The 230,686-nt window shown below is 68.2% G+C and carries 183 protein-coding genes, 5 tRNA genes, 2 pseudogenes and 1 riboswitch; of the genes and pseudogenes, 112 read left to right on the top strand and 78 right to left on the bottom strand.

Translation table 11 applies throughout. The annotated features are described in order from the left end of the window. Positions 1-86: 86 nt before the first annotated feature. A tRNA-Ser gene (locus tag ABZ348_RS10575) sits at positions 87-176 on the bottom strand. 99 nt (positions 177-275) lie between these two features. Next, positions 276-1,841 carry a trypsin-like peptidase domain-containing protein gene (locus ABZ348_RS10570; RefSeq protein ID WP_358931389.1) on the bottom strand — a complete coding sequence of 522 codons (1,566 nt, stop codon included), beginning with the start codon at positions 1,839-1,841 and terminating at the stop codon, positions 276-278. Between the two features lie 333 nt (positions 1,842-2,174). On the opposite strand from ABZ348_RS10570, the gene ABZ348_RS10565 reads away from it, so the two are divergent. The 3 genes from ABZ348_RS10565 to ABZ348_RS10555 all read left to right on the top strand — a co-directional run bounded on the left by ABZ348_RS10565 (position 2,175) and on the right by ABZ348_RS10555 (position 5,329). Then, positions 2,175-2,996, top strand: coding sequence for a glycerophosphodiester phosphodiesterase (locus ABZ348_RS10565; RefSeq protein WP_358931388.1), 822 nt, complete (start codon positions 2,175-2,177; stop codon positions 2,994-2,996). Between the two features lie 81 nt (positions 2,997-3,077). After that, complete coding sequence (locus tag ABZ348_RS10560; RefSeq protein WP_358931386.1) at positions 3,078-3,677, top strand: ATP-binding protein; 600 nt, start codon at positions 3,078-3,080, stop codon at positions 3,675-3,677. A 659-nt stretch (positions 3,678-4,336) separates the two neighbouring features. Continuing rightward, entirely contained in the window at positions 4,337-5,329 is a 993-nt protein-coding gene (locus ABZ348_RS10555; protein WP_358931384.1) for a DUF5926 family protein, read from the top strand. Between the two features lie 862 nt (positions 5,330-6,191). Here the strand turns inward: ABZ348_RS10555 and ABZ348_RS10550 are convergent. Continuing rightward, positions 6,192-6,893 (bottom strand): bifunctional DNA primase/polymerase, encoded by a 702-nt coding sequence (locus tag ABZ348_RS10550; RefSeq protein ID WP_358931382.1) that lies wholly within the window; start codon positions 6,891-6,893, stop codon positions 6,192-6,194. Positions 6,894-7,689: 796 nt separating this feature from the next. Between ABZ348_RS10550 and ABZ348_RS10545 the strand changes: the two genes are divergently transcribed. Continuing rightward, positions 7,690-9,387, top strand: a complete 1,698-nt coding sequence (locus ABZ348_RS10545; RefSeq protein ID WP_358931380.1) for a PP2C family protein-serine/threonine phosphatase — start codon at positions 7,690-7,692, stop codon at positions 9,385-9,387. 171 nt (positions 9,388-9,558) lie between these two features. Further along, positions 9,559-11,016: an aminopeptidase P family protein gene (locus ABZ348_RS10540; protein ID WP_358931378.1), complete on the top strand. Its 1,458-nt coding sequence runs from the start codon at positions 9,559-9,561 to the stop codon at positions 11,014-11,016. Positions 11,017-11,262: 246 nt separating this feature from the next. Here the strand turns inward: ABZ348_RS10540 and ABZ348_RS10535 are convergent, their stop codons facing one another. Beyond that, on the bottom strand, positions 11,263-11,724 hold the full coding sequence (locus tag ABZ348_RS10535) for an ATP-binding protein (protein ID WP_358931377.1): 462 nt from the start codon (positions 11,722-11,724) through the stop codon (positions 11,263-11,265). A 218-nt stretch (positions 11,725-11,942) separates the two neighbouring features. On the opposite strand from ABZ348_RS10535, the gene ABZ348_RS10530 reads away from it, so the two are divergent. The 9 genes from ABZ348_RS10530 (at position 11,943) to ABZ348_RS10490 (ending at position 22,188) form a co-directional block, all read left to right on the top strand. Then, positions 11,943-12,755 (top strand): hypothetical protein, encoded by an 813-nt coding sequence (locus ABZ348_RS10530; RefSeq protein ID WP_358931376.1) that lies wholly within the window; start codon positions 11,943-11,945, stop codon positions 12,753-12,755. Between the two features lie 93 nt (positions 12,756-12,848). Then, the gene (locus tag ABZ348_RS10525; RefSeq protein WP_358931374.1) at positions 12,849-13,682 is read left to right on the top strand and encodes a YcnI family protein; all 834 of its coding nucleotides are present in this window, start codon (positions 12,849-12,851) and stop codon (positions 13,680-13,682) included. A gap of 34 nt (positions 13,683-13,716) precedes the next feature. After that, positions 13,717-14,379 carry an SCO family protein gene (locus ABZ348_RS10520; RefSeq protein ID WP_358931372.1) on the top strand — a complete coding sequence of 221 codons (663 nt, stop codon included), beginning with the start codon at positions 13,717-13,719 and terminating at the stop codon, positions 14,377-14,379. A 116-nt stretch (positions 14,380-14,495) separates the two neighbouring features. Continuing rightward, complete coding sequence (locus tag ABZ348_RS10515; RefSeq protein WP_358931635.1) at positions 14,496-14,900, top strand: copper chaperone PCu(A)C; 405 nt, start codon at positions 14,496-14,498, stop codon at positions 14,898-14,900. 23 nt (positions 14,901-14,923) lie between these two features. After that, entirely contained in the window at positions 14,924-16,990 is a 2,067-nt protein-coding gene (locus ABZ348_RS10510) for a copper resistance protein CopC (protein WP_358931370.1), read from the top strand. Positions 16,991-17,028: 38 nt separating this feature from the next. Further along, positions 17,029-18,291 carry an iron uptake transporter deferrochelatase/peroxidase subunit gene (gene efeB, locus ABZ348_RS10505; RefSeq protein ID WP_358931368.1) on the top strand — a complete coding sequence of 421 codons (1,263 nt, stop codon included), beginning with the start codon at positions 17,029-17,031 and terminating at the stop codon, positions 18,289-18,291. Positions 18,292-18,361: 70 nt separating this feature from the next. Then, complete coding sequence (gene pheA / locus ABZ348_RS10500; RefSeq protein WP_358931366.1) at positions 18,362-19,297, top strand: prephenate dehydratase; 936 nt, start codon at positions 18,362-18,364, stop codon at positions 19,295-19,297. Between the two features lie 801 nt (positions 19,298-20,098). Further along, positions 20,099-21,376, top strand: coding sequence for a serine--tRNA ligase (gene serS / locus ABZ348_RS10495; protein ID WP_358931364.1), 1,278 nt, complete (start codon positions 20,099-20,101; stop codon positions 21,374-21,376). After that, the gene (locus ABZ348_RS10490; RefSeq protein WP_358931362.1) at positions 21,373-22,188 is read left to right on the top strand and encodes an HAD family hydrolase; all 816 of its coding nucleotides are present in this window, start codon (positions 21,373-21,375) and stop codon (positions 22,186-22,188) included. The genes serS and ABZ348_RS10490 overlap by 4 nt, the downstream gene beginning before the upstream one ends. 58 nt (positions 22,189-22,246) lie before the next feature. On the opposite strand, the gene ABZ348_RS10485 is transcribed toward ABZ348_RS10490, so the two are convergent. From ABZ348_RS10485 to ABZ348_RS10460, 6 genes are all read right to left on the bottom strand, one after another. Further along, positions 22,247-22,331: transfer RNA gene (locus ABZ348_RS10485), tRNA-Ser, on the bottom strand. A gap of 285 nt (positions 22,332-22,616) precedes the next feature. Then, positions 22,617-23,252 carry an NAD(P)-binding domain-containing protein gene (locus ABZ348_RS10480; RefSeq protein ID WP_358931361.1) on the bottom strand — a complete coding sequence of 212 codons (636 nt, stop codon included), beginning with the start codon at positions 23,250-23,252 and terminating at the stop codon, positions 22,617-22,619. Positions 23,253-23,691: 439 nt separating this feature from the next. Then, the gene (locus tag ABZ348_RS10475) at positions 23,692-24,411 is read right to left on the bottom strand and encodes an ABC transporter permease (RefSeq protein ID WP_358931359.1); all 720 of its coding nucleotides are present in this window, start codon (positions 24,409-24,411) and stop codon (positions 23,692-23,694) included. Positions 24,412-24,427: 16 nt separating this feature from the next. Then, entirely contained in the window at positions 24,428-25,339 is a 912-nt protein-coding gene (locus ABZ348_RS10470; RefSeq protein ID WP_358931357.1) for an ABC transporter ATP-binding protein, read from the bottom strand. Further along, positions 25,336-26,235, bottom strand: coding sequence for an ABC transporter permease subunit (locus ABZ348_RS10465; RefSeq protein WP_358931355.1), 900 nt, complete (start codon positions 26,233-26,235; stop codon positions 25,336-25,338). Before ABZ348_RS10465 ends, ABZ348_RS10470 begins: the two co-directional genes overlap by 4 nt. Continuing rightward, on the bottom strand, positions 26,232-27,194 hold the full coding sequence (locus ABZ348_RS10460) for an ABC transporter ATP-binding protein (RefSeq protein ID WP_358931633.1): 963 nt from the start codon (positions 27,192-27,194) through the stop codon (positions 26,232-26,234). Before ABZ348_RS10460 ends, ABZ348_RS10465 begins: the two co-directional genes overlap by 4 nt. Positions 27,195-27,660: 466 nt before the next feature. Here ABZ348_RS10460 and ABZ348_RS10455 point away from each other — a divergent pair, with 466 nt between their 5' ends. The 3 genes from ABZ348_RS10455 (at position 27,661) to ABZ348_RS10445 (ending at position 31,323) form a co-directional block, all read left to right on the top strand. Continuing rightward, positions 27,661-29,475 carry an SDR family oxidoreductase gene (locus ABZ348_RS10455; RefSeq protein ID WP_358931353.1) on the top strand — a complete coding sequence of 605 codons (1,815 nt, stop codon included), beginning with the start codon at positions 27,661-27,663 and terminating at the stop codon, positions 29,473-29,475. Positions 29,476-29,684: 209 nt separating this feature from the next. After that, complete coding sequence (locus ABZ348_RS10450) at positions 29,685-30,596, top strand: MerR family transcriptional regulator (RefSeq protein ID WP_358931631.1); 912 nt, start codon at positions 29,685-29,687, stop codon at positions 30,594-30,596. A gap of 127 nt (positions 30,597-30,723) precedes the next feature. Continuing rightward, positions 30,724-31,323 (top strand): RNA 2'-phosphotransferase, encoded by a 600-nt coding sequence (locus tag ABZ348_RS10445; protein ID WP_358931351.1) that lies wholly within the window; start codon positions 30,724-30,726, stop codon positions 31,321-31,323. A gap of 145 nt (positions 31,324-31,468) precedes the next feature. Here the strand turns inward: ABZ348_RS10445 and ABZ348_RS10440 are convergent, their stop codons facing one another. Continuing rightward, entirely contained in the window at positions 31,469-32,383 is a 915-nt protein-coding gene (locus ABZ348_RS10440) for an LLM class flavin-dependent oxidoreductase (protein ID WP_358931349.1), read from the bottom strand. A gap of 296 nt (positions 32,384-32,679) precedes the next feature. On the opposite strand from ABZ348_RS10440, the gene ABZ348_RS10435 reads away from it, so the two are divergent. Further along, positions 32,680-33,543, top strand: coding sequence for a Cof-type HAD-IIB family hydrolase (locus tag ABZ348_RS10435; RefSeq protein ID WP_358931347.1), 864 nt, complete (start codon positions 32,680-32,682; stop codon positions 33,541-33,543). 7 nt (positions 33,544-33,550) lie between these two features. Here ABZ348_RS10435 and ABZ348_RS10430 read toward each other — a convergent pair whose 3' ends face one another. The 6 genes from ABZ348_RS10430 to hisC all read right to left on the bottom strand — a co-directional run bounded on the left by ABZ348_RS10430 (position 33,551) and on the right by hisC (position 44,661). Further along, positions 33,551-34,654, bottom strand: a complete 1,104-nt coding sequence (locus ABZ348_RS10430; RefSeq protein WP_358931345.1) for a M23 family metallopeptidase — start codon at positions 34,652-34,654, stop codon at positions 33,551-33,553. A 144-nt stretch (positions 34,655-34,798) separates the two neighbouring features. Then, entirely contained in the window at positions 34,799-36,511 is a 1,713-nt protein-coding gene (locus ABZ348_RS10425) for a GAF domain-containing protein (protein ID WP_358931343.1), read from the bottom strand. Positions 36,512-36,648: 137 nt separating this feature from the next. After that, positions 36,649-40,353: a thiol reductant ABC exporter subunit CydD gene (cydD, locus tag ABZ348_RS10420; protein WP_358931341.1), complete on the bottom strand. Its 3,705-nt coding sequence runs from the start codon at positions 40,351-40,353 to the stop codon at positions 36,649-36,651. A gap of 6 nt (positions 40,354-40,359) precedes the next feature. Next, positions 40,360-41,361, bottom strand: a complete 1,002-nt coding sequence (cydB, locus tag ABZ348_RS10415) for a cytochrome d ubiquinol oxidase subunit II (RefSeq protein ID WP_358931339.1) — start codon at positions 41,359-41,361, stop codon at positions 40,360-40,362. Positions 41,362-41,383: 22 nt separating this feature from the next. After that, complete coding sequence (locus ABZ348_RS10410; RefSeq protein WP_358931337.1) at positions 41,384-42,892, bottom strand: cytochrome ubiquinol oxidase subunit I; 1,509 nt, start codon at positions 42,890-42,892, stop codon at positions 41,384-41,386. 689 nt (positions 42,893-43,581) lie between these two features. Further along, on the bottom strand, positions 43,582-44,661 hold the full coding sequence (gene hisC, locus ABZ348_RS10405) for a histidinol-phosphate transaminase (RefSeq protein WP_358931335.1): 1,080 nt from the start codon (positions 44,659-44,661) through the stop codon (positions 43,582-43,584). Positions 44,662-45,078: 417 nt separating this feature from the next. Here hisC and ABZ348_RS10400 point away from each other — a divergent pair, with 417 nt between their 5' ends. The 3 genes from ABZ348_RS10400 to ABZ348_RS10390 all read left to right on the top strand — a co-directional run bounded on the left by ABZ348_RS10400 (position 45,079) and on the right by ABZ348_RS10390 (position 48,669). Further along, positions 45,079-46,191: a LacI family DNA-binding transcriptional regulator gene (locus ABZ348_RS10400; protein WP_358931333.1), complete on the top strand. Its 1,113-nt coding sequence runs from the start codon at positions 45,079-45,081 to the stop codon at positions 46,189-46,191. A gap of 159 nt (positions 46,192-46,350) precedes the next feature. Next, positions 46,351-47,700 (top strand): metallophosphoesterase, encoded by a 1,350-nt coding sequence (locus tag ABZ348_RS10395; RefSeq protein WP_358931629.1) that lies wholly within the window; start codon positions 46,351-46,353, stop codon positions 47,698-47,700. Positions 47,701-47,847: 147 nt separating this feature from the next. After that, positions 47,848-48,669 (top strand): hypothetical protein, encoded by an 822-nt coding sequence (locus tag ABZ348_RS10390; protein ID WP_358931331.1) that lies wholly within the window; start codon positions 47,848-47,850, stop codon positions 48,667-48,669. A 267-nt stretch (positions 48,670-48,936) separates the two neighbouring features. Here the strand turns inward: ABZ348_RS10390 and thiC are convergent, their stop codons facing one another. Next, complete coding sequence (gene thiC, locus ABZ348_RS10385; protein ID WP_358931329.1) at positions 48,937-50,763, bottom strand: phosphomethylpyrimidine synthase ThiC; 1,827 nt, start codon at positions 50,761-50,763, stop codon at positions 48,937-48,939. Further along, positions 50,756-50,913: riboswitch (TPP riboswitch) on the bottom strand. (Overlaps the previous gene by 8 nt.) Before the next feature lie 614 nt (positions 50,914-51,527). Between thiC and ABZ348_RS10380 the strand changes: the two genes are divergently transcribed. After that, positions 51,528-52,883 carry a YibE/F family protein gene (locus ABZ348_RS10380; RefSeq protein WP_358931327.1) on the top strand — a complete coding sequence of 452 codons (1,356 nt, stop codon included), beginning with the start codon at positions 51,528-51,530 and terminating at the stop codon, positions 52,881-52,883. Positions 52,884-52,982: 99 nt separating this feature from the next. On the opposite strand, the gene ABZ348_RS10375 is transcribed toward ABZ348_RS10380, so the two are convergent. The 4 genes from ABZ348_RS10375 to ABZ348_RS10360 form a co-directional block, all read right to left on the bottom strand. Continuing rightward, the gene (locus tag ABZ348_RS10375; RefSeq protein WP_358931325.1) at positions 52,983-53,417 is read right to left on the bottom strand and encodes an SsgA family sporulation/cell division regulator; all 435 of its coding nucleotides are present in this window, start codon (positions 53,415-53,417) and stop codon (positions 52,983-52,985) included. A 120-nt stretch (positions 53,418-53,537) separates the two neighbouring features. Next, on the bottom strand, positions 53,538-54,305 hold the full coding sequence (locus ABZ348_RS10370; protein WP_358931324.1) for a helix-turn-helix domain-containing protein: 768 nt from the start codon (positions 54,303-54,305) through the stop codon (positions 53,538-53,540). Between the two features lie 207 nt (positions 54,306-54,512). Then, positions 54,513-54,731, bottom strand: a complete 219-nt coding sequence (locus ABZ348_RS10365; protein WP_358931322.1) for a DUF5326 family protein — start codon at positions 54,729-54,731, stop codon at positions 54,513-54,515. A gap of 191 nt (positions 54,732-54,922) precedes the next feature. Beyond that, a complete protein-coding gene (locus ABZ348_RS10360; protein ID WP_358931320.1) occupies positions 54,923-55,240 on the bottom strand; it encodes a cupin domain-containing protein in 318 nt (105 codons plus the stop codon). A gap of 51 nt (positions 55,241-55,291) precedes the next feature. Here ABZ348_RS10360 and ABZ348_RS10355 point away from each other — a divergent pair, with 51 nt between their 5' ends. The 4 genes from ABZ348_RS10355 to ABZ348_RS10340 all read left to right on the top strand — a co-directional run bounded on the left by ABZ348_RS10355 (position 55,292) and on the right by ABZ348_RS10340 (position 58,683). Continuing rightward, the gene (locus tag ABZ348_RS10355; protein ID WP_358931318.1) at positions 55,292-55,669 is read left to right on the top strand and encodes a phage holin family protein; all 378 of its coding nucleotides are present in this window, start codon (positions 55,292-55,294) and stop codon (positions 55,667-55,669) included. A gap of 66 nt (positions 55,670-55,735) precedes the next feature. Then, complete coding sequence (locus tag ABZ348_RS10350; RefSeq protein ID WP_358931316.1) at positions 55,736-56,893, top strand: cystathionine gamma-lyase; 1,158 nt, start codon at positions 55,736-55,738, stop codon at positions 56,891-56,893. Between the two features lie 367 nt (positions 56,894-57,260). Next, positions 57,261-58,151, top strand: coding sequence for a LysR family transcriptional regulator (locus ABZ348_RS10345; RefSeq protein WP_358931314.1), 891 nt, complete (start codon positions 57,261-57,263; stop codon positions 58,149-58,151). Between the two features lie 52 nt (positions 58,152-58,203). Continuing rightward, a complete protein-coding gene (locus ABZ348_RS10340) occupies positions 58,204-58,683 on the top strand; it encodes an NUDIX hydrolase (protein WP_358931312.1) in 480 nt (159 codons plus the stop codon). A 60-nt stretch (positions 58,684-58,743) separates the two neighbouring features. Here the strand turns inward: ABZ348_RS10340 and ABZ348_RS10335 are convergent, their stop codons facing one another. Beyond that, positions 58,744-60,357 carry a globin domain-containing protein gene (locus ABZ348_RS10335; RefSeq protein WP_358931311.1) on the bottom strand — a complete coding sequence of 538 codons (1,614 nt, stop codon included), beginning with the start codon at positions 60,355-60,357 and terminating at the stop codon, positions 58,744-58,746. A 301-nt stretch (positions 60,358-60,658) separates the two neighbouring features. Here ABZ348_RS10335 and ABZ348_RS10330 point away from each other — a divergent pair, with 301 nt between their 5' ends. From ABZ348_RS10330 to ABZ348_RS10315, 4 genes are all read left to right on the top strand, one after another. Continuing rightward, the gene (locus tag ABZ348_RS10330) at positions 60,659-61,204 is read left to right on the top strand and encodes a DUF2269 domain-containing protein (RefSeq protein WP_358931310.1); all 546 of its coding nucleotides are present in this window, start codon (positions 60,659-60,661) and stop codon (positions 61,202-61,204) included. Between the two features lie 5 nt (positions 61,205-61,209). Next, complete coding sequence (locus ABZ348_RS10325; protein WP_358931309.1) at positions 61,210-62,073, top strand: GNAT family N-acetyltransferase; 864 nt, start codon at positions 61,210-61,212, stop codon at positions 62,071-62,073. A 179-nt stretch (positions 62,074-62,252) separates the two neighbouring features. Then, positions 62,253-62,711: a MarR family transcriptional regulator gene (locus ABZ348_RS10320; RefSeq protein ID WP_358931308.1), complete on the top strand. Its 459-nt coding sequence runs from the start codon at positions 62,253-62,255 to the stop codon at positions 62,709-62,711. Between the two features lie 10 nt (positions 62,712-62,721). Beyond that, positions 62,722-63,174, top strand: coding sequence for a GNAT family N-acetyltransferase (locus ABZ348_RS10315; RefSeq protein WP_358931307.1), 453 nt, complete (start codon positions 62,722-62,724; stop codon positions 63,172-63,174). Positions 63,175-63,378: 204 nt separating this feature from the next. Here the strand turns inward: ABZ348_RS10315 and ABZ348_RS10310 are convergent, their stop codons facing one another. The 3 genes from ABZ348_RS10310 to ABZ348_RS10300 form a co-directional block, all read right to left on the bottom strand. Further along, positions 63,379-64,764 (bottom strand): serine hydrolase domain-containing protein, encoded by a 1,386-nt coding sequence (locus ABZ348_RS10310; protein WP_358931305.1) that lies wholly within the window; start codon positions 64,762-64,764, stop codon positions 63,379-63,381. 75 nt (positions 64,765-64,839) lie between these two features. After that, positions 64,840-65,061, bottom strand: coding sequence for a hypothetical protein (locus ABZ348_RS10305; RefSeq protein WP_358931303.1), 222 nt, complete (start codon positions 65,059-65,061; stop codon positions 64,840-64,842). A gap of 496 nt (positions 65,062-65,557) precedes the next feature. Further along, positions 65,558-66,643, bottom strand: coding sequence for a MerR family transcriptional regulator (locus tag ABZ348_RS10300; protein WP_358931301.1), 1,086 nt, complete (start codon positions 66,641-66,643; stop codon positions 65,558-65,560). Positions 66,644-66,843: 200 nt separating this feature from the next. Here ABZ348_RS10300 and ABZ348_RS10295 point away from each other — a divergent pair, with 200 nt between their 5' ends. Beyond that, positions 66,844-67,482 (top strand): class I SAM-dependent methyltransferase, encoded by a 639-nt coding sequence (locus ABZ348_RS10295; protein ID WP_358931299.1) that lies wholly within the window; start codon positions 66,844-66,846, stop codon positions 67,480-67,482. A gap of 86 nt (positions 67,483-67,568) precedes the next feature. Here the strand turns inward: ABZ348_RS10295 and dnaB are convergent, their stop codons facing one another. Further along, a complete protein-coding gene (dnaB, locus tag ABZ348_RS10290; protein ID WP_358931627.1) occupies positions 67,569-69,038 on the bottom strand; it encodes a replicative DNA helicase in 1,470 nt (489 codons plus the stop codon). A 442-nt stretch (positions 69,039-69,480) separates the two neighbouring features. Here dnaB and ABZ348_RS10285 point away from each other — a divergent pair, with 442 nt between their 5' ends. Further along, positions 69,481-70,818, top strand: coding sequence for an MATE family efflux transporter (locus tag ABZ348_RS10285; protein ID WP_358931297.1), 1,338 nt, complete (start codon positions 69,481-69,483; stop codon positions 70,816-70,818). 188 nt (positions 70,819-71,006) lie between these two features. On the opposite strand, the gene rplI is transcribed toward ABZ348_RS10285, so the two are convergent. From rplI to rpsF, 4 genes are all read right to left on the bottom strand, one after another. Further along, positions 71,007-71,453 (bottom strand): 50S ribosomal protein L9, encoded by a 447-nt coding sequence (gene rplI, locus ABZ348_RS10280; RefSeq protein ID WP_358877014.1) that lies wholly within the window; start codon positions 71,451-71,453, stop codon positions 71,007-71,009. A gap of 17 nt (positions 71,454-71,470) precedes the next feature. After that, on the bottom strand, positions 71,471-71,707 hold the full coding sequence (gene rpsR / locus ABZ348_RS10275) for a 30S ribosomal protein S18 (protein ID WP_003956534.1): 237 nt from the start codon (positions 71,705-71,707) through the stop codon (positions 71,471-71,473). A 55-nt stretch (positions 71,708-71,762) separates the two neighbouring features. Next, a complete protein-coding gene (locus ABZ348_RS10270) occupies positions 71,763-72,359 on the bottom strand; it encodes a single-stranded DNA-binding protein (RefSeq protein ID WP_358931295.1) in 597 nt (198 codons plus the stop codon). A 74-nt stretch (positions 72,360-72,433) separates the two neighbouring features. Beyond that, positions 72,434-72,724: a 30S ribosomal protein S6 gene (rpsF, locus tag ABZ348_RS10265; RefSeq protein ID WP_093655579.1), complete on the bottom strand. Its 291-nt coding sequence runs from the start codon at positions 72,722-72,724 to the stop codon at positions 72,434-72,436. Positions 72,725-73,005: 281 nt separating this feature from the next. Between rpsF and ABZ348_RS10260 the strand changes: the two genes are divergently transcribed. The 3 genes from ABZ348_RS10260 (at position 73,006) to ABZ348_RS10250 (ending at position 75,751) form a co-directional block, all read left to right on the top strand. Continuing rightward, positions 73,006-73,323: a hypothetical protein gene (locus tag ABZ348_RS10260; RefSeq protein WP_358931293.1), complete on the top strand. Its 318-nt coding sequence runs from the start codon at positions 73,006-73,008 to the stop codon at positions 73,321-73,323. 161 nt (positions 73,324-73,484) lie between these two features. Beyond that, a complete protein-coding gene (locus ABZ348_RS10255; protein ID WP_358931292.1) occupies positions 73,485-74,603 on the top strand; it encodes a peptidoglycan bridge formation glycyltransferase FemA/FemB family protein in 1,119 nt (372 codons plus the stop codon). 116 nt (positions 74,604-74,719) lie between these two features. Continuing rightward, positions 74,720-75,751, top strand: a complete 1,032-nt coding sequence (locus ABZ348_RS10250; protein WP_329021216.1) for an alanine racemase — start codon at positions 74,720-74,722, stop codon at positions 75,749-75,751. Positions 75,752-75,852: 101 nt separating this feature from the next. Here the strand turns inward: ABZ348_RS10250 and ABZ348_RS10245 are convergent, their stop codons facing one another. Both ABZ348_RS10245 and ABZ348_RS10240 read right to left on the bottom strand, forming a co-directional pair. Then, positions 75,853-77,376, bottom strand: a complete 1,524-nt coding sequence (locus ABZ348_RS10245; RefSeq protein WP_358931290.1) for a glycosyltransferase 87 family protein — start codon at positions 77,374-77,376, stop codon at positions 75,853-75,855. A 133-nt stretch (positions 77,377-77,509) separates the two neighbouring features. Further along, positions 77,510-80,272 carry a transglycosylase domain-containing protein gene (locus ABZ348_RS10240; protein ID WP_358931288.1) on the bottom strand — a complete coding sequence of 921 codons (2,763 nt, stop codon included), beginning with the start codon at positions 80,270-80,272 and terminating at the stop codon, positions 77,510-77,512. A gap of 358 nt (positions 80,273-80,630) precedes the next feature. Between ABZ348_RS10240 and ABZ348_RS10235 the strand changes: the two genes are divergently transcribed. The 3 genes from ABZ348_RS10235 (at position 80,631) to ABZ348_RS10225 (ending at position 83,949) form a co-directional block, all read left to right on the top strand. Then, positions 80,631-81,347: a helix-turn-helix transcriptional regulator gene (locus tag ABZ348_RS10235; protein ID WP_358931626.1), complete on the top strand. Its 717-nt coding sequence runs from the start codon at positions 80,631-80,633 to the stop codon at positions 81,345-81,347. A 59-nt stretch (positions 81,348-81,406) separates the two neighbouring features. After that, positions 81,407-82,489, top strand: a complete 1,083-nt coding sequence (locus tag ABZ348_RS10230) for an inositol-3-phosphate synthase (RefSeq protein WP_358931286.1) — start codon at positions 81,407-81,409, stop codon at positions 82,487-82,489. A 188-nt stretch (positions 82,490-82,677) separates the two neighbouring features. Next, on the top strand, positions 82,678-83,949 hold the full coding sequence (locus tag ABZ348_RS10225) for an MFS transporter (RefSeq protein WP_358931284.1): 1,272 nt from the start codon (positions 82,678-82,680) through the stop codon (positions 83,947-83,949). Positions 83,950-84,069: 120 nt separating this feature from the next. Here ABZ348_RS10225 and ABZ348_RS10220 read toward each other — a convergent pair whose 3' ends face one another. Continuing rightward, a complete protein-coding gene (locus ABZ348_RS10220) occupies positions 84,070-85,512 on the bottom strand; it encodes a CCA tRNA nucleotidyltransferase (RefSeq protein WP_358931283.1) in 1,443 nt (480 codons plus the stop codon). Between the two features lie 254 nt (positions 85,513-85,766). Here ABZ348_RS10220 and ABZ348_RS10215 point away from each other — a divergent pair, with 254 nt between their 5' ends. The 7 genes from ABZ348_RS10215 (at position 85,767) to trxA (ending at position 95,390) form a co-directional block, all read left to right on the top strand. Continuing rightward, positions 85,767-88,139: a DUF6049 family protein gene (locus tag ABZ348_RS10215; protein WP_358931281.1), complete on the top strand. Its 2,373-nt coding sequence runs from the start codon at positions 85,767-85,769 to the stop codon at positions 88,137-88,139. Between the two features lie 45 nt (positions 88,140-88,184). Then, positions 88,185-90,434 (top strand): murein biosynthesis integral membrane protein MurJ, encoded by a 2,250-nt coding sequence (murJ, locus tag ABZ348_RS10210; RefSeq protein ID WP_358931279.1) that lies wholly within the window; start codon positions 88,185-88,187, stop codon positions 90,432-90,434. A 132-nt stretch (positions 90,435-90,566) separates the two neighbouring features. Further along, positions 90,567-92,279: a protein kinase family protein gene (locus ABZ348_RS10205; RefSeq protein ID WP_358931277.1), complete on the top strand. Its 1,713-nt coding sequence runs from the start codon at positions 90,567-90,569 to the stop codon at positions 92,277-92,279. 25 nt (positions 92,280-92,304) lie between these two features. Further along, positions 92,305-93,009, top strand: a complete 705-nt coding sequence (sigM, locus tag ABZ348_RS10200; protein ID WP_358931275.1) for an RNA polymerase sigma factor SigM — start codon at positions 92,305-92,307, stop codon at positions 93,007-93,009. Further along, on the top strand, positions 93,006-93,908 hold the full coding sequence (locus tag ABZ348_RS10195; RefSeq protein WP_358931273.1) for a hypothetical protein: 903 nt from the start codon (positions 93,006-93,008) through the stop codon (positions 93,906-93,908). Before sigM ends, ABZ348_RS10195 begins: the two co-directional genes overlap by 4 nt. 123 nt (positions 93,909-94,031) lie before the next feature. After that, positions 94,032-95,006, top strand: a complete 975-nt coding sequence (trxB, locus tag ABZ348_RS10190) for a thioredoxin-disulfide reductase (RefSeq protein ID WP_358931271.1) — start codon at positions 94,032-94,034, stop codon at positions 95,004-95,006. Between the two features lie 48 nt (positions 95,007-95,054). Further along, complete coding sequence (gene trxA / locus ABZ348_RS10185; protein ID WP_358931269.1) at positions 95,055-95,390, top strand: thioredoxin; 336 nt, start codon at positions 95,055-95,057, stop codon at positions 95,388-95,390. A gap of 116 nt (positions 95,391-95,506) precedes the next feature. Here the strand turns inward: trxA and ABZ348_RS10180 are convergent, their stop codons facing one another. The 9 genes from ABZ348_RS10180 to rpmH form a co-directional block, all read right to left on the bottom strand. Next, entirely contained in the window at positions 95,507-96,124 is a 618-nt protein-coding gene (locus ABZ348_RS10180) for a GNAT family N-acetyltransferase (protein WP_358931267.1), read from the bottom strand. Positions 96,125-96,394: 270 nt separating this feature from the next. Next, positions 96,395-97,495 carry a ParB/RepB/Spo0J family partition protein gene (locus tag ABZ348_RS10175; protein ID WP_358931265.1) on the bottom strand — a complete coding sequence of 367 codons (1,101 nt, stop codon included), beginning with the start codon at positions 97,493-97,495 and terminating at the stop codon, positions 96,395-96,397. Beyond that, positions 97,492-98,568 (bottom strand): AAA family ATPase, encoded by a 1,077-nt coding sequence (locus ABZ348_RS10170; RefSeq protein ID WP_358931625.1) that lies wholly within the window; start codon positions 98,566-98,568, stop codon positions 97,492-97,494. Before ABZ348_RS10170 ends, ABZ348_RS10175 begins: the two co-directional genes overlap by 4 nt. A 525-nt stretch (positions 98,569-99,093) precedes the next feature. After that, positions 99,094-99,810 (bottom strand): 16S rRNA (guanine(527)-N(7))-methyltransferase RsmG, encoded by a 717-nt coding sequence (gene rsmG / locus ABZ348_RS10165; RefSeq protein ID WP_358931263.1) that lies wholly within the window; start codon positions 99,808-99,810, stop codon positions 99,094-99,096. Positions 99,811-99,924: 114 nt separating this feature from the next. Then, the gene (locus tag ABZ348_RS10160; protein ID WP_358931261.1) at positions 99,925-100,437 is read right to left on the bottom strand and encodes a R3H domain-containing nucleic acid-binding protein; all 513 of its coding nucleotides are present in this window, start codon (positions 100,435-100,437) and stop codon (positions 99,925-99,927) included. Positions 100,438-100,451: 14 nt separating this feature from the next. Next, positions 100,452-101,711 (bottom strand): membrane protein insertase YidC, encoded by a 1,260-nt coding sequence (yidC, locus tag ABZ348_RS10155; RefSeq protein WP_358931259.1) that lies wholly within the window; start codon positions 101,709-101,711, stop codon positions 100,452-100,454. Positions 101,712-101,714: 3 nt separating this feature from the next. Beyond that, positions 101,715-102,074 (bottom strand): membrane protein insertion efficiency factor YidD, encoded by a 360-nt coding sequence (gene yidD / locus ABZ348_RS10150; RefSeq protein WP_358931258.1) that lies wholly within the window; start codon positions 102,072-102,074, stop codon positions 101,715-101,717. After that, a complete protein-coding gene (rnpA, locus tag ABZ348_RS10145) occupies positions 102,071-102,442 on the bottom strand; it encodes a ribonuclease P protein component (protein WP_358931256.1) in 372 nt (123 codons plus the stop codon). Before rnpA ends, yidD begins: the two co-directional genes overlap by 4 nt. Before the next feature lie 18 nt (positions 102,443-102,460). Then, positions 102,461-102,598, bottom strand: coding sequence for a 50S ribosomal protein L34 (gene rpmH / locus ABZ348_RS10140; RefSeq protein WP_010985740.1), 138 nt, complete (start codon positions 102,596-102,598; stop codon positions 102,461-102,463). A 372-nt stretch (positions 102,599-102,970) separates the two neighbouring features. On the opposite strand from rpmH, the gene dnaA reads away from it, so the two are divergent. The 10 genes from dnaA (at position 102,971) to ABZ348_RS10090 (ending at position 116,283) form a co-directional block, all read left to right on the top strand. After that, entirely contained in the window at positions 102,971-104,785 is a 1,815-nt protein-coding gene (dnaA, locus tag ABZ348_RS10135) for a chromosomal replication initiator protein DnaA (protein ID WP_358931254.1), read from the top strand. A gap of 1,091 nt (positions 104,786-105,876) precedes the next feature. Further along, on the top strand, positions 105,877-107,007 hold the full coding sequence (gene dnaN / locus ABZ348_RS10130; RefSeq protein WP_358931253.1) for a DNA polymerase III subunit beta: 1,131 nt from the start codon (positions 105,877-105,879) through the stop codon (positions 107,005-107,007). Between the two features lie 146 nt (positions 107,008-107,153). Continuing rightward, entirely contained in the window at positions 107,154-108,032 is an 879-nt protein-coding gene (gnd, locus tag ABZ348_RS10125) for a phosphogluconate dehydrogenase (NAD(+)-dependent, decarboxylating) (RefSeq protein WP_358931251.1), read from the top strand. A gap of 32 nt (positions 108,033-108,064) precedes the next feature. Beyond that, positions 108,065-109,285: a DNA replication/repair protein RecF gene (recF, locus tag ABZ348_RS10120; protein WP_358931249.1), complete on the top strand. Its 1,221-nt coding sequence runs from the start codon at positions 108,065-108,067 to the stop codon at positions 109,283-109,285. Then, positions 109,282-109,845, top strand: a complete 564-nt coding sequence (locus ABZ348_RS10115) for a DciA family protein (RefSeq protein WP_358931247.1) — start codon at positions 109,282-109,284, stop codon at positions 109,843-109,845. The genes recF and ABZ348_RS10115 overlap by 4 nt, the downstream gene beginning before the upstream one ends. 622 nt (positions 109,846-110,467) lie before the next feature. Beyond that, positions 110,468-112,528 (top strand): DNA topoisomerase (ATP-hydrolyzing) subunit B, encoded by a 2,061-nt coding sequence (gyrB, locus tag ABZ348_RS10110; protein ID WP_358931245.1) that lies wholly within the window; start codon positions 110,468-110,470, stop codon positions 112,526-112,528. 41 nt (positions 112,529-112,569) lie between these two features. Then, a complete protein-coding gene (gene gyrA, locus ABZ348_RS10105; RefSeq protein ID WP_358931243.1) occupies positions 112,570-115,179 on the top strand; it encodes a DNA gyrase subunit A in 2,610 nt (869 codons plus the stop codon). Between the two features lie 3 nt (positions 115,180-115,182). After that, complete coding sequence (locus ABZ348_RS10100) at positions 115,183-115,821, top strand: DUF3566 domain-containing protein (RefSeq protein ID WP_358931241.1); 639 nt, start codon at positions 115,183-115,185, stop codon at positions 115,819-115,821. An 84-nt stretch (positions 115,822-115,905) separates the two neighbouring features. Next, positions 115,906-115,979 (top strand) — tRNA-Ile (locus ABZ348_RS10095). Positions 115,980-116,148: 169 nt separating this feature from the next. Next, on the top strand, positions 116,149-116,283 hold the full coding sequence (locus ABZ348_RS10090; RefSeq protein WP_003958712.1) for a DLW-39 family protein: 135 nt from the start codon (positions 116,149-116,151) through the stop codon (positions 116,281-116,283). A gap of 138 nt (positions 116,284-116,421) precedes the next feature. On the opposite strand, the gene ABZ348_RS10085 is transcribed toward ABZ348_RS10090, so the two are convergent. Together ABZ348_RS10085 and ABZ348_RS10080 are read right to left on the bottom strand one after the other, a co-directional pair. Beyond that, the gene (locus ABZ348_RS10085; protein ID WP_358931239.1) at positions 116,422-118,104 is read right to left on the bottom strand and encodes a protein kinase; all 1,683 of its coding nucleotides are present in this window, start codon (positions 118,102-118,104) and stop codon (positions 116,422-116,424) included. A 63-nt stretch (positions 118,105-118,167) separates the two neighbouring features. Continuing rightward, complete coding sequence (locus ABZ348_RS10080) at positions 118,168-118,716, bottom strand: DNA-binding protein (RefSeq protein WP_358931238.1); 549 nt, start codon at positions 118,714-118,716, stop codon at positions 118,168-118,170. A gap of 183 nt (positions 118,717-118,899) precedes the next feature. On the opposite strand from ABZ348_RS10080, the gene ABZ348_RS10075 reads away from it, so the two are divergent. From ABZ348_RS10075 to ABZ348_RS10000, 16 genes are all read left to right on the top strand, one after another. Next, a tRNA-Ala gene (locus ABZ348_RS10075) sits at positions 118,900-118,972 on the top strand. 681 nt (positions 118,973-119,653) lie between these two features. Then, positions 119,654-120,379, top strand: a complete 726-nt coding sequence (locus ABZ348_RS10070; protein WP_358931236.1) for a Crp/Fnr family transcriptional regulator — start codon at positions 119,654-119,656, stop codon at positions 120,377-120,379. 343 nt (positions 120,380-120,722) lie between these two features. Next, positions 120,723-121,667, top strand: coding sequence for a hypothetical protein (locus ABZ348_RS10065; RefSeq protein ID WP_358931234.1), 945 nt, complete (start codon positions 120,723-120,725; stop codon positions 121,665-121,667). Then, the gene (locus tag ABZ348_RS10060) at positions 121,664-124,567 is read left to right on the top strand and encodes a hypothetical protein (RefSeq protein WP_358931232.1); all 2,904 of its coding nucleotides are present in this window, start codon (positions 121,664-121,666) and stop codon (positions 124,565-124,567) included. Before ABZ348_RS10065 ends, ABZ348_RS10060 begins: the two co-directional genes overlap by 4 nt. After that, on the top strand, positions 124,564-126,855 hold the full coding sequence (locus tag ABZ348_RS10055; RefSeq protein WP_358931230.1) for a hypothetical protein: 2,292 nt from the start codon (positions 124,564-124,566) through the stop codon (positions 126,853-126,855). The genes ABZ348_RS10060 and ABZ348_RS10055 overlap by 4 nt, the downstream gene beginning before the upstream one ends. Next, entirely contained in the window at positions 126,852-127,370 is a 519-nt protein-coding gene (locus ABZ348_RS10050; protein ID WP_358931229.1) for a Pycsar system effector family protein, read from the top strand. Before ABZ348_RS10055 ends, ABZ348_RS10050 begins: the two co-directional genes overlap by 4 nt. Before the next feature lie 308 nt (positions 127,371-127,678). Next, on the top strand, positions 127,679-130,081 hold the full coding sequence (locus tag ABZ348_RS10045) for a vWA domain-containing protein (RefSeq protein ID WP_358931227.1): 2,403 nt from the start codon (positions 127,679-127,681) through the stop codon (positions 130,079-130,081). Between the two features lie 195 nt (positions 130,082-130,276). Then, positions 130,277-134,377 (top strand): tubulin-like doman-containing protein, encoded by a 4,101-nt coding sequence (locus ABZ348_RS10040; RefSeq protein ID WP_358931225.1) that lies wholly within the window; start codon positions 130,277-130,279, stop codon positions 134,375-134,377. Then, a complete protein-coding gene (locus ABZ348_RS10035; RefSeq protein WP_358931223.1) occupies positions 134,374-137,076 on the top strand; it encodes a hypothetical protein in 2,703 nt (900 codons plus the stop codon). Before ABZ348_RS10040 ends, ABZ348_RS10035 begins: the two co-directional genes overlap by 4 nt. Continuing rightward, positions 137,066-138,334, top strand: coding sequence for a hypothetical protein (locus tag ABZ348_RS10030; RefSeq protein ID WP_358931221.1), 1,269 nt, complete (start codon positions 137,066-137,068; stop codon positions 138,332-138,334). Before ABZ348_RS10035 ends, ABZ348_RS10030 begins: the two co-directional genes overlap by 11 nt. Beyond that, positions 138,331-139,431 carry a hypothetical protein gene (locus tag ABZ348_RS10025; protein ID WP_358931219.1) on the top strand — a complete coding sequence of 367 codons (1,101 nt, stop codon included), beginning with the start codon at positions 138,331-138,333 and terminating at the stop codon, positions 139,429-139,431. Before ABZ348_RS10030 ends, ABZ348_RS10025 begins: the two co-directional genes overlap by 4 nt. Continuing rightward, positions 139,428-142,046, top strand: coding sequence for a hypothetical protein (locus tag ABZ348_RS10020; RefSeq protein WP_358931217.1), 2,619 nt, complete (start codon positions 139,428-139,430; stop codon positions 142,044-142,046). The genes ABZ348_RS10025 and ABZ348_RS10020 overlap by 4 nt, the downstream gene beginning before the upstream one ends. A 285-nt stretch (positions 142,047-142,331) precedes the next feature. Then, positions 142,332-143,408: an iron ABC transporter permease gene (locus tag ABZ348_RS10015; protein WP_358931216.1), complete on the top strand. Its 1,077-nt coding sequence runs from the start codon at positions 142,332-142,334 to the stop codon at positions 143,406-143,408. Further along, a complete protein-coding gene (locus tag ABZ348_RS10010; RefSeq protein WP_358931214.1) occupies positions 143,405-144,535 on the top strand; it encodes an iron ABC transporter permease in 1,131 nt (376 codons plus the stop codon). The genes ABZ348_RS10015 and ABZ348_RS10010 overlap by 4 nt, the downstream gene beginning before the upstream one ends. A 3-nt stretch (positions 144,536-144,538) precedes the next feature. After that, positions 144,539-145,534, top strand: a complete 996-nt coding sequence (locus tag ABZ348_RS10005; RefSeq protein ID WP_358931212.1) for an ABC transporter ATP-binding protein — start codon at positions 144,539-144,541, stop codon at positions 145,532-145,534. Between the two features lie 62 nt (positions 145,535-145,596). Further along, positions 145,597-146,583, top strand: coding sequence for an iron-siderophore ABC transporter substrate-binding protein (locus tag ABZ348_RS10000; protein ID WP_358931210.1), 987 nt, complete (start codon positions 145,597-145,599; stop codon positions 146,581-146,583). 80 nt (positions 146,584-146,663) lie between these two features. Here the strand turns inward: ABZ348_RS10000 and ABZ348_RS09995 are convergent, their stop codons facing one another. Further along, the gene (locus ABZ348_RS09995; protein WP_358931209.1) at positions 146,664-148,592 is read right to left on the bottom strand and encodes a protein-arginine deiminase domain-containing protein; all 1,929 of its coding nucleotides are present in this window, start codon (positions 148,590-148,592) and stop codon (positions 146,664-146,666) included. Positions 148,593-149,235: 643 nt separating this feature from the next. Between ABZ348_RS09995 and ABZ348_RS09990 the strand changes: the two genes are divergently transcribed. Beyond that, positions 149,236-150,030, top strand: coding sequence for a DUF6344 domain-containing protein (locus ABZ348_RS09990; RefSeq protein WP_358931207.1), 795 nt, complete (start codon positions 149,236-149,238; stop codon positions 150,028-150,030). 43 nt (positions 150,031-150,073) lie between these two features. Here ABZ348_RS09990 and ABZ348_RS09985 read toward each other — a convergent pair whose 3' ends face one another. Then, positions 150,074-150,760: a DUF5324 family protein gene (locus ABZ348_RS09985; protein ID WP_358931205.1), complete on the bottom strand. Its 687-nt coding sequence runs from the start codon at positions 150,758-150,760 to the stop codon at positions 150,074-150,076. Positions 150,761-151,013: 253 nt separating this feature from the next. On the opposite strand from ABZ348_RS09985, the gene ABZ348_RS09980 reads away from it, so the two are divergent. Then, a complete protein-coding gene (locus ABZ348_RS09980; protein ID WP_358931203.1) occupies positions 151,014-151,544 on the top strand; it encodes a peptidylprolyl isomerase in 531 nt (176 codons plus the stop codon). Between the two features lie 111 nt (positions 151,545-151,655). After that, on the top strand, positions 151,656-152,552 hold the full coding sequence (locus ABZ348_RS09975) for a rhomboid family intramembrane serine protease (RefSeq protein WP_358931201.1): 897 nt from the start codon (positions 151,656-151,658) through the stop codon (positions 152,550-152,552). Positions 152,553-153,124: 572 nt separating this feature from the next. On the opposite strand, the gene crgA is transcribed toward ABZ348_RS09975, so the two are convergent. Beyond that, positions 153,125-153,382 (bottom strand): cell division protein CrgA, encoded by a 258-nt coding sequence (crgA, locus tag ABZ348_RS09970; protein WP_358931199.1) that lies wholly within the window; start codon positions 153,380-153,382, stop codon positions 153,125-153,127. Positions 153,383-153,597: 215 nt separating this feature from the next. Here crgA and ABZ348_RS09965 point away from each other — a divergent pair, with 215 nt between their 5' ends. The 5 genes from ABZ348_RS09965 to ABZ348_RS09945 all read left to right on the top strand — a co-directional run bounded on the left by ABZ348_RS09965 (position 153,598) and on the right by ABZ348_RS09945 (position 157,477). Beyond that, entirely contained in the window at positions 153,598-154,335 is a 738-nt protein-coding gene (locus tag ABZ348_RS09965; RefSeq protein WP_358931623.1) for a DUF881 domain-containing protein, read from the top strand. A gap of 212 nt (positions 154,336-154,547) precedes the next feature. Then, positions 154,548-154,751, top strand: a complete 204-nt coding sequence (locus ABZ348_RS09960) for a hypothetical protein (protein ID WP_358931621.1) — start codon at positions 154,548-154,550, stop codon at positions 154,749-154,751. Then, complete coding sequence (locus ABZ348_RS09955) at positions 154,748-155,386, top strand: aminodeoxychorismate/anthranilate synthase component II (RefSeq protein WP_358931198.1); 639 nt, start codon at positions 154,748-154,750, stop codon at positions 155,384-155,386. Before ABZ348_RS09960 ends, ABZ348_RS09955 begins: the two co-directional genes overlap by 4 nt. Further along, positions 155,317-156,741, top strand: a complete 1,425-nt coding sequence (locus tag ABZ348_RS09950) for a class E sortase (protein WP_358931196.1) — start codon at positions 155,317-155,319, stop codon at positions 156,739-156,741. Before ABZ348_RS09955 ends, ABZ348_RS09950 begins: the two co-directional genes overlap by 70 nt. A 55-nt stretch (positions 156,742-156,796) precedes the next feature. After that, positions 156,797-157,477 (top strand): class E sortase, encoded by a 681-nt coding sequence (locus tag ABZ348_RS09945; protein WP_358931194.1) that lies wholly within the window; start codon positions 156,797-156,799, stop codon positions 157,475-157,477. 196 nt (positions 157,478-157,673) lie between these two features. On the opposite strand, the gene pknB is transcribed toward ABZ348_RS09945, so the two are convergent. From pknB to ABZ348_RS09915, 6 genes are all read right to left on the bottom strand, one after another. Next, positions 157,674-159,674 (bottom strand): Stk1 family PASTA domain-containing Ser/Thr kinase, encoded by a 2,001-nt coding sequence (gene pknB, locus ABZ348_RS09940; RefSeq protein WP_358931193.1) that lies wholly within the window; start codon positions 159,672-159,674, stop codon positions 157,674-157,676. A 547-nt stretch (positions 159,675-160,221) separates the two neighbouring features. After that, the gene (locus ABZ348_RS09935; protein ID WP_358931191.1) at positions 160,222-161,676 is read right to left on the bottom strand and encodes a penicillin-binding transpeptidase domain-containing protein; all 1,455 of its coding nucleotides are present in this window, start codon (positions 161,674-161,676) and stop codon (positions 160,222-160,224) included. Continuing rightward, positions 161,673-163,082, bottom strand: a complete 1,410-nt coding sequence (locus tag ABZ348_RS09930; RefSeq protein WP_358931189.1) for an FtsW/RodA/SpoVE family cell cycle protein — start codon at positions 163,080-163,082, stop codon at positions 161,673-161,675. Before ABZ348_RS09930 ends, ABZ348_RS09935 begins: the two co-directional genes overlap by 4 nt. Before the next feature lie 26 nt (positions 163,083-163,108). Beyond that, the gene (locus ABZ348_RS09925; RefSeq protein WP_358931188.1) at positions 163,109-164,647 is read right to left on the bottom strand and encodes a PP2C family serine/threonine-protein phosphatase; all 1,539 of its coding nucleotides are present in this window, start codon (positions 164,645-164,647) and stop codon (positions 163,109-163,111) included. A 129-nt stretch (positions 164,648-164,776) separates the two neighbouring features. Continuing rightward, on the bottom strand, positions 164,777-165,289 hold the full coding sequence (locus ABZ348_RS09920) for an FHA domain-containing protein (RefSeq protein WP_358931186.1): 513 nt from the start codon (positions 165,287-165,289) through the stop codon (positions 164,777-164,779). Between the two features lie 10 nt (positions 165,290-165,299). Continuing rightward, positions 165,300-166,142, bottom strand: coding sequence for a DUF3662 and FHA domain-containing protein (locus tag ABZ348_RS09915; protein WP_358931184.1), 843 nt, complete (start codon positions 166,140-166,142; stop codon positions 165,300-165,302). Between the two features lie 906 nt (positions 166,143-167,048). On the opposite strand from ABZ348_RS09915, the gene ABZ348_RS09910 reads away from it, so the two are divergent. The 6 genes from ABZ348_RS09910 to ABZ348_RS09885 all read left to right on the top strand — a co-directional run bounded on the left by ABZ348_RS09910 (position 167,049) and on the right by ABZ348_RS09885 (position 173,676). Further along, positions 167,049-167,135, top strand: a tRNA-Leu gene (locus ABZ348_RS09910). A 379-nt stretch (positions 167,136-167,514) separates the two neighbouring features. Next, entirely contained in the window at positions 167,515-169,164 is a 1,650-nt protein-coding gene (locus ABZ348_RS09905; protein ID WP_358931182.1) for a histidine kinase, read from the top strand. A gap of 251 nt (positions 169,165-169,415) precedes the next feature. Next, a complete protein-coding gene (locus ABZ348_RS09900) occupies positions 169,416-170,081 on the top strand; it encodes a response regulator transcription factor (RefSeq protein ID WP_358931180.1) in 666 nt (221 codons plus the stop codon). Between the two features lie 349 nt (positions 170,082-170,430). Continuing rightward, positions 170,431-171,957, top strand: coding sequence for a DUF2252 domain-containing protein (locus ABZ348_RS09895; RefSeq protein ID WP_358931179.1), 1,527 nt, complete (start codon positions 170,431-170,433; stop codon positions 171,955-171,957). A 461-nt stretch (positions 171,958-172,418) separates the two neighbouring features. After that, positions 172,419-173,252, top strand: coding sequence for a hypothetical protein (locus ABZ348_RS09890; RefSeq protein WP_358931177.1), 834 nt, complete (start codon positions 172,419-172,421; stop codon positions 173,250-173,252). 79 nt (positions 173,253-173,331) lie between these two features. Beyond that, complete coding sequence (locus ABZ348_RS09885; RefSeq protein ID WP_358931619.1) at positions 173,332-173,676, top strand: rhodanese-like domain-containing protein; 345 nt, start codon at positions 173,332-173,334, stop codon at positions 173,674-173,676. 459 nt (positions 173,677-174,135) lie between these two features. On the opposite strand, the gene ABZ348_RS09880 is transcribed toward ABZ348_RS09885, so the two are convergent. Genes ABZ348_RS09880 through paaA form a run of 5 tightly spaced genes read right to left on the bottom strand, consistent with a single transcriptional unit; the run spans position 174,136 to position 177,709 of the window. Continuing rightward, on the bottom strand, positions 174,136-175,191 hold the full coding sequence (locus tag ABZ348_RS09880) for a 2Fe-2S iron-sulfur cluster-binding protein (protein ID WP_358931175.1): 1,056 nt from the start codon (positions 175,189-175,191) through the stop codon (positions 174,136-174,138). Between the two features lies 1 nt (position 175,192). Then, positions 175,193-175,687 carry a 1,2-phenylacetyl-CoA epoxidase subunit PaaD gene (gene paaD / locus ABZ348_RS09875; protein ID WP_358931173.1) on the bottom strand — a complete coding sequence of 165 codons (495 nt, stop codon included), beginning with the start codon at positions 175,685-175,687 and terminating at the stop codon, positions 175,193-175,195. Next, positions 175,681-176,397 carry a 1,2-phenylacetyl-CoA epoxidase subunit PaaC gene (gene paaC, locus ABZ348_RS09870; protein ID WP_358931171.1) on the bottom strand — a complete coding sequence of 239 codons (717 nt, stop codon included), beginning with the start codon at positions 176,395-176,397 and terminating at the stop codon, positions 175,681-175,683. Before paaC ends, paaD begins: the two co-directional genes overlap by 7 nt. Beyond that, complete coding sequence (paaB, locus tag ABZ348_RS09865) at positions 176,394-176,684, bottom strand: 1,2-phenylacetyl-CoA epoxidase subunit PaaB (RefSeq protein ID WP_358931169.1); 291 nt, start codon at positions 176,682-176,684, stop codon at positions 176,394-176,396. Before paaB ends, paaC begins: the two co-directional genes overlap by 4 nt. Beyond that, a complete protein-coding gene (gene paaA / locus ABZ348_RS09860) occupies positions 176,681-177,709 on the bottom strand; it encodes a 1,2-phenylacetyl-CoA epoxidase subunit PaaA (RefSeq protein ID WP_358931167.1) in 1,029 nt (342 codons plus the stop codon). The genes paaB and paaA overlap by 4 nt, the downstream gene beginning before the upstream one ends. Positions 177,710-178,481: 772 nt before the next feature. Here paaA and ABZ348_RS09855 point away from each other — a divergent pair. Genes ABZ348_RS09855 through ABZ348_RS09845 form a run of 3 tightly spaced genes read left to right on the top strand, consistent with a single transcriptional unit; the run spans position 178,482 to position 181,291 of the window. Further along, positions 178,482-179,186 (top strand): DUF5819 family protein, encoded by a 705-nt coding sequence (locus ABZ348_RS09855; RefSeq protein ID WP_358931618.1) that lies wholly within the window; start codon positions 178,482-178,484, stop codon positions 179,184-179,186. Then, a complete protein-coding gene (locus ABZ348_RS09850) occupies positions 179,183-180,496 on the top strand; it encodes an HTTM domain-containing protein (RefSeq protein WP_358931165.1) in 1,314 nt (437 codons plus the stop codon). Before ABZ348_RS09855 ends, ABZ348_RS09850 begins: the two co-directional genes overlap by 4 nt. A gap of 9 nt (positions 180,497-180,505) precedes the next feature. After that, positions 180,506-181,291 carry a TrmH family RNA methyltransferase gene (locus ABZ348_RS09845; protein ID WP_358931163.1) on the top strand — a complete coding sequence of 262 codons (786 nt, stop codon included), beginning with the start codon at positions 180,506-180,508 and terminating at the stop codon, positions 181,289-181,291. 128 nt (positions 181,292-181,419) lie between these two features. On the opposite strand, the gene paaN is transcribed toward ABZ348_RS09845, so the two are convergent. Then, entirely contained in the window at positions 181,420-183,093 is a 1,674-nt protein-coding gene (gene paaN / locus ABZ348_RS09840; protein WP_358931161.1) for a phenylacetic acid degradation protein PaaN, read from the bottom strand. 352 nt (positions 183,094-183,445) lie between these two features. Between paaN and ABZ348_RS09835 the strand changes: the two genes are divergently transcribed. Continuing rightward, positions 183,446-184,051, top strand: a complete 606-nt coding sequence (locus tag ABZ348_RS09835) for a TetR/AcrR family transcriptional regulator (protein WP_358931159.1) — start codon at positions 183,446-183,448, stop codon at positions 184,049-184,051. A gap of 130 nt (positions 184,052-184,181) precedes the next feature. Here the strand turns inward: ABZ348_RS09835 and ABZ348_RS09830 are convergent, their stop codons facing one another. After that, the gene (locus ABZ348_RS09830) at positions 184,182-184,700 is read right to left on the bottom strand and encodes an Lrp/AsnC family transcriptional regulator (protein WP_358931616.1); all 519 of its coding nucleotides are present in this window, start codon (positions 184,698-184,700) and stop codon (positions 184,182-184,184) included. 204 nt (positions 184,701-184,904) lie between these two features. On the opposite strand from ABZ348_RS09830, the gene pdhA (ABZ348_RS09825) reads away from it, so the two are divergent. The 5 genes from pdhA (ABZ348_RS09825) (at position 184,905) to ABZ348_RS09805 (ending at position 191,390) form a co-directional block, all read left to right on the top strand. Next, positions 184,905-186,041 carry a pyruvate dehydrogenase (acetyl-transferring) E1 component subunit alpha gene (pdhA, locus tag ABZ348_RS09825; protein ID WP_358931614.1) on the top strand — a complete coding sequence of 379 codons (1,137 nt, stop codon included), beginning with the start codon at positions 184,905-184,907 and terminating at the stop codon, positions 186,039-186,041. Further along, entirely contained in the window at positions 186,038-187,057 is a 1,020-nt protein-coding gene (locus ABZ348_RS09820; RefSeq protein WP_358931157.1) for an alpha-ketoacid dehydrogenase subunit beta, read from the top strand. Before pdhA (ABZ348_RS09825) ends, ABZ348_RS09820 begins: the two co-directional genes overlap by 4 nt. Next, positions 187,057-188,691, top strand: coding sequence for a dihydrolipoamide acetyltransferase family protein (locus ABZ348_RS09815; protein ID WP_358931156.1), 1,635 nt, complete (start codon positions 187,057-187,059; stop codon positions 188,689-188,691). Before ABZ348_RS09820 ends, ABZ348_RS09815 begins: the two co-directional genes overlap by 1 nt. Positions 188,692-188,784: 93 nt before the next feature. Beyond that, positions 188,785-189,957: a DUF6457 domain-containing protein gene (locus tag ABZ348_RS09810; protein ID WP_358931154.1), complete on the top strand. Its 1,173-nt coding sequence runs from the start codon at positions 188,785-188,787 to the stop codon at positions 189,955-189,957. Further along, positions 189,954-191,390, top strand: a complete 1,437-nt coding sequence (locus tag ABZ348_RS09805; protein ID WP_358931152.1) for a molybdopterin molybdotransferase MoeA — start codon at positions 189,954-189,956, stop codon at positions 191,388-191,390. The genes ABZ348_RS09810 and ABZ348_RS09805 overlap by 4 nt, the downstream gene beginning before the upstream one ends. Positions 191,391-191,478: 88 nt before the next feature. On the opposite strand, the gene ABZ348_RS09800 is transcribed toward ABZ348_RS09805, so the two are convergent. Continuing rightward, on the bottom strand, positions 191,479-192,594 hold the full coding sequence (locus tag ABZ348_RS09800; protein WP_358931150.1) for a potassium channel family protein: 1,116 nt from the start codon (positions 192,592-192,594) through the stop codon (positions 191,479-191,481). A 267-nt stretch (positions 192,595-192,861) separates the two neighbouring features. Here ABZ348_RS09800 and ABZ348_RS09795 point away from each other — a divergent pair. Both ABZ348_RS09795 and ABZ348_RS09790 read left to right on the top strand, forming a co-directional pair. Next, positions 192,862-193,533: pseudogene (locus ABZ348_RS09795) on the top strand (NAD(P)-binding protein); the annotation flags it as partial. 214 nt (positions 193,534-193,747) lie between these two features. Beyond that, positions 193,748-194,740: an NAD(P)H-quinone oxidoreductase gene (locus ABZ348_RS09790; protein ID WP_358931148.1), complete on the top strand. Its 993-nt coding sequence runs from the start codon at positions 193,748-193,750 to the stop codon at positions 194,738-194,740. A gap of 164 nt (positions 194,741-194,904) precedes the next feature. Here the strand turns inward: ABZ348_RS09790 and ABZ348_RS09785 are convergent, their stop codons facing one another. The 3 genes from ABZ348_RS09785 to ABZ348_RS09775 form a co-directional block, all read right to left on the bottom strand. Next, a complete protein-coding gene (locus ABZ348_RS09785) occupies positions 194,905-195,447 on the bottom strand; it encodes a bacterial proteasome activator family protein (protein WP_358931147.1) in 543 nt (180 codons plus the stop codon). Positions 195,448-195,553: 106 nt separating this feature from the next. After that, a complete protein-coding gene (locus ABZ348_RS09780) occupies positions 195,554-198,430 on the bottom strand; it encodes an ABC transporter permease (RefSeq protein ID WP_358931145.1) in 2,877 nt (958 codons plus the stop codon). Further along, on the bottom strand, positions 198,427-199,227 hold the full coding sequence (locus tag ABZ348_RS09775) for an ABC transporter ATP-binding protein (RefSeq protein WP_358931143.1): 801 nt from the start codon (positions 199,225-199,227) through the stop codon (positions 198,427-198,429). Before ABZ348_RS09775 ends, ABZ348_RS09780 begins: the two co-directional genes overlap by 4 nt. Here ABZ348_RS09775 and ABZ348_RS09770 point away from each other — a divergent pair. Beyond that, positions 199,226-199,366 carry a hypothetical protein gene (locus ABZ348_RS09770; protein WP_358931142.1) on the top strand — a complete coding sequence of 47 codons (141 nt, stop codon included), beginning with the start codon at positions 199,226-199,228 and terminating at the stop codon, positions 199,364-199,366. The genes ABZ348_RS09775 and ABZ348_RS09770 overlap by 2 nt on opposite strands. A 267-nt stretch (positions 199,367-199,633) precedes the next feature. On the opposite strand, the gene ABZ348_RS09765 is transcribed toward ABZ348_RS09770, so the two are convergent. Together ABZ348_RS09765 and ABZ348_RS09760 are read right to left on the bottom strand one after the other, a co-directional pair. Beyond that, positions 199,634-200,404 (bottom strand): PadR family transcriptional regulator, encoded by a 771-nt coding sequence (locus tag ABZ348_RS09765; RefSeq protein WP_358931140.1) that lies wholly within the window; start codon positions 200,402-200,404, stop codon positions 199,634-199,636. 143 nt (positions 200,405-200,547) lie between these two features. Then, the gene (locus ABZ348_RS09760; protein WP_358931138.1) at positions 200,548-200,748 is read right to left on the bottom strand and encodes a hypothetical protein; all 201 of its coding nucleotides are present in this window, start codon (positions 200,746-200,748) and stop codon (positions 200,548-200,550) included. A gap of 760 nt (positions 200,749-201,508) precedes the next feature. On the opposite strand from ABZ348_RS09760, the gene ABZ348_RS09755 reads away from it, so the two are divergent. Next, complete coding sequence (locus tag ABZ348_RS09755) at positions 201,509-201,871, top strand: hypothetical protein (RefSeq protein ID WP_358931136.1); 363 nt, start codon at positions 201,509-201,511, stop codon at positions 201,869-201,871. 181 nt (positions 201,872-202,052) lie between these two features. On the opposite strand, the gene ABZ348_RS09750 is transcribed toward ABZ348_RS09755, so the two are convergent. After that, complete coding sequence (locus ABZ348_RS09750; RefSeq protein ID WP_358931134.1) at positions 202,053-203,711, bottom strand: protein kinase; 1,659 nt, start codon at positions 203,709-203,711, stop codon at positions 202,053-202,055. Positions 203,712-204,142: 431 nt separating this feature from the next. Here ABZ348_RS09750 and ABZ348_RS09745 point away from each other — a divergent pair, with 431 nt between their 5' ends. Then, positions 204,143-205,717 carry a protein kinase gene (locus tag ABZ348_RS09745; protein ID WP_358931612.1) on the top strand — a complete coding sequence of 525 codons (1,575 nt, stop codon included), beginning with the start codon at positions 204,143-204,145 and terminating at the stop codon, positions 205,715-205,717. Positions 205,718-205,761: 44 nt separating this feature from the next. Here ABZ348_RS09745 and ABZ348_RS09740 read toward each other — a convergent pair whose 3' ends face one another. From ABZ348_RS09740 to ABZ348_RS09730, 3 genes are all read right to left on the bottom strand, one after another. Further along, on the bottom strand, positions 205,762-206,763 hold the full coding sequence (locus ABZ348_RS09740; RefSeq protein ID WP_358931132.1) for a phosphotransferase: 1,002 nt from the start codon (positions 206,761-206,763) through the stop codon (positions 205,762-205,764). Between the two features lie 15 nt (positions 206,764-206,778). Continuing rightward, positions 206,779-207,195: a pyridoxamine 5'-phosphate oxidase family protein gene (locus tag ABZ348_RS09735; RefSeq protein WP_358931130.1), complete on the bottom strand. Its 417-nt coding sequence runs from the start codon at positions 207,193-207,195 to the stop codon at positions 206,779-206,781. Positions 207,196-207,354: 159 nt separating this feature from the next. Continuing rightward, positions 207,355-208,020, bottom strand: coding sequence for a response regulator transcription factor (locus ABZ348_RS09730; protein WP_329021328.1), 666 nt, complete (start codon positions 208,018-208,020; stop codon positions 207,355-207,357). A 371-nt stretch (positions 208,021-208,391) separates the two neighbouring features. Between ABZ348_RS09730 and pdhA (ABZ348_RS09725) the strand changes: the two genes are divergently transcribed. Genes pdhA (ABZ348_RS09725) through ABZ348_RS09715 form a run of 3 tightly spaced genes read left to right on the top strand, consistent with a single transcriptional unit; the run spans position 208,392 to position 211,940 of the window. Beyond that, the gene (gene pdhA, locus ABZ348_RS09725) at positions 208,392-209,540 is read left to right on the top strand and encodes a pyruvate dehydrogenase (acetyl-transferring) E1 component subunit alpha (RefSeq protein WP_358931128.1); all 1,149 of its coding nucleotides are present in this window, start codon (positions 208,392-208,394) and stop codon (positions 209,538-209,540) included. Positions 209,541-209,542: 2 nt separating this feature from the next. Beyond that, a complete protein-coding gene (locus ABZ348_RS09720; RefSeq protein WP_358931126.1) occupies positions 209,543-210,523 on the top strand; it encodes an alpha-ketoacid dehydrogenase subunit beta in 981 nt (326 codons plus the stop codon). A gap of 16 nt (positions 210,524-210,539) precedes the next feature. Beyond that, positions 210,540-211,940: a dihydrolipoamide acetyltransferase family protein gene (locus ABZ348_RS09715; RefSeq protein ID WP_358931125.1), complete on the top strand. Its 1,401-nt coding sequence runs from the start codon at positions 210,540-210,542 to the stop codon at positions 211,938-211,940. A gap of 108 nt (positions 211,941-212,048) precedes the next feature. On the opposite strand, the gene ABZ348_RS09710 is transcribed toward ABZ348_RS09715, so the two are convergent. Next, a complete protein-coding gene (locus ABZ348_RS09710) occupies positions 212,049-213,023 on the bottom strand; it encodes a serine hydrolase (RefSeq protein WP_358931123.1) in 975 nt (324 codons plus the stop codon). 388 nt (positions 213,024-213,411) lie between these two features. Between ABZ348_RS09710 and ABZ348_RS09705 the strand changes: the two genes are divergently transcribed. Next, positions 213,412-214,065, top strand: coding sequence for a GntR family transcriptional regulator (locus tag ABZ348_RS09705; RefSeq protein WP_358931121.1), 654 nt, complete (start codon positions 213,412-213,414; stop codon positions 214,063-214,065). Further along, complete coding sequence (locus ABZ348_RS09700) at positions 214,062-215,360, top strand: MFS transporter (RefSeq protein WP_358931120.1); 1,299 nt, start codon at positions 214,062-214,064, stop codon at positions 215,358-215,360. The genes ABZ348_RS09705 and ABZ348_RS09700 overlap by 4 nt, the downstream gene beginning before the upstream one ends. 14 nt (positions 215,361-215,374) lie before the next feature. Here the strand turns inward: ABZ348_RS09700 and ABZ348_RS09695 are convergent, their stop codons facing one another. Continuing rightward, positions 215,375-216,199, bottom strand: a complete 825-nt coding sequence (locus tag ABZ348_RS09695; protein ID WP_358931118.1) for a maleylpyruvate isomerase family mycothiol-dependent enzyme — start codon at positions 216,197-216,199, stop codon at positions 215,375-215,377. Between the two features lie 368 nt (positions 216,200-216,567). Between ABZ348_RS09695 and ABZ348_RS09690 the strand changes: the two genes are divergently transcribed. After that, the gene (locus ABZ348_RS09690) at positions 216,568-218,406 is read left to right on the top strand and encodes an NHL domain-containing thioredoxin family protein (RefSeq protein WP_358931117.1); all 1,839 of its coding nucleotides are present in this window, start codon (positions 216,568-216,570) and stop codon (positions 218,404-218,406) included. A gap of 213 nt (positions 218,407-218,619) precedes the next feature. Here ABZ348_RS09690 and ABZ348_RS09685 read toward each other — a convergent pair whose 3' ends face one another. Continuing rightward, on the bottom strand, positions 218,620-219,921 hold the full coding sequence (locus ABZ348_RS09685; RefSeq protein WP_358931115.1) for a M18 family aminopeptidase: 1,302 nt from the start codon (positions 219,919-219,921) through the stop codon (positions 218,620-218,622). A gap of 245 nt (positions 219,922-220,166) precedes the next feature. Continuing rightward, positions 220,167-222,002, bottom strand: a complete 1,836-nt coding sequence (locus tag ABZ348_RS09680; RefSeq protein ID WP_358931113.1) for an acyl-CoA dehydrogenase — start codon at positions 222,000-222,002, stop codon at positions 220,167-220,169. Positions 222,003-222,131: 129 nt separating this feature from the next. Between ABZ348_RS09680 and ABZ348_RS09675 the strand changes: the two genes are divergently transcribed. After that, positions 222,132-222,590, top strand: coding sequence for an SseB family protein (locus tag ABZ348_RS09675; RefSeq protein ID WP_250919257.1), 459 nt, complete (start codon positions 222,132-222,134; stop codon positions 222,588-222,590). 219 nt (positions 222,591-222,809) lie between these two features. Next, the gene (locus tag ABZ348_RS09670) at positions 222,810-223,766 is read left to right on the top strand and encodes a pirin family protein (protein ID WP_358931112.1); all 957 of its coding nucleotides are present in this window, start codon (positions 222,810-222,812) and stop codon (positions 223,764-223,766) included. 150 nt (positions 223,767-223,916) lie between these two features. On the opposite strand, the gene ABZ348_RS09665 is transcribed toward ABZ348_RS09670, so the two are convergent. Then, a complete protein-coding gene (locus tag ABZ348_RS09665; RefSeq protein WP_358931110.1) occupies positions 223,917-225,419 on the bottom strand; it encodes an alpha/beta hydrolase in 1,503 nt (500 codons plus the stop codon). A gap of 311 nt (positions 225,420-225,730) precedes the next feature. On the opposite strand from ABZ348_RS09665, the gene ABZ348_RS09660 reads away from it, so the two are divergent. The 5 genes from ABZ348_RS09660 (at position 225,731) to ABZ348_RS09640 (ending at position 229,866) form a co-directional block, all read left to right on the top strand. Then, positions 225,731-226,705, top strand: coding sequence for an ABC transporter ATP-binding protein (locus tag ABZ348_RS09660; protein ID WP_358931108.1), 975 nt, complete (start codon positions 225,731-225,733; stop codon positions 226,703-226,705). Continuing rightward, positions 226,702-227,685: an ABC transporter permease gene (locus ABZ348_RS09655; protein ID WP_358931106.1), complete on the top strand. Its 984-nt coding sequence runs from the start codon at positions 226,702-226,704 to the stop codon at positions 227,683-227,685. Before ABZ348_RS09660 ends, ABZ348_RS09655 begins: the two co-directional genes overlap by 4 nt. A gap of 64 nt (positions 227,686-227,749) precedes the next feature. Continuing rightward, on the top strand, positions 227,750-228,115 hold the full coding sequence (locus ABZ348_RS09650) for a GntR family transcriptional regulator (RefSeq protein ID WP_358931610.1): 366 nt from the start codon (positions 227,750-227,752) through the stop codon (positions 228,113-228,115). Between the two features lie 207 nt (positions 228,116-228,322). After that, complete coding sequence (locus tag ABZ348_RS09645) at positions 228,323-228,991, top strand: HAD family hydrolase (protein WP_358931104.1); 669 nt, start codon at positions 228,323-228,325, stop codon at positions 228,989-228,991. Further along, on the top strand, positions 228,988-229,866 hold the full coding sequence (locus tag ABZ348_RS09640; protein WP_358931102.1) for a DUF1932 domain-containing protein: 879 nt from the start codon (positions 228,988-228,990) through the stop codon (positions 229,864-229,866). The genes ABZ348_RS09645 and ABZ348_RS09640 overlap by 4 nt, the downstream gene beginning before the upstream one ends. Here ABZ348_RS09640 and ABZ348_RS09635 read toward each other — a convergent pair. Both ABZ348_RS09635 and ABZ348_RS09630 read right to left on the bottom strand, forming a co-directional pair. Then, on the bottom strand, positions 229,850-230,401 hold the full coding sequence (locus tag ABZ348_RS09635) for a guanylate kinase (protein ID WP_358931100.1): 552 nt from the start codon (positions 230,399-230,401) through the stop codon (positions 229,850-229,852). The genes ABZ348_RS09640 and ABZ348_RS09635 overlap by 17 nt on opposite strands. After that, positions 230,401-230,538: pseudogene (locus tag ABZ348_RS09630) on the bottom strand (ATP-binding protein); the annotation flags it as partial. The gene ABZ348_RS09635 and the pseudogene ABZ348_RS09630, both read right to left, overlap by 1 nt. Positions 230,539-230,686 lie beyond the last annotated feature (148 nt).

The following is a 230,686-nucleotide window of genomic DNA, read 5'->3' as shown; positions in this document are numbered from 1 at the left end:
TCAGGCGTTCGGGGTGAGACAGGCTGAACGCAGAAGGGGTGCTCCCCACTGGGGAGCACCCCTTCTGACCTGCACATACTCTGATCTGGCGGTGGGTGTGGGATTTGAACCCACGGTGACATCGCTGCCACGACGGTTTTCAAGACCGTTCCCTTAGGCCGCTCGGGCAACCCACCAGTGCCCCCTGCCATCTGGCGTGGAGCGGCCTACAGAGTACCGGCCCTGAGGTGGAGCACGCAGCAGCCTTTCGTTCGGCGGCCGGTGGGTGGGTGGGGTCAGCTGTCGCCCTCGCGTTGGCCGAGGGTGAGCGTCGCCTTGTTCTCCTTGCCAGCCCTGTCGTACGTCACCGTCACCTTGTCGCCCGGCTTGTGGTTCCAGATCTCGCTGATCAACGTCGGGCCACTGTCGATCGGCTTGTCGTTGAAGCGGGTGATCACATCGCCCGACTTGAGGCCCGCCTTCGCGGCCGGGCCGCCCGCGACCACGGCTGCCGTGCCGCCCGCGCCCTGGGATGCGATCTTGGCTCCGGTGCCCTTGCCCGCCATGTCCACGGTCGCCCCGATGACCGGGTAGACCGGCTCCCCGGACTTGATCAGTTGTTCCGCCACGTTCTTCGCCTGGTTGATCGGGATCGCGAAGCCCAGACCGATCGAGCCCGCCTGGGTCTGGCCGAAGCCGCCTCCCGTGGACTGGATCGCGGAGTTGATGCCGATCACCGCGCCGCGGGAGTCCAACAGCGGGCCGCCGGAGTTCCCCGGGTTGATCGAAGCGTCCGTCTGGAGCGCGCTCATGTAGGAGTTCTTGCCGCTGGATCCGTCTCCCGAGGCGACCGGACGGTTCTTGGCGCTGATGATGCCCGTGGTGACCGTGTTCGACAGGCCGAACGGGGCGCCGATGGCGATCGTCGAATCGCCGACCGCGACCTTCTCGGAGTCGCCGAGGGCCAGCGGCGCCAAGCCTTCGGGGGCGTCCTTCAGCTTGAGGACGGCCACGTCGTAACCCTGTGCCCGGCCGACCACCTCGGCGTCGTATTCCTTGCCGTTCGAGAAGGTCACCGAGAGGGTGCCGCTGTCCGCAGCGGAGGCCACCACGTGGTTGTTGGTGAGGATGTGTCCCTCTTGGTCGTAGACGAAGCCGGTGCCCGTGCCGCCCTCTTCCTGGCCGCCCTCGACATCGCCCCCGGCCCCGCTGGCCTTCGCCTCGATCGTGACCACGCTCGGCAGGGCCTTCGAGGCGACGGACGCCACCGTGCCCGGATCGCGCTTGAGGTCCTTCGGGGTGTCAGCCGCGGAGACCGTCGTGGAGTTGATGCCGTCGTCGTTGCGCTCGGCCGCCCAGTAGCCGATGCCACCGCCGACTCCGCCCGCGACCAGCGCCGCGACCAACACGGCCGCGACCAGTCCGCCCGGCTTCTTGCGCCGGGGCTGCGGGGCGACGGGGGCTCCCCAGCCGGAGCCGCCCTGGCCTCCGAAACCGTCTGCGGGGGACGCGCCGTAGGCGCCGTACGAGGGCAGGGTCGGTGGGGCGGGCGGCCAGCCCCCGCCCTGGGGGGCCGGTCCGCCGTGGTGCGAAGCGGCGGTGTGGTCCGGCTGAGCTGCGAAGGGCGCCGACTCCTGGCCAGGACCGGGCGCAGCTCCGGCAGCGGTCGCCGGCGCAGCACCAGAGGGCGCGACGGGCGGGCCGGCGGGCGCCGCAGGTGCTCCCTGGGGCCCCCCGGCCGCTGGGGGTTCCTGCGCTGCAGCCGACGCGGGAGATCCACCGGGAGGCACTGCCGGCACAGGAGGTACGGACGGGGCGGCCGGCTGCGCAGTGCCCTCGTTGCCCTCGTTCTCAGTGCTCACAGCTCTCTTCTCCTCAAGGTTTTGCAGATCGACGAGATGCTCGGGACGTACGAGATCCCTCGGCCCAGTCGCCCGCAGTCGCTCACTTCAGCAGGGAGTCCGCTTCGGCAGCCGGCCCGGTCTGTCCAGGTCAGCATTTCCCACGGCTCGTCAGGCCACTGTAAGCAGGACCTGTGCGTATTCCCGTAATCCTTTACTTCCGACAAAGCGGGCGCACCCGCAGGGCGGCCGGGGGAGCTCTCCGCCGGTGTTCGGCAAGCCCCGGAGACGAACTGCCGGAGACGAGCACCGGAGACGGGCCCCTGCACACGCCTGCCCGTTCTCGATGACACCATGACCCGGGTGACTCAAGCACGGCAGCACCACATTCAGGTCGTCGCTCACCGAGGAGCGTCCGAAGACGCCCCGGAGCACACACTTGCCGCCTACATGAAGGCCATCGACGACGGCGCCGACGCACTCGAATGCGATGTCCGCCTGACTGCCGACGGCCATCTGGTCTGCGTCCACGACCGCCGCGTCAATCGCACGTCCAACGGTCGTGGCGCCGTCTCCGCGCTGGAGCTCGCCGACCTCGCCACCCTTGACTTCGGTACCTGGAAGGGCCGCGAGGACTCCGTGGAGAGTCCCGACTGGGGCGATCCGTCCCTCACCTCGGTGCTCACGCTGGAGCGGCTGCTCGAACTGGTCGCCGACTCCGGGCGGCGGGTCGAGTTGGCGATCGAGACCAAGCACCCGACCCGTTGGGCGGGCCAGGTGGAGGAGAAGCTGCTCCAGTTGCTCGGCCGGTTCGGTCTTGCCGGGCCGACGGCCCCCGAGGATTCGCCCGTACGCATCATGAGCTTCTCCGCCCGTTCGCTGCACCGGATCGCGGCGGCGGCGCCGACGATCCCGACGGTCTATCTGATGCAGTTCGTCAGCCCCCGGCTGCGCGACGGCCGGCTCCCCGCAGGGGCGCGGATCGCGGGTCCGAGCATTCGGATCCTGCGCGGCAATCCCGGCTATCTGGAGCGACTGCACCAGGCGGGCCACCGTGCCCACGTGTGGACCGTGAACGAGCCGGAGGACGTCGAGCTCTGCGCCAGACTCGGAGTCGAAGCGATCATCACCAATCGCCCCCGGCAGGTGCTGAGCCAACTCGGCCGAGCAAGCTGACACCTGTCACCAGAGGCAGCAGCTGCCACTTGCATCACAGGGAGTGCACCGGCGCGTTCGGTCCGTACACACCCACCGAGAGTGCGCCACAGGCCCGCCTCAGACCGGTTTCCGGTCCAGTCCAATGGGGCATCCACACGGTGGCGTGGGGCAAAGGAGGTCTCGGGGGTGGCGTTGGTGGTGGCACAAGAAGTGCCCACGTCGTCGAGCATGGCCGTACCCCATGGCCCTGCGGGCGTGGGGGAAGCACGGCACCGGATGCGGGAGCAGTTGCGCCGCGGCGGAGTGCCGGAATCGGTCGTCGACGACGCGATTCTGATTCTTTCCGAGTTGCTCAGCAACGCCTGCCGACACGGCAGGCCGCTGGGACATGCGGAGGTGGGTGACGGAAGCATTCGCGCCGCGTGGCGCTTCGACAGGACCGGCGGACTGACGGTCGAGGTGACGGACGGAGGCGGTCCCACCCGACCCGTTCCCGCCACGCCCTCGGTCACCGCCAGGGGTGGTCGTGGGCTCAACATCATCAGTGCCCTGGCTCAGGAGTGGGGCGTACGCGACAGCTCGTCGGGCGAAGTCACCGTATGGGTGGTCGTCACTAAGGGTCACAGCCATGATGATTTTGCTACGCGCGTCACTGGGCCCGGATTCAACTTCTCGGAGGTCTATGACGATCTCAGCTGATGGGCGGGGTGCAAGGGACCGTGCACCAGATCGTGCTCCCGATTTTTGACATAGACCCTTGGCATATGCGGCAACGCGGTACGGAAGTGCTCCCCGCGTTCCCGCCGTCGGCCAGACACGGGCAAGCGAGTAAGGGCGGTCAGCCGACGGCCGCTGTGCGAACGCCATCCCTCGACCAAGGGTGACGGAGAGCGACGAAAACCGGCTGGGCCGGGCTTTCCCAAGCCGGGGCAATGGGCGAATCACCCAGACGTTCGCCTCCGGTGCCATGGCTTCGCGCCCGTCGAATTATCCAAGAACCTTTCTCTTATTCTTTGTTTATTCCGTCTGGGCATTCTTGTTATTTCCGTCCGTGCACCGGTCACACCCGGGTATTCGAACCCGGGTGGCCAGGCTGTGGCGAGCCACCCGACGGCCGTCTCCCGGGCGCTCTCGCCACGGGGACCGTGCGGGAGGCGTACGCCACCGAGGCAACAGCCGGCTCGTCCCCTGCGTTCTCGCGAATCCGCCCGGCGGTCTTTAGGACCGGATCGCCCGGACCGCGGCCGGACCGCGGCCGGACCGCGTGCGACCGGGCAGCCGATTGCCGTCGTCGGAGCGGCGGGCGACTAGGCTCGCGCAAACACAGCACCTCCGCCGCTATCGGGAGAAGCCGCACCATGGCCAAGAAGCGCCCTCAGACCAAGGCATCGAAGCCCCAGCCCCATCCGGGCCGCGGCGGCAACGAGCCCGTGCCCGTGGTCGGAGCACGTGAGCCCTGCCCCTGCGGATCGGGGCGCCGCTACAAGGCGTGCCACGGTCGCGCCGCAGCCCACGCCGTCACCGAGTTGGTCCAGCGCCCCTTCGACGGCCTCCCCGGCGAATGCGACTGGGTCGCCCTGCGCGAACTGGTGCCCGCCGCGACGGTCGAACTCACGCTCAAGGGCGGACTGCCCGACGGAGTGCCCTCCGTGACCCTGGCGACCGTACTGCCCATGGCCTGGCCCGCCCTGCGTCGCGACGACGGTTCCGTGTTGCTGGGGCTCCAGAACGACACGGCGAGCGGCGATCTCAGCCGCGACCTGGCGGACACCCTCGACCGTGCCTTGACGACCGAGCCGGGCAACCCCGTCGGCCCCGCGGCCAGGGCCACCGCCCAGGGCGAGGGTCCGCGGCTCCAGGACCTCCTCGATCTGGACGCGCCCTTCGAGCCGAAGGTCCACTCCGGCTTCGAGTTCTGGGTGCCGCAGTCGTCGGAGGAGTCCGCCCCCGAGGTGGCCGCCTCTCTGGAACGGGCCAACGCCGCCGCCATCCCCACCGTCAAACTCGACAGCGTGGACGCGGCGTACTGGTGCGAGACGCCGGAGAAGAACCATCTGCGCTGGGTCATGCCGCACCCCGAGGAGAAGTTGCTCGACTCGCTCGCCCGGCTGTACGCGGCCGGCGACGCCTCGCTCGGCGAGGGCACCCGACTCGTCGGGTCGTTCCGCGCCCACGGGCTGGTGGTCCCGGTGTGGGACCTGCCGACCACGATGAGCGCCGAGGAGTGCGAGAAGCCCGCGGCCGAGTTCGCCGAGCGGCTGGCGAAGGCCCTCGCCCAGGACGTGCCCCTGTCACCCGCGGAGCGTCGGGCCCGCAGCGGTCTCACCAACCGTCAGGTCACTTTGAGTTGAGTCCCGGTGCCACGGCGCTGCACGGAACCGAGCAGCGCCCGTCGGGACCGCATCCGGCTCGACACCCGTCCGCATCACCCCTCCGGGCGAGAGGCACGGCGGGAGTCCGGGCGGCAGCCATGGCGGGAAACTGCGTTCAGAACAGACGCTTTAGGGTGCTGATCCTGCCTCGTCAAGAGGCAGAACAAGGGTAGTGACTCCAGTCACAACTCCCGCTATCGCGTACTGAATCATTGTCCGAATACCCGAGATCGAATTTGCGAACAGCAGATCTCTTGTTACCGTTCTATAAGCCCGGTCGCTGGTGCATCCCCCGTCGCCAGCGACCGGGCGTCTGTCTTTCCACGGAGGGATCACCTCCAGTGACAGTGCGTCAGCAAACGTCAACTCCCTTGCCGCGCAAGGGAGTTGTCTTCGTACCGTCCACTCCGTCTGATGTCAGTGCCAACGGTAGTGCCATGCACTTCACAACGGATCAAAAGTGCATGGCACTACCGTTGGCACTACCACCGGAATGCTTCCCGAGGTTCTGTCGAGCCGCTGCTCAGCGCCCGTCTCACGTGCCTCGATGATCTGTGCGGTATGCCGTCCGGGTGACGTTCCACCCCGTTGCGGAACTCAAATTCCGGCTCAGGGCATTGCGGTGGGGCGGACGGACCCGGCGGCTGCGGCCCCTACTCGGCGGGGCCGGTGACGTACGTCGGATGCCTGCCGGCCCCAGGCGGAGCGCCGGATCGATGTCGCCATCCCGCACAACGCACTGGCGGCCGTACAACTGGGGCACCCGTCCCCTTCCCCAGCGTCGCACCGCCAGTGCCGAACTCAACGACGGCGGTGCGAGGGTCACGCGGGGCGGACGGGGTCAGTAAGCGAGACGGCTGCCGCCGTCGGGTGCGCTGGTGCTCGCTTCCACCAGGGCGTCCACCACGGCCTCCACCGGGGGCAGCCAGGGTGTGGCCGAACCGGCCAGCGGTGCCCGCTCCCAACGGACCTGGCCCAGCCCGGTCTCCGAAGGAGGCAGGACGAGATAGCCGCCCTCGCCGTGGAACCGCAACGAGCTCGGTACGCAGTCCTTTGCGTAGAGGAGCTCACCGAGCTCTTCCAGGCTGTAGGGCGCGACCAACAGTGACCATCGCGTGGGGGTGGCGACCACCGGTCCCAGGCGTCGGTCCATGCGATCGAGCACCGAGAGCGCACGAGCCCCGGCCACGGCCGGCAGGCTCACCGCACAGGGTGCGTTCTTGCCGGTGGCGAGGATGAGGGGGGCGGTGGGACGGTTCGTCCACCACCAACGGACCATCCGCTCGTCCGTCGTCGCTGCGAGCAGTCCGGGCTCGAAGGGGTGTGCGCCGGGGACGACGCACTCGGGGTCAGGGCAGCCGCAGCCGGAGCCACGGACGTCACCGCCACCGCGAACGGCGGCAGTCTTCGGTCCCACGCCGGGGAGTACGGGCCATTGCCACTCGGTGGCGCAGGTGAGCGCCGCCTCCAGCTGTGCCGGCTGTACAGGTCCCCTCTTGCGCCGAAACCGGAGCCTGCGTCGCCTTCCGAGGATCTCGCGCATGAGCGCTCGTTCCTTTCCGTTGAACGCCGAGGTAAACATCAGACCATGTGTGCAGCTTCACCGTGCGTACACATGTCTATTGGGTGTACGAAGAAGAACTGGTCGGCGTATCACCGCCCTCTGCCGATGTGGCACGGGCCACCCCCGCTTCGCCTGCGACAGGATCGCCGCCGGGGGCCGAACGTGGGCTGTGCTCCGTTGAACGCGCGGCCGAGCACGGCGCGCGCCTGGCGCTTGCTGTCAGCGCCTGCCGTTCTGTCCCGTTATAACGGATCAGCCCCACCACTGTGGGGATCTGCCGTGGAGTCCTGGCGCGGCCTACGCCGGTAAAGACGCCTGAGCCGGTCGCAAGGTTCCGGGGCGGTGCCAACTGCCCCTGGCCATCACCGTTTACGTACCCACCACGTTTGGTATGACGCTTCCGCCGATGCACCCTTCGGGGCTTCCACCCCGGAGTGATCCATCGAGGGGATCCACTGCCGAACGCCCTCAGTCGACCTCAATTGACCTCCATCAGGTGCATTTTTCGGCCAAGTTCAAGAATTGTTCAAGGAACGTTCAAGGTCCCCCAGACACCATCAATCCCACTGGTGCAATGCTGGACATTCCCTTACTCGTACGTGTACATGTGGACACATGGGTAGCGGCCCAGAATCACCTGGGGGTTTGCGATGCTATTGAGCAAAATGCACCAGTCAAAAAGTCGACTGCCATGAGTACCCCTCACGTGCCGAAAGTGGCTGGAATCGACTCAGTACTTTCTTCTTCCCCGCACAATCCGGCGGCACTTTCGGGAATGCCTGCGGTTCCCGCCCCCCTCGAAGAACCCTCCGGCGCATGGCCGGAAGGCTGTTCCGGTACGGAGGGCCCTCACGGTGCGGAGTGCGCTTCCGGTGCGGAGTGCGACTCCACCGCCGACGCGGAACGCCGTGGAGCGGAAGGCGACCCGAGCACGGGCGCCCCCCGAGAGGCCGCACCCGATACGGCCGTCCGGGACCGGCTCAACGGTCGCGTGGCGGATCTGACCGCCCTGTACGGACTGATCGAGCGGCTGGCCGGAACCGACACGCTCGACGCCGCACTCGAAGAACTGCTGGAAGCCGGTGCGGCCCTGGTCCGAGCCCGCCGCGGCATGGTGGTCCTCGAACCGCCGGCGACAGCGGTCGGCCCCGGAACCGGCTCCCCGGACCGAACGTGCCGCTCCGGCCCCGGCCTCGATCCGCAGCGCCGTCCCGGCCGGATCAAGGGACTCGGGCTCAGCCATGCCGAACTCGGTCACATCCAGACGGTTCCATACGCCACCACCACCTACGGGGCGATGCTCGCGCCCCGCGACGGCCACGATCCGAACCCACGGACTCGGGCGAAGCCGGAGCAGCAGCAGGATCAGGAACAGGAGCGGCGGGAAGCACGAACGGCCGACGCGAACGCCCCGGAGGTGCGATCCGTCCCCGAGCCGGATCGTGATCGGGTCGACCCATGGCCGCTGGACACACCGGGCGGACCACCGGACGGGCTGCCTTCCCCGGTCTGCCACTCCGACGTCCTCAACGACACCTCGCTCGATCCACGGCTGCGCGAGGTCGCGGCCCATCTCGGCTATGCCGCCAGCTATGCCCAGCCCCTGGCGTCGGCCGCGGCCGGAACCCTCGGCACGACCGTCTGGCTGTACGACGAGCCCACCGCCCCGCAGGAGCGCCAGCGCCGCCTGATCGACCTCTATCTGCGTTTCGCCACGACGCATCTGTCCCGGCTGTTGGAGTTGGAGGCGGCGCGCGAGACGGTGGCGACCATCGCACGTGAGCTCCTGCCCAGCAGACTGCCCCGACTGCCGGGGGTCACGCTGGCCGCCCGCCACCGCACGGGCCCGCTCGGGGGTGGCGACTGGTACGACGCGCTGCCGTTGCCGGAAGGTGCGCTGGGGCTCGCCGTCGGCTCCGTGAGCGGCTCGGGACCGAGCGCGCTGGCCGCGATGGGGAGGCTGCGGGCCTCCTTGCGGGCGTACGCCGTGATGGAGGGCGAGGACCCCGTCGCCGTGCTCTCCGACCTTGAGCTGCTGCTCCGGCTGACCGAACCGGCCCGTACGGCGACCGCGCTCTTCGCCTACGCCGAACCCGCGGCGAAGAAGATGGTGCTCGCGGGCGCGGGGCACACGCCACCGCTGGTGATCGGCGAGCGGCGGACGGAGTTCGTGGAGACCTCGTTGTCCGCGCCGCTCGGGATGCTCGCCTGCTGGGAGGCGCCGAGCGTGGAGATCTCGCCCGCGCCGGGAGAAACGGTGCTCCTCTACACCGACGGTCTGCTGCGGTGCACCGGGGACTCCGTGGACCGGGCCTTCGCCCGGTTGCACACGGCGGCTGCGGGCGTCCCGAAGGCGGCTCGGGGCAACCCGGACGCCATCGCCGACCACATGCTGCGGGAACTCCTTCCAGAAGGTCTCGACCAGGCATCGAGTGAGGAGGACATCGTGCTGCTCGCGGTGTGTTTCGACTGATCCTCGCCAATTTTGTCGGCTGATTCCGGTATCGCTGTTTTCGACGGTGGGGCGTGATTTCCTCCGCCAGCTGGCCCTGCCCGTTTTGGGGTGCTTCTCACATGACCCCGGGCCGTCTTCACGTCCCACATACGATGGACTCCGGTCCAGTGTTGTATCGAGGAGGCAGACGTGGCCGAGGAGCTCACCCCGAGTACCCCGGAAGAAGAAGAGCAGACGATCAAGCCGCGTAAGAACGGCCTGTATCCGGGCGTGACCGACGAGCTGGCGGCGAACATGGCCGGCGGCTGGGCGGACACCGAGCAGAGCGATCTGAAGCCCATAGCTCAGGCCGCGCACACGGCCGCCCGCCGTACCGCGCTGTCGCAGCGCTTCCCGGGTGAGCGGCTGGTGATCCCTTCGGGTCAGCTGAAGACGCGTTCCAACGACACGGAGTACCCCTTCCGTGCCTCGACGGAGTACGCCTACCTCACCGGCGATCAGACCGAGGACGGCGTGCTGGTCTTCGAGCCCACCGCCGACGGCCATCAGGTGACGATCTACCTGCTGCCGCGCTCCAACCGGGAGAACGGCGAGTTCTGGCTGTCCGGCCAGGGCGAGCTGTGGGTCGGCCGCCGACACTCCCTGGCGGAAGCCGAGCAGCTGCTCGGGCTGCCCGCCAAGGACGTGCGGGAGCTGGTGGACAAGCTGCGCGAGGCCACCGGTCCGGTGCGTGCCGTACGAGGGCACGACTCGGGCATCGAAGCCGCGCTCGCCGACAAGGTCACCGCCGAGCGCGACGAGGAACTGCGCGTCTACCTCTCCGAGGCCCGTGCCGTGAAGGACGCCTTCGAGATCGGCGAGCTCCAGAAGGCGTGCGACTCCACGGCCCGCGGCTTCGAGGATGTGGTGAGGGTCCTCGACAAGGCCCAGGCCACCAGTGAGCGGTATATCGAAGGAACGTTCTTCCTGAGGGCCCGCGTCGAGGGCAACGACGTCGGCTACGGCTCGATCTGCGCCTCGGGCCCGCACGCCACCACGCTGCACTGGGTCCGCAACGACGGCCCGGTCCGCTCCGGCGATCTGCTGCTGCTCGACGCCGGCGTGGAGACCACCACCCTCTACACCGCCGACGTCACCCGGACCCTGCCCGTCAACGGCCGGTACACCGAGCTCCAGCGGAAGATCTACGACGCGGTGTACGACGCCCAGGAGGCCGGCATCGCAGCGGTGCAGCCGGGCGCCAAGTACCGCGACTTCCACGACGCGTCCCAGCGGGTGCTCGCCGAGCGGCTCGTCGAGTGGGGTCTGGTCGAGGGCCCGGTGGAGCGGGTGCTCGAACTCGGTCTCCAGCGCCGTTGGACGCTGCACGGCACCGGTCACATGCTCGGCATGGACGTCCACGACTGCGCTGCCGCGCGGAACGAGGCGTACGTCGACGGGACGCTGGAGCCGGGCATGTGCCTGACCGTGGAGCCCGGGCTCTACTTCCAGGCGGACGATCTGACCGTGCCCGAGGAGTACCGCGGGATCGGGGTCCGGATCGAGGACGACATCCTGGTCACCGAGGACGGCAACAGGAACCTCTCGGCCGCGCTGCCGCGTCAGGCCGACGAGGTCGAGGCATGGATGGCATCGCTCACTGCGTAGTTGTTTCACTGCGCAGGCGCTCACCGCGCGGGCGCTCGCTAGGAAGCGCTCGCTACGCGGTCGAGCAGCCCGGTCCGGACGTGCTGGCAGGGGTTGGTGCGTACAGACCGTGCACAAGGGCCGTGCACAAGGGCCGTCCATGAGGACTGTGTATGAGGACTGTGCACAAGGGCGAGTCGAGTGGCGGCACCGACTCGGCGTCGCAGCCTGAGGGCGCGCTACCGGGGCTTCGGGGACCGAAGGGTCTCAGGAGACCTTGAGCAGCGCGCCCTCACGCCATTTGAGGACCTTGTCGAAGCTGACCACGGCACCACGGCCGGGCCTGTTGCCGAAGTGGACGTGATCGGCGAGCTGCTCGATCAGACACAGCCCCCGACCGCTCTCGGCCGTCGTGGGCGCCTGGGTGCGCGCCCGGATCCTGGTCCTGCCCTGACGGGCCGGAAAACCGGGGCCCGAGTCGGCCACTTCGATACGACACTTCTCGCCGTCCAGATAGGCGGTGACCCGATACGCCCCGGGAGTCTCTCCGGGACCGGGGCCACCTCCGTGCTCGACGGCGTTCGCACACGCCTCGCTGAGCGCGACGGAGAGGTCGAACGAGATGTCGGGGTCGACTCCCGCGGTCTCCATCGTGCCGAGCAACAGGCGCCGTGCGAGCGGGATGCTCGCGGCTTCGCGCCGCAAGTGGAGTGACCACCAGATGCTCATGCTCCAGCCTCCTGGCTGCGGCTCGACATACCGTTACGTATTGCCCCTGTAGGGGGTCCGTAAGCACCGGGCGGATGTGATTGCGCTCATTCGGCCGACGCGCGCCGCCGTGGGCGGGGTGTAGGAGACCCCCGTCACCGGGACGTTCACACCGGCGAAGGGGACGTTCCGGACCTGCCTCACCACGGCCGCGTACCCAGTGGGATGATGGGCCGGCCATGTCGTCCCCGAGGCCGCTGCCGCCCGTGCCGCTCCTGTCCGGCGTCCCTGCCGGAACGGGTCCGCGGTTGCTGCGTGCTGCGGTGTTCACCGCGGTCTGCGTGGTGTTGGCAGCGACGGGACACGCGCTCGCATCGGGCGCGACGGTCCCCGGATGGACGGTCGCAGTCGGTTTCGCCGGGGTGTTCGGCCTGGTCATGCCGTTCACGGGCCGTGTGCGCTCGCTGCCGTCGATCGCCGGCGCACTCGGTGGCGGCCAACTCGCCCTGCATCTCCTCTTCGGCGTCGGCCAGCACCGGCTGAGTCTGGCGCCGACCGCGGACGACGTCTTCGTCAAGATGGCCGCGAAGCTGGTGTGCGGGGCCGGCGGTGCCTCCCTCAGCCCCACCGACGCCCATCGGATCGTCACCGACGCGGGACTCGCCCCGCCATCGCACGGCTCCGGCTCCCATGTGGTGGAGAACACAGTCATCCAGCCGGCGTTGCTGCCGTCGCTCGCCATGCTGCTCGGCCATCTGCTGGCCGCACTGGTGACCGGTTGGCTGCTGCGGCACGGAGATCTGGCGCTGGGCCGGCTGGGCCGGTTGTCGTCGGAGGCGGCTTCGGAGATGGCCCGGGTGGCGCGGCTGTGTCCGCTCCGGGCGGCGCTCGCCGTCGTCCGGGCCCTGTGCGCCGGTCTCGTACGCGAGCAGGGCCCCTCGGTGCGCAGACCGCGGACCGTGGACGCCCCTCCCGCCGATCTCACAGCAGAAACGCTCCAGCACACGGTGATCAGGCGTGGGCCGCCAGCGCGGCTCGTCCTCGCAGCCTGACGCGGCCCACTCGACGGGAGTGGAGCCGTGGTGTTCGCGCATGCGCATGCGCCGGCACGCCTTCGTTCTCCTCATCCTGTGGAGCGTTTCGCCATGAGCCTTTCCCGCCGTACGTCCTCTTCCGCCACCGCGTCCCGCCGCACGTCCGTCGGCACCTCGCGTGCCGTCACGGTCCTGGCCGGTGCCGCCGCCACCTCCGTACTGCTGCTCTCGGGCACCGCGTTCGCCCATGTGTCGGTCCAGCCGCAGGGCGAGGCCGCCAAGGGCGGTTACGCGACCGTCAACTTCAAGGTCCCCAACGAGCGCGACACCGCCTCCACCGTGAAGCTTGAGGTCAACCTGCCGACCGAGCACCCCTTGGCCTCGGTGCTGCCGCAGCCCGTACCGGGCTGGACCGTCCAGGTGACCAAGGCCAAGCTGGCCAAGCCGCTTGAGGTGCACGGGAACAAGATCACCGAGGCGGTGTCCAAGATCACCTGGACCGCGGCCGGCGGCAAGATCGGCCCCGGTCAGTTCCAGCAGTTCCCCGTCTCCCTGGGCCAGCTGCCCGAGAACGCCGACCAGATCGTCTTCAAGGCGCTCCAGACCTACGACAACAAGGAGGTCGTGCGCTGGATCGAAGTGCCGCAGGAAGGCAAGGAGGCCGCACTGCCCGCCCCCGTACTCGAACTCTCCGCGGCTGAGGAAGGCCACCACGGCGGTGCCGCGGGCGACGACACCAAGAGCGCCGAGACCGACAAGGCCGCCAACGACAAGAACGCCGAGGACGCGCACCACGACAAGGATTCGACGGCGGGTGCCAAGGGCGGGGCAGCATCGGGTGATGACTCCGATGGCACCGCTCGCGTCCTCGCGGTCATCGGCATCGTCGTCGGCGTTGCCGGAGTCGCCTTCGGTGTCCTCGCGGGCCGCCGTCGCGCCTCCTGACACACCCGTACACCACCTCTGGGACACCTCTCTCATGCGCAAGAAGACTGCACTGGCAGCCACGGTCGTCGTGGCCGCCCTCACCCTGTCCGCCTGTGGCGGGGACTCCGACGAGAAGCCCACGTCGAAGTCCTCCGTGGCCGAGGTCTCGGCCCAACAGGACACCAAGCCGGGAACCGTGCTGCACCGTCCGTTCACCAAGCCCGACCTGGTGCTCACGGACACGAAGGGGCAGAAGTTCGATCTGCGGGAACGGACCAAGGGCAAGCCGACGATGATCTTCTTCGGCTACACCAACTGCCCGGACGTCTGCCCGTTGACGATGAGCAACATCGCCATCGCGAAGAAGCAGCTCCCGAAGGCCGACCAGGACAAGCTCCAGGTCGTCTTCGTCACCACGGACCCCGAGCGGGACACCCCCGCCTCACTGGGGAAGTGGCTGCCGAGCGCGGGCGACCCGTCGTTCATCGGGCTCAGCGGCGACTTCGCGACGATCCAGGCGGGCGCGCGCCAAATGGGCATCGGCATCACGCCGGCGACGAAGGAGAAGGACGGTTCGGTCCTCTCGATGCACGGCGCCCAGGTCATCGCGTTCTCACCGAAGACCGACGAGGGCTATGTGCTGTACGGCGAGGACACCAGCTCCGACGAGTACGCCAAGGACCTGCCCAAGCTCGTACGCGGTGAGAACCCGTGAACGACACGGGAGATGTGAGGGAGCAGCCAGCGGTGGGGCGGCGCCCGGGTCGCGGAAACACCCGGGCGCCACACGGGCTCAGGGTCGTCGCGGGGGCGCTCGCCCTCGGGGCGGCCGTGGCCCTGACCGGGTGCTCCAGCGAGCCCGAGGAGCCGAAGCTCAAGGTCGACGGGGCCTTCATGCCGCAGCCGGTCAACGGCACCATGGCCGCCGGCTTCCTGACCGTGCACAACAGCGGTTCGGCGGCCGACGAGCTCACCGCCGTGACCAGTGCCCTCTCCGACAACGTGACGATCCACGAGTCGAAGGGGCAGCGGATGCGGCAGATGCGATCCGTCGCCGTACCGGCCAACGGCGAGCTCAATCTGGAGCGCGGCGGCAGCCACATCATGTTCATGCAGCTCAAGGAGCAGCCCAAGAAGGGCCAGTCCGTGGCGGTCGAGCTGCACTTCGAGAGGTCCGACCCGATCACGGTCGAACTCCCGGTCAAGGAACCCACGTACAACCCGGCGAAGCACTGAGTACCGAGGGGACTGACTAAGCCATGACAGCCACCGCCCCGCTCCTCGGAGCGCTCCCGATCGGGCGCAGGACAGGGGCCACCGACCCGGTGGCCCGGCGCCCGCTGCACCGGAGGGTTCTCGCCGCAGCCGTGCTGCTCGGCACGGTCTTCGGCCTGCTGCTCTTCGGCGCTGCCCCGGCATCGGCGCACGCCGCGCTCACCGGGAGCAATCCGCAGGACGGGGCGGTGGTCGCCACCGCCCCCCAGGAGGTGAAACTCACCTTCTCCGAACAGATCGCCATGGGCAAGGACTCGATCCGCGTCCTGGAACCCAGCGGGAAGCGCGCTGACCGTGCGGCGGTGCGCGACCTCTCCGCCGGCGGGACGGTCGCCTACGGCGTCGAACTCCTCCCCGATCTCCCGCAAGGCACCTACACGGTGGCCTGGCGGGCCGTTTCGGCGGACAGCCACCCCATCTCGGGGGCCTTCACCTTCTCCATCGGGACCCCCTCCTCCACGGAGGTCTCGCTCCCGTCGCAGGAGCCGGGCACGGGAGTGGTCGGCGTCCTCTACGACATCGCCCGCTACGCCGCGTACACCGGCTTCGTCCTGATGGTCGGCGGCGCCTCGTTCATCCTGCTGTGCTGGCAGCGCGGTGCCGGCGTCCGGCCGGTGCAGCGGCTGATCACCCACGGCTGGGTGACGCTGACCGCCTCCACGCTGGCCATGCTGCTGTTGCGCTCCCCGTACACCGGCTCGGGGAAGCTCGCGGACGCCTTCGAGCTGAGCGGGCTGAGGGAGGTGCTGGAGTCCAAGACGGGCGCCGCGCTCGTCTCGCGGCTGCTGCTGCTCGGGGCGGCTGCGCTGTTCATCGCGGTCCTCTTCGGGTCGTACGCCCGACGGGACGCGGCAGCGGACGGCACCCCCGACGGCGGTGACGACGACGGACCGGGTGTCGAGCGCAAGGACCTGGCCTTCGGACTCGCCGTCGGCGGCACGGTCGTCGCCATCGGGATCGCCGCCACCTGGGCCCTGTCCGAACACGCGTCGACCGGGATCCAGCCGGGCATCGCCATGCCCGTCGACGTGGTGCACCTCCTGGCCGTCGCCACCTGGCTCGGCGGGCTCGCGGCCCTGCTGACCACGCTGTACCGGGGCCCCTCGATCGAGGAACCGGCGGTACGGAAGTTCTCCCGGGTGGCCTTCCTCAGTGTCGTCGCCCTCGCGGCGACCGGGCTGTACCAGTCCTGGCGGCAGGTCGGCTCCTGGTCGGCGCTGACGGGCACGTCGTACGGGCGGTTGCTGCTGGTGAAGGTGGCGCTGGTGGTCGCGATGGTCGGCGTCGCCTGGCTGTCCCGGCGCTGGACCCAGCAGCTGGGACAGCGGACCGCATCCGAGGACGCACGGGACACGGCAGAAGAACCAGAAGGACCAGAAGAATCAGAGGAGCCGGCAGAAGCCGGGACGGAGACCGCGACGGTCGGTGTCTCCGCGGCGGCCGAAGGGGCGGGCGCCGGAGCACCGGCCGACCCGGTACGGGCCGCCCAGTTGGCCCGCCAGCGAGCCGCGGTGGCGAGCGCCGGCCGGAAGAAGGCCCGGGACGCCGACCCGATCAGGTCGGGGCTGCGGCGATCGGTGCTCGTGGAAGCGGGCATCGCCGTCGTACTCCTCGCGGTGACGACAGTGCTCACCACGACCGAGCCGGGGCGCACCCAGGAGGAGGCCGCGCAGTCGACCGGCAGCTCCGCCGCGGGTGCTGCGGCGCAGGGGCCCGCCGAGCTCAAGATCCCGTTCGACACCGGTGGGACGAACGGCAAGGGCACCCTTCGACTCACCCTCGATCCGGCTCGTCCGGGCGCCAACACCCTGCACCTGTGGATCGACGACACCCGGGGCGCACCGCTGGACGCGCCCGAGGTCTCCGTCTCCTTCACCCTCCAGGACAAGCAGATCGGGCCGCTGCCGACCACCCCGCAGCGGCTGGCCGCGGGACACTGGACGGCACCGTCGGTGCAGATCCCGATGCCCGGCGACTGGCAGGTCCAGGTGACAGTGCGCACCTCGGACTTCGACCAGGTGACCGTCGACGAGAACGTGAAGATCGGCTGAGGCACGTGAAACCGGTAGGAGCAGACACCCCGGCGACGGTGTCCACCGACGACCCCGCGGCCGGTTCGGCGGGCGAGGTCTCGCGGCGCCGGCTGCTGACCGCCGCGGGGGCCGCGGGCGCCGCCGGTCTGACGCTGGGTGCCGCGGGCGGGGCGGTGGCCCGGGCGGCGACCACCGGGCCCGGACCGACCGCGCTGGCGACGGTGGGCTCGACCGAGGTCGCCTTCCACGGCGAGCACCAGCCCGGAATCACCACGCCGATGCAGTCGCACGGCCAGCTGATCGCGTTCGATCTGACGGCCGGTGCGGGTCGCAAGGAGGCCGCGGCGCTGATGCGGCGCTGGTCGGCACTGGCGGCCGAGTTGATGGCGGGCGGCACGGCCGAGCAGTCGGGGAGGGACACGGGTGTAGCGCTGGACGCCGGCCCGTCCTCGCTGACCGTGACCTTCGGTTTCGGCCACGGCTTCTTCGACCGTACGGGGCTGGTTGCGCGGCGCCCGGCCGGGCTCGACCCGCTGCCGGCCTTCTCCGCGGACCGACTGGATCCCCGACGGTCGCACGGCGACCTCTGGGTGCAGATCGGCGCGGACGACGCCCTGGTCGCCTTCCATGCGCTGCGCGCGGTGCAGCGGGCGGCGGGGAAGACCGCCCGGGTGCGTTGGCAGATGAACGGCTTCAACCGTTCCGCGGGTGCGACCGAACGGCCGATGACCACCCGCAATCTGATGGGTCAGGTCGACGGCACCAACAATCCGAAGCCATCGGAACCGGATTTCGACCGACGGATCTTCGTGGCGGCCGAATCCGATCAGGAGTGGCTGACGGGAGGCTCCTATGCCGTCGTACGGCGCATCCGGATGCTCCTCGACGACTGGGAAGGGCTCTCGCTGAAGCGGCAGGAGGCGGTCATCGGCCGCCGCAAGTCGGACGGCGCCCCCCTCACCGGAGGGACGGAGACCACCGAGCTCGCGCTGGACCAGCGGGATTCCGACGGGAAGCTGATCATCCCGGACAACGCCCACGCCCGGATCTCGGCCCCCGAACAGAACGGCGGTGCGGCCATGCTGCGGCGCCCGTTCTCGTACCACGACGGCATCGGTCCGGACGGCGTGCCCGATGCGGGACTGCTCTTCGTCTGCTGGCAAGCGGACCCCCTGCGGGGCTTCGTACCGGTGCAGCGCAAGCTCGACCGGGGGGACGCGCTGTCGGAGTTCATCCGGCACGAGGCGAGCGGACTGTACGCGGTGCCCGGCGGCGCGGGCCGGGGCGAGTACGTGGGACAGCGGCTGCTGGAGTCCTGATCGCCCCCGACGTCGGGGCCCTGACCTCGGCCGGCCCGCGCCACCGGTCGGGCGCATTAGGGTGACGGGTATGTCAGCCACGCGCTACACCTACCTGGGTCCCGAGGGCACCTTCACCGAGGCCGCACTGCGTACGCTGCCCGAGGCAGCCACCCGTGAGCTGGTCCCGATGGTGTCCGTGCCCGCCGCGCTCGACGCGGTGCGCAACGGGGAAGCAGCAGCAGCCCTCGTCCCCATCGAGAACTCCGTGGAGGGCGGTGTCACGGCCACCCTCGACGAGCTGGCGTCCGGTGAGCCGCTGATGATCTACCGCGAGGTGCTCCTGCCGATCGCCTTCGCGCTGCTGGTGCGTCCCGGGACGGAGCTGTCGGCGATCAAGACGGTGACCGGGCACCCGGTCGCCCAGCCCCAGGTGCGCCAGTGGCTGCGCGCCCATCTGCCGGACGCGGTCTGGGAGTCCGCCGCCTCGAACGCGGACGGGGCCCGACTCGTGCAGGAGGGGCGGTTCGACGCCGCCTTCGCCGGTGAGTTCGCCGCGGCGACCTACGGCCTTGAGCCGCTGGTGACGGACATCCATGACGCGGAGAACGCCGAGACGAGGTTCGTGCTGGTGGGGCGCCCCGCCAGACCGGCCGCGCCGACCGGTGCGGACAAGACGTCCGTGGTCATCTGGCTGGGCGACGACCGCCCGGGTGCGCTGCTGGAACTGCTCCAGGAGTTCGCCGTCCGCGGGGTCAACCTGATGTTGATCCAGTCCAGGCCGACGGGCGCCGGGATCGGGAACTACTGCTTCGCGGTGGACGCGGAAGGCCACATCTCCGACCGGAGGGTGGGCGAGGCCCTGATGGGTCTCAAGCGGATCTGTCCGAACGTCCGGTTCCTCGGGTCGTACCCCCGTGCGGGGGTCTCCCCCGCGGAGGTGCGGGAGGCCCGGGCGGGGACTTCGGACGGAGACTTCACGGCGGCGTCGGACTGGCTGGCCCGCTCCCAGGACGGGCGACCCTGACCGACCTTCCCGTTCCGTACGAACTGGCCGCTCGGCGCGCACCCGCCGTTCCATACACACCCCGCCGTTCGGTAGGCGTCCCATCCGTACGCATCCGATCCGTTCCGTGCGCACCTGCCCGGGTGCCCCACGGTCCTGCGTCGGCACCGTCGGCGCTGCATCGTGGGCGTCCAGGGGCCTCGCCGCATCGGGACTCGGGGCCGAGCGCCGGCCCGTACCGGTCGACAAGGACAGTCCTACCTGCCGATTTTCATCATCCACAGGTTTATCCACAGGCTTCGATCTCGACCTGGGGACAAGTCGACAACCCTCTCCTGTTCAGTCGATAAATCGGCCCGATTGCCTCGCCATCGCTCCCTCAACCCCAGAAGGCGCGGAGAGCATCACGCCACCCACACGTCACCTTGATTCCATTGATCAACTCTAAAAGGGGAGCAATTACCCCCTAAATGAGCGCATCGAGTGGGTTTGAGATGCTGCTCACCAGGCCTCGATGATCGTCAAGGAGAGAACTGGGCGACCATCCACAGAGAGCACACACAGCCTGTGGATAACTTTTCAGAAGTGCACATACCTGTGGACAACCGAGCGTCAAGTCGCGCAGCGCAGAAGGGATATGAGTCAATACTCATCCGCGCCGGGTAGCTCGTTCCGGCGAAAGGGATGCACCAGCGTGACGCGTTCTCTGATTTTCCTCACCAAACTTAGCAATTACTCCCAAAACTCCCAATAGAGACAAAAAGCCAGCCGGTGCCGTAATCCAGTGGCCGAGCGGCGACGCCGCACCGGTAGCCTGGTGGGGTGATTGACCTTCGCCTGCTCCGTGAGGACCCCGACCGTGTTCGCGCCTCCCAGCGCGCCCGTGGAGAGGACGTCGCCCTCGTCGACGCCCTGCTCTCCGCCGACGAGCGACGCAGGTCCTCCGGGGTCCGCTTCGACGAGCTGCGCTCCGAGCAGAAGTCCCTCGGCAAGCTCATCCCCAAGGCGACCCCCGAGGAGCGGGCGGAGCTGCTGAAGCGCGCCGAGCAGCTGAAGGCCGACGTCAAGGCGGCGGACGCCGTGCAGGACGAGGCGGACGAGGAAGCCCGTCGGCTCCTCCTCCAGCTCGGCAACATCGTCCACGAGGGCGTGCCCGTGGGCGGCGAGGAGGACTTCGTCGTCCTGGAGACCCACGGCACAATCCGTGACTTCGGCGCCGAGGGCTTCGAGGCCAAGGACCACCTGGAGCTCGGCCAGGCGCTGGGCGCCATCGACGTCGAGCGCGGTGCGAAGGTCTCGGGCTCGCGCTTCTACTACCTGACCGGCGTGGGCGCGCTGCTGGAGCTGGCCCTGGTCAACGCGTCGATCGCCCAGGCCACCGAGGCCGGGTTCATCCCGATGCTGACGCCGACCCTGGTCCGCCCGCGGGCCATGGAGGGCACCGGTTTCCTCGGCCAGGCCGCGGAGAACGTCTACCACCTGGAGAAGGACGACTACTACCTGGTGGGCACGTCCGAGGTGCCGCTCGCCGCGTACCACATGGACGAGATCATCGAGGCCGACAAGCTCCCCCTGCGGTACGCGGGCTTCTCGCCCTGTTACCGCCGGGAGGCGGGGACGTACGGCAAGGACACCCGCGGCATCTTCCGGGTGCACCAGTTCGACAAGGTCGAGATGTTCTCCTACGTCACACCCGACGAGGCGGAGGCCGAGCACCAGCGGCTGCTGGAGTGGGAGAAGCAGTGGCTGACCGGTCTTGAGCTGCCCTTCCGGGTGATCGACGTGGCCACAGGCGACCTCGGTGCATCCGCCGCCCGCAAGTACGACTGCGAGGCGTGGATCCCCACCCAGGGCAAGTACCGCGAGTTGACGTCCGCCTCGAACTGCGACAGCTTCCAGGCCCGCCGGCTCTCCATCCGGATGCGCGACGGCAAGAAGGTGCAGCCCCTGTCGACGCTGAACGGCACCCTGTGCGCCGTGCCGCGCACGATCGTGGCCATCCTGGAGAACCACCAGTTGGCCGACGGTTCGGTCAGGGTGCCGCCGGTGCTGCGGCCGTACCTCGGCGGTCGGGAGATCCTGGAGCCGATCACCAAGTGAGCCCCGCCGCCGAGTTCCCGTACCGCCTGATCGCCACCGACCTCGACGGCACGCTGCTGCGCGGCGACGAGACCGTATCGACACGCACCCGGGACGCGCTCGCCGCCGCCACCGCGGCGGGCGCGGCGCACATCGTCGTCACCGGGCGTTCCGTGCCGTGGACCCGGCACATCCTGGACGATCTGGGGTACGAGGGGCTGGCCGTCTGTGGTCAGGGCGCCCAGCTCTACCACGCGGGGGAGCACCGGTTGCTGACCTCCCTCACCCTGGACCGGCGGATCGCCGAGATCGCACTGGCGAAGCTCGAAGCGGCGATAGGACCCCTGGCACTGGCCGCGAGCCGGGATGGGCTGGCCGGAGAAGTACTGGTCAGCGCCGACTACACGGTTCAGGAAGGCCCTCTTCCGGTGATTCCGCTCGACTCGGTCGCCGATCTGTGGGCGGCACCGCTGAACAAGATCTACATCCAGCACCCCGAACTCGACGACGATGCGTTGGCCCGGGTCGCGACGGAGACGATCGGCGGTCTGGTGAGCGTGGTGATGGCGGGGCCCGGGATAGTGGAGGTGCTGCCGCTCGGGCTCTCCAAGGCGAGCGGTCTGTCCATCGCCGCCCGTCGGCTGGGGCTGCGCGCCGCCGACACCATCGCCTTTGGCGACATGCCCAACGACATCCCCATGTTCGGCTGGGCGGTCCACGGGGTGGCGATGGCGAACGCGCACGACACTCTCAAGGCAGTCGCCAACGACGTCACCGGCTCCAATGAGGACGACGGCATCGCGGAGACGCTGGAGAGACTGCTCGTCGCCTGATCGCCGCCACCTGGTGTGCGGCGAAGGCGTTGCGCCCTGTGCTCTGTGCTCTGTGCTGCGGAGGATGCGCGGATCGAACGCGCGCGGGGGATTCCCCGACCACGGCTTAGCAAGCCGGTGCCTTGCCACTCGGCCAATCCTCCGGGAGGGGGGCGGTCCGCGCTTGCGCGCGCTCGAAGCGACCGCCCCCCGGGCAGCTGCTCGTGAGCGGCTCAGCGGAGCCTTGGGTGGCTACTCCGCTGCCTGCCCCGCGCTGCCCTGTGGGGAGCTCGACGGACTCGGACTGATGTGACCCGACATCGTCGCGCTCCTCTCCCGGTAGGTGACATCGGCCGTCCATGTGTACGTCCGATGCAACTACTCTGCCTCCGCGCGTGATTCGGCGCCACCGAGTTTCCGGGCCGCCGAAGTCTGCCGGGGATACCGGCTCAGCCCGTGGACGGGGCTCCCCTGCTCGGTACGACGGTGAAGTTGAACGCGTGTGAGTCCAGCGCGGTGGCGACCGCCATGAAGAGCAGCGCCAGGTGCTCCTGACCGCGGGACGTCTCGATGCCCCCCAGGTCCAGCTGGGTGGCATCGGGCCAGCCGAGGTCCCTCAGCAAGGCGGAGACCCGTGCTTTGGCTTCCGCGTCCCGGCCGGAGAGGAAGACCGTGCTGGGACCGTTGAGTTTCTCGGGCGCGATCATGACCGTCGAGTCCATGGTGCAGAGGGTCTTGACGACCTTGACGTCGGGGAACGCCTCCTGGATCTGCTCGCCGATGCTGGAGTTGGGATGGGCGAGCTCCCAACTCTCGGTGAGGCCCACGGCGATGTCGAGCAGCATCTTGCCGGCGAGCTGCGGTGCAAAGGGGGTCAGCAGGGCGATGGACTCGGTGCCCGGGGTCGCGTTGACGATGAGGTCACCGTGGTCGATGGCGTCGGCGAGCGACACCACGGGTAGGGGGCCGGGCGGTTTGCCGCCGGGATCGCGTGAGCCGAGCACCACGTCATGGCCCGCAGCCGCTGCCCCCGCGGCTACGGCCCGGGCGACATTGCCGGTACCGAGGAATCCGATTCTGGTCATGCGGATGACGCTAGGGACCGGGGCGGGGTGCCGGATCGGGCGGGAGGACCAGACCCGGGGGCGAATGGGTCTAGGGCGATGGGCACATGGACCTAGGTCACGGGTCCGTGGAGATCATCCAAGTGCCCCTGCCGGGAGGGTACTTATGGCCTCGCCGATCGAGGGGCGCCGGGCGGTACGTACGCCTTCCACCTCGCTGAGCAGGGAGTACTGATGCAACCACCGCGCGTCTCTGCGAAGTTGGATGGCCCTGACAACCATGTTGGACGGCGGTGTCGACGGCGAACTCGGCCCCGGTCGCCGTGTGCGGGTCGCGATCTCGACGGCCGTCCCCGTACACACCCCAGCTTCCGTACATGGCTCAGCCCCCGACTTCGGGCGTACCGAACGGGGGCCGATCCAGTGTTGAGGGGCCGCGGTCAGTGCCGCGGCCAGGTGCTCACTCCTCGCCCGCGAGCTTCAACACCCGGAGCTTCTGCCCTGCGTACCAGGTGGCCACCACCGTGACCCCGGCCAGGAGCGAGACCGCCAGCGGCAGTCCCACGTCGGAGCCGATCAGTCCTTCACCCGCCGTCTTCTCGGCGAGCGCGAGCGCCCACTGCTGCACGCTCAGGGTGCGCGCCCCCGGGACCAGGCTGCCGAACAGGGCCTCCCACACCAGGGCGTAGATCAGTCCGATGACGACCGCGTGCCTGCTCACCGTGCCGAGCAGCAGGAACAGCGCACTGTAGGCGATGGAGGCGACCAGTGCGGCCACGGTGTACGCGATCGCGACCTGTTGGCCGTTGCCATTGAGGATGAAGCCGGCGATCAGGGTCGGGATGGCGGAGAAGGCCATCGTCACGGCGATCGCCACGATCAACTTGGTGAAGATGATCGTCGAACGCTTCACGGGCTTGGCGAGGAGGTAGACGATCGAACCGTCGTCGATCTCGGGGCCGATCGAGCCGGTGCCCGCGATGACGCCGATCAGCGGCACCATCGCGGCGATCGCGAATCCGCCCAGGAGGTCCGCAGCGATCTGGTCGTCCGCGCCGTTGAACATGCGGACGGCCCCGGCGATGAACAGCAGCAGTGCGGGCAGGATGAAGAGGATTGCCGCCCGGCGCCTGCCGAGGACGGCCCGATAGGTGAGCCGGGCGACTGTGGGGTTGTACATGACGTCACAGCTCCTTTCAGGCCGCTACGAGGTACGAGAAGACCGATTCAAGGGATTCGTCCGACGGTGAGACGGTGAGCAGTCGGATCGAGTGCTCACGGGCCACCTGCGGCAGGAGTTGCGTGAACCGGCCGAAGTCGATGGCCTGGATGTGCAGCGCGCCTTCGGCGAGGTCGACCTCGATGCCGGCCGTGGAGGGGTCGGCGATCAGTGCGGCGGCGAGCGCACGGTCGTCGCTTGAGCGCACGAGGTAGCGGTGGGGGCGGTCCGTCATCAGTCGACGGATCTTGCGGAAGTCGCCGGACGCGGCGTGGCGACCGGCGACGATCACCTCGATGTGCGAGGCGAGTTGCTCGACCTCCTCCAGGATGTGCGAGGAGAACAGCACCGTCCGTCCCGTGGCCCCCATATGGCGCAGCAGTTCCATCAGTTGCATCCGCTGACGGGGGTCCATGCCGTTGAAGGGCTCGTCCAGCAGCAGCACGGCAGGGTCGTGGACCAGCGCGGACGCCATCTTGACCCGCTGCCTCATGCCCTTGCTGTACGTGGCGATCTTGCGGTCCTGGGCGTACTCCATCTCCACCGTGGCGAGGGCCTGCTGGGCCGCCCGCGCGTCGAGCCCGTGCAACTCGGCGTTGGCGACGACGAATTCGCGGCCGGTGAGGAAGTCGTACATGGCTTCCCGCTCGGGTACGACTCCGATCTGCCGGTAGACCGACTCGTTGCGCCAGATCTGCTGGCCGTCGAGCGTGACCTGTCCGGTCGACGGGGCGAGGAAGCCGCCCATCATGTTGATCAGGGTGGACTTGCCGGCGCCGTTGGGACCGAGGAGGCCGGTGACACCCGGGCCGATGGTCATCGTGACGTCATTGACGGCCACGACGTTTCCGAACCACCGCGAGGTGTGCTCGATGTTGATGGTGGTCACAGCCCGACCTTTCGGTAGCGGCGCATCAGCACGGCGTACGAACCGACGATGAGCGCGGAGATGACCAGCAGATAGACCACGCCCACGCCGGCGCCGGGACCGGCACCGCCCGGGAAGGTGGAGGTGGCGCCGAGGAACGCCGTCTGGAGGCCGTCGATGAGCGAGGCGGGCGAGAACAGGCCGAACCACTGGATGACGCCCTCCGAGTCGGAGGCGCGGGCGATCTCCTGCACGGTGGACACGGCGCCGTAGCTGATGGTGAGCGTGGCGATGACGGCGGCGACTCCAAAGCCCCGGCGCGGGGTGAGTGCGGCGAGCACCAGACCGATTCCGCCGAAGAGTACGGAGAGGACCGCGACGGAGACCATGCCCTGGCCGAATCCCTTCGACTGGTCGGAGAAGTCCATCTCAGCGAGCAGCGATCCCAGGTAGAGGACCACCAGGGGTGCGGCGATGAGGATGAAGAGCGCCGAGGCCATCGCGCCGTACTTGGCGAGCACGTAGTCGGAGCGTTCGATGGGTCGCGAGAGGTACAGCGACATCGTCTTGAAGCGCAGGTCGCGGGAGACGGACTGCGGTGCCTGCGAGGCGAGGTAGAGCCCGATGATGGGCTGGGTCATGATCGCGTAGTCGGTGTAGTCCACGGGGAGCTTGCCGGCCTTGGTCGCGACGGCGACCGCGACGATGATCGCCGCGGGCAGGACCATCACACCGAAGAGGATCATCGGCAGCACCTTGGACTTGGCCGAGCGGCCGAGCCCGTACGCACCGCGCAGGGACTGCGAGTACAGCGAACGACGGCCGTAGTCGCGGCCGAGGCGCTGGCCCTCGTAGTTCCGGTAGCCGATGTTGTGGATGCGGGTGGCCGCGGGGGCCTGGGTCTTCTGGGTGTTCATCCGGCTTGCACCTCCATGGCCTGCCCGGTGCCGTTGGCGGCGGTCTGCGTACCGCTCGGACGGAAGACCTCGGCGATGTGGTGGCGCCGCTGTTCCATACGGACGAGTCCGAGCCCGAGGTCCGCGACGGTGTCGCGCACGACGTCGTAGGTCTCGTCGCCGGTCGACTCGACGAGCAGGATGTGGCCGGCTCCGGGGAGCCCGTCCTCGACGCCCTGGTGGAGGGTGAGTCCTGCGTCGGTGAGACGTTTCCGCAGGGCGGTGGTGCCGTCGGGGTGCTCGTCCGTGTCGGTGACCTCAACCGCGAGGGTGGCCGTGCTCTGGGTGAAGTCGCTGGTGGAGCTGGACCGCAGCAGGGTGCCGCCGTCGATGACGACCACGTGGTCGCAGGTGCGCTCAAGTTCGCCCAGCAGGTGCGAGGTGACCAGGACCGAAATGCCGAAGTCGGCGTAGATGCGGCGGATCAGGCCGAGCATATCGTCACGGCCGACCGGGTCGAGGCCGTTGGTCGGCTCGTCCAGGAAGACCAGTTTGGGGTCGTGGACCAGGGCCTGAGCCAGTTTGACCCGCTGTTTCATGCCCGTGGAGTAGCCGCCGATGGGGCGGTACCGCTCCTCGTAGAGGCCCACGTGTCGCAGGGTGTCCGCGGTTCGCTCCCGGGCCGCGGCGGGCGGCAGCCCGGATATGCGCGCCATGTGGACGACGAACTCGGTGGCCGACACGTCGGGCGGCAGGCAGTCGTGCTCGGGCATGTAGCCCACCTGCTCGCGGATGGCGCCACCACTGGTGGCGACGTCGAGCCCGAGCACCGCTGCCCGACCTTCCGTGGCGGGCGACAGACCCAGCAGGATCTTGATCAATGTGGACTTGCCGGCTCCGTTGGCACCCACCAAACCGGTCACACCCGGTCCGATGTCCAAAGAGAGCCGGTCAAGAGCGGTCACCCTGGGGAACCGCATGCTCAGGCTTTCGGTCGCGATCACAGTCACGCGTTCGACGCTAGTGGCGCAGAGCACATCCAGCGTCAACCCTGATGGCTGGATCGATGTCCGACTCCAGGGTGACGGGCCCGTAAGGGGTCCATACGAAAGAGGACAACGAACCGGCTCGATGTCGACCTTCCTGCCCCGCCCTCGTGATCCTTCGGACGGGCCGCGAGGGTTCCCGAGGGTGCGGACCGGGTGTTTTCCCCTGGCTTCCCCTGGTTTTCCACAGGCGGGGAGGGGCTCTTGACGCAGCCGTCGAGCATTGTCACATTCATCAGTGTCACGTTGCGACTGCGGACCGCGATCGGGGGTCGACCATGACGTCGGCGTCGAGGACGGAGTCGAGGGGTGAACGGCCGGGGCGGGCACGAGGTTCCTTCGCCGCGATCGACTCTCCTCCACCGGGGCGCGGGGGCGGACACCGAAGTACGGGGAAGGGATGGGAGCAGACGTGAGTCTCGAAGAAGCACGGGAGCGCCGGGTCCGCACCGGAGGGATCGACCTGTCCGTGGTCGAGTTCGGCGACCCCGGGCGTCCGACGGTGGTGCTCGTCCACGGCTATCCCGACACCAAGGAAGTGTGGGAGCCCGTCGCCCGGAGGCTTGCGGACCGCTTCCACGTGGTGCTGTACGACGTGCGCGGCCACGGCGCCTCATCGGCGCCCAAGCCGCTGCGCGGCGGTTTCACCCTGGAGAAGCTGACGGACGACTTCCTCGCCGTGGCCGACGCGGTGAGCCCCGACCGTCCGGTTCACCTGGTCGGGCACGACTGGGGATCGGTGCAGTCCTGGGAGTTCGCGACGGTACGGCGGACCGAGGGGCGCATCGCGTCCTTCACTTCGATCTCCGGACCTTCCCTGGACCACACGGCACACTGGTTCAACCGGCGACTCACCAGGCCCACGCCACGGCGGCTCGGGCAACTCGTCGATCAGGGTGCCCGGTCCTGGTACATCTATCTGATGCACACCCCCGTGCTGCCCGAACTCGCCTGGCGGGGGCCGTTGGGCAAGCGGTGGCCTGCGATGGTCAGGCGCGCCGAGCGGCTGACCGACGAGGGCTATCCGGCCCCGTCGCTGCCCACCGATGCGGCGCACGGCATCTGGCTCTACCGGGACAACGTCCGCGCCCGGAGCAAACGTCCGCGTACCGACGCCCATGCGCACGTGCCGGTCCAGCTGATCACCCCGCTGCACGACCGCTTTCTCTCCGAGCGGCTCTACGACGACATCGGCCGGTGGGTGCCGCAGTTGACCAGGAGGACCCTGCCGGCGAAGCACTGGGTTCCGCGTACTCGACCCGATCAAGTGGCCGCGTGGATCGCCGAATTCGCGCTGTCCCACGAGGAGACGGCCGGCAGCACGGCGACTGCGGCGCCCGTGCCGGCGCACGGCGCGCGGAGGACGAAGGGGCCCACGCGGAATCCGTACGTCGAACGGTTCGGCAGGCAGTTGGTCCTGGTGACCGGCGCCGCCAGCGGCATCGGTCGCGCGACGGCTCTGGCGTTCGCACGGGCCGGGGCCCGGGTCGTGGCGGTGGATCGCCATGCGGAGGGCGCACGGGGCACGGCCGATGAGGCACGGCTGCTCGGGGCTCCCGGTTCCTGGAGCGAAGGGGTCGATGTCAGCGACGCGGGTGCCATGGAGAAGCTCGCCGAGAAGGTGGCCGACGAACACGGCGTCGTGGACGTCCTGGTCAACAATGCGGGCATCGGCATGTCCGGGCCGTTCCTCCAGACCAGCGCGGAGGAGTGGAAGGACGTGTTGGACGTCAACCTCTGGGGCGTCATCCACGGCTGTCGGCTCTTCGGCCGGCAGATGGCGGACCGGGACCAAGGTGGCCACATCGTCAACATCGCTTCGGCGGCGGCCTATCTGCCCTCCAGGACGCTCCCTGCGTACAGCACGTCCAAGGCGGCGGTACTGATGCTGAGCGAGTGCCTCCGGGCGGAACTGTCGGCACAGGGCATCGGGGTCTCGGCGATCTGCCCGGGCTTCGTGCACACCAACATCACGTCGACGGCTCGTTTCGTCGGAGTGGACGAGGCCGAGGAGAACCGTCGGCGGCAGAAGTCGCACCGCCTGTACGGGCTGCGGAACTATCCGCCGGAGAAGGTGGCCGATGCCGTGCTGCGGGCGACGATGCGCAACGAGGCGGTTGTGCCGGTGACACCGGAGGCCCGGAGCGGACTGCTGCTGTCGCGGGTGGCGCCCCGAGTCGTGAGGGCCTTCGCCCGACTGGATCCGCCGCTCTGAGACCACGGCCGGAGCGGGCACCACGGGGCGGGAAGCACGGGGCGGTGACCGGGCACGGGGATCGGGCTCGGTCAGCGGGTGCCGAACGACCTGTGGTCGCTCCGGCAACTGGACAACAGCGGAGGAAGGGGATCCCGGTGGAACCACCACGGTCGGCGCACCCGTCGGGCCGACGAGATCAAGGTGCCCGGCAACTCCCCGAGTACCGGATCGAAGACCTGGCCCACCACAGCGGTGCCACCGTCAGGACGATCCGCGCCTACCAGGACCGTGGGCTGTTGCCGAAGCCCGAGCGGCGCGGCCGGTCCAACGTCTACGGCTCCGTGCACCTGACCCGTCTGCGCCAGATCGCGGACCTCCTGGAGCGTGGCTACACCCTCGCCTCCATCAGGGAACTACTCGAAGCGTGGGACGCTGGACGAGGGCTCGGCGGTCTGCTGGGGCTCGTCGCCGAGGTGCAGGGACCCTGGTCGAACGAGGAGGCGGGTCGGATCACCCGGGAGGAACTCGTCGAGAGGTTCGGTGGTGCCGCGGACACCACGGCGATAGCGGAGGCCGTCGAGTTGGGTGTGCTGGAGCCCGTGGCGGACGGGGAAGGCGAGTTCGTGGTGCCGAGCCCCCAGGAACTGTCGGTCGCGGTGGAGTTGCACGCGGCGGGAGTCCCGATGGCCGCAATTTCAGCGCATCTGAGGGAACTTCGCATTCAGGTGGAGCACCTGGCCGTGCGCTTCCTTGAGTTCACCACGGAGCACGTCTTCGCCCGCTATCTGGGTGACCGTCCACCCACCGACGCGGATGCGATCGAGGCAGCCGAACTGGTGCGGCGACTGCGCCCTCTGGCCCAACAGACGGTTGACGCCGAACTCGCCCGTGCCATGGGTGCTTTGTCCACCCGACACCTTCGACACCATCTGACCTCGGGCCTTGCGAATCCTCTGGAGCAGGAGACCCGGCCCGTGGCCCTGCCCACTAGAACAATTCGGGCCGTGGAGAGGCTCGTCGGCGCCGAGGGGACGCCGGCATTCATCACGGCTGCCACGGAACGGGAGCTTTCCACAAGGACATTGGACGCTTTGGCTGCAAGGACCCCTATGAGTAAAGGTTTTGGCCAAAGCGACTGAGAGATGGGGAAGTTGTCCACAGACTCTTCAATTGGCCTGTGGATAAATCAAGTTGACTGTGGATCAAACCTCAAGGCCCAGAGAATTTTCCGTGGCGATGGCCACGCAAGGAAGGCACTCTGAGCGCATGAACAGAGACCCGGAACCGCCACGGACACCGGCGGAAGCCCTTCTGAAGACCCCCGACGAGCGTCGTAGGGTAAAAGTATCGAAGTACCTTTCGCGGCATCTGCGCCACCGACCCGACCGCATCGGCATCGCGCTCGACACCGCCGGCTGGGTGGAGATCGACGCGCTGATGCAGGCGGCAGCGGGCCACGGCTTCCCGCTGACCCGATCCGAGTTGGACCGTGTCGTCGCCGCGGACGACAAGCGCCGCTTCACCGTCGACGGCACCCGCATCCGCGCCAACCAGGGGCACACCGTCGAAGTGGATCTCGGGCTACCGGTCGCCGAACCGCCCGCGTACCTGTACCACGGCACCGTCGCCGCCCATCTGACGGCCATCCGGGAAGAAGGGCTGCGGCCCATGAAACGCCACCACGTCCATCTGTCACCGGATCGCGAAACCGCCACCCGCGTCGGAGCCAGAAAGGGGCGACCTCTGGTGCTCGCCGTGGACTCCGGGGCCATGCACCGGGCCGGCCACGTCTTCTTCGTCAGCGCCAACGGGGTATGGCTCACCGACGGTGTTCCACCGGAACACCTGCGGTTTTCCGGCCGGTAGCCCGACGCGTCCCGGGACGAACGAGGGACGCGACCCCTTGCCCAGCCACGCGATGCGCATCACCAGAGCCCCGAGCCCCGAGGCGGCCGGCGTCGTGCAGGCCCGACCAGCCGCTCCCTCCATACTTCGGGGCGGAACGGACGAGTCATCGCACCTGACTGGGAACCCCGAGCTGAGCCAGCGCCTCGGTGGCGATCCGTTCGAAGACCCCACGGTCCGCCGCGAACTCCGAGTCCGGGATCGGAGCGTGGATCACGATCTCGGTGAAGCCCAGCTCACCGTGGATCCCGGCGAAGTCCACGAAGGCGTCGACCGACTCCAGTGGCGCCCCCCGATCCGGGGTGAAGCCCGTGAGCAGGACCTTATCCAGCTCCTCCGCATCCCGTCCGACCTCGGCGCAGACCTTGCCCAACCGTTCGAGCTGCCCCTCCAACGCGAGCCGCGAATCCTCGGGCGTTCCCGTTTCGAAGATGGCGGGGTCCCCCGTGGTCACCCATGCCTGGCCGTACCGTGCTGCGAGCCGCATCCCCCGCGGACCGGTGGCGGCAACCGCGAACGGCAGTCGCGGACGCTGGACGCAGCCCGGGATGTTGCGCGCCTCCACCGCCGAGTAGAAGGTGCCCTCCTCGCTGACGGACTCCTCGGTCAGCAGACGGTCCAGCAGGGGAAGGAACTCGTCGAACCGATCGGCCCGCTGCCTGGGCGTCCACGCCTGCTGACCCAGCGCCGTGGCGTCGAAGCCCTTTCCGCCCGCCCCGATGCCGAGGGTGAAGCGACCGTCGGAGATGTCGTCCAGGGACATCAGCTCCTTGGCGAGTGTCACGGGGTGGCGGAAGTTCGGCGAGGTGACCAGCGTGCCCAGGCGCATCCGGGCGGTGGCTGCGGCAGCGGCGGTCAGCGTCGGCAACGCTCCGTACCAGGGCCCGTAACGGAAGGTTCGCCACGACAGGTGGTCATAGGTGTACGCGGTGTGGAAACCGAGCTGCTCGGCCCACAGCCATTCGTCACGGCCACCGTCGTGCCAGGGACGGATCGGGAGAATCACGGTGCTCAGACGCATGGTTCGAGCGTACGGGGGGAGCTCCTGGGGCGGGGTACCAGCCTCCGCAGCGGGACGGAGGGGGACACCCCATCGGAGCCCGGTGCAGCACCGGATCGGGAGGGTGCCGCACGGATCGGGGGGTGCCGCGGTCGGTCGGATTCAGCCGGTTCACCGTGGCCAGGAAGGTGTCACGCGCCCCTCACGCGCCCCTCTTCACTCGCCTGACCACCCTTTTACCACCTTGACCCTCCACGCACTCCCTCAAATGTGCGCCCTTCCGCACGCCCGTGCGAGTCGTACGGGAGAATGGAAGGGTGACCTCAGCTACCGATGCCCGTCAGCTGCCCCCATCCGTCCGGTTGATCGCCACCGATCTCGACGGCACCCTGCTGCGGGACGACAAGTCCGTCTCGGAGCGCACCATCGCCGCCCTCGCCGATGCGGAAGAGGCCGGGATCGAGGTCTTCTTCGTCACGGGCCGTCCCGCCCGCTGGATGGACGCCGTCAGCGAACACGTCCACGGCCACGGCCTGGCCATCTGCGCCAACGGCGCCGCCGTGGTCGACCTCCGCGCTGGCGGAAAGCTGCTCGACGTCCGCCCGCTGGAGCGGACCACCGCACTCGCCGTCGTACGCGCGCTGCGCACCGCCGCCCCCGGTGTGACCTTCGCCATCGAGACGACCACCGGTTTCCACCATGAGCCGGACTATCCGCCCCCGTACTTCTTCGACCCCGGAACCACGGTCGCCAGCGCCGAGAAGCTGCTGCACGAGGACGCCTCGGACCCGGCCAGCGCAGTGATCAAACTCCTCGCCCGCCATCGTGAACTGGAGCCGGACGCCTTCCTCGCACTGGCGCGCACGGTCGCCGGTGAGATGGCGTCCCTGACCCGTTCCAGCCCCTCGTCCCTGCTGGAGATCAGCGGCCCCGGTGTGAGCAAGGCCAGCACACTGGCCCTGTGCTGCGCCCAGCGCGGCATCTCCGCCGACGAAGTCGTCGCCTTCGGCGACATGCCCAACGACGTGGACATGCTGACCTGGGCCGGGACCTCCTACGCCATGGGCAATGCGCACCCCGATGTGATCGCAGCCGCCTCCGGGCGAACCGCGGCGAACAACGAGGACGGCGTGGCGATCGTCATCGAGCAGATCCTGCGCGAACTCCACGCCAGGCCGTAGGAACCCCCTACGGCGCCGCGACCCCGGTATCGGCTCCGGTTGCGGCCTTGGGCTCCGCCAGTTCCACCCCCCGCTCCCGCAACCACTCGGCGGGGTCGACACCCGAGCCCAGATGGGGCGTGAGCCGCGTTTCGAAGTGGAGATGAGGGCCGGTCGAGTTCCCTGTGGTGCCGGCCAGTCCGATCCACTGGCCCGCACCGACCCGCTGCCCGCCCTCGACCGTGATCGACGCGAGGTGTGCGTACTGGGTGTAGTAGCCGTCGGCATGGCGCACGACGATCTCGATGCCGAACGAGCCGCCGCAGGAGATCGACACCACCCGTCCCGCGCCGACCGAGCGGACCGGCTCCCCGATGCCCACCGCGAAGTCCTGACCGGTGTGACGGCTCGCCCACCGCTCCCCGGCACTGGCGAAACCCGCGGACAGCTCGTAGTCCTCGACGGGAGTCACCCAAGCGGCCTTCGGCATCTCGGTGTGGCGGCGATCGAGCCGTACCGCGCCCGGACAGGACCCGGCCCGGGCACTGTGGTCGGCCTCCCGTTGCAAGGTGTGCTGCGCCGTCTCCAAGGTGGTCTCGATGCGCCGCTTGACTGCGGCCAGCTCCACCCTGCGGCGTTCCAGATCGCGCCAGGCCGTCCGGGCCTCCCGTTCGGAGGCGGTGAGGCGCCGTTCGACGCGTCGGGCCTGCCCCACCAACCGGCTCACGTGGTCTTCGGCCTGTCGGGCGTAGCGGCGCGCACGCAGGAGTCCCTCGGGGTCCCGTGCCATGAGCAGCCGGGACAGTTGGGCGAGCGGCCCGCCCGTACGGTACTGGGCTCGGGCGACCGCCCCCATGGCGTCCTGGAGGACCGTGAGTTCCTCTCTGTGGTGCCCCAGCCGGGACTGGAGCCGGGCGGCCGTGGCCTCTTGTGCGTCCGCCGCCCGCCGCCCCCGCTCATGGGCGGCGGTGGCCCGGGCGGCTTCCTGGTAGAGCCGCACGACCTCGGCGCCGGCGGGAATCCGCGGACCGTCGGAGGCGCTGGCGGCCGAGGGCACCACCGCGAGCAGCAGCGCGCCCGCCGCGACCGGACCGAGCGATGACCGCGGGAACCTCAAGCGTTTCCAGCACATGCCGGGATCGTCACCCGGGTCCGGCACGAATGCGGGGACGCGTCCGTGTGTCGTACGGCCACCTGGACCAGAATCCACCGAACGTCGGGCCGTCCCGGCGGGAAGACCGCCCCGCAGGGCGTCGAACGTTCGCCGGCGAACACGTCAGAGGGGCGCTTCCCACCGTACGGTCGTTCCCTGTCCGTCCTCCCCGATGCCCGGCTCGCAGAGGCTGGATCCCCCCAGGGACTCGGCCCGCCGCGCCAGATTGCGCAGGCCACTGCGTCGACCGCCGTCGGGGATGCCGACCCCGTCGTCGGCGACGGTGAGCCGTACCCCGTCCGTTCCATCGGGCAGTTTCACGGTCGCGTCGACGACGACGTCGATCCGGGACGCCTGCGCATGGCGGAACGCGTTGGACAGGGCCTCGCGCAGCGCTGCGATCAGGTTCTTGCCGGTGAGCTCGCTGACGACGGTGTCCACGGGCCCGAGGAATCGGTGCCCCGGCTTGAATCCGAGCGGAACGGCCGCCATGTTGATCTCGCGCAGTACCCGGGTCCGCAGCCCTGAGGGGGCCTCGGCAGGGCCCTGCTGGAGGGCGAAGATGGCGGTGCGGATCTCCTGGATGGTGACGTCGAGCTCATCGACGGCCTTGCCGACTCCGTCCTGAACCGCAGGCACCCGTGACCGCCGCTGTGCGCCTTCCAACATCATTCCGGTGGCGAACAGCCGCTGGATCACCAGATCGTGCAGGTCACGGGCGATGCGGTCACGGTCTTCGTACACCGCGAGGCGTTCTCGATCCCGCTGTGCCTCCGCCATGATCAGGGCCAGTGCGGCCTGTGCGGCGAACTGGGTGGCCAGGGTCCGCTCGGCCTCGCTGAACTGGCGTGCCCCGCGTGCCCTGGGGGTGGCCAGAGCGCCGAGGACCCGGCCTCCGCTCTGGAGCGGCAGCATCATGCTCGGTCCGTACCGGGCGGCGAGCCTGGTGATCACCCGCGGGTCGGTGGCGGCGTCCGTCATGAAGACCGCCTCTCCGGCCAGGAGCTTGGCGACGACGGGGCTCTCCGGAGGGGCGACCGCACCGAGCGAGGTCACCGGCTGGGCCGAGGACACAGCGACGATCTCCAGTCCGCCCTCCGCAGCGGGCAGCATCACGATCCCGGCCGCCGCGTCGGCGAGTCGGCGCGCCTGCTCGGCCACGACGGTGAGGGCGTCGTCGGCGTCGCCGCCCGAGAGCAGTGCGGTGGTCACGGCGACCGAGCCGTCGATCCAGCGTTCGCGCTGACGGGCGGCCTCGTAGAGCCGGGCGTTCCCGATGGCGATACCGGCTTCGGTGGCGAGCACCCGCACCATGTGGAGGTCGTAGTCGTTGAACTCGCCGCCGCCGTTCTTCTCCGTCAGATAGAGATTGCCGAAGATCTCGCCCTGGACCCGGATGGGCACTCCGAGGAAGGTCCGCATCGGGGGGTGTCCGGGAGGGAATCCGGCGAACCTCGGGTCGGAGGTCAGATCGGCGAGCTTGACGGGTGCCGGATCGTGGATCAGTGCTCCGAGGAGACCTCGGTGGCCGTCCGGACGGTGGCCGATGAGGTCCGCCACCTTGTCGCTCACCCCGTAGGTGACGAAGTCGGAGAGGCCGTTGCGCTCCTCGTCGACGACTCCGATGGCGGCGTAGCGGGCGTCGGCGAGTTCCGCCGCGGTCTCACAGATCCGGTCGAGGGTGGAGTGCAGTTCCAGACCGGTGCCCACGGAACGCATGGCCTCCAACAGCTGGGGGACGCGTGCGGTCAACTCCGTGGAGAGACCCTGGAGGCTTCGCGTCGCCTGTGTCGCGGCTTCGAGCGGGTCGGGGGAGTCGTCCGGATCCACATTCATACCTTTGAGACTAGTAATGCCTTATTCATGGGGAAAGTCGGCTCTGCCGTGGGCCGACCCCTGCGCCCCCGCCCATCGAGGCCGCGTCATGCTCATACCCGTGCCGGTACGAGCATGACGCCACCCACCCCTTCCCGTCAGCCGCCGGCCGTGACGAGTTGCGCCCCCAGCCGATCCGCGGCCCGCTCCCGTTCCGACATCCGCAGCAGCGGCCCCTCCACCGCCATCAGCTCGGCATGGGTCCCGCGCTGGACCGCGCGCCCGTCCTCCAGGACGACGATCTCGTCGACCTCTTCCAACCCGCGCAGCCGATGGGTGATCAGTACGGTCGCTGCCCCGCGTGCCGTCCTGCCCTCGGTCGCCGCCAGCAGATCCGCGGTCAACGCGTCCGCGGTCGCCAGGTCGAGGTGCTCGGCGGGCTCGTCGAGCACCAGTACCGGGAAGTCCGCCAGCAGCGCCCTCGCCAACGCCAGGCGCTGACGCTGGCCCCCCGAGAGCTGTGCGCCGTGCTCGCCCACCAGGGTGCCGAGCCCCTGGGGCAGTGCGTCGACCCACTCCAGCAGCCGCGCCTGCGCCAGTGCCTGACGCAGTTCGTCGTCGTTGGCGTCGGTGCGCGCGAGCCGGAGGTTCTCGCGTACGGAACTGTCGAAGACGTGCGCGTCCTGCGCACACAGCCCCACCAGCCGTCGGACGTCGTCCCCTTCGAGCGTCGCGGCGACGACACCGCCCAGGGTGTACGTCCCCTCCTCCGGATCCAGGAATCGGAGCAGGAGTTGAGCGAGCGTGGTCTTGCCCGACCCCGAGGGGCCCACGACGGCGATCCGCTTGCCCGGTGTGAGGGTCAGATCGAGCCCGTCGACCGCCGGCCGGTCCCCGTCCGCGTACCGTGCCCTGAGGCCGCGCACTTCGAGGGGGAAGGGGGTCGTCGGAGCCTGCGCGGGGGAGGACGGTTCCGCCACGGGTACGGGGGCGTCCAGCACCTCGTAGACCCGCTCGGCACTGCGCTTGATGCGCTGGCGGTACTGCACGGCGAGCGGCAGTCCGGTCACCGCTTCGAACGCGGCGAGCGGAGTGAGGACGACCACCGCCAGGGCCACTCCGCTGAGCGAGCCGTCGCCGACCGCCCGTACGCCCGCCATCGCGGCCACGACGACGGTCAGTCCGCAGGCCAGTGTGGAGAGCCCACCGCCGACGGCGGTGGCCGCCGCTCCGCGCGAAGCGATCCGGGTGAGCTTCCGGTCGACGTCCCGCACCGCAGCGAGTCTGGCGTCCACGGCACCGGCGACGGTCAGTTCGGCGGTGCCGCGCAGGAGGTCCACTACCCGGGTGGCCAGCGCCCCGCGCACCGGGGCGAGTTGCCGTTCCGCCCGCCGTGCGATCAATCCGCTGAGCAGCGGCACCGCGAGGCCCGCGAAGAGAAGACCCACGGCCAGGGCCGCTCCCGCTTCCGGCACCAACCACGCGGTGAAGCCCACCGACGCGGCGCAGACGACGACCGCGGATCCGACGGGCAGCAACCAGCGCAGCCAGTAGTCCTGGAGGGCATCCACATCCGTGACCAGACGGGACAGGAGATCACCACGACGGCTGCGCCGCAGTCCGGCCGGAGCGATCAGCTCCAACCTCCGGTAAACCGAGATCCGCAGTTCGGCGAGCATCCGCAGCACGGCGTCGTGCGAGATGAGCCGCTCGGCGTACCGGAAGACGGCCCGTCCGATTCCGAAGGCACGGGTCGCCGTCACGGCCATCATCAGATAGAGCACGGGGGGCTGTTCTGACGCCCGCGAGATGAGCCAGCCGGAGACGGCCATCAGCCCCACAGCCGACCCGAGGGCAAGACTGCCGAGGACCAGTGCGAAACCGAAGCGCCCGCGCTGTCGACCGGCGGCCTGGCGCACCCGAGTAAGGACGGAGACCCCGGGGCCTGAACTCTCCGCGAGCCGATATCCGTCGTCGGCAGCGGATGCTCCCAGCGCCTCCCAGTCGGTGACCCCGATCACGGGCCCGCCGCTGGTCGGCTGGGTGTCGAGGGTCTTGATCGGTGCTGCCGTCCGGCGGTCCTCAGTGGTGGGCTCGGCGCCACGGGTCAAGGTGACCACCCGATCCGCCACGGCGAGCAGAGCCGGTCGATGCACCACCAGCAGCACGGTGCGACCGACCGCCAGCCTTCTCACCGCATCCACGACGGCGGCTTCCGTCTCCCCGTCGAGCGCCGCCGTGGGCTCGTCGAGCAGCAGCAGGGGCCGGTCCGCAAGGAAGGCCCTGGCCAGGGCGAGCCGCTGGCGTTGACCTGCCGAGAGGCCGGCGCCGTCCTCCCCGAGCACGGTTTCGATCCCCTGGGGGAGCGCGGCCACGAAACCGTCGGCCCCCGCATTCCGCAGGGCGTCCCGTACAGCACGGTCATCGGCGTCGGGGCGGGCGAGTCGTACGTTCTCGGCGATCGTGCCCGCGAAGAAGTAGGGGCTCTGGGGCACCCAAGCGATCTGCTCGCGCCAACGGCGGAGGTCGAGGTCCTGAAGGTCGGTGCCGTCGATCCGCACTCGACCCTTCGTGGGCTCCATGAATCCGAGCACCACATCGAGCAGCGTGGACTTCCCGATGCCGCTCGGCCCGACGATGGCGACGGTCTCACCGCTGTCGACGTCGAGCGAGGTCGAGTCCAGGGACGGTTCGCTGCGCCCGGAATGGCGTACGGTCACCGCGTCCAACTCCACCCGCGGTGCCGTTCCGCGGCCTTGGGCCGGCCCCACGCCCTTCACCAGGGATCGCACACCAGCACCGACAGCCGGGACCACATCCACCGCCGCCCCGGATTCCAGCGGTCCACGCAGGGGCTGGGCGGGCACCTTCCCGGTGTCGTTCTGCCCGGACCGCACCGAGTCCGTTTCCAGGACGTCGAAGATCTCCTCGGCTGCCGAGAGTCCCTCAGCAGCCGCGTGGTACTGCGTCCCCACCATGCGGATCGGTAGATATGCCTCGGGGGCCAGGACCAGGATGACCAGTCCGGTGTAGAGGTCCATATCGCCGTGGACCAACCGCATACCGATGGTGACGGCCACCAGGGCGACCGACAGGGTGGCGAGCAGTTCCAAGGCGAAGGAGGAGATGAAGGCGATCCGCAGGGTCCTCACGGTGGCCCGGCGGTACTCGGAAGTGATGGATCGGATGGACTCGGCCTGGGCCTTGGCCCGACCGAAGATCTTGAGGGTCGGCAGCCCTGCCACCACATCGAGGAAGTGGCCCGACAGTCGGGACAGCAGCCGCCACTGTCGATCCATCCGCGTCTGGGTCGCCATCCCGATCAGCACCATGAAGATCGGGATCAGCGGCAGGGTCACCACGATGATGGCGGCGGAAACCCAGTCCTCGGTGACGATGCGTGCCAGCACTGCGAGGGGAACCACGACCGCGAGCCCCAGCTGTGGCAGATAGCGCGAGAAATAGTCGTCCAGTGCATCGACACCACGGGTGGCGAGAGCGGCCAGCGACCCTGTGCGTTGCCGGCTGAGCCAGCCCGGGCCGAGTTCCACGGCCCGGGCCAGCAAGCGACCCCGCAATTCCGATTTCACGGCTGCGCTTGCCCGATGGGCCGCCAACTCCGTCAGCCAGGACACGAGCCCCCGACCGACGGCGACCGCAGCCAGGAGAAGCAGCGGAGTCGCCAGGTCAGAGACGGAAAGGTCCTGCTGGAAGGCTCCGACCACCACTTCGGCGATGAGCATCGCCTGGGCGACGACCAGCGCCGCCCCGACGAGCCCCAACAACACCACTGCGAGAAGAAAGAGCCGGGTGGCCCGGGCGTACCGGAGCAGACGCGGATCGATCGGTTTCACGTGAAACATCCCCCACTAGTGGGCATCGGCGATGTGGTGCGTACCGATGCGCTTGCGGAACACCCAGTACGTCCATCCCTGGTAGAGCAGGACGACCGGGGTGGCGATACCCGCACACCAGGTCATGATCTTGAGGGTGTAGGGAGTCGAAGAAGCGTTGGTGACGGTCAGGCTCCAGGCGTCGTTCAGCGTGGAGGGCATGACGTTCGGGAACAGCGTCAGGAACAACATCGCCACCGCGGCGATGATCGTCACTCCGGAGAAGGCGAACGACCAGCCCTCGCGCCCCCTCTGGATCGCTCCGATGGCCGCCACCAGCGCCACCACGGCAATGACCATCGCCACCAGGCTCGTACCGTCGCCGTGGTTCAGCTGGGTCCAGATCAGGAATCCGAGTGCCAGTACGGCGGTGGCGAGGCCCAGTTTGAGAGCGAGGGCGCGCGCCCTGGTCCTGATGTCCCCGACCGTCTTCAGTGCGACGAAGACCGCACCGTGGAAGGTGAAGAGGGTCAGCGTCACCAGTCCGCCGAGCAGCGAGTACGGGTTGAGCAGATCGAAGAAGTTGCCCACGTACTCCATATCGGCGTCGATCTTGACTCCTCGCACGATGTTGCCGAAGGCAACGCCCCAGAGGAAGGCCGGGATCAGGGAGGACCAGAAGATGGCGTGCTCCCAGTTGGTCTGCCAGCGGTCCTCCGGCCGCTTGTGCCGGTACTCGAAGGACACACCGCGGACGATCAGACAGACCAGGATGATCAACAGCGGTAGATAGAAGCCGGAGAAGAGGGTGGCGTACCACTCCGGGAAGGCGGCGAAGGTGGCACCGCCCGCGGACAGCAGCCAGACCTCGTTGCCGTCCCAGACGGGCCCGATGGTGTTGATCAGCACCCGCCGCTCACGTCGATCGCGGGCCAGCAGTTTGGTGAGGACACCGACCCCGAAGTCAAACCCTTCGAGGAAGAAGTAGCCGATCCAAAGGACGGCGATCAGGACGAACCAGACGTCGTGGAGTTCCATGCCTCAGCAGCTCCTCAGGGCCTCAGTACGAGAAGGCCATCGGACGATCGGCGTCACGGTCATCGCCGCCGATCTTGGTGGGCGGGTTGAGGTCGGCCTCGGTCAGCTCGGGCGGCCCGAGCTTGACGTACTTGACCAACAACTTGACCTCGATGACGGCGAGGATCGCGTAGAGCAGGGTGAAACCGATCATGGAGGTGAGGACCTCGCCCTGGGACACACCGGGGGAGACCGCGTCCTTGGTCCGCAGAACTCCGTACACGACCCAGGGCTGCCGTCCCATCTCGGTGAAGATCCAGCCCCAGGACATCGCGATCAGCGGGAAGGTCATGGTCCAGAGCGCGACCATCCAGTACCACTTACTGAACCGCGCCCCGAGGGGCTTCTTGAAGAACAGCACCAGATGCGGCGCTTCGTCCTCACCGGTCCTCAGCGCCTCGGGCAAGAGGAACCGCTTACGGGTGAGCCAGAGCCCCAGAACTCCGACGGCGACGGACGCCATGCCGAAGCCGATCATCAAGCGGAAGCCCCAGTAGGCCACGGGGATGTTGGGCCGGTAGTCGCCGGGGCCGAACTTCTCCTGCTCGGCTTTGTTGATGTCGTTGATGCCGGGGACGTAGGAGTCGAAGTCGCCGTTGGCGAGGAAGGACAGCAGTCCCGGGATCTCTATGGCGACCTTGTTGTGCCCCTCGTCCACATCTCCGTACGCGAAGATCGAGAAGGGAGCCGGCGCCTCTCCGTCCCACAGGGCCTCGGCCGCCGCCATCTTCATCGGCTGCTGCCGGAACATGACCTTGCCGAGGACATCGCCACTGATTGCGGTGAAGACTCCGGCAATGATCAGGGTGACCAGTCCCAGGCGCAGCGAGGTGCGCATCACGGGAATGTGCTTCTTGCGTGCCAGGTGGTAGGCGGCGATGCCGACCATGAACGCGCCACCGACCACGAAGGCCCCTGTGATGGTGTGGAAGAACTGAGCGAGGGCGGTGTCCTGGGTGAGGACACGCCAGAAGTCGGTCAGTTCGGCCCGGCCGCGTTCTTCGTTGATGCGGTAGCCGACCGGGTGCTGCATCCAGGAGTTGGCGGCCAGGATGAAGTACGCGGACAGGATGGTGCCGATCGAGACCATCCAGATGCAGGCCAGATGGATCCTCTTCGGGAGCTTGTCCCAACCGAAGATCCACAGCCCGATGAAGGTGGACTCGAAGAAGAACGCGATCAGCGCTTCGAAGGCGAGCGGGGCGCCGAAGATGTCGCCGACGAAGCGGGAGTAGTCCGACCAGTTCATACCGAACTGGAACTCCTGCACGATGCCGGTGACGACACCCATGGCGATGTTGATCAGGAAGAGCTTCCCCCAGAACTTCGTGGCCTTGAGGTACTTCTCCTTCTCGGTCCTCACCCAGGCGGTCTGAAGCCCTGCGGTGAGGGCGGCCAGGGAGATCGTCAAGGGAACGAAGAGAAAGTGGTAGACGGTCGTGATGCCGAACTGCCATCGCGCCAACGTCTCCGGCGCCAGAGCCAAGTCCACGTCGTCATCTCCTTACATCGACGAGGTCGTGCGGCAGTTTGCCTGATTAATCCCAGCTATCGCGGGATGAACAGGACACGCTTGTGAACGCGTTCACATTCACAAGGATTATGACTCATACGAAAACCGCACCAATGACCGGGGGTGCCCTTCCCGACAATCCGGCCCGGGTCCTCATACGGACACCCGATTGGAGCCCTTGGGGCGCCTGGGTCGAACGGCCTCACGAGGGGCGATACGCCTCAGGGGCGGGAAGGGCCCCGGGCCCGAGAAGGACCCGGGGCTGGCGTGCGCAGCGCATCGACCGCGGACGCCGCGCATTCAGGAAGCGGCAAATAGGTACATAACGGTAGAGAAATCTGGCGCTGTGTTCTCAACCTCACAGGGACGGATCGTCTCGATGCCGCCCTCCACGATCGAAGCGCGCCCCTGTGCGCCGATCTCCGGCGAACTCCGCAGAACAGCGAACTGCCCCGGACCGGAGAAGCCGGTCCGGGGCAGCACGATCGAAGCGAGGGCGAGACCGCCGCCCCTCGGCGCCACGGAGGTCCGCAGGGTCCCGCCGAACCGCCGGGTCGCGGCGGGCCACTCCGTACGGACCCGGTACGAGCGCAGATCCAGGTACGTAAGGCCCGGCGTCCGGCCGCAAGCAGGCCCGGGAGGTACCCGACCCACGTCCGGTCACAGCACTAGAGACTCTTGCGGAACTCCTCCGCCGCCCGGAGCAGGAGGTCATTGGCCTCGCATTCGCCAATGGTGATGCGCGCGCCCTCCCCCGCGAACGGCCGCACGACCACTCCGGCCTTCTCGCACGCGGCTGCAAAGTCGACCGTCCGGTCCCCCAGCCGCAACCAGACGAAGTTCGCCTGGGTCTCCGGAACGGTCCACCCCTGCTCGACCAGTGTCTTGTGGACCCGGGCACGCTCGGCGACCAGCGAGCCGACCCTCCCGAGCAACTCGTCCTCGGCCCGCAGCGAGGCCACGGCCGCGTCCTGCGCCAGCTGGCTCACACCGAAGGGAACCGCGGTCTTGCGGAGCGCCGCGGCCACCGGCTCGTGTGCGATGGCGAATCCCACCCGCAGTCCGGCCAGCCCGTACGCCTTGGAGAACGTACGGAGCACCGCCACATTGGGGCGCTCCCGATAGATCTCGATGCCGTCCGGGACATCGGCGTCACGGATGAACTCCCGGTACGCCTCGTCCAGGACCACCAGCACATCGGAGGGCACGCGGTCCAAGAACCGTTCCAGCGCCGCGCGGCGAACGACCGTACCCGTCGGATTGTTGGGGTTGCAGACGAAGATCAACCTGGTTCGTTCATTGACGGCGTCGGCCATCGCGTCCAGATCGTGCACGTCACCCGGGGTCAGCGGCACCTGCACCGACGTCGCACCGCTGATCTGGGTGATGATCGGGTACGCCTCGAAGGACCGCCAGGCGTACATGACCTCGTCGCCAGGGCCCGAGGTCGACTGCACCAACGACTGGGCGACCCCCACGGACCCCGTGCCGGTGGCCAGATGCTCCAGGGGTACGGCGAAGCGGTCCGCCAACTCGTTCATCAGACCGGTACAGGCCATGTCGGGATAGCGGTTGAAGCCCTGCGCCGCGGCGACCGCCGTCTCCATCACTCCCGGCAGCGGCGGATAGGGGTTCTCATTGGACGACAGCTTGTACGCGGCCGGTCCGCCGGCCGCGGCGGGCTTGCCCGGCTTGTAGGTGGGGATGCCGTCCAACTCGGCGCGCAGCTTGGGACTCGTCTCGCTCACCGCAGGTCCTCCTCGACCGTCCGTCACCGCGGGCAACAGCCCTTCCGTCACCGCGGCGACCACACTCCGGAACCAGCATTTCGGATACTCCGGAACCAATGATCCTCACCCTATGAGGATTCCGGCCCGGAGCGTATGGGTGAAGTACGGAAATGGGGGGAGCGCTCGCTTCCCTGGCGCACGCCGGTGGCTCACTCCGTGGCGCGCATCCCCCGTAGAGGTGAGTTGAGACCTCTTCGAAACATCGACCACCCGCTAGGTCAATAGCGTAAGACACCCGAAACGGCGCAGGCGCAACGTGTAACTTCCTTACATTTCAAGGCAGTTGATGCGTTATGATCATGCATAAACGTGCCTGTCAACGACTGAATATGCGACCAGTCCAACCGCCCACGCGAGCCCTACTATCGGCTCGCCATGACAGCAGCAGGGAAGCACCAGGTGAGCCGGACGGACACATCCCGCCGGGGGAGCCGGCAAGGTCGGGCGGGCATCCGAGACGTCGCCGCCGCAGCCGGTGTCTCCATCACGACTGTCTCGGACGCCCTCAACGGAAAAGGGCGCCTACCGGACGCCACCCGCAGACATGTCCGAGAGGTCGCCGATCGACTGGGCTATCGCCCATCGGCAGCGGCCCGCACTCTACGCACCGGAAAGTCGGGGCTCATCGGCCTGACGGTGACGACGTACGGGGATGAACCTTTCACCTTCACGGAGTTCGCGTACTTCGCCGAGATGGCGAGAGCCGCCACCTCGGCAGCTCTGGCCCGCGGATACGCACTGGTGATCCTCCCCGCCACCTCTCGTCACGACGTCTGGTCGAACGTCGCCCTCGACGGCACCGTCGTCATCGATCCATCGGACCACGATCCCGTCGTGACCGAGCTGGTCCGCCAGGGCCTGCCCGTCGTCTCGGACGGACGCCCGGCGGGTACGTTGCCCGTCACCGCCTGGGTGGACAACGACCATGAAGCCGCCGTACTCGACCTACTCGACCATCTGGCGGACGCAGGCGCCCGCCGGATCGGACTTCTGACCGGCACCACCACCGATACGTACACGCGCCTCTCCACGACCGCGTACCTGAACTGGTGCGAGCGGGTGGGCCAGGACCCCGTGTACGAGTCCTACCCGGCACACGACCCGTGTGCCGGTGCCGTCGCAGCCGATCGGCTGCTCGCCCGACCCGACCGCCCCGATGCCGTGTACGGGCTCTTCGATCCCAACGGCACCGACCTGCTCGCCGCCGCCCGCCGCTACGGGCTGCGGGTTCCCGAAGATCTTCTTCTGGTCTGTTGCAGTGAGTCAACCGTCTACGCCAGCACCGAACCACCGATCACCACCCTCTCGCTCAAGCCACGCAGAATCGGCACGGCAGTCGTCCAACTGCTCATCGACGCCATCGAGGGGATCGATGAGGACCGGCCGGTCGAGCAGGTGATACCGACCGAACTGATCGTCCGGACGTCCTCGCAGCGCCGCTCCCCCCGAACGACGGTGAGTGCCCCCCGCTCGCCTTCTTCGGAATAGAACTCCCCAATCAGGACGAAACAACCGACGTGTCAGGGGTGGGGACGGATTCACCACCCCTGGTGCGTCACAGAGCGCGGACCTCATTCCTATGATGGGCGCACGACACCGCGGACCACCCTGACCAGGCTGGGCCGAGAGGTGAACTGCGGCGCGACGGTGGTGGAGGGGTCGATGACTCAGGGGGCCGGTCAGGGACCCGTGGTGCGGACGGCGACATTGCGTGATTTCCGCGTACCACCGTATGCACAGGTGCCCGTACAGTCGCAGCTCGCGGAGGAGCAGGAGCCCCCGTCGGCGCCCCAGCCCCCCGCGGCCTCAGCGCCGGCTCCGCAGCCGGAAGCACAGCATGCGGCGCAGATTCCTGAGGTGTCCCGACAGCATGAGGCACCCCACGCACCGCAGAGTTACCCCATGTCACAGCTGCCGCAGGGGTCCGTTGCCTCCGAGCAGCCTCCTGCGCCCCACCCGACACCGGCCCCGCTCCAGCCGCCGGCACCCGAGCCGCTCCAGCAGCAGCCGAACCAGTCGCATCCGCATGACGTCCACCCCGGGAACGCCGTCCCCGACGACGAGCTCCCCGAGGGGTACACCCCCACCGAGCGCGACCTCCCGGTGATCCGGCGCACTGCCGAGAACGACACCCTCCAGATGCCGACCACATCGGGCGATGCGGCCACGTCCGACGGCCTCGGGCCGCTCTATGTCGTCGGCGACGTCCACGGATACCTCGACGAACTGATCGACGCACTCACCGCCCAGGGGCTGATCGACGGCGACGGCGGCTGGGCCGCGGGCAACGCCCGCCTCTGGTTCCTCGGCGACTTCACCGACCGCGGCCCCGACGGGATCGGCGTCATCGACCTGGTGATGCGGCTCTCCGCCGAAGCCGCAGCGGCCGGCGGCTACTGCAAGGCCCTCATGGGCAACCACGAGCTGCTCCTGCTGGGCGCCAAACGCTTCGGCGACACCCCCGTCAACTCGGGCGCCGGCACCGCCACCTTCCAGGCCGCCTGGCTCCTCAACGGCGGGCAGAAGGCCGACATGGACCGGCTCCAGGACGTCCACGTCCAGTGGATGGCCCGGCTCGACGCCGTGGTCGAAGAGGATCGGCACCTGCTGATGCACTCGGACACCACGGCCTACCTCGACTACGGCTCCACCATCGAGGACGTCAACGAAGCCGTCCACGAGATCCTCACCCGCAATGACGCCGACGAGTGCTGGGACCTCTTCCGCAAGCTCACCAAGCGGTTCGCGTTCCGTGACGAGGGAGGCGCCCAGGCCGTGCGCGACCTGCTCGCGGCGTACGGCGGCCAGCGCATCGTGCACGGTCACAGCCCCATCCCCTACTTGCTGGGCGAGGTCGGGACCGAGGACGGGGAAGAGCCCGAGCGCCCGGTCATCGACGGCCCCCATGTGTACGCGGACGGACTCGCCATCGCCATGGACGGCGGAGTGACCATGGCCGGAAAGCTACTGGTCGTCCAACTTCCCCTGCCCGATTAGCAAAGCGCCGCCCTAGATTTATCGAAACCCCCTGTCACGCCGTGCGGTAACCGCTCTACCATCTGCTTATCCGTAGCAGGCTCTCCTCCGTTTCCGCCCAACCGTCCGTCAAAAGCGGGCGATTCGGGCCCTACGGAGCATCGGGGGATGCAGATGAAAAGCGCTCCGCACCTGCTGACCGAGGACCGTGCCGAATACGAGCGGGTCCTCGAAGAAGCACTGCGCAATGCGCCAGACCGACCGGATCTCGCTGCCTTGGGGCAACGACTGAATGCAGCACAACTACGCACAATGGCCCTGAACGCGACGGCGTCGATCACCGGCGCCGCCGCGGCCGAGTACGAGCACTACGTGAAAATCCGCGAGGAAACGCGCGCCTCCGCGGCCTCGGCGTTCGCCCGGGATTCCGCACAGACGCCGAACGGGCCGGCCGAGCGGGGAGCAGGACTCGCGGCGGTGATCGGCGCACTGGCCCCGGTACTCGCCGGCACGGCAGCAGTGATCTTCCTGCTGATCGGCTACGGCCTCAGAATGCTGGAGCCCGTTCCCACCATCGCCCGCTCGCTGGTGTCCGTCGGCTGGTTCTTCGGTGCGCTCGCGGCCGTCGCCACCCTCGCCGCCGGAATCGGACTGCTGGTGACCGCCCTGCGCAACGGGGCGACCCAAGTGCAGGCGGCAGAGGAGCCGGACGAGTTGCCCGACGAGGTGGCCCGCGCCAAGGACGCCTGGCGCCACGCCCTGCTGGAACGCGGCATCCTGCCCTTCCTCCAGGCGACCTTGAACGATCCGAGCGCCGACCCCGCCTCCACCGCACCGCCACGCCCCCTGGGCCGCATCCCCAAGGTGGGATACAGCGGACCGGACTACTCCAGTCCCAGCGAAGGCGCGACCAAGGGGCAGCGCCCCACCTTCACCAGTCCCGACTTCTCCAGCCCTGATTTCGGCGGTCCGGAGCACCAACCGGACTGACCGTCCGCTCCGATGGTCCGTGCGGGATGCGGACCATCGGACTCAGGGCCCGGCGTCTCCACGGGCCGGTGAAACGGCCGGTCCCGTGGAGACGCTCCGGGCAGGGGGCCCAGGATCGGTTCGGCAACGGGCGCCCCGGCCGGCACCGCCCACGAGCCCAGGAGCCACGAGCCCACGAGCCCACGAGCCCACGAGCCCACGAGCCCACGGGATGGTCCTCCCACGGACGAGCAGTGCCGTACGTGCCGGAGTCAGCCCGCGGTTCGATCAGTCGGCCATGGGCAGATACACCCGATTGCCACTGGCTGCGAACTCCTTCGACTTCTGGAGCATCCCCGCGGAGACCTCCTCGTCGGTCTTTTGTGCTTGATCGCCGCCGAACTGCTCATTGATGCTGCGGCTGATCTTCATCGAGCAGAACTTGGGGCCGCACATGGAGCAGAAATGGGCGGTCTTCGCCGGTTCGGCCGGCAGCGTCTCGTCGTGGAACTCCCTTGCGGTATCCGGATCGAGCGCCAAATTGAACTGGTCTTCCCAACGGAACTCAAAACGGGCATCGGATAGCGCGTCGTCCCATTCCTGGGCACCCGGATGTCCCTTGGCGAGATCGGCGGCATGTGCGGCGATCTTGTAGGTGATCACCCCGGTCTTCACATCGTCTCGATTCGGCAGACCGAGATGCTCCTTGGGCGTGACGTAACACAGCATCGCCGTGCCCCACCAAGCGATCATCGCCGCTCCGATTCCGGAGGTGATGTGGTCATAGGCAGGCGCCACATCGGTCGTGAGCGGACCTAGCGTGTAGAAGGGGGCCTCCTCGCAGACCTCCTGCTGCAGATCGATGTTCTCCTTGATCTTGTGCATGGGGACGTGACCCGGGCCTTCGATCATCGTCTGCACCTGGAACCGCTTGGCGATCCGGTTGAGCTCGCCCAGGGTCTGCAACTCCGCGAACTGTGCCTCGTCGTTGGCGTCGGCGATCGACCCGGGCCGCAGACCGTCGCCGAGCGAGTAGGTGACGTCGTAGGCGGCGAGGATCTCGCACAGTTCCTCGAAGTTCTCGTAGAGGAACGATTCCTTGTGGTGTGCCAGGCACCAGGCAGCCATGATCGATCCGCCGCGGGAGACGATGCCCGTCTTGCGCCGCGCGGTCAGGGGCACGTACCGCAACAGCACCCCGGCGTGGACGGTCATGTAGTCCACGCCCTGCTCAGCCTGCTCGATGACCGTGTCCTTGTAGATCTCCCAGTTCAGCTCCTCGGCCCGGCCGTCGACCTTCTCCAGGGCCTGGTAGAGCGGAACCGTCCCGATCGGTACCGGGGAGTTCCGGAGCACCCACTCCCGGGTGGTGTGGATGTTGCGTCCGGTGGACAGGTCCATGACCGTGTCGGCGCCCCAACGCGTCGCCCAGGTCATCTTGTCCACCTCCTCCTCGATGGAGGAGGTGACCGCGGAGTTGCCGATGTTAGCGTTGACCTTCACCAGGAACCGCTTGCCGATGATCATCGGCTCGATCTCCGGGTGGTTGACGTTGGCGGGCAGCACCGCCCGACCTGCGGCGATCTCCTCCCGTACGACCTCGGGGGAAACGTTCTCGCGGATGGCGACGTACTCCATCTCCGGAGTGATCTCCCCGCGGCGCGCGTACGCGAGTTGCGTCACCGGCTGCCCGTCGCGCCCCCGGCGGGGCTGACGCGGGCGACCGGGGAAGACCGCGTCGAGATTCCTCAGCCCACCGCGCGGCGAAGTGTGCTTGAGTCCGTCGTCCTCGGGGCGGGCCGGCCGGCCCGCGTACTCCTCCGTGTCCCCCCGGGCGATGATCCAGTTCTCCCGGAGCGGCGCCAGTCCTCGTCGTACGTCGGTGTCGACTACGGGATCGGTGTACGGGCCGGACGTGTCGTACAGCGTGACGTCCTTCCCGTTGGTGAGGTGCACCTGTCGAACGGGCACCCGGAGGTCGGGGCGCGAGCCCTCGACGTACCCCTTGTGCCAGCCCGGCTTCCGCCCGGCCGGCGCGGCGGATTCGATGGAGTCGCCCGGCTCGGTGGATCCGACCTGGTCGACGGCGCGCGTGCGTGCATCCTGAACGGTCATGAGACCTACTCCCTACGCCGGCATTACCCGGTAACAGGTTCGGCGGTCGACGCAGCGGTTTCCGTCACTGCCGTGCTGGCTGCGGCCAGTCGGCTCTACGGAGGTCAGCGCCCTCTCAGCCCGGTGCTCCGAGCTCCCGCGTGTGCAAAGGTGCCACCACGCTAGCGCCCTTTCTGGCGCGCTGAACAGAGGCCCCGTGCCGTTCTTGCGATGATCGGTCGGTGACCTCTTCGCCGTCCGACCCCCAGCAAGGGCCCGATCCCCAGTGGAGACCGCTCTCTCCGGAGTCCCACCGTCCGCCGCGGGAGTCGACGGAGCACTCGCAGGAGACCCCGGAATCCCCCCGGAATCCCGGCCCGCCGCGTCAGCGGCCGATGCCCGCATGGCCCGAACCGCAGGGCCAACCCCCGGGCCCCGCCGACAGCTCGGCGGACGTTTCCGAACGCCCGTCCGCCCAGGGCGGTTACGGCGCCTCCCGGGGCCCGTCGTACGTCCCTGATCCGCAGGGCCACCACCACAGGCAACCGGACGCGCCGCTCCCGGACTGGTCGGACTCCCACGAGCCCCACCAGACCACCGGGCGGACCTCCGCGCCCGTCCAGCCACCCTCGCCCGTCCAACCGTCCACGCCCGTCCAACCGTCCGCTCACGACCACGGTTCGGGGCACGACCACGGTTCAGGCCACGACCACCCCCGGAGCCGCTCCTCCCCCGCCCCTCCGTCCGGCCACTCCCACGGGCACTCACACAGCCACGGCCCCGCCATGCCCGTCTCGCGGCACCTCCGCAAGGTGATCGCCGCCGTGTTGATTCCCTTCGCCACGGCCGTCGTCGTGGGACTGGTCATGCTCTGGCCCGGCTCCGCACCCGGTCACGAACGCACCGGCGTCGGGTTCGACCGACAGACCGAGCAGGCGAGGGTGGCCAGCGTGCAGCGGGTCGACTGCAAGGACGTCAACGTCGCCGTGGTGCCTCCGACGGGAGACACCAGCACCCCCGAAGGACGGGAGGCGGTCAACTCCCAGCAGGGCCAGTGCAAGAAGGCGAAGATCGAGATCACCAGCGGCAAGGACATGGGGCGCGTCTTCACCGAGGTCATCCAGCCGGATGCCTCACGGCAGTTGGAGCAGGGTCAAGAAGTGGTGGTGGCGTACGCTCCGGACGCTCCGCGCGATCTCCAGTACGCGGTCATCGATGTGAACCGCAGCTTCCCGATGACCCTGCTCGCCGGCATCTTCGCCCTCGCGGTCGTGCTCGTGGGACGGATGCGCGGGGTGATGGCCCTGGTTGCGCTGGTCATCTCCTTCGCCGTCCTCACCCTGTTCATCCTCCCCGCCATCCTGGCCGGGTCCAATCCGCTGATCGTCGCAGTGGTAGGGGCGAGTGCGATCATGCTGGTCGCCCTCTATCTGTGCCACGGGTTGACCGCCCGCACGTCGGTCGCCGTCCTCGGCACCCTGATCTCGCTCCTGCTGATCGGTCTGCTCGGATCGCTCTACATCGGCTGGGCGCACCTCAGTGGCAACACGGACGACAACACCGGTCTGATCCACGGGCTGTACCCCCACATCGACATGAGCGGGCTCCTCCTGGCCGGTGTCATCATCGGCTCCCTCGGAGTGCTCGACGACGTCACGGTGACCCAGACGTCAGCGGTCTGGGAGTTGCACCAGGCGGATCCCAAAATGGGCCCCCGGGCGCTGTACCGCGCCGGGATCCGGATTGGGCGCGACCACATCGCCTCCGTGGTGAACACGCTGGTGCTGGCCTACGCGGGCGCGGCGCTGCCCCTCCTGCTGCTCTTCTCGATCGCCCAGAGCAGTGTGGGCACCGTCGCCAACAGCGAACTGGTGGCGGAGGAGATCGTCCGGACACTGATCGGATCGATCGGTCTGGTGGCCTCCGTTCCGGTAACCACGGCGCTCGCGGCCCTGGTGGTCTCATCCGACCGCCCGGCAGCGGGCGGAGACGGAGGTACGGAGAGGGGCGGCGGTGTTCCCGGCGGGCTGGGCGCTCCCCGCACGGCCGGGGACGGCACGGCCGAGGCCACAGGGCGGCGCAACGAGGGCGTAAGCGGGGCTTTGGGACGCGGGGGCAAGGGACGACGTCGCAAGAAGTAGTTCCGGAGCCGGGGCGGGCAACCCTTCGGGGTCGGGCACGCGCGGTCCCGAAGGGGAGGCGTCGGGGTTCCGCTGTGCCCCGCCGCCCTCCACAGGCCGTCAGCCGGCGTTCTCCTCGGCCAGGATCTCCTGGAGGGCCTTGTCCAGATTCCCTTCGAAGTCCCCGAAGGTTCGCTCCTGTCCCAGTGGCACCAACTTGTCGGTGCGGTCGAGGAAGGCCACCACCGGCGCCGTGCTCACGTGGAACAAGGCCCGGTCCGCGCCCACTTGGAGCCGAATGGCGATGTCGGCCAACTCCTCGGGGCCGGTGGGGCCGATGTGCACATCACCGTCACCGCTGGGACCCAGCACCCCGTCCAGTAGGAGATCCCTACTGAAGACCCAGGTCACAGGCGCGTCTCCAGGCAGATGAAAGGTCATCCGCAGAGCGTAGGGATCGTCCGTCGCATACCGGAGCTCCACCGGAATCCGGAACGACAGCTCCTCGGAGACAAGAAAACTCATCAAGACCTCGGCCTGGACCGACTCGCGCATCGTCTACCCCGCAGTGAATGAAACCCGCTGAAAGCCTGCCGAAAACGGCCAGGAATGATCCCCCTGGCGCTCTTGCCGTAATCGTGCTGCACACGCTAGAGGACTACAAGGAGTGATTTTTCAGATACTGATAGAGAAGGTCAGCGCGTCGCGCAGCTCACTGACTCCGCTGCGTAGCTGTTCGACCACGGGGAGCAGGCGTTCCTTTTGGTGGAGGGGTAGAGAAATGGCCATCGCGGCTGCACCGGACCCGACCGTCAGGGGGATGGCCGCGCACACCGTGCCCAGGGCGTACTCCTGACGCTCCACCACCGGTTGCGTACGGCCCGTCGCAGCGAGCCGCTCGACGAGTGCACGGCGATCGGGGACCGAGTACCGCGTGACGGGTTGCACGGGATGGCGGTCGAGGTGGTCGCCGAGTGCGGCGTCGTCGAGTTGGCTCAGGAGGCACTGCCCGACGGCGTGGGCGTGCCCGGTCTCCCGGAAGTTCGCCCACTCGGCGACGGCCGGCGCATGGGGACTGTCCGCGTACGCGACCAACTCGATCTCGCCCTCGCGGTACTGGGCGAAGTAGACGGGGACGCCCAGCACGTCACGCCAGTGGTTGAGGGACTCCTCAAGCTTGATGCGACGATTCTGCACGGCACCGCCGACCGCGAGGCGTTCCACCGCGTCACCGAGGACGAACACGCCCTTCTCCCTGAGCAGATATCCCTCGTGGGTCAGGGTGCGCAGCAGATGGTAGGCGGTGGGAAGGGGAATGCCCGCTTCCCTCGCCAGTTGTTTGGCGGGCGCACCGTCCCGATGGGAGGCGGCGGCCTCCAACAGCCGAAGGGCCCGCTGCACCGAAGTGATCAGCGTTGGGGCAGCGTGCGGAGCTGTGGCCATAGGTCAACCCCCAGGCATGGTGACGGGCGCCGTGCCCGCCCGCGGGGGCCGCCCCCGCGCGCCCGTCGCACGGCCGCCCCGGAACCTCCCTGGAGGGAGGCGATCCGGGTGCCGGGGGACGGCTTGCCACTGTAATGGCCGTCAGGCTGGAGGGACCTGGGCTTTGCGGGGTGTTCCCCCAGCCGGGTTAACAACGGGCGGAAGCGACTACCAGTCCCCGCGCGAACGGGAGGAGCCGGTGAACTTCCGTACGACGAAGACGAGTCCGGCGACGAGGGCGACGAAGAGCAGCACATTGAAGAGCAGACTGATCACGAATCCGAGGACGTTGGCGATCAGTCCCCCGAAGACGAACAGGACGACCACGGGAACGGCAACCCACTTCACCCACCAGGGCAGTCCAGCGATGATCTCCCGCACGGCCATCGTCTTACCTCTTTCTCCTCTGTGCATCGTCGGCCCGGCAGATGCCCCGGGTGTCCCACGGGGCGTCTCCTGAACCTTCTGACCTCTGCCTTCGATGCTAGGCGGACGAAAGGGTCGAGCGGGGCTCCCGCATCCCTTGCTCTCCCCTGACCGGACCCTTAAGGTCCGCGGCGGGAGCCGTGGGGGCGATCTCAGCTCTCGGGCGGAGAGAAGACCACCATCACCCGCAGGTCCTCGGTGATGTGGTGGAACTTGTGCGGCACCCCCGCCGGCACATAGACCACGCTGCCGCGACCGACCTGGGTCGTCTCCATGCCGACCGTGATCGCCGCACGTCCGCTGACGACGAAGTAGACCTCGTCCTCGCCGTGGGGAAGCTGTGGGTCGAGATCGCCGGCGTCGAGCGCATAGAGGCCGACGGACATGTTCCGCTCGCGCAGGAACTGGAGGTACGCGCCGTCGTTGGCGGCCCTCTCGACCTCCAGTTCGTCCAGTCGAAATGCCTTCATCGTCTATCCGCCCCTGCCATCGATCCGACCACGTCTGCCACGATCAGACGCATGATGAATCTTCTCGTCAAGACGATCGCCAATGCCGTGGCCCTGGCCATAGCCATCTGGTTGCTCTCGGACATCACACTCACCGGTGACAGCACCGGCAAGAAGGCAACGACCCTGATCGTGGTCGCCCTGATCTTCGGGCTGGTCAACGCCGTCGTCAAGCCGATCGTCCAACTGCTGACCCTGCCGCTGTTCGTCCTCACACTGGGACTGATCACGCTGGTCGTCAACGCATTGATGCTGCTGCTGACCTCCTGGTTCGCCGACAAGCTCGACCTGAGTTTCCACGTCGACGGATTCTGGACCGCCGTACTGGGCGGCCTGATCGTCTCGGTGGTCTCCTGGGCACTCAGCGTCGCCCTGCCCGACAAGGGCTGAACCGGCACCGAACGCAGTCTGCCGGCCGCACCACGACCGAACACGGACGAGGATCGAACGCACACGATGAACAGCGCACAGGGCCCGGGAGACGGGACGAGAGCGGTACGGGCCGGACTGCCCGAACCGGTGAAGTACGAGCCGACCCTGCCGGGCCCGGTCTTCGCCGCCCACTACCACCTGCCGGGTGAACCGACCGGACCGTACACCTACGGACGGGACTCCAATCCCACGTGGACCCTGCTGGAACGAGCGATCGGAGAACTGGAGGCTCCGGGTGTCCCGGTGGAGACCGTGGTCTTCGCATCGGGGATGGCGGCGATCTCGGCCGTTCTCTTCTCCCAGCTCAGCAGTGGGGACGCGGTCGTACTGCCCAGCGACGGCTACCAGGCGCTCCCCCTGGTCCGGGAACAACTGGAGGCGTACGGGATCGAGGTGCGAACGGCTCCCACCCGCGAGGACCGCCAGCTGTCGGTGCTGGACGGGGCGCGGCTCCTCTGGATCGAGAGCCCCTCCAATCCGGGGCTCGACGTGTGCGACATCCGCCGGATCGCACAGGCCGCGCACCGAGCGGGCGCGCTGGTCGCCGTCGACAACACCCTGGCGACCCCACTGGGGCAGCGACCGCTGGAACTGGGCGCCGACTTCTCGGTCGCCAGTGACACCAAGGGCCTGACCGGCCACGGCGATCTCCTCCTCGGCCATGTGAGCTGCCGTGATGCCGCCCTCATCGAGGGGGTACGACGTTGGCGCAAGGTGGTCGGCGCGATTCCCGGGCCGATGGAGGCATGGCTCGCACACCGTTCGCTCGCCACGCTCCAGCTGCGGATCGAGCGCAGTTGCGCCAACGCGCTGGCGCTGGCACGGGCGCTGAACGAGCGCGGCGAAGTGGTCGGACTGCGCCATCCCGGCCTTCCCACCGATCCCTCGTATCCAGTGGCTTCGCTCCAGATGAAGCGCTATGGCGGGATCGTCTCCTTCGTCCTGCCCGACCGGGACCACGCGGAACGGTTCCTGGCCTCGCTGCGCCTCGTGGACGATGCCACGAGCTTCGGCGGGGTGCGCTCGTCGGCGGAGCGCCGGGGGCGCTGGGGCGGGGACGCGGTACCCGAGGGCTTCGTGCGGCTCTCTGCGGGCGCGGAGGACACGGAGGACCTGGTGGCAGATGTGTTGCGGGCCCTGGATGAGGCGCTCGACGGGCGGGCAACGGCACCCCTGTCGTAACGGTCAGCGTTCTGACGCGCAGCGGTGCGCACTGACCGAACGGAAAGGCTGCATGGGATGGTCACACGCGGATGGGGTTCGGCGGTGAGAACGGGGGCACCCATGGGTACGGACGCAGTTCGCCGGACGGTTTCGGACGGGTCGAGGAGGGCACCCGCCCGTCAGCAACATGGGCCCGGGTCCGTGGTGGGCGGCCCGAACCTCCCCCCTCGTGGCTCGGACCGCCCCGGTTCATCCCCCCGAAGAACCTCGTGACCAAGGCTAGTTGACTCTGCGTCAGTGTCCAATCACGGTAACGACAGCGACCTATCGACTTATTTATAGTTGTCCGATCCGTGTGCATCGTCGGTCGAGAGGGGCGCTCGACATGGATCTGGCGTTGCTACGCACGTTCGTCACCGTCCATCGAGCGGGCTCCTTCACCCGCGCCGCCGCTTTGCTGGGGCTCTCCCAGCCGGCAGTGACCGGCCAGATCCGTACCCTGGAACGCCAACTCGGCCGTCCGCTCTTCCTCCGGCAGGCACGTGGTGTCACACCGACCGCCATCGGGGACGAACTCGCCCATCGGGCGGCTCCCCACCTGGACGCCCTGGTCGAGATCGCCGAGACCGGACTGGACGAGACGTCCGGCGTACGGACCCTGCACCTGGCGGGCCTCCCCGAGTTCACAGCACTGCGCGCGCTGCCCGCGCTCACTCCGTTGATCGCCCAGGGCCTGGCGCTGCGCGCCTCGTTCGGGAATGCGGAGGAGACCCTTGAAGGGCTGGCCGCCGGCCACCATGATCTGGCCATCACCACCGCCCGGCCCCGCGGTGGCCTCCTCACCGCGACTCCGCTCTGTGACGAGGAGCACGTCCTCGTGGCCTCTCCCCGGTGGGCGGCCCGCTTGGGCCCCGAGGTGTTACGCCGCGGTCATGTGGTGCTGGAGCAACTGCCGGTGGTGGAGGTCCATGAATCGCTCCCGCTGGTTTCCCGCTACTGGTCCGCGGTCTTCGACTCCCCTCCGGCCGCCGCGGGCGCCGTCATCGCGCCGGATCTCCGGGCCGTCCTGGAGAGCGCAGCGGCCGGCGCCGGCCTCGCCGTACTGCCGCGCTACCTCTGTGAGGACGCCTTGGAGCGGGGCCGCCTCGTGGCGTTGCTGGACCCTCCGGTACCCCCGCTACGGACGTACTTCCTCGTCGTGAGGACGGGGACGCTGGCGCTTCCTCCGGTCGCCCGGGCGCACGAGTGGTTGCTGCGGGCAGCGACCGACTGGTGAACGAGCGCGTCCCAGGAGTTTCAGAACCCCCATCGCGGGCCATTTTCTAGCCATGACCGAACGTCCCGTGGTCAAGCGCACCGCACGTGCCGTCCTGCTCGATGGCGACGATCTCGTTCTGATCAAGCGCACCAAGCCAGGAGTCGATCCGTACTGGCTGACGCCGGGCGGCGGGGTCGAGCCGACGGACACCACCGTGATCGCAGCCCTGCACCGCGAGCTGGACGAGGAGCTGGGTGCCAAGGTCACCGATGTGGTGCCCTGCTTCGTCGACACCGTGGAGCACATCGCGGGCGGCGGCATCACCGGGGTCAAGGTGCAGCACTTCTTCGTGTGCCGTCTGGAATCCATGGACCCGACCCTGCGGCACGGCCCCGAGGTCGACGAGCCCTGCGGGGAGTACGAGATCGTCCGGGTCCCCTTCAGCCGGGTGGGAATCGCCGCGGTCCATCTCGTACCGCTGTCACTGCGGCACTATCTGGATGGCAACATCGAGGGCGTGCGTGCCCTGCACGCCCATGACCTGGGTTGATGGCCTGAGCACAGGCAACCGGCCCACTCCTGGCCCACTCCGCCCCGCCCCGCCCCGAAGCTAGCTCCCGGCAGTGACCAGATCCTCGAAGGAGTCATGCCGGATGCGGCTGGGAGGAATGCCGATGCCGCGCAGGGCGTGCACTCCACTGCGAATCATCCCGGGCGGGCCGGAGAGGTATCCGTCGTACTCGTCCCAGGGGCCGAAGGCCCGCACCGCATCGGGGAAGTGCGCCCGGTCATCGACGACGGGACGCACCGACAGCCAGGGATGCGTCCTCTGGAGCCGCAGCATGGTGTCGATGTCATAGAGGTCGAAGTCCGTGCGAGCCCCGTAGAAGACCTCGACAGGGCGCCGGGTGCCGTGTTGGGCGACATCCTCGACCAGTGCCTTGATGGGTGCGATGCCCGTTCCTCCGCCGAGGCAGAGCAGACCGTTGTCGGTGGAGTGGTCGACCGTCATGGAACCGGCCGGTGGCCCCAACCTCAGGGTGTCGCCGGGGCGGGCGTGGCGGACCAGCGCGCCCGAGACCCAGCCGGCGGGCACTGCCTTCACATGGAATTCGAGGAGGCCGTCCGGGCGGGGCGCCCCGGCGAAGGAGTAGTGGCGCCAGACCCGCGGCCACCAAGGGGTCTCCAGACTGGTGTACTGCCCGGCGACAAAGGGATAGGGCTGATCGGGACGGACCGTGACGACGGCTATGTCAGGGGTTCGCAGATCGTGGGAGACCACCTCGGCATGCCACCAGGCGGGCGCCTGCATCTCGTTCTCCGCCGCCGCGTCGATCATGATCTGCGAAATCGTGGTGTACGTACGCACCCAGGCGGCCTCGGTCTCGGGGCCCCAGGTCTGCGTGGCGTATCGGCCCAAGGCACCGAGAAGGGCCTCGCCGACGGCGGGATAGTGGGCGGCCTGAGTCCCGTACTTGCGGTGCCCACGCCCCAGGTGCTGGAGGTACTCGGTGAGGACCGCCGGATTGTCCATGTGCTCGGCGGCCGTGAGCAGCGCTTTGAGCAACCGGTCGCGCTGGGTGTCCATGGCGACCGGAAAGAGGGCACGCAGTTCGGGGTGCCTCAGGAAGAGCAGGGCGTAGAAGTAGGAGGTGACCCGGTCCGCCGTCGGCTCGATCTCGGCCAGGGTGCGCCGGACGAGTTGGGCATCCAAGGAGACTTCGGGCGTTGGGGAAGGATTCGCGGTCGGCCTCGGAGGTTCGGTTGCTGGTCCCTGCTCGATGGCGAGGGCCTGATGCTGACCGGGAAGCCGCAGTCGGGTGGGAGTGCCCAGCGGGCTGACCGCCTCGCGGGGCCAGGGGAGCTCGCCTTGGGCCGGGGCCTCCGTGTGGTCCGGGCCGGGAGTAGCGGCAGCTGACGGTCGAGCGCCACGGTCTCCGCTCGGGTGGACGGGGTGAAAGCGGGGCGGCTCGTCCGTCGAGTGCCCTGGCCCCTCCTCCGTGATCCGTTCGCCGCCGGTGCTTCCCTGCCGCTGAGTGGTCGGTCGTCGGGTCTCGTCCGGTGTTGTCCGACGGTCGCCTTCGAAGGGCTCCCGGGATGCCCGGAAGTCACCCTGGGAGTGCTCCCGTCGGGTGGCTATGCCTTCACCTGGGCCGTCGTCACCTGATCTGCCGGCCGACACGGTGGTCGTCGGAGCGTCCATTGTCTGCCTCGCCTCGAACATTTCTCGTTCGGTCTCCGCACTTCCATCTGCTCGGAACGTGCCTCACTTCACTGCTCCTGCCCCAGGACTGCTGTCAGCCACAAAATCCGGCACGACTCGCCATCTCCGTAGTCGTATCATTACAGAGGGTGGGCCATGCTCGGCTCAAAGCAAGGAAACTCCTTCCATCTCAAGCCGCTTGCCTTACAGTGCCGCTCCGGCTGTCGAGCAACACGAATGGAACTCGTACGCCACGGCGCGTAGCAGCGGTTACTCCCACGGTCAGATGTGGCAGAGCAGTTCGTTCGGCACGGTGTTTCACGTGAAACCACTGAAGCGACCTGTCCGGCGAACCCTCCTTGTCGTCCATGTCTGCGCAGCAGCCGCCTGGTTGGGGGTGACGCTCGGGCTACTGGCGCTCGCCCTGAACGCCAGCACCTCAGAGTCTCCGGCCGCCACCCACTCCAGTGTCCAGTCGATGAAGGTCTTCACCGACTGGTTGGTCCTTCCATCCGCGCTGCTGACTTTCCTCACCGGTGTGGTCCTATCCCTGGGCACCGCCTGGGGTCTGATCCGACATCGGTGGGTCCTGACCAAGTTCCTTCTGACAGCAGCCACTACGGGGGCTTCGATCTTCGCTCTCCGTCCCGGGGTGAACGAAGCAGCGGAGATCACCTCTGCGGGAGGCTCCCTGAGCACACCTCTCGATCTGGTGATGGGGCCCGTTGTCTCCCTGTGCGCCTATCTGTTGATGATGGTTCTCTCTGTGCTGAAGCCCTGGGGCCTGACCCGCCGTGGGCGAAAACTGCGGGAGCGGGTCACTTCTCGGAAAGCACTAGACGAACGATCACTGCGTCAGACAGCCTGATCTCCATGCCGACCTCACTCCTGGACTCCCTGCACATTCGTCGTCTCACCAGGGAGGATCTGGTCTCCTGCGCCGATCTCTCAGAGAATCGCGGGTGGCCCAGGGAAGAGCACAAGTGGTCTCTACTCCTGACCGCGGGGACCGCGTACGGCATCGATGACCCCTTCGGCAAGGGCTTGGCCGCCAGTTGCACGGTGATGTCCTACGGCCCCGAGTTGGCAGCGATCGGCATGATGCTGGTGGCCGAGCGGTACGCGCGCCAAGGCATTGGCCGGCACTTGATGCGACATGTCCTCAAGGAATCCGGCGACACCCCGCTCACTCTGCACGCGACTTCCCAGGGCCAACCGCTCTATGAGGAGCTGGGCTTCACGACCGTGGGTCGGGCTGAGATGCTCCGCGGCTGCTTGCGCCCCCCGGCGAACGATGTCAGGTCGGCTTCCATCACCCGGCCGGCAACCGCCGAAGACCTGCCACGCATCGTTCGCCTCGACACAGAGGTATTCGGTCCGGACCGAACCCATATGATCACGCGCCTACCCGCCTTCGCCGATCATCTCAGGGTGGCGGAGGAAAACGGCGAGCTGACGGGATACGCCGCAGCCTGGCCCAATATGGAGACGCATGTCATCGGGCCTCTGATCGCCCGGGACACACGAACCGCCCAGGCATTGATCACTTCCCTCGCATCAGCCACGGACCGACCCCTCCGCACCGATGTCGATGTACGTCACCAAGAACTGCTGACCTGGCTGACGTCACACGGCTTGGACTCGGTCGCCTTCAACACCGTGATGACCCTCGGGATCGAAGCCCTGCCCGGCGATTGGTCCCGTCGATTCGCACCGCTCTCCGTGGCGGCCGGCTGATCCCAACTCCCGCTGTCCACAAGGTGTTTGTACCGGCCCCTCCGGGTTCCAGGGGAAGCGCCCCGAGCGAAACCGATGATTGCGGGCGCGGTATATTGCGGCCCCCCACCTTCCCTGGGATGCCCATGCTTGACCGTCACCACCAGGGAAAGGTCGCTGGGCACGAAGGAGGAAGACCGATGGCCGAGACCAATCCCTCGTACACCTGGCTCGCCCAGGGCTGGTCAGCCTTCTCCTTGCTCCACGGCAGAATCGAGGCCGACATCGAACGGGCCCTGGAGAGGGCCCATGGTCTGAGCGTGCGGGAGTTCTCCTTGCTAGGGGTGCTGAGCCGTCAGCACGGTGATGATCGTGGACATCTCCAGATGAAGCAGGTCGCCGAAGCAGTCATCCTCAGCCAGAGTGCCACCACTCGCCTGGTCAGCCGTCTTGAGGGCCGTGGGCTGCTACGACGCTATCTCTGCGACACCGATCGTCGCGGAATCTATACGGATGTGACGGACGCCGGGCTGGCCCTGCTGGCTGCGGCTCGTCCCACGCATGACACAGCACTGCGTGCGGCCCTCGACCTGGCAGCCGCAGACCCTACGCTGACGCCCCTGGTGCGTACTGTCGAGGAACTCCGGGTCCCTGCCTAGAGTACGGATCATGAGCGATCTTGAGATACGCCCCGCCGAAGCCACCGATCTGCCGGCGATCGTGGCCATGCTTGCTGACGACGTACTGGGAGCCACCCGGGAATCGCCCGATGACCTCACGCCCTACAGAGCAGTGTTCGAGCAACTGCTGGCCGACCCTCGTCAGCACCAGACCGTCGCGGTACGTGGTGGCACGGTGGTGGGCACGCTCCAGCTCACCATCCTTCCGGGGCTCTCACGCCGTGGCGCTACCCGAGGTCTGATCGAAGGCGTACGCGTTCACGCTGATGAGCGCGGCAGTGGTCTCGGCAGTCGCTTGATCGAGTGGGCCATTGAAGAATCCCGTCGCCAGAACTGCCAGTTGGTCCAGCTGACCTCGGATGCCTCCCGCACGGACGCCCATCGCTTCTATGAACGACTGGGCTTTGTCGCCTCTCACATCGGTTTCAAACTCGCACTCTGACCCGAGGGCTCCCGTACAGCACATCTGCAATGAGCGGCTACATACCCGGTGGGGACGACGACATCGGTTGCCCCCTCCGACTGAATCGACTGGCGTCCATCCCTGTGTTGCCATGGCCGTTTCACGTGAAACATGCGGAGCCGCTTCCTACTGGAGGCGCTCTGGAAGCGCTGTTTCACGTGAAACAGCCGCCCACCCTCGCTGCTAGCCCAGCAGCCCGCGCCACCCGTCCTTGTCCACACCACCCGGGATCTCGGCCTCCGGCTCATAGGGCGTGCGGGTGAAGACGAACGAGGCCAGGTCGAGATGGTCGATCGAGCCGTCCTCGTGACGCACCACCCGCAGGGTCTCTCCCGCGTAGTAGCCGTTCTCCCCGATCCAGGTTCCATCCTCCACAGCGGCAAACCGCGCCCTGCGGCCAGGACCGGTCAGGGGCTGAAGGGCCAGGGCACGGTCAGGGAGGAGTTGCAGACCAAAGGCATAGGTGCCCCAGTACCAAGGGCCGGTGAGCTCCAGTAGCTCTTGGTCCACTTCCTGAAGCGGACGCCATGGAAGCGGCATACGTGGCTCTGCATCAGCCACGATCCGAATGAGATCAGTGGCGATCAGACTGGGAAGAGGACCTGACGTCGCATTGGCAAGAACCGCCGCGGTCACACCGTCGTCGACACCCACCCAGAGGCCGGCGACAAATCCCGGTAGGGAGCCTCCGTGACCCACCAGCGTACGACCGTCTCGCCTGATGATCTGAAGTCCCAGGCCGTAGGTCGCATCCCACTCCTCGCTCTCGGCAGGTACGGAGGGCGTACGCATTTCCCGTACCGACGGAGCGCCCAGCACACGGTCATCCCCCTCGGCGAGAAATGCACCGAACCGACATAGGTCCGCGACGGTCGACCAGAGTTGGCCCGCAGGGGCCATCAGCCCGAGGTTCTCGGGGGGTTCGGGCAGAAGCACATCGGCCCAGGGGTGCACCGCCCACCCTTGGGCATAGGGAGCTTGAGGTTCCAGGCTGGTACGGCTCATGGCCAGGGGCTCCAAGACCTCCCGCTGGAGAACTTCCGCCCACGAGTCGCCTCTCACCTCCTCCACGAGAGAACCGAGGACCGTATAGCCAGGATTGGAGTAGTGGAAGCGACGGCCGACGGCGTGCTTGCGTGGATGTTCACCGAGGACCTCGGGGAGCCCCGGCCGTAGCGAGGCCGACGAGCGTTCCCACCAGGGGGAAGGGGTCTCCGCGCCCAAGCCGGCGCTATGGGCGAGGAGCTGGGCGATCGTCACTTCCCCGATGCCCGTGCCCGGGAGGTGCTTCTCCAATGGATCCTGTAGGTCAATCAGCCCTTCGTCCCGCAGTCTCATCACCAGAACGGCCGTAAAGGTCTTGGTGATCGAGCCGACCCGATACTGCGCATGGACCCCCGCTTCGTCCCCTTCTTGGGCAAAGGGGCGTACCCCGGTCCAAACGAGTTCGCCGTCACGGCCCACAGCACCGGTCAGCGAAGGGGCCCGCCCTTCTGCCTGGGCAACAGCGATGCGGTGGTGCAGTGCCCGTGCGGTGGTGGGCAGAAGTGTGGTGAGGGGTGCGGTCATGGAGCAGGTCTATCGGGTGTGATCGTGCAAAGTCGACTCCTCCCCTTGACCGGTGCGCCCAGGAGCCCCTGAGAGCTACTGCGACGACCGTACTGGTGAAGCCGACGCGGCCAGGACGGACATCAACCGGCCGATGGCGGCTTGCTCCTGAACGGGCAGCCACCGGGCTGCATGGACCATCTGCAAGGCCGTGGACAGGCGCATCCGGTCATCAGCCGTGCCGAGATCTCCCAGATAGGCCGGCAGGACCACGCCGAGGGCCTTGAGATCGCCGCGCGCGCAGAAGCGGGCGAGCACTTCCTCCCACAGGCTCTGACCCGCCCGGGGGCGATCGCACCGGTCGTACGGAGCCCGTCGACAATCGCGGCACGCAACCAATCGCCGTACTGTCCTGGTGGCACCTCATCCAGATGGTCTGCGGCGCGCTGGAAGTGAGCGCGTGCCTGATCGACTCGTCCGAGATCCCGGTGGGCGTGCGCGATGTTCAGGTGCAACGACGGATGGAAGCCGCTCACGCGGGCGTCGGCCACCCGCTCGGCCAGATGCAGACACTTCTGGTTCCAGTGGAGGGTATCTTCCGAAGTCGACTGGTGCCGGGCCACGTAATGTGCGGCAACACAGGCTTCGTAGTCGTCGGTGGCTGCCTCCCACGCCTGGTGGAAGAGGCGGGAGGCTTCGTCCGCCCTCCCCTCCCCCTCGGCTGCCATGCCTCGGACACAGAGTTGGACGACAGGGTTGTCAGGATCCATGTGTGTTCGCTTCCTCAAGGTCGGTGCCCTCGCAGGGCCGTGTCCTAGTCGTCCTCGACGGTGTCGTGGACCGGCATCACCAAGGTCGTGAAGGTGCCCTGGTCTGCCGATCGAACGACCACCGGCTGTGTCGGGGACGAGATCTCCATCAGCAGATCGGGCCCCACACTGGCGTCGAGTGCGGGGAGCAACACCTCCGGATCGAAGGCGATGCGCAGGGACGGCCCGGTGCAGATCGCACGGAGCTCCACCCACTGGGCGAGCGTCCGTCTGGACAGCACCAGTTGCTGCCCGTCCGTCTGCAAGACGACTGTTTCCCCGGGCGGGCCGGCAGCCAGGGTTCGGCGGAGGGCCTCCCGGTCGATGACCAGTCGATGGCGGACGGCTGCCAGACCGTCCAGGACCACGCGGTAGTCGGGGAACACCCCGTCGGCGGCGTGGAGCAAGCGGACCTCGCCGTCACCCCGCATACGGACCGCCGACCCATCCACCTCGACGGTGATGTTCGCCTGGGACAGCGCCCAGGACGCCGCGTCCTTCAGATCGCCGAGGTCGATCAGCAATTGGCGGGGCTCGCACTCCGCGGACTGGGGGTGCAGGACCCGCACAGCCATTCGATGACGATCGGTGGCCACCAGGCGAATCTCCTGGTTGCCGAGTTCGAGCAGTACGCAGCCGAGTTCCGGGAAGTCCTCCCGCGTCGCAGCGGTGGCGACGGCGAACGCCACCTGGCGCACGGCGCTCGACAGTTCCGCGCCGCCGACGAGTGCCTCGGCCCTGCGCTGCCGCCCCGGCGGAAAGTCTCTCAGGATGTCGTCGATCGCGGACTGCGCAGCTGCCGCTGTGGCGCGCGTTCGTCGTGCGTGCCTCTCCAGGACGTCACGCGCCTCCTCGGCAGTGCCGTCCAGGGCCACTGAAGCGTCCATCAGCGGTAGACCGGCCTCCCGCAGTCGCCGGACGAGAGTGGCACGCGGTTCCTGATCCGGGTCGTAGTAGCGGTACCCGGTCGTCCCATCCACCCGGGTGGGCCGCAGCACTCCACAGTCGTCATAGAACCTCAGGGCACTTGGCGCCAGACCTACCCGACGGGCGAATGCCCCGATACTCAACAGTCCTTCGGTGTCGTCCATGCACGCGATTGTCGACGTTCAACCAACCTGAAGGTCAAAGAGCGTCCTCCAGAATGCACGGCCGGGTACCAACCAGGAACGACGATTGCGTCCGCGCCCCTTGTTGCCGAACCGGCAACCACTTTTGACGGGCTCCCCGTACCCGGCAACCCTGAACCCAGGTGCCACCGGCACCGCGCAGTCGTCACGGAGGGACCTCGATGTCGATACCGCAGCCCGCTGGCCCGACGCAGTTCTGGGAGGAGCGCTACCGCTCCAGCGAACGTGTCTGGAGTGGCAACCCGAACCCGTTGCTCGTACGCGAGACCAGTGCCCTGGAGCCCGGCCGCGCCCTGGATCTGGGCTGTGGGGAGGGCGCCGACACCGTATGGCTGGCATCGCGCGGCTGGCAGGTCACAGGCGTGGATATTTCCACCACCGCACTGGAGCGGGCCGGCATCCATGCCGTAGAAGCCGGTCTCGCCGAGCGGGTGACGTTCGAGCAGCACGAGCTCGGAGTGACCTTCCCGGAGGGAAGTTTCGATCTGGTCAGCGCTCACTTCCTTCAGTCACCTGTCGCGCTGGACCAGGAGGGTGTGCTGAAGCAGGCCGCGGACGCGGTCGCACCAGGCGGGACCCTCCTCATCGCCATGCACGCCGGCTGGCCGACGTGGATGGAGGAGCACGAGTACCCGTTCGACGCCGACTTCCCCACGCTCCAGGGCCTGCTGGCGATGCTCGCGCTGTCGCCCGATTGGCGGGTGGAGACGCTGGAGTCCGTGGAACGGCCGGCTCCCTCGCCCGAGGGAAAGCCCGGCACCCGAGCGGACAACGTGTGGCGATTCACCCGCACCGTTTGATCGCCCTCTACGAGAACTCCGCCCCCGCCCGAGCCGCACCACCCGTTCGGCTCAGCGCGTGCCATCGAACGCCGAGCCCGCCGGGCTCAGGTCTGGGCCATGTCCACGAACCGCGAGTAGTGCCCCTGGAACGCGACCGTGATCGTCGCTGTCGGGCCGTTACGGTGCTTGGCGACGATCAGGTCGGCCTCGCCCGCCCGGGGGGACTCCTTCTCGTACGCGTCCTCGCGGTGCAGCAGGATCACCATGTCCGCGTCCTGCTCGATCGATCCCGATTCTCGCAGGTCAGAGACCATGGGCTTTTTGTCGGTGCGCTGTTCGGGGCCACGGTTCAGCTGGGACAGGGCGATGACCGGGACTTCCAACTCCTTTGCGAGGAGCTTGAGGTTACGGGACATGTCCGAGACCTCCTGCTGGCGGCTCTCGGCCCGCTTGGAACCGCCGGACTGCATCAGCTGGAGGTAGTCGATGACCACCAGCTTCAGATTGTTGCGCTGCTTCAGCCGTCGGCACTTGGCCCGGATCTCCATCATGGAGAGGTTGGGGGAGTCATCGATGTACAGGGGGGCCTGCGAGACGTCCGGCATCCGTCGAGCCAGGCGCGTCCAGTCGTCGTCGGTCATGGTGCCCGAACGCATGTGGTGGAGGGCCACCCGAGCCTCGGCGGACAGCAGTCGCATCGCGATCTCATTGCGCCCCATTTCCAGGGAGAAGATCACGCTGGGCAGATTGTTCTTGATGGAGCACGCCCTGGCGAAGTCGAGGGCCAGGGTCGACTTGCCCATCGCCGGGCGGGCCGCGATGACGATCATCTGGCCCGGGTGCAGTCCGTTCGTCAGCGAGTCGAAGTCGGTGAAGCCCGTGGGCACGCCGGTCATCTCGCCGCTTCGGGACCCGATCGCCTCGATCTCGTCGAGGGCGCCTTCCATGATCTCGCCGAGCGGAAGGTAGTCCTCGCTGGTGCGCTGCTCGGTGACGGCGTAGATCTCGGCCTGGGCGGAGTTGACGATCTCGTCGACGTCACCATCGGCCGCATATCCCATTTGCGTGATCTTGGTGCCCGCCTCGACCAACCGACGCAATACGGCTCGCTCGTGAACGATCTCCGCGTAGTAGGAGGCGTTCGCTGCGGTGGGCACCGACTGAACGAGGGTGTGGAGGTAGGGAGCGCCCCCGACTCGGGTGATCTCTCCCCGCTTGACCAACTCCGCCGCCACGGTGATCGGGTCAGCGGGCTCGCCCTTGGCATAAAGGTCGAGGATGGCCGTGTAAACGGTCTCGTGAGCGGGCCGATAGAAGTCATGGCCCTTGATGATCTCGACGACGTCGGCGATGGCGTCCTTGGAGAGAAGCATTCCGCCGAGAACGGACTGTTCCGCGTCGAGATCCTGAGGGGGGACACGCTCGAAGCCGGAGGAGCCTCCGTCCCAGCCGCCGTCGTCACGGCCGCGCTCGTGCTGGTCCTCGCGGCCCCCGCCGCGGTGGTCGTTACGGCGTTGACGGGAGACGGGCAGACGATCGCCGGGGCCGGTTTCGGCCGCCCACGGGTCGTCCAAGGGCTCGGAAATGCTCACCGGGCCACCTCCTCCCGTCCGCTCAGCGGACCTCGCCGTGCCCTCTCTTTCTACGGCACAGCACTGACAAATCGAGCGGCTCGGCCCCGCTTCCGGCGCGTCGAGCGACGGTCCACGGTAGGCCCCTCTCCACCGTCAGCCAATCTGGTTATCCACAGGCCATGTGGATGACTGACCAGATGCTGTGGAGAACTCGTCGTAACCTGTGCACGGACCGGGGGACAGTGCTGTGGACAACATTCAGTCCATCGCGACGCAACCACCCTGACCTGCTGTTTCTCCATCCACTGGCTGTGGGGGAGAAAAACTTTTCCAACCGGACCAAGATCAGAACAATCGGCGCACAGCCAAGTCGACTTCCCGACTCAAGGTAAGGATCAGTCGTATATTGCAGCTGTTACCTGTGGAAGATTACATTGGGCGCATGACACAGGCACCCGTAGCTCCGAGAGCGCTCCGGCGACGGCACGATCGAGAGATCATCGCCCTCGCCGTTCCTGCGTTTGGGGCCCTCGTTGCCGAGCCGCTTTTCGTGATCGTCGACAGCGCCATCGTGGGCCATCTGGGAACACACCAACTCGCCGGTCTTGCCATTGCCGCATCACTCCTTCTGACCGCCGTGAGCATCTTCGTCTTCCTCGCCTATGCGACGACCGCCGCCGTCGCCCGGCGGGTCGGCTCAGGCGATCTCGCCGCAGCCATTCGGCAAGGCATGGACGGCATCTGGCTCGCGGCCTTCCTCGGGGTGGCCGTGGTCGCCCTCACCTTCCCGTCCACTCCCTGGCTCATCGACGTCCTGGGCGCTTCCTACACGGCAACCCCCTACGCCATCACCTATCTACAGATCTCCAGCATCGGTATCCCCGCGATGCTGATCGTCTTCGCCGCCACAGGTGTTCTCCGCGGGCTTCAGGACACCAAGACCCCGCTCTATGTCGCCATCGGCGGCTTCACCGCCAACGCGATCCTCAATGTGGTGCTGGTCTACGGTGCCGGCTGGGGGATCGCAGGCTCTGCCTGGGGCACCGTTCTTGCGCAGTACGCCATGGCCATCGCCTATCTCGCCGTCGTGATACGCGGTGCGCGACGCCATCAGGCATCGCTCAAGCCCGATATCGCCGGGATACGCGCCAGCGCCCAAGCGGGTGCGCCGCTACTCGTCCGCACGCTCTCGCTGCGTGCCGTTCTGATGATCGCCACGGCCGTGGCCGCCCGACTAGGCGACAGCGAGGTCGCCGCCCATCAGATCGTGCTCTCCCTCTGGAGCTTGATGGCCTTCGCCCTCGACGCCATCGCCATCGCCGGACAAGCGATCGTCGGTCGGTATCTCGGGGCAGGAGACGCCGAGGGAGCACGTCAGGTCTGTCGTCGCATGGTGCAGTGGGGTATCGCCTCGGGTGTGGTCCTCGGTGTTCTTCTGGTGGCCTTGCGACCGCTGTTTGTCCCACTCTTCAGTGGTGATCAAGCAGTGCACGACACGCTTTTCCCCGCACTGCTCGTGATCGCCGTTTCCCAACCCATCGCCGGTGTGGTCTTCGTTCTGGATGGTGTGCTGATGGGTGCGGGAGACGGGCCGTATCTGGCCTGGGCCATGCTCGCGACACTGGCGGTGTTCGCGCCCGTGGCCCTGCTCGTCCCGTCCCTGGGCGGCGGGCTGACCGCGCTCTGGTGGGCGATGGCTCTGATGATGACCATGCGCCTGGTGACGCTCTGGCTGCGTATGCGGTCCGGACGCTGGATCGTGGTCGGAGCGACTCGCTGACCCTGGAACTGCGGTCGCCCTGGGCTTGGCCGAGTGGCTCCACGAGCTCGTGAGGTGCTGCGGTGTTTCACGTGAAACACCGCAGCACCTCACGAGCTCGTGGACGATAAGTGCAAAGACAAGAAAGCAAGGAAGAGGGCCGTACCCAGATGGATACGGCCCTCTTCTTGTTCAGTCTCTTACCGCATTCAGGCGGCGATGACCTCGACGCCGAGCTTCGCGGCGACCTCGGGGTGCAGACGCACGGACACCTGGTGCGAGCCCAGGGTCTTGATCGGCGCACCGAGCTCCACGCGACGCTTGTCGACCTCCGGGCCACCGGCGGACTTGATCGCCGTGGCGATGTCAGCCGGAGTCACGGAACCGAAGAGACGGCCGGCGTCGCCGGAGCGAACAGCCAGACGCACCTTGACGGCCTCAAGCTTGGCCTTGACCTCGTTGGCCTGCTCGATGGTCGCGATCTCGTGGATCTTGCGGGCGCGGCGGATCTGCGCCACGTCCTTCTCGCCACCCTTGGTCCAGCGGATCGCGAAACCGCGCGGGACCAGGTAGTTGCGAGCGTATCCGTCCTTGACGTCGACGACATCGCCGGCGGCACCGAGGCCAGTGACCTCGTGAGTGAGGATGATCTTCATGATTCGGTCACCCTCCCTTAGCGCGCGGTGGACGTGTAGGGCAGCAGCGCCATCTCACGGCTGTTCTTCACGGCCGTGGCGACGTCACGCTGATGCTGCGTGCAGTTGCCGGTAACGCGGCGGGCACGGATCTTGCCGCGGTCGGAAATGAACTTCCGCAGCATGTTCGTGTCCTTGTAGTCCACGTATACGGTCTTGTCCTTGCAGAATGCGCAGACCTTCTTCTTCGGCTTGCGCACAGGCGGCTTCGCCATGGTGTATCTCCTGTGTGATCAAGAAGTGGGGTACGAGCTCCCCAGGAGGAATCCCCTAGAAGGGGGGCTCGTCCGAGTAGCCGCCGCCAGAACCGCCGGAGCCGCCGGAGCTTCCGCCCCAACCGCCTCCGCCGCCCTGCTGCTGACCGCCGCTGGCCGGAGCGCTGGTGGCCCACGGGTCGTCGGCGGGTGCACCGCCGCCGCCCTGCTGGCCGCCTGAGTTACCGCCCCAGCTACCGCCGCCCTGCTGCTGACCGCCGCCGCCGTAGCCGCCCTGGCCACCTCGACCCGTGGTCTTGGTGACCTTGGCCGTAGCGTTCTTGAGGCTGGGGCCGACTTCCTCGACGTCCAGCTCGTAGACCGTGCGCTTGACGCCTTCGCGGTCGTCGTAGGACCGCTGCTTCAAACGGCCCTGCACGACAACGCGCATACCGCGTTGCAGCGACTCTGCGACATTCTCCGCCGCCTGACGCCAGACCGAGCAGGTCAGGAAGAGGCTGTCGCCGTCCTTCCACTCATTGGTCTGCTTGTCGAACATGCGGGGAGTGGACGCGATACGGAACTTCGCGACCGCCGCACCGGATGCGGTGAAGCGCAGCTCGGGGTCGTCGACGAGATTGCCGACGACCGTGATGACGGTCTCGCCTGCCATGGGTGAACCTCTCGGCGGGGATTGCTTCTGGCTGCTTGCTGCTACTCGAACCCGATGACCTCTGAGCTAGGTGCTCAGTGGGTCTCGGGACGAAGGACCTTGGTCCGGAGGACCGACTCGTTCAGGTTCATCTGGCGGTCGAGCTCCTTGACGACCGCAGGCTCGGCCTGCAGGTCGATGACCGAGTAGATGCCCTCGGGCTTCTTCTTGATCTCGTAAGCGAGACGACGACGGCCCCAGGTGTCGACCTTCTCCACCTTTCCATTGCCCTCACGGACAACGGAGAGGAAGTTCTCGATCAGGGGGGAGACAGAGCGCTCCTCCAGATCGGGGTCGAGGATGACCATCACCTCGTAGTGACGCATGTAGAACCCACCTCCTTTGGACTCAGCGGCCACGGTCGTTCCGTGGCAGGAGGGTCGTGATGCGTTGCAACAGTGACTGAGTCAACCAGCCGCCACTGACAATCGCGGGGCGATCGTCCTCCGGACTGGCCAGAGACTCGACAGACACTGGTGCAGACCGTACAGAGTACCCGTAGAGGTGCGTCCGGTTGAAATCCTGGGGGGAGGAGACGCAATCTGTACACATCGGGTGTGCGCGGGGCTACGATGCGCCGCGCTCCGGCTACGCCAGGAGGTGCTCCATGGCACAAGCAATGCGACGTCATCCGTCCACGAATTCCCTCTTCGCCACGGATGGCAAGCCCCACCCCCTTCAGGACACCCTGGTCGCGGTGACGCTGGTCCTCGGTGCCCTCGCCTTCATCACCTCGATGTTCCACAGCCTGCATCTGCTCAGTTCCTGGGCCGGGCTGATCGGGATCCTGACCGGCGGCTACGGACAGTTCATCTCCGTCACCACGCGCGAACGGACGGCGCTGATCATCGGACTCGGCGCATCCGCCATCGGCTTCTTCCTCGGAATGGCGCACGGCGGGCTCTTCGGCGGGCTGCTCGGGTGACGGGCGGCTGAGCGGAGGAGGCTCCACCGCCCGCACCGCCGCTGTGCCGCCCCCGGGTGGCGGCACACGGCCATTCGGGGCGCTCCCCCAGCGCAGTAGGCTTCGGCCCGAGAGCCGGAGCCCCTGACCCATGGGGACATACCTGCTGAGGAGCGCCCCACATGAGCCTGACCCTGAGGACCATCAGCCGAGAGCAGCATCTGGCGTACATCCAGTCCCTGCCGTCGGCCAGTCACTGCCAGGTCCCGGCATGGGCCGATGTGAAGACGGAATGGCGCTCGGAGAACCTCGGCTGGTTCGACAAGAACGGCCACCTCGTGGGTGCCGGTCTGGTGCTGTACCGCCAGCTTCCCAAGATCAAGCGGTATCTCGCGTATTTGCCCGAGGGCCCGGTCATCAACTGGTACGCGCCCAACTTGGACGACTGGCTCCAGCCGATGCTCGCCCACCTCAAGCAGCAGGGCGCCTTCTCCGTGAAGATGGGCCCGCCGGTCGTGATCCGACGCTGGGACGCGCCGGCGATCAAGGCGGGGATCCAGGACCCGGATGTGAAGCGACTGCGGGACGTGGACGCCACGCACATCGAACCGCGTGCCTTCGAGGTGGCCGACCGGCTGCGCAAGATGGGTTGGCAGCAGGGCGACGACGGCGGTGCCGGCTTCGGTGACGTCCAACCTCGGTACGTCTATCAGGTCCCGCTGGCGAACAGGTCCCTCGACGACGTGCTCAAGGGCTTCAACCAGCTGTGGCGACGCAACATCAAGAAGGCGGAGAAGGCCGGCGTCGAGGTCGTCCAGGGCGGCTACCAGGACCTTGAGGAATGGCAGCGGCTCTATGAGATCACGGCCATCCGCGACCGCTTCCGCCCCCGCCCGCTGTCGTACTTCCAGCGGATGTGGCAGGTCCTCAACACCGAGGACCCCAACCGCATGAGGCTGTACTTCGCTCGCCACAACGGAGTGAACCTGTCCGCGGCGACGATGCTCGTCGTCGGCGGGCACGTCTGGTACTCGTACGGCGCGTCGGACAACATCGGCCGGGAGGTCCGGCCCTCGAACGCGATGCAGTGGCGGATGTTGCGTGACGCCTATGCCATGGGCGCGACCGTCTACGACCTGCGTGGAATCAGCGATTCCCTCGATGAGACCGACCACCTCTTCGGTCTGATCCAGTTCAAGGTCGGAACCGGCGGCGAGGCAGTCGAGTACGTCGGCGAGTGGGACTTCCCGCTCAACAAGCTGCTGCACAAGGCCCTCGACATGTATATGTCGCGCCGCTGAGGCGTGCCGCGCCGCAGACGGCCCGCGCACCCACGCCGTAACCTCAGTAGTTCTCGGTAGTTCTCGTCCACACCTCTGAATACACCGCAGCCACCAGAAAGGTTCCGGGCCGGCCCATGGCGCTCTCCCTCTACGTCGACACCACGCGCTGGCGGGCGCACCAGAAGTCCGTGATCGACCAGTTCCCCGGTCTGGTGCCGGTCTGCAAAGGAAACGGCTACGGCTTCGGCCATGAGCGGCTCGCCGAAGAAGCATCCCGATTCGGCTCCGACATGCTGGCCGTCGGCACCACCTACGAGGCCGCCCGCATCAAGGACTGGTTCAGCGGCGACCTGCTGGTGCTGACGCCGTTCCGCCGTGGTGAGGAGCCCGTTCCGCTCCCCGACCGGGTCATCCGTTCGGTCTCGTCCGTCGACGGCGTGCACGCCCTTGTGGGAGCGCGCGTGGTCATCGAATGCATGAGTTCCATGAAGCGCCACGGCGTCTTGGAACAGGACCTGGGGCAGTTGGCCGCCGCCATAGAGGACGTCCGGCTGGAAGGCTTTGCGATCCATCTGCCCCTGGACCGGACGGACGGCTCCGACGCCGTCGAAGAGGTCATCGGCTGGATGGACCGGCTCCGGGCCGCACGACTGCCGCTGCACACGATGTTCGTCAGCCATCTGCGTGCGGAAGAGCTCGCGCGGCTGCGTCAGCAGTTCCCGCAGACCCGCTTCCGCGCCCGCATCGGAACCCGTCTGTGGCTCGGAGACCATGACTCGACCGAGTACCGCGGTTCCGTGCTCGACGTCACGCGGGTCGCCAAGGGCGACCGTTTCGGCTACCGGCAGCAGAAGGCAGCGTCCGACGGCTGGCTGGTCGTCGTCGCCGGCGGAACGTCCCACGGAGTGGGGCTGGAGGCCCCCAAGGCCCTGCACGGCGTGATGCCCCGCGCCAAGGGCGTCGCACGCGCCGGTCTGGCGACGGTCAACCGGAACCTGGCCCCCTTCGTCTGGGCGGGCAAGCAGCGCTGGTTCGCCGAACCTCCGCACATGCAGGTGTCGATCCTCTTCGTGCCCTCGGACGCCCAGGAGCCCCGTGTGGGCGACGAACTGGTGGCGCATCTGCGGCACACGACCACCCAGTTCGACCGGATCGTCGACCGTTGATCGCCTCGTACCGACCCTGACCCGCAGATGACATCGGCCTCGGGCCCTGGAACGCCAGGGCCCGAGGCCGATGTCGTGCAGGCGACCCCTGCATGACGCTTCTAGAGCAGTCGTGAGCCGCCCCCACCGCCGCCCCAGCCACTCGGCTCCTCGGGCGCCACGCCCCAGTCCACCTTGGCCCCGTCGGTGGGTTCCTCGACCGCCCCCGTGTCCCGTCCCAGGGCGAACACGTCGGGGGAACCGTCCAGGACTCCACCGGACGGGTCGTCCGACCCGTCCTGGCGCACCCCATCCCGCTCCGGGAGCAGGACGTCACGGACCACCAGCGCGCACAGATACAGCGTTCCCAGCAGATGCAGGGCGATGGCGACCTGATATCCCTCGGGCGGAAGTCCCTGGTGCTTGTCGCTCGTCGTGTACGCGAGGTACATCCAGATGCCCAGGAAGTACATGACCTCGCACGCCTGCCAGATCAGGAAGTCGCGCCAGCGCGGCCTGGCGAGCGCTGCCAGGGGGATCAGCCAGAGCACGTACTGCGGCGAGTACACCTTGTTGGTGAGGATGAACGCGGCCACCACCAGGAAGGCCAGTTGGGCGAAGCGGGGCCGGCGGGGAGCAGCGAGCGCGAGGGCGGCGATCCCCGCGCACGCGAGCAGCATCAGCAGCGTCGCGTACGTGTTGACCGTTTCGACCTCGATGGGCGTCTTGGTGCGTTCGGTGATGATCAGCCAGAACGAGCCGAAGTCGATCTGCCGCTCCTGACTGAACGTATAGAACTTCTTCCAGCCCTCGGGTGCCAGCACCATCACCGGTACGTTCACCACCAACCAGGCTCCCGCCGCCCCCAGTGCCGCGGTGGCGAATTCGCGCCACTTCGCCGCCCGCCAACACAGCAGGAGGAGGGGCCCGAGCAGCAGTGCGGGGTAGAGCTTGGCCGCGGTCGCCAGTCCGATGAGGATGCCGAAGGCCAGCGGCCTGCTCCGGGACCACATGAGCATCGCAGCGGCGGTGAGCGCCACGGCCAGCAGGTCCCAGTTGATGGTCGCGGTGAGCGCGAAGGCGGGCGCCAGCGCCACCAGCAGCGCGTCCCAGGGGCGTCGGCGGTGCGTGCGGGCGACGCAGACGGCGAGGACCGCGGTGCAGATCATCAACATGCCGGCGTTGATCATCCAATACACCTGCTCGCGGTGCTGGATGGAGCCCTCGGCGAGATTGAGCCAGGAAGCGACCTGCATGAAGAGCCCCGTCAGTACGGGGTACTCCAGGAACTCCATGTCACCGGGAAGCCGGTCGAAGTACGGAATGAGCCCTTCCGAGAAGCCGCGTCCCAGATAGAGGTGCGGAATGTCGGAGTAGCAGGCGCGCGTGTACTGCGAACTGGCGCCCCGGAACCAGGCCCAGTTGTAACAGGGCAGCTTCTGCACCATCCCCAGGGCGAACATCCCGAGGGCGACCAGCGCCACGACGCGTACGGGAGTGAACGGCCCGGTGCTGCGGCGCAGGGCCCAGCGACCGAGGGGACCACCGATCAGTTCGCTGCCTGCGGCTGCGATGGAGTCCCGCCGAGTGGGACGTACGTCCGGCCGCCGGTCCTGGTGCACGGTGGTCTTCTCTGTGCTGGGCATGGTGCTCATCCTGCCGTACGGCACCGACTGTGCCGTCACGGTCCGCCGAGACCCGTACCGGTAGCCGCGGCAGCACACAGAAGTGCCCCACACCGATCACTCCGGTGTGGGGCACTCCTCATGGGCCCGTGGATCAGCCGTCCGGCCCTCCGAGCCATCCGCCGCCCTTGCTGCCCGGGCCGGAGGAGCCCGAAGGCGAAGGACTGGTCGTGGGACCGGGTCCTCCGTTGTTGTCGCCGGAACCGCCGTTGCCGGAACCGCCCGGATCACCGCCGTCGGTGCTGCCCGTCTCACCGCAGTCCAGACCCCACGGATCACACGATTCGCTCGCCGTAGCGGACGGCGAAGGCGAAGGCTTGGGGGTCTTGGACGGGGACGGACTCTCGCTCGGCTTCTCGGACTCCGTCTCGCTCGGTTCCGGCGACGGGCTCGGCGCCGGGCTCTCGGCGCCACCGCCCCAGACGGCCTCACCGATCGGTTCGGGCTTCGGGAACGTCAGCTTCGGCGCGCCCTTCAGCGCCTTGGTCATGTAGCGCTTCCAGATCTCCGAGGGGAAGGACGATCCGTGGACCTTCTTCTTACCGCCGGTCCCGTACATCATCTCGAAGGACCGGTCTTTGTTCTTCTCGTCGGAGTCGAGGCGGAACATGTCGATCGCGGTCGACAACTGCGGGGTGTAGCCGACGAACCACGCGGACTTGTTGCCGTCGGTCGTACCGGTCTTGCCCGCGACCTGACGTCCGGGGAGGCGGGCGTTCCGTCCGGTGCCCTCTTCCTCGTCCACCACGTCACGCAGTACGTCGGTCACCGTGTGGGCGACGTTCGCGGGGAACGCCCCGGTCGGCTCGTCCCTGTGCTTGTAGATGGTGACGGACTCCTTCTTGACCTCCTGCACGGAGTACGGGTCGCGCTGCTGACCGTTCGCCGCGAAGGTCCCGTACGCACCGGCCATCCGGATGGCGCTCGGGGTGGAGATGCCGATGGAGAACGACGGCACGTTCGACTTGTCCAGCGAACTCTCCAGCAGGCCGGACTTGACCGCGGCGTCCCGCACCTGGGGGATGCCGATGTCCATGCCGAGCTGGACGAAGGGCGAGTTGGCGGAGACGACCATCGCCTCACGGAGATTGAGGTCCTCGTAGGACTTGTCGCGGTCGTTGACCTGCAACCACTCCTTGCCCTCCTCGTTCCGCCAGACCGATCCGTCGTAGCGCTTGATCTTCAGCTTGTTCTTGCCGTTGTAGACGCTCTTGTCGGGATCGACGATCTTGCGCTCTTCGAGGGACTGGTTCTCACCGAGCTTGGGATCGCGCACCCCGTCGGTCATCGCGGACGCGAGGACGAAGGGCTTGAACGTCGATCCGACCTGGGCACCGGTCTCGTTGGCGTTGTTGATGAAGTGCTCGGTGGCGTCATGGCCACCGTAGATCGCCACGATCTTCCCGGTGGAGGGCTCCACCGAAGCACCGCCGAACTGCACGAAGGTGTCCGTGTCAGGGCGCTTCTTGGGGTCGATGTTCTCCTTGTAGACGTCCTCGACCGTCTTGGCGAGCTTGGTGACCTTGTCCCTGTTGAAGGTCGTGTGGATCTCGTACCCGCCCTGGGCGAGCTTGTCAGCCGTGATGTTCCTGTCGTTCTTGCTGAGGAAGCTGGCCTTGGCGAGGTCGACCAGATAGCCGACCTGCCCGCTGAGATTGGCGCCCTTCTTGACCGACTTGGGCATGGGATAGCCCTTTTGAAGGTGCTTGTCGCGCTCGGCGGAGTCGAGGTGACCGTCCTTGACCATCTCGCCAAGGATCCACTTCCACCGCTTGGTCGCCCGCTTCAGGTTCTTCTCCCGGGTGGCAGCGGGGTCGATGTCGGTGGCTCCGGCCGGGTCGTAGTACGTCGGACCCTTGAGCAGCGCCGTGAGCACGGCGCTCTCGCTGGCGTCGAGGTTCTTGGCGTCCTTCTCGTAGTACGTACGGGCTGCGGCTTGGATGCCGTACGCGCCGCGTCCGTAGTACGAGGTGTTCAGGTAGCCCGCCATGATGTCCTGCTTGTCCACCTCGTTGTCGATCTTCATCGAGATGAACAGTTCCTTGAACTTCCGACTGAGGGTCTGGGACTGGTCCCGGAGCCGGTTGTTCTTCACATACTGCTGGGTGATGGTCGAGCCGCCCTGGGTCTGGCCACCCTTGGCCATGTTCACCAGTGCCCGGCCGATGCCCATCGGATCGATGCCCTGGTCCTTCCAGAACGTCTTGTTCTCCGCGGAGATCACGGCGTTCTGCATGTCCAGGGGAATCTGCTCGAAGGCGATGTTCTGCCGGTTGATCTCACCACCGGTGGCGGCCATCTGGGAACCGTCGTCCCAGAGGTAGACGTTGTTCTGGGCGGTCGCGCCCTTATCCGGGTCGGGAATGCCCACCAGGGCGTACGCGACTCCACCCGCGACCATCATGGCGCCCAGGAAACTCAGCGTGACGCCGGTGGCGAGCTTCCAGGAGGGCATCCAACGGCGCCAACCGTCCATGCCGCGCCGTGGGTAGTCGATGAGCCGCCGCTTTCCCGAGTCGTCACCGTGGCCTCCACCACCGCCGCCGCCTCCACCGCGTCGCCCACCACGGCCGCCCGCACCCGCACCTGCACCGCTGTCGACTCGCCGACGGCTGGAGCCACGCTGCGCGGCGCGCCGGGCTTCGGCACGACTCGTGTAGGTGCGGTCATCCCCCTGAGAAGGGGAATCCGCCGGGGAACCAGGGGGCGTTTCCTGCCCATAAGGGGCGGAAGGCGACTCCGTGGTGGGACGCCGTGGCGGTGCTGCGCGACGGCCGGTTGGCTGCTGGGCGGCGCGCCTGGCAGCCGCCCGCCCGCCACCCTGCGGTTGTGGCGGTTTGCGACGGTGCTCGCTCATCGAACGACTACTCCTCGGGCAGGCGAGACGCCTGGAAGCGGCAGTTGTGTTCCGGGCCCCCGGAATGGATACGGACCAGACCAGACAAAGGTCTCATCCTCTGAGCACCCACGGCATTGACGTCTGCAGGCATCCCATGGTTCCCGGTGGTCGGCATCCGCACAGACTACGCACGGTCAAAGCTCCTCTAGCACTGAAGTTCATCCCAAAACAGGCAAGTTGCTCAACATCATTTAGCGATGTGACGCCGTTCACCATGAGCCCCCTTGTCGCACGCCAGACCTCGTCATATCGTGCTGATGTATCGACTCGATACATCAGCACGACATAAGCAGCCGGGCGAACGAAGGAGAGGATGTTGAGCAGACGCTCCGGCATCCTTGAGTTCGCTGTGCTCGGCTTGCTCCGCGAGGCCCCGATGCACGGGTACGAGCTGCGCAAACGGCTCAACACCTCGCTGGGAATCTTCCGGGCCTTCAGTTACGGGACCCTTTACCCCTGCCTCAAGACGCTGGTCGCCAGCGGCTGGTTGATCGAGGAACCGGGAAGCGCTCCCGAGGACGCCCTGGCCGCTTCACTCTCAGGGCGCCGCGCCAAGATCGTCTACCGGTTGACGGCGGAAGGTAAAGAACACTTCGAGGAACTGCTCTCCCACACCGGCCCGGACAGCTGGGAGGACGAGCACTTCGCGGCTCGATTCGCCTTCTTCGGGCAGACGGAGCGCGAGGTGCGGATGCGCGTGCTGGAAGGCAGGCGCAGCCGGCTGGAGGAACGGCTGGAGAAGATGCGCGCCTCCCTGGCACGAACCCGCGAGCGTCTCGACGACTACACCCTTGAGCTACAGCGGCACGGCATGGAGTCCGTGGAACGCGAAGTGCGCTGGCTGAACGAGCTCATCGAGAGCGAGCGGGCGGGACGGGACCAACGACGGCCCTCCTCCGACAGCTCGCCTCAACACGACAACACACCTGGGTCGGCGGACGGCCTGCCTCGGCTCGGGAGCTCCGAGTCCACCGGGGGCACGCCCTCAGGACCGGACACTCCTCCGAATCCGTCCAACGACACCGTCAACTGAGACCCCGCGGTCCGCAGGGTCTCATCCAGAATATCGAGATCAAACAGGGAGCAACCGGAATGGGTTCGGTTCGCGTAGCCATCGTCGGCGTGGGCAACTGCGCCGCCTCACTGGTGCAGGGCGTCGAGTACTACAAGGACGCCGACCCGGCCGGCAAGGTGCCGGGTCTGATGCACGTCCAGTTCGGCGACTACCACGTCAAGGACGTCGAGTTCGTCGCCGCCTTCGACGTGGACGCCAAGAAGGTCGGCCTCGACCTGGCGGACGCCATCGGCGCCAGCGAGAACAACACCATCAAGATCTGCGATGTGCCGAACAGCGGCGTCACCGTGCAGCGGGGTCACACCCTGGACGGTCTGGGCAAGTACTACCGCCAGACCATCGAGGAGTCCGACGCGGCCCCGGTTGACGTTGTCCAGGTCCTCAAGGACAAGCAGGTCGACGTTCTGGTCTGTTACCTGCCCGTCGGTTCCGAGGCTGCGGCGAAGTTCTACGCCCAGTGCGCCATCGACGCCAAGGTCGGCTTCGTCAACGCTCTCCCGGTCTTCATCGCCGGCACCAAGGAGTGGGCGGACAAGTTCACCGAGGCGGGCGTCCCGATCGTCGGTGACGACATCAAGTCCCAGGTCGGCGCCACCATCACCCACCGGGTGATGGCGAAGCTCTTCGAGGACCGGGGTGTCATCCTGGACCGCACGATGCAGCTGAACGTCGGCGGCAACATGGACTTCAAGAACATGTTGGAGCGGGAGCGTCTGGAGTCGAAGAAGATCTCCAAGACGCAGGCCGTCACCTCGCAGATCCGTGACCGCGAGCTGGGCGAGGACAATGTCCACATCGGCCCGTCGGACTACGTGGCCTGGCTGGACGACCGCAAGTGGGCGTACGTCCGCCTTGAGGGCCGTGCCTTCGGTGATGTTCCGCTGAACCTTGAGTACAAGCTTGAGGTCTGGGACTCCCCGAACTCCGCCGGTGTCATCATCGACGCCGTGCGTGCTGCGAAGATTGCCAAGGACCGCGGCATCGGCGGCCCGATCCTCTCCGCTTCCTCGTACTTCATGAAGTCGCCGCCCGTGCAGTACTTCGATGACGAGGCCCGTGAGAACGTCGAGAAGTTCATCGCGGGCGAGGTCGAGCGCTGAGCGCTCCTCCTCGTTCGTCATCGCTCAGACCACCGGCGCTCGATGACACCGGGTTCCGGTGTCGCCGATCAGTCGGCCCCTGTTGAGAACGCGGAAGTCCGCTGAGCGTTCTCGACCGGGCTGAACGACCGTGAAGGGTCCCCGGGTCATCCACTCGGGGACCCTTCGCATGTGTGACCCTTGATCGCATGTCTGTCGTACGTGATCTGCGCGTACTCCTCCGCCTGACCAACTTTCGTCGTCTGCTGACCGTGCGACTGCTCTCGCAGTCGGCCGACGGCGTCTATCAGGTCGCCCTCGCCACCTATGTGGTCTTCTCTCCGGAGAAGCAGACCTCACCGGCGGCCATTGCCTCGGCGATGGCCGTCCTCCTGCTGCCCTACTCCCTCGTCGGGCCCTTCGCCGGAGTGCTCCTCGACCGCTGGCAGCGACGACAGATCTTTCTGTACGGCAACCTCCTGCGAGCGTTCCTCGCCGGGGTGACCGCGGTGCTGATCCTCGCCTCGGTACCCGACTGGATCTTCTTCGCCTCCGCCTTGTCCGTCACGGCGGTCAACCGCTTCGTCCTGGCCGGGCTCTCCGCCGCGCTGCCAAGGGTGGTCGACCAGGAGCGCCTGGTGATGGCCAACGCCCTCTCACCGACCGCAGGCACTCTGGCGGCCACGGCGGGCGGCGGGTTGGCCTTTGCCGTTCGACTGGTCTCGGAAGACTCCGATGCCGCCGTGGTGACGCTGGGGGCAGCGCTCTACCTCTGCTCCGCGCTGGCCTCGCTCCGTATGGACAGACAACTCCTGGGGCCCGACCCGGAACAGATTCAGCCCCGCCTGGCCGCCGCGCTCGCCTCCACCGCACGCGGACTCAGCGCAGGGCTGCGCCATCTTGCGGAACGTCCGGCAGCAGCCCGGGTACTGACGGCCATGACTCTGATGCGTTTCAACTACGGAGCGCTGACCGTCATGGTCCTAATGCTCTGCCGCTATGCGTGGTACGACAATGAACAGGACGGCCTTGCGCTCCTCGGGGTCGCCGTAGCCGTCTCCGGAGCCGGATTCTTCACCGCAGCAGTCCTGACGCCCTGGGCCGCCCGTCGACTCGGTCGAGTGGGCTGGATGACCATCTGTTCGGGGGCTGCGGCCCTACTGGTCCCCGCGCTCGGGATCTCCTTCACCCCTGGCCCCATACTCGCTGCCGCGTTCATCCTGGGGTTCATCACTCAGGGATCGAAGATCACTACCGATACCGTCGTTCAGACCTCGGTCGATGACGCCTATCGGGGGCGGATCTTCTCCCTCTATGACGTGCTGTTCAATGTCGCCTTCGTGGGTGCGGCCGGCGTGGCCGCTCTGATACTGCCCCCTGACGGACGATCGCTACAGCTCCTCGTTCTGGTCTCGCTGATCTATGCGGCAACCGCCATCGCTCTGGGCCGCTGGAGTCGGGCAGGCAGACCATCCATCTGACGCGGAACATCGAGCCCCATGCAAGCGGGGCGATGTTTCACGTGAAACATCGCCCCGTTGAGGACCATCACAGAGATTGGGCTCCATGTTTCACGTGAAACATGGAGCCCAATCTTCGAACTAGCCCTGAGTCGCCCACCACTCCTTCAGTGCAGCGACTGCGGCATCCTGGTTCATCGGACCGTTCTCCAAGCGCAGCTCCAGCAAGAAGCTGTACGCGCGCCCGATGACCGGGCCGGGCCCTACGCCGAGGACTTCTTGGATCTGGTTGCCGTTGAGGTCGGGCCTGATGGCGTCGAGCTCTTCTTGCTCCTGGAGCTGAGCGATCCGCTCTTCAAGTCCGTCGTATGTGCGCGACAAGGCACTTGCCTTGCGCTTGTTGCGGGTGGTGCAGTCCGAGCGGGTGAGTTTGTGCAGCCGGGTGAGGAGCGGCCCAGCATCACGGACATAGCGTCGCACTGCGGAATCCGTCCACTCCCCAGCGCCGTACCCATGGAAGCGCAGATGCAGTTCAACCAACCGTGAGACGTCCCTGACCATCTCATTGGAGTACTTCAGAGCGGTCATCCGCTTCTTGGTCATCTTGGCTCCCACCACCTCGTGGTGGTGGAAGGAGACCCGCCCGTCCTCTTCGAAGCGCCGAGTCCGCGGCTTGCCGATGTCATGGAGGAGGGCAGCCAGTCTGAGCACTAGATCAGGGCCGTCTTCTTCGAGGTCGATAGCCTGCTCCAGCACGGTCAAGGAGTGCTCGTACACATCCTTGTGCCGATGGTGCTCGTCGCTCTCCAAACGAAGCGCCGGCAACTCGGGCAGCACACGGTCAGCCATGCCGGAATCCACGAGAAGGGCGAGCCCCTTCCGGGGATGCGCCGAGAGAACCAACTTGTTCAGCTCATCCCGAACTCGCTCTGCGGAGACGATCTCCAGACGGTCGGACATGTCCTTCATCGCGGAGATGACATCCGGGGCCACCTCGAAGTCCAGCTGGGCTGCAAACCGTGCCGCCCTCATCATCCGCAGCGGATCGTCGGAGAAGGAGTCCTCCGGGGTACCCGGAGTCCTCAGCACACGGGCCGCGAGATCTTCCAAGCCGCCGTGGGGATCGATGAACTCCTTCGCCGGCAGGGCGACAGCCATCGCGTTCACCGTGAAATCACGTCGGATGAGGTCGTCCGCGATGGACTCACCGTAGGAGACCTCGGGCTTGCGCGAGGTCCGGTCATAGGCCTCGGATCGATAGGTCGTGACCTCGATCTGATAGCCGTCCTTCTGTGCACCGACGGTTCCGAAGGCGATACCCACGTCCCATACCGAATCAGCCCATGGGCGGATGATCTTCAGTACGTCTTCGGGGCGGGCATCCGTCGTAAAGTCAAGATCGTTACCGAGCCTACCGAGCAGCGCGTCCCGGACCGAGCCTCCCACGAGGGCAAGACTGAATCCCGCGTCCTGGAAATGGCGGGCAAGATCGTCAGCAACGGGGGCTACACGCAGTAGCTGCGTCACCGCGCGGTGTTGCACCTGATTCAGCGCGGTGGAGATGTCTTCGTTGGCGTTCGGCACAACAGAAGAGGGTACGTGGCCACGGCGACTGAAGCGCCCGTCTTTACTACCGCCCCACCTTGCCCGCCCGACCCCAGGAACAACAGGAGAAAGACGCGAACGCAAGGACAAGGGCCATCCGGCCAACCGTTGCGATCTTGTAAAACACTCCGCGGCACTTCAGCACAGCGTGCCTCGTTACCATGCGTGGACGCGATATGCGACAGCGACCAATAGCGACAGACAACCGACAGACAACAGGGACGGACGTGGGCGTGGCCGAGGCGGCAGACTTCCAAGGGGCGCTCCCTTCCCCTGCCCGCCGGAGGCTGGGTCGTGCAGCCTCCGTGGTGGCCGGCCTCCCGTTGCTGGCCGGCCTCCTCGGCGGGCCTGGAGCGTCCCTTGCCCATGCCGACGAAGCACCCTCCGGCTCACGTACGGTCGCGGTGTCCCTCTCCTCCTTCACTCCGGCCGCGCCGGTCGAGGACGACACCCTGACGATCTCGGGCACGGTGCTGAACCAGGGCAAGCAGACGGTGACCGATGCCGAGCTTGAGCTGTACGTCGGGCCCCAGCTGCAAGGCAGGACGGCCATTGACCGGGCGGCCAAGCGAACCGGTTTCACACCGGGCGCCGAGGGGCGACCCGTCGACGACACGTACACCCTGAAGCTCCCGGAACTCGTCTCCGGCATCAGCAGGGACTTCTCCCTGTCCGTGCCTGTGGAGGAACTGAACCTGGGAGACGACGGGGTCTATGCGCTCAGCGTCGCGCTCCAGGGCAGGACTCCGGCCGAGCCGATCGACCAGGTGCTGGGCATCGAGCGGACGTTTCTACCGTGGCAGCCCGACAGTCTGGACAAGCGGACGCAGCTGACCTACCTCTGGCCGCTGATCTCCTCGACCCATCTCACCTCGGAGACGGAGACCGGATCCGACGAGCGCCAGACACCGGTCTTCGCCGATGAGTCCCTGGCCAAGGAACTGGCCCCGGAAGGCCGGCTGGGACAGATGGTCGCCCTCGGCAAGGGGCTCCCGGTCACCTGGGTGGTGGACCCCGACCTCTTGGCCACCGTGGACGCGATGACGGGAAACTACCGGGTCAAGAGCGGGGACCGCACGGTCGCAGGACGCAACCAGGCAGTCGCCAACCAGTGGCTGAGCTCCGTCGAAGCAGCCGTCGAGGGCCGCAAGGTGGTCGCACTACCGTTCGCCGATCCCGATCTGGCCTCCCTGGCGCACCGCGGCAAGCACGTGTCCGGTTCGCTCAGTCATCTCCAGCAGGCCACGGACGTCGCCGCCAAGACGGTGGAAACGATCATTCACGAGAAGCCGTCCACTGACTTCGCCTGGCCAGTGGACGGTGCGGTCGACTCGTCGATCGTGGACGTGGCGACCTCGGCGGGGGCCAGCAAGGTGATCGCGCGCAGCGACAGTCTGCGCGACAACCTGGAGTACACCGCGACGGCTGCCCGCCCGATCGGTGGTGGGACGACCGCCGTGGTCAGCGATGTTCGACTGTCGAAGGCGTTCCAGGGCGACATGCTGAACAGCGGGAACTCAACCCTCGCCGTTCAGGAGTTCCTCGCCCAGACCCTTGCGGTGACCCATCAGGACCTGGACAACCGTCGCAGCATCGTCGTGGCCCCGCAGCGGATGCCGAGCGCCTCGCAGGCCCAGTCCATGGCCCGCGCGCTGACCGCCCTGGACGCCCGGCGCTGGACCGATCCGCTGGACCTGGTGGCTGCCGCGGCGGTCAAGCCCGACGACCAGGCGACGACCAGGGTCGCGCCTTCGTCCCGGTACCCCAAGAGCCTGCGGAAGCAGGAATTGCCCGTACGCGCGTTCCAGGACATCCGGACCACCCAGAACTCCCTCGACAAGTTCACGGTCATCCTGACGCAGATGGACCGGGTGGAGACGCCGTTCGGACGGGCCATCGACCGTGAGATGTCCACGTCGTGGCGCGGGAACCCCGTCGCAGCGCAGTCGTACCGGGATGGCGTTCAGAAGAACCTCCAGTCCCTCACCGAGGAAGTGGAGCTGATCGACAAGTCACAGATCACCCTTTCCGGACGGAGCGCCACCATCCCGGTCACGGTGCAGAACCGGCTGGTGCAGGGCGTCGACAACCTGGTCCTCAGACTCAGCTCGGACAACGCAGCCCGGCTGAGCCTGAGCGACGACAAGGGCACCGCTGAACAGCCGGTCACCGTGCAGGGCGGACACAGCCAATCGGTGAAGTTCGACGCGCTGGCGAACGCCAACGGCCAGGTCCGCATGACCGCGCAGCTCTATACGCAGGACAACAAGCCCTACGGCGAGAAGATGCAGTTCACGGTGAAGGTCTCGGAGATCACGCCCACCGTGATGCTCGTCATCGCGGGTGGGGTGCTGCTGCTGGTCCTCGCCGGCGTACGGATGTACACGCAGCGCAAGCGGGCGGCCCTCCAGGACCCCGCCATCACCGAGGCGCCGTCCGACGAGGACGACGCCGAGTCCCCGCAGGACGAAAACGGGGCCGGGGCCGTCGAGCGCCCTGAGGACGACATCCGCGAGCCCGATCCCGGGCAGGCGAGTGACCCGACACCGGACACCGAACCGGAAAGCGGCAACGCATCGGGCCCGGGTGAGAAAGTGGACCGTTGAGCGATGTCGTGGCCGGCCGGCCGGGGACGATGAGGTGGGGTAGCAATGAACGCGCCGTACGACGGTGACCGCGGTCAGGGCGCGGGCGTGGGCCCGGACGGTCAGGTCCCGCCGCAGCCTGAACCTGATCCCGGCGCACAGCACCCGTACGCCCCCCAGGGATACGGGCAAGAGCACTCCCCCCCGGAGGGGTACGGACAAGAGGGGTACGGGCAGGAGCACTATGCCCAGGACCCCTACACGCAGGACGCCTATGCCCAGGATCCCTATCGGACCCATGACCTCTCGGCCCAGGATCCGGTCGCCGAAGCGCTCTACGACCGCGCGGCCCATCCGCCGCCGCCTCCCGGCACCTATCAGGAGCCGCAGCCGCTCTACCAGCAGCCGCCGGTTGCGCAGTACGCACCCGATCCCCGGGTCTGGGCCCACACCCCGCCACCCGAACCCGACGGTCCGTCGCGGCATCTGCCCTACGGTGACGACGCAAGGACCACCCAGTTCACCGGGGTGGACGAGTTGGTCACCCGGGCCGGCGAACAGGAACCGGAGCCGGACGCCTTCGCCCATCTCTTCCGGGATCAGCAGGCTTCTGCACAACAGATTCCGGCGCCCACGGCAGAGCCACTGCCCGCGCCTCCGCCCCAGAAGCCGGCCAACAAGGCCTCCGGCCTGCTGAAGTCCAGCGCCGTCATGGCCGCGGGCACCATCGTCTCGCGGCTGACCGGCTTCCTCCGGACCCTGGTCATGGCCGCGGCCATCGGCGTGGGCACGCTCAACGACTCCTACCAGGTCGCCAACGTCCTTCCGACCATGATCTACGTCCTGGTCGGCGGGGGCGCCCTCAACGCCGTCTTCATCCCGCAGCTCGTACGGGCGATGAAGAACGACGACGACGGCGGCGAGGCGTACGCCAACCGACTGCTGACGCTGGTCATCGTCCTGCTCGCGGGCGTCACCACGCTCGGCGTGCTCGCTGCGCCACTACTGATCCAGATCATGTCGGACGAGATCGCGTCGAACCCCCAGCAGATGGAGGTGGCGGTCACCTTCGCCCGCTACTGCCTGCCCACGCTGTTCTTCATGGGCGTCCACGTCGTGCTCGGACAGATCCTCAATGCGCGCGGTCGATTCGGCGCCATGATGTGGACCCCGGTCCTGAACAACATCGTGATCATCGCGACCTTCGGTGCCTTCATCTGGGCGTTCGGCAGCTTCACCGAGACCGGAGTGGACAGCTCGACCATCACTCCCGAAGGTGTCCGACTGCTCGGCATCGGCACCCTCCTCGGGCTGGCCGTCCAGGCCCTGGCGATGGTGCCGTATCTGCGCGAAGCCGGTTTCAAGATGCGGCTGCGCTTTGACTGGAAGGGCCAGGGCCTCGGCAAGGCCGCGGGCCTCGCCAAGTGGACCTTCTTCTTCGTACTGGCGAACCAGCTCGGCATGATCGTCGTGACCCAGCTCGCCACCTGGGCCGGTGCGACGGCCGAGAAGGAAGAGGGCATCACCGGTGCCGGCATCACGGCGTACAACTACGCGCTGCTCCTGTGGCAGATGCCGCAGGCCATCATCACCGTCTCCGTGATGACAGCCGTGCTGCCGAGGATCTCCCGCTCCGCCAGCGACGGCGACTCGGCGGCGGTCCGCGACGACATCTCCCACGGCCTGCGAACCTCTGCCGTCGCCATCGTGCCCTGCGCCTTCGCCTTCCTCGCACTGGGCGTACCGATGACGAGCCTCCTGTACGCCGGATCGGGTGAGGAGGGGGCACGGAACATCGGGTTCATCCTCATGGCGTTCGGTCTGGGGCTGATCCCGTACTCCGTCCAGTACGTGGTCCTCCGTGGCTTCTACGCCTACGAGGACACCAGGACGCCCTTCTACAACACCGTGATCGTGGCTTTCGTCAACGCACTGGCCTCAGCGATCAGCTTCGTCGTCCTGCCCGCCCGCTGGGCCGTCGTGGGCATGGCCGCCTCGTACGGCCTCGCCTACATGGTCGGCGTCGGGGTCGCCTGGGCCCGGTTGAACAAGCGTCTGGGCGGAGACCTCGACGGTCCGCACGTGCTGAGGACCTACGCGCGGCTCTGCATGGCCTCCCTTCCGGCGGCAGCCCTCGGCGGGGCAGCCGCCTACGCCATCCTCAAGGCCCTCGGCGGTGGGGCCGTGGGTTCCCTCGCCGCGCTGGTGGCGGGGGGAATCGTGCTCCTGGCCGTGTTCTTCCTGGCGGCGAAGCGGATGCGTATCGAGGAGCTGAACTCCATGGTCGGAATGGTCCGCGGACGTCTCGGTCGCTAGGACCTTTCTTGAGGCGACAGCAGTACCGCACAACCATCGCTGTCCGCCGTGTGTCGTGCATAGCGGCGGACTGTGGGCACAATTGGCATGGCTGTTGGTTCATGCGCAACGGATGGGGAGGCAGGAACGACGGTGGCGGAACGTAGCACGGCTGCCGTCGACGTGGCCGACAACAGCGGAGACGAACCGCTGACCGCGCAGGCGGACAAGGCCACGACCGACGGGGCGGCCCAGAAGGAGAACACGGCGGAAAGAGAAACGCCAGATACGGGCAGTGAGCGACAGAGGGCCGAGCCTTCCCTCGCCCCGCCCGAGCTGCACAGCGGTCACAAGCTCGCCAGACGCTATCGCCTGGAGGAGTGCGTCACCCGTCTGGACGGTTTCAGCAGCTGGCGTGCCGTGGACGAGAAGCTACGTCGTGCCGTCGGGGTTCACCTGCTCCCCGCCGACCATCCGCGAGCCCGTTCAGTGCTGGCTGCGGCACGCTCCGCGGCCCTCCTCGGAGATCCACGTTTCGTCCAGGTGCTGGACGCCGTCGAGGAGAACGATCTCGTCTATGTGGTGCACGAGTGGCTGCCGGACGCCACAGAGCTGACAGCGCTCTTGGCACTGGGCCCAATGGAACCGCACGACGCCTACCACCTCGTGGACCAGCTGTCCCAGGCCATGACAGCTGCGCACCGGGAGGGGCTGGCACACCTCAGGCTCACGCCCGGGGCCGTCCTGCGGACGTCCACCGGCCAGTACCGCATCCGCGGGCTCGCGGTGAATGCGGCGCTGCGCGGCATCACCACCGACCGTCCCCAGCGGGCCGACACCGAGGCGATCGGAGCGCTTCTCTACGCCGCCCTGACCCACCGCTGGCCCTACCAGAACAACGCGTACGGCCTCTCCGGGCTACCGAAGGGCATCGGGCTCCTCCCTCCCGATCAGGTCAGGGCAGGCGTCCATCGGGGGCTCTCCGAGCTCGCCATGCGGGCGCTGGTGAACGACGGAGCCACCGCATCCCGACAGGAACCGCCCTGCACCACTCCGGAGGAGCTCTCCAAGGCGGTCGCGGCGATGCCTCGCATTCGTCCGCCAGAGCCCACCTTCGCTTCCCCACCCGACTACCAGCGGACCACCTACCAGCAGGGCACCTACGGACGTCCCCCTCACCCTGGCGCCATGACGACCCAGGCGATTCCCACTCCGCCTGCACCGCTCGAGAGCCGGACCGGCAGGGTGCTGAAGTGGGGGGTGGCCGCCCTTCTGATCGCCGCGCTGGGGCTCGGCAGCTGGCAGATCGCGGAGAAGTTGATCGGTCAGGGCGAAGAGCGGGTTGATCCCGGCACCACCCAGTCGGAAACCGGAAACAAGAACGAGGGTGTCAGCCCCGTTCCTGAAACCGGGAAGCCGATCAGCATCGAGTCCGCGCGAGACTTCGACCCCTTCGGCCAGGACCGTTCAGAGAAGCCTGCAGGGATAAAGAAGAGCTACGACGGAAACCCCAACAGTTACTGGAACACGGACGGCTACCGGGGCAAGTCGAACTTCGGCGGGCTGAAAGCAGGGGTCGGTCTCATCCTGGATCTCGGCAAGGTTCAGTCCGTCGGAACGGTCGACGTGTCCTTCCTCGGAGGCCACACTTCTGTGGAACTGCGGGCCGCGTCCGAGAACGCAGGATCGGAGCCCGGCAGTTTCGAGGCTTACTCCAAGGTCGCCGAGGGTTCCGGAACCAATGTCTCCCTTAAGCCCAGCAAGCCATTGAAGTCGCGGTACGTTCTGGTCTGGCTGACCAATCTTCCGCCAAGCGGTGAGGGTGACTTCCGGGGCAAGGTCTCGGAAATCAAAATCACCACCTGACGGCACCAGGGGAGGGGCTGCACCGTTGGACGACGCGATACCTCGCGACACCAGCGACCAAGACCTGTTGTCCAGCCATGTCGCGGGGGACCCACACGCCTTTGGTGAGCTGGTGCGCCGGCATCGCGACAGACTCTGGGCCGTCGCTCTGCGAACCCTGGGGGATCGTGAAGAGGCAGCCGACGCCGTGCAGGACGCCCTTGTCTCAGCCTTCCGGGCAGCGCACACCTTTCGTGGTCAGTCCGCCGTGACCACATGGCTTCATCGGATCACGGTCAACGCGTGTCTGGACCGGGCTCGCAAAGCAGCGACCCGCAAAACGTCTCCCGTCGATGACACCCAGCGCCTGGAGCAACTGCTGGAACCGCATGAATCGGCAGAGGCACCGGCGGAGCGACAAGACCTCAACCGAGAGCTACTGGCAGCCCTGGCCAAACTTCCTCCAGATCAGCGAGCAGCGCTGATCCTCGTCGATATGCAGGGCTATCCGGTGGCGGAGGCCGCACTCGTCCTCGATGTGCCCGTAGGAACGGTCAAAAGCAGATGTGCTCGAGGCCGAGCCAGACTGCTTCCCATGCTCACCCATCTGCGCGCTGACGCTGGGGATAGCCGTGGACCCAGTGGGGGAAGGAACCGGACGCCGGGGGATTCCGTCACATCGGCACCGGGACCACGGGACACAGGGCCACAGGGCTCAGCTGCTGCGAAGGGCGGAGGTGGACACACATGACATCCACGGCCGATATGACTCAGCACCCGGACGTCTCGGAGATCTCCGATCTCACCGAAGGGTTGCTTTCGCCTGCCCAGAGCGTCGATCTCCGGCAGCACCTCGACGACTGCGCGTTGTGTGCAGATGTCCATGCCTCCCTGGAGGAGATCCGAGGAATGCTCGGCACGCTTCCCGGAACGCCCCGTATGCCTGTGGACATCGCCGAGCGCATTGATGCAGCCCTAGCTGCCGAAGCCCTACTGGACGCCACGGCCCATGAGCCGACAGCGCATGTTTCACGTGAAACGGTGCCCGTCGCATCACCACAGGAATCTCGCCCCTCGGTGGAGCGCCCTTCAGGGCATGCGCGCGGCACCACAGGTCCTGGCCGTGCTCGGACGAAGCGTCGACGGCGCACAGCCACTCTGGGTGCCGTCTTCGCGATCGCTGCCCTCAGCATGAGCGTGCTGCTTCTCCAGATGGTGCGATCCACCGACGATGCCGCCTCGGAGAAACGCTCCACCAGCGCTGGCGTGGCCGATCGCGGTTCAGCCGATGACTTCGCCGGTCCCTCGCTGGAAAGCACCGTGCAGTCGCTCGTCGGGGGCAACGCCTCTGTCAGGCGTTCCGCTCCCGAGAACAGCAAGGGCTTCCGCACCCACGAGACCCCCTCCTCACCGCAGGCCCTGAAAAACACCGCGGCCCCGACTTGTATCCAGCAGGGAACGGGACGGCTGGACTCTCCGATTGCGGTGGAGCAGGGCACCTACCAGGGCGCTCAGGCCTATCTGGTCGTGTTCCCCCACTCCACTGATACGGGGCTCGTTCAGGCGTACGTCGTCGATGCGGTCTGTGTGAATAGCTCACCGTCGGCCGCTGGGAAGCTGCTCCTCGAAGAGACCTACTCTCGTCGCTGACGCATTGGTTCGCGCTGTATGCCGTCCCGGGAATGCAAGCCCCTTAGTATCCGTTGGGTGGGGTGAGGAGTCATTGACCCGGACCCCGGCAGCAGCGCAGCCTTCAGAGACGAGGAAGTACCCGTGAGCGACGTCCGTAACGTGATCATCATTGGCTCCGGGCCAGCCGGGTACACGGCGGCGCTCTACACCGCGCGGGCCTCGCTGAACCCGCTGGTGTTCGAAGGTGCCGTCACGGCTGGCGGCGCCCTGATGAACACGACCGATGTGGAGAACTTCCCCGGTTTCCGCGACGGCATCATGGGTCCGGACCTGATGGACAACATGCGCGCCCAGGCCGAGCGCTTCGGCGCCGAGCTCGTTCCGGACGATGTGGTCGCCGTTGAACTCACCGGTGACATCAAGACCGTCACTGACACGGCGGGTACTGTGCACCGGGCCAAGGCCGTGATCGTCACCACCGGCTCCCAGCACCGCAAGCTCGGTCTGCCTAATGAAGATGCCCTCTCCGGGCGAGGCGTCTCCTGGTGTGCCACGTGCGACGGGTTCTTCTTCAAGGACCAGAACATCGCGGTGATCGGTGGCGGCGACACTGCCATGGAGGAAGCGACCTTCCTCTCCCGCTTCGCCAAGTCGGTGACGATCGTCCACCGTCGTGACACGCTGCGGGCTTCGAAGGCCATGCAGGACCGGGCCTTCGCCGACCCGAAGATCTCCTTCGCCTGGGACAGCGAGGTTGCTGAAATCCATGGCGACCAGAAGCTCACAGGGCTGACCCTACGCAACACCAAGTCGGGCGAGACATCCGAGCTGCCGGCTACCGGTCTCTTCATTGCCGTTGGCCATGACCCGCGGACGGAACTCTTCAAGGGGCAGCTTGACCTCGACGACGAGGGCTATCTGAAGGTGGCTGCGCCGTCGACCCGAACCAACCTCACCGGCGTCTTCGCCGCGGGCGATGTGGTCGACCACACCTACCGCCAGGCCATCACGGCCGCCGGCACCGGCTGCTCCGCGGCTCTGGACGCCGAGCGTTTCCTCGCCGCTCTTGCCGATGGCGAGAAGGTCGCAGAGCCCGAGAAGACCCCCGCGGTCTGACTCCTCGCCCGTCCTTTCCCACCCCCAGAAGAAGCTAAGGAGGCCGCCGTGGCCGGCGCCCTGAAGACCGTTACGGACGACACCTTCGAAGAGGTTGTCCTCAAGAGCGACAAGCCTGTACTCGTGGACTTTTGGGCCGAGTGGTGCGGTCCGTGCCGTCAAATCGCGCCGTCGCTGGAGGCCATCGCCGCCGAGCATGGCGACAAGATTGAGATCGTCAAGCTCAACATCGATCAGAACCCCACCATCACGGCGAAGTACGGCGTCATGTCCATCCCGACGCTGAACGTCTACCAGAACGGCGAGGTAGCGCAGACGATCGTCGGCGCCAAGCCCAAGGCTGCCATCCTCCGTGAACTGGAGCCGTTCCTCGGCCACAAGTGACATGGGCCCGATGTTTCACGTGAAACATCGGATGTGAAGCTGCGAAGGGGCTCATCCCGGACGGGATGAGCCCCTTCGTCTTGCCCAGAGCAGTACTCCCAGAGCAGTGCTCACCGTCAGAGCGGTCTGAGCACCGGATCCTTCTGAACCGCACCCAGCAACCGGTCGAGCGCAAGTTCCATGTCTTCCTTCCAGGAGAGCGCAGTCCGCAGCTCCAGCCTCAACCGCGGATAGGAAGGGTGCGGACGTACGGTCTTGAAGCCGACCGCGAGGAGGTGTTCAGCCGGCAGAAGGCACGCGGGCTCCTTCCAGCGAGCGTTACCGAATGCCTCTATCCCCCGGAACCCCCTGCGCAGCAGATCCTTCGCCACCGTCTGCACCATGACCCGACCCAAGCCCTGGCCTTGGTAAACCGGGTCAATCCACGCGGTCATCAACTGCACGGCGTCCGCGGCGACCGGGCTCGTCGGAAAGGCCTGGGACCGCGGGACATAGGCCGGGGGTGCATAGAGAACAAAGCCAGCAGGAACGTCGTCCACATAGACCACTCTGCCGCAGGAGCCCCAGTCCAAAAGGACAGCCGAGATCCAGGACTCCTTCTCCAGCTCCGACCGCCCCGCCCGAAGCGCAGCCTCTCCTCGGACAGGATCGAGTTCCCAGAAGACACATGCCCGGCAACGCTGGGGGAGGTCCGACAGATTGTCCAAGGTGAGGGGTACAAGCCGACGCCCCATGAAGGCTGTTCCTCGCTTCCTGCCGGGCTCACAAGAGGCACGGCATCCGGACTTCGCCGGACCTACAGACGTGGCTTCCCTTAGCCGCTGCCATCTGTCGACTCCAGCCAGAACGCCGAAGCCGCGGTCGTACATCAAGGCTCGGTGACCCATCCATCGGCATCGTATCGAGCGCTTCCCCACCGAAGGAGGCAGAAAGCACACAGGCGGACCGTGTCCGGTCGTTCACCCGAACATGGCCCGCCCTCAGTCACCAACCGAGAGACCTACTCAACTCTCGTCGTCGTGAGTGTCCTTGTCATCAAGGCTCTTCTCCATAACCCTGCCCTCCCCCGGCGCCAGGGTGCCCAAGATGCGTTCCAGATCCTCCATCGAGGCGAACTCGACGACGATCTTGCCCTTTTTCTGACCGAGGTCGACCCTCACCCGAGTCTCGAAGCGGTCTGAAAGACGAGTGGCGAGATCACCGAGTGCAGGCGAAACACGCGTACCGGCCCTGGGGCTCTTGGGCTTGGTCGTCGCTGCCGAGCTGGAGTTGAGGAGAGTCACGATTTCTTCAACAGCCCGGACTGACAGGCCCTCGGCCACGATCCGATGCGCCAGGCGATCCTGCTCAGCGGAATCATCCACGGAGAGCAGCGCCCTGGCATGGCCGGCGGAGAGAACGCCAGCGGCGACCCTGCGCTGAACGGGCGCCGACAACCTCAGCAACCGAAGCGTGTTGGAGACTTGCGGCCGGGAGCGTCCGATGCGGTCTGCCAACTGGTCATGGGTGCAGTTGAAGTCCTTGAGCAACTGGTCATAGGCAGCTGCCTCTTCCAGCGGATTCAACTGGGCGCGGTGCAGGTTCTCCAGCAAGGCGTCCAGCAGAAGCTTCTCATCGTCCGTGTGGCGAACGATGGTGGGGATCCGCTCCAGCCCCGCCTCACGGCAGGCCCGCCAACGGCGCTCACCCATGATCAGTTCAAAGCGCTCCGGACCCAGCTGCCGGACGACAACCGGCTGAAGGAGTCCGACTTCTTTGATGGAGGTCACGAGCTCGGCAAGTGCGTCCTCGTCAAAGACTTCACGAGGCTGCCGCGGGTTGGGAGTAATGGCATCGATCGGCACTTCCGCGAAGTACGCACCCGATGGCTCAACCTGCTCGGACGAACGGTCCGAAGACTGCGCTGGCAGCGTCACCTCGGAGGAGGTTGCCGCAGCAGCCAACGCCGTCACCTTTGCGGCTGCCACCCCACGATCAGTTGTGGGCACCTGTGGCGCTCCCCCGGGGCCCATGGCGCCGCTGGGAGACACCTGCTGCTTCTCCTGGGGAGCGGCAGGGATCAAGGCACCGAGCCCACGCCCCAACCCTCTACGTCGCTCGCTCACTGAATCCCCTCCGAGACGTTCTGCTGGCTTTTCTGGCCGCCCACATGGGCGTGCTGCGGGTCGTAGTGAACCCCGACACCGCGTAGTGCAATCTCGCGTGCTGCTTCAAGGTAGGACAGAGATCCACTGGAACCGGGATCGTAAGTCAAAACCGTCTGTCCATAGCTCGGAGCCTCCGAGATGCGGACCGAACGCGGAATGCTCGTCCGCAGCACTTCCTCACCGAAGTGGGTACGGACCTCCTCTGCGACCTGCGAGGCAAGGCGGGTACGCCCGTCGTACATGGTGAGGAGAATCGTGGATACATGGAGAGTGGGGTTGAGATGACCACGCACCAGATCCACATTCCTGAGCAGCTGTCCCAGCCCTTCCAGCGCGTAGTACTCGCACTGGATGGGGATCAGGACCTCTGCACCCGCCACCATCGCATTGACGGTCAACAGACCCAGCGATGGAGGGCAGTCAATCAGGATGTAGTCCAGAGGCTGCTCATACGCCTGAATCGCTCGCTGTAGCCGACTCTCCCGCGCCACCAAGGACACCAACTCGATCTCCGCACCGGCGAGATCGATGGTGGCAGGTGCACAGAAAAGACCTTCCACATCGGGGACCGGCTGAACAACCTCGGAGAGGGGTCTGCTGTCCACCAGGACGTCATAGATCGACGGTACTTCGGCGTGATGATCGATCCCCAAGGCCGTTGAGGCATTGCCCTGAGGGTCCAGGTCGACCACGAGAACCCGCGCACCGTGCAGGGCGAGCGAGGCTGCGAGGTTGACGGTGGTGGTGGTCTTCCCAACGCCACCTTTCTGGTTGGCGACAACCATGACGCGGGTCTGCTCAGGTCGGGGCAGGCCCGCGCCGGCACGCCCCAGCGCCTCCACGGCCAACTGGGCAGCTCGGCCAATGGGGGTGTCGTCCATCGGGGGTGGTGTTTCACGTGAAACATCGTCTCCCCCCGATTCGGTACGGGGACCGGGGACCGGATCGGTCATCGGTCCCGCGATGTTGGCGTCGGACCGCAAGGATTCACTCTCCTCGACTTCAGGCTCGCGATGAACAGAGCCTGCCATGCTTTCGGGGTCAGGAACCAGCGAGGCCCGTGCTTCTGTGGATGAATCCACCTCTGTGGACAACGCCCTGACCCCAACGAGGGGCTTACGGCTACGAATCGGGGCGGCAGCCCGCCCGCGGCTGATGATTCCCTGCAGCAGTGAGCGACGTTTCACGTGAAACACGATGCATCGGGTATCGCGAGACCTCAGGGCGACACTCCGAAATGTGTACGTATGGCAGCTTGTATGGAGCATCTGGCCCAGGAATCCGGGGATGGCTCAACCGAACCAGGACACTCTCACTGCCATGTAGAGCGGCACTCACTCGATCCCAGAAGAGGAAGAGGGGCAGGGTGTCGAGCCATGGAAGACCTAGCCCATCGCCCCCGACCGAGTCCAGCTGAACAACTCCGCTCGCTGGCTTCACCGCGGAGTCAGGGGATATCGCTCCAGGAGACATCCATCACAGCGGGGCACGGCCGTGCAACGACTGGAACGAAGCGACCGGCTGTGTTCGGCCGCTTCACGGCCGGGGAGACCCCGTCATCGTCTCCGGCGCGACCGGCTGACCCGTGCAGCCTTGGCCCGCTTCGCCGCGAAGCGCACCCCACCCGGACTCTCGCCCACTTCAACGCGCACCACGGTGGCCAGCGGCTCGACGAGCCCCTCCCCGACGTGCAACACCGAACTGCTCACCACACCCAGCTTGCTCAGTGCCGCCCGAGCCCCTTGAAGCTCCTCCTCGGCCGTGTCGCCCTTGAGTGCGAGCATCTCTCCATAGGGACGGAGAAGCGGCACACCCCAGCCGGCGAGCCGGTCCAGTGGTGCCACCGCACGCGCCGTCACCACATGAACGGGCGTAAGCGTCCCGAGTACCTCCTCGGCCCGTCCACGCACCACCGTCACATGATCCAGCCCGAGCAGCTCGACCACTTCCTGAAGGAAATTGGTGCGCCGCAACAGAGGCTCTAGCAGCGTGATCTTCAGATCCGGTCGGACCAGGGCCAGCGGAATACCGGGCAGTCCCGCTCCCGAGCCCACATCACAGACCGTGACGCCTTCGGGAACCACCTCGGAGAGCACAGCGCAGTTCAGAAGATGGCGCTCCCAGAGTCGTGGCACCTCACGAGGGCCGATCAGGCCACGCTTGACTCCAGCATCAGCGAGCAGTTCCGCATACCGCACGGCTTCCGGATAGAACTCTCCGAAAACCCTCCGGGCCGCTTCGGGCGCCAGGGGAAGCTCTGCTGCCTCCGTCACGGGGACCGTCCTTCCGTACCGCTGGGTCGCAACATGGACCGTGGTGGCTGACTATCAGGCTGACAAAGATCGGCCCCGCCTGCGAAACAGACGGGGCCGACAGAACAACAGAGGTCAAGCAGGGAGCACGACGACGAAGCGCTGCGGCTCCTCGCCCTCGGACTCGCTGCGCAGCCCCGCGGCGGCAACCGCGTCGTGGACGACCTTGCGCTCGAAGGGTGTCATGGGCTTGAGCTTGACGGGCTCTCCCGAGCCCTTGACCTCAGCGGCGGCCTTGGCGCCCAGCTCGGCGAGCTCCGTACGCTTGTTGGCCCGGAATCCCGCGATGTCCAACATGAGCCGGCTGCGGTCACCGGTCTCCCGGTGCACGGCCAGGCGAGTCAGTTCCTGAAGTGCCTCCAGGACCTCCCCGTCTCGGCCGACCAGCTTCTGAAGATCCTTACCGCCCGAATCGCTGATGATCGAAACCGCAGCCCGGTCGGCCTCGACGTCCATGTCGATGTCACCGTCCAGATCGGCGATGTCGAGCAGACCTTCGAGGTAGTCGGCGGCGATCTCCCCTTCCTGCTCAAGGCGGGTCAGGGTGTCGCCTTCCTCGGCGGCGGCGGGGATGGTGCCTTCCGTCACGGATGGACTCCTTCTTACTTCTTGGACGACGGGTGCTTGGGCCGCTGCTGGCCCTTGCGCTGTCCCGCCTTGGGCTGCTGGCGTGCGGCAGGCTTGCCGGCTGTCTTCGGCTTGGAATCCTGCGGCGTGTCCTTGCGGAGCGAAGGCTTCGCGTCGGGCTCAGCGGCGTCGCTGGTCTTGCCACCGGTCTGGGTGGTCGCGGTCTGCCGCTTGGACTTGGTCTGCCGCTTGGGCTGCTGGCGCTTGTGAGCCGTCCCACCGCTCTCGACATCAGCGACTGCGGTGTCACTCTTCGCCACATTGCCGTCGGTCTGGGCAGCGAAGCCCGCCTTGGCGAGACCCGAGATGAACCGGCGCTCGTTGTCGTTGCGATCCGGACCCTTGGCCACGATGGCCGCCACCACATTGCGCTTGCGCCGGGACCGGACGTCTCCACGGGCGGTGGCGCTCTTCAGCAGACGGTTCAGGTACTGGTCCTGGGCCTTGCTGCCGGGGGTGGGGTTCTGGTTGATCACGTACATCTGCTGGCCCATGGTCCACACGTTGGTGGTCAGCCAGTAGACGAGGACACCGACCGGGAAGTTGATGCCCATCACGGCGAAGATGACCGGGAAGATGTACATCAGCATCTTCTGCTGCTGCATGTACGGCGTCTTGACCGTCAGGTCGACGTTCTTCGCCATCAGCTGACGCTGGGTGTAGAACTGCGACGCGGACATCAGGATGATCATGATCGCGGTGACGATCCGCACATCCAGCAGGGTGGCGTTGAGGGCCTCGACCTTGCCGGGGCTGTCCGTGAACTTGGACGCCAGCGGAGCACCGAAGATGTGCGCCTCACGGGCGCTGTTGAGCAGCGACTCGTTGATGACGCCGACGGTCTTGCCCGATGCGATGTTCGAGAGCACGTAGTACAGGGCGAAGAAGAACGGCGACTGCGCGAGGATCGGAAGGCACGAGGAGAGCGGGTTGGTGCCCGTCTCCTTGTACAGCTTCATCATCTCTTCGGACTGACGCTGCTTGTCGCTCTTGTAGCGCTCCTGGATCGCCTTCATCTTCGGCTGGAGCGCCTGCATGTTCCGCATCGACTTGATCTGCTTCACGAAGAGCGGGATCAGACAGATGCGGATCAGGACCACCAGCGACACGATGGACAGTCCCCAGGCCCAGCCCGTGTCAGGACCGAAGGCAGCCCCGTAGAGCTTGTGGAACTGGACGATGATCCACGAAACAGGTGTGGTGATAAAACTGAAGAGACTGGCAATCGTGTCCACTAATCAGGCTCCTTGAGCTTTGGGCGAGGTCTCTGCGGCCGGTTCCAGGGGCTCGGGTGTCGACCCCCGGGAAGGCACTTCGGCGGCGGAGTGCCCGCCCTTGTTGCCACGTACGGCATCGCGCAGCATTTCGTGCCACCGCGGACGCTTACGGGGCGGCACGTGGTCCACACCGCCCGGCGACCACGGATTGCACCGCAGGATCCGCCAGGCGGTGAGAGCCGTGCCCTTCACCGCACCGTGTCGGTCGATGGCCGTGTATCCGTAGTGGGAACACGACGGGTAGTACCGGCAGACGGGCCCCAGGAGGGGACTGATCGTCCACTGGTACAGCTTGATCAGAGCCAGCAGCGGGTACTTCATCGCGCGCCCCCTCCCAGCAGCCGCTGAAAGGCGGCATCCAGGTCTCGGGCCAGCTGTTCATAAGCGGCGTCACCCGCACCGGGCAGCGCCCGTACGACCACCAGGCTACCGGGGGGCAGCTGAGCGAGCCGTTCGCGTATGAGGTGCCGCAGTCTGCGCTTGACCTTGTTGCGCACGACCGCTCCGCCTACAGCCTTGCTTACGACGAAACCCGCACACGTCGGGGGAGCGCTCTCCCCAGGCGCGTGCGGGTCCGTTGAACCGCTGCGTAGATGGACGACGAGTAGCGGGCGGCCTGCCCGACGACCTCGTCGTACCGCGGTCGCGAAGTCCTCGCGCCGCCTCAGCCGATTCTCGGTAGGCAGCACGTCATGACCTGTACGCGATTAGGCGGACAGGCTTGCGCGACCCTTGCCACGGCGAGACGCGAGAATCGCGCGGCCGGCACGGGTGCGCATACGAAGACGGAAACCGTGGGTCTTCGCACGACGACGGTTGTTCGGCTGGAAGGTGCGCTTGCTCACTCGGGGGCTCCAGAAATGATTCGTAGATGGCGGGACATCGCCTGGCTGTCACCGTGCGCCCACGAGTAGCTCTCGTTTCGCCCGAGTGCACCGCTTGACCGTCACAGAGTGTGAGGTTTGCCCATCGGAGGCAGGCGGCAGCAGCCATCGACAACTCGACCTGTTTACGGTACGCGCGGCTACGCCATCCGGTCAAACCAGGGTCACACCCGCAGCCACTATGCACAGGCTGTGGACAACAACTTGAACCGCGCGGGTCGCCCTGACTACCTTGGCTGAACTCCGAACCCTTTTCCTTTCTGTCCTTGCCTGTCCTTCCCATCCCCGTCCCGAGAACCACACCTTCGTGGGACCTGTGAGAGAGCGTGCCTTGTGGCTGACGTACCTGCCGATCTTGCCGCAGTGTGGCCACGCGTGCTGGAACAACTCCTCGCCGATGGCCAGCCAGGCATCGAGCCCAAGGACAAGCAGTGGGTCGAACGCTGCCAGCCGCTGGCGCTGGTCTCCGACACCGCGCTCTTGGCCGCCCCCAATGAGTGGAGCAAGCGCGTTCTGGAAGGCAGGCTCGCTTCGCTGATCAGCGAGACGCTGAGCCGTGAGTGCGGGCGTCCCATTCGCATCGCCATCACGGTCGACGATTCGGCGGGGGAACCGCCGGCGGCACGGCCTGCCACGCAGCAGTCCCCAGGTCCGCGCTATCAGGGACCGCAGCGCGACGACTACCAGGGGCAGAGGGACGAGTACGCGGGACCGCAGCGCGACGACGCCCCGGGCGACCGCTACCAACAGAACGACCGCTACCGCGGATACGGCCACCGCCCCGGCGAGGACGGGCTGCCGGAGATCCGCCCCGCCTACCCGGAGTACCAGCAGCAGCGCCCCGAGCCGGGGGCCTGGCCGCGCTCCCAGGAGGACCTGTCCTGGCAGCAACCGCGACTCGGCGGCTTCCAGGACCGCGACCCCTACGCGTCGCCCCGATCGCACCAGTCGTCGCACGACTACCGCTCGCCGCAACCGTCGGAGCGGCAGTCCTATGAGTCCGGTCGACCGGAGCGTCACGAGCGGAACGAGTCCCCCTCGTCCCACCGCGGCCCGACGGGGGCGCCCGGTCCGCTGGGAGCGCAGCCGTCGCCGGCTCCGGGGCCCGGCGAGCCGCACGCCCGGCTGAATCCGAAGTACCTCTTCGACACCTTCGTCATCGGTGCGTCCAACCGGTTCGCCCACGCCGCCGCCGTCGCGGTCGCCGAGGCTCCTGCGAAGGCGTACAACCCCCTCTTCATCTACGGCGAGTCGGGACTGGGCAAGACCCATCTGCTCCATGCCATCGGGCACTACGCGCGGAGTCTGTACCCGGGCACCCGCGTGCGGTACGTCAGCTCGGAGGAGTTCACCAACGAGTTCATCAACTCAATCCGGGACGGCAAGGGCGACACCTTCCGCAAGCGCTACCGCGATGTCGACATCCTGTTGGTCGACGACATCCAGTTCCTGGCGAGCAAGGAGTCGACGCAGGAGGAGTTCTTCCACACCTTCAACACGCTCCACAACGCCAACAAGCAGATCGTGCTCTCCTCGGACCGGCCGCCCAAGCAGTTGATGACCCTGGAGGACCGGCTCCGGAACCGCTTCGAGTGGGGCCTCACCACGGATGTGCAGCCCCCCGAGCTGGAAACACGGATCGCCATCCTCCGCAAGAAGGCGGTCCAGGAACAGCTGAACGCGCCGCCGGAGGTACTGGAGTTCATCGCGTCCCGCATCTCGCGCAATATCCGCGAGTTGGAGGGTGCGCTGATCCGAGTGACGGCCTTCGCCTCGCTCAACAGGCAGCCGGTCGATCTGGGGCTGACCGAGATCGTGCTGAAGGACCTGATCCCCGGTGGCGAGGACTCGTCCCCCGAGATCACGGCAGGCGCGATCATGGCGGCGACGGCCGACTACTTCGGATTGACCGTGGAGGACCTGTGCGGGTCCTCCAGGAGCCGGGTCCTGGTGACCGCTCGACAGATCGCCATGTATCTGTGCCGCGAGCTGACCGACCTCTCGCTGCCGAAGATCGGCGCGCAGTTCGGCGGCCGGGACCATACGACCGTGATGCACGCGGACCGAAAGATCCGGGCATTGATGGCGGAGCGACGGTCCATCTACAACCAGGTCACGGAACTGACCAACCGCATCAAGAACGGATAGGGCCTGCTCGTAGCTGAGACCCAGCCCTGGCTGCCCCGCTTGAGACAGGCCGGACATCGGGTCCGGCTCTGCATGGGCCGTTGGCTGTGCCCCCACGCGTGAGGCGGGCCGTCTCTGCCCTCCCCGCGTTCCCTTCTGAAACAGCCGCGCAAGCGAGGCAGAAGCGCCCCAGAGGATCCTCTGGGGCGCTTCTGCGTGCCCAGACCGGTGGAAGCACGCCCTGCCGACCGGCGGCTCGGAATCTTGCCCCTGCGCGGTTCTCCGGGCCGGGGTGCTGGTGGCATTCCGGCCCTCGTGGAGCGCTCCGGGGCGCCTTCACCGCGGTGATGTACGGGCCGAGGGGGCTCCGAAGTGTTCGAATACCGCCTCTCCGCAGGGAGTTGTCCACAGATCGGGGGAGAATTCATCGTCCACAGCCTGGGGACTACCAAGTTGTCCAGATTGCATCCACAGGCTGGAGCCTCGCGAGACGATCATCCCAGGTCACCCTGTTGTGGAATTGTGGTCAACCGTTATCCACAGGCTGTGGAAGAAAAAGTCATCCACAGGCTGTGATCAAACTTGTCCACCGGCACCCCACAGGCAACGGCCGGTTGCCCACAGCTTCTCCACACCGCTGTCCACTGTTCGGCAACAGAACGCCCGCTCTCACCGTGTCGAGTGAAAGCCGTCACACCAAGGAGGCGGATTGGGCTGTGGGGAACCTGGGTAAAGCTGGGGACGACCCTGGGGAGAAGTGACCCCAACCTGTGCATCGGGTGTGCAGAACTTTTCGGCGTCCACAGGAACACAGGGTTTTCCACTGGTTCCACCCACAGGCTCGGTGGACAAAAAACTGGTGTTGACCTGCGATAACGACGTTATCCACCGTTTCCACAGGCCCTACTACTACTGCCACCCATAGTTAGCGGGGAATTGGTTTCGAAGTCTGCCCTGTGCACAACTCGGCTCGGCAGCCCGCGACACCCGTGGTCACGACTTGACCCCGAGCCGCACCGACTGTCGGTGGCGTGCGTCAGACTGGTCCTCGGCAACACAGCCGACGACAGAGGCCAGCAACGGCGAGCCAGCAACAGCAGGAGGCGGTTCCGGTGAAGATCCGGGTTGAGCGCGATGTACTCGCGGAGGCGGTGGCCTGGGTGGCCAGAAGCCTCCCGGCCCGTCCGCCGGCGCCCGTGCTCGCTGGCCTTCTGCTGAAGGCCGAGGACGGAGCGCTCAGCTTTTCCAGCTTCGACTACGAGGTCTCCGCAAAGGTCTCGGTCGAGGCCGAGGTCGAGGAGGATGGCACCGTCCTCGTCTCCGGCCGGCTGCTCGCCGACATCTGCCGCGCCCTCCCCAACCGCCCGGTGGAGATTTCCACAGACGGTGTACGGGCGACGGTGGTCTGCGGCTCCTCCCGCTTCACCCTCCACACCCTGCCGGTGGAGGAGTACCCGGCCCTGCCGCAGATGCCGACCGCGACCGGCACCGTCCCCGGTGAGGTCTTCGCCTCCGCCGCGGCCCAGGTGGCCATCGCAGCCGGCCGTGACGACACACTGCCCGTCCTCACCGGCGTACGGATCGAGATCGAGGGCGACACCGTCACCCTCGCCTCGACCGACCGCTACCGCTTCGCGGTCCGCGAGTTCCTGTGGAAGCCGGAGAACGCGGACACCTCCGCGGTCGCGCTCGTCCCCGCCAAGACGCTCCTCGACACCGCAAAGGCCCTGACCAGCGGTGACACCGTCACGCTCGCGCTCGCCGGCTCCGGCAAGGGCGAGGGCCTCATCGGCTTCGAAGGCGCAGGTCGGCTGACCACGACCCGGTTGCTCGAAGGCGATCTGCCGAAGTACCGGACGCTGTTCCCCACCGAGTTCAACTCGGTCGCAGTGATCGAGACCGCGCCCTTCGTCGAAGCCGTCAAGCGCGTGGCCCTCGTCGCCGAGCGGAACACCCCGGTCCGACTCAGCTTCGAGCAGGGCGTGCTCATCCTGGAAGCCGGATCGAGCGACGATGCACAGGCTGTGGAGCGCGTCGACGCCCAGTTGGAGGGTGACGACATCTCGATCGCCTTCAACCCCAACTTCCTCTTGGACGGTCTGAGCGCGATCGACTCCCCGGTCGCCCAGCTGTCGTTCACGACCTCCACCAAGCCCGCCCTGCTGAGCGGCAAGCCCGCCGTGGATGCCGAAGCGGACGAGGCGTACAAGTACCTGATCATGCCTGTACGGCTCTCCGGCTGACTTTCACGCCCTTGCAGCCAGGCACCCCCGGTGTCCTCCCACGGGCCTGCTCACACCCCGAGCAGGCCCGTCAGGCTGCCTACGTCACTCCGGCGTAGGCTCGGAACCGGTTACGCATCGGCATTCGACGCTTAAGGACAGTCAAGATGGAGCTCGGCCTCATCGGCCTCGGCAAAATGGGTGGCAACATGCGCGAGCGCATCCGCCGCGCAGGCCACACCGTCATCGGCTACGACCGCAACCCCGACCTCGCCGATGTCCACAGCCTCCAGGAGCTTGTGGACAAGCTGAAGGGCCCCCGGGTGGTGTGGGTGATGGTCCCGGCCGGAGCCGCGACCCAGTCCACCATCGATGAGCTCGCCGAGCTGCTCTCCCCCGGCGACATCGTTGTGGACGGCGGGAACTCCCGCTGGACCGACGACGAGAAGCACGCCGTCGAACTGGGCATCAAGGGCATCGGCTTCGTCGACTGCGGAGTCTCCGGCGGCGTGTGGGGCCTGGAGAACGGCTATGCGCTGATGTACGGCGGGGACACCGACCACGTCGCCCGCGTACAGCCCGTCTTCGACGCCCTCAAGCCCGAGGGCGACTTCGGCGCCGTCCACGCCGGCAAGGTCGGCGCAGGTCACTTCGCCAAGATGGTCCACAACGGCATCGAGTACGCCATGATGCAGGCGTACGCCGAGGGCTGGGAGCTGCTGGAGAAGGTCGACTCCGTCACCGACGTGCGCGAGGTCTTCCGCTCCTGGCAGGAAGGCACGGTCATCCGTTCCTGGCTGCTCGACCTCGCGGTGAACGCGCTGGACGAGGACGAGCACCTCGACAAGCTCCGCGGATTTGCCCAGGACAGCGGTGAAGGCCGCTGGACGGTGGAAGCCGCCATCGACAACGCCGTACCGTTGCCCGCCATCACCGCATCTCTCTTTGCCCGGTTCGCCTCCCGCCAGGACGACTCCCCGCAGATGAAGATGATCGCCGCACTGCGCAACCAGTTCGGCGGCCACGCGGTGGAGAGCAAGAAGTAAAGCCCTGAGCCGGGGGAGGTCGGCCTACATCCATGCACGTCACGCATCTGTCACTGGCCGACTTCCGCTCGTACGCCCGGGTCGAGGTCCCGCTCGATCCGGGCGTCACCGCGTTCGTGGGCGCCAACGGCCAGGGGAAGACCAACCTCGTCGAGGCCATCGGCTATCTGGCCACGCTGTCGAGCCACCGGGTCTCATCCGACGCCCCACTGGTGCGCGCCGGCGCCGAACGCGCCGTGATCCGGGGCGCCGTCACCCAGGGCGAACGCTCGCAACTCGTGGAGCTCGAACTCAACCCGGGCCGCGCCAACCGGGCCCGGATCAATCGGTCATCGCAGGTCAGGCCCCGAGATGTGCTGGGGATCGTCCGTACGGTCCTGTTCGCCCCCGAGGACCTGGCCCTGGTGAAGGGCGACCCCGGCGATCGACGCCGCTTCCTCGACGAACTGGTCACGGCTCGCTCTCCGCGCATGGCGGGGGTGCGGTCCGACTACGAGCGCGTGCTCAAACAGCGCAACTCCCTGCTCAAATCGGCGGCGATCGCCCGTCGCTACGGGGTGACCAAGCCGGGCCGGACATCGAGCCGCGCCGTCGCGGACCCATCGGTCGAGCCGGATGATTCGGGCACGCGCGGCGGCTCCGGTGGTGCGGACCTCTCCACCCTGGACGTGTGGGACCAGCACCTGGCCCACACCGGCGCTGAACTGCTCGCCCAGCGGTTCGAACTGATCCGGGTGCTCCAGCCGCTCACCGAGAAGTCGTACGACGCCCTCGCCCCCGGTGGTGGTCCGATCACCCTGGAGTACCGTTCCTCCGCCGGGCTGACCATGACGAACCAGGACGAGTCCCCCGACCGGTCCGAGATTTACGAACAGTTGCTCACTGCACTCGGTGAGACCCGCAAGCAGGAGATAGAGCGGGGGGTCACCCTCGTCGGACCGCACCGCGACGACCTGGTGCTCGGGCTCGGTCAGTTGCCCGCTAAGGGCTACGCCAGCCACGGCGAATGCTGGTCCTACGCCCTGGCCCTACGGCTGGCCTCCTACGATCTGCTGCGCACCGAAGGAAACGAACCTGTGCTCGTCCTGGACGACGTATTCGCCGAGCTCGACGCCCGGAGGCGGGAACGGCTCGCCGAACTCGTGGCTCCTGCCGAGCAGGTCCTCGTGACCGCGGCCGTCGTCGACGACGTCCCCGGGGTGCTGTCGGGGACGAGGTACGAGGTCGCCGGTGGAGAGGTGGAGCGGGCATGAACGCGGACTCCCCCCTTCCGCTGGCGTCCGGGGCGCCCTCGCTCCCAGCGGCCGATGTCTCCGGTGTCGACCTGGCGCGCGTCGCCCTGCGGGCCGCCAAGGAGCAAGCCCGGGCCCGTGGCGCAGCCGCCCAGGAGAAGAAGCAGGCCAGAAGGGGTGGAGGGCTTCGTTCCGGGGCTCATGCGGATGGTCGTGACCCGCTGCCCTTGGGCGCCGCGATCAATCGTCTGATCACCGAGCGCGGCTGGGAGACGCCGGCCGCGGTGGGTGGAGTGATGGGGCGCTGGCCGCAGATCGTGGGCGAGCACCTGGCCAACCACTGCGTGCCGCTGCGCTACGACGAGGCCCCCGATGCACGGGTGCTCACGGTGCAGTGCGACTCCACGGCCTGGGCGACCCAGCTGAGGCTGCTCGCGCCGCGGCTGGTGGCGAGGCTCAACGAGGACCTCGGGCAGGGCACCGTGAGAATGATCAAGGTGCTGGGTCCGGGAGGACCTTGGAAGGGGTACGGGCCGCTCCGCGCGCCCGGGAGCACGGGACCGGGCGACACCTACGGCTAGGGCCCGGCCGGCAACCCGTCGAGGGCTCGCCGGTGCCACGCCCACCGGGGTGCGCGCTGCACCTTCCCCAGCCTGTGAATTTTTCGTGCAGAAGCGCTGTGAGCGACCTCGCACGCTTTCACCGCACCCAGCCCGGATTCCTTGATCGACTCGGCTCCGCGCAGGCCCTTGTTCCGGCTCTCCGGGCGGTGCTCGGGCCCTGAGCAACCGTCGGATGCCCGGATCCCGTAACTGGTCGCACCCGCGTGGGGCCGGGGTGTGCGGGATGGGGACGCGCCCGGCCTCCGTGCGCCCGCGCACCGTCTTCCCGGGCCCCTCCGCCGCCGCTTCCCGGCCCTGCTCGCAGGGCTGTTCCGGTGCCCGGAAAGGGGCCTTCCATGATCCGTCCCTCACCGTAGCCGTTCGCTGACAGTCCAAAGCGCTCAATGCCGGTGTCAGCCCCCTGGAGCCCCTTCCCGTATATGGGGAGTCGGACCGGGCGGGTTCAGGGCGGCACATGCGGACTCAAGCGCCGGCAAACCCCCATGAGTGTCGGCGGTACCGGTAGACTGATGGACAATCCCGCCACCTTGCGGAACATGTCGAACGACGCAGCCGTCCCCGCCTGTCCGGAGAACGGCTTGTGCTGTGCCAGAAAGGGCGCTTCGTGGCCGATTCCGGCAACCCCAACGAGATCACCCCGTCCACTCTCAATGGCGGCGTCGAGGTCACCGCCTCGTACGACGCCAGTGCGATCACCGTCCTGGAGGGGCTGGACGCGGTTCGCAAGCGCCCCGGCATGTACATCGGCTCGACCGGTGAGCGTGGGCTTCATCACCTGGTGTACGAGGTCGTCGACAACTCGGTCGACGAGGCCCTGGCCGGGCACGCGGACACGATCGACGTCACGATCCTCGCCGACGGCGGCGTTCGCGTCATCGACAACGGCCGAGGCATTCCGGTGGGCATCGTCCCCTCGGAGAACAAGCCCGCGGTCGAGGTAGTCCTCACCGTCCTGCACGCCGGTGGAAAGTTCGGCGGCGGCGGCTACGCGGTCTCCGGCGGTCTGCACGGCGTGGGTGTCTCCGTCGTCAACGCCCTCTCCTCCAAGGTCGCGGTCGAGGTCAAGCGCGACGGCTTCCGGTGGACGCAGGACTACAAGCTCGGCGTTCCGACCGCACCCCTCGCACAGAACGAGGCCACGGACGCGAGCGGCACCTCGGTGACGTTCTGGGCCGACGGCGACATCTTCGAGACGACCGAGTACTCCTTCGAGACGCTCTCCCGTCGTTTCCAGGAGATGGCCTTCCTCAACAAGGGCCTGACCCTGACGCTGACCGACGAGCGGGATTCCGCCAAGGCCACCGTCGGTGCCGACACGGCCGAGGAGGCGGAGCAGGAGCAGGTCCGCACAGTCACGTACTTCTACGAGGGCGGCATCGTCGACTTCGTGAAGTACCTCAACTCCCGCAAGGGCGAGTTGATCCACCCGACCGTGATCGACATCGAGGCCGAAGACCGTGAGCGGATGCTCTCGGTCGAGATCGCGATGCAGTGGAACTCCCAGTACACCGAGGGCGTTTACTCCTTTGCGAACACCATCCACACGCATGAGGGGGGCACGCATGAGGAAGGCTTCCGCGCCGCGCTCACGGGCCTGGTCAACCGCTATGCGCGGGACAAGAAGCTGCTGCGCGAGAAGGACGACAACCTCTCCGGCGAGGATATCCGCGAGGGTCTGACGGCGATCATCTCGGTCAAGCTGGGCGAGCCCCAGTTCGAGGGCCAGACCAAGACCAAGCTGGGCAACACCGAGGCGAAGACGTTCGTGCAGAAGGTGGTGCACGAGCACCTCACCGACTGGTTCGACCGCAACCCGAACGAGGCCGCGGACATCATCCGCAAGGCGATCCAGGCGCAGACCGCCCGGGTGGCCGCCCGCAAGGCGCGCGATCTGACCCGGCGCAAGGGCCTGCTGGAGTCGGCCTCACTGCCCGGCAAGCTCAGCGACTGCCAGTCGAACGACCCGACCAAGTGCGAGATCTTCATCGTCGAGGGTGACTCCGCCGGTGGTTCGGCGAAGTCCGGGCGCAACCCGATGTACCAGGCGATCCTGCCCATCCGCGGCAAGATCCTGAACGTCGAGAAGGCCCGGATCGACAAGATCCTCCAGAACACCGAGGTGCAGGCGCTGATCTCGGCCTTCGGCACGGGCGTGCACGAGGACTTCGACATCGAGAAGCTCCGCTATCACAAGATCATTCTGATGGCGGACGCCGATGTCGACGGTCAGCACATCAACACACTGCTGCTGACGTTCCTCTTCCGCTTCATGCGGCCCCTGGTCGAAGCCGGGCACGTGTTCCTCTCGCGTCCGCCGCTGTACAAGATCAAGTGGGGTCGGGACGACTTCGAGTACGCGTACTCGGACCGCGAGCGCGACGCCCTGGTCGAACTGGGCAAGCAGCAGGGCAAGCGGATCCGGGAGGACTCGATCCAGCGCTTCAAGGGTCTGGGCGAGATGAACGCAGAGGAACTGCGCATCACCACCATGGACGTGGAGCACCGCGTCCTGGGCCAGGTCACCCTGGACGACGCGGCCCAGGCCGACGACCTGTTCTCCGTGCTGATGGGTGAGGACGTCGAGGCACGTCGCTCCTTCATCCAGCGCAACGCCAAGGACGTCCGCTTCCTCGACATCTGAGTCGGTCTCAGCTGACCGTACGAAAGGACCGAAGACCAGCAATGGCCGACGAGACACCCACCCCTGCCACCACCGAAGAAGTGCCGGCGATGCGGATCGAGCCCGTCGGGCTCGAAACGGAGATGCAGCGCTCCTACCTCGACTACGCGATGTCCGTCATCGTCTCCCGCGCGCTGCCGGACGTACGGGACGGGCTGAAGCCGGTCCACCGCCGTGTGCTGTACGCGATGTACGACGGCGGATACCGGCCCGAGAAGGGCTTCTACAAGTGCGCCCGCGTCGTCGGCGACGTCATGGGCACCTACCACCCGCACGGCGACTCCTCGATCTACGACGCCCTGGTCCGCCTTGCGCAGCCGTGGTCGATGCGTCTGCCGCTGGTGGACTCCAACGGAAACTTCGGCTCTCCGGGCAACGACCCGGCCGCCGCCATGCGGTACACCGAGTGCAAGCTCAAGCCGCTGTCGATGGAGATGCTCCGGGACATCGACGAGGAGACCGTCGACTTCCAGGACAACTACGACGGCCGCAACCAGGAGCCGACCGTCCTGCCGGCCCGCATCCCCAACCTCCTGGTCAACGGGTCGGCGGGCATCGCGGTCGGCATGGCGACCAACATCCCCCCGCACAACCTGCGCGAGGTGGCCGCGGGAGCGCAGTGGGCGCTGGAGCACCCGGACGCCACGCACGAGGAGCTGCTGGACGCCCTCATCGAGCGGATCAAGGGCCCGGACTTCCCGACCGGGGCCCTGGTCGTGGGGCGCAAGGGCATCGAGGAGGCGTACCGCACCGGTCGCGGCTCCATCACGATGCGCGCGGTCGTCGAGGTCGAAGAGATCCAGAACCGTCAGTGCCTGGTCGTCACGGAGCTTCCGTACCAGGTCAACCCGGACAACCTCGCGCAGAAGATCGCCGACCTGGTGAAGGACGCCAAGATCGGCGGCATCGCCGACGTGCGGGACGAGACCTCGTCCCGCACCGGTCAGCGCCTGGTGATCGTGCTCAAGCGCGACGCCGTCGCCAAGGTCGTCCTGAACAACCTGTACAAGCACACGGACCTCCAGACGAACTTCGGCGCGAACATGCTGGCGCTGGTCGACGGCGTGCCCCGGACGCTGTCGATCGACGCCTTCATCCGCCACTGGGTGCACCACCAGATCGAGGTCATCGTCCGGCGCACCCGCTTCCGGTTGCGCAAGGCGGAGGAGCGGGCGCACATCCTGCGCGGTCTGCTCAAGGCGCTCGACGCCATCGACGAGGTCATCGCGCTGATCCGGCGCAGCGACACCGTCGACATCGCCCGCGCGGGCCTGATGGAACTGCTGACCATCGACGAGGTCCAGGCGAACGCCATCCTGGAGATGCAGCTCCGCCGGCTGGCCGCCCTCGAACGTCAGAAGATCGTCGCCGAGCACGACGAGCTGCAAGCGAAGATCAACGAGTACAACGCCATCCTCGCCTCTCCCGCTCAGCAGCGGCAGATCGTCAGCGAGGAGCTCGCGGTCATCGTCGAGAAGTTCGGCGACGACCGGCGTTCGATGCTGGTGCCCTTCGACGGCGACATGTCCATCGAGGACCTGATCGCCGAGGAAGACATCGTCGTCACGATCAGTCGCGGCGGCTATGTGAAGCGCACGAAGACCGACGACTACCGGTCGCAGAAGCGGGGCGGCAAGGGCGTTCGGGGCACGAAGCTCAAGGAAGACGACATCGTCGACCACTTCTTCGTCTCCACGACCCACCACTGGCTGCTCTTCTTCACCAACAAGGGCAGGGTCTACCGAGCCAAGGCGTACGAGCTGCCCGACGCCGGTCGCGATGCGCGCGGCCAGCACGTGGCGAACCTGCTCGCCTTCCAGCCGGACGAGCAGATCGCGGAGATCCTGGCGATCCGCGACTACGACGCCGTGCCGTACCTGGTGCTCGCCACCAAGGGCGGTCTGGTCAAGAAGACCCCGCTCAAGGACTACGACTCGCCTCGGTCCGGCGGTGTCATCGCGATCAACCTCCGGGAGACGGAGGCGGGAACCGATGACGAGCTGATCGGCGCCGAACTGGTGTCGGCCGAGGATGATCTGCTACTTATCAGCAAGAAGGCGCAATCGATCCGATTCACTGCGACGGACGATGCGCTGCGCCCGATGGGGCGTGCCACATCGGGTGTCAAGGGGATGAGTTTCCGCGAAGGAGACGAGCTTCTGTCGATGAATGTGGTGCGGCCCGGTACGTTCGTGTTCACTGCTACCGATGGCGGTTACGCGAAGCGGACCGCTGTCGACGAGTACCGCGTCCAGGGTCGTGGCGGCCTCGGCATCAAGGCTGCCAAGATCGTGGAGGACCGCGGATCGCTCGTGGGCGCTCTGGTGGTCGAGGAGACGGACGAGATTCTGGCCATCACCCTCGGCGGCGGTGTGATTCGTACGCGAGTCAATGAAGTCAGGGAGACCGGCCGTGACACCATGGGCGTCCAACTGATCAACCTGGGCAAGCGCGATGCCGTGGTCGGCATCGCTCGTAACGCCGAGGCCGGTCGGGAGGCTGAAGAGGTCGAAGGGGCCGAAGAGGCCGCGGCGACCGACGAGACCTTCGCCGCTTCGGCCGAAGCGGTGGCCGAGGGCACCGAGCCTTCGGCCGGGGAGCACGAGGAGTAGAGCGTGAGTGGAGCCACGGGCGCCGGTTCGGCCGCTGCCGGAGCTTCTGGAGCGAACGGTGCCCGTGGCTCAGCCACGGACTCCCAGGGGGTTACGGTGACAGACACCCGGGGGAAGCAGCCCCCGTACGAGACGTTGGGCGGCGGCCAGCCGGCGCCCCAGCAGGCCGGGCAGCCCTATCGCCCGCCCCAGGCGTACCCGTCGCCCCAGGGCGACGAGGGGACGCAGGCCGGCGTGCGGCTGCCCCGTACGGGTGCGCGGACCACACCGCGCACCCGCAAGGCGCGGCTGCGGGTGGCCAAGGCCGATCCGTGGTCCGTGATGAAGGTCAGCTTCCTGCTCTCGATCGCGCTCGGCATCTGTACGGTCATCGCCGCCGCGGTGCTGTGGATGGTGATGGACGCCATGGGCGTCTTCTCCACCGTCGGCGGCACGATCAGCGAAGCCACGGGCTCGACCGACAGCAACGGGTTCGACTTGCAGTCCTTCCTTTCGCTGCCGCGGGTGCTCATCTTCACCTCGATCATCGCGGTGATCGATGTCGTCCTCGCCACCGCGTTGGCGACCCTCGGAGCGTTCATCTACAACCTCTCCGCGGGCTTCGTCGGCGGGGTGGAATTGACGCTCGCAGAGGACGAGTAGTCCCAGGTCCGGGGCCTTTGGCCCCGGGATTTGGGAGCTGCGCCCGACGTGCGCTAATCTTCAGAGGTCAGCGCGCAGCGCGGCGGGGCTATAGCTCAGTTGGTTAGAGCGCATCCCTGATAAGGATGAGGCCACAGGTTCAAATCCTGTTAGCCCCACAGTGTTGAATCAGCCCGTACGGAGTGACTTCGTACGGGCTGAACGCATTATTGACTGCGGTAGTTGAGCTGAGGGCGAGCGTCCACGTAGGTCACCGATCGGTATCGGTCGGTGTGTATAGTCGGGCGGCAGAAGTCCTCATACGTCAAGGAAAGACGAGGTCGCGCGGTGAAGAAGCTTCTCCTGGTCGCACTGGCCGCCATCGGCGGGCTCCTCGTGTACCGCCAGATCCAGGCGGATCGCGCCGAGCAGGATCTGTGGACGGAGGCGACCGACTCCGTGCCCGCAGGTTCGGGTGTGTGAGACGCAGCAGTCTTGGTTGAAGCCCCGGTCGCACGAAGCGACCGGGGCTTTCTGCTGCCCGCCTCCCGTGTATTCGCTTGAGCGAATAATTGAATTGCTCAAGCAAAAATCTGGTGAGGGGGTTCGTTTCCGAGCCGTTCAGAGCTGGAGCAGCGCCCAGACGCCCACGGCGTAGCAGACCAGGGCCAGGAAGAGCACCGGAGCGGCCACCTTCAGGGGCGGTCCGGGGCGTTTGGCCGCGCGGCGGGCTTCGGCCCGGGTGAGGGGAACCCGAGGGCTCTGAGCGGTGTATGTACGAGTGAGGGGCGGCTGGTAGTGCACCGGTGAGGTCGGCGCGGTCTGCGTGGTGTGGGACTGCGACAGCTGCTCGGGAGCGTGGGCGTAGAAGGGGGTGACGTGGTGATCCGTCAGCAGGTCCGACACGGGCGTCGGGGTGGGTTCGGCAGCGGTCAGGTGTGGGGACGCCTGCTGCTGGATCGGTTGTGGCGGGGGAGTGGGCGGCTGGGTGGGCGGCGGAGGCAGCGCCGGCCCGTTCGTGGGCACCGGGGGAAGCTGTGGCGGTGCGAGGGGGTGTGGCGCCGGATGCGTGCCCGGGGTGGGGTCGGAGCCCCGGGAGATCTCCGGCTGCTGGGCCGACTGCTGCTGGGCCGGCCGTGGTGGTGCACCGGGCGGGTGTGGGGGCAGGGGCAGCAGTTCGGCCCCACCCGGGGTGGGCGGTCCTGCGGGCGGCGGGGTCGTGCCGGTCTGGTTGACGGCCTCACTCGGGGTGGGGGGTCCCGAGGCGGGTCCGGAAGCCGGGATGCCGGAGGGCGATGCCCCGGTGGCATGGGGAGCCCCGGGCTCGGTTCCGCTCGTGGGAGGAGGGCCTTGGTCGGTCGCCGGGAGTGCGGTCCCTCCCGAGCCGGTGGTGCGACGGACCGGGCCGCCCAGAGCCTTTGGCTTCTCCGGCCCGTCAGGGCCGAATCCCATCGGCAGGGGACCCAGTTGGTCGAAGATCTCGACCGGTTCGTCGTCGGGGCCGAGATCCGGAAGCATCTCCCCGGCCGTCGCGAGAGCCTTGCGTGCTCCCGTGGCGCTACGGAAGCGGTCCTCGGGATCCGGCTGGAGAAGCCCGGCCAGCACCTGCCAGAGCGGCTCGGGAATGCTCTGGGGCGCACCCGGGGTCCCATGGGCGACGAAGTGGTCGACGAGCGCCTTGGAGTCGGGTTTCTGGCCTTCGAGGAGATATATGGCGACCAGGCCGACCGCGAACAAGTCCGCGGTGAAATCCGGCTCCGCGCCGGTCATCTGTTCGGGAGCGAAGTACCCGGGCGTACCGACCACGTAGTTGGTCTCGGTGAGCCTCGGTTCGCCCTTGCGCATCGAGATGCCGAAGTCGGACAGCCGCAGATGCGGGCGTCCGGTGCCGGTGGCCTCCATCAGGACGTTGGCGGGCTTGATGTCGCGGTGCACGACCCCCTCGGCGTGCACCGCGGCCAGGCCGGACAGCAGTTGGTCGAGTAGACCGCAGACGTAGTGGGGAGGCAGCGGGCCGTAGTCGCCGATCACGTGCGCCAGCGACCCACCGCTCACCAGATCCATGGTGAACAGCACCTTGTCGTCGTCCGCGGCCCAACTGGCCGGAGCCAGGACATGGGGGTGATCGATGCGGACGGCTTGTTCTCGGACGAAGCGCAACAGGGTGTGCGCATCGCTCTGCTGGAGCACCTTGGCCGCCACATAGCGGCGGCGCCGATGGTCCCAAGCGCGCCATACGGCGCCGACGCCACCGCGTCCGATCGGGTCGACCAGCTCATACCGGCCGGCGAAGACCTCACCCATGGCGCTGCGCCCGCTCCCCGTCCTCGTGAGGCCTTAGGTGGTGCTCTGGTTCAGCCTCGGTGATCAGCTCTGGTGCGACTCGTAGTGTGCGACGGCATCCGCCGTGCGCCCTGCTCCGTAGACCCGGAGGAACTCTGCCAGTTCCGGATGGGTCGGGGCGAGTGAGTCCGCGGCGTCGATGATGTCGCCCGCGGCGGAAACGGACCGCAACAGGGACTGGATCTCCCGCACCACCCGGCGCACGGTGGGGGCGCCGGAGCTGCTGGTGGTCTGGCTGGTACCGGTCAACACGGAGCCTCCCTGCGACTTCTTGACCTCTTCCATGCGGTCGGTGGCCTCGACGGCGCTGACACTTCCGTCGGCGACCAGGCTCGCCAACTCCTGGAGCGCTTGGACCCGCTGGACCACCGCAGGATTGCCGATCTTGGCCCGCTGGCCGCTCATGAGCTGGGAGAGCATGGGAGCGGACAGACCGAGAACGGCCGCGAGCCGGGCTTGGTTCAGCCCCAGGTCGTCGATCAGCCGCCGAAACAGCGCCCCCAGCGGCTCCCCGTACCAGCTTCGCTGGAGCTCCCTGGCTCTTGCGGTCGTTTCCTGCTGCACGGCGTCCATGTGCGTCTCCCCATCGCTTCCCCAAAGCGGGCTTCGCTGCTGCGAACCTCGTCGTGCATCTTACGGAGAGTGGTCGCCCACGGGGAGTCCTAATCGTTTTGCAGGATCACCCGAAACACCCGGTACTCTGGGTCTGCGGATGTGGCCGGGACCCGTGGTCCAATCGGCTTCGTCCTCGCATGAGGGGCCTTAGCTCAGTTGGTAGAGCGCTGTCTTTGCATGGCAGATGTCAGGGGTTCGACTCCCCTAGGCTCCACTCGATGAATGCCCTCCGACCTGCGAAAAGCTGGTCGGAGGGCATTTCTTTGTCGTACGGGCCGGGGAGATGAGCGCCCTGGGCGCGAACCGGCTGGTTGGTGGCACCGGCCTGCTGGTGGAACGGCTCGGCCGGTGGTTTACGGGGTCGTGGGACGGCCCTCTTCACCGGGAACGCCCGTACGAGGTTCCGGACGGCGGGCGATCGCTCTGGGTTCCGGCTTCCGGAGCGCCCCTCGGTTTCGGGCTCAGGGACCGCTCGGTTTTCGGAGCAGGGCTTTCGGTTCTCGGGTCCGGTGGTGGGGCGGCGGCGGCCGAATCGTCGATGCGTCGGCGAATAGTCGATGTTGGTGGGTGGTCGATGTGGTGGGTGGGCGGTCGAGCCGGTGTGCGGTTTCCGGGGTTTCAGCGGAGACTGCCGGAGAAAGTGGTTGAGCGGAGAGAGCGTTCATAGCAGTCTGGCGTCGAGAACGGGCCCTGCGGAGACCGGGGACCCCGACACGGTGTCCTGGCTGAAGATCGCTGCACCCGAGTGCGGATGGTCCCGGCTACTCGGCCGGTGGTGGAGCAGGGCGGCTGGGCCCGTGGTTCAGCCGAGGTGCATCCGCTCGATCGCTTCCGTGCCTCCCAGGGGGTCACTACGCTCGATGGGCGACGCACAGGGCGAGGGGTGGCGCGAGCAATGAGCCTGGTCGGGCGAGGACGGCCGTTTCTCCACGGGCTGGGGAAGCAGGCCAGGGAAGAGCTGCTGGGCCTCGGCGCGGAACGCAAGTTCGCTGCTCAGGAACACCTGTTGCGGGAGAACGACGAGGGCAGCCATGTGCTGGTGATCCTCACGGGCTGGGCCGTCGTCTCCACGGCGACCGAGCGGGCGTCGTCCCGGCTGATTCTGGCCCTTCGTGGCCCAGGCGAACTGGTGGGCGAAATGGCGATGCTGGACGGTTCGCCGCGCAGTGCCACGGTCACCGCCCTTGGTCCCGTATCCGCCAGGGTGATCATCAGCGAGCGGTTCCGACGGTTTGTCGCGGGCACCCCGCAGGCGAACGGTCTGCTGATGGCCCAGCTCGCGGCCCGGTTGCGCAGCGCCGACGAGGAGCGTCGGTCACTGGCCTCCTTGACCGTGCTCCAGCGTTTGGCGGAAAGGCTGTTGGAGCTCCCCGCGGTCGGTCCGGCCACGGTCCAGCGCGGGGCTGAGACCGCTGCGGAGGTGGTGTTGGTCGATCTGGCACAGCACGATCTCGCCGATGCGGTCGGCGCCACCCGTGAGGCGGTGGCCAAGGCGCTGCGGTTGCTGCGCGACGCCGACGTGGTGCGGACCGGGCAGCGAAGGATCGAGTTGGTCGATCCGACGGTGCTGCGTCTGCTCGCCTCGGGCGGCAGTTTCGACTTTCGCAGCCGAACGTCCTGAGGATTTCTCCGTATCGGTGTGGGCCGATGGGGCGTAGCTGCGGATCGCCCGTGTGTGGCGCTGAGACGGATTTCCGTCACGGCCGTATCAAGGAGTGGCTCACCCCGTTCAGCGGTGTCTTCTTCCCCCTGAGCTCCGTGTTCGTCGGTTCCGACGCTGGGCAGCGGGTGGCGATCGGGGTAGGGGGGCGCGGGGGCGTGCACTTGGTGGTGGGGTAGTGCGCAGGGGGCGTGCACACCTTCCAGAAGATCCCAATGCTTCAGAACGATGTGTAAACGACCACATGCCAATGCCCTGGGGACGGGGATGCTGACCTGCATCCGTGAACACCAGGGGAGGCGCAATGGGTGCCGGGGCTGTCTACAAGTTCCTGATGAGTGTGGATGCCCGTGGGTCAGGTCGCTATCTGGACAACGCCAAGCTGCGGATGCGTCGGCGCATCTACGCATTCGCCGATGACGCCTTCGACTCCAGCGGGGTGGGCCGGTCGTTGATCCATCGGGAGGACCGGGGCGACGGCTTTCTCGCCGCCGTGGACGCCCGAGTGCCACCCGCGCAGTTGATCGGCCCTTGGCTGGCCGAGTTGTACCAGGTGTTGCGCGATGGCAACGAGGAACTCTCCGTACCGCTCGGGTTGCGGGTGAGCATGCATGTGGGGCCCGTTCAGCACGACGACGACGGAATGGCGGGCGAGGCCGTCGACCAGGTCTGCCGGTTGGCCGAATCCGATGTGACCCGCGATGTGCTGGCCCACTCCGGCCGTGACCTCGTCTGCGTGGTGTCCGACTCGCTCTATCAGGCGGTCGTCAAGCACGGTGGCCGGTTCATGGAGCCGTCGACCTACCGGCCGGCGCGGCTGATGTTGAAGGAGGGCCCCCTCACGGCCTGGTACCACATCCCCGGTGAGACACGGCCCGCCGTTCCGGGAGACGTCGAGTTCGGGGCGTATCGGGGGGCGGGTGCCACGCCCGAGGCCGGAGGCACCGCCCGGAACGGGTCACAGGGCCCGTCCGCCGCCGCCGCTGCTCAGGCTGCCGAGCCGGACGGACAGCAAGGGCAACAAGGGCAACAGGGAGCAGAGGGACGGGCCCAGAGGTACGTCGCATCGGCGGACCCTTGGCTGCCGGGAAACCTCACTGACCAGGAGGAGTCGGACCGGGACCGAGAAGGCGCCCACTTCGAGGTGCAGGCCGACGGGGACAGCATCTTCGTGGACCGCGGTGACTTCCGCTACGGCACGACCCACTTCGGTGGACGTCACTCCACTCCGCCCAGGGGTGAGCGGTGAACGCGGATGCCCCCGGCGCGGGGGCCGCACCCGCCCGCCCGCCCGCGCAGGACGCCGGACAGGCCGACCGGGGCCGGGAGCGTGGGCCGGACCGTCAGGACCGGGACCGTGGACAGCGGGACCGGGACCGGGAGCCGGACCGTGACCGCGGGCAGCGTGACCGCGACAGGGACGGGGATCGCGACCGCGGCCGGGACCGTGATCGGGACCGTGATCGGGACAGGGACAGGGATCGGGACGAGGACCATCGGGGGCGGGATGAGCGCGGGGACCGTGGTGACTCCCCCGGCTCGGGCGGGCAGGACGACGATTCCGACGACGCGCGCAACGAGCGCGCCGAGCGGGAGCAGCGGCAGGGTGAGCGTTTTCGGGAGGCCATGGGCGACCCCTTGGCCGACACCGGCGCGTCCGGTGGCACCCGGGCCTCCACCCGGGCCCGCCGTGAGGCCCAGGTCCGATTCGAGGTCCGGGGCAACAGCGGGGTCTTCGACCGCAGCCGGTTCGGCCACGCCCACTTCGGCGATGTGTACGTCGGTGGGGGCGGCACGGCCGGGGCACCCGTCTTCGGCATGGTTCCCGATGAGGAGCTGGCCCGGCTGCGGCAGGTCTACCGGGCTCCGAACGGCTACCAGTTGCTCAAGGACGTCCTGCGCAACCGACGCGTCCTGCTGCTGGGGGGACCGCCCGGGACCGGACGGTCGACCACGGCGCTGTGTCTGCTCGACGAACTGACCACGGCCAGCAGGACCCGCGGTGCGGAGGGGGCCGACGGCACGCAGAACGACGGGCGGGTAACCCGGCTCGATCCGTCCGCCGCGGCCCATCTCGTACGAGATCTGCCGGCCATCGTCGCCGGTGTGCCGCAGGGGGGCGGCATGATCCTCCAACTGCCGGAAGAGGCGGGGGACTGGCCCGTTCCGCAGGAACTGCATCTGGACGCCCTGTCGTCGGCGTTGGCCGAACGGTCCGCCTACGCGGTGCTGGTGGCGTCCCCGTCCTCACCCGGCGGCGGGCTGCTCACCGGACGGTACGGGCGCCAGTGCCCGCCGGCGCCGGCGCGCGAACTGCTCTCCTGGCACCTCGTCAGGGGGCTTTCCCACCAGGCAGAGACGACCGAATCCGGCGTGCTCGACGCGGGAAACCAGATCCTCGATCACGCCCTGTTCCAGCAGGCGTTGGGGATCCGGCTGGATTCGCTGCGGCCCGGGGAGACGGAGTACGTCGCACGTCTGGTCGTCCGGCACGTCAGCGGCGGGCTCAGTCGTCCACAGCTGCTGGACTCGTGCGGGGAGGTGGCCCGACGGCAGGCGAGGGAGTGGTTCACCGGGCGCGGTGCGGTGCGCGTACCCGCTCTGGGCGATGACTCCGGGCGGGGCGCTGAGCAGTCGGCGGACAACCTGGACGGCTGGCTGCGCGAGATGGCCTTCCGGGTGGCGCTCGCAGTGCTGGACGGTGAGGCGTTCAGCGCGGTCGCCGATGCGGCCGACCTGTTGGCGTGGGAGCTCCTCCAGGCGCGCGATCCAGCTCGGGCACCGGGTCGGCCCGTGTTCACCGAGAACCTGGAAGGGCTGTTGGCCGCCTGCCGGGCGGACCTTTCGGTGAAGGACGACGACACGTTCGGCGGGGTGCCGCTGCCGGTGCGCGCGGTCGCCTACCGGGGCGAGGCCCTGGCCGGTGCCGTACTGGCGGAGGTCTGGGAGCGCCACCACTCGGCGCGGGCCCCCATGGTCCGGTGGTTGCGGTCCCTCGCCGACGATCCCCGTCCCCAGGTGTGGACGCGGGCCGCCGTGGTAGCGGGCGAGCTGTGCGCGGCCGACGTCGGATACGGGTTCACCGAACTGATCCGTCCGCTGGCTGCGGCCGACGCCCCGCGGCGCCGGTTCTTCGCGGCCACGGCCCTGGACCAGATGGGCGGCCGTGAGCCCCACCGGGCGGCCGTGCGCGCCGTCGTGCGGGACTGGGCGGACGCCACGGACTCGGAGCTGTGCTGGACGGCCGCGATCGTCCTCGGCTACGGGCGTACCGAACAGGACACCCGGTACGCGGTCGAGTTGCTCGGTGACATCGGCAGCCGACAGGAGGGCAAGTACCTCCAGGTGGCGTCGTTCTCGCTGGCCAGGCTCGCATCGGGCAGCAGGGCCACGGAGGTGCTCACCGTCCTGAACGAGTGGGCTGCGGAGCTCACCGGTGAGTACCGCAACCTCGCCCTGTTGAGCGCCCTGCGCATCGCCTGGGCGCGGACCGATGAGCTGTGGGAGCCCGAGACCGGAGCGTCGGGGACCGCTGAGGACGAGGACCGCGGTCCCCAGGGCGGGGATTCCTCGTCATCGGGGCTGCCCGTGCACCGGCTGCCGCCCGCGGTCCGTCCGAACCGGCGTTCTCCCTCCGTGCGTTGGCGCTCGACGACCCTCTCGTCGGCCCCTCGTGCGGTCACCGAGGAGACCGACCGAGAGTTGGAACTGCGCGCGCACTGGCCGTTGGCGCTCGCGGTCGCGGTGGCGGTTCCGGGAGCTGCGCCTCCGTTGGCCGATCTGCTGTGGCGGGCCGCCGACACCCATCTGTCGAGCGAGGGGACGGCGGACGCGCTCCGGGACTGGTTGCGGGTGGCCGAGGAGGACGCCGTGGTTCCGGGGCTCGATCGACGGCAGCGGATCTATGCCTTCGAGGATCACGAGCCCGTGGCGGGGGCGGAGCTCGATCCGGTGCCGGGGGAGATCCTGCGCGCCCTGCTGTGGTTCCTGCCGCAGTTGATGCGTCAGAGGCGGGACTGGGAGCGGCTGCTGTGGCTGCTGCGAACCATGGCGGACGCCCCTGATGAACCTTTGAACGAAGCCTTCGCGAGTCATGTGCGGGACGTAGTGGGGGCCGGGCTGCCCGGCCGGAGAGAGGAGCGGAGTTGACCGGCTACCGGGACGAGAACGGGCAGCAGCAAGAAGCGGAATCGCCTGAAGAAGGTGGCGAGCAGGGCCGGGAGAACGGATCGGAGTCGCCCGGCCATCCGGGGGACAACGGCCGAAGGCTCCCGGAGAGCATTCCGGGACCCTTTCTGAGCGAGAGGCCCTTTCCCGGGCGGGGGTTTCGCCACGACGGCGGAGCCCAGGCGGCGTCGGTGGTCTTCTACGAGGGCGGCGGCTGCACCGTCTTCACGGTGAACGGACCTCACGAGGTCCGGGAACGTCGTTTCTGGGCCCGTCCGCTGAGCGTCTGCTATGTGGCGTGCGGGCGCCACATCACCTCCTTCGATGTGCGACTTCCAGCTGCCGGCGCGGCCACCTTCTTCGTCACCAAGATCACTCTGCGGTGGAAGGTGACGGACTACGAGCGGGTGGCCGTGAATCAACTCTCCAGCGTGGAGAGGGACCTCGGCGAGGAGATCGTGGACCGGCTGCGCGAGGTGTCCGAGCGCTATCCGGTACGGGAGGCACAGCAGGCCAACACCGCGATCCGGGCGGACATCAGGGCAGGTCGCTGGCGTGATCTCGGCGCCGAAGTGGGGCTCAGCGCCGAACTGTTCGTGGACGTGGGCACCGATGAGGTGATCATCGGTCAGGTCCACGAGGCCCGTACGGACGAGGGCGAGGAGCAGCGCGTGGGGCGGCGCTTCGCCGCCTACTCAAAGCTGGCCGCCGGGTCGGCGTCCGATCGGCTCGCCTATCTGATGGCGTCCGGTACGAAACAGGACGTCAAGGGCGTCATCACCATGATGCAGGAGGACGACGCCCAGGGGCGCAGCGATACCCGGGACTTCTTCCTGCGGATGCTGGAGCAGGACCGGATCACCAGCCCCGAACTGGAGGCTCATCTGCGTTCGTTGATCCTCCCGGGTCAGCGCTCGCCCGACCCCCAGTACGAGGCACTTGCCGAGCGGGCACTGCCACCCTCTCCGCCGCCCCGGCTCTCCCTGCCGCCGGGTTCGTCCGGCGGCGGTGGCGCACAGCCGCCTCGGGGCGGTTCGCGCGAGGAGCCGCCGTGGCCCGGCGCGGACACGGGACCGAGGAGCGGACAGCCGCGGGAGGGGCGGGTCTGGAACGACGGCTCCTGGGTGGACGAGGACCGGGCCGCGGGCGCAGGCGGCCGTGGCGGATCGAGCCGCCGCCCGGAGCGGGACCTCTGGGACGACGACGATGCGCCGCGAGCCCAGCTGTACGCGGACGAACCGCGGGCCGGCCGTTCCTCGGCGGGGGGACGGTCTGGGGAGGACGACTCTTCCCGTCGTCGGCCGCACGGTGGGCGGAGCGATGACGAGCGGGCGTCCGACCGGCCGGGTCCGGACCGGGGCTCCCGCCGGAGGTCTGCTGACGCCCGTGACTCCGATTCGGGCAGTGCGGACCGGTGGTCCTCATCGGGTTCCTCGCGCTCCGCTCGGTCGGAGCGCGGGCGCTCGGACGATCAGGGGTGGCAGGACCCCCCGCGGGGAGACCGCGATCGGGCCGGGGGCCGTGACCGGGACCGTGACCGGGAGAGTGGCCGCGATCGCGATCGTGACAGGGACGACAGCGGTTGGGACCGGGGCGATCGCCCCGGGGGCGGTCGAGACACCCGGGACGGGTCACGTCGGCAGGGGGAGCCACGGCCCGCGGATGCCCGTCGTGAGGGCAGTGACGGCAGTGAGGGCGGTCGGGGTGGTCGTAGCGACGGCGGAGGGCCCGACCGGGGTCGTACACGGCATGGCTCTTCGTGGGACGACGAGGAGCGGGACCGTTCCGGCGCGGCCGGGTCGGCTGGTGGCCGGGGCCGGGAGGACCGTACGCGCGACGGTGTGGGGCGGGACGCCGGACGGCGGGACGACCGGTCGTGGGACGCGCCCGAGGGTCGATCGGGTACGAGGCGTTCGACGGTCGACGGCCACGGGGACGGCCGCACCGGCCTCGACCGCCGTGGTGACGGACCGTCCCGTGACGACCGGCGCTGGAACGACGGTGACGCCACGAGGGACGGCCACACCGAGGACCGTCGCACCGAGGACCGTCACGCTGGGGACAGCCGTGCCGGGGACGAGCGGTACGGCGACGACCAGCGGCGGGACGACCGCTACGGCGGCGACCGGTACCGAAGCGACCGCCCGCGGGACGACCGCTACCGGGACGACCGCTACCGGGACGAGCCGCCCCGCCGGGGCGAAGACCGGCGTGAGCGCCGGGGCGACGACTACTGGTCCGTCTCCGACGACGAAGGGGGCCGGGGATGAGCAGCCCCGTGCTCGTCGACAGCGCCGAGGGCGCCGGCGCCGGCTATGCCGCCAGCCGCCTGCTGACCTTCATAAGGGAGGACCTGGCACGCGCCGACACCAAGGCGTCGGTGCTGCTCTCCTTCGTCCTCGCCCTGCCCGCGCTCGTGGCGAGCAATGCGAGGTTTCCTGACCGACCGTCCACCGTGGGCATGGGGCTGCTCGCGGTGGGCGGTCTCGTATGGGTGTTCGGAGCCGTGTCACTCGTTCGGGCGATACTCCCCCGCTTTCGAACTGAACGGGACGGGCCCGGCATCACCTTCTACGCGGATGTGCTGGCGATCCACCGGGAGTCGGGTCAGGCGGGAGTCCTGGCGGCAGTGACGGCCGCGGGTGGGGAGCCGGCCGCCTGGCTGGTCACCCAGACCGTCGACCTGAGCAGCATCCTCGCGCGGAAGTACCGCTGCATCCGCTGGGGCGTGTGCTGGTTGCTCGTGGGGGTGGTGGGGGTGACGGCCGGATTGCTGACGGTCTGACGAGGACAGGGACGGCCCGGGCAGGGGCCGGGGACGAGAGCAATGCCGTTGACGGGGCCGAGCAGGAGCAGCGGGAACGACGCCGCGGCGGACACGAGCACGAGCGGTTGGCAGGAAGAAAGACGGGGTGGAGAGACGTGAGCACAGATCCGAGCGGCGACCGGAGCCGCACAGCCCGCGGCGCGCCGGCGCCGATGGGAGGCGGTCCGCAGCGGCACGCGGACCATGAGCCGGGGGGCCGGGCGGGCACGCCCAGCGGGATCGATACGGGGGATTCCGCTGGGTGGCCCGCCTCGGGTGGATGCGGCGTGCGCGCTTCGTCGCGTCGTACCGGGGGCCGTCGTCGGATGCTCGGCGGCGGTGCGGCCCTGGGCGCCTTGGTGCTGGCCGCCTTGACGCTGTCCCCGCAGCCCGGCCAGGGCCTGGACGGCGGCTTCGATTCGGCCGCGCTCGCCCGTGAGGAGACGCAGGACCCGGTCAACGCCGCGATCGTGGTGGACGTGTCCGGGTCCCTGGCCGCGAAGGACGTGGAGCGCGAACGGGACGCAGCCGAGCGCATCGTGGTAGGCGAGATGTCGAACCTCTCCCGGATGACGGTGCTGGGGTTCGCCAGTGCGGACAACGACCGGCAGTCGCCGGTGGACGAGGTCTGCCCGGCCACCACCCTCAGCGGGGTCGCCCGCGAGAAGCTCAGCGACTGCATCGGCAAGCTCAAGAGCCGCGAGCAGGACGAGGGCAACGGCACCGACTTCCCTTCGGCCATCCGCCAGGCCGTGGACCGGCTGGGCGAGGGCGAAGCGAACGTGCCCAGGGTCCTCTTCCTGCTCACCGACGGCCTCCTCGACGTCGAGGACAGCCCGATATACGGGGATCCCAAGGACCGCGAGGCGAACGGCAAGCGCGAGTTGGCGGAGGCGCTCGCCGAGGCCAAGGCCGCCAAGGTGCAGATCTGGCCGCTCGGCTTCGGCAAGGCGGACGGCGCCAAGCTCAAGGAGATGGCGGCCGGTGCGTTCCAGGGCTCGTGCGCCAATCTGCCGCAGGCCAAGCCGCAGGCCCGTACGGTGCCGGACGCCGAAGCCGTGGGCGACGCCCTCCAGGCCGCCTTCGCCGGGGCGCGCTGCCTGGTCTCGGACAAGCCCGTCAAGGGCACCCCGCCGACCGATGTCCAACTGAGGATCTCCCCGCTCGCCACGCTGGCCAGCATCGTGGTGTCCAAGGGGGACCCCAAGGTCACCGTCACGTACATCGATCCGTTGGGCAAGAAGATCGAGCCGGGCAAGCACCGGGACGGATCGACCTTCACCCTCGCCGGTGAGGGCAAGAACGTGGAGGCGCTGCGGGTCACCGACCCCCGGCCGGGGAAGTGGACGGTGCACCTCGACGCACCGGAGGGCCACCGGGACAAGCTCGCCAGCGTCGGCGTGCAGTGGCGCGGCTCGCTGCGGTCCTCGATCAGCATGAAGCCCACCGCTCCGCGGCCCGGTGAGAGCCCGGTCGTGGAACTCCAACTCCAGACCCGTGACCACCAGTCCATCACCAACCGTGAGGACCTCGACCGGCTGCGGGTGTCGGCCACCCTCAGCGGTGACGGCTTCAACCCGGTCCCGATCTCCCTCGCCGACGACGGCGACGGCGAGGACCGGAAGGCGCGGGACGGCATCTTCTCCGGCACGGTCAAGGTGCCCGGGACGGCGAACGGTGCCCTGAAGGCCGTGGGCGTGCTCGGTGCGGTCGGCCTCACCGCGGACCACCGGCCCTTCCCCACCCGCATCGGCGGCGTCAACGAACCGGTGCGGGCCGACATCAAGGTCTCCGACACCACCGTCCACCCGGGCGAGGGCGCCCGGTTCACCCTCAAGGCGGAGAACCACACCACCACCCGACGGACGCTGAGCCTCAACGTCGTGGACACCGCACCCGGTGATCTGACCCTGTCGCGACGGGACTTCGCGCTGGACCCCGGGGAGTCCATCACAGAGTACGGCACCCTCCGCGTGGGGAAGAAGACCGAGGGCCGCACCCTGGCGGGGAAGATCCGCGTCGTCGACAGTGCCGCGGACGCAGAGGTGTTGGAAGAGACCCTGGTCACCATCAAGGTGGTTCCGCTGCCCTCGGTGTCCGAGCGCCTGTGGCGGGACTACTGGTGGGCCATCGTGCCGGGGGCGATCCTCCTGGCCTGTCTGATCGCCTATCTGATCTGGTCCTGGCGCGCCCGCAAGATGCGCGCCGACCCCTCGGGGCTGGTGCTGAGGCTGCTGGTGCCGCACGGCGGCGGGCACCGCGAGGGGAGCTCACTGATCGTCAGCACGGGCGGGGTGGTCCCGTACCGCTTCGAAGTGGTCGATGAGGAGAGCGACGATCCGCGGCTGGAGCCGCGTCCGAGCAGCGGTGGCTACTACCTGCGGCGCGGTCCGCGGGGCGGGCTGTTGCGGATGCCGGGGCGGGCCGAGGAGACCGTGCGGATCGGTGGCTCGGTGATGCTGCCCGGCAGCACGGTCCAGTTGCGCATCGAGCCCGGTGCCCGGCGGGGTGCGGTGGGCGGCGGTGCGCTGCGGCGCCTGGTCCGGCTGCTGGATGGCAGCGGACGCCGTGGTCAGGGCGGTGCGAGCGGTCAGCAGCAGCGCCCGGGCGCCACCTCGGGTTCCGCCTATCCGTCCTCGTCGGGCGGTGTGGGGGCGTCCTCCGGGAGTTCGTCGCACCCGGACCTGTAGGGCCCTCGTCCGGATCCGGCTGCATGGCCGGATCCGGACGGAACCCCCGGCCGGGTGGCCCGGGCCGCACCGGCCGCCAACCGTCGGGCCATCCGACGACCACACCCCCCACGCGAGCACGGCACCAACCACAGCACTGCACATCCCTCACCCACAACCGGCCGGGTGCTCCGGCCTTCGCGGAGAGAAGAAATCATGAGGATCTTCCAGCCGATGCTGTTCGTCGGCCTGGGTGGTACCGGCGGTCTGGTCGGCGCCGAACTGGAACGGCGGTTGCGCGCCGAACTGTGCGGTCCCGACGGAAACGCGCTCACTGCGGGAAGCTTGCGCAAACGTCACCAGCTGCCCGACTGCCTCCAGTTCGTGTACGCCGACTACAGCGAGTCCGAACTCGCCAGGCTTCCCCACATGAACGCCGACCGCACCCTGCGCGACGCGTACGCACGTACCGCACGCGCCACCCACGACCTGTTGCCCGCCAGCTACCTCAGCTCTCCGGACGTGACCCGGATGCTGCGCGCCGTGCTCCGCGACGAGGTGTCCGACTGGCTGCCGCCGCGCGAGGGCGAACCGAAGGTCGTGCCCCTGCGCAACGGTGCAGGCCAGTGGCCGACCGTGGGCCGGGCGGCGCTGTTCGGCACCCTCCGCAACGGCACTGCCCCGGTCGTGGAGCCGCTGCGCGACGCCATCGACATCATCAGCCGTTCGGGCAGTGAGCTGGAGGAGTTGGAGGGCGGCCCGATCAGCGGCTGCGACGTGTTCGTCGCCTTCTCCGTCGCAGGTGGCACCGGTACCGGCATCTTCCTGGACTACCTGCACCTGATCGGCCAGACGTTCAAGGACAAGAACTTCACCGGCGCCCGGATCTACCCGCTGGTGGTGATGCCCTCGGCCTTCCCCGAAGGCAACGGCGGCGGGCGCGCGGCCAAACTGAACGCGGCCCGTGCCGTGGTGGACCTGTTCCGGCTCGTCGACCGGCAGAACGTACCGGACGCCGAATCCGATCTGGGGGCGACGGAGCAGCTCAACGCCCTGCGCATCCGGTACCCGGAGATGCATCCGATCCGGCTGGACAACGGAACCGTACCGACCGGGTTCCTCTTCAGCCTGACCGCCGGCATCCGGCCGGACGACCTGCGTCGCTCCATGGTCTCGCTGGTGTTGTCCCTGATCGGTACGGAGCTGCGCGAGGGGCCGGCCCACGCGGACGACGACTATCAGACCTTCGCGGCCAACTTCATCAACCGGGGCGTCACCCGGCGCACCAGGGCCGCCAGCGGGATCGGCCACCGGGGCGTCTCCACCAGCCTGGTCGCCTCCATGACCGCGCCCCTCGACGAACTGGCCGAGTTGGTGTCCGCGAGGATGTTGGCGAGGGCGGTGCCCCGGCTGCTGGACCGCCGGGTTCCCAGGACCACGGAGAACGCCCCGCTGGTGCGTCAGATGTTCGAGGCCGCGGGGCTGGGCGACCTCTGGCGGCGGGAGGCCATTCCCGTACCGGAGCCCACGGTGGTGCCCAAGGGCAGCAGCGACATCGAGCAGGCGCTGCGCGACCGGTTGGAGGCCATGCGGCGCCAACTCGACGATCTGGAGCGCCGCGTGGGGCGCAAGGTCATCACGCTCGCCGAGTCCTTCGAACCGCGTGCCGCGGCCGAGCGGATGCTGCGTGACATCGATCTCTTCCAGCTGGAAGGGGTCATCCGCGGCATCCCGGACGACTCGGACCCGGTGGCGGGCCTCGGCTTCTTCGGCGTGCTGGAGAACCGCAGGCAGGCGCCCGCCGGGCTGGAGAGCGGAGCGTTGCCGCCGCCGATCGTGCCGCGCATTCGGGGCCGGATCGGCGGTCTGTCCCGGCCGCGCTGGGCCGACGACGAGGTGGCCACGGTCATCCAGGAGCAGAACGACTGGTACCAGTTGAGCGCGCGGGCCGTCTGGCACCGCGCCTGGAACGAACAGGAACCGCGCTGGCGGCCGGCGGCCAACGACCTCCAGCACGACCTCGGCCAACTCGTCGACGCCTTCCGCGACGCCGTCGAGGAGGAGCGCAGCACGGACGCGGCGAAGGTCAAGGAGCTCTACGACGACCGCACCGGCGTCTCGTACTTCCTGCCGCCGCAGGCCAGCCTGGGCGAGTTCTACGAGGACCTGATGGAGCGGCTGATCGAGAGCGAGTCGTTGCGCGGGAGCGACGACGAGACGACGTTGCTGCTCACCCTCGTCAGCTCGGACCACTGGCAGAGCACGTTCACGGACGGTCGGCGCAATCCGGCCGGTGCGGTCGCCGGGGTCAAGGGCGTGTTGAAGGAGCGCGTGCAGAAGCTGTTCGCGGAGAGCGGGCGCCAGCAGCGCTCCCGCCCCCTGATGCCGAGGCTGGGCACCCTGCTGTCCGCGGCTGCGGGTGACTCCAAGGCCGCCGAGCAGGTCAGTTCCGGTGCCCTGCGCCAGTTCGGCTTCAAGCTGGCCGGGCTGCTGCCCGCGGGATTCACCCCGGAGGGCAGCGGACCGCTCAAGATCCTCATCACCTATCCGCAGGCGCACAGCAAGGACGCGGCGGAGACCTTCCTCAAGCGCGCCCTGCACCTGCCGCGCGACAGCCAGCGCACCATCGAGTGCCGCAGCGTGGACTCGGACACGATCACGGTGGTCCTGTTCCGCAGCGAGATGAGCGTCACCGAAGTGCCGGAGGCGCGTGCGGTGCTGCGCCAGTGGGCCCGCGCCCAGGACGACCAGCGCGACGACGACCTGTTGCGCTGGCGGCAGCGCCTGGGCTACCAGGACGACTGGCTCGCCAGTACGGAGGAGGACCGCGAGCACATCCTGCACCGGCTCCTGTGCGCCATGTGGAACGGGCAGGTCGACTGCCTCGGGGACCCGGCGTCACCGCGCAAGGTCCGCATCCGGCTGCATGACCGCGTCGGCAACGACGTGCCCGCGATGACGCTCCAACTCGACGAGCACCACGACGAGATCTCCAGTTGGGCGAGCCTGCTGCGGGCCTACGAGCACTGGGCGCTGCTGAGCGAGGGCGACGGCGACGGTGACGGCTCCATCGTGGAGGACTACTGCCGTGAGCTGATGCGGGTCCTGCCGCAGGACCTGACCACCTCGGGCAGCAAGCCTTCGGAGCTGTACCGACGTTTCGTCAATGAGATCGCCCCACGCCAACTGCGGGTCCTGGACGAGCGGGAGCACCAGTACGGCGATCGGGTCGCCGAATGGGTGCGCCCCCTGCGCCAGTTCTGGGAGGAGACCCTCGTCGGCGCGCTCGAAGTCCCCTTCCCCGAGGGCAAGCGCCCGGTGCAGCCGAACCTGCGGCTGTTGGAGGAGTGGGTGCGCGATCACCACACCCCGGTCCGGCGCGGGGACGCGGGGCGGAGCAGTCGCGGCCGGGACGAGGACTGGGACCAGGGATGGTCCGAGCCCGACGCCACGACCCACGAGCGCCGGTACGAGGAGCGCTCGCAGGACGGGCAGTACGCCGGCGACAGGGCCGGAGGGCAGCGGCACGACGGGCCGGCCGGCCGAGGACACGGGGACCGCACCGACCGCACCGACCGGTACGAAGACGTCGACGGTGAGGCACGGTACGCATCGGGCCGGCCGCACAGGGACCGGTACGACGAGCCGTCGCAGGACGGTCGGTACGGCGGGGACATGCCGCGCCAGGGCCAGGACCGGAGCGGTTCGCGTCCCGCCGGGAACGCCCGGGCCCAAGCACCTTCCGGACCGCCGACCGGACGCGCCGGTGGTCGGCAGGACGACCGTACGGAAGGGGCCGACACCCGTAGGCGAGGCGAGCCGGCCCGGGCGGAACGAGCCGCCCGGGAGGAGGACTACGACGACGGACCGGGCCGGGATCACGGCCCACGCTCCGACGGCGGAGATCCGGACTGGCCCGTACCGCCCCGGGCGGGGCACGGCCAGCCGCCCACCGACCCCGCCGGAGCCACCCGCCGCCCCCGGCAGGCCGGGGCCGACCACTCCAACGGACGGCTGACCGATCCGGCCGACGCCGCCGATGCGGCCGGGTCGATCCGTACGCCACGGGGCGATGTGCCCGTGACCGCGCCCACCGCGGGACGGGTCGCCTCCGCCGCGCCGTTCATCCCCGACCAGGCGTCCGCCGAGCCGTCCTACGCGCCCTACCCGGACGAACCGCGCCAGGAACAGGGCTGGCCCGGTGGTGAGTCGCCCGTTCCCTGGGGGCTCGCCGACAGCGACGGCGAGGCCGAGTGGGACGGCGAGCGGGACTCCGACGGCAAGGGCCGCGGCGTCTGGGACGGAGACCCCGAGTGAGCGGCTCCGTCGTCGTCGTACTCGACTTCCGCTCCGAGCACGAACGTCCCGTGGACCAGGCGCGGTTGCGGGACCTGGTGCTCCACCAATGGCGGCAGGAGGGGGAGGCGGCACCGGAGCGGGACCTGCGCTTCCTCCTCGTGGACACCCCGCAGGGGCTGACCACCCACGCCGACGCCTATGAACTCGTCATGGGCTACCCCACCCTCGGCACGGTCGAGGTGGTGTGCCTGGCCGTCGGCGAGCTGGACGCGTCCGCGAAGGTCTCCGAATGGGACGACGAGACCTCGTGGGACACCGAGCACGAGGACCGTTCGCCCAGCAGGCTCCGACTGGTGTCCGCACTGAACTCCGAGGGTGTGGGGGTGCTCTGGACCGCGGACCCCCTCGCCGGCGGCTCAGCCGATGACGGCCAGGGCGGCCCGGACACCGCCCGGGCCGCAGCCCTCGGCATCCTCGTCGACCTGCTGCGGAAGGGAGAACTCTTCGATCGGGTGCTCACTGCCCTGCGGCACTGCCCGTCCGCGACCGCGGCGCCCGCACTGCGCGCCCTGGAGCACGATCTGGCCGCACCCGCCCTGGAGCGGGCGTGGCTCGGTGCGCTCACCCGGTTCACCGGGCAGCCCGGCACGACCGGGCCACGGCTCACCGCACAGAACCTGCCCGCCCGGCTGGCAGAACTCGCGGGTGAGGGGCCGCCGCCCGCACCGGCCCGCATCCATGTCCCCGGGGGCCCGGCCGAACGGGCGCACCGGGCCTGCTCGGAGGCCCTGTTGCGGGCCAGGCGGTTCCGTTCCGAGGTGGCCCGCCCGGTGGGCATCATCGTGGGCCGGCGGCCCGCACAGGGGATGAGCTGGGCGATCGAGGAGTCCGCCACGGAGCTCCGCCGCTACCGCACCCTGGCGGCGCGGACGCTGCGCGATAGCGCATCGCCCCATCTGGCGCCTGGCGACGCCCAAGGACTGCTGGCGGAAATGGGCATCGCACTCCCGTCCTCGGACGACGGCCGCGGACGCGCCGGCGACGGGCAGCGGTACGGAGGTCAGGGCCCGGTGCCCAAGCGTGCCCGGGGAGCGGACGCGGTCGAGGACGAGATCAACCGCTTCACGCTCAGCATGGTGGAGGACGGACTCGATCTGAACACCGTCGCCGAGCGGCTCACCGCCCTCTCCGAACAGATCGCTCCCCTCCCCGCCGAGGGTCGGATCGCCGAGTTGGAGCAGGGCTCTCCCGAGGCGGAGGCGGTCACCGTCGTGAAGCCGTTCCGGTTCGCCCGTGCCCGCCCGGGAGCCCTGACCGCGGTGGCCCTGCTGTCCTTCCTGGGGGCGCTCTGGCCCTGGCCGGGCACCCTGCTGGCCCTGCTGCCGCTGTCGATCCTGTTCGCCGGGCATCTGCTCGCCGCCCGCGCCCGTCCCAACCGGGCGCGGGGCGGCGCCCTGCGCATGGCCACCGGCCCCCAACTCCTGTCCGCCGCGGTCGGCGTTGCGGGCGGCTGGATGCTCGGCCACGAGGTGGGGCCGCCGTCCTGGTTGGGCTTCACCACCCTGCTGCTGGCCACCTTGTGGGCCGTGTTGCTGCTCTGCATCCGCTGGGCCCGGGCCGTCGACGACTGGTGGGAGGCCACCGGCGTGGAGCGGCTCGACCAGGGATTGGAGACCGTGGACCGGCTCGTCGCCGAGATCGTCCGGCAGCAGTGGTGGGCCGCCGCCGAACGGACCCGCACCGCGGACGGCGCGCGGGCCCTGGCCGGTGCGCTGCGCTCTGCCGTCCGCCTCGCCCCGGGCGGCACCTCCCAGGAGGGCGCATCGGACGAGTGGGCCGAAGGTGAGCCCGAGGGCCACTGGGACGCGGAGGGAGCCGAGGACCGCTGGGGTGCAGATGGCTGGGACGTCCAGGACTGGGACGAGGACGAATGGTCCGCCGACCCCTGGCCGGGCGACTCCGCGGGGAGCGACCCCGCGGGCGTACCGGGCCAACGCCGCACCGGTCGTCCCGCGGTCCGCACCTCCGGGTTCGCGGGCCAAGCGGCGGTGTACGCCGAAGGCTGCTCGCCCCCGTGGCTCGACCAAGGGGGCGGCGAAGGCGGCCCCGAGTTGGACCGGACGCTCCTCACCGATCTCGCCGACGCGACCGTCGACGCACTGCGTCGCCACTGGGGTGCCGTGGTGCCCGGGGTGCCCGCGCCGCAGGACCATCCGGCCACCACGGACGAAGCCGTCCGCCGGGGCATCGAGTCGGTGCACCGCCAACTGCGCAGCAACGGCGTCCTGCCCGTGCCGGCCTTCGCCCGCCGCGGCCGTGACCGCGGCGATTCGATGGCACTGCTCGGAGTGGGTCCCCAGCGAGTGTGGGAAGCGCTCATTCCGGAGCTGGCGGGCCGGCGGCTGCGCCCCCTGTGCTCCCCGGCGCAACTGCCGCTGCTCAGCCGTGATCCATCGGCGGCGCGCCTGTTGAGGTTCGCCCCCGCAGCCGTACGACCGGTGCTGGAGTCCGATCGATCGGGTCGGTCGGGCCAGTTCGGTGACGACGGCGAAACCGCACTCGACGACGCGGTGTGGATGTCCTCCGGCCGGTTCGTGGGCGTCCTTGAACTCACCCCGCTGCGGGCGGGGACGGTACAGACGGTGTGGACCAGGGCCGACGAGTTTGCCCAGGACCTGCCGGACCAGCGATACAGGGGGCCTCGCCATGGCGAATGACCACTCACCCGGGGCGTATCAGGGCGACGCGAGGGAGAGCGGGCCGCGTGACCCGTTCGCACAGGGCCGCTCCGCCGGGGACGGCCCGCTGGGCGCCCGCGAACACGCAGGAGCGGGGGAGCGCCACTTCGAAGGTCAGCCGGGCCGTGCAGGCCAAATGGGCGGTGCCGACAACGGTGCGGGACAGGGCGGCGCCCGGGCCCGCCATGAGTTGGGCTTCGTCACCCCGCAGGGCGGACACCACACCCTGCGGGTGCAGTTGGGCCCGGACCGACCGCGCCTGGTGCGACCGCCCGTCCTCGCCCGCCCGGTCCAGAGCGAGGACTGGAAGGGCGTACAGGTGCGGCTGCCCGCATCGGAGAGCGGCAACCACACCGCGTACGCCCTGCTGGAGGCGGAGACCGCCGCCGCGCTCGCGCTGAACCGGGCGTACGGCGGCACGCGCTTTCGGGGACTGTTCCCGATGCCCGTGGGCTACGACATGAACGCGCCCGAACCCTTCATCCTCTACGCGGCTCCCCGGGGTCGACCGGTGTCCGCGCTCAATCAGGGCGTGTCCACCGGGGAGCAGCGGGTCATCGAACGCGATCTGGTGCTCGCGGTACGGCTGATGGAGGCCGTGGGGCTGGTCCACCAGGGGATCGTGCCGGCCGCCGTGCGCTGGGACGGGCAGGGTGCACAGCTGTGGGACCTCGGCTCGATCACCCGCGTCGGACGGTCGCGCACCCCCTGCGGCGTACCGCCCTATGCCTCCCCCGAGCAGCGGGCGGGCGCGGGGGAGGTCGATGCGCGCGATGCACTGTGGAGCGTGGGGCAGGTGCTCCACCAGATCGTCACGGGCCGTCAGGGCAGTCCGGACGGCCCGTCGCCCGACCTCGCACGCCACCGTTCCCTCGCCCAGACCCTCGCACCCGTCTTCGCCCCCCTGGCGGCCGACCGGCCGTCCGCGGCCTCGCTGCTCGCCCGGCTGATGCCGGACGCGGACACCCAGACGCTCACCACCGCGCTCCCCGACCCCCTGGAGCCGCACCGCAGGGACTTCGACGAGGCCATGCAGCGCAAGCACGCCTCACTGGTGCGGGCCGCCCGGGGAGCGGCCTCCGGACCGCCGCCGCCCGACTATCCGCCCGGCGGCAGCAGGGTCAGGACCGGAAGCCGACGCGTCGAGGACCGTAGACAGCAGGAGTCCTGGCACGTCGGCGGCAGCGCCACCCCCAAGAACCCCGGCCCAGGCCCCCGAGGAGACCAGCACCGATGACGACCTCCACCTCACCCCCGGGCCAGGCACCCACCCGGGAGACGCTCTGCCCGTACTGCCTGGAGCCCATCGGCTTCGACGAGCGGCACCTGTTCGTACGCAACGACCGCCAGCAGTACGAGGCCCTGGACCTGTCCACGCAGAACAGTCCGCTGCGCAGGGCCGACACCCTGCGCTCGGCCTACCAGCGCTGCCGGAACACCGACGGGGTGCCGCAGCACTACATTCCCGCGCCCTACCTCACCCACGGCGACCCGCTGACGGTCGCCATGGTCGGGGACTCGGCGACCGGCAAGACCCATCTGCTGACCCAGATGATCGCCGAGATCATCGACGGCGGTCTGGAGCGCTACGGAATCACCTGGCAGTCCGTCAATCCGCAGGACCACCGGGTCTTCATCGAGGAACACGTCACCCGGCTGCGCTCGGGGCGGATGCTGGAGCACACCCCGCCCGAGTCGTTCGCCTCGTTCGTGGCCGCCTTGTTGTTGAGCGGTCCCGACGGCAGCACCCGCCCGGTGGCCTTCTTCGACCTCAGCGGTGAGGATCTGCGCCGTACCGACGCCATGCTCCGCTTCATGCTCGGCGTGGACGCCCTGGTCTTCGTGGTCGACCCCCTACGGGCGGTGCCGCTGCCCCATCTCGACCCGCTGCGCGGCGAACTGGGACTCGCCAGCGGAGGCGACCCGGCCTTCCAGACCGTGCTGGACCGGCTGCCGCGCAGCGGGCCCTACCACGGTGTCGCAGCGGCTGTCGTGATCAACAAGTCCGATCTGCTGCGCTTCGAGCCGCCCGTGGACCGCTGGTTGGCCGAACCGCCGCCCGCCCGGCTGTCCGCCGCTCGGCTGCGGGACGAGAGCCGCGACGCGTACGCCTTCCTGCGGCACCACTGCGGGCCCGCCTGGGTGCAACCTTTCGACGGAGTGTTGCGGTGCACCCTGCACTTCGCCTCCGCCACGGGCAGCCACGGCCACAAGGACAGCTTTCCGCACGGCACGCGTCCACGACGGGTGTTGGAGCCGCTGGTGTCCGTGCTGTCGATGTGCGGGGTGCTCGGTGACGCCGGCGGCGACGGTCCGGGAGCGGTGGGGATGTGACCGTGCCGCACGACGAGGACGCTTCCCAGATCCACCAGATCGTCTTCCGCTGGGCGGGCAACCGCAGCGGTGCCGGTGCGGGGATCACCGCCGTCGCCCAGTCCTGCGGGGAGCGGGACGCGCGGGAGATGGCGGAGCAACTCGGCCCGATCCTGCGGGTCCGCGGCGGCGACCAGCGCAGCATCGTCCGGGTGATCTGGAACGACCGGGCGGTGCTGGTCCGACGCCGTCCCAAGGCGGACGCCCAGGGCCGTGGCAGTACGGTCTGTCACGCCCTGCTCAGCCCGCCCAGGTTCCTCACGGCGAGCTTCTGCCTGGGGCTCGGTGCCTCGCCCTGGGGGGACGACAACTGGACGCAGGCTTCCGGCACCTTGAACCGGATTCCCTACGACCGGCTCGACGCGATGGCGAACCACGCCATACCGAAACTGGACGCGGCGGTGCCCTCGCTGGTCCGGCCGCTGGAGTGCCTCGTGGCCCAGTTGCTGCGCACTCCGTCGGGCCGGGTCTCCGCCCTGACCCGCGGGCTGGAAACCATCGGCACGGGCAGCTCCGGCGCCGACTCGGACGAGGTGCCCGATGCGGCCCTCGTCGCGCTGCGCGGGCTGTGCGAGGTGTTCGGACGAACGCTCGGCGGAGAGGGCTGGACGTACGCCTCGTACGCGACCGTCGACTCCCATCCGCTGCGGGTCACCTTCGTGCCCAGTTGGCGGGCGTCCCACGAGGAGGACGTGCGACTGCGCCGCATCGATCTGACCGATCCGGGCTCCGACCGGGCGGCCGAGTTGGCGCAGGGACTCGTTCGGCACTACCTCGATCACATCGGCAGCGGGGGAGCGACTGCGGACGGTGCCCGCGAGAAGTACGAGCGGCCCCTGGAGCGGTTGAGGGGGCCGCTGGCCGAGACGGAGGACGACGAGGAGCGGTACGAGGCCGTCGACCGCGCGCTGAGGGGACTGCCGCCCCGGGACAGGGCGGCACGCCCGCAGCGGGGCACCAACGCTGCGCCGGCGCAGGGCGAGGGGCGCGGCGACGGCCCCTCCGGGCGGTCGACGGCCCGCGCCACCCAGTCCGGCCAGTACGACGACGAACAGGGGTACGGGTACGAGCGGGACCGCGGCGGTCGCCAGGCGGCACGTACGGCGTCGGTGCCGCCGCGATCGGGCGCCCGGCAGGGCGGGCACCCGTCGGCGGGTGCCCAGGGGCGGTCAGGCTCGGGTGACCACTGGACGACCGGTACGGAGGGCAGCACGGGCGGTCGGGCGGGCGCAGGCTCGGTCGGGCGGTCGGCCACCGGTACGGAGGGCAGTACGGGCGGTCGGTCGGGCTCCGGTACGGACAGCCTGCGGACGGGCTCCGGGCAGTCAGATGATTCGGGGGACGTCAGGTCCCACTCGGCCGCTGCGACCGGTGGCAACGGTACGAACGGGGTGGGTGCCCCGAGCTCCGGAATGCCCTCTTCCGGGGCTCGTTCCCGCGCTGAGGGGGTGTCAACGCCCGCGGAGGCGGTACCGGATGTCGGATCGCAGTCGGGGGCGTTGCCGGGCTCACCCGGCTGGACGGCCGATTCCCTGGTGCACGGTTCCGCACCGACCCATCAGCCGACTGGATCCGACGAGCCCCCAGAGGGCCCACAGAGTCAGCAGCGCCAACAGAGCCAACAGGGTCATGAGAATCAGCACGGCCACCAGGGTCAGCGCGGCCATCAGGGCTTCACCTTCGAAGGGGCACCCGACAGGGGAACGAGGCCGCCATCACATGGCGAAGTGAGAGAGCCCGCTCCGGGGCAGTACGCACCGGACCCCCCACCCGTCCCTTCTTCCCTGCCCGCTCCGCCGTCCGGTTTCGATCTGGCACCGAAGACCGAGCCGGTCAAGACCGCGCTATCGCTGGACCGCAGCATTCCGCCGCAGCCCAAGTCTCCGCCTGCGCAGCACGCTCCCCAGCCGAGCCAGCAGAGTCAGTTCTACTACATCGACCCGGACCACCTGCTGGGCCTCTCCAATCCCTTTCCGCGCAAGCGCAAATGCAAGCTCCGGCAGGCCGCGACCCCCCAGCAGTTGAGGGAACTGCGCCATAACCTCGCCTACGCCACGGCGGCGGACCGTCCTGGCGAGGACCTCAAGGTGAACACGCAGCGCGTGCTGGAGAGCTTCAGCGACGGAGACCTGCTGGCCGTCGTCGTCGATCGGGTCCCGCTGTCCTACGAGGCGCAGAACCTGGTGCTGCACACGCTCTTCAGCATTCCCCGCACCGAGGAAGGAACGGAGGCGCTCTGTGTCCTGTTGCTTGAGTGGCGGTTCCTCCTGATGATTCCCCCTCCGGCTGATGAGCAGCTTGAGTCGAGGCACACGCGACGGCTGACCGAAGTGGCCTGCTGGCTGTTCCGCACCTTGCAGAAACCCCTGGCGGGCGAGGCGTTGAGAGTGGGCGTCGGGCAGTTCCTGCGGCAGCTCGCCTCCTCCCGGGACCCGTTGCCGAGGGAGTTCCTGAACAAGCTGTTGTTCGATCCGGCGCCCGATGAAGTGCCGGTGCTGCACAACCTCGTCTGGCGTGATCTGGCGCTGGGCCTGCACGAACGTTCTTCGCTGCCGTCGGGAGGGGCATCCGGCTGAGGACCGGGCTTGAGCGGGGTGCAGGGAGGGTCCATGGGGCCAGCGGGGGCACCCGACGGCACTCCCTGCACCCTTCCGGCCGTGGTGTTCGAGGCAGGGAACCGGTCAAGGAGATCAGTTGCGTTATACAAATTTTATGTCTGGTGTGCGGCTTTTGCGCCTCTGACCTGCGACGGGACGTTTATGGTTAGCCAAGCCTAACCAAACCCTGCGCGCTGGTCTGGCGTCCGGAAACCGCCCCTGGGGCTCGGACGCCGACGGCCGCACCGTCCGATTGAGTGTCAGATGCCAGCCCCCGTACCGCTTCCCGTCGGTACCGCGTCCACCGGCAAGGGAACCTCCGCCCCGGCCGGGCCGGAGGCGGTGCGCAGCCGTGCGGTGACGACCGTGGTCCTGTTGGCCGCACTGGCCGCGCTCTGCGCCGCCGTTCTGCTGAGCCTCGCCGTCGGCGCCCGCCACATCTCGCCGGCGGTCGTCTTCGAAGCGCTCTTCCAGGGCGGCGGGGGTGAGGACGGCGAGGTCGTCCGGGACCTGCGCGTACCGCGGACGGTCATCGGTCTGTTGGTCGGTGCCGCACTCGCGCTCGCCGGCACGGTCCTCCAGGGGTTGACCCGCAACCCGATCGCCGACCCCAGCATCCTCGGCATCAGCCAGGGCGCCTCGGCGGGCGTGGTCCTCGCCATCGCCTTCGCCGGCGTCCACACCATCTTGGGGTACGTCTGGTTCGCCCTGATCGGCGCTGCGCTCGCCACCGTGGCGGTGTACGCCGTCGCCCACAGCAGTCGCGGTGGGGCCAGCCCGGTCAAACTCGCGCTCGCCGGCGCGGCGATCAGCGCCCTGCTGGCGTCCGTGACCATGGGGGTGCTGACCACGCGGGTCGCCACCCTGGACGAGTTCCGCTTCTGGCAGGTGGGTGGCATCGCCGGCCGGGACGCCGAAGTGATCCACCGCATCTGGCCGTTCCTGCTGCTGGGCGCGGTGCTCGCGGTCTCCGTCGCCCGCGGCCTGGACGCTCTCGCCCTCGGTGAGGACATGGCCAAGGGGCTCGGGCGGAACGTTGCCGCCGTTCGGATCGTGGGTGGCATCGGGGCGACCCTGTTGGCGGGGGCGGCGGTGGCCGTCGCCGGGCCGCTGGCCTTCATCGGACTGGCCGTACCGCACATGGCCCGGCGCCTCGTGGGTTCCTCCCACGGCCGGGTGATGCTGCTGGGGGCGCTGATGGGTCCCGTGATGCTGCTGGCCTCCGACGTGGTGGGAAGAATCGTTTTCCCGCCGGGTGAGATACCCGCCGGAGTCATGACCGCCCTCATCGGAGTGCCGTTCCTCGTGGTCCTGGTCCGACGCAAAGAGGTGCCGGCATGAGCATCTCCCCCACCCAGTCGCCCCCGCACCGGGCACCCGACCGTACGGACCGGACGCCCGCGCCCCAACTCCGCAAGCACGGAGTCCGCCCCGCCGGCTACAGCCTCCTGCGCATCGGCGACCGTGCATCCTTCCTGATCCACCGGCGGTCGGTCGTCACCGCGACCGCCCTCGCCCTGCTGCTCGCCGCCGCCTGCGTCTGCTACCTCTCCCTCGGCGAGAGCACCGTCGCACCGGCCGAGGTCCTGCGGGTGCTGCTCGGCCACCCCTCCCCCGATGAACTCGTCGTGGGCACGCTGCGATTGCCACGCCTCGTCGTCGGACTGCTGATCGGCGCCGCGTTCGGCATCGCCGGCGCGCTCATCCAGACCGTCGCCCGCAATCCGCTCGCCAGCCCCGACATCATCGGCATCAGCCAGGGCGCGACAGCGGTCACCGTCGTCGGACTGACCTTCGGGGTCACCTCGTACGCGGTGCTGCCCTACTTCTCCGTCGCGGGCGGACTGGCCGCCGCCGTGCTCGTGTACTTCTTCGCCTGGCGCGGCGGACTGAACGCCACCCGCTTCGTGCTGATCGGCATCGGCATCGGCGTGGCGCTGCGCTCCGTCACCCAACTGGCCCTGACCAAGACCGACCAGCACATCGCCCAGCAGGCCCAGATCTGGATGACCGGCTCGCTCAACGGCCGCGGCTGGGAAGAGGTACAGCCCCTCGCGTGGGTGCTGCTCGCTCTCATCCCCGCCGTGCTGTGGGCCGCCCGGGCCCAGCGGACCGTATCGCTCGACGACGGCACCTCCACTGCGCTCGGCGTACGGCTGGGACGCGTACGCCTCGGGCTCGTCACCGTCGGAGTGCTGCTGGCCTCGGTGGCGACGGGCGCGGCGGGGCCGGTGGACTTCGTGGCGCTCCTGGCCCCGCAGACCGCGCGGCGTCTGACGCGCACCGCGCAGATCCCGCTGCTGTGCTCGGCACTGGTCGGAGCGCTCGTCGTGGTTCTCGCGGACCTCGCGGCCCGCCGGCTGTTCGCCCCCACCGAACTCCCGGTGGGAGTGCTCACGGCCGCGGTCGGCGCACCGTATCTGATCTGGCTGATCATCCGCGGGCGCTCCGCGGCAGGAAAGGCGTAGGGCATGGGCAGCACCGGTTCTTCAGTCACGGCGACGGCCCGCCCGGGTGGTGCGGGCGCCGATGCGAAGGCGTCGACGGACAGCAGGCTCAGCACCCGAGGCCTCACGCTCTCCTATGACGACCGCACCGTCGTCGAAGGGTTGGACCTCGCCGTCCCCGACGGCCGGATCACGGTGATCGTCGGCCCCAACGCCTGCGGCAAGTCCACGACCCTGCGCGCGCTGGGCCGACTGCTCAAGCCCGCGGGCGGCGCGGTCATCCTCGACGGTCGCGAGTTGTCGCGCATCCCGAGCAGAAAGGTCGCCCAGTCGATCGGACTGCTCCCCCAGACCCCCGTCGCCCCGGAGTCCATCACCGTCGCCGATCTGGTCTCCCGTGGACGCCAGCCCCATCAGCACTGGTGGCAGCAGTGGTCGCAGGAGGACGAGCGGGCCGTCACCGACGCCATGGACCGCACCTCGGTCACCGAACTCGCCGACCGGTCGGTGGACGAACTCTCCGGCGGACAGCGCCAGCGGGTCTGGATCGCCATGGCCCTGGCCCAGGAGACGGAACTGCTGCTCCTGGACGAGCCGACCACCTTCTTGGACATCGCCCATCAGGTGGAGGTCCTGGATCTGGTGCGCCAGCTCAACGACGAGCGCGGGCGCACCGTCGTCGCCGTGCTGCACGACCTCAACCAGGCCGCCCGCTACGGGGATCACCTCGTGGCGATGAAGGCCGGGCGGATCGTCGCTGAGGGGCCGCCGTCCGATGTGGTCACCGCCGACCTCGTCCGGGAGGTCTTCGGCCTGGAGGCGGTGGTGGTGCCGGACCCGGTGACCGGCTCGCCCCTGGTGGTGCCGGGGCCGCCGCGCCGCCGGAACCCGCCCGCCAAGGCGCGGTCCGCACCCGATGCCGCCAAGGCGCGGTCCGGGCCCGATGCCGTCGCGGACGGGGTGCACGAGGACCGGGATCCCCCTCAAGGCGACGCATCCCCCTCACCCCGCGCTGACTGACTGACCGTCAGCCCACTGCTTCTCCTCAACCCTCTGTCACCCGAACCGAAAGCAAGGCCCTCATGATCAGCAACTCTCTTCGGCGCCGTCGCGCCGCCGCCCTGGCCGCCGTGGTCGCGGGCGCCCTCGCCCTCACCGCCTGCGGCTCCGACTCGGACTCGGGCGGCGCCAAGGAGAAGAAGGACTCCAAGGCTGCGGAGAAGCGCACGCTCAAGACGGTCATGGGCGATGTGCAGGTCGTCGCCGAGCCGCAGCGGGTCGTCGTCCTGGACACCGCCGAACTGGACTCCGTCATGACCCTCGGGGTGAAGCCCGTGGGAACGACCCGTACGGACTCGGCCACCGGATTCCCCGCCCACCTCCCCGCTGACCAGCTGAAGGACGTCAAGCTCGTCGGCGAGATGATGACCCCCAACCTGGAGGCCATCGCCGCGCTCAAGCCCGATCTGATCCTCACCAGCAAGCTCCGCCACGGCGACAAGTACGCCGAGCTGAAGAAGATCGCGCCGACCGTGATGACCGAGAGCACCGGTCTGCCCTGGAAGGAGAACTTCCTGGTGCACGCGGAGGCGCTGAACAAGCAGGACGAGGCGAAGAAGACGGTGGCGGACTACACCGCCCATGTCGCCGAGGTCACCAAGGCGCTGGGCGGCAAGGAGAAGGCCGCCGCCACCGAGGTCAACATGGTTCGATTCGTCGAAGGTGCGGACATCCGCATCTACGGCAAGGAGAACTACATCGGCACCGTTCTCGCCGATGTCGGTCTGGGCCGCCCGGCCGTCACCGACAAGGCCGAGGACGGCTTCATGCTCAATGTGAGCCCCGAGAAGATCGACATGGCCGAGGCCGATGTCATCTTCCACTCCACCATCGGTGACCCGAAGAAGGCCAAGGCGACCGAGGTGCTCGGCGGACCGGTCTGGAAGAACCTCGCGGCGGTGAAGGCCGGCAAGGTCTTCCCCGTCCAGGACGAGCTGTGGATCCAGGGCATCGGGTACACCGGCGCCGACAAGATCCTCGACGAGCTCCAGGCCGCCCTCACCAAGTGACCTGCCCCGCTCAGGGCCGAGGCCCCGCACCCTAAGGGTGCGGGGCCTCGGCGTTCCTCGGAGCCGGACGGGCGGGTGCGTCAGGGACGCTTCCACCACGCCCGTGACATGTCCCGCAGCGTATTGGTGCCGCAGTGCACCTCACCTGCACCCATGTGGTACGTGTACCAGTCGTCGATGTACGCGGTCGTGAAGCCCGCCTTGGCGTAGGCGGCACTGACCGCCACACCGAAGATGTCCTTGCCGCCGATCACCGGACCCCACTGCTTGGCCGACAGATAGCGGGAGTCGCTCAGGACCACGCCGTTGACCGCGCCCGGCACATAGGCGAGGTTCTGCCAGACCCCCGGCGCCGCCTTGGCACCGGCCGACCGCTCCTTGCCCTGCGGACCCATCTTGGACTTGCCGAAGTAGTCGCCGCCGAGCCGCTGGAGCTTCTGGTCCTGCTGCCCCTTGGCGGCCTTGCCGTCCAGCGAGCCGCGGTAGTACAGGCTGGGCACCCGCACCACCTCGGCGTCGGTGACACCGGTCTCCCTCTTCAACAGCCGCAGATTGGCCTCGATGCGGTCGCTGGCCAGCTTGTTGTCCGCCTGGAAGGTCTTGCTGGCGAGCACCTGCTCGATGGTCTCCGGCGGCGCCGGCACACCGAACTTCCCGGGCACCGAGAACATCTTCTTCTTGCCGTGGCCGTCGGCCTTGGCCTTCTTCAGCAGGCCCACCCCGGCCTGGGGGTCCGCGATGCCGATCCGCCAGCCGCGCGCCGTCTTGGCGGGCAGGAACTGGACGAACTCATCGACGTGGCCGACCGCCAACCAGGCCGTGTCGAGGAGCAGCGGGGACTGCATCCCCTGCGAGGCGAGGAAGGTCCGCATCGACTTCGCTGGCAGCGACTTGGAGTCCGGCCGGTGCCCCATGACGATCCGGCCGGCCGGATACTCCTTGCCCCCGTGGGCGTACGGCGGCACGGTCTCCAGGTTGCCCATGGAGTTCAGCGTCCACTCCTCTTCCTTCGACGCCCCGGCGACCTGCACCACCCCGACGTCCTTGCCGCGCAGCTTCTCGAACAGCTCGCGTCCGGCCTCCCGGTCCAGTTGGGCGGAGCGGATCAGGACCCGCATGGCGTGGGTCTTGCCGCCCGGGCCGGTCATGCTGACATAGCCGGGCTCGACGAAGTCCTGGGCCCACGGGTCGCCGTACTGGGTGAACTTCTTCACCGGCTTGGTGATGCCCGCGGCCTTCACCTCGCGCTCCAGGTTCGCGACGAACCTGTGCTGCTCGGCGACCAGCTCCGGGAAGGTGACGTCCGGGCCGACCTTGGTGACCAGGACCTCCTGCGCCTTCTGGAGGTGATGGTGGGTCAGTACGGGCGCCGTCTTCAGCAGGACCTCGTCCGATGTGGTGGTGGCGCCGTCGGTGATGCCCAGCCTGACCCGGACCTTCCCGTCCCACACCTTGGCATCGCGCACCACGTCGGTGGCCTCGATGCCCAGTTCCACACCGGCCTTCACCTCGGCCGACGTGAGTCGGTCGGTGGCCTTGAAGTGCTGCCACTTCCCGCCGCGGTTGATGAACAGCCTGGCCTTGCCCCCGCCCACGATCGTGACCGTGCCGGTGGCCTGGCGGGAGGCGTCGGGGGCGGGCACGGTCTTCAACCGGGCCAGGTCCGCGGCGTCGCTCGCTCCGTTCAACACGGTGTCCGCCGCATCGTGGCAGGCGGCGAGCTGGGCGTCCGTCAGTGGCTTGCCCGCGCTGTTGCGGGTCGGGCAGCGCTTGGTGTCGTCGTCGATGTTGGGCAGTACCACCGCGCCCCGCTGACGGGTCCAGCCGTCCTCGCCCGCCGTGTCGGTCGTTCCGGTGACGTCGACGCTGCCGTCACGGTTCACGTCCGCCCGCAGATCCGCTTTCGGTGCGGCGGTCGGTGCAGCAATGGCCGGTGTGGCGGCCGTGCCGATCAGGACACCGGCAATACCGGTGGCCGCTGCGGCAGTTCTCCAGCCTTGGATACCCAAGGGGTCCCTCCTCGATCGCTTGCCTTTCACGCAGGAGGAGCGCCCGGGGAGCCGCCGGGTTGAGCCAGTCCTCAGAGCTGTCTGATTTTCAGATAACTGACTTGATAACGCGTGGCGAGTGCAACCCGAGAATGACCACGAATACCTCCGAAGAATGAGCGAAGTCGCACCCTGAGAATGACGCACGGAAATGTCGGGATCGATGAGGTCCGCATGGTTGCCCGCCCTGAAGGACGGGCCATTCGTCTGCCCGAGCGGTCTCTCCGGTTGCGTACGACGACGTTCCGTGGCAGCGGGCAGCGACGACCGACAGTGAGCGTCTGACCCCGGGCGAGGGGTGGGGCCTGGGGAGTCGCCAGCGGCCCGGACGCCCGGAAGAGCAGCTGAGAAGGCCCTTTTGGCGATCAACACCCATCATCGAGACCACTACTCTCCGTGGCTGCTGATGTAGAACGGGCTCGGCCGATGTCCGACCACCCACCGTTTTGAGCGCCCGTTCCTCGGCCCCGATTGAGCTGACCGGGTGGTGTTCATCAGAAGAACCTCTTAGCGGCTGCGTCGGTCCTTCGCAACTCGGGGCGCATACACATCATGAGGAAGGTATGTAGATCGCCCAACACGAACTATGGGGAAGTGAGGGATCATGGCCGCCGTCAAGGTCAGAGATCTGTGGACCACCTTCATCACGGCTTTCTTCGCACTGCTCGCGTCGATCGGGCTCACCAAGGCCCCCGCGTCGACCGCCGTCCGGCCCGCCGCGCGGACGCCCGAACTGCCCGTGCTGCCTCAGCAGGAGCGCACCGGCAGCACCGAAACCGAAACCGCTCGGGCGGTGGTCCCGGCACAACGGAGGTGCTGGCGCCCGGCGGTACGCGAGAGGTCGCTCCCGCCGACCATCAAGCAGCGCATCAGGGCCGAGGCGCACGGCTCCTCCCCGTCGGTGCGCAAACTGCCCGCCCTCGACGCGGACTCGGATGCCGCGACGACTTCCGGGTCCCGGCTCGGATCGCTCTTCGGCCTCGGCAGGTCCCGCTGGCTCAGCCGCACCGGTGGCATCCGGTCAGCGGTCGATGCGGGTGCCGGTTCGCCCTCCGGCGGCCATACCCCGACCGGTCCCGGCGCCCACCCTGCGTCGAGCGCCGGCGCTGACACACCCCTGACGATCGACACGGCTCCGGTCGGTGAGCCCTCGCCCGCCGTCGGCACATCTTCCGGCCGTTGCGCGGACGGGGTCGACCAGCACGGCCAGCACTCTACGGACCCGAAGCACCGGGGCGCCCTCCGCCCTGATCGCCTCCGCGGCATCGACCAGTGCTCGGACCGTACGTCCGTGCGCCGTGGACGGATCCTGGAGCTGGACCGGTTCCGTGCGCCGAACGCCGAAGCGGGCGCCGACGAGGACGACCCGGGCACGCCGAACGTCTTGAAGGCAGCGTGAGGCGCCGGGAGAACTTCTGCCCTCCCGGCACCTCACACGGCGGTCAGCGCTCGTCCTGGCCCTTGGCCTCCGCCTCGTCCTGCTTCGCCTGGACCTCGGGGTCCAACGCCTCCGGGCTGCCGTCGACGGCAGCCAGCGGATCGCGCTCCGAGACCTCGGTCGCCGCGGGCGGTTCCACCAGCCAATCGGGATTGGCCTGCCGGTCCCACCACTTCCAGAGGGCGAAGGCACCCCCTGCCACCACCGAGACGATCACCAGTCCCTTGCCGAACCGTGCGACCTTCGAGCGTCGCTCGTGCTTCCTGATCAGCCTTTGTACTTCCTTCGCCGTCACCTGACCGCGTAGCGCGGCCAGTGCGGCAGCGGAGCGAGACGCAGCCTCTTCCCGTACGGGACCTGCGGCTGCAACCGCGTGCTCGATGCGCGGCTTGGTGTACTCCGCCGCCTGACGAGCGGCCTTCCGGGTCTGGAGTGCGGCTCGGTGTGCGGCCTCGTCGACCTTCGGCGGCACATGCGGTGCGACGAGGGCGTCGTACTGGGTACGGGCCTGGTAGCGGGCCTGCTTCGCGGCCTTGTTGACCTTGGGTGCGATCCGTACACGAGTTTCGTGTGCGTAGAGCGCAGCCTGGTCCCTGGCCGTTCCGGCGTATGGCGCCACCACTTCCGCGGCGTGCAGCACGCTCTCCTTCGCCGAATCGGTCGCGGCGCGCACGCTGTCCATGCGGGTCACGGGAATCCTCCTCCTCGGTGGCGTTCCTAGCCCTGGGGCAGTCCCCAGCGCGGCATTTCTCGCCTTTCCGCCTGTTCGGAAATCATGCATGTTGGCTGGCTTCCCGGCATGTGGGGCGGGCATCCGGGTCAATCCCGGCGATGGCGCGATCCTTCCCACCCCTCCCCGCGGACCTCGACGGGCCTTGAGTGGGCACGTCCGCTTCATGCGAGGATCGGGTGCGTATCGAGCTTTATCTACGGAGGGCGTGACCGTGGCCGAGCAGCTTTTTGCCACCCTGAAGACCAACCACGGCGACATTGAGCTCAGGCTCCTGCCGAACCACGCGCCCAAGACGGTGAGGAACTTCGTCGAGCTCGCGAACGGCACCCGCGAGTGGACGAATCCGACGACCGGCGAGAAGACGCAGACCCCGCTGTACGACGGCACGGTCTTCCACCGCGTCATCCGGGACTTCATGATCCAAGGCGGGGACCCCCTGGGCAACGGCATGGGAGGCCCGGGCTACGAGTTCGCGGACGAGTTCCATCCGGAGCTGGTCTTCGACCGGCCGTATCTGCTGGCCATGGCGAACGGGGGCCCGGCGACGAACGGCTCGCAGTTCTTCATCACCGTCGTGCCCGCCGCGCTGCTCAACCGCAAGCACACCATCTTCGGCGAGGTCGCCGATGCGGCCAGCAAGAAGGTCGTGGACGCGATCTCGACGACCGAGACCGACCCGCGCTCCGACCGACCGGTCAACGATGTCGTGATCGAGTCCGTCGTCATCGACAAGCGCGGCTGACCAGCGCCACCGAGTCGGACGTGTTCCCGGCGGTACGGGGAACAATTCTGCCCCGTCCATCCGTCTGGATGGACGGGGCGGTGTGTTGTTTCGGGAGGATTGAGGGATCTCATGGACCAGGCGCCAGGCAGTCCGCAGCGGCCACAGGGCAGTCCGAGCGTGCCCACCTGCTACCGGCACCCCGACCGTGAGACGGGCATCAGCTGCACCCGCTGCGAGCGGCCCATCTGTACGGATTGCATGATCAGCGCGTCGGTGGGCTTCCAGTGTCCCGACTGCGTGCGCACCGGCTCCGGTACGGGACACGCACCAGACGCCAATCGTCCGCGGACCATAGCGGGCGGCAGCATCGCCGAGGACTCCTTCCTGGTCACCAAGGTGCTGATCGGGATCAACGTCGCCGTCTTCGTGCTGGTGCTGGCCCTCGGCGAGCGGTTCCTGGCCGAGACCGAGCTGATCGGACTGGCCTTCAGCCCCCAGCTCGGCGAGGTCGTCGGAGTCGCGGACGGCCAGTGGTACCGGCTGATCACCTCGGTCTTCCTGCACCAGGAGCTTCCGCACATCCTCTTCAACATGCTGGGGCTGTGGTTCCTCGGCAGGATCGTGGAGCCGGCGCTCGGGCGCAGCCGGTTCCTCGCCGTCTATCTGCTGTCGGGACTGGGGGGAAGCGCCCTCGCCTATCTGCTCGCGGCGCCCAACCAGCCCTCGCTGGGCGCGTCCGGTGCGATCTTCGGTCTGATGGGTGCCTTCGCCGTCCTGGCGCGTCGTACGAACATCGACATGCGGCCGGTCCTGATCATCCTGGCCGTGAGTCTGGTGCTCACCTTCACCCGGCCCGACATCTCGTGGGAGGGGCACATCGGGGGCCTGGTCGCGGGTGCTCTGATCACCCTCGGACTGGTCTACGCACCGCGCGATCGCCGAACCCTGGTCCAGCTGGCCACCTGTGCATCAGTGCTCTTGCTGGTCGTGGTGACCGTGATCGCGAGAACGGCTTCGCTCATCTGATCCACCGGTTGTCCACAGTGTGCGCCCGATCCCGCGCAGGGGTCGGGCGCGGTCGGCGGCTCGTCCACGGAGACGGGTTTTCCCAGTAGGGACAAGGGTTCCGCGGTGTCACCGGGATGACCTAGTCAGTCACACCGGCGTCAACACCCTGAGGGTTATCCACAGATCGTCTGACCTTTTCCCCACTGTGGACAACTCTGTGGATAACCTTGGGGTAGAGCTTGACGAAAAGGGCCCACGGCCCTAAGCAGCCACCGAGTCACCCGGGTCCGGGCATGACGAAGGGGCCGCGGGCGGCTCAAGACGCACGACGCGGACATCCCGCAGGCTCAGTCGTTCACACCTGTCGAGAAACCCGGTCGCCAAGAGGCACCCAGCCGCCTAACGGGAGGAGACGCCCTGTGGACACGGCTCCGAGCGGAATCCGTCCCCACGGGCGCCCACGGGTGGCCGAGGGGCGCCGGCCGGCATCCGCCGGACGGGCAGAACGGCGCGAGCACACAGAAGGGCGCTCACCGAGGCATCAGCCCGGCTCGCGCGGGTGCTCCCACCGTGACGCGGCTTCCGCGGAGCTACTTCCACTGGGTGGAGACGCCGAAGCCCGCGGCGATAAAGCCGAAGCCCACGACGATGTTCCAGTTGTGGATGGACTCGATCGGCAGCCTGCTCTCGGTCACATAGAAAACGACGATCCAAGCCAGGCCGATGAGGAACAGCGCCAGCATGACCGGAGCCACCCAGCTCCGATTCGTCAGCTTGATGCTGGTCGCCTGCTTCGTCGCCGTGGGCGGCGTGAACTCCGACTTCTTGCGGATACGTGACTTCGGCACGAGGGACTCTCCTGTCGATGCGCTGCGTGACCGCGCAGATAACTTTGGCTGGCGCCGGGGCTGGAGCGACGGGGACCACTGCCTCCCCCGGGCGTCCGTTAGCGTAGTGCTTCCGCGGCGCCTGAGGAGATAAGGGTACGTTGAGCAATTCTGCCGACTCCCGGCACGGGCCGGAAGACAGCCGGGCTGGTCATGGCCATGAGACCGTCCGCGCCCTGAAGCGGCGCACGGGCCGGGTACTGACCGCTGCCGTCTTCGCCCTGGCCGGAGTGATCTTCGTAACCAGCTTCAACACGGCCAGGGGCACCAATCTCCGGACCGACGATTCGCTGCTGAAGCTCTCCGATCTCATTCGCGAGCGCAGCGCCCGGAACGGCGATCTGGACGAATCCACGGCTGCGCTGCGCCATGACGTCGACGGCCTTGCCGAGCGCCAGCACGACCTCACGGACGCCGAGGACAAGAGGCTCGGCGCCCTGGAGCGGGCCGCGGGGACCCAGAAGGTTGGCGGAAGCGCACTGACCGTCACTCTGAACGACGCACCCCCCGGTGCCCAGGCCGCCCCCGGATATCCCGAGCCGCAGGCCAATGACCTGGTCATCCACCAGCAGGACCTGCAAGCCGTGGTGAACGCCCTGTGGCAGGGCGGCGCCAAGGGCATCCAGGTCATGGACCAGCGGTTGATCTCCACCAGTGCGGTGCGCTGCGTGGGCAACACCCTGATCCTCCAGGGCCGCGTCTACTCGCCGCCCTACAAGATCACAGCTGTCGGGAACCAGGACACGTTGAAGAAGGCGCTGGACGCGTCCCCGGCGCTCCAGAACTACCAGCTCTACGTGAAGGCGTACGGCCTCGGCTGGAAGGTCGACGAACGCAGGGCGGTCACCCTGCCCGGCTACTCGGGAACCGTCGACCTCCACCACGCGACCCCCACGGAGGAGCGAGCGGAGTAACGAGCCGGCACCGCTTGGGCGGAACGATTTTGCCGAGGGACGGCGTGCCCTTCGACCCGTACCCGGCCAGGAGCCGCACTCCGCTGGGGGCACACGACGGGCCCCACCCGGCCCCCGTCGTGACGGACCGCTGGTCGCAAGCTTCGCGCAGCCGACCCGCTGACCCCTGCCGCCCTTTAGTCTGGAGCGGGCACCGAATGGAAAGGGACGGCATGTACGGCTGGATCTGGCGGCATCTGCCGGGCAATGCGTGGGTGCGGGCGGTTCTCTCGCTCGCGCTGGTCCTGATGGCCGTCTATGTGCTGTTCCAGTACGTCTTCCCCTGGGCGGAGCCGCTGCTCCCCTTCAACGACGTGACGGTCGACGGAGCGGGCGCGGCAGCGGACACGGCGGCAAGAGAGGGGGCGGCCCGATGAGTGCACGCATTCTGGTCGTCGACAACTACGACAGCTTCGTCTTCAACCTCGTCCAGTACCTCTACCAACTCGGAGCCGAGTGCGAGGTCGTACGGAACGACGAGGTCGAGCTCGCACACGCCCAGGACGGCTTCGACGGCGTGCTCCTGTCCCCCGGACCGGGCACCCCCGAGCAGGCCGGCGTCTGCATCGAGATGGTGCGCCACTGCGCCGACACCGGAGTGCCGGTGTTCGGGGTCTGTCTGGGGATGCAGTCGATGGCGGTGGCGTACGGGGGCGTCGTGGACCGCGCGCCGGAGCTGTTGCACGGCAAGACCTCCCTGGTCACCCACGGGGGCAAGGGCGTGTTCGCCGGGCTGCCTTCGCCGTTCATCGCGACCCGCTACCACTCGCTCGCCGCGGAGCCGGCAGAGCTGCCGGCCGAGTTGGAGATCACCGCACACACCGCCGACGGGATCATCATGGGGCTGCGGCACCGTGAACTTCCCGTCGAGGGCGTGCAGTTCCATCCGGAGTCGGTGCTCACTGAGCACGGCCATCTGATGCTCGCGAACTGGCTGGAACAGTGCGGCGACACCGGGGCGGTCGGCCGTTCGGCAGGGCTCGCGCCAGTGGTGGGCAAGGCCCTGGCGTGACCGCCCGGCGTCCCGGGGATGAGTACGACCCCCTGGCGGACCCGGAACCCCCCGCAGAGCCGTGGCTGCGGGGGCGGCCGGCCCGTGGCCCGGAGCAGCCGCAGGGACGCGCGGATCACGTGCATCCGGGGGAGAACTCCCCCGGAGCCCGGGCCTACACGGAGAACTACCGGACGGACGACTACCGGCAGGGGTGGTCCAACCCCCCGCAGCCCCCACAGTCACCGCGGCAGCCGGCGCCCGGAGGGCGGTCCGGGCCCGCCGACGGACGGGCGGGCGCGGGGACGCCCCGACCGACGCCCGCGAACGGCCCTCGACCGGCGGCCGGGCGGGTCCCGCAAGGGCACCGGCCCGTGGGGCCGATGGACGCCACGACCGCCTTTCCGCGGACGCCCGGTTCACGACCGGCGCCGTCCGCCGAACCGATCACCGCGCCCATGCCCGTCATCGACTTCGGCAGCCCGAGCGGATCGCGTTCGACCCCGTCGAGCCGTGCGACCGCCGCACCCGGAGCCGAACGTCCGCCGGGGCCCGGTCGCGCCGAGCGCAGGAGGGCCGCCAAGTCCCGAGGTCGTAGACGGTCCTCACCGCCCCCGGGAGGTCCTGCGTCTGGCTCTGCGGACTCCGGGCCGCCAGGGCGTCCCCTGACCCGTGTTGAGGCCCGTCGCGCGGCCCGAGCGGCGAAGGACAGTCCGGCCGTCATCGCCAGCCGGGCCATCGGCGAGCTGTTCATCACCTTCGGCGTGCTGATGCTGCTGTTCGTCACGTACCAACTCTGGTGGACCAACATCCGGGCCGGGCAGGAAGTCGACCGCGAGACGAGCAAGATCCAGGACGCATGGGCGGAGGGCCGCAAACCCGATGCCTTCCAGCCCGGTCAGGGCTTCGCGATCATGCACATCCCCAAGCTGGACGTGGTCGTCCCGGTGGCGGCCGGCATCGACAAGGAGAAGGTGCTCGACCGGGGCATGGTGGGCCACTACAGCGAGGGCGGGCTGAAAACCGCCCTGCCGTCGGCCCGTACGGGCAACTTCGCCGTCGCGGGCCACCGCAACACCCACGGGGAGCCGTTCCGCTACATCAACCGTCTGAAGCCGGGCGATCCCATCGTGGTCGAGACGCAGGACACCTACTACACCTACGAGATGGCGAGCATCCTGCCGCAGACGCCGCCGTCCAACGTGAGCGTCATCGGCCCCGTACCCCCGGGGTCCGGTTTCTCCGGACCCGGGCGATACATCACGCTCACCACATGTACCCCGGAGTTCACGAGTACTTTCCGAATGATCGTATGGGGCAAGATGGTCGAGGAACGACCTCGCAGCAAGGGCAAGCCGGACTCGCTCGTAGGCTAGGAGGACACGACCCAGGTACTCCAGGTGCCCGGTCGGCCAGACGGGAAGAGAAGCAGTGTCACGTGCTCGCAGCCGGATCGCCGGTGTCGTCAGCGTCTTCGGCGAACTGCTGATCACCGCGGGCGTGGTGCTGGGACTCTTCGTCGCCTACTCGCTGTGGTGGACCAACGTCCTAGCCGAACGCGAGTCCTCCCGCCAGGGCAACGAGATCCGCGACGACTGGGCGAAGGGCCGTGGACCCGGCGACCTCGACACCAAGGGCGGCATAGGTTTCCTCCACGTGCCGTCCATGAAGAACGGTGAGGTGCTGGTCAAGAAGGGCACCGACCTCAAGGACCTGAACGATGGCACCGCCGGCTACTACACCGATCCCATCAAGTCCGCCCTGCCGTCGGACGCGAAGGGCAACTTCACCCTCGCCGCCCACCGGGACGGCCACGGGGCGAAGTTCCACAACATCCACAAGATGAAGGTCGGCGACCCGATCGTCTTCGAGACGCGGGACACCTGGTACGTCTACAAGGTCTACAAGACGCTGCCGAAGACGTCGAAGTTCAACGTGGACGTGCTCCAGCCGGTGCCCAAGGAGTCCGGGAAGACGAAACCGGGCCGCTACATCACGCTGACCACCTGCACGCCCGTCTTCACCTCGGACTTCCGCTACATCGTGTGGGGCGAGCTAGAGCGTGAGATCAAGGTCGACAACGACCGGAACCGCCCCGCCGAACTGCGCTGAAACGAACGGCGCGCCCCTCGCGTCGGTACGGCGCGGGCCTGCCCCCTCCCGGGCCGCTGCCCTCCGCGGTCAGAACCGGTCCCGCCGTCCGTGCAACGGCGGCCCCACGACGCCGGGCATCAGACGCCGGATGACCGAAGTCCCGACCCCCACTGGCGGGGGTCGGGACTTCGATGCTCACGATCGATGAGGCGTTCTAGTCGCCGCGGCCGAAGCCGCCGCCGACCAGTCCTTCGATGGCTCCTTCGTTTCCGCCGTTACCGTTGCCCCCGCCACCCGTGGTCTTCAGGTTCACCCGCTGGTCCGCGCTGCCCTGGGCACCGCCCTGCGGGTCCTGGCTGACGACGATCGCGTTGTCGTCCTCGGAGCCGTCGACGTCACCGAGTTGGAAGCCCGCCTGCTCCAGAATGATCTTCGCCTGGGCGAGCGTCTGACCGAACAGAGTGGGCACCGGGGTGCTCTGCTGCGTGGGTCCCTTGGACACCTTCAGCGTCACGGTGCTGTTCAAGTCCGCCTTGGTGTTTCCGGGCGGGTTCTGCTCCAGCACCTCGTCCTTCGGCTTGTCCGAGTCCACGAACTCCTCACGGACCTGGAACTTCAAGGTGGTGAGCTGTGCCCGGGCGCTCGCCAACTGGTTCCCCACCAACGGAGGCACCGTGACCTGCGCCCTCTTGGAGACCGTGATGGTGACCGTGGACTTCTGCTCGGCCATGCTGTTGGCCGGCGGGTCCTGCTTGATGACCGTGCCGGGCTCCTGCTCGGACTCGACCCGCTTCACGTCGACGACGAATCCCTTGCGCCCCAACTGCTCCTCGGCGCTCTCCTGCGACTTCTCGGTCACGTCCGGCACCTCGACCTTGGGCGCACCCTCGGACAGGACGTACTGGACGGTCTCCCCCTGCTCCATCCGGCCGCTGGCCGGGGTCTGGCTACAGATCGTGTCCTTGGGCTGGTCGCAGCGCTGGGAGCCGGACTGGGCGATCTTGATGCGGGCGTTGGTCGCGAGCCCCTGCGCCTCGTCCACCGTCTTGCCGACGAAGATCGGTACCGCGATGTCCCCGGCGGCGCTGTCCTTCTCGTCGAAGATGTAGCGGCCGATCAGCACCGCGCCGATGAGCACCAGGATGCCCGCCACGACCAGCAGGATCGTCGACATGTTTGACTTCTTCTGCTGACGGCGACGATCACCCCTGCGGTCGTCGTAACCGCCGTAGCCCCCGTCGTCCGGGTTCATCGGCGGCAGCATCGACGTCTGGGCGGCGGCCGGGTCCGCGTGTCGCATGGCCGTGGTGGCCTGGTCGTCCCCGCCGTAGGCGCCGTAGCCGACCGCACCCAGGGAGGCGGTCGCGGCGACCGGCTGCCCGTCGAGGCACGCCTCGATGTCCGCGCGCATCTCATCCGCGGACTGGTACCGGTAGTCGGGGTCCTTGACCAGGGCCTTCAGGACGATCGCGTCCATCTCAGGCGTGATCTCGGGGTCGAAGGAGCTGGGGGCCTGCGGCTCCTCGCGCACGTGCTGATAGGCGACGGCCACCGGTGAGTCGCCGATGAACGGCGGACGCACGGTGAGCAGCTCGTAGAGCAGGCAGCCCGTCGAGTAGAGGTCGGAGCGGGCGTCGACCTGCTCGCCCTTGGCCTGCTCGGGGGAGAGGTACTGGGCCGTGCCGATGACGGCCGAGGTCTGGGTCATCGTCATTCCGGCGTCACCCATGGCGCGGGCGATGCCGAAGTCCATCACCTTCACCTGACCGGTGCGCGTCAGCATGACGTTCGCCGGCTTGATGTCCCGGTGGACGATGTTGTTGCGGTGGGAGTATTCGAGCGCCTGGAGGATGCCGATCGTCATCTCCAGCGTGCGCTCGGGCAGCAGTTTGCGTCCGGAGTGCAGCAACTCCCTGAGTGTGGAGCCGTCGACGTACTCCATCACGATGTAGGGGATGGAGACACCGTCGACGTAGTCCTCGCCGGTGTCGTAGACCGCGACGATCGCCGGGTGGTTGAGCGAGGCGGCCGACTGGGCCTCGCGGCGGAACCGGGCCTGGAAGGACGGATCGCGGGCGAGGTCCGCCCGCAGCGTCTTCACAGCGACGGTGCGGCCGAGCCGAGTGTCGTGGGCGAGGTAGACCTCGGCCATGCCACCACGGCCGAGCACCGAGCCCAGCTCGTACCGGCCGCCGAGGCGACGCGGCTCTTCCATAGCGGTGAACCTCTCCCTGAACCAGTTGTGGCTGCCTGGGATACGGTACCCGTCGCGTCGGATGTAACCCGGCCCTCCCGGGCAGCCGATATCCGACCGGTATACGAGTTCCGAATTCCTCTACGAGCGGCTCACCAGGGCTGACCAGGCAATGGTGAACCCGGCGTCGGAAACCGGGCCCTTCGATCGACGGAACGGGCATTCTTCGGGCGGGCTGCCAGGAATGATGACGGCGGGTTGCCTTTCACCACCCCTGCGCAGGGGTGACGGGGCGGCGGGAAAACGTTCGGAAACCGCCCGCGGTGAATCACCCGGAAAAGGGCCCCCCGAAACGGGTCGGAAGGGCCTCGACATCCGGATGGATCTGTGACGCAGCCCACGGAATCGAGGGGCGTGCCCGCCCCGAAGGGCCGGGAATCACATTCCGACCGGCAGCAGGCGGAGAACGAGCGCCCCGACCGGAGCCCCAAAACGACGGGCGCCCGGGTTCTTCCTCGCCGCAGCTCACTTCTCCCACGACGACCGCGAACCACGGGCACCCGACCGGTCACTTCTTGTCGAGGACCGCCTTCATGACCGACTTGGCGATCGGCGCCGCCAGGCCACCGCCGGAGATGTCGCCGCCGCGGGCGTCACTGTCCTCGACGACGACCGCGACCGCCACCGGAGATCCGTCACCCGTCTTCGCGTAGGAGATGAACCAGGCGTACGGCGTGCCCTTGTTGTTGAAGCCGTTCTCCGCCGTACCGGTCTTGCCGCCGACCGTCACTCCCTTGATCTTGGCGTTGCCGCCCGTGCCCTTCTCGACGACGTTCTCCATCATCTTCTGGAGCAGTTGGGCGTTCTCCTGGGAGACGGGACGGCTCAGCTCCTGCGGCTCGGTCTTCTCGATCACATCGAGGTTGGGGGCCTCCAACTGGTCGATCATGTACGGCTTCATCAGCTTGCCGTCGTTCGCGATCGCCGCGGTGACCATGGCCATCTGGAGGGGAGTGGCCGTGGTGTTGAACTGGCCGATGGAGGAAAGGGCGTTTCCGCCCCGGTCCATGTTCTTGTCATAGGTGGACGAAGAAGCACGGACCGGCACGAAGTGCTCGGCGTTGAAGCCGAACTTCGAGGCCGTCTCCACCATCTTGTCCCGCGACACCTCATCACCGAGCTTGGCGAAGACGGAGTTGCAGGAGACCTCCATGGCCCGGTTCAGGCTGGCGTTCTCGCAGCCCTTCGCGTGGTTCTTCATCGGCTGGGTGGAGAGCGGGATCTTCCAGGGCTCCGGGGTGTCCGTGTCCTCGTCGATGTCTTTGAGCACTCCGTGCTCCAGCGCCGCAGCGGCCGTGACCACCTTGAACGTCGACCCGGGCGGATACACCTCGCGCAGCGCGCGGTTCAGCGTCGGCTTGTCCTTGTCCTTCTCCAACGCGTTCCACGCCTTCTCGTCGGTCGCGCCGTACCCGGCGAAGGACGAGGGGTCGTACGAAGGGGTGGAGGCGAGCGCGAGGATCTTGCCGGTCTTGGGCTCGATCGCCGCGACCGCGCCCTTCTTGGAGCCGAGCCCTTCGAAGGCGGCCTTCTGGGCGGCTCCGCTGAGGGTGGTGACCACATTGCCGCCCTTCTTCTTGTCGCCGGTGAACATGGCCATCGTGCGGTCGAAGAAGAGCTGGTCGGAGTTGCCCGTGAGGATGCCGTCCTCAAGGTTCTCGATCTGGTTGGCGCCGAACGCCTGGGAGGCGTATCCGGTCACCGGTGCCCACATGGGGCCGTTGATGTACGTCCGCTTGAACGCGAAGTCGGTGTCGTCGGTCTTGGCCGAGCCGGTGATGGGCTTGCCGTCGACGATGATGTTGCCGCGCTCACTGGCGTACCGGTCGATCAGGACGCGGCGGTTGCGGTCGTGGGTGTTCAGTTCCTCCGCTTCGACGAACTGGAGCCAGTTCGTGCGCACGAGCAGTGCGAGGATCAGCAGCCCGCAGAAGATGGCGATCCGGCGCAGGGGCTTGTTCACGGTCGGACCACCTGGGTCATCTCGGCATCGGGGGACGGGGCGGGCGCGGGCGCAGGCCTGCGGGCGGTGTCGCTGATACGGATCAGGATCGCGATCAGCGCCCAGTTGGCGATCACCGACGAACCACCGGCCGCGACGAACGGCATCGTCATGCCGGTCAGCGGGATCAGGCCCATCACACCGCCGGCGACGACGAACACCTGGATGGCGAAGGCTCCGGAGAGGCCGATGGCCAGCAGCTTGCCGAACGGGTCACGAGCGGCGAGCGCCGTGCGTACCCCGCGCTCCACGATCAGTCCGTAGATCATCAAGAACGCCATCATCCCGGCCAGCCCCAACTCCTCGCCGAAGCTGGAGAGGATGAAGTCCGAGTTGGCGGCGAACATGATCAGGTCGGAGTTGCCCTGTCCCAGGCCCGTGCCGAGGGTGCCGCCGGCACCGAAGGACATCAGCGCCTGGCCGATCTGCTCGCTCTGGGCCCAGGTCTTGTCGGCGAAGGGGTTCAGCCAGAACTCGACCCGCTGTTGGACGTGGCGCTCGAAGGTGGCGACGCCGACCGCACCCGCGGCCGACATCAGCAGACCGAAGACGATCCAACTGGTCCGCTCGGTGGCCACGTACAGCATGATCACGAAGAGGCCGAAGAACAGCAGTGACGTGCCGAGGTCCGTCTCGAAGACGAGGATCAGGATGGACATCGCCCAGACCACGAGGATCGGACCGAGGTCACGCCCACGCGGCAGGTAGAGACCCATCACCCGACGGCTGGCGAGGGCCAGCGCATCACGCTTCACCATCAGATAGCCGGAGAAGAAGATCGCGATGATGATCTTCGCGAACTCGCCGGGCTGGATGTTGATCGGGCCGAGGCTGATCCAGATCTTCGCGCCGTTACGGGCGGGGAAGAACATCGGCAGGATCAGGAGGATCAGCGCCACGGCCATGGAGATGTACGTGTAGCGCTGGAGGATGCGGTGGTCCTTCAGCAACAGCAGGACGCCCACGAAGAGGGCGATGCCGATCGCCGAGTACAGCATCTGCTTGGGGGCGTCCGGGGTGAAGGAACCGAACGCGCCCTCCGCACGCTGGATCAACCGGGGCGACTGGTCGAGCCGCCAGATCATCACCAGCCCGAGGCCGTTGAGCAGCACCGCGAGCGGCAGCAGCAGCGGATCGGCGTACTTGGCGAACTTTCTCACCACCAGGTGTGCCACGGCCGCGAGCAGCCCGAGCCCCAGCCCGTAGCCGAGGACACCGGCGGGCAGCTTGCCGTCGAGGGCGAGCCCCACATTGATGTACGCGAGCACCGGGACGGCGACCGCGAAACCGAGCAGCATCAACTCGGTGTTGCGGCGACTCGGTGCGTCGATCGCGCCGATCGTGGTGGTGTTGGTCACAACGCTCATGGTGGAGAGGGCCCCCTACGGCTGAATTACTGCTTCCCGCAGTTCGAGGCCAGCTTCTGCTCGTCCTCCGACAGGGTGGGGCCCGGCGCAGGAGACGGAGAGGCCGTGGACGGCGTGCTGACGTTCGTCTGGTCGACGTTCTGCTCGGTGTTCTGCTTCTTCGCGTTCTGGGTGGCGGGCACTCCGGTCGTACCGCCCGCCTCGCCCTCACCGGGCGGCGCCGCACTCACACGATCGGCCGCATCGCGGCGCTGCTCCTCCTTCTTGCAGGCGGAGGCTTGCGCGGCGAGTTCACTGATCTTGGAGCGTGCCTTGCCGAGACTCTTCTGGGTGATCGTGGCCTCGACCTGCTTGCGCTGGTAGGGCGGGAGGTACTTGAGTTCGATCTCGGGGTGGTTCTTCTTCACCTTGGAGAGCGAGACCCACGCCAGGTCCTGGCTGATGCCCTGGTAGAGGGCGACGTTGTCGCCTTCGGTGCCGACGTAGTACTGCGTCTGCGTCCAGCGGTAACCGCCGTACAGACCGCCGCCGACCACCGCGAGCGCGAGGGTGATGAAGAACGATCTCTTCAACCAGGAGCGTCCACGAGCAGGCTTGCTGAAGTCGTCATCGGTGTACGCGTCGTACGAGCCGTCCGGAGGCAACCCGCCGTACCCCATGCCGTCGCCGCTGCCGGGCGGACCGAAGCCCCCGCTCTGCGGGGGAACGGGACGGCCGAGCCCGGCCGCACGGCCCGCCGGGGTCTGCATCGCGCCACCGTCGTTCAGCTGGTGCTGAACCTCCGCCACCGCACCGACGACGACAGGGGTGTCACTGAGCTGACCGGCCAGAGTGTCATTGGAGTCGGTGTCGAGGACGTCGGCGACGATGCAGGTGATGTTGTCGGGGCCGCCGCCCCGCAGCGCCAGCTGGATCAGGTTCTGAATGGTCTCCTGGGGGCCCTGGTAGCTGGCGAGGGTCTCTTCCATCGTCTGGTGGGAGACCACGCCCGACAGGCCGTCGGAGCAGATCAGATAGCGGTCGCCCGCACGGACCTCACGGATCGACAGATCCGGTTCGACGTGGTCACCGCTGCCCAGCGCGCGCATCAGCAGGGAGCGCTGCGGATGGGTGGTGGCCTCTTCCTCGGTGATCCGGCCCTCGTCGACGAGCCGCTGCACCCAGGTGTGGTCCTGCGTGATCTGCGTGAGCACACCGTCGCGCAGCAAATAGGCACGCGAGTCACCGACATGGACCAGGCCGAGCCGCTGTCCCGTCCAGAGCAGGGCCGTGAGCGTGGTGCCCATGCCTTCGAGCTGGGGATCGTCCTCGACCATCTGGCGCAGCTGGTCGTTGGCCCGCTGCACGGCCATGCCCAGCGACGTCAACAGATCGGAACCCGGCACGTCGTCGTCGAGCGTCACCAGCGTGGAGATCACCTCGGACGAGGCGACTTCACCCGCCGCCTGGCCGCCCATGCCGTCGGCGATCGCCAGCAGTCGGGGCCCGGCATAGCCGGAGTCCTCGTTGCCCTCGCGGATCATGCCCTTGTGCGATCCGGCGGCGAAGCGCAGAGACAGACTCATGCGCACCTCGCCCGTCGGCTCGGGGTACAGCCGGTCTCGCGCCACACTGCCCACCCTCCGGTCGGGAGCCGATCCAGGTCCGCTTTCGGGACCGCGGCGGCTCGCTCGCTCCGCTCGCTCATTTTCGTACTACTTCCGCAGCTCGATGACGGTCTTGCCGATGCGGATCGGCGCGCCCAGCGGAATCGGCGTCGGAGTGGTGAGCCGGGTCCGGTCGAGGTAGGTGCCGTTGGTGGACCCGAGATCCTCGACGATCCACTGGCCGTCACGGTCCGGGTAGATCCTGGCATGCCGGCTGGACGCATAGTCGTCGTCCAGCACGATCGTTGAATCATGGGCCCGACCCAGGGAGATGGTCTGGCCCTGTAGCGCCACCGTAGTGCCGGTGAGGGTGCCTTCGGACACCACCAGCTTGGTCGGTGCCCCGCGACGCTGACGCCCGCTGGGCTGCTGACGCTGCTGCGGCGGTGCCGCGGTTTGGCGCGCCTGCTGCGGTCGCGCGTCGGCAGTGCGGCGTGAACCGCGCTGCGTGACCCGCGTACCGAACAGATCGCTACGAATGACCTGAACGGCCACGATTACAAAAAGCCACAGAACGGCCAGAAAACCTAGCCGCATGACCGTAAGGGTCAGCTCTGACATTGCCCCCGCTTCACCCTTCGGCTTGCCGGTAAACGATGGTGGTGCTGCCCACGACGATCCGCGAGCCGTCGCGGAGCGTAGCGCGGGTGGTGTGCTGTCCGTCTACCACGATGCCGTTGGTGGACCCGAGATCCTGGATCGTCGAGGGCGTTCCGGTCCGGATCTCACAGTGGCGACGCGATACGCCGGGGTCGTCGATGCGCACGTCGGCGTCGGTGCTGCGACCGAGGACCAGGGTGGAGCGGGAAATCTGGTGGCGGGTGCCGTTGATCTCGATCCAGCGCCTCACCTGGCCCCCCGGCAGCGGGCCGGGGCCACCCGCCGGGCGGCGGTCCCCGATCGGCGTGGGACCGGGACGGCCACCCGGAGGCGGGGCGTCGGGCATGGGCGGCGCGCCGGCGGGGGCGTTGCCGACTGCGCGGGGCGGATAGCCGTAGCCGCCCGAGTCGGTGTCGGGGCCGCCGGAGGTCTGCGAGGTGCTCGACGCGAGGGTGCGGCTGCGCACCCGGTAGAGGCCGGTGTCGAGGTCGTCGGCCTTCTCCAGATGGACCTTGATGGGGCCCATGAAGGTGTACCGCTGCTGCTTGGCGTAGTCGCGGACGAGTCCGGCGAGCTCGTCGCCCAACTGGCCGGAGTACGGGCTCAGCCGCTCGAAGTCGGGCGTGCTCAGCTCGACGATGAAGTCGTTGGGGACGACTGTTCGCTCGCGGTTCCAGATCGTCGCGTTGTTGTCGCACTCGCGCTGGAGGGCGCCGGCGATCTCGACGGGCTGGACCTCGGACTTGAACACCTTGGCGAAGGTGCCGTTGACCATGCCTTCGAGCCGCTGCTCAAAACGCTTCAGGACTCCCATCGGGCACCTCCTCCATTGCTGCCGTCCTGATACTGCTTACTGATCGTATCCACGCGTCGGGAAATCGGCTGGTTCCCCTTGTCTGCACCGTCGATGAGTGTCACCTCTCACACGGATCGTAGAGGCGGCTCTATGACAGTGTCCCGCACCCGGGGTACGCCGCGGAGGAGCGGGTGCCCGACCCTCCGCGGCGTCGGTCTCGCTTGTCGTCTTCCATAGTCTCTCCGTTGTCTCGTACTCGATGCATCTGCCGCCTCGCCGCTGTCCTTCCCCCGTCCCCTCCCGTCGGTATGCCCGCTCAGAGGCTGGTCAGAGCCTGATGGGCGGGCGCTGTCCGAAGAACGCCGCCGTCGGTGCCGGCTGCCGGAAGCCGTGCCCGGGATACGGGGTCAGCCGCTCGCCCGTACCCCGTACGGCCGGTCGGAGTCCCCCTTTCCGGGTTTCTCCGTCTGCTCGGGAGGACCGGTTCTGCGTCTGAGGACCTGTTTGCCCCCGCGCCTTGTTTCCTGTTCGTGCCACGGTTGTGCCGCGGCTGTGGGGACCGTGACGAGCCGGTCGCCGTGCTGGGTGCCCGACGGGACCACTCGATGCGCCGTGCAGGGCGCCGGAGGTCCGCCGGGCGGTCCGTCCCCTCCGGGAAGCAGGGGCGCGCTTCCGTTCAGCCGCTCCTCCGCCCGCTCAGCTGTTCCTCCGCCCGTGCGCGCCGTCCCCGCCTGCCGTTTTGCCCCGCGCTTCCGCCGTGGCGACCGCTGATCGGGCCGGGTGCGGCTCGCCCTGCCTTCGCCTGTTCTCCCGTGCCGAGGGTCAAACAATCGGATGTGAATCCACCCTGTGCACCGTGCTAATCTTCTGCATGTCGCCAGGAGACGCACCGGACCGGTGAAGATCCAAGCGGTAACACCCAATGCGCGGGTGGCGGAATAGGCAGACGCGCTGGATTCAGGTTCCAGTGCCCGAAAGGGCGTGGGGGTTCAACTCCCCCCTCGCGCACCATGAGATTCGATGAAACGGGTCTCCACAGTGACGGAAGTCGCGGTGGAGGCCCGTTTCTCGTATGTCGTCATTCCCCAAGAACTACGTGGTCAGAGCGCGGCAGCAGAACACCCATGAGTCGGTCGACGGGGCCGGAGCGTGGCGGGTGCGTCGCTGACGACCGGTACGCAAGTAGTACGAGGGTTCCTTCCCGAAGCCTGCTTCCAGCAGCGCGACGATCGTCTATGGGGGAGGGGACGAAAGTCGGCCGAGCGCGATCCGGCCCCTTGTCTATGGTGCGGAGGTGATTGTCTTTAGAAAGGTCCTGACCTCCTTGAGAGCGGGTTGGATCTGGCTCATCGGGCCCGATCTACAGGCTCCACCTGCTGGTTCACGTTCGGTGACACGGCGACGTACCGCCGGCGAACTGGTGCTGGCGGTGGTGATCGCGCTCGTGGCCGCCGGGATCGAAGACCTGGTGGGGACCAGGACGTTCCTGCTGGTGCTCAGCGCGGTCGGGGTGGCCGTGCTCAGCCTGCTGCGCCGCCGGCTGCCAACGCTCGTATTGATCATCACCGGCGCTGTGGCGGGCCTGGTGGCCGGCTTCTCCCTGCTTCTGATGGTGGTCGCCTGGTCGGCCGGGCGGCGGATCGTGGGCGCAGGCAGGGCGCTGGTGGCCTTCACGATCGCCTACGTCCTGTTCGTCGGCTCCTCCCTCGTGGGTGCCTGGTCGGAGAACATGCCGCTGACGACGGTGCTGCTGACCACGCTCTATTTCCTGGCCACCGCAGTCGTACCGGCCCTCGCCAGTCGCTACTGGAGTCAGCGGCGGACCCTTCTGCACGCACTTCAGGAACGCAATGCGCAATTGCTCTGGGAGCGTCAGATGGTCGCGGGGCAAGCCAGGCTGCTGGAGCGCCAGCGGATCGCCCAGGACATGCACGACAGCCTGGGGCACCAGTTGGCGTTGATCTCCGTGCATGCGGGTGCCCTGGAGGTGGACCCCGAGCTCACCGAGCGGCAGCGCGAGGGGGTCGGGGTGCTCCGGACGGCCTCGGTGGCCGCCATGCACGAGCTGCGCGAGGTCGTCGGGATCCTGCGGGACGGCGTGCACGCCCCGACCGAGCCCGTGGACGAATCAGGGCGGGCCGTTCGGGGGACGGCGGGGATCGAGGGACTGGTGGAGGCGGCACGGGCCGCCGGCAACACGGTGAAGCTGCGGACCAAGGGGGAGCCCCGGCCGCTTGCCGCCGCGGCCGATCACGCGGCGTACCGCATCGTTCAGGAAGCCCTCACGAACGCCTACAAGCACGCGCCCGGTGCGCCGATCACGGTGGAGCTGCGCTACGAGCCGGACTCCTTGGTCGTGGAGATCGTCAGTGCCGTGGCACCGCAGGAGCCCGAGGAGGTGGTCAGCGGAGGTCAGGGCCTGACCGGGCTGAGGGAGCGGGCCCGGCTGGTCGGCGGGATGGTGCACGCCGGTGCACTCGACGACGGCGGGTTCCGGGTGGCGGGAGTCCTGCCGTACGGGGTGGTGGAGGCAACGCCTCTGGTCGCTGTGGAGGACGACTTTCACCAGCAGGCGCCGAAGGCGGTCGGCGTGGATGGTGTTCCGGTCCTGGACTGGAGTGCTGCGGGAAAGGCGCCGATGATGAGCTATTTGGACGGCAGGGCGGGCAGGGGCAGAGCCGGAGGGATCGGGCTTGGCTGCGGGATATCCCTGGTGGCCCTTCTGGTCCTCGTGGCCGTGGCTGGGGCGGGGATCTACTTCCTGCTGAGCTCGGTGAACGACGGAATGATCGATCCCGCGGATTACCAGCAGGTACAGGTCGGGGACGACGAGGACTCGGTACGGAAGCAGCTCCCGAGCGGCGACACCATCGCGACCGTGGGGCTGGGAGGCAAGGGACCCAAGAAGCCGGAGGGTGCCCGCTGTCTGGTGCTGATGTCGTCCGAAGTGGGCAACGACATCGATTCCGAGCCCGTCTTCCGCTTCTGCTTCAAGGACGGGAAGCTCGTGGAGAAGAAGTCGTACGAGGTCGGACGATAGCGATGCCATGTGTTCGGGGCGTCGCCGCCGGAGTGGCCGTGCCAGACGGCGCGTGTCCGTCGACTGCTGCGACGGCGCTCTGACCGGTGTCCCGCAGGGCGGACCTGGTGGGGCAGGGGCATACCGTGGGATCCGGTTGGTTCTCATGCGGATGGGACGGCAGCCGGTCGGGGTGCCCGTGGCCGATGCCCCGGGGGAACTGTGGAGAAGGCTGGCGCTACTGCGTTCCGGCGGAGAGTACGAGGTTGGACATGACGGGGGCGCCGATTCGGGTGGTCATCGCTGACGATGAGCCGCTCATCCGGGCCGGGATTCGAATGATCCTCACCTCGGACCGCGAGATCGAAGTCGTCGCGGAGGCGTCGAACGGGCGGGAAGCGGTGGACCTCGCCCGACTGCACAGCGCCGATGTGGTGCTGCTGGACATCCAGATGCCGGTCATGGACGGGCTCACGGCGATGGGTGAGTTGCGCCGAGCGGTTCCGAGTACGCGGGTCATCATCCTGACGACCTTCGGTGAGCGGGACAACGTACTGAGGGCCCTGGAGGCCGGAGGTGCGGGCTTTCTGTTGAAGGACACCGCGCCTGCCGAGTTGATCGGGGCCGTCCGGGCGGCTGTCGCGGGCGATGCGTACCTCTCCCCCGGCGCCACCCGGCATGTGGTGGACCAGCTCGCCTCGGGGCGCGCCGCGGCTCGTGGTGAACAGGCCCGGTTGAGAGTGGCCGGGCTCAGCGCTCGGGAGCGGGACGTCCTCGCGCTGCTGGGTGAAGGGCTCTCCAACGCGGACGCGGGAAGGCGCCTCCATATGAGCGAGGCCACGGTGAAGACCTATGTGAGCCGAATCCTGGCGAAGCTGGACTGTGACAACCGGGTGCAGGCAGCGTTGCTGGCGCGTGATGCGGGACTGGGTGACTGATCGCCGATTCGCTCTGGTCCATAGGGCGCCGGGGGACGGCTGGTGGGGAACGTCATCCGGGGTTTGACTTGGCTTGGGACGTACCGGGTTCCGTGAGGCGGGGATTGCTTGTTTCACGTGAAACGTCGACGACCCGCCCTCAGCCGAAGCAGTCGCCCTGTTCGGGTGGGAGACGAGCCGGCCCGACGACGGATCGAAGGTGGAGAACATGGACTTCCGGCCGGGCGATCACGGTGCTGAATGGGACCTGTCAATGGTTATCCACAGGGGGAGACGGCCCGCGGGCGCCAGGGGTACGGTCAGCTCGGTTGATGTTGGCAGTGTGACGACATAGGGGGGATCGCACGATATGGGCGACGTTAAGGGCGTTCCTGGGAAGCGGACGGGCTCTACCGAAGGCGCGAGTGTTGCCGAACGTGGCGCGCAGGGGGTTGCCGTGGTGGGCGATGGACGCATTCCGCAGGTCCCGGGATTTTCCTGGCGGACCGGGAGCGAGCCGTCCACAGACGGGGCCGGGGTGGAGGCCCGACCGTCGCCCAAGCAGGAGGGCAAGGGGCTGCGGAGCCGCGTACCGAGGGCGTCCCACGACTCCCTGGTGCTCGCGGTGGAGCGTCCTGATGCCGTGGAGGCCGTGGAGGAGTCCAGCCGGGGGCGGGTCCCGGAGCTGACACCGATACGGGTGGGGAGGATGGCCGCCTCCCCGTTCGCCTTTCTTCGCGGTGCCGCCGGTCTGATGGCTCATGACCTCGTGGGCACGCCCGTGACCGGCATCTCCGCCCAACTCTGCGGTGATGCCCATGCTGCGAACTTCGGTCTCTACGGGGATGTGCGCGGGCGTCTCGTCATGGATCTCAACGACTTCGACGAGACGGTCGTCGGTCCTTGGGAATGGGATGTGAAGAGGCTCGCTGCCTCCCTGGTGCTCGCAGGACGAGTCGCCGGGGCGAAGGAGTCCGTCTGTCGTGACGCCGCCTTCGACGCCATGGGCGCCTACAGACGGACGATGCGGCTGCTGGCGAAGCTCCCCGCGATGGACGCCTGGAATGCGATCGCCGATGAGGAGTTGGTCTCCCACACCGATGCGCGCGATCTGCTCGGCACATTGGAGCGGGTCTCGGAGAAGGCCCGCAACAACACCAGCGCCCGGTTCGCTGCCAAAGCGACCGAAGTGGTCACCGACCGCGCGGGCGAGGCCAGGAGGTTCGTCGACGCGGCCCCAGTCCTGCGCAGGGTGTCGGACGCAGAGGCGGCGGCGGTGGCGTCTTCCCTGGAGCAGTATCTGAGCACGGTCTCGGAGGACCGGTTGCCGCTGCTCGCCCGCTATGAAATACACGATGTCGCGTTCCGGGTGGTGGGCACGGGCAGTGTCGGTACCCGCTCCTATGTGGTGCTCCTTCTGGACCACCTCGGCGATCCGCTGGTGTTGCAGGTGAAGGAAGCACGCCCCTCGGTGCTGCTGCCCTACCTTGCCGCCTCCGGGTTCCAGGTGCCCGAAGTGGACCACGAAGGTCGCAGGGTGGTGTGTGGCCAGAAGCGGATGCAGGTGGTCAGCGACATCCTGCTCGGGTGGACGACGGTCGAGGGACGGCCCTTCCAGGTACGGCAGTTCAGGAACCGCAAGGGGAGTGTGGACCCGGCCGCGCTCACTCCGGCTCAGCTCGATGACTACGGGCGGATGACGGGCGCTCTGCTGGCCCGTGCGCACGCACACAGCGCGGACCCGCGGCTGATCGCCAGCTACTGCGGCAAGAGCGAGGAACTGGATGAGGCACTGGCGCGGTTCGCCGTGGTCTACGCGGACCGCACGGAAGCGGATCACGCGGACCTGCTCACAGCGATCAAGAGCGGTCGAATAGCCGCCGAGCTGGGTGTGTGAGCGGGCGGACATCACTGGGCGGATCAGTACGGAAGGCTCCGCTGCTGCGGGGTGAGGTCGGGCACGGGCCGATGGAGGCCCGGGCTCCCCTGATCCCGGCTCCTTTGATCCTTGGCTTCCCGGTGTCGGCCCCTTGATTCTCCGGGCTCTCGTGCGGCGCTGACGGCCCTGGCGGTCCGTGCGGCGGGCTCCCTGCTCCGCGGCCACGCGCCCGTGTGTGCTGAAGCGCCGGGCGCGGGGTTGGGGCCGCCGACCGGGGCCAGGCCCACAGGGGAGGGCGGAGATCTTGATCCGTGGCGAGCCGGCGGAGTACCGGGTTGGCCCCGGTGCCGAAGAGGGGTCTTTCGGAGGAGGAAACATGGGTGGCCCGGCGGGGCAATCGCGGGTGGTTCGACCGTTGTCTCCCCGGGGTGCGAAGGGCAACGCTGCAAGATCGGAAAGGGAGGCCCTAGGCTGGGCGGGTGACCCAGGGTGCCTCCGGGGGGCAGACGTCCCGGAATGACGAAGTGCAGGACACGCGACCACGGCCGGAAGACCGGCTGGAGAAGGCGGTGCGCGCTGCCGAGCAGGCGCTGATCGAGTTTGAGATCGCGCTGGAGACGTTCCGGGTGGAGATCGAGAACTTCTCTCGGCTGCACCATCAGAAGCTGGGCCCCATGTACACCAGGCTGGACGAGCTGGACGCCTTGATCGCCGAGGCTCTGGCCGCCCGCACCGGTGATCCGGAAGATCAACGCAAGGCTCAGGAAGCCCGCGCCAGGGTGATGCCGATGCCCGGCGTGGACGAGCTCTTCCACGGCTGGATGGACTCTGATGGCATTCCTCCCGAGGCTGCGGCGATGCTCAACGACCAGCCCGTGCGGGTGCCCAAGCGGGTGCGCCCCAGTGAGGAGGCCCGCAAGCTCTACCGCGAGCTGGCCCGTAAGGCGCACCCTGATCTGGCGCAGGACGAGCCGGAGCGCGAGCGCAGGGAGGAATTCATCACCCGCGTGAACGCCGCTTATGCGCTGGGTGATGCAGATGCCCTGCGGACGCTCTCCGAAGAGTGGGACGCGGGGCCGGTTCCCGCCGAGGAGCGGCCGAGCGAGGCCGAAGAACTCTACGCAAGGCTGGAGTGGCTGTCCCAGCGCAAGGAACTGCTGGCGGCGGTTGCCAAGGAGCTGGAAGAGAGCGCGATCGGCGGAATGCTGCGGCTGGCTCCTGATGATCCCGATCGGCTCCTCGATGAGATCGCCGAACAGCTCCTCGCGCAGGTTGCCGAACGGGAAAAGGAACTGTCACGGCTGGTGGAGTAGTTTTTTCGGAGGCGGTCGACCGGTTCGACGCCTTGGGCAGCGCACCCTTCGCTGCATGTCGACGAGAGAAGGCTTGACCATGAATTTCGCTCCGCTGCCCTCGGTGGATGTCGCGGCGGTGCCGGCTGACGGTCTGGTGCTCGACGTCCGGGAAGCCGAGGAGTGGGCCGCCGGACATGTCGATGGAGCCCTGCACGTGCCGATGAGCGACTTCGTAGCTCGCTTCGGTGAGGTGACCGATGCCGTCTCGGACGGTCGCCGGGCCTATGTGATGTGTCGGGTGGGAGGGCGTTCCGCCCAGGTCACCCAGTACTTGGTCCAGCAGGGCATCGATGCAGTGAACATCGAGGGCGGCATGCTCGCCTGGGATGGTGCGGGTCGCCCGATGGTCGCGGACGGCGGAACCGAGGCACATGTGCTGTGAGCTGCGGAAACAACCGTCACAACGGGTAGTTTCAGGCGGCCTTCCAAGGGGGCGTCAGGTACACGAATCGTGTGCCACCACAGCGCGGGAGCCCTGAGCCTGCGCGGCATGGTCAACGGCCGACGATGACCTTCGGTGTTCGACCGACTGCCCTGCTGGAAGCCGAGCTGTCCGGTTCTCTGGCCGAGGGACAGCCGATGCCGGGACGGAGCGTCTCCGATCGGCTGTCCACGGACCGCCCTTCGTGGATGGCCGACCTCGCAGGGCCATGTCTGCTGCAAGGCCCGTCCGCGGTCGTACCGATGTCCTACAGAGGCACCAACTGCGGTGTTCCGGCCGGCCAGGTTCCCTTGCGCCCACGAAGCTTCGAGACCGCTGCCATTCGGCTTTTTCCAGGCCGTCCCGGATGCTAGTGCTGTGACCGGAAACGTTCACCGGCAGACCTTTCCGGTCACAGCACTAGCGATCGAAATCCAGCTCGACCTCTGGCGTTGTTGGATGTGACTGGCACGCCAGCACATAGCCCGCGTCGGTCTCCTCCGGCTCCAAGGCGAAGTTGCGGTCCATATGGACCCTGCCGGAGACGAGGAATGCCCGACACGTGCCGCAGACCCCACCCTTGCAGGCATAGGGCGCGTCGGAGCGACTGCGGAGCACCGTCTCCAGCAGCGAGTCCCCGTCACGTACGGGCCAGGTGCCCGACCGGCCGTCGAGGGTCGCGGTGAGGGAAGCGTGCGAGGGAGCCGTCACCGGCGCAGGGGCGGGCGAGGAACCGTCGTCGACGTGGAAGATCTCCTGGTGGATACGGGCCCGATCGACACCGAGCCCGCGCAGGGCGCGCTCAGCACCCATGACCAGCCCGAAGGGGCCGCAGAGGAACCAACCGTCCACGTCGGTCACCGGAAGTAGGGCGGGGAGCAGTGTGGCGAGCCGTGCCTCGTCCAGCCGTCCCGACGGCAGGCCCGACTGCTGCTCCTCCCGGGAGAGAGTGGTCACCAGTTGGAAGCGCTGGGGAAAGCGGTCCTTGAGGTCGGCGACCTCATCGAGGAACATCGTCGACCCCACCGTCCGGTCGCTGCGGATCAGACAGAACGCGGCCTCCGGCTCACGATCCAGCAGGGTTGCTGCCATCGACAGGACAGGTGTGATCCCGCTGCCACCGACGACCGCCGCGAAGCGGCCCGGACGCGGGGCGAGACGGAACCGACCCATGGGGGGCATGACCTCGACGGTGTCACCGACGGCCAGTTCCGTCAGTGCGTAGGTGGAGAACTCCCCGCCGTCCACCATGCGAATGCCCACCCGGAGGAGTGGCGCCGCATCGGGCGTCGACGCGGGGGAGCAGATGGAGTAGGTGCGGCGCACTTCTTCGCCCCGGACCACTCGGCGCAGTGCCAGATGCTGCCCTGGAGTGTGGCGGAAGGTCTCGTTCAGCTCCGGGGGAACGGCGAAGGTCACGGCCACCGAGTCATCCGTCAGCTCCTCGACCGCGCTGACCCGGAGCCGATGGAACATCTCACAACTCCTTGAAGTGGTCGAAGGGTTCGCGGCAGGCCACACACCGCCGCAGCGCCTTGCAGGCGGTGGAGGAGAATTTGCTGAGCAACTCGGTGTCGGTCGATCCGCAGTGGGGACAGCGCACGGAGAGAGCAAGCGGAACCGGCTCATTCAAGGAGCGGGGCCGCGGTGGTGCTATGCCGAACTCCGCGAGCTTTCGACGCCCTTCTGCGCTGATGTCATCGGTCGACCAGGCGGGGGAGAGGACTCGGACCACGGACACCTCCGCCATCCCGTGCTCGTGAAGTACTCGCTCGATGTCCGCGGTCATCGCCTCGACGGCCGGGCAGCCGGTGTAGGTGGGGGTCAGCTCCACCGTGACGCTGCCGGGGCCGGTGATCTGCACTCCGCGCAGCACCCCCAGCTCGGCCAGTGTGACCACCGGAAGCTCGGGGTCGGGTACCGCGCCGGCCAGGCTGCGGAGCTCTGCCTCAAGGAGGGTGTCGGTCACCATGACGCCCCCGGGTGGCTCCGATGCAGGTGCTGCATCTCGGCAAGCATCCGGCCAAACGACTCGGTGTGCAGGCCCTGGCGCCCCGCCCCGGCGGCCCAGCCTCCCGACCGAGGGCCCGACGGCGGCGTGAGCGTCGCTCGCTCCAGCGTGGCGGTGACGGACCCCAGCCAAGCCGCTTCCAGGGCCTCCCAGTCGATGGCCAGCCCCTCAAGGGGCTCGAACATCTCACCGGTGAAGCGCCATAGCGCCGTACAGGCTTGCTGCATCCGCTGATGGCTGTGTGCCGTACCGTCCCCGAGGCGCAGCGTCCACTGCTCGGCGTGGTCCCGGTGGTACGCCACTTCCTTGACGGCCTTCGCGGCGAGGCCGCCCAACTCGCCCTCGGCGGAGACGAGCTGCCCGTACAACTCGTGCTGCCAGACGGAGAAGTAGAGCTGGCGGGCGATGGTGTGGGCGAAGTCGCCGTTCGGTTGCTCGACGAGTTGGAGGTTGCGGAAGGCGCGTTCCTCGCGCAGGAAGGCCAGCTCGTCCTCGTCCCCCACGAAGGAGAGCAACACCCTGGCCTGGCCCAAGAGATCGAGTGCGATGTTGGCCAGCGCAACGTCCTCTTCAAGGACGGGAGCGTGTCCCGCCCACTCCCCCAGCCGCTGGGAGAGCACCAGCGCATCGTCGCCGAGGGCGAGTGCTGCGGCGTTCGCCGTGGTGGTCACAGGTGCTTCACCCCGTCCGGGATCTCGTAGAAGGTCGGGTGCCGATATGCCTTGTCGGCGGCGGGTTCGAAGAACGGGTCCTTCTCGTCCGGTGAGGAAGCGGTGACCGAGGCGGAGGGCACCACCCACAGGGAGACGCCCTCGCCACGACGGGTGTAGAGGTCGCGGGCATTGCGCAGGGCCATCTCCGCATCGGGAGCGTGGAGGCTGCCGGCGTGGGTGTGGGAGAGCCCGCGGCGGGGGCGGACGAAGACTTCCCACATCGGCCACTCGGTCGAGCTGCTCATGAGGTCGCCTCCTGCTGCTGGGCTGCGGGTCGGGGCGCCGAGCTCGATTGCGGGCGGGTACCGTGCGCGGAGCCCTGGCCACGAGGAGCGTGCTTCTCCGCGTAGGCCGCAGCGGCCTCACGGACCCAGGCGCCTTCCTGATGGGCTGTGCGCCGCTGCGTGAGGCGCTGTTCGTTGCACGGTCCGTTCCCCTGGAGGACGGCCTGGAACTCCGCCCAGTCGATCGCCCCGAAGTCGTGGTGTCCGCGCTGTTCGTTCCAGCGCAGATCGGGGTCGGGCAGTCGGAGCCCGAGCGCCTCTGCCTGGGGGGCGGCTATGTCGACGAAGCGCTGGCGCAATTCGTCGTTGGAGTGGCGTTTGATCTTCCACGCCATCGACTGCGCCGAATGGGCGGACTCGTCGTCCGGCGGGCCGAACATCATGAGGGAGGGCCACCACCAGCGGTTCACCGCGTCCTGCGCCATCTCATGCTGTGCCGGGGTCCCTTGGGAGAGGGTGAGGAGCAACTCGTACCCCTGGCGCTGGTGGAAGGACTCCTCCTTGCAGATGCGGACCATCGCACGGGCGTAGGGGCCATACGAACAGCGGCACAGCGGAACCTGGTTGGTGATGGCGGCGCCGTCCACCAGCCAGCCGATCGCTCCGACGTCGGCCCAGGTCAGCGTCGGGTAATTGAAGATCGATGAGTATCGCTGACGGCCGGCGTGGAGCTTGTCCAGCAGTTCGTCGCGGCTGACGCCCAGCGTTTCCGCGGCGCTGTAGAGGTACAGCCCGTGGCCCGCCTCGTCCTGGACCTTCGCCATCAGGATCGCCTTGCGGCGGAGTGAGGGGGCGCGCGTGATCCAGTTGGCCTCGGGCTGCATACCGATGATCTCGGAGTGGGCGTGCTGCGCCATCTGACGGATCAAGGTCGCCCGGTAGGCGTCCGGCATCCAGTCGCGCGGCTCGATGCGCTCGTCGGCGGCGACGGCTCGGTCGAAAACCGCCTCATAGTCGTCTACCGCATCTGTGGGCACTGCGGTCATCCGAACCCCCTACCGACCGATCGTTCGGTTCCTTGACTTCAATGGTGAGTCGCTGCCCCTTAAGGTGTCAACCCTGTGGATGACCGAGGGTGGGGCGACGCGGGATCGGGGCGGGATGCACTCGTACGACAGCGGTGGCACCAAGGGTGCCGACGGCCGACGGCCCGGGCGTTCGACCGATCGGGTGGACGGGCCCGCATCCGGCTCTGCTGAGCAGCGCAAACGTCCGCTTGATGGGTCTTCTGAATCCGGTGCGAGCGCCGCGAAGCCCCCTGCCGAGGCCGGTTCGGAGCCGGCGAGACCCGCCGTCGCACCGGAGGAAGCGGTTGCCGGTGGCGCGGACCCCCCGGATCACCCCGGGGGTGAGGACCCTCCTGCCGAACCGCTCGTGGACGATTCCGGAGCCGGGATCCCCACGACTCCTCCCACGACTCCCTCCACGGCTGCCGATGACGCCGGAAGCACCGGCGACCGTGGAAGCGGGCTGAGCGCCCCGGGCGGGTCCGACGCCCTCGACCGCCACAGAGGCGGCGCGGCCACTGACCCCGGCGGCGAGCCGATCGCTGCGCAGGGCGAAGCGCACTTCGCTGACGACGGCCTGGAGCACACCCGTCCGGTCTCTGACGACGGCCAGGAGCACGCTCATCCAGCCCGGTCCTCGCCGGCTCGGGCCGGTGCTCCGAGCGCAATCCCACCGCAGCAGGTGCGGGCAGCCGCTGCACCGGGGACAGCCCACCCACCCCGGCCCGGCTCTGCATCCCCGCAAGGCCCGATACCCCCCGACCCTCCGCCGCCGTCGGAGGGCGTGCGGGGCATGGCCGGCCTCTCGCGTCCCTATCAAGCCGCACTCGGTGCCGCGCTGGCTCTGATCACATTGATCGCCGGCACCCATGTGGCGATGGTCTTCCTGCACGTCGCACCCTCGAACACGGTGACCAAGCAGCACGGCAAGACGGTCGACGCCTGGATCTATCCCGAGTTCGAACAGAACTGGAAGCTCTTCGCTCCCAATCCGCTCCAGCAGAACGTCGGCGTACAGGTGAAGGCGGAGGTCCGCAGGACGGACGGCGAGCGGATCGTCACCGACTGGTTCGACCTCACCGCCGAAGACACCGCATCGATACGGGGCAATCTGCTGCCCAGCCACGTCGAACAGAACAAACTGCGTCGTGCCTGGGACCTCTACGCGAACTCCCACGACGACCAGAACCGTCCCAACGGGCTTCGCGGTCGGCTCTCCGAGAGCTATTTGAAGCGCATCGCCCTCGTGCGTCTCGCAGCGCACGACCTCCGCGGGGCGGTCGAGCGCGTTCGCTTCCGGGCGACGACCGTCCTGGTCGAAGCCCCGGAGTGGAGCGAAGAGCAGACCGACACCCGGCCGTCCTACCGCGAACTGCCGTGGTGGACGATCTCCGCCGACGACCGTCCGGTCGAGGGCAGCGAAGAGACCGTGGAGCGTACGGAGGCGGACGGATGACCCACCCTTCCCGCAGCCGGGTCGCCGATGCCGTCCAAGCGGTGACGTCGACCGCGTTGGGGCCATATCAGACGGCCATCGTCCGGGTGGGATTCGCCGCCACCTGGTTGCTGTTCCTCCTGCGCGAGTTCCCCAACCGCCGGGCGATGTACGGGCCCGACGCGCCCTGGAGTTGGGAGATGGGGCGCCAACTCATCTCCGGAAACGACGCCTTCACCACCCTCATGTGGTCGGACGGCGGACTGTGGTTCGAGTCCGTCTACGCGGTGTCGGTGCTCTCCAGCGCCCTGCTGATGCTCGGCTGGCGCACCCGCACCATGTCCGCCCTGTTCATGGTGGGCGTGCTGTCCTTGCAGAACCGCTCGATCTTCATCGGCGACGGCGGCGACAACGTCATTCACCTCGTGGCCATCTACCTCGTCTTCACTCGTTGCGGACAGGTCTGGTCCTTGGATGCGCGACGGGCTGCCCGCCTGGCCAAGGAGCCGCAGGACGAGCGCTCAGCCGACGGTGCGGGCCCCCTCCTCTGGACGGTCCTCGGCGTCTTCTTGCTGTTCGGAACCTTCCTCAATCAGACGGGCTGGCACGTCCTCCTCTTCCTGTGGGCCTTCTGGGCGGTACAGGGCTTGTGGTGGCTGCTCGGGCGCCATGCCCCGAACGGTCAGCCGCGCCTGCTGCTGGACTCCATCGCCAACCTCTTCCACAACGCTGGACTGCTCGTCGTGATGGCGGAGGTGTGCCTGATCTACGCCACCGCCGGTTGGTACAAGGTCCAGGGGTCGCGCTGGCAGGACGGCACCGCGCTGTACTACCCCCTCAAACTCGACTACTTCACACCGTGGCCCGCGCTCTCCGATCTGTTGGCCTCCGGGGGTGTCATGGTGATGGTGCTCACCTACGGCACCGTCATCGTGCAGGTCGCGTTCCCCTTCACCCTCTTCAACCGGCGGGTGAAGAACGTGCTCCTCGCGGTGATGATGCTGGAGCACGCGGCCATCGCCGTGCTCCTCGGACTGCCCTTCTTCTCACTCGCGATGATCGCCGCCGATGCGGTGTTCCTCCCCACCGCCTTCCTGGTCTGGCTCGGGGCGAGCGTCGCCCGAGGCCGATCCCGAATCGGCTCACGGTTCGGGAACCGTCGGCCAGACGATTCGACGGACCCGGCAGTCGATCCGAGGGGCTCGGCAGTCGATCGGCAGGGGAGGCAGGAGCAGCGCGCTCCGCTGGGAACGCAGACCACTCCTCGGCAGCCGTCCGGTCACGACGTCACCGTCAAGGCATCGCCCGACCCATCGCCGCAACAGCCGTAACCTGGGCCGATGAGCGATGACGACACCGCCGCAGCAGTACGGCGCTGGCAGGAAGCCCTGCCGGACGCCTTGCTGCTCGATGGATTCCATGCCCTGAAGCACGCCCTGCGCTTCGGTGCGGAAGTGCAGATGGCCCTGACCAGCGACAAGGCCGCCGTCCTCACTCTCTCGGAAGACCTTGCCGGCGATGTCACGCAACGGCTGAAGGACCTCGTGTGCGAAGTGCCGGTGGGCACCCTCCGGGAACTCCTCCCCCGCGTCCACCCCACCCGGGTCGCTGCCCTTGCGACGCGCCCCGGCCGAGCGGCGAACGTACGCACCTTGGAACGGCTTCCGCGGACATCGCCGGTGGTCGTCCTCGACAATCCGCGCAATCTCGGGAACGTCGGTGCGGTGGTCCGACTCGCCGCGGGCTTCGGTGCCACGGGAGTCGTCACCACCGGCGACCTCGACCCCTGGCATCCGAATGTCGTCCGAGCCGGTGCCGGACTGCACTACGCCACTGCCGTCGAGCACCTCCCGTCCGACGGTCTTCCACCCGGTCCGCTCTATGTCCTCGACCCGGAGGGCGAGGACATCCGATCGGTGCCCATCCCCGATGACGCCCTGATCGCCTTCGGCTCCGAGCGCCACGGCATCTCACCCGAACTCCGCAGTCAGGCCACCGAACTGCTCGCCCTGCCGATGAGGCCCCAGGTGTCCAGCTACAACCTCGCGACCAGCGTGGCCATGACCCTCTTCCACTGGGGTGGCACCGGGTTCCCGGCGGCTCCGGACGTCGAAGCGCTCCGCTGAGTGAGCACTCAGGGGTCCGGTCCATTGGTGCCGCTCCCGGCGTCGACGGTGACAGGAGACCCCGTTCGTCGGTGACGACAACAGCGCGGTGCGGCGTGCGGGGCAGAGGCGGCTGCCCCGCACGGCGGTCAGGCTTGGCGCCGGACCTCCACCACGCGGAATCGGTTCGAGACGAACGCCCCGTCGCACAGGGCGGCGTTTGCCGCGGGATTCCCTCCCGATCCATGGAAGTCCGAGAACGCAGCGGTCTGGTTCACGTACACCCCACCGGTCAGATTCAGCGAGAGCTGTGCCGATTCCTCCAGGCACACGTCCTCGACGGCCCGCTCCACCTCCGGCGAGGTGGTGTAGGCGCCCACCGTCATGGCGCCCTGGTCGCGGATGGTGCGCCGCAGCAGTTCCACCGCGTCCGCTGTGGAATCCACCGCCACCGCGAAGGACACCGGACCGAAGCACTCCGAGAGATAGACCGGTTCGGCCTCCTCGCCCCCGTCGAGTTTTACGATCACGGGCGTGCGCACGACCGCCTCGGGGAACTCCGGGTTCACGACGGCGCGCGACTCCAACGCGACTTCACCCAGCTTGGCCGCGCCTTCCAGCCGCCCCCGTACGTCCTCGTTGACCAGTGCGCCGAGCAGGGCGTTCGCACGGGCGTCATCGCCGAGCAGACCGCTCACCGAGGCGGCGAGATCGCTCACGACGTCCTCGTACGACTTGGGGCCGACGTCCGTGGAGATGCCCTCCCGGGGGATGAGGAGGTTCTGCGGGGTGGTGCACATCTGACCGCTGTAGAGGGACAGGGAGAAGGCGAGGTTGGACAACATGCCCTGGTAGTCGTCGGTGGAGTCGATGAGGACCGTGTTGACGCCGGCCTTCTCCGTGTACACCTGGGCCTGACGGGCGTTGACCTCCAGCCAGTCACCGAAGGCACTGGACCCCGTGTAGTCAATGATCTTGATCTCGGGACGGGTCGCCAGGGTCTTGGCGATGCCCTCACCCGGCCGCTCCACTGCCAGGCAGACCAGATTCGGGTCGAATCCCGCTTCGGCGAGCACCTCACGCGCCACCCGCACGGTGAGGGCGAGCGGTAGTACGGCGCGGGGGTGCGGTTTGACCAGCACCGGATTGCCCGTGGCCAGCGAGGCGAACAGCCCCGGATAGCCGTTCCACGTGGGGAAGGTGTTGCAGCCGATCAACAGGGCGATGCCCCGGCCCGCAGTGGTGAACGACTTGCTCAATTTCAGGGGGTCCCGCTTGCCCTGGGGCTTCGACCAGTCAGCCGCGGCGGGCGTCCGGGTCTGCTCCGCATAGGCGTAGGCCACGGCTTCCAGGCCGCGGTCCTGCGCATGGGGACCGCCCGCCTGGAACGCCATCATGAACGCCTGGCCGCTGGTGTGCATCACGGCGTGGGCGAACTCGTGCGTACGGGCGCTGATGCGGGCCAGGACCTCCAGACAGAGCAGTGCCCGGATCTCGGGGCCGGCGGCCCGCCAGGGGGGCATGGCTGCGCGCATCGCTGGAAGCAGTACCTCCACGTCCGGGTGGGGGTACTCGATGGCCAGCTCGGGGCCGTAGGGGGAGGTCTCGGCACCGGTCCAGCCGTCGGTGCCCGGCTGGTCCAGGTCGAATCGGGTGTGGCGGAGCGCTTCGAAGGCCGCGACCCCGTCGGCCGGGGCGCTCTCGCCGTACCCCTTGGGGTGCTCCGGATGGGGGGACCAGTAGGCGCGGCTGCGGATGGCTTCGAGGGCCTGGTCGAGCGTGGCCCGATGGCTCTCGGTCAGCCGGGTCTCGGTGAGCTGCATGACGGACCAACTCCTCGTCGAGCTGGGCGGGAACGGAAGGACAGAGTTAGAGTAACCGAACGATCGGTCGGGACAAGGGGGCCTGTCAAACCTGTGGATAACTCATCCGCGAGGATCACTCCCGTGACGGTCGGCAGGTGCCGGACGCTCCCGCCGGGCCGGGTGTGCCGACTGTTGCAGAATGTGCACACTCGGATTCCCGGCGGTCGCTACGGGCCAGCCCCGCGCCCTTCCCGCCCCCTCACACCGATGCGGACACGGGCGTGGAAGATGGTCCTGTGGCCGATGGCCGGTCGGGGGGCGAGGCGAGCCACGGAGGTCCCGGGCGCAGCAAGGACAGAGGAGCGGACGGATGACCACGGCCAAGCGCGACACGTACACCCCGGAGACGTTGCTGACCGTCGCCGTACGGATATTCAACGATCGCGGCTATGACGGCACCTCCATGGAGCACCTCTCCCAGGCCGCTGGGATCTCCAAGTCCTCCATCTACCACCATGTCTCGGGCAAGGAGGAGCTGTTGCGTCGTGCGGTCAGTCGGGCGCTCGACTCCTTGTTCGCGGTGCTGGATGAGACGGGTGCCCAGAGGGGGCGGGCCGTCGAGCGGGTCGAGTATGTGATCCGCCGCACCGTGGAGGTGCTGATGGCGGAACTGCCCTATGTGACCTTGCTCCTGAGGGTGCGCGGCAACACCAAGACCGAGCGGTGGGCCCTGGAGCGACGCCGGGAGTTCGACCAGCGGGTTGCCGATCTGCTGAAGGCCGCGGCAGCGGAGGGCGACCTCCGGGGGGACGTGGACTCGCGGCTGGCCACCAGGCTGCTCTTCGGAATGGTGAACTCGCTGGTGGAGTGGTACCGACCCCACCCCGGCGGCGGCCATGACGTCCAGCTCGCGGACACGGTCGTACGGCTGGCCTTCGACGGGCTGCGTACGGACGGCACCGCCGGTCACGTCTGATCATCGCCGGTCACGTCTGATCATCGCTGGGCCGGTAAGGCACGGCTCCGCCTGGGTGATGGCGGTTCGGGGTACTCCGCGCACGGGCGGGGACGCCGCTGCCAACGGGGCGTGGGCCGCCCTGAGGGGCTCAGACGGGCTCTTCGCCGGGTGGGGAGAGCGTTGGTGTCATCGGATGGAGATCCGTCTCTTCGAAGACCAGCAGGGTGCGCGTGGACAGCACTTCGGGGATGGCCTGGAGGCGGGTGAGCACCAGTTCGCGCAGGGTGCGGTTGTCCGGGGCGTGCACAAGGAGCAATACGTCGAAATCGCCGCTGACCAGGGCGATGTGCGCCGCGCCCGGGAGAGCCTCCAGCTGTTCGCGGACGGTTCGCCATGAGTTCTGGACGATCTTGAGCGTGATGTAGGCGGATGCCCCCTGCCCGGCCCGTTCATGATCGACCCGAGCGCTGAAGCCGCGGATCACTCCATCGTGGATGAGCCGGTTGATCCGTGCGTACGCATTGGCGCGGGAGACGTGGACGCGTTCGGCGACCGAACGAATTGAGGCACGGCCGTCGGTTTGGAGGATGCGCAGGATGTCGCGGTCGATGGGGTCCAGGGCGCGAGACGGAGTGACCCGTCCGCCGTGGTCCCCGCCCTCGGCCATTTGTTCAGCTGCCATATCCCCCCGCCTCCCCAGCATGGACGACCGGTTTCCATCACAGGTTGTGGAGAACCGTTTGTCCACAGGCTGGAGGTGCCTGTAGCCAAATTGCGCCAGCGACCGAACAATCGGTAGGTGAGGCGCGCCACATTCGGGCCGCTTCGCCATCGCTCCCACGAGGAGGTGCTCGCATTGCGCAAAAGCAGCATGACGGTCCAGGAGCTGCCCGGTGCCGTCGCCTACCGACCCACCCCGCCCCCGGCGTGGAAGCCCCGCATCGATCCCGCTCCCCTGCTTCCCGACCCGGAGCCCCACCGCGTGCTCGGCACGAAGGCCGCTGCGGACGTCGATCCCGAGCTGCTGTTGACGTTGTACGCACAGTTGGTCCGCGGCCGTCGCTACAACACCCAGGCGACCGCCCTGACCAAACAGGGCAGGCTCGCCGTCTACCCGTCGAGCACCGGGCAGGAGGCGTGCGAGGTCGCCGCCGCGCTCGCGCTGGAGGAGCGGGACTGGCTCTTCCCCAGCTATCGGGACACGCTCGCAGCGGTGGCGCGCGGTCTGGATCCGGTGGCCGCGCTCACGCTGCTGAGAGGGGACTGGCACACCGGGTACGACCCGCGTGAGCACCGGATAGCGCCCCTGTGCACCCCGCTCGCCACCCAGTTGCCGCATGCGGTTGGGCTGGCTCACGCGGCCAGGCTGAAGGGGGACGACGTCGTCGCGCTCGCCATGGTCGGAGACGGCGGGACCAGCGAGGGAGACTTCCACGAGGCGCTGAACTTCGCGGCGGTCTGGCAGGCACCCGTCGTCTTCCTCGTCCAGAACAACGGCTTCGCGATCTCGGTGCCCCTGGCCAAGCAGACCGCGGCACCTTCCCTCGCCCACAAGGCCGTCGGCTATGGGATGCCCGGCCGGCTGGTCGACGGGAACGACGCTCCCGCAGTGCACCAGGTCCTGACCGAAGCGGTTGCGCGGGCCCGGCGGGGCGGCGGGCCCACGCTGATCGAGGCGATCACCTACCGCATCGACGCCCACACGAACGCCGACGACGCGACGCGCTACCGGACCTCCGACGACATCGACGCCTGGCGCGAGCACGACCCCATCCGTCTGATGGAGCAGGAGCTGACCCGGCGCGGACTGCTCGACGAAACGGTCAAGGGGGCCGCAACAGATGCGGCCGAAGCCATGGCAGCCGATCTGCGGCAACGGATGAACGCCGATCCGGCGCTCGACCCCATGGACCTCTTCGCCCACGTCTATGCCGAACGCAGTACCCAGCTACAGGAGCAGGCGGCGCAGCTGCGGGCCGAGCTGGAAGCAGAGGGAGATCAGCGATGACCACGGCCGCGGAGCACTCCGCCCCCGCCAAACCGGCGACCATGGCACAGGCGCTCCAGCGCGCGATGCGCGACGCCATGGCGGAGGACCCGACCGTCCATGTGCTCGGTGAGGACGTCGGCACCCTGGGAGGCGTCTTTCGGATCACGGACGGGCTCGCCAAGGAGTTCGGCGACGACCGCTGTACGGACACCCCGTTGGCTGAGGCGGGCATCCTCGGCACGGCGGTCGGCATGGCCATGTACGGCTTGCGGCCGGTGGTCGAGATGCAGTTCGACGCCTTCGCCTATCCGGCGTTCGAGCAGCTGATCAGCCATGTGTCACGCATGCGCAACCGCACCCGGGGAGGGCTTGCGCTCCCCCTCACCGTGCGTGTGCCCTACGGCGGCGGCATCGGTGGCGTCGAGCACCACAGCGACTCTTCCGAGGCCTACTACATGGCCACCCCGGGCCTCCAGGTCGTCACCCCGGCGACCGTCGAGGACGCCTACGGGCTGCTCCGGGCCGCCATCGCCTCGGACGATCCGGTGGTCTTCCTGGAGCCGAAGCGGCTGTACTGGTCGAAGGCGGCCTGGTCGGCGCAGGAGCCGGCCGCTGTGGAGCCCATAGGCCGCGCCGTGGTCCGGCGGGCCGGTCGCAGCGCCACGCTGATCACCTACGGGCCGTCCCTGCCGGTCTGTCTGGAGGCGGCGCAGGCAGCGGAGGCCGAGGGCTGGGACCTTGAGGTCGTCGACCTCCGCTCGCTGGTGCCCTTCGACGACGAGACGGTCTGTGCGTCCGTCCGGCGCACGGGCCGAGCGCTCGTCGTCCACGAGGCGACCGGCTTCGGCGGGCCCGGGGGAGAGATCGCCGCCAGGGTGACGGAGCGCTGTTTTCACCACCTGGAGGCTCCGGTACTGCGAGTGACCGGTTTCGACATTCCCTATCCACCACCGATGCTGGAGAGGCACCATCTGCCTGGAGTGGATCGGGTGCTGGACGCGGTCGCGCGATTGCAGTGGGAGGCGGGGAGCTGATGGCGCAGGTACTGGAGTTCAAGCTGCCGGATCTCGGCGAGGGGCTGACCGAAGCGGAGATCGTGCGCTGGTTGGTCGCCGTGGGCGATGTGGTGGCGATCGACCAGCCTGTCGTCGAGGTGGAGACGGCCAAGGCGATGGTGGAGGTGCCGTGTCCTTATGGGGGCGTGGTGACGGCCCGATTCGGTGAAGAAGGCTCCGAGCTGCCGGTGGGGGCACCCCTGCTGATGGTCGCCGTCGGGGCGACGGCAGAGAAGGAAGCGACCGGGACGTCCGGTGGGCAGTCCGCGGCCACTGCCGGGAGCCCTGCCGGGTCGGGTTCCACTGAAGGCGCCGATGCCGCTTCGGGCTCAGGGCGGCCCCGCTCGGATGAGCCGGCGTCGAACGGATCGGCGTCGAACGGATCGGCGTCGACCGGATCAGCATCAGACATATCGGCGGCCAACGGATCGGTGCGGGACGCATCGGTGCGGGACGGACGGGCCGAGGGCTCGGGGAACGTCCTGGTCGGCTATGGCACGGGGGCCCCGGCCGCCCGGCGCCGCAGGATTCGACCGACCGTTCCGGGAGCGGCACCGCACGGGCCGGATCGATCCGTGGCGCCCGCCCGCACGAACGCCGCTGCCCCCGCCACCCGGTCGGGAACCGTGCGTCCGGATGCGCGGAGCACCGTCAACTCGGCGGGCAGGGCGATGGACCTCAGCTCCACCGATCCGGGCGGAGCCGGCGGGCCGCTGCCCGTGATCTCACCCCTGGTACGACGTCTCGCCCGGGACAACGGGCTGGATCTGCGGCAACTGCCCGGATCGGGACCGGACGGGCTGATCCTGCGTGCGGACGTGGAGTACGCCTTGCGGGCGGCAAGCGCCGCCACGGCCTCGGCTCCGCCCGCGCCCAAGCCGGTCCCCCAGCCGGCGTCCGCTGCCGCGGCCCCGGGTGACAGTCGGGGCGAGCGGATACCGCTGCGCGGACTCAGGGGCGCGGTGGCGGACAAGCTGTCCCGTAGCCGCAGCGAGATTCCCGACGCCACCTGCTGGGTGGACGCCGACGCAACCGAACTCATGGCCGCCCGCGCCGCCATGAACACGGCAGGGAGGCCCAAGGTCTCATTGCTGGCGCTCCTCGCCCGGATCTGCACCGCCGCCCTGGCACGACACCCGGAGCTCAACTCCACGGTGGACCTCGAAGCCCGAGAGGTCGTGGTCCTTCCCGAGGTGCATCTGGGGTTCGCCGCACAGACCGAACGCGGGCTGTTCGTACCGGTGGTGCGGGACGCGCACCTGCGGTCCGCCGAATCGCTCTCGACGGAGTTCGCCCGGCTGACCGAAGGGGCCAGGGAAGGGACCCTCACCCCCGCAGAGCTCACGGGCGGCACCTTCACCCTCAACAACTACGGAGTGTTCGGCGTCGACGGCTCCACCCCGATCATCAACCACCCCGAGGCCGCGATGCTCGGCGTGGGGAGGATCGTGCCCAAGCCGTGGGTGCACCAGGGCGAGCTCGCCGTGCGCCAGGTCGTCCAGCTCTCGCTCACCTTCGACCACCGGGTGTGTGACGGAGGCACGGCCGGAGGGTTCCTGCGTTACGTGGCCGACTGCGTGGAGCAGCCGGCGGTCCTGCTGCGCGGTCTCTAGTGATGTGACCGGAGAGTCACAGCACTAGCCATGAAGATCGGATAGCTGCTCCGGCCGCTTCTCCGGTCGGAGCCGGCGAACGATACTTCAGCCATGACGGACACGACAGCCACCGACGCCTTCGATGCGATCGTGCTGGCCGGAGGCAGTGCACAGCGTCTGGGCGGAGCCGACAAGCCGGGGCTCAGCGTGGGTGGGCGCACCTTGCTCGACCGGGTTCTCTCCGCCTCCCGAGGTGCCCGCCGCACGGTGGTCGTCGGAGGGCGGAGGGGTACCGAGCGTCCAGTGGTCTGGGCTCGGGAGGACCCTCCCGGAGGCGGTCCCGTCGCTGCCCTGGACGCCGGACTCCGCCAGCTGGCCAGGGAGTGGAGGCGGACGGCCGACCTCCCCCGGCGCCCGGCGGAGGCCGATCGGGCCACAGCCATGAACGGGACCGAGGAAATCGGCCGGGGCGGGTCGGGGAGCGGCCCTTCGACAACCGGATCCGGGAGCCAGGAGCCCATCGAGCCGCGGAACGTCCTGGTCCTCTCGGCGGATCTGCCCTTCCTCCGAGAACCGACCGTCCGGGGACTGGTCCGCGCCCTCGCGGCCGATGGGGCCGGTCGTGAGGGTGTGCTGCTCACCGACGCCGCAGGGCGCGAGCAGCCGTTGGTCGCCGTCTATCGGGTGGAGCCGCTGCGTCGGGAGATCGCCCTCCTGGCCACCGAGTACGGCCGCCTCCCCGGGCTGCCCCTGCGACTGCTCACCCGGGAACTGGACCTGGGGCGACTACCGGGTGGGCCGTCGGCCGCATTCGACTGCGACACCTGGGAGGACGTCTCCGCTGCCAGGGCCCGCATCAGGGAGCATGGACACGTGCTCGATGAATGGATTGCCGCGGTCAAGGATGAACTCGACATCGAACTCGATGTGGACGTGTCCGGGCTGCTCGACCTCGCCCGGGACGCCGCCCATGGAGTGGCACGTCCTGCCGCGCCCCTGACGACCTTCCTGGTGGGGTACGCGGCCGGTGTAGCAGCGCACCGAGGTCCGGAGGCCGTCACGGAAGCCACCCGGAAGGCCGAGGCGCTCGCTCGCCGCTGGGCTGAGGAGGCGACCACCGGCGCGGGAAGCCCTTCACCGGGCACCGGGTCGATCTCCGCCGCCGATCAGCCGGTGCCCGACGAGAGCGAGGGCGAAGGCCAGGACAGCAGCAGCAGTCGAGACAAGGGCCGGGACGTGCCTCCTGCCCCCGAGGTTGGTCCGGGAGAGACGGATGCCAGATGAACCGTCGACAGCGTAGAACCACGCCAACGGCCAGCACACCGGGAACGGAAGCCAGGCCCAGAGCCAACGCCCCTTCGGGAGTGGATGGCGCCCAGCCTGACGAAGCCGCCCGGAAGGCAAGCGAGCCCGACGGCTTCGCGGATGCCCTCGCCCTCGTGGGGCGTCAGGCGCCTGCTGTCGCTGCTCAGGAGAGAAGCCGGGACGCCGCCCCCGATCGATCAGGCGGGCTGCGGCCCATGTCATGGGCGTCGGCTCGAACCCTTGCTGCACGTGCCGGCCTGGCCTGCCCTCCACGTACCCGACGGGTTCCGCTGGAAGAGTCGTTGGGCCACCTCCTGGCCGATCCGCTCGTCGCGATGGGTGATCTACCGCCCTTCGACACCTCCGCCATGGATGGATGGGCGGTTGCCGGCCCGGGCCCCTGGGCGATCGGCGGCGGCGGTTCCGTGCTCGCCGGACAGAGCGCCACCGTGCCCTTGGAGGATGGTTCGGCGGTCAGGATCGCCACCGGTGCTCGTATTCCACCCGAGGCCACTGCCGTGATCCGTACCGAACACGCCCGTACGGACGAAGGCCATCGACTGCTCAGCACGGACAGACCCACCAGCCCTGGGCAGGACATCAGGCCACGCGGGCAGGAATGCCGCTCCGGTGATCAACTGCTTCCTGCCGCCTCGCTGGTCACCCCCGCAGTCCTGGGGATGGCCGCAGCCGCCGGATACGACGACCTGTCGATCGTGATGCGACCACGGGCTGAGGTTCTGATCCTCGGCGATGAGCTGCTTACCGAGGGACTGCCACACGACGGGCTGATCCGGGACGCACTGGGGCCGCTGGTGGGCCCCTGGCTCACTTCGCTCGGAGCCGAGGTGATCGGCACCCGGCTGCTCGGCGATGACGCGGATGCGCTCTACCAGGCGATCACCACCTCGGAAGCCGATCTCATTCTGACGACCGGTGGCACTGCGGCCGGACCGGTCGACCATGTCCACCCCGTACTACAGAAGGCGGGTGCCGAGCTGCTCATCGATTCGGTTGCCGTGCGGCCGGGGCATCCGATGCTGCTGGCAGCCTGGGGACTTCAGGGCAGTCGTGGGCGCCCTCGTCATCTGCTGGGTTTGCCCGGCAATCCGCTTGCCGCGGTCTCGGGTCTGCTGTCCCTCGCTCAGCCGCTGTTGAGAGGACTCATCGGACTGCCCCTACCCGCTCCTTACCGTGCGTCGATAAGGGATCCGCTGTCGGGCCACCCGTATGACACCCGACTCGTCCCCGCTGTCCACCGCGAGGGTCAACTGGTACCGCTGCGCTATGGCGGGCCGGCGATGCTGCGCGGTGTGGTCGCTGCCGATGGCCTGGTCGTGGTCCCGCCGGGCGGTGTTCGGTCGGGTGAGCTCGTTGAACTATTGGATCTGCCGTGGACCTTCGGGCCGTAGACCACGACCCATGTGTTTCACGTGAAACGTGCCGAACGGGTCATGCCCCACCCCAAGGTCATCCCATCAATCTGCTCCTCCCAGCTGGTCAGTCCGTCGAGAAGTCGGTCTCTTCCCGGCTGATCGTGATCAGTTGGTCGCCGAACTGGAGTTGCGCGCACTCGGGGTCGGCATAGTCGAGCATCTTCTTCCTGCGGACGACGGCCACCACGAGATCGGCGCATTCACGGGGCGATCGCCCTACCTCGCCCTTGGTGACGGAGCGTTCCGTGAGGTTCAGCCCGCTGCCGCGCGTCATCAGATCTTCCAGCGTGTCGGCCACGTGGGGGCTCGCCATCGAGACGCCCAACAGCCTTCCCGCGGAACTGGAGCTCGTGACCACCGTGTCGGCGCCGCTCTGCTTCAGCAGCGGTACGTTCTCGTCCTCGCGGACCGCGACCACGATGGCGGCCCTCTTGTTGAGCTGGCGGGCGGTGAGGGTGACCAGGGTCGCGGTGTCGTCCCGCTGTGGAGCGATGATCACTCGGGCGGCAGCCTGGAGCTCTGCCTTGAGGAGCGTTCGAGATCGGGTGGCGTCTCCGAGGACCGCCACCAGCCCATCGGCGCTCGCTGCGTCCACGGCCTTCTGTTGAGGATCGACCACAACGATCTTCTCCTTGGGGATGCCCTGCCCCCGGAGCGTCTCGATGGCGTGCCGCCCCTTGGTGCCGTAGCCGACGACGATGACGTGGTTCCGCATTCGGGAGCGCCAGCGGTGCACACGAACCTGCTGACGGGTTCGCTCGGTGAGCACTTCCAGCGTGGTGCCGACCAGGATGATCAGGAACAGCACGCGCAAGGGAGTGATGATGAAGATGTTCGTCAGTCTCGCCCCGTCGCTGACGGGAGCGATGTCGCCGTAGCCGGTCGTGGAGAGGGTGACGGTCGTGTAGTACGCGGCGTCGAGGAAGTCGACCTTCCCGTCCGCGTTGTCGTTGTAGCCGGCACGGTCGAACCACACCAGCAGCGTGGTGACGACCAGGACGAGCAGGGCCATGGCCAACCGCCGCAGCACCTGCTGGAGCGGTGGGACGCTTGCCTGAGCGGGCATGGTGATGGCGCGACCCGCTTCGTCATCGTCGCGGGCCTCACTGCGCGAGCGGTACCAAAGGGATCGCAGGATCGAGAGTCTCCCTGCCTTGGTCGGCGGTTTCTCGTCCCTCATCGGTGTTCCCCTCTGGCGGCTGCCCGGTCGATCGCTCCGGCATGGTGCCCATGGTCCCCGATCTTGCGCGACGAGGCGGTAACTCTGGATACCGCGCCGGGGTACGAGACGGGCTGCCCGGGTGACCTCCCGAGCTCCCGAGGCGCACGGGACGCCGGAACGCGGCCTCGGTGACCGCGTTGGCGGTAGCGTCGGTGATCCGGGCCGCGGGGTCCGGCCACACCCCTGGCGCAGATCACTCGGCCCGCTTCGGGGTGGGTACCAGACCGTTGGAGGCTTGGCTTGCGAGAGCACACCGTCATCGTCGGATTCGGTACGAAGGGCCGCTCCGCGATTCTGACGCTGACCGCCACGGGTCTGGAGAAGGAGAAGATCATTGTCGTCGATCCCAGTACAAAGGTGATCGAGGCCGCCGCATCCGAGGGCTTCGCCGGCGTCGTGGGAGACGCCACCCGTAGCGATGTACTCATCCGGGCCGAGGTCCAGCGAGCGGGACGGATCATCATCGCCACACAGCGCGACGACACGGCCGTCCTGGTCGCCCTCACCGCCCGGCAGTTGAACCGGGAGGCGAAGATCGTCGCGGCGGTCCGCGAGGAGGAGAACGCGCCCCTACTGCGGCAATCGGGCGCCGATGCGGTCATCACCAGCGCCAGCGCGGCCGGCCGGCTGCTGGGGCTCTCGGTGCTGAGCCCGAGTGCCGGAGCGGTGATGGAGGATCTGATTCAGCAGGGCAGCGGGCTCGATCTCGTCGAACGGCCGGTGATAAAGGCCGAGGTCGGACTGAGCGTGCGCGAGACCAATGACCTCGTGGTGAGCGTGCTGCGGGGCCATCGGCTGATCGGTTATGACGATCCGACCGCCAGTCCGCTCCAGTTGACGGACCGTCTGATCACGATCGTGCGCGCCAACGACTCCCTGCCGCCCCGCGACGCCTAAGCCGAACCCGGCGGCGTACATCCTCCCCTGCGCCAGGATCCTCCCCTGCGCAAGGAAAGGGAACGCACCCTGACTCCGGCTTCATACCGGTACATCCCTGCGGAGGAGTCCCAGGCTCCCGAGCACCGAGCCCCTGCTCACTCCCCGGGCCGGCGCGCGGTGTGTGTCGTGAGCCACGAGGTGCTGACCATGACCCGGGAGTACCCTCGCCGCCATGTATGCGATCACGATTCCCGAACCTGGTGGTCCCGAGGCGCTGGTGTGGACGACCGTGCCCGATCCGAAGCCGGGCGAGGGGGAAGTCCTCGTCGAGGTCGCGGCGAGCGCGGTCAACCGGGCTGACCTCCTCCAGCGGCAGGGTTTCTACGACCCGCCACCGGATGCCTCCCCCTATCCCGGGCTGGAGTGCTCCGGGCGCATCGTGGAACTGGGGAGTGGGGTGTCCGGCTGGGCCGTTGGCGATGAGGTGTGCGCCCTCCTCGCAGGCGGCGGCTATGCGCAGCAGGTCGTCGTACCCGTCGGGCAGTTGCTTCCGGTGCCCGAGGGCCTCGATCTGGTTTCCGCGGCTGCGCTGCCGGAAGTGACGGCGACCGTCTGGTCCAACGTCTTCATGATCGCCCATCTGCGTCCCGGCGAGACCATCCTGATCCACGGCGGTGCGAGCGGCATCGGCACCATGGCGATCCAACTCGCCAAGGCGGTCGGTGCCACGGTCGCGGTGACCGCCGGGGGCCCCGAGAAGTTGGCGCGCTGTGCCGAATTGGGCGCCGACATACTGATCGACTACCGCCAGCAGGACTTCGTCGAAGAGCTCCGCAAGGCCACGGCCGGCGCGGGCGCCGACGTCATCCTCGACATCATGGGCGCCAAGTATCTGGACCGGAATGTGCGCGCGCTGGCGGTCAACGGCCGGCTTGCGGTGATCGGACTCCAAGGCGGGGTCAAGGGAGAGCTGAACCTGGCGACCCTCCTCGGCAAGCGCGCCGCGGTGACCGCGACCTCCCTCCGCGGCCGTCCCCTGGGCGAGAAGGCGTCGATCGTCGCTGCGGTACGGGAACACGTCTGGCCGCTGATCGAAGCAGGCCAGGTGCGGGTGGTGATCGACCGCCGGCTGCCCCTGTCGGATGCGGCAGAGGCGCATCGGGTGCTGGAGCTCGGGGGGCACGTCGGAAAGGTGCTGCTCGTGGCGGCGGAAGACGCCTCTTAGCTCTTCTCACCGACGACTGCCCACGAGAGCCCACGAGAGCCCACGAGAGCCCATGAGCGCTCAGCGCTGGCGATCTTCGTGGAACAGGTGGCCAAGGGCAGCGGAACCCATGGGGGCCGGACGGGCTGAGCGCCCGGCCGGCCCCTGTCGCTCCACGACGGGACCTACAGATACGGCCCGGAGCGGATCGCCCCGTGCTGGGGGTGGTCCTCGTCATCGTGGGACGCACCGGGCGGCAGCGCCCGACGCATCTGCTCAAGTTGCGCTCGCGCGGCCATCTGCTGGGCGAACAGCGCAGTCTGAATCCCGTGGAAGAGCCCTTCGAGCCAGCCCACGAGCTGCGCTTGGGCGATGCGAAGCTCCGCCTCGGAGGGGATCGCCTCATCGGTGAACGGAAGGGAGAGCCGCTCCAGCTCCTCCACCAGCTCCGGAGCGAGGCCGTCTTCCAGTTCCTTCACCGAGCTCGAATGGATTTCCTTGAGCCGCACGCGGCTCGCCTCGTCCAGGGGCGCTGCCCTGACTTCTTCCAGCAGCTGCTTGATCATGCTGCCGATCCGCATGACCTTCGCGGGCTGCTCGACCATCTCCGTCAGCGGGACCTCGCGCGACTCGTCGTCACTGCCACCACCGCCGAGTGCCATCCCGTCCTGCCCCACGACAAGAACGTGGGGACTCTCTTGCGACCGTTCATTCCTCGGCATCTCCATGCCGCCATTCTCTCGCACATGTGCGTCATCAAGGATCTGCCCCGGTACCAGAGTGATCACTCTGGTACCGGGGCAGTGGGATTTCGGCCGGTGTCTCAGCCGTCGATCAGGTGGCCTCGCGGCGGGCCAGCGCACCACGGGAGCGCGTGACCAGCGCCGCCAGTACGGCGGCACCGAGCGGTACGGCCAACAACAGCAGTGCGAAGGTCTCCCACGGCAGCACCAGCGGGGCGTACGGCACCGTACCGGGGTCGTAGCCCATGTCGAGCGCCTCCTCGTACCACTTCGTCAGCTGGCGTTCCTCAACCAGTCGCAGACCGATCGCGGGCAGGATGCCCGCCGCCGATCCGAGCACAACGCCCATCACGGCCACCACCCCGCATTGGAAGCCACTGAGCGTCCTGCGCACCCTCGGCGGGGCGCCGACGGCAGCGAGCGTCTTGAGATCCGCCTCGGCATCCGCCTGGGCGAGGCCGGTGGCGATTCCGGCCGCACCGATGGTGATCAGTCCGGCGAAGATGGTTAGCGAGAGCAGGACGATGTCGTTCTGGCTCTCGTAGCCCTTCTCGATGTACAGGCTGACATCGCTGCCCGTCTTGTCCAGCTGGTCGTCGAGCCGCTGCACCTGTTCGCTGCTGGGTAGCTTCTCCGTGGTGAAGTACGCGCCGAACGGGACGGTCGTGAGGCCGGCCGCCTTGGCGGTGGCGGTCGGAATGATCATCATCAGGGAGTAGGACTTCGTCGTCTCAGCGGCCTGGTAGGCGTCGAAGGTCTTGATCTCGCCGGGCGGCTGCTTGCCTTCCTGCATGGCCTTGTCACTCGCCTCGCGGTCGGTGATCAGCCTCATCTGCACCTTGCCGCCCGGCCCGACCTTGCCGCTCTCGATGAAGCGACGGTCGAACGAGACGACCTTGCCTTCCTTGAGGGCCCGCTCCGCGGCGGCGTCCTTGATCCCGAGGACCGTGAGCAGTTTGTGATCGGCGACCACCACGCTGTCGCTGCCGCCCGACGGGCCGCCGTTGGCGCAGCGCCAGTCCTGGGAGAGCTTGCGTCGCTCGGCCTTGCTGAACTTCTCCTCGGCAGATGCCTGGGGGTTGGCCGGATCGACCTTCCACAGGGGGCACTCATGGGCCGGTGGCAGGACCAACCGGCTTTCGCCGCAGCCCTTCGTATAGCTGTACAGATCGCAGTTGATGTTGCCGACCACGATCCGTGAGGTGTCCGCCTGCACATCGACCGGAAGGTTCCGCACAACCGCGGCGCGCGCAGTGGGGACGTCCCTACCGCCGCCTTCGTGCATTTGCAGCGATACCGCACCGTCCGGCAACTGGGCCGAGTACGAGGCCTTCATCTGGGCTTCCTCACTCGCGGCATAGGTGGCCACCGCCACCGTGCCCGCCACGGCCGCCAGCACCGCCGCCACGGCCGGAGCCGTACGTCCGCGATTGCGCACCGCGTCCCGCAGGGCGAGCCTCGGTGAGAGAGGGAGGAAACGTCCCACCCGACCGAACAGGCCGACCAGCGCAGGTGTCAGGGCGATGATGCCCAGCTCCGCGATTCCGCTGCCCGCTCCGACGAGCGTGATCTCATCGCTCACGGTCGAGCCGTAGAGCGCGACGGCGCCACCGATCAGGATGGCGATCAGCCCGACCACGGGCAGTGTCCGGTTGCTCTTGCGCACACCACGACGTCCGGTGAGCGAGGAGAGGATCGACTGTCGGGACGAGGTGATGGCCGGGACCAGCGCCGCCATCACACCCGTGAAGACCGCGAGCAGTGCGATGCCGAGCAGTTCCAACGGTCGGATCTCCAGACCGCCGAATCGCTGGCCGAACCACTCTTCCAACGGTGACTGGAGTGCGAAGGTGAGCAGCAGTCCCAGGGTGGTGCCGATGACGGCCGCGACCACGCCGATGACCAGTCCGCCGGCGAGGACGATGGCACGGATGTGACTGCGGTCTCCGCCGTTGGCTCCGACCAGACCCAGTTGACGACGCGAGCGTCTGGCGCCGACGGCGAACGCGGGGCCCGCCAGCAGACAGATCTCCAAGATGGCCAGCCCCGCGACGGTGGCGGCAGCCGCAAGAGCCGTTGCCTGACCGGCCGTGCTCATGTCGAAGGTGCCCCAGCCGTCGCGCTGATAGATCGGCACATCGGACTTGGCAGGCGGGTCCAACAGCACCGCTCGTGATGTGATCACCACGCCCTTGGCGTTGGCCTGTTGGACCATGTTCCACGTGAAACGTCCCTCGACGTCCACCAGATAGGTGGTCGATGACCCGCTGCCGCGCAGCCCCGCCTTCTTCTGGGCCTTGTCGTACGGTTCGAGGAAGGTACCGGGGAGGAAGGTGACCTGGTCGGTCTTCAGAGCGCCGGACAGCTCATACGAACCCACGATCCGGTACTCCTGGTCGAAGCCCCTGGCGCTGAGCTTCGACCCCACCTTGAGTTGGCTCTCCTCCAGGAAGTGCTTGGACGCCGCCACTTCGCCGGCCTTCTGCGCGAACCGGCCCTGGAGCAGGGTCAACATTCCCTTGGCCATGGGGTCCGTGGCCTGCAACTCGCGGACTTCGGTGGCCAGTAGCCCATGCTTGGTACGCAGCTTGGCGTTGCCCGACGTATCGGCCAGCAGCTTGGCGCCGGGAGGCAGAGCCTTCTTGACGTCCGTCTTGCCGCCCTCGCCCGGAAGCGTGGGGCCGGAGTCCTCCTCGACCGAGGTGTAGCCGTCGCCGTCCGGTGTTTGCAGGATCGGCACACCGCCCATGCCCGGATCGGACATCTGGGCGTCCGAGCCGCCCATGGCCTGCTCGATCCTCTGCTCGGTGGACACATCAGAACTGCGCAGCGTCACGTTCGCCGCACTCACACCGAGGATGGGCAGGGCGATCATCGCCAGGACGAGCGAACTGCGGCCCTTGTAGCGCCATGCGTCACGGCGGGCGATGCGTATCGCAGCCCACCAGGAGTGGTACCAGGTCTTCACAGCTGGTCTGCTCCCCGGCCCGAGCCCGTCTGGCCGGAGGCACCGGCTGTGGCGCCCGACAGCAGCGAGTCGGCCTGGCTGCGTACGGTCTGGTCGACGACCGCACCATCGCGGAGGAAGACCACCCGGTCCGCCCAGGCCGCGAAGCGGGGTTCGTGCGTCACCAGGATTCCGGCGGCCCCCGCGTCACAGCGGGAGCGCAGCAGGGCGAGTACGGATTCACCGGTCTCGGAGTCCAGCGCACCGGTCGGCTCGTCGGCGAGGACCAGACGGCGTTCACCGACCAGCGCACGGGCGATGGCCACGCGTTGTTGCTGGCCACCGGACATCTCGTCAGGGAAGCGGTCGGCGAGATGACCGAGGTCCATTTCCTCCAGCGCGGCCAGGGCTTCGACCCGGGCCTTGCGCGCGGAGACTCCGTCCAACTCGCGCGGGAGCGAGACGTTCTCCGCTGCGGTGAGGGCCGGTATCAGGTTGTAGTCCTGGAAGACGTAACCGATGCTGCGCCGACGCAGTGCGGCGAGCTTCTTGCGGTTCGCGTTGGTGATGTCGGTGTCCTCGACGATCACCCGGCCCGAGGTGGGCATGTCGAGACCGCCTGCGATGGTGAGCAGCGTGGACTTCCCGGAGCCGGACGGCCCCATCACGGCGACCAGTTCACCGGGAAAGACATCGAGATTGATGCCGCGCAGGGCGTGTACCTCGGTGGCACCGGATCCATGGACGCGCGTCAGCTCCTGGAGTTGCAGGACGGGCCGTCGTTGCTGCTGTGGCTGAGGTGGTGTGGATGTGGACATGGGTAACGTCCCCCTAGGGCTGGTGGTCGAGCGGAAGGCCGGCGACCGGGACGGTCTGCGTGGCCTGACGACGGGGCTGTTGCTGTGGGCGGCGGACGGGCGCCGCGGTGGTGGTCCGCATCCGGACCGGGTCTGCTGATGGGCAGAGGGGATCGGGCCGTCCGCGCCGGCTGGCGCCGGGAGCGGGGTTCCGCCGACTCCGGCGTGACGTCGAGCCGGGATCGAGACCGGGCTCGGGGCTGCCTGTCCCGGTGGGGTGCGAGCGTCTCTCCGAGACGTCCGGCGGGCGTGCCGCTGCCCGCCCCCGCCGGCTACGGCTGGTGTGCGCTGTTCCGAGACCTACGGAGGCCGGTCAGTTCCCCCGTACGTCTCGGAGCGCAGGGTTCACGGCTGGTGATCGCTGTTCTCAGGTGGAGGCCCTCGCCTGTTCCGTGCGGTTCCCCTGCTGTGGTGTTGGTCCGTCCGAGTGGGGTTCCGCATCCGCGTCCCCGGACGGGCCGTCCGATGCGGCAGCCGCATGCGGCGATGCAGCCGGAGGGGGGCCTGCCCCCGCCGCCGTGCCGGCCCCTGCCCCCGCACCTGCGCCGGTAACCGCCCCCGTGCCGGTACCCGCATCTGGCCTCGCTCCGGCCTTGGCCGAGAGCCTGATGAGCCGCACTTCGCAGTGGTCGAGCCAACGGGCCTCGGCCTCGGTCTGGAAGATCAGTTGTTCCAGGACGAGCAGCCAGGCCACGTCGTCCCGTTCCCCCGTACCGCCGTTCTCGATGGCGGTCAGTGCCTGGGCCTTGAGCCGGGTGTAGTCCTGCATCGCCTTCACGGTGTGGTGGCGTTGGGACTGGATCACGGCCCGGATGTCCACCCCGGGGGCTCCGATCGCCATCGCGAGCTTGATGGCGAGTTCGTTGCGCGGTGGGTTGCTGCGGTCCACCGGGCGCTCGAACCAACTCCTCAGTTCGGCCTTTCCCGCTTCGGTGATGCCGTATAGCGCGTGGCCGGCATCGTCCTCACCGGACTGCACCACCATTCCGTCGCGTTCGAGACGGTTGAGGGTGGTGTAGACCTGGCCCACGTTGAGCGGCCAGGTGGCCCCAGTACGTGATTCGAACTCCGTACGGAGTTGTGAGCCGTACCGGGGGCCGTGCTCCAGGAGGGCGAGAAGCCCGTGACGGATGGACATACTCGGTATGTATACCGGGTATGCCCATCCCGGCCAACCATCGGCAGTGGGAATCGCGGGGTCCGTCTCAAGGGGGAGTCGACGCGTTCCTCCGGGGGTTGCGCCGGCTCCGCGGACGTCTGCGCGAGGGGCCCAACAGGCGGCTAGCGCCGCCTCATCCGCACTCCGAGGAACCCGATCCCCAGCCCCATCAGTGCCATTCCGATGCCCAGGGAGAGCGGCGAGATCTGCTGCGCTGCCGGTGTGGGGACGGTCTGGACGGGTTGTTGGTGCGCGGCTGCGGGCGCATCGGTGTCCCGGGGGTCGTCCACGGCCGCGCCGGGCTCCTCCGTCTCAAGTGCCATGTCCTCCTCGGGAAGGGGGTCCGGGGCATCCCCGGATATCGCAGGAGGGGCCACGGAAGTCGAAGAGTTGGGACGATGCTGTGACACGGCACCCGTCGGGAGTGCGGACGAAGCGCCTGATTCGGAGTCCGACGGGCCCGTCGGACTCTCGGTCGGCGCGTTCGGCTGTTCGCCCGGCGAACGTCCCGGCCGGGTACGTCCCTCGCCGGCCGCCCGCCCCGCAAGGGACGCGGTGGGGGAAGCGGTGGGGCGTCCGTCGCGCGGTTCGTGGTCCACCGCGCGGGCGAGGGGTGGCGCGCAGAGCACGAACGCTGCCGCTGCGACGGCCGTCACGCATCGCCCGCGGAGCCTTGGAGTCACCCGGAACCCCTCCCGTGCCGAGCCGCTGGGTCAATGAAGCCAGCGTCACATGTGCGAATAAATCTGGCATCTCGGGCGGTGCTCAAGAGGGAGTGGGGGTGATCGGGGAAGCCGAGGTCAGGGGCTTGGTTGCGACAAAGTGGACAGAGGCCCGCACAACGGCAAGGCCGGGGGTTGACGGGTCAAGCCGTCTGCCTGGTCAGGGTGATGGCAGGCGGAGGGGTGCTTCAACGATCGGCATGCGTCACCATGGTCTGCCAGGCGAAACGGCATGTGGCCGTCCGGTGCGTGCGGTCCGTCGGTGAGGGTGGGGTCCGTGGATCAGAGCGAAGACCAGATCTTGGCTGAGGAGCTCGCTGCTCTCGGTGCAATGGGTGGGGGCAGCGGTCGCCTGGTCCGGGTGGTGGCCAAGCTGATGAGGAAGAACGTCCATGAGATCGATCTGTTCGTTCCCCTGCCTTTCGACGATGCACTGAAGCGCGTCTCCCGTGTGCTCGGGAAGGCGGGGCACGTTGTTGAGACCGCACCGGTTCGCCTTGGTGAGGACGAAACCATCCGAATCGTCGCCAGCGGCGGTGCCGGCGGTCTGAATCCCGTAGTGGTGACCGCGCGAGTGCTGAAGGCTGACGGGGACAGCTCGGAGGTCTGGCTGCGGGCAGCTGCCAAGGAGGGGCTGATCAGGCAGCGAGCCGGGGAGAAGACCGCCGTCCGTCTCGCAGCCCAGTTGAGCAGGGCGACCGGAGCGGACAGGGCAGAAGGGTGAGCGCCAAGCCGACAGCGGAAGCGGCGGCCGACGAAGCGCTCCTCGTCCGCAGGCCCGGGAGCCCCGGACCCTCCGCAACGCACCCCGACGAGTCAGCCGAGGCCAGCCCAGCCCAGGCCAGCCGAGGTGAGCCCAGCCCAGCTCAGCCCCGTACCAGACGGGCCAACCCGTACCAGACGGGTCAGCCCGAGGTACCCGTGGAGATCGTCAACTCGAACTCCTGGTTCTTCGGCTCCACCGCGGAGTTCTTGCGCGGGAACTGGTCGATCACCGCGTCCTTGGGCCACTGGGGGTTGTTCTCCTCGCGCACCGTCCAGGTCCATCCCGCAGCGCGCAGACACTCCTTCACCGAGAGCACGTCCTTGTAGACCAGATCGGGCGCCTGCACCTTCGCCGGGTCCCCGCTGTCCTCGTAGGCGTCGGTGCACTTCCTGGTCTCGATGGTCCGCGTGCGGTCCGGCGGGAGCGCGGTGCCCGCGTTCGCGGTCGCCGAAGCGGATGCGTTGGGGTCGCTCGTCCGCGTGCCGTTGGTGTCGTCGTCCTTGGTGCGGTCCTGGACCGCCGAGATCACTCCGCCGATGATCACCAGACCGAGGAAGACCGAGGCCAGAGTGATCACGACCTTGCGCCCGGTGTTGCGGGGCGCGGGGGCGTTCTGCGCGGGGGAGATGGTGTACGAGTGCGGTGAGACCCCCGCCAGCGGACCGCTCGCCGGATATCCCGGCCCCGGGGTGGGCGGGCCTGGTGTGTGCGGCCCCGCTGGATGCGGTGCGGGTGTGTGGGGCGCCTGCGGATAGCCGTACTGAGGTGTCGGAGCCCCGTACGGTCCCGGCTGGTAGGGCGACTGCACGCCCTGCTGCGGGGGCGGTGCGGACTGGTCCAGCGGCGGGAAGACCGTCGAGGACACTCCCGAACCGCTGCCCGTGGGAGCCCCACTGACGATCACCGGTGCGGCACCCTGTCCGGCGTTCGCCACGCGTGCGCAGGCGTCGGCCATCGCGGCGGCGCTGGGGAACCGCTCGTTCGGGTTCTTCTTCAGCGCCCGTGCGACCAGCGCGTCCATCGCGGGTGTGATCGACCGGTTGATCGTGGAGGGCGCAACGGGCTCCTCCTGGACGTGTGCGTACGCGATGGCCAGCGGTGAGTCCGCATCGAACGGAAGTCGTCCGGTGAGCAACTGGAAGAGCATGATGCCGACCGAGTAGAGATCGGAACGCGCATCCACCCCGCGGCCGAGGGCCTGCTCGGGTGACAGGTACTGGGGAGTACCCACCACCATGCCGGTCTGTGTCATGGAGGTGACGCCCGACTGCATCGCCCGCGCGATGCCGAAGTCCATCACCTTGACCACGCCGCGCTTGGTCATCATCACGTTGCCGGGCTTGATGTCCCGGTGCACCAGCCCGACCTCGTGGCTGGTCTCCAACGCCGCCAGTACGTCGGCGGTCACCTTGAGGGCCTTGTCGGCCGGCATCGCGCCGTACCGCTGGACGTCGGAGCCCAGAACGGATCCGAGCGGTTGCCCCTCCACGTACTCCATGACGATGTACGGCATCAGGGCGCCGCCCAACTCGTCCTCGCCCGTGTCGAAGACGGAGACGATGTTGGGGTGCGACAGTTTGGCGACGGATTGTGCCTCGCGCCGGAACCGCTCGCGGAACGACTGCTCGCGCCCCAGTTCCGTGTGGAGGGTCTTGATCGCCACCTGGCGATCGAGCGCCGAGTCGTAGGCCAGATAGACGGAGGCCATTCCGCCCTCGCCGAGCAGATCGCGGAGTTGATATCGGCCACCCGCCAGCGAACCGCCCGCATAGCGGCCCTGCGCGCCGTCCTGGCTCATGACTGTGCTTCCCCCTCGGCGCGGACGCCACGGCGAACAGGAAATTTCGGCTAACGCGGCAAACCGGCGCGAAAGGTGTTCATTTCCTGGCGATCCGTGTTCCGTGCCCCCGTTGAAGTTCGGTTGACCTTAGGGTCTGGTGTCTCGTTCCTTAAGACCCGCTCCCATGAGGACCGGTGCCCTGTGAAACTGAGATCAGTGATCCCTATTTACGGGGCAAGTCTGCCCGAGGGGTCCGGCACGTCAAGCCGGGTGCCCGATCCGTGACCGTAAGCACAAGAAGCGTCCTGTAAGCGTTACAAGAGATCCATGAATTTGCGTGGCCTGGCTCACAGCGGGTTTGATGACCGGTCGATCCCAGCCAGCCCTGTCCGGTGAAGGCTGTAGCGTGAGGCCACGCAACGGATACACAGATGAGACGGCGAGGACTGATGGCACCCGAACCCGAAGCCGGCGGCGGCGTGCCCGATGCACCGGACTCCTGGGGTATCGGCAAAGTGGTCGGTGACGGCCGCTACCGCATGACGCACCGCCTGGGGCGCGGCGGCATGGCCGAGGTCTTCGCGGCGGAGGACGTACGGCTGGGTCGCACCGTCGCGGTGAAGCTGCTGCGCACCGATCTCGCCGAGGACCCGATCGCCAAGGCCCGCTTCACCCGCGAGGCCCAGTCGGTCGCCGGACTCAACCACCATGCGATCGTCGCCGTGTACGACTCCGGCGAGGACCAGGTGGGCGGCCAGCCCGTCCCGTACATCGTCATGGAGTTGGTCGAGGGTCGTACGATCCGCGATCTCCTCATCAACGCCGAGGCTCCCCCGCCGGAGCAGGCGTTGATCATCGTCTCCGGGGTGTTGGAGGCACTGGCCTACTCGCACCAGCACGGTATCGTCCACCGGGACATCAAGCCGGCGAACGTCATCATCACCAACTCCGGTGCCGTCAAGGTGATGGACTTCGGCATCGCCCGGGCGCTGCACGGCGCTTCCACGACGATGACGCAGACCGGCATGGTCATGGGCACGCCCCAGTACCTCTCGCCCGAGCAGGCGCTGGGCAAGGCCGTCGACCACCGCTCGGACCTCTACGCCACCGGCTGTCTCCTCTACGAACTCCTCGCGCTGCGTCCTCCGTTCACGGGCGAGACCCCGCTCTCGGTGGTCTACCAACACGTCCAGGACATTCCGCTGCCCCCGTCCGAGGCGTCGGACGTGGTGCCGCCCGAGCTCGACGGCCTGGTGATGCGTTCGCTCGCCAAGGACCCGGACGACCGGTTCCAGAGCGCCGAGGAGATGCGCGGTCTGGTCCAGTACGGCTTGCAGATGCTCCAGCAGCAGGGCAGCCACAACGGCAGCTGGAACACCGGCCCCGTGCACACCCAGGACAGCCGCCCGGCCGGCCCCGGGCTCGGCATGGCCAGCCCGGCGACCACGATGCACCACCCCGTCCACGGGGACACCTCCCAGGCCCCGATCCTGCCGCCGATGAACCCGGATGACGGCGCGTACGACGGTGGGCGCCGCGACGGTCGGGGCGGTAACAAGGGATGGCTGGTGGCCGCCCTGGCGCTGGTCGCCGTGGTGGCGGGCGTCGCGTACGCGCTGAGCCAGACCGAGACGCCATCGGGCAAGGGCACGGACGACACCAAGACCTCGCAGAGCCCGTCCGCGCCCTCCGTGACCACCTCGCCGTCCGCGGAGAGTTCCGAATCGGACGACGAGCCGGACGACGAGCCCGACGAGAACCCCAAGCAGTCGTACTCCCGCCCGTTCACCAAGGACCCCAAGCCGTCCAAGTCGTGGGAGCCCACCTACGACCCCGAGCCCACGAACTCCGTGGAGCCGTCCAACACCATCACCGGGCCGACCCAGCCCGAGCCGGGCAACTCGCAGTCGGAGGAGCCGCCCGGTCCGAGCAACGAACCGGGTCCCGGTACGAGCGGTGACCCCGGTGGTGGCGATCCCGGCGGCGCCAACCAGGGCGGCGGCGGCACCAACCCGCAGGAGTGAGCACGACCGGAGCCCGGACCCTTCACGGGGCCCGGGCTCCGAAGCTATGCCGTGAAGGCGTCCCGGACCGCCTCGTACTCCCTCGTCCACCACACCGCCAGGGCTGACACCGCACCGAACTGCGGGTCGGCCCTGCGGTCGTGCAACTGGTACCGCCAGCGCAATATCCAGAAGTCGTTGAGGCGTTCCCACCACACCCGGTGGACGGCCGCCGCCAACTCCGCCGCGTCGGCCCCCGCCGCCTTGCGGTACGCCCGTGCGTACGCCCGCACCTTCGGCAGGGCAAGTTCGCCGGCCGGTTGGACGAAGAAGATCGCCGCCGCCCGTACCGCTTCCTCCGCGCGGGGCTGTACGCCCAGCCGGTCCCAGTCCACGATGGCCGCCGGTTCGGCGCCCCGGTAGAGCAGGTTCAGCGGGTGGAAGTCCCCGTGCACCCAGCCGCCCGCGGAGGCCGGCGGCGGTCTGCGGTCGGCATGGAGTTCCAGGAGCGATCTGCGCTCCAGCAGCCGGTGTTCGGCGAGGGTGTCGAAGATGTCGTGGGGCCGGGCGGACCGGGAGAGCGCGAGGAGCTCATCGATCTGGTTGAAGGTCTCGACGGGGTCGGCGCTCTCGCAGACCCGCCGCTGGGTGGAGTCCATCACCCGTTCGAGGCAGACGTGGACGAGCCCGAGCAGCGAGCCGAGTTGGCGCGACTGGACCATGCTCAGCTGCGCCCCGTCGCGGTGGCGACCCTCGATCCAGGGGTGGAGGGCGTAACAGTCGCCGTCGATCACCGCGACCGTGTCCCCGTGCGCGTCCCGGACGGGAGGGGCGACCGGTACGCCGAGCGTCTGGAGCCGCTGGGTGGCGCGGTGCTGGTGGGCGATGGCCTCGTGGTCGTCGTCGAGATGGTGCTTCAGGAAGTAGATGCCCCTGGTGGTGACGAGACGGTAGCCGCGGTTGAGGAGGCCCTGGGTGACCCGTTCGCAGGAGAGCGGTTCACCGGGATCCTCATAGCGGTGCAGCAGGGCACCGACCGGCGGCGCAATGACAGATGAGCGCAGCACTCACCAAATGATAGATCACGCAGCGTGTCCGTCGTGCAGCTCTTCGCAATAATCGAGGGTGTGCACGGTCACGAACTGCGGCTCGACCCGCATGAAGACCGCCTCGAAGCTCTCTCCGTCGGCCTGGAGCGGCTCATGGCCGAAGAGCGGAATCACCTCGTCGGGCGGCTGGACGATCTCCGCCATGCCCGTGAACTGCACGGACCACAGGGTCGGGCCGCCCGAGTTGAAGTTGTCCGCGCCGTAGGCCACGACGCTGCCGTTGCAGGCGCGGTGGTAGCCGAAACCGCGGTGGATGCGGAGCAGCACCCGGCCGTCCTGCACGATGTGCCGGGCCGGAGCCACGAAGGGCATGGCCCGCATGCTCGTCGCCAGCCGGCCGTACGAGACGCCGGCGAGCAGCTCGATGGCGCTGAGTTCCTCGGTGGACATAGGTCCACTTTCGGTTACTTTGGCGTTGTGGGGAAGGGGCAGCCGCCCCTCCTCGACGGGGGCCGAAAGTCCCGTGATCGCCGACTCGGCACGTTTCCGAGGGCATCCGGGCTCCCGGACCACCGGTGTTCCGTGCGCGCCGGGTGCGCCGGGGGATGATCAGTGGTGCTGTCGCTCGGCCTGTATCCGGGCCACGTACGCGGCGGCCTGGGAGCGGCGCTCCATGCCCAGCTTGGAGAGCAGGCTGGAGACATAATTCTTGATCGTCTTCTCCGCGAGGTGGAGCCGCTCGCCGATGACCCGGTTGGTGAGCCCCTCGCCGATCAGATCCAGGATCTTGCGCTCCTGCTCGGTCAGTCCGGCGAGCTTGTCATTGCTCTTGGGGTTGTTTCCGTCGCGCAGTCGCTCCAGTACGCGGGCGGTGGCCACCGGGTCCAGGAGGGACTTTCCGGCTGCCACTCCGCGTACCGCCTCCAGCAGTTCGTTTCCACGGATCGCCTTGAGGACATATCCGGATGCACCCGCCATGATGGCGTCGAAAAGCGCCTCGTCGTCCGCGAATGACGTCAACATCAGGCATTTGATGTTCTCGTCCTGGGAACGGATCTCCCGACAGACCTCGACACCACTGCCGTCCGGCAGTCGTACGTCCAGTACGGCCACGTCGGGGCGGGTGGCGGGGATCCTGACCATCGCGTCCTCCGCCGTACCGGCCTCGCCGACGACCTCGATGTCGTCTTCGACCGAAAGGAGCTCGTGGACGCCACGTCGGACGACTTCATGGTCGTCCAAGAGGAATACAGTGATTTTTCGTTCTTCGCGCACGAATGCAGTCTCACACACCAGCTCTTCCCGTGCCCCGGGTGGCCGGTATACCGTGCCGATGTCTCGGCGGCCCACTGGGTCGTCACCCATGCTGATCAGGGCTCCTGCCAGCAGTGATCCCCCATTTTTTCCGTTTACTTGGAAATCCAAGCAAAAACGCAGGTCAAATGGGGTTTCGCAGGAATGTGCTGCACTGGGTAACGTGCCTTTTGACAGGGTCTCGTCGGGACACCTGTCACGCCCGTTCGACCGCCCCTCGCACCCACCCCGTGCGGAGGCGGACGAAGGGGCGAGCCTCCCCCTGTCTTCGGCAGGGGCGACCCCAGGCTCCCGGCGAACCCGGGGGACCGGATAGACGGAGGAGCACGCACGTGACCGTGGAGAGCACTGCCGCGCGCAAGCCGCGACGCAGCAGCAAGCGGGTGAGCGCCGCGAAGAAGCCACTGAGTTCCGAGCCCCAACTCGTACAGCTGCTGTCGCCCGAGGGCCAGCGCGTCGAGCACCCTGACTACAGCATCGACCTGTCCTCCGAGGAGCTGCGCGGGCTCTACCGGGACATGGTCCTCACCCGCCGCTTCGACGCCGAGGCCACCGCTCTCCAGCGGCAGGGCGAACTGGGCCTGTGGGCGTCGCTGCTCGGCCAGGAGGCCGCGCAGATCGGTTCCGGCCGGGCGCTGAACGACGACGACTACGTCTTCCCCACCTACCGCGAACACGGTGTCGCCTGGTGCCGCGGGGTCGATCCCACCAATCTCCTCGGGATGTTCCGCGGGGTGAACCATGGAGGCTGGGACCCCAACAGCAACAACTTCCACCTCTACACCATCGTGATCGGCGCCCAGACGCTCCACGCCACCGGCTATGCCATGGGCGTGGCCAAGGACGGCGCCGACTCCGCTGTGATCGCCTACTTCGGCGACGGCGCGTCCAGTCAGGGCGACGTCGCGGAGTCCTTCACCTTCTCCGCGGTCTATAACGCCCCCGTGGTGTTCTTCTGCCAGAACAACCAGTGGGCGATCTCGGAGCCGACCGAGCGCCAGAGCCGGGTACCGCTCTACCAGCGCGCCCAGGGCTTCGGCTTCCCCGGTGTCCGCGTCGACGGCAACGACGTCCTCGCCTGTCTCGCGGTCACCAAGTGGGCGCTGGAGCGGGCCCGCAGCGGAGAGGGCCCCACGCTGGTCGAGGCGTTCACCTACCGCATGGGCGCCCACACCACATCGGACGACCCGACCAAGTACCGGCACGACGACGAGCGGGCGGCCTGGGAGGCCAAGGACCCGATCCTGCGTCTGCGCACCCTCCTGACCGGCGAAGACCACGCCGATGAAACGTTCTTCACCGCACTCGAAGAGGAGAGCGACGCACTCGCCAAGCGAGTGCGGGAGGCGGTGCGGGCCATGCCGGACCCCGACCCCATGGCGATCTTCGAGCACGTCTACGCCGACGGCCATGCGCTCGTCGACGAGGAGCGCGCGCAGTTCGCCGCGTACCAGGCGTCATTCGCCGAGGAGGGCAACTGACCATGGCCGCACAGAAACTCCCCCTCGCCAAGGCGCTCAACGAATCCCTGCGCAAGGCCCTGGAGACCGACCCCAAAGTACTGATCATGGGCGAGGACGTCGGCAAGCTCGGCGGCGTCTTCCGGGTCACCGACGGCCTCCAGAAGGACTTCGGCGAGGAGCGGGTCATCGACACCCCGCTCGCCGAGTCCGGCATCATCGGCACGGCCATCGGACTCGCGCTGCGCGGCTACCGTCCGGTGGCCGAGATCCAGTTCGACGGCTTCGTCTTCCCCGCGTACGACCAGATCGTCACCCAGCTCGCCAAGATGCACGCCCGGGCGCTCGGCAAGATCAAGCTGCCGGTCGTCATCCGTATCCCCTACGGCGGCGGCATCGGCGCGGTCGAGCACCACAGTGAGTCCCCCGAGGCCCTTTTCGCGCACGTCGCAGGGCTCAAGGTCATCTCGCCGTCCAACTCGTCGGACGCCTACTGGATGCTCCAGCAGGCCATCCAGAGCGACGACCCGGTGATCTTCTTCGAGCCCAAGCGGCGCTACTGGGACAAGAGCGAGGTCGACACCGAAGCCATTCCCGGGCCCCTGCACAGCGCCCGGGTGGTCAGGGAGGGTTCGGACCTCACCCTGGCCGCGTACGGGCCGATGGTGAAGGTCTGTACGGAAGCGGCTGCCGCATCGGCCGAAGAGGGCAAGTCCCTTGAGGTCCTGGACCTGCGCTCGATGTCCCCGATCGACTTCGACGCCATCCAGCGGTCGGTCGAGAAGACGGGCCGGCTGGTCGTGGTGCACGAGGCCCCCGTCTTCTACGGCTCCGGTGCGGAGATCGCCGCCCGCATCACCGAGCGGTGCTTCTACCACCTGGAGTCCCCGGTACTGCGGGTCGGCGGGTTCCACTCGCCCTATCCGCCGGCCCGGCTGGAGGAGGAGTACCTCCCCGGGTTGGACCGGGTGCTGGACGCCGTAGACCGCTCGCTCGCGTACTGAAGGGGTGCCGAGAACCATGACGCACGACACGACACTCCGCTACCGCGAGTTCAAGATGCCCGACGTGGGCGAGGGGCTGACCGAGGCCGAGATCCTCAAGTGGTTCGTCCAGCCCGGTGACGCAGTCACGGACGGACAGGTCGTCTGTGAGGTGGAGACCGCGAAGGCCGCCGTCGAACTGCCGATCCCCTACGACGGGGTGGTGCACGAGTTGCGCTTCCCGGAGGGCACGACCGTCGACGTCGGCCAGGTGATCATCTCGGTCGACGTCGCCCCCGGTGAGCCGCCCATCGCCCCCGCTCCCGCCGCGGCCCCACCGGCCGCCGAGCCGGAATCGGAACCGGAGGAGAAGCCGAAGGGTCGGCAGCCGGTGCTCGTGGGGTACGGGGTCGCCGAGACCTCCAGCAAGCGGCGCCCCCGCAAGGGCGCCCAGGTGCCCGAGCAGCCCACCGCGGCGATCCAGTCCGAACTGAACGGCCGTGGCGCGGCGCCCGCGACGGCTCCGACGGCCGCCCGACCGCTCGCCAAGCCGCCCGTGCGCAAGCTCGCGAAGGACCTCGGTGTCGATCTGGCGGCCGTCGTCGCCACCGGTCCCGACGGGGTCATCACCCGCGACGACGTCCACGCGGCCGTGACCGTGCCCGAGCCGGCCGACAGCCAAGCGGAGCGGGCCGAGGAGGCCGGGCCGCAGACCCCCGCACCCGTACAACCCGGCGCACGCGAGACCCGCATCCCCGTCAAGGGCGTCCGCAAGGCGACGGCGGCGGCGATGGTGGGCAGCGCGTTCACCGCACCGCACGTCACCGAGTTCATCACGCTCGACGTGACGCGCACGATGAAGCTCGTCGACGAGTTGAAGGCCGATCCGGACCTGGCCGGGCTCAGGGTCAACCCCCTGTTGCTCATCGCCAAGGCGCTGCTGGTCGCTATCAAGCGGAATCCCGAGGTCAACGCAGCCTGGGACGAGGCGAACCAGGAGATCGTCCAGAAGCACTACGTCAATCTGGGCATCGCCGCGGCCACCCCGCGCGGTCTGATCGTGCCCAACATCAAGGACGCGCACGAACTGACCCTGTCCCAGCTCGCCCGGAGCCTGGGCGAGTTGGTGAGCACGGCCCGGGAGGGCAAGACCTCCCCCGCCGCCATGCAGGGCGGCACGGTGACCATCACCAACGTGGGCGTCTTCGGCGTGGACACGGGTACGCCCATCCTGAACCCGGGCGAGTCCGCGATCCTCGCGGTCGGGGCCATCAAGCTCCAACCCTGGGTCCACAAGGGCAAGGTGAAGCCGCGCCAGGTCACCACGCTGGCCCTGTCCTTCGATCACCGTCTGGTCGACGGGGAGCTCGGCTCCAAGGTGCTGGCGGACGTGGCGGCGGTCCTGGAGAACCCCCGGCGACTGATCACCTGGGGCTAGTGCCCTTGAGGCAGTGCGCATGAGTGAGGGTCCGTGGCACGGCACAGTGCCACGGACCCTCACTCAACTGCTTCGTACTGCTGTTGTTCCGTACTGCGGTGGAACTGCTCAGTCCTGCTGGGCGCCGACCGGCAGCGAGCGGAGCTTCATGCTCTTCGCGGTCGACGAGCCGAAGCCGTAGTCCAGCAGCTTGCCGGCGTCCTTGAAGCGGGCGTCCACGCTGGAAGCGCCCAGGATGACCCCGACGTACGTCTTGGAACCGCGGGTGGCCGCGAAGACCAGGCAGGGCCCTGCGACGCTGCCGGTACCGGTCTTCATGCCGACGGCGCCGTTGTACGTGCCCAGCAGCTTGTTGGTGTTGTACCAGGTGTAGGTGCGGGTGCCACCCGTGCTGGTGGTCGCCTTGGTGACGTACTTCGGCGCCTTGACGACCTCCCGGAAGGTCGCGTTCGAGAACGCGTGCCGGGCGATCTTGGTGAGGTCGGACGGGGTGGTGTAGTTCTTCCCCGCCTGGGAGATGCCGTCGAACGAGTCGAAGTTGGTGTTCTTCAGACCCAGGGACTTGGCCTTCGCGTTCATCTTGCCGATGAACGACTTGGTCCGCGCGGCGGTGGTGGAGCCGGTGCCGAAGGTGTCGGCCAGCGCGTACGCGGCGTCACAGCCGGACGGCAGCATCAACCCCGACAGGAGTTGACGGACCGTCACCTTGTCGCCGGTCTTGAGGTCGGCGGTGCTGCCCTTCTCCCGCGTCACATAGTCGCGGTAGGTCTGCTTGACCGTCACCTTCTTGCTGAGGCTGATGCCCGGGGTGGTCAGGACCGTTATGGCCGTTGCCACCTTGGTCGTGCTGGCCATCTGGCGGCGGGTGTCCTTGCCCTTGCCGTACAGCACCTTGCCCGAAGCCTGGTCCATCAGGAAAGCGCCCTTGGCGCTGAGCGTCGGGAGCGGGCGGGCCGCCGCCTGGGCCGGCGCGGCGAGGGGGGAGACGGTGAGCAGGAGACCACCGGAGATGACAACCGTGGCGGCTCTGCGCACGCTCGTGTTGCTGAGTATCAAAGGAACGCTCCGAGTTCGCACATCCATCGAGATGTCAGAAAGGGGCGCCCGGAGATACGAGGGCCCCGATGTGAGACACACGAGCGCCGGGAAAGGATGTACGCGAATCGGGAGCTTCTCGGAAGATTCTTCGTCTCCGGGTCCACTTCGACATCAGGGGTCATCCCGGACCCGGCAGCACCTCCCACCCGTACGGGAGTGCCCCACTGACCTCTCACACTTCACGCGCCTCGTCGACGGTTCCCTCCGGCGTCGACTTTGCCCCGCCTTTGCGGTCGACTCGAATTCCGCTTCAGATCGGCGCCAGGCTCGCATCGTGCGGACCTGGCGTCTCGCAGTCGCCCCGCGACGGGGGTCGGTCCTGCATGGTGGACGCCCGCTTCTGATGTACCTCTGTTGTATCTAAGCTGTGTTCATGCCCGCCGCAGCCCCCACCACCGCGCCCGCAGCCGAACGCGTCTACATCCATGTGAAGCAAGCCGTGCTCGACCGCCGCTACGAAGGCGGCACCCTCCTGACCGAGGGCGAACTCGCCGACGCCGTGGGGGTGTCACGCACCCCGGTGCGTGAGGCGCTCCTCAAACTGGAGGTCGAGGGGCTGATCAAGCTCTACCCCAAGAAGGGCGCCCTGGTGCTCGCCGTGTCGGCACAAGAGATCGCCGATGTGGTGGAGACCCGACTCCTGGTCGAGGAGCACGCGGCGCGCAAGGCGGTGCCCTCGTCCCCGCAGCTGCTGGACCGGCTGGCCGAGCTGCTGGAGCAGCAGAAGCGCCAGGGCGAGGACGGCGACCTGGCGGCCGTCGCCGCCACCGACCGCGCCTTCCACGCGGAGATCGTCCGCAACGGCGGCAACGAGATCCTCTCCCGGCTCTACGACCAGCTCCGCGACCGCCAGTTGCGCATGGGGGTCGCCGTCATGCACGCCCACCCCGACCGGATCGCCAAGAACGTCACCGAGCACGGCGAGATCCTCGACGCACTGCGGGCGGGCGACCCGGACCTGGCCGCCGACCTCGTCCGTCGTCATGTGAGCTGGGTCAGCGCACTGGCACGGGGTGAGGTCAGGTGAACCGACCGACCGCCCTACCGGGAGACCCGCCGGGCGGACGCCGTGCCGCGGCGGTCTGGTCCATAGGCGTCGCCGTCTACTTCGTCGCCGTCATCTTCCGCACCTCGCTCGGGGTCGCCGGACTCGACGCGGCCGACCGCTTCGACATCAACGCGTCCGCGCTCTCCACCTTCTCGATCGTCCAACTCCTCGTGTACGCCGGGATGCAGATACCCGTCGGACTGATGGTGGACCGACTGGGCACCAAGAAGGTCCTGACCCTCGGCGCCGTCCTGTTCACCCTGGGACAGCTGGGCTTCGCGCTCTCCCCCTCGTACGAGACCGCGCTCGCCGCACGGGCGCTGCTCGGCTGCGGGGACGCGATGACCTTCATCAGCGTGCTGCGGCTCGGCAGCCGCTGGTTCCCGGCCCGCCGCGGACCGCTCATAGCGCAGGTCGCCGCACTGTTCGGGATGGCCGGCAATCTGATCTCCACCATGGTCATCGCGCGACTGCTGCACGGCGCCGGCTGGGTCACCACCTTCGCGGGCAGCGCGGTGGCCGGCGTGGTCGCCATCGCCCTGGTGCTGTTCTTCCTCAAGGACCATCCCCCGGGCCATGAGCCCCCGCCCACCCACCACCGGGGTTTCGCCTTCGTACGGAAGCAGATCACCCTGTCGTGGCGGGAGCCCGGCACCCGCCTCGGCATGTGGGTGCACTTCACCACCCAGTTCCCCAGCATGGTCTTCATGCTGCTGTGGGGGATGCCCTTCCTGATCGAGGCACAGGGCCTCACCCGTGACACGGCAGGCACACTGCTCACCCTGAACGTGCTGGTCAGCATGGTGATAGGGCTGGTGTACGGGCAGGTCATCGCACGCCATCACGCGGCCAGGCTGCCGCTCACGCTGGCCACGATCGCCGCGACCTCGCTGATCTGGGCGACCACTCTCGCCTACCCAGGCGAGCGGGCCCCGATGTGGTTGCTGATCACCCTGTGCGTGGTGTTGGGCGCCTGCGGCCCGGCCTCGATGATCGGCTTCGACTTCGCCCGTCCGGCGAACCCGCCCGAGCGGCAGGGCACCGCATCGGGAATCGTCAACATGGGCGGCTTCACCGCGTCGATGACGACCCTGCTCGCGATCGGCCTGCTGCTCGACGCCACCGGCGGCAACTACCGGATCGCCTTCTCCTGTGTGTTCGTCCTGGAGGCGCTGGGCATCGCCCAGATCCTGCGGCTGCGCAGACGGACGGCACAACTGGAGCGCGAGAGGCTGGTGGCGAGCCGGGTGGAAGCGGTCCACGTCCCGGCGTGAACCAACCGACCGGCTCAGGGAGTGACGGCGAAGTGCCGCAGGATCGTGGCCGCCAACTCCTGGTCGCCGTCCACCTTGATCCGGTCGGCGACGGCCGCCGGCCGGACCCTGCCGCACGCCAGCCGGTAGTACGTCTCCCAGTCCATGGCCAGGCTCACCACGGGCCCGAGCGAGGGCGATCCGTCGATGGAACCACGGCCGTCCGCGTTCACCCGGACCGTCCGCAGGAACTCCAACTGCCCGTGCACATCGAGCACCACGGCCGAGTTCGGCGGCGCTCCCGCATCCTTGGCGACCACCTTCGGCAGGGCCTCCAGCAGGCAGTCACGGGTGATGTGGGCGCCGGGCGAGTCGAGGTTGCCGGGCTGGTTCAGGGCGGTCCGCAGGTCCTGTTCGTGCACCCAGGTGTCGAAGGCCCGCATCCGCACGGCCACTTCCAACGTCTGCTCGGCACCGAGGGGCGCCCGGACCATGGTGTTCGGCGCACGGGTCTCGTTGCGCAGCTGACGTGCCCGCCGGATCATCGTGTACTCCAACTCCGATGTCATCTCCGGAGCGGTGTGGTGCCGGCGCACATCGACCTGCATCTCCATGTACCGGGCGAAGTCGCTCTGCACATGGTAAAGATCACGGGGGAGGGTGTGGATGGGGCGCGGATCGCCGAGCATTTCGGTTTCCATGCCGATGACGTGCGAGACGATGTCGCGGACCGACCAGGCAGGGCACGGGGTGGCTCGGTTCCACTCCCCCTCGACGAGCGGCTGCACCAGCTCGGCTATCGACTCGACGGCGTGTGTCCAGGCATCGGCGTAGGTCTGGAGGCTGGGATGGACGGTCACGGGACCCCTCGGCGGTTCTGCGTGGACGCGGGCTTGGCTGCTTACTGCTGGCGGCGGACGGCTTGGCTGCGTGGGAGGTTCGGCGATTAAGTTACGCTGCCGCGCGGCGCGTCGGCAGTGCTTTCTTATGACGATCGTAGGCCCGTGCCCGGAGGCCGAAAACCATGGCATCGCAGGTGGGGGCGGCCTGTCCCACCAGGTCACCTCATATCCGTACGAAATGACTGACGGGCCGTCGTACGGCGCACGGAGTGTCCCGTGCACCTGTTCCGGCCCGCTCGATCCCGCTGGTCGGGCGGCGCGGAAGTGGCGGGGTCCACACGTCTGACGGGCGGCGTCCGATTCCTCCGTGATGGCACCCTGGAACCATGAACGATGCCGACCCGGCGCACACCCCCGCGCCCGCGCCCCGCCGACGTGCCCGAGTCCGCGCTCCCGAGCTGATCGGCAAGGGCGGCTGGCTCAACACGGGCGGCAAGGACCTGACGCTCGCCGACTTCCGGGGCCGCGTGCTGATCCTCGACTTTTGGACCTTCTGCTGCATCAACTGCCTCCACGTCCTCGACGAGCTGCGGGAGCTGGAGGAGAAGCACCGGGACACCGTCGTGATCGTCGGCGTCCACTCGCCGAAGTTCGTGCACGAGGCGGACCACCAGGCGGTGGTCGATGCGGTCGAGCGCTACCAGGTGCACCACCCCGTCCTCGACGATCCCGAGTTGGCGACGTGGAAGCAGTACGCGGTACGGGCCTGGCCCACCCTCGTCGTCATCGACCCGGAGGGGTACGTCGTCGCCCAGCACGCGGGTGAGGGCCATGCCCACGCCATTGAGCGGCTGGTCGAGGAGCTGGAGACCGAGCACGCGGCCAAGGGCACCCTGCGTCGCGGTGACGGGCCCTATGTGCCGCCCGAGCCCGTCGCCACCGATCTGCGCTTCCCCGGCAAGGCCGTCGTCCTGCCGTCCGGGAACTTCCTGGTCTCCGACACCACCCGACACGAACTCGTCGAGCTGGCACCCGACGGCGAGAGTGTTGTACGCCGGATCGACGGCGGCGCTGACGGCCCGTTCAAGGAGCCGCAGGGCCTTGCGCTGCTGCCGGACGGGCGGATCGCCGTCGCCGACACCGTCAACCACTCCATCCGGGCGTACGACCCCGCCACCGGTGCGGTCGAGACGCTCGCCGGCACCGGAAAACAGTGGTGGCAGGGCTCGCCGACCCAGGGGCCGGCACGGGAGGTCGATCTCTCCTCGCCGTGGGACGTGGCCTGGTGGCAGGACCGGCTGTGGATCGCGATGGCCGGTGTGCACCAGCTGTGGACCTACGATCCCGCCACACAAACCGTGCGCCTCGCGGCGGGCACCACGAACGAAGGGCTGGTGGACGGGCCCGCCGCCGAGGCGTGGTTCGCGCAGCCGTCCGGGCTGGCCGCCACGGACGAGCGGCTGTGGATCGCCGATTCGGAGACCTCCGCCCTGCGCCACATCGACGCGGACGACCCCGACCACACGGTCCGCACCGCGGTCGGTACGGGCCTCTTCGACTTCGGCCACCGCGACGGGGACGCCGCGCAGGCCCTGTTCCAGCACCCGCTGGGGGTGACGGCGCTGCCCGACGGTTCGGTCGCCGTGAGCGACACGTACAACCACGCGCTGCGCCGCTACGACCCCGCGACCGGCCAGGTCACCACCTTGGCCACGGATCTGCGGGAACCGTCGGACGCGGTGCTGGTCGGCGATGACATCGTGGTCGTCGAGTCCGCCAGGCACCGGCTGACCCGGCTGCGGCTGCCCGAGGAGGCGGTCCGGGTGGAAGCCGTCGCCCACCGCACCCAGCGGGCCGCCACCGAGGTGGCTGCGGGGGCGTTCCGCATCGATGTGGTCTTCCAGGCTCCCGCAGGTCAGAAGCTGGACACCCGGTACGGGCCGGCCAGCCGGCTGCTGGTCTCCGCGACGCCGCCCGAGTTGCTGCTGTCCGGCGACGGCGCGGGTACGGACCTGTTCCGCGAGGTGGAGATCGACGCCGCGATCGGCGGCGGAGTGCTGCACGTGTCGGCGATGGCCGCCTCCTGCGACGACGATCCGGCGCAGGAGTATCCGGCCTGCCATGTGCACCAGCAGGACTGGGGGGTGCCGGTGCGGGTGACCGCGGACGGCGTCGCCCGGCTGCCGCTCGTCCTCGCCGGGATGGACGTCCCCGGCACGTCTTAGCTCCGAGCGTGGGACCTGCGGTGTCGATCACCCCGGGTCCCACTGGGGGTCGGGTGCGGCTGCCCCCTGCGCGCCGGCATGGGCGCGGCGGGCAAGGGGTGTTGGGACCGTGGTGGCGGTGATTCGTTCCATGGCCCCACCCTCGTGGAGGGGCCGTTTCCCACCTGTTTCCGCTCAGATCACCCAGTCCCACGGGCGGGTTCCCGCTGTCGGTCAGGCGCCTTCCAGGAACGCCGTCAACGCACTCGCCAGCAGATGCGGGTCCTCGGCCCCGCACAGTTCACGGGCGCTGTGCATGGACAGGCACGCGACCCCGATGTCCACGGTCTGGATGCCGTGCCGGGCGGCCGTGATCGGTCCGATGGTCGTGCCGCAGGGCATGGAGTTGTTCGAGACGAACGTCTGCCACGGCACCCCCGCCTTCTCGCAGGCTGCGGCGAACACGGCCCGGCCGCTGCCGTCCGTGGCGTACCGCTGGTTGACGTTGACCTTGAGGATCGGGCCGCGGTTGGGGAGCGGGTGGTGGGTGGGGTCGTGGCGCTCCGAGTAGTTCGGGTGGACGGCGTGGCCCACGTCGGACGACAGGCACACGGTTGCGGCGAAGGCCCGGGCCTTGTCCTCGTACCCGCCGCCGCGGGCGAACAGCGAGCGTTCCAGCACGGTTCCGAGCAGGGGGCCGTCGGCTCCGGAGTCCGCCTGGGAGCCGTTCTCCTCGTGGTCGAAGGCGGCGAGCACGGGGACGTACGGCAGCGAGGGGGTGGCGGCTGCGGCGATGAGGGCGGCGAGACCGGCGTGGACGGAGAGCAGGTTGTCCATGCGGGGACCGGCCAGGAGTTCTTCGTCCCGTCCGAGGTAGGCGGGTGCCTCGACGGAGTGGGTCATCAGGTCCCAGCCGGTGACCTCGCCTTCCGGGAGACCGCTCTCCTCTTCGAGGAAGCGGATTAGATCGCCTTCGTGGACGTCGCCGAGGCCCCAGATGGGCTGCATATGGCGCTGCTTGTCGAGCTTGAGGCCGTCGGCGTGTACGGAGCGGTCGAGGTGGATCGCGAGTTGCGGCACCCGCAGCAGCGGACGGTCGATCTTGACCAGTCGATGTGATCCGTCGCGCAGGCTGAGCCGCCCGGAGATGCCGAGGTCGCGGTCGAGCCAACTGTTGAGCAGCGGGCCGCCGTAGACCTCGACGGCGATCTGTCGCCAGCCGTGCGAGCCGGCGTCGGGGAGCGGCTTGACGCGCAGGTTGGGCGAGTCGGTGTGGGCGCCGACGATCCGGAACGGAGTGTGGGGGGCGGCGTCCTGCGGCACGTACCAGGCGATGAGCGCGCCTGAGCGGATGACGTACCGGCCACCGGTTGATGCGTCCCACGCCTCGGTCTCCTTGACCTGGCGGAAGCCGGCCTTCTCCAGGCGCTCCGCCGCGACGGCCACCACGTGGTACGGGGAGGTCGCGGCGGCCAGGAAGGTCATCAGGTCGTCGGTGTGCCCACGATCGAACCGGAGGGATGCGTTGGTGCTCATGAAGCCACTGTAACGAGGCGGGCGGATGCCGCCGTGGTGGAGTGCTGTCGTTCTCCAGCGGCGCCCTGGCTGTGGTCGAGAGCCCCCGGGACGACCGGTCGTGCGAACGCCCGTCGGATTCGAAGACCACGTGCGCGGACGCCCGCCGGGGTGGGTCTGCCGGCCGTTCGGTCCGTCGTACGGGGACGACCCACTGCCCCCGGCGGTCTCACCGGGGGCAGCGGGCCATGGGGGACGGGGATGGTCTAGAAGGCGGACTCGTCGAGGTCCATCAGGGAGAGGTCGACCGATTCGGCGAGCCGTCGTTCGGCGGAGACGCCGGGCAGGACGTTGGCGGCGAAGAACTTGGCCGCCGCGATCTTGCCGGTGTAGAAGGCCACGTCCTTCGGGGCCGCGGTGGGGAGTTTCTCCGCGGCGACGGCTGCGCCGCGCAGCAGCAGGTAGCCGACGACCACATCACCGGAGGCGAGCAGCAGTCGGGTGGTGTTGAGGCCGACCTTGTAGATGTTCTTGACGTCCTCGCCGGTGGCGATCAGGTCGTTCGTCATGGCGCCGACCATCGCCTCCAGGTCCACGGCCGCCTGGGCGAGCGAGTCCCGTGCGGGTGCCAGGTCCTCGCCGCCGGTCCCGATGGCGAGGAACTTCTTGATCTCCTCGGAGAGGGCGTTCAGCGCCTGGCCCTGGTCGCGGACGATCTTGCGGAAGAAGTAGTCCTGGCCCTGGATGGCGGTGGTGCCCTCGTAGAGGGTGTCGATCTTGGCGTCCCGGATGTACTGCTCGATCGGGTACTCCTGGAGGTAACCGGAGCCGCCGAAGATCTGGAGCGACTGGGCCAGTTGCTCGTAGGACTTCTCGGAGCCGTACCCCTTGACGATCGGCAGCAGCAGGTCATTGAGGGCGACGAGGGCCTTGGTGTCCTCGGCGTCCTCCTCGCCGGCCTGCCTGGCGGCGATCTCGTCCTGGATGGACGCGGTGTAGAGGACGAGCGAGCGCATCCCCTCCGCGTACGCCTTCTGCGTCATCAGCGAGCGGCGCACGTCGGGGTGGTGGGTGATGGTGACCTTGGGTGCGGTCTTGTCCATGAAGTTCACCAGGTCCTGGCCCTGGACGCGCTCCTTGGCGTACTCCAGCGCGTTCAGGTAGCCGGTGGAGAGGGTGGCGATGGCCTTGGTGCCGACCATCATCCGGGCGAACTCGATGATCATGAACATCTGACGGATGCCGTCGTGCTTGTCGCCGATCAGCCAGCCCTTGGCGGGGTGGCGGTCGCCGAAGGTGATCTCGCAGGTGTTGGACGCCTTGAGACCCATCTTGTGCTCGACGTTCGTGGCGTACACACCGTTACGCTCGCCGAGTTCGCCGGTCTCCCAGTCGAAGTGGAACTTCGGTACGAGGAAGAGGGAGAGGCCCTTGGTGCCGGGGCCGGCGCCTTCGGGGCGGGCGAGGACGTAGTGGAGGATGTTCTCCGACATGTCGTGCTCGCCCGAGGTGATGAAGCGCTTCACGCCCTCGATGTGCCAGGAGCCGTCCTCCTGCTGGACGGCCTTTGCGCGACCGGCGCCCACGTCGGAGCCCGCGTCGGGCTCGGTGAGGACCATGGTGGAGCCCCACTGCTTCTCGACGGCTATCTCGGCGACCTTCTTCTGCGCCTCGGTCCCCTCCTCGTAGAGGAGTCCGGCGAAGGACGGGCCCGACGAATACATCCAGATGGCCGGGTTGGCACCGAGCAGCAGTTCGGCGTAGGCCCAGATCAGGGAGCGCGGCGCGGTGGTGCCGCCGATCTCCTCGGGCAGGCCGAGCCGCCAGTACTCGGACTCCATGAAGGTCTGATAGCTCTTCTTGAAGGAGGCCGGGACGGGGGCGGTGCCGGTCTCGGGGTCGAAGACCGGGGGGTTGCGGTCGGAGTCCGCGAAGGATTCCGCCAGCTCGTTCTCAGCGAGCCGGGTGATCTCGGCGAGGATGCTCTTGGCGGTTTCGACGTCCATCTCCGCAAACGGGCCGGTGCCGTACAGCTGATCGCGACCGAGGACCTCGAAGAGGTTGAACTCGATGTCGCGGAGATTCGACTTGTAGTGCCCCATGGCGACGGCTCCGTAAGGATCGGGAGTCAGTTTGCTCTTACTTACCAGCAAGTAGCTACGATGATGCTACCCGTCGGTAATAAGATGCAACCCCTCTTGGGCTAACTGTGACTGGTTACTCTTGCGGGCATGTACGGCTATGACCAGAGTCAGGGCGCCCATCAGCAGTACGCACCCCAGCAGCCATACGGGGGCCAGGCGCAGGGGCAGCCGCTGTATCCGGAGCCGTCGCCACCGTCGCTCGCCGATGCGGTGCGGGCTTTCACCACCGGTTCGCTGTCCGCCGAGGACTTCCAGCAGATCTTCGCCACATCGAAGGTCTACTGCCCGCGCGGCGACAACCCCGGCTTCCTGGCGCTGCACAACACCCAGCAGCCGGTCATTCCGATGTTCACCTCGCTCAAGGAGTTGCGGAGGTACGCGGGCAAGGAGTCCAAGTACTTCGTGATCACCGGCGCCGAGATGATCGACCTCCTACCCACCGGGTACGGCTTCGTCCTCGACATGGAGGGGGAGCACCGGATGGTCTTCGACGCCAAGGCCGTGGAGCAGATGGTCGATTTCGCCATGCGCCGCATGTACGGGTAGCGGGTCCTTGGTGGTGCGTGGCGCGTGCGGCCCGCGTACCACCGTTTGCGTACGGCACGGTCCGCGTTCGCCGCGGTTGTCGTACGGCGTGTGTGTCAGGTGCGGCTGATGAATCCGGCCACTGCGGGTGCCCGGGAGGAATTCCTCCCGGGCCTTTCTCGTTCTGGGTGGCAGGAAGTTCATGATTCAACTAAACTGGTCGCACAAGGAGGTACTGCCATGCCCGCAGTGACTGTCGAGAACCCGCTCACTCTGCCGCGCGTCGCCGCGCTCGCCGAGGCCGCGAACCGTCCCGTGCTCGCCGTGACGACCGCCCCCACCGGGTTCGAAGGGGAGGGCTTCCCGGTGCGCCGAGCGTTCGCCGGGATCAACTACAAGTACCTCGACCCGTTCATCATGATGGACCAGATGGGCGAGATCGAGTATGCGCCGGGAGAGCCGAAGGGCACCCCGTGGCACCCGCACCGGGGCTTCGAGACCGTCACGTACCTGATTGACGGAACCTTTATCCACCAGGACAGCAACGGTGGCGGCGGGACCATCCAGAACGGTGACACCCAGTGGATGACGGCAGGCTCCGGCCTGCTCCACATCGAGGCTCCGCCGGAGCAGCTGGTGATGTCGGGCGGACTCTTCCACGGACTCCAGCTGTGGGTGAACCTCCCGGCCGCCGACAAGATGATGGCCCCGCGCTACCAGGACATCCGCGGCGGCCAGGTCCAGCTGCTGACCTCGCCCGACGGCGGAGCGCTGCTGCGCGTCATCGCGGGGGAGCTCGACGGCCACGAGGGCCCGGGCATCACCCACACCCCGATCACGATGATCCACGCGACCCTGCGTCCGGGGGCGCAGATCAGACTGCCCTGGCGCAGCGACTTCAACGGTCTCGCCTACGTCCTCGCAGGTCGCGGCACGGTCGGCGAGGAGCGGCGCCCGGTGCACCAGGGGCAGACGGCCGTCTTCGGCGACGGCGGCGCACTGACGGTGCGGGCGGATGAGTCGCAGGACTCCAACACCCCCGACCTTGAGGTCGTGCTCCTGGGTGGCAAGCCGATCCGTGAGCCGATGGCGCACTACGGGCCGTTCGTCATGAACACCCAGGACGAGCTGCGCCAGGCGTTCGAGGACTTCCAGGCCGGTCGGCTGGGGACGATCCCGGCCGTCCACGGCATGTGAGACCCGGCAGGTGAGACCCGGGTTGCGACCGTGTGCGGGCTGACGGTCGGACCCGGTTGCGCCCCGCACTCCGCGCGACGGAGTGCGGGGCGCAGCCATGTCGGCGGGCGGTCGGAGCCCGCCCCGACCGGGCGGTCAGGGCCTCGCCGGTCAGCCCTTGGGCCGGGTGAGATGGCTGTTGATCACTCGTATCGCCTCTTCCGTCCCGCCCTTGCGGTAGAGCCAGTGCCCGACGACGTCCATGGTGAACAGGGTCGCCTTCGGGAAGGCGCCCGCCATGCGCCGTGCACCCGGCAGGGGGGTCGCGATGTCGTGGGTGGCATTGACGACGAGGACGGGTGGGAGGTTGCCCTTCGCCCTGGCCGGCGGGGGCTTGGGAGGCATGGTCCAGCCCTGACAGCCGAGGACGAGGTCCAGTGCCTGGGCGTTGTAGCGGACGTGCGGGGCGGCCTTCGCGACCCGCTTCCGGATGGCGCTGTAGTGGGCGTGGTCACGGATGCGGAAGTCATAGTCGCGGCAGAGCACGAGCCGGGATTCCAGACTGACCCCGGGGGACGACCAGCGCACCTCGCCCTTTCCGGTGTGCAGGGCGGCCAGCTGCTCCGCCGCCGTGTCCGGAGCCGTCTCGCCGACCGCGGACGTGAGGAAGTCGGCCAGCTGGTCGGCGCTGACCTTGGTCCTGGTGGGGCCCTTGGGGCCGGGGTCTCGGAGCGTGCCCGCGTCGGCGCGGGCGAACAGCGTTGCGGTGACGGCGGTCAGGTCCTTGCCCTTCAGCGCACAGGTGACGTCCTTCTCGCACCAGGCCGCGAGCCGCTTCAGCGCGCTGTTGACGGTGGCGCTCCCGTCGGTGAGATAGCGCTCCGCGTTCGGCCGGGCCGGGTCCATCGCACTGTCGAGGGCCAGCGCACGGAGGTTGTTCGGGAACAGGCGCGCATAGCGTTCGCCGAGGAAGGTGCCGTAGGAGTGGCCGATGAAGCTGATCTTGCGTTCGCCGAGGGCGGCACGGATCGCGTCCATGTCACGGGCGACGCTCTCGCCGTCCATGTGCGCGGCGAGCGGGCCCGTCCGCTTCAGGCAGCTGTCGGCGAGCTTGGCGTTGAGGGTGCGTAGGCGCTCGAATTCGGCCGCGTTGCGGGGGCGGGTCGGGATCTTCTCGACGATGGTCTCGTCACAGCGGGCGCCCTGGCTGCGGCCGATGCCGCGCGGATCGAAGCCGACCATGTCGAAACGCTGGCGCATGGCCGCTGAGTAGCCCGAGTAGGGATCGTCGGCGAACAGCGCGTCATCGGCGCCGGGCGCTCCGGGGCCGCCGGGGTTCGACATCAGTACGCCGATCCGCCGCGCGGGATCCGTGGCCCGGTGGCGGGCGACGAAGAGGCCGATCTTCGTGCCGCCCGGTTTCGACCAGTCCAGCGGCACCTTGATCGTTGCGCACTGCACGTTCGGGTTGGGGGCGGGATGGGGCGGCTCGCCCTTGGGGCAGGCACCCCAACGGATCGGCGGGGGAGAGGTGGCGGCAGCGCCGTTCGACTGCTGGGCGATGGCCGAACCGGGGACGGCCAGGGCCACCGTGGACGAGGACAGGGCGAGGAGTACGGACAGACCCCGCCACCTTCTGCCCGGGATGCTGCTCACGCGGGTGCTCGTGTTCATGCGCGCCACTGTTCCGACGCCGTATGACGGCCGGTCCATGACCTCATGGTGGGGACGTAACAAGCCACTCCTCGATCGGCATCCCGCGTGTCCCCGAGCGCGTTGCATCGGCTTCCACCAACCGCACAGGACACCCTCGGGTCCCGTCCAACAGGGAAAAACGCCCGGTGATGCATCCAGACAATCCGCTCTGACCTGCGGCTTTCCGTATCACTGGCCACGGTTGCCCATCAGACCCTTTGACTCCTGAGCCAACTCACCCCCATACTCACCATCATTCCACTAACTAACTAGTGAAAGGGGGGACCTAGATGAGCGGCGATTCCTACCCGTACGCCGTCGAGGCTCTGGATCTGGGCAAGAAGTACCGACGCGGCTGGGCCCTACAGGAATGCTCCTTCCGGCTGCCCGCGGGCTGCATCAGCGCACTCGTGGGACCCAACGGCGCCGGAAAGTCCACCTTCCTCGGCATCGCCGCCCGCCTGCTCCGCCCGACCACCGGCAGCCTGCGGCTCTTCGGCCTGGAGGTCAGCGACCCGGCCGCGCTCCAGCGCGCCGCGTTCGTCGACCAGGAACGGCCGCTCTACAAGGGGTTCACGGTCGCCGAGACCCTGCGTCTGGGCCGCGAACTCAACCCCCACTGGGACCAGGCCGTCGCCGAACGGATCGTCGAGGCGGGGAACGTACCCTTCGGCGCCCGGATCGCCACCCTCTCCTCCGGACAGCGCACCCGCGTCGCACTGGCGCTGGCCTTCGGCAAGCGCGCCGAACTCCTCCTCCTCGACGAGCCCATGGCCGACCTCGACCCGCTGGCCCGGCATGAACTGTCCGCACTGCTCCTCTCGGAAGCCGCCGAACGCGGTCTGACCGTGCTGATGTCGTCCCACCTCCTCGCCGAACTGGAAGAGATGTGCGACCACCTGGTCGTCCTCGCCGGCGGTCGACTCCGCATGGCCGGTTACGTGGACGAACTGGTCCCCGCCCACCGGCTCGTCACCGGACTCGCCGACCCGGGCCCCGGCTCCGGCCCCGACGACAACGGAGTGCTGCCCGCCGCCTTCACCGAACGCAACGCCGTGATCGAATCCCGCATCACCGGACGTCAGTTCACCGCCCTGATCCGCCAAGGGGCCACCGACCCTGACGACTCGTACGAGAGCGTGGAGCCGAACCTCGAAGAGGTCCTGCTCGCCTATCTGCGCTCCTCCGCAGTACCCGCGCTGATCACCCCCGGGGCCACGGTCTCCGCCGCGCCGGCCTCGCAGAAGGAGGGAAGGGCCGCATGAACGTCCTGACGAAGACCGAGGCCACGGGTGCCCCGGCGAACGCCCCGGGCCGCTCCTTCCTGCGTGGAACGAGCTGGGTGGTGTGGCGCCGCAACCGCACAGCGCTGCTGTTGTTGATCGGCGGCACGGCCCTCTTCATCGCCTTCTGCGTCTACCAGCGCGCCATGCTCGTCGACTTCGTGAACTCGTCGAAGGGCACCGAGCTGGATCAGCTGCTCTCCAACGACGAGGACAGACTGGGTAACGCCTTCTTCCTGCTCACCTCGCTGCCGATCATCCTCGGAGTGTTCCTCGGCGCCCCGCTGCTCGCGGTCGAGCAGGAGAACAGCACCCTCCGGCTCACCACCACGCAGTCCGTCCCCCGCATGCGCGTCATCGGCGCGACCCTGGCCGTGCCGCTGCTGACCATCGCGATCCTCACCACCCTGACCTCGGTGGCCTTCACTTGGATGTGGCGATCGGTGGACACCCTCTTCTCCGGAGGGGACTGGTGGAACACCAGCGTCATCTACGCCACCGGCCCGCTCCTGGTGGCGCTCGCCCTCTTCGCCACCTCGTTCGGCATCCTCGCCGGCGCGGTCCTGCGGCGGTCCGTCGCCGCGATGGGCGTCACCTTCATCACCCTCTCCGTGGGGGCGATGATGGTGAAGGACAGCGTGGCGCTGTGGTTTGTGACTCCCCACCAGATCTCGTACCCGACGGGCAGCGAGGGAGCCAATCTGAAGCCCGGCGAGGTCCAGGTGGACAATTGGGTGGGCACTGCGGACGGCAAGCTCTACGGCTGGGGCACCTGTGTGCGCATGACCGAAGCGGAGAGCGCGGCCTGCGTCAAGAAGCACGGCATCGTGAACGAGGTGGTCGAGTACGTAAAGCTCGACCAGCTTCCGGCCATCCAGTGGTCCATGACAGGGATACTTCTGGCACTGACCGCCGCCATGCTCGCCGCCGCGATGTGGTGGATGAACCGCAAGTCGCTGTGAGCCGGCCCGAAGGAAGTACGAAGGAGTGACCGTGGTCGAGTTCCGGATCGACCGGCGCAGCGGGATGGCCACGTACCTCCAGATCGTGCAGCAGGTTAAGCAGGCTCTGAGACTGGGCGTCCTGGTGGAGGGTGACCGCCTCCCCACCGCCGCCCAGGTCGCCGCGACCACGCGCGTCAACCCCAACACCACGCTCAAGGCGTACCGGGAACTGGAACGCGAGGGCCTGGTGGAGCCCCGCCCGGGCGTCGGCACCTTCGTGAGCCAGTCCCTCGCCCGCCCGCCCTCCAAGGACAGCGAGCGACTGACCGCCGAACTGATCACCTGGATGGACAGCGCGCGTGCGACGGGAATGGAACGGGAGGACGTACGGGCCCTGCTGGACGCCACCCTCGACGAACAGTTCCCGGCTCCGGAGGGGCGCGGTTAGCAGGATGTGCCCGTAGGGGGCGGGCGCGGCCGGGGGGCTGCGTCCGCCCCGTAGGCACGGAAGCTTGGCTCAGACCGGCTCGGGAAGCCTCGGCGGGGCTGGGCACATCACTCCCCCACTCACGTTGATCACTCACCGTGAGTGGTCGTGGTCTATTCGGCCGGAGCCCGGTCCTGGAGTCCTGGCACAGACATCTAGGCTCAGGCCGTGCAGCCTCTGGTGCTTTTCGACCTGGACAACACCTTGGTGGACCGACGATTCGCGGTGACCCGGTGGACGGCTTCCTTCCGGTCCCGGTACCGCGTCAGCCGCGGGGACGAAGCATGGCTGACGAAGCTGCTGGCCGACCGAGCGACCCCCGATCACTTTGAGGCAATCCGCTCGCGGTTCCAACTGGATGAACCGGCCTCCGCCTTGTGGGATGGCTACCGGACGGAGATTGCTGCTGCGGTGAGCTGCTCGTCCGGCGTGCTGAGAGGGCTGGAGGCACTACGCAAAGATGGTTGGCGCGTTGGCATCGCGACCAATGGTCCGACGGATATTCAATGGGCCAAGCTGCGTTCCACTGGAATCTCGGAGCGTGTGGACGCGGTATGCATCTCGGCGGAAGTAGGAACACGCAAACCTGATCCTGCCTTTTTCATCGAAGCCATCCGTCGCTGTAACGGCATCGACGAGGAAAGCCAGGCATGGATGGTCGGCGACAGTGCCGTGAACGACGTGAGCGGCGGGCACGGAGTAGGGCTTCGCACCATATGGGTCGACCGCGACGCCAAGTGGCCTGAGGAACTGTCTGAACCAGACCACAGGGTGCCCGACGCCCGCGCAGCGATCGACTTGCTGTGCTCACTTGGGCCCAGAAGGAGCACGACATGAGCCCAACGGCTGGTACGACGACCGTGGGAATCCTGCATCCAGGCAGCATGGGGGTGGCGATTGCTTCCCAACTCCGCCGTGTGGGTTCTCAGGTGGTGTGGGACCCCACTGGACGCAGTCCCGCCACCATCCGGCGCGCGAGGGAAGCCGGACTCACGGCGGTCAGCGGCGGCTTGGCCGAGTTGCTGCGCCTCTCCGACGTCGTGATCGCCCTCTGCCCGCCGGCAGCTGCTGAGGACGTGGCCCTACAGGTCGCCGAACACAGCCCGGTAGGCAAGGTCTACGTCGAGGCGAACGCTGTCTCCCCCGAGCGTGTCCGGCGCATTGCGGACGCCCTCCCCCTGGCAGTGGTGATCGATGCTGCCGTGATCGGTTCGCCCCCGTCGGGTGGGAAGCAGCCACGATTCTACGTTTCCGGACCGGGGGAAGGCGTTGACCAGCTGGACCGGCTCTTCACCGCGACGGACGTACAGGTCTGTCCACTGGGCGAGGAGATCGGCCGGGCCTCCGCCCTCAAACTCGCCTACACCAGCTACCAGAAGGTCTCACGCGTTCTAGCGGCACTTGCCTATGGCGCAGCGGAAGCCAACGGAGTGGGCAGGGAACTCCTGGACATCGCCGCTTTGCGGTCCGGTAGCTATCTTGCCGAAACTGACTACGTTCCCAAGACCGCCGCCCGCGCTTGGCGCTGGGCACCGGAGCTGGCGGAGGCTGCTGAGCTCGTTGCCGAGGCCGGCTTGCCGGACGACCTGATGCGTGCTGCCGCCGTTGTCCTTTCCCGTTGGGAGGATGTGCGCGACGCCGACCTGAGCGTGGAGGAAGCGCTGGAAAAGCTGCGGGAGGGGATTCCTAGGATGGTCAACCCAGTGCTGTGACCATGGTGTGGATCTGCTCGGCAGCATCCTGCGGGGACGAACTGTCGGTGTCTACTCGGAGGTCCCACTCCACGCCCCGACCCTGCGCGATGTCGAGCTCCGTGGCGTCCCATGCCTTGAGCCGCGCTGCTGTGTCACCGTCGCCGCGCCCCGCGGAGCGCCGTTCCGCGGTCTCACGACGGCACCACAGCACCACCCGGCACCATCGCGCGGGAAAGCCGTCAGCCACTGCATGGACCCCGGCGATCTGGCCGAGATGGATGACCGGGACCTTGCCGCCGGAAGTTGCCTCCTGTATGCCCGGCCGGTCCACGACGTACGTGTTGTCGTATCGATCGTTGCGGTAGAGCAGGTCGCCACGCTCTTCCAGCTGTGCCAGCTCCCGGAGGGAGGCCATCCGATACCCGTGTGTGCGGCCGGTGCCGATCTTGAGGCGAGAGAAGGGGACGTACCGCTGGTCAAGTCCTGCGAGCACGGATGTGATGGTGTCCTTGCCTGACGCCGGTGGCCCATAAAGAAGGATTCCCTGTTTCATCAGAACACCGTCCCGAAAACTAGGCGGACCTGATCGGTGAGCGATACTGCGGAGCCCGTGGAGTTGTCGACCACGAGGTGAGGCACCACAGGGCGGAGGTCCGCATCGACGGTGGCCGCGTAGTCGTCCCAGTTCTGCTCAATTCCGCCACCGCCCCTTCGGAGTTCCCCGTGATCCGGACCCTAACTGATCGGCGCTGGAGGTCTGTCGAGGGTTGACGTGAGAGTTCGGGCCGTGCCGAGCCGTGCTCGGCGATCTAGCGTCACGTCAGCAACGTTTGCCCTG

The organism is Streptomyces sp. NPDC005963, assembly GCF_040638655.1.
Classification (GTDB): Bacteria; Actinomycetota; Actinomycetes; order Streptomycetales; family Streptomycetaceae; genus Streptomyces.
This window is presented reverse-complemented; position numbering and strand designations above follow the sequence as displayed.

What these genes read in the sequence shown, in the direction of transcription:
- ABZ348_RS10005 (WP_358931212.1), top strand. Translation starts at nt 144,539, where the DNA reads ATGGGCAGCACCGGTTCTTCAGTCACGGCGACGGCCCGCCCGGGTGGT.
- ABZ348_RS09720 (WP_358931126.1), top strand. Translation starts at nt 209,543, where the DNA reads ATGGCCGCACAGAAACTCCCCCTCGCCAAGGCGCTCAACGAATCCCTG.
- ABZ348_RS10070 (WP_358931236.1), top strand. Translation starts at nt 119,654, where the DNA reads ATGAGCCTGGTCGGGCGAGGACGGCCGTTTCTCCACGGGCTGGGGAAG.
- ABZ348_RS09975 (WP_358931201.1), top strand. Translation starts at nt 151,656, where the DNA reads ATGGACCAGGCGCCAGGCAGTCCGCAGCGGCCACAGGGCAGTCCGAGC.
- recF (WP_358931249.1), top strand. Translation starts at nt 108,065, where the DNA reads ATGCACGTCACGCATCTGTCACTGGCCGACTTCCGCTCGTACGCCCGG.
- ABZ348_RS10335 (WP_358931311.1), bottom strand. Translation starts at nt 60,357, where the DNA reads ATGTTCGAGGCGAGGCAGACAATGGACGCTCCGACGACCACCGTGTCG.
- ABZ348_RS09790 (WP_358931148.1), top strand. Translation starts at nt 193,748, where the DNA reads ATGTATGCGATCACGATTCCCGAACCTGGTGGTCCCGAGGCGCTGGTG.
- ABZ348_RS09845 (WP_358931163.1), top strand. Translation starts at nt 180,506, where the DNA reads ATGAGCGATGACGACACCGCCGCAGCAGTACGGCGCTGGCAGGAAGCC.
- ABZ348_RS09805 (WP_358931152.1), top strand. Translation starts at nt 189,954, where the DNA reads ATGAACCGTCGACAGCGTAGAACCACGCCAACGGCCAGCACACCGGGA.
- ABZ348_RS09785 (WP_358931147.1), bottom strand. Translation starts at nt 195,447, where the DNA reads ATGGAGATGCCGAGGAATGAACGGTCGCAAGAGAGTCCCCACGTTCTT.
- murJ (WP_358931279.1), top strand. Translation starts at nt 88,185, where the DNA reads ATGAACGCGCCGTACGACGGTGACCGCGGTCAGGGCGCGGGCGTGGGC.
- ABZ348_RS10465 (WP_358931355.1), bottom strand. Translation starts at nt 26,235, where the DNA reads ATGAACACCCAGAAGACCCAGGCCCCCGCGGCCACCCGCATCCACAAC.
- ABZ348_RS10390 (WP_358931331.1), top strand. Translation starts at nt 47,848, where the DNA reads ATGCAGATGAAAAGCGCTCCGCACCTGCTGACCGAGGACCGTGCCGAA.
- ABZ348_RS09820 (WP_358931157.1), top strand. Translation starts at nt 186,038, where the DNA reads ATGACCACGGCCGCGGAGCACTCCGCCCCCGCCAAACCGGCGACCATG.
- ABZ348_RS10460 (WP_358931633.1), bottom strand. Translation starts at nt 27,194, where the DNA reads ATGCGGTTCCCCAGGGTGACCGCTCTTGACCGGCTCTCTTTGGACATC.
- ABZ348_RS10240 (WP_358931288.1), bottom strand. Translation starts at nt 80,272, where the DNA reads ATGAGCGAGCACCGTCGCAAACCGCCACAACCGCAGGGTGGCGGGCGG.
- ABZ348_RS10535 (WP_358931377.1), bottom strand. Translation starts at nt 11,724, where the DNA reads ATGAGCATCTGGTGGTCACTCCACTTGCGGCGCGAAGCCGCGAGCATC.
- ABZ348_RS09930 (WP_358931189.1), bottom strand. Translation starts at nt 163,082, where the DNA reads ATGAGCGTTGTGACCAACACCACCACGATCGGCGCGATCGACGCACCG.
- ABZ348_RS10085 (WP_358931239.1), bottom strand. Translation starts at nt 118,104, where the DNA reads ATGGGTGAGGTCTTCGCCGGCCGGTATGAGCTGGTCGACCCGATCGGA.
- ABZ348_RS09915 (WP_358931184.1), bottom strand. Translation starts at nt 166,142, where the DNA reads ATGGGAGTCCTGAAGCGTTTTGAGCAGCGGCTCGAAGGCATGGTCAAC.
- ABZ348_RS10380 (WP_358931327.1), top strand. Translation starts at nt 51,528, where the DNA reads ATGCCCGTCTCGCGGCACCTCCGCAAGGTGATCGCCGCCGTGTTGATT.
- ABZ348_RS10440 (WP_358931349.1), bottom strand. Translation starts at nt 32,383, where the DNA reads ATGCGTCTGAGCACCGTGATTCTCCCGATCCGTCCCTGGCACGACGGT.
- ABZ348_RS09675 (WP_250919257.1), top strand. Translation starts at nt 222,132, where the DNA reads ATGTACGGCTATGACCAGAGTCAGGGCGCCCATCAGCAGTACGCACCC.
- ABZ348_RS10195 (WP_358931273.1), top strand. Translation starts at nt 93,006, where the DNA reads ATGACATCCACGGCCGATATGACTCAGCACCCGGACGTCTCGGAGATC.
- ABZ348_RS10360 (WP_358931320.1), bottom strand. Translation starts at nt 55,240, where the DNA reads ATGAAGGCATTTCGACTGGACGAACTGGAGGTCGAGAGGGCCGCCAAC.
- ABZ348_RS10025 (WP_358931219.1), top strand. Translation starts at nt 138,331, where the DNA reads ATGACGACCTCCACCTCACCCCCGGGCCAGGCACCCACCCGGGAGACG.
- ABZ348_RS10350 (WP_358931316.1), top strand. Translation starts at nt 55,736, where the DNA reads ATGAACAGCGCACAGGGCCCGGGAGACGGGACGAGAGCGGTACGGGCC.
- ABZ348_RS09650 (WP_358931610.1), top strand. Translation starts at nt 227,750, where the DNA reads ATGGCCACGTACCTCCAGATCGTGCAGCAGGTTAAGCAGGCTCTGAGA.
- ABZ348_RS10295 (WP_358931299.1), top strand. Translation starts at nt 66,844, where the DNA reads ATGTCGATACCGCAGCCCGCTGGCCCGACGCAGTTCTGGGAGGAGCGC.
- ABZ348_RS09800 (WP_358931150.1), bottom strand. Translation starts at nt 192,594, where the DNA reads ATGAGGGACGAGAAACCGCCGACCAAGGCAGGGAGACTCTCGATCCTG.
- ABZ348_RS10030 (WP_358931221.1), top strand. Translation starts at nt 137,066, where the DNA reads ATGGCGAATGACCACTCACCCGGGGCGTATCAGGGCGACGCGAGGGAG.
- ABZ348_RS10015 (WP_358931216.1), top strand. Translation starts at nt 142,332, where the DNA reads ATGCCAGCCCCCGTACCGCTTCCCGTCGGTACCGCGTCCACCGGCAAG.
- paaB (WP_358931169.1), bottom strand. Translation starts at nt 176,684, where the DNA reads ATGAGCAGCTCGACCGAGTGGCCGATGTGGGAAGTCTTCGTCCGCCCC.
- ABZ348_RS10375 (WP_358931325.1), bottom strand. Translation starts at nt 53,417, where the DNA reads ATGCGCGAGTCGGTCCAGGCCGAGGTCTTGATGAGTTTTCTTGTCTCC.
- ABZ348_RS10270 (WP_358931295.1), bottom strand. Translation starts at nt 72,359, where the DNA reads ATGGCAGGCGAGACCGTCATCACGGTCGTCGGCAATCTCGTCGACGAC.
- ABZ348_RS09705 (WP_358931121.1), top strand. Translation starts at nt 213,412, where the DNA reads ATGCCCGCCGCAGCCCCCACCACCGCGCCCGCAGCCGAACGCGTCTAC.
- ABZ348_RS09680 (WP_358931113.1), bottom strand. Translation starts at nt 222,002, where the DNA reads ATGGGGCACTACAAGTCGAATCTCCGCGACATCGAGTTCAACCTCTTC.
- ABZ348_RS09760 (WP_358931138.1), bottom strand. Translation starts at nt 200,748, where the DNA reads ATGGCACTTGAGACGGAGGAGCCCGGCGCGGCCGTGGACGACCCCCGG.
- ABZ348_RS09750 (WP_358931134.1), bottom strand. Translation starts at nt 203,711, where the DNA reads ATGAGCCAGGACGGCGCGCAGGGCCGCTATGCGGGCGGTTCGCTGGCG.
- ABZ348_RS10000 (WP_358931210.1), top strand. Translation starts at nt 145,597, where the DNA reads ATGATCAGCAACTCTCTTCGGCGCCGTCGCGCCGCCGCCCTGGCCGCC.
- ABZ348_RS09635 (WP_358931100.1), bottom strand. Translation starts at nt 230,401, where the DNA reads ATGAAACAGGGAATCCTTCTTTATGGGCCACCGGCGTCAGGCAAGGAC.
- ABZ348_RS10285 (WP_358931297.1), top strand. Translation starts at nt 69,481, where the DNA reads ATGACACAGGCACCCGTAGCTCCGAGAGCGCTCCGGCGACGGCACGAT.
- rpsF (WP_093655579.1), bottom strand. Translation starts at nt 72,724, where the DNA reads ATGCGTCACTACGAGGTGATGGTCATCCTCGACCCCGATCTGGAGGAG.
- ABZ348_RS10565 (WP_358931388.1), top strand. Translation starts at nt 2,175, where the DNA reads ATGACCCGGGTGACTCAAGCACGGCAGCACCACATTCAGGTCGTCGCT.
- ABZ348_RS09810 (WP_358931154.1), top strand. Translation starts at nt 188,785, where the DNA reads ATGACGGACACGACAGCCACCGACGCCTTCGATGCGATCGTGCTGGCC.
- ABZ348_RS09960 (WP_358931621.1), top strand. Translation starts at nt 154,548, where the DNA reads ATGTACGGCTGGATCTGGCGGCATCTGCCGGGCAATGCGTGGGTGCGG.
- pknB (WP_358931193.1), bottom strand. Translation starts at nt 159,674, where the DNA reads ATGGAAGAGCCGCGTCGCCTCGGCGGCCGGTACGAGCTGGGCTCGGTG.
- ABZ348_RS10455 (WP_358931353.1), top strand. Translation starts at nt 27,661, where the DNA reads ATGGGAGCAGACGTGAGTCTCGAAGAAGCACGGGAGCGCCGGGTCCGC.
- rpsR (WP_003956534.1), bottom strand. Translation starts at nt 71,707, where the DNA reads ATGGCGAAGCCGCCTGTGCGCAAGCCGAAGAAGAAGGTCTGCGCATTC.
- ABZ348_RS09775 (WP_358931143.1), bottom strand. Translation starts at nt 199,227, where the DNA reads ATGTCCACATCCACACCACCTCAGCCACAGCAGCAACGACGGCCCGTC.
- ABZ348_RS10345 (WP_358931314.1), top strand. Translation starts at nt 57,261, where the DNA reads ATGGATCTGGCGTTGCTACGCACGTTCGTCACCGTCCATCGAGCGGGC.
- ABZ348_RS09710 (WP_358931123.1), bottom strand. Translation starts at nt 213,023, where the DNA reads ATGGATGTGCGAACTCGGAGCGTTCCTTTGATACTCAGCAACACGAGC.
- ABZ348_RS09715 (WP_358931125.1), top strand. Translation starts at nt 210,540, where the DNA reads ATGACGCACGACACGACACTCCGCTACCGCGAGTTCAAGATGCCCGAC.
- ABZ348_RS10530 (WP_358931376.1), top strand. Translation starts at nt 11,943, where the DNA reads ATGTCGTCCCCGAGGCCGCTGCCGCCCGTGCCGCTCCTGTCCGGCGTC.
- thiC (WP_358931329.1), bottom strand. Translation starts at nt 50,763, where the DNA reads ATGACCGTTCAGGATGCACGCACGCGCGCCGTCGACCAGGTCGGATCC.
- ABZ348_RS09685 (WP_358931115.1), bottom strand. Translation starts at nt 219,921, where the DNA reads ATGAGCACCAACGCATCCCTCCGGTTCGATCGTGGGCACACCGACGAC.
- paaD (WP_358931173.1), bottom strand. Translation starts at nt 175,687, where the DNA reads ATGGTGACCGACACCCTCCTTGAGGCAGAGCTCCGCAGCCTGGCCGGC.
- ABZ348_RS10260 (WP_358931293.1), top strand. Translation starts at nt 73,006, where the DNA reads ATGGCACAAGCAATGCGACGTCATCCGTCCACGAATTCCCTCTTCGCC.
- ABZ348_RS09835 (WP_358931159.1), top strand. Translation starts at nt 183,446, where the DNA reads ATGACCACGGCCAAGCGCGACACGTACACCCCGGAGACGTTGCTGACC.
- ABZ348_RS10525 (WP_358931374.1), top strand. Translation starts at nt 12,849, where the DNA reads ATGAGCCTTTCCCGCCGTACGTCCTCTTCCGCCACCGCGTCCCGCCGC.
- ABZ348_RS10550 (WP_358931382.1), bottom strand. Translation starts at nt 6,893, where the DNA reads ATGCGCGAGATCCTCGGAAGGCGACGCAGGCTCCGGTTTCGGCGCAAG.
- ABZ348_RS10315 (WP_358931307.1), top strand. Translation starts at nt 62,722, where the DNA reads ATGAGCGATCTTGAGATACGCCCCGCCGAAGCCACCGATCTGCCGGCG.
- ABZ348_RS10180 (WP_358931267.1), bottom strand. Translation starts at nt 96,124, where the DNA reads ATGGGGCGTCGGCTTGTACCCCTCACCTTGGACAATCTGTCGGACCTC.
- ABZ348_RS09765 (WP_358931140.1), bottom strand. Translation starts at nt 200,404, where the DNA reads ATGTCCATCCGTCACGGGCTTCTCGCCCTCCTGGAGCACGGCCCCCGG.
- ABZ348_RS10545 (WP_358931380.1), top strand. Translation starts at nt 7,690, where the DNA reads ATGCCTGCGGTTCCCGCCCCCCTCGAAGAACCCTCCGGCGCATGGCCG.
- ABZ348_RS09920 (WP_358931186.1), bottom strand. Translation starts at nt 165,289, where the DNA reads ATGTCAGAGCTGACCCTTACGGTCATGCGGCTAGGTTTTCTGGCCGTT.
- ABZ348_RS10250 (WP_329021216.1), top strand. Translation starts at nt 74,720, where the DNA reads ATGGCGCTCTCCCTCTACGTCGACACCACGCGCTGGCGGGCGCACCAG.
- ABZ348_RS10480 (WP_358931361.1), bottom strand. Translation starts at nt 23,252, where the DNA reads ATGACCAGAATCGGATTCCTCGGTACCGGCAATGTCGCCCGGGCCGTA.
- pheA (WP_358931366.1), top strand. Translation starts at nt 18,362, where the DNA reads ATGTCAGCCACGCGCTACACCTACCTGGGTCCCGAGGGCACCTTCACC.
- ABZ348_RS10400 (WP_358931333.1), top strand. Translation starts at nt 45,079, where the DNA reads ATGACAGCAGCAGGGAAGCACCAGGTGAGCCGGACGGACACATCCCGC.
- ABZ348_RS10050 (WP_358931229.1), top strand. Translation starts at nt 126,852, where the DNA reads ATGAGCAGCCCCGTGCTCGTCGACAGCGCCGAGGGCGCCGGCGCCGGC.
- ABZ348_RS10115 (WP_358931247.1), top strand. Translation starts at nt 109,282, where the DNA reads ATGAACGCGGACTCCCCCCTTCCGCTGGCGTCCGGGGCGCCCTCGCTC.
- ABZ348_RS09770 (WP_358931142.1), top strand. Translation starts at nt 199,226, where the DNA reads ATGGGTAACGTCCCCCTAGGGCTGGTGGTCGAGCGGAAGGCCGGCGAC.
- ABZ348_RS10320 (WP_358931308.1), top strand. Translation starts at nt 62,253, where the DNA reads ATGGCCGAGACCAATCCCTCGTACACCTGGCTCGCCCAGGGCTGGTCA.
- ABZ348_RS10510 (WP_358931370.1), top strand. Translation starts at nt 14,924, where the DNA reads ATGACAGCCACCGCCCCGCTCCTCGGAGCGCTCCCGATCGGGCGCAGG.
- ABZ348_RS09815 (WP_358931156.1), top strand. Translation starts at nt 187,057, where the DNA reads ATGGCGCAGGTACTGGAGTTCAAGCTGCCGGATCTCGGCGAGGGGCTG.
- ABZ348_RS09690 (WP_358931117.1), top strand. Translation starts at nt 216,568, where the DNA reads ATGAACGATGCCGACCCGGCGCACACCCCCGCGCCCGCGCCCCGCCGA.
- ABZ348_RS10340 (WP_358931312.1), top strand. Translation starts at nt 58,204, where the DNA reads ATGACCGAACGTCCCGTGGTCAAGCGCACCGCACGTGCCGTCCTGCTC.
- ABZ348_RS10040 (WP_358931225.1), top strand. Translation starts at nt 130,277, where the DNA reads ATGAGGATCTTCCAGCCGATGCTGTTCGTCGGCCTGGGTGGTACCGGC.
- ABZ348_RS10225 (WP_358931284.1), top strand. Translation starts at nt 82,678, where the DNA reads ATGTCTGTCGTACGTGATCTGCGCGTACTCCTCCGCCTGACCAACTTT.
- ABZ348_RS10355 (WP_358931318.1), top strand. Translation starts at nt 55,292, where the DNA reads ATGATGAATCTTCTCGTCAAGACGATCGCCAATGCCGTGGCCCTGGCC.
- gnd (WP_358931251.1), top strand. Translation starts at nt 107,154, where the DNA reads ATGGAGCTCGGCCTCATCGGCCTCGGCAAAATGGGTGGCAACATGCGC.
- ABZ348_RS09660 (WP_358931108.1), top strand. Translation starts at nt 225,731, where the DNA reads ATGAGCGGCGATTCCTACCCGTACGCCGTCGAGGCTCTGGATCTGGGC.
- ABZ348_RS10255 (WP_358931292.1), top strand. Translation starts at nt 73,485, where the DNA reads ATGAGCCTGACCCTGAGGACCATCAGCCGAGAGCAGCATCTGGCGTAC.
- ABZ348_RS10520 (WP_358931372.1), top strand. Translation starts at nt 13,717, where the DNA reads ATGCGCAAGAAGACTGCACTGGCAGCCACGGTCGTCGTGGCCGCCCTC.
- ABZ348_RS09850 (WP_358931165.1), top strand. Translation starts at nt 179,183, where the DNA reads ATGACCCACCCTTCCCGCAGCCGGGTCGCCGATGCCGTCCAAGCGGTG.
- ABZ348_RS10080 (WP_358931238.1), bottom strand. Translation starts at nt 118,716, where the DNA reads ATGGACGCCGTGCAGCAGGAAACGACCGCAAGAGCCAGGGAGCTCCAG.
- yidD (WP_358931258.1), bottom strand. Translation starts at nt 102,074, where the DNA reads ATGAAGTACCCGCTGCTGGCTCTGATCAAGCTGTACCAGTGGACGATC.
- ABZ348_RS09655 (WP_358931106.1), top strand. Translation starts at nt 226,702, where the DNA reads ATGAACGTCCTGACGAAGACCGAGGCCACGGGTGCCCCGGCGAACGCC.
- ABZ348_RS10245 (WP_358931290.1), bottom strand. Translation starts at nt 77,376, where the DNA reads ATGCCCAGCACAGAGAAGACCACCGTGCACCAGGACCGGCGGCCGGAC.
- ABZ348_RS09640 (WP_358931102.1), top strand. Translation starts at nt 228,988, where the DNA reads ATGAGCCCAACGGCTGGTACGACGACCGTGGGAATCCTGCATCCAGGC.
- ABZ348_RS09830 (WP_358931616.1), bottom strand. Translation starts at nt 184,700, where the DNA reads ATGGCCGAGGGCGGGGACCACGGCGGACGGGTCACTCCGTCTCGCGCC.
- ABZ348_RS09925 (WP_358931188.1), bottom strand. Translation starts at nt 164,647, where the DNA reads ATGAGTCTGTCTCTGCGCTTCGCCGCCGGATCGCACAAGGGCATGATC.
- ABZ348_RS09990 (WP_358931207.1), top strand. Translation starts at nt 149,236, where the DNA reads ATGGCCGCCGTCAAGGTCAGAGATCTGTGGACCACCTTCATCACGGCT.
- cydD (WP_358931341.1), bottom strand. Translation starts at nt 40,353, where the DNA reads ATGTTTCACGTGAAACCGATCGATCCGCGTCTGCTCCGGTACGCCCGG.
- ABZ348_RS10365 (WP_358931322.1), bottom strand. Translation starts at nt 54,731, where the DNA reads ATGGCCGTGCGGGAGATCATCGCTGGACTGCCCTGGTGGGTGAAGTGG.
- ABZ348_RS09955 (WP_358931198.1), top strand. Translation starts at nt 154,748, where the DNA reads ATGAGTGCACGCATTCTGGTCGTCGACAACTACGACAGCTTCGTCTTC.
- ABZ348_RS09745 (WP_358931612.1), top strand. Translation starts at nt 204,143, where the DNA reads ATGGCACCCGAACCCGAAGCCGGCGGCGGCGTGCCCGATGCACCGGAC.
- gyrA (WP_358931243.1), top strand. Translation starts at nt 112,570, where the DNA reads ATGGCCGACGAGACACCCACCCCTGCCACCACCGAAGAAGTGCCGGCG.
- ABZ348_RS10445 (WP_358931351.1), top strand. Translation starts at nt 30,724, where the DNA reads ATGAACAGAGACCCGGAACCGCCACGGACACCGGCGGAAGCCCTTCTG.
- rplI (WP_358877014.1), bottom strand. Translation starts at nt 71,453, where the DNA reads ATGAAGATCATCCTCACTCACGAGGTCACTGGCCTCGGTGCCGCCGGC.
- ABZ348_RS09665 (WP_358931110.1), bottom strand. Translation starts at nt 225,419, where the DNA reads ATGAACACGAGCACCCGCGTGAGCAGCATCCCGGGCAGAAGGTGGCGG.
- ABZ348_RS09670 (WP_358931112.1), top strand. Translation starts at nt 222,810, where the DNA reads ATGCCCGCAGTGACTGTCGAGAACCCGCTCACTCTGCCGCGCGTCGCC.
- ABZ348_RS10325 (WP_358931309.1), top strand. Translation starts at nt 61,210, where the DNA reads ATGCCGACCTCACTCCTGGACTCCCTGCACATTCGTCGTCTCACCAGG.
- ABZ348_RS10555 (WP_358931384.1), top strand. Translation starts at nt 4,337, where the DNA reads ATGGCCAAGAAGCGCCCTCAGACCAAGGCATCGAAGCCCCAGCCCCAT.
- ABZ348_RS10300 (WP_358931301.1), bottom strand. Translation starts at nt 66,643, where the DNA reads ATGGACGACACCGAAGGACTGTTGAGTATCGGGGCATTCGCCCGTCGG.
- paaN (WP_358931161.1), bottom strand. Translation starts at nt 183,093, where the DNA reads ATGCAGCTCACCGAGACCCGGCTGACCGAGAGCCATCGGGCCACGCTC.
- ABZ348_RS09885 (WP_358931619.1), top strand. Translation starts at nt 173,332, where the DNA reads ATGAATTTCGCTCCGCTGCCCTCGGTGGATGTCGCGGCGGTGCCGGCT.
- ABZ348_RS09735 (WP_358931130.1), bottom strand. Translation starts at nt 207,195, where the DNA reads ATGTCCACCGAGGAACTCAGCGCCATCGAGCTGCTCGCCGGCGTCTCG.
- pdhA (WP_358931614.1), top strand. Translation starts at nt 184,905, where the DNA reads ATGACGGTCCAGGAGCTGCCCGGTGCCGTCGCCTACCGACCCACCCCG.
- ABZ348_RS09900 (WP_358931180.1), top strand. Translation starts at nt 169,416, where the DNA reads ATGACGGGGGCGCCGATTCGGGTGGTCATCGCTGACGATGAGCCGCTC.
- ABZ348_RS09895 (WP_358931179.1), top strand. Translation starts at nt 170,431, where the DNA reads ATGGGCGACGTTAAGGGCGTTCCTGGGAAGCGGACGGGCTCTACCGAA.
- ABZ348_RS10310 (WP_358931305.1), bottom strand. Translation starts at nt 64,764, where the DNA reads ATGACCGCACCCCTCACCACACTTCTGCCCACCACCGCACGGGCACTG.
- ABZ348_RS10425 (WP_358931343.1), bottom strand. Translation starts at nt 36,511, where the DNA reads ATGAATGTGGATCCGGACGACTCCCCCGACCCGCTCGAAGCCGCGACA.
- ABZ348_RS09880 (WP_358931175.1), bottom strand. Translation starts at nt 175,191, where the DNA reads ATGTTCCATCGGCTCCGGGTCAGCGCGGTCGAGGAGCTGACGGATGAC.
- ABZ348_RS10475 (WP_358931359.1), bottom strand. Translation starts at nt 24,411, where the DNA reads ATGTACAACCCCACAGTCGCCCGGCTCACCTATCGGGCCGTCCTCGGC.
- ABZ348_RS10370 (WP_358931324.1), bottom strand. Translation starts at nt 54,305, where the DNA reads ATGGCCACAGCTCCGCACGCTGCCCCAACGCTGATCACTTCGGTGCAG.
- ABZ348_RS10430 (WP_358931345.1), bottom strand. Translation starts at nt 34,654, where the DNA reads ATGTGCTGGAAACGCTTGAGGTTCCCGCGGTCATCGCTCGGTCCGGTC.
- ABZ348_RS10230 (WP_358931286.1), top strand. Translation starts at nt 81,407, where the DNA reads ATGGGTTCGGTTCGCGTAGCCATCGTCGGCGTGGGCAACTGCGCCGCC.
- cydB (WP_358931339.1), bottom strand. Translation starts at nt 41,361, where the DNA reads ATGGAACTCCACGACGTCTGGTTCGTCCTGATCGCCGTCCTTTGGATC.
- ABZ348_RS10010 (WP_358931214.1), top strand. Translation starts at nt 143,405, where the DNA reads ATGAGCATCTCCCCCACCCAGTCGCCCCCGCACCGGGCACCCGACCGT.
- ABZ348_RS10065 (WP_358931234.1), top strand. Translation starts at nt 120,723, where the DNA reads ATGGGTGCCGGGGCTGTCTACAAGTTCCTGATGAGTGTGGATGCCCGT.
- ABZ348_RS10170 (WP_358931625.1), bottom strand. Translation starts at nt 98,568, where the DNA reads ATGGCAGGCTCTGTTCATCGCGAGCCTGAAGTCGAGGAGAGTGAATCC.
- paaA (WP_358931167.1), bottom strand. Translation starts at nt 177,709, where the DNA reads ATGACCGCAGTGCCCACAGATGCGGTAGACGACTATGAGGCGGTTTTC.